General features: G+C 71.2%; 201 protein-coding genes, 6 pseudogenes and 2 riboswitches (2 of these 209 only partly in view). Of the genes and pseudogenes, 91 read left to right on the plus strand and 116 right to left on the minus strand.

The window, feature by feature from the left end:
- The 3 genes from ACH4U7_RS05435 to ACH4U7_RS05445 form a co-directional block, all read left to right on the plus strand.
- A protein-coding gene (locus ACH4U7_RS05435; protein WP_089514049.1) for a DUF2252 domain-containing protein crosses the window boundary here: on the plus strand, window positions 1-6 show its final stretch. Its footprint begins 1320 nt before the window's first position; 6 of the gene's 1326 nt are visible here — the last part of the coding sequence; its start codon lies off the left edge, out of view; its stop codon occupies window positions 4-6.
- Window positions 7-152: 146 nt separating this feature from the next.
- A complete protein-coding gene (locus tag ACH4U7_RS05440; RefSeq protein WP_398526699.1) occupies window positions 153-833 on the plus strand; it encodes a hypothetical protein in 681 nt (226 codons plus the stop codon).
- A gap of 96 nt (window positions 834-929) precedes the next feature.
- Entirely contained in the window at window positions 930-1766 is an 837-nt protein-coding gene (locus ACH4U7_RS05445) for a thioredoxin domain-containing protein (RefSeq protein ID WP_398526700.1), read from the plus strand.
- 83 nt (window positions 1767-1849) lie between these two features.
- Here the strand turns inward: ACH4U7_RS05445 and ACH4U7_RS05450 are convergent, their stop codons facing one another.
- The gene (locus ACH4U7_RS05450) at window positions 1850-2449 is read right to left on the minus strand and encodes a dienelactone hydrolase family protein (protein WP_398526701.1); all 600 of its coding nucleotides are present in this window, start codon (window positions 2447-2449) and stop codon (window positions 1850-1852) included.
- A 44-nt stretch (window positions 2450-2493) separates the two neighbouring features.
- On the opposite strand from ACH4U7_RS05450, the gene ACH4U7_RS05455 reads away from it, so the two are divergent.
- A complete protein-coding gene (locus ACH4U7_RS05455) occupies window positions 2494-3615 on the plus strand; it encodes a mechanosensitive ion channel family protein (protein WP_398526702.1) in 1122 nt (373 codons plus the stop codon).
- A gap of 9 nt (window positions 3616-3624) precedes the next feature.
- Here the strand turns inward: ACH4U7_RS05455 and ACH4U7_RS05460 are convergent, their stop codons facing one another.
- The 4 genes from ACH4U7_RS05460 to ACH4U7_RS05475 all read right to left on the minus strand — a co-directional run bounded on the left by ACH4U7_RS05460 (window position 3625) and on the right by ACH4U7_RS05475 (window position 6557).
- Window positions 3625-4095: a GNAT family N-acetyltransferase gene (locus tag ACH4U7_RS05460; RefSeq protein ID WP_398526703.1), complete on the minus strand. Its 471-nt coding sequence runs from the start codon at window positions 4093-4095 to the stop codon at window positions 3625-3627.
- Complete coding sequence (locus ACH4U7_RS05465; RefSeq protein WP_398526704.1) at window positions 4092-5033, minus strand: RluA family pseudouridine synthase; 942 nt, start codon at window positions 5031-5033, stop codon at window positions 4092-4094. Before ACH4U7_RS05465 ends, ACH4U7_RS05460 begins: the two co-directional genes overlap by 4 nt.
- Before the next feature lie 88 nt (window positions 5034-5121).
- Entirely contained in the window at window positions 5122-5700 is a 579-nt protein-coding gene (locus ACH4U7_RS05470) for a signal peptidase II (RefSeq protein ID WP_398526705.1), read from the minus strand.
- A 74-nt stretch (window positions 5701-5774) separates the two neighbouring features.
- Window positions 5775-6557 carry a TraR/DksA family transcriptional regulator gene (locus tag ACH4U7_RS05475; RefSeq protein WP_398526706.1) on the minus strand — a complete coding sequence of 261 codons (783 nt, stop codon included), beginning with the start codon at window positions 6555-6557 and terminating at the stop codon, window positions 5775-5777.
- Between the two features lie 591 nt (window positions 6558-7148).
- On the opposite strand from ACH4U7_RS05475, the gene ileS reads away from it, so the two are divergent.
- A complete protein-coding gene (gene ileS, locus ACH4U7_RS05480) occupies window positions 7149-10286 on the plus strand; it encodes an isoleucine--tRNA ligase (protein ID WP_398526707.1) in 3138 nt (1045 codons plus the stop codon).
- A 283-nt stretch (window positions 10287-10569) separates the two neighbouring features.
- On the opposite strand, the gene ACH4U7_RS05485 is transcribed toward ileS, so the two are convergent.
- The 16 genes from ACH4U7_RS05485 to rsmH form a co-directional block, all read right to left on the minus strand.
- On the minus strand, window positions 10570-11727 hold the full coding sequence (locus ACH4U7_RS05485) for a DivIVA domain-containing protein (protein WP_385625951.1): 1158 nt from the start codon (window positions 11725-11727) through the stop codon (window positions 10570-10572).
- 49 nt (window positions 11728-11776) lie between these two features.
- Window positions 11777-12073 carry a YggT family protein gene (locus tag ACH4U7_RS05490; protein WP_014180455.1) on the minus strand — a complete coding sequence of 99 codons (297 nt, stop codon included), beginning with the start codon at window positions 12071-12073 and terminating at the stop codon, window positions 11777-11779.
- Between the two features lie 73 nt (window positions 12074-12146).
- The gene (locus ACH4U7_RS05495) at window positions 12147-12761 is read right to left on the minus strand and encodes a cell division protein SepF (protein WP_014180454.1); all 615 of its coding nucleotides are present in this window, start codon (window positions 12759-12761) and stop codon (window positions 12147-12149) included.
- Window positions 12762-12884: 123 nt separating this feature from the next.
- Window positions 12885-13604, minus strand: a complete 720-nt coding sequence (locus ACH4U7_RS05500) for a YggS family pyridoxal phosphate-dependent enzyme (RefSeq protein WP_398526708.1) — start codon at window positions 13602-13604, stop codon at window positions 12885-12887.
- 3 nt (window positions 13605-13607) lie between these two features.
- Window positions 13608-14339: a peptidoglycan editing factor PgeF gene (gene pgeF / locus ACH4U7_RS05505; RefSeq protein WP_398526709.1), complete on the minus strand. Its 732-nt coding sequence runs from the start codon at window positions 14337-14339 to the stop codon at window positions 13608-13610.
- Window positions 14340-14383: 44 nt separating this feature from the next.
- A complete protein-coding gene (gene ftsZ / locus ACH4U7_RS05510; RefSeq protein ID WP_398526710.1) occupies window positions 14384-15625 on the minus strand; it encodes a cell division protein FtsZ in 1242 nt (413 codons plus the stop codon).
- Window positions 15626-16003: 378 nt separating this feature from the next.
- Window positions 16004-16801, minus strand: coding sequence for a cell division protein FtsQ/DivIB (locus ACH4U7_RS05515; protein WP_398526711.1), 798 nt, complete (start codon window positions 16799-16801; stop codon window positions 16004-16006).
- 66 nt (window positions 16802-16867) lie between these two features.
- Window positions 16868-17962 carry an undecaprenyldiphospho-muramoylpentapeptide beta-N-acetylglucosaminyltransferase gene (gene murG / locus ACH4U7_RS05520; protein WP_385625959.1) on the minus strand — a complete coding sequence of 365 codons (1095 nt, stop codon included), beginning with the start codon at window positions 17960-17962 and terminating at the stop codon, window positions 16868-16870.
- A 6-nt stretch (window positions 17963-17968) separates the two neighbouring features.
- Window positions 17969-19288 carry a putative lipid II flippase FtsW gene (gene ftsW, locus ACH4U7_RS05525; protein WP_398526999.1) on the minus strand — a complete coding sequence of 440 codons (1320 nt, stop codon included), beginning with the start codon at window positions 19286-19288 and terminating at the stop codon, window positions 17969-17971.
- 444 nt (window positions 19289-19732) lie between these two features.
- Window positions 19733-21184, minus strand: a complete 1452-nt coding sequence (gene murD, locus ACH4U7_RS05530; protein WP_398526712.1) for a UDP-N-acetylmuramoyl-L-alanine--D-glutamate ligase — start codon at window positions 21182-21184, stop codon at window positions 19733-19735.
- A complete protein-coding gene (gene mraY / locus ACH4U7_RS05535) occupies window positions 21169-22236 on the minus strand; it encodes a phospho-N-acetylmuramoyl-pentapeptide-transferase (RefSeq protein ID WP_043491945.1) in 1068 nt (355 codons plus the stop codon). The genes murD and mraY overlap by 16 nt, the downstream gene beginning before the upstream one ends.
- Before the next feature lie 8 nt (window positions 22237-22244).
- Window positions 22245-23690, minus strand: a complete 1446-nt coding sequence (murF, locus tag ACH4U7_RS05540; RefSeq protein ID WP_398526713.1) for a UDP-N-acetylmuramoyl-tripeptide--D-alanyl-D-alanine ligase — start codon at window positions 23688-23690, stop codon at window positions 22245-22247.
- Window positions 23691-23752: 62 nt separating this feature from the next.
- A complete protein-coding gene (locus ACH4U7_RS05545; protein WP_398526714.1) occupies window positions 23753-25378 on the minus strand; it encodes a UDP-N-acetylmuramoyl-L-alanyl-D-glutamate--2,6-diaminopimelate ligase in 1626 nt (541 codons plus the stop codon).
- A 147-nt stretch (window positions 25379-25525) separates the two neighbouring features.
- Window positions 25526-27505 (minus strand): penicillin-binding transpeptidase domain-containing protein, encoded by a 1980-nt coding sequence (locus ACH4U7_RS05550; protein WP_398526715.1) that lies wholly within the window; start codon window positions 27503-27505, stop codon window positions 25526-25528.
- 85 nt (window positions 27506-27590) lie between these two features.
- The gene (locus tag ACH4U7_RS05555) at window positions 27591-28136 is read right to left on the minus strand and encodes a septum formation initiator family protein (RefSeq protein WP_398526716.1); all 546 of its coding nucleotides are present in this window, start codon (window positions 28134-28136) and stop codon (window positions 27591-27593) included.
- A 97-nt stretch (window positions 28137-28233) separates the two neighbouring features.
- Complete coding sequence (gene rsmH, locus ACH4U7_RS05560; RefSeq protein ID WP_089514110.1) at window positions 28234-29196, minus strand: 16S rRNA (cytosine(1402)-N(4))-methyltransferase RsmH; 963 nt, start codon at window positions 29194-29196, stop codon at window positions 28234-28236.
- Between the two features lie 417 nt (window positions 29197-29613).
- On the opposite strand from rsmH, the gene ACH4U7_RS05565 reads away from it, so the two are divergent.
- From ACH4U7_RS05565 to ACH4U7_RS05580, 4 genes are all read left to right on the plus strand, one after another.
- Window positions 29614-30189, plus strand: a complete 576-nt coding sequence (locus ACH4U7_RS05565) for a beta-class carbonic anhydrase (RefSeq protein WP_398526717.1) — start codon at window positions 29614-29616, stop codon at window positions 30187-30189.
- A gap of 202 nt (window positions 30190-30391) precedes the next feature.
- Window positions 30392-31531 (plus strand): MoxR family ATPase, encoded by a 1140-nt coding sequence (locus tag ACH4U7_RS05570; protein WP_089514115.1) that lies wholly within the window; start codon window positions 30392-30394, stop codon window positions 31529-31531.
- A 14-nt stretch (window positions 31532-31545) separates the two neighbouring features.
- Window positions 31546-32922: a DUF58 domain-containing protein gene (locus ACH4U7_RS05575; RefSeq protein ID WP_398527000.1), complete on the plus strand. Its 1377-nt coding sequence runs from the start codon at window positions 31546-31548 to the stop codon at window positions 32920-32922.
- Window positions 32919-35351 (plus strand): transglutaminaseTgpA domain-containing protein, encoded by a 2433-nt coding sequence (locus tag ACH4U7_RS05580; RefSeq protein ID WP_398526718.1) that lies wholly within the window; start codon window positions 32919-32921, stop codon window positions 35349-35351. Before ACH4U7_RS05575 ends, ACH4U7_RS05580 begins: the two co-directional genes overlap by 4 nt.
- A gap of 237 nt (window positions 35352-35588) precedes the next feature.
- Here the strand turns inward: ACH4U7_RS05580 and ACH4U7_RS05585 are convergent, their stop codons facing one another.
- From ACH4U7_RS05585 to ACH4U7_RS05595, 3 genes are all read right to left on the minus strand, one after another.
- Entirely contained in the window at window positions 35589-35990 is a 402-nt protein-coding gene (locus ACH4U7_RS05585) for a DUF3040 domain-containing protein (protein WP_014180435.1), read from the minus strand.
- Between the two features lie 409 nt (window positions 35991-36399).
- Window positions 36400-37182, minus strand: a complete 783-nt coding sequence (locus ACH4U7_RS05590; protein ID WP_398526719.1) for a methyltransferase — start codon at window positions 37180-37182, stop codon at window positions 36400-36402.
- A gap of 231 nt (window positions 37183-37413) precedes the next feature.
- Window positions 37414-37938, minus strand: coding sequence for an SAV_6107 family HEPN domain-containing protein (locus tag ACH4U7_RS05595; RefSeq protein WP_398526720.1), 525 nt, complete (start codon window positions 37936-37938; stop codon window positions 37414-37416).
- A 272-nt stretch (window positions 37939-38210) separates the two neighbouring features.
- On the opposite strand from ACH4U7_RS05595, the pseudogene ACH4U7_RS05600 reads away from it, so the two are divergent.
- A pseudogene (locus tag ACH4U7_RS05600) lies at window positions 38211-38816 on the plus strand (TetR/AcrR family transcriptional regulator); the annotation flags it as partial.
- A 513-nt stretch (window positions 38817-39329) separates the two neighbouring features.
- On the plus strand, window positions 39330-40946 hold the full coding sequence (locus tag ACH4U7_RS05605; protein WP_398526721.1) for a phytoene desaturase family protein: 1617 nt from the start codon (window positions 39330-39332) through the stop codon (window positions 40944-40946).
- Window positions 40947-41065: 119 nt separating this feature from the next.
- Here ACH4U7_RS05605 and ACH4U7_RS05610 read toward each other — a convergent pair whose 3' ends face one another.
- From ACH4U7_RS05610 to ACH4U7_RS05630, 5 genes are all read right to left on the minus strand, one after another.
- Window positions 41066-42001: a hypothetical protein gene (locus tag ACH4U7_RS05610; protein ID WP_398526722.1), complete on the minus strand. Its 936-nt coding sequence runs from the start codon at window positions 41999-42001 to the stop codon at window positions 41066-41068.
- 39 nt (window positions 42002-42040) lie between these two features.
- Entirely contained in the window at window positions 42041-42958 is a 918-nt protein-coding gene (metF, locus tag ACH4U7_RS05615; RefSeq protein WP_398526723.1) for a methylenetetrahydrofolate reductase [NAD(P)H], read from the minus strand.
- Window positions 42959-43089: 131 nt separating this feature from the next.
- Window positions 43090-43758: a thiamine phosphate synthase gene (gene thiE / locus ACH4U7_RS05620; RefSeq protein WP_398526724.1), complete on the minus strand. Its 669-nt coding sequence runs from the start codon at window positions 43756-43758 to the stop codon at window positions 43090-43092.
- Between the two features lie 192 nt (window positions 43759-43950).
- The gene (locus tag ACH4U7_RS05625; RefSeq protein WP_089514139.1) at window positions 43951-44316 is read right to left on the minus strand and encodes an Rv2175c family DNA-binding protein; all 366 of its coding nucleotides are present in this window, start codon (window positions 44314-44316) and stop codon (window positions 43951-43953) included.
- A gap of 114 nt (window positions 44317-44430) precedes the next feature.
- Complete coding sequence (locus tag ACH4U7_RS05630; RefSeq protein WP_398526725.1) at window positions 44431-45681, minus strand: NAD(P)/FAD-dependent oxidoreductase; 1251 nt, start codon at window positions 45679-45681, stop codon at window positions 44431-44433.
- A 305-nt stretch (window positions 45682-45986) separates the two neighbouring features.
- Window positions 45987-46100, plus strand: a riboswitch (TPP riboswitch).
- Here ACH4U7_RS05630 and thiO point away from each other — a divergent pair.
- The 7 genes from thiO (at window position 46097) to ACH4U7_RS05665 (ending at window position 52640) form a co-directional block, all read left to right on the plus strand.
- Entirely contained in the window at window positions 46097-47347 is a 1251-nt protein-coding gene (thiO, locus tag ACH4U7_RS05635; protein WP_398526726.1) for a glycine oxidase ThiO, read from the plus strand. It overlaps the preceding riboswitch by 4 nt.
- 20 nt (window positions 47348-47367) lie before the next feature.
- Window positions 47368-47568 carry a sulfur carrier protein ThiS gene (thiS, locus tag ACH4U7_RS05640; RefSeq protein WP_385626051.1) on the plus strand — a complete coding sequence of 67 codons (201 nt, stop codon included), beginning with the start codon at window positions 47368-47370 and terminating at the stop codon, window positions 47566-47568.
- A gap of 55 nt (window positions 47569-47623) precedes the next feature.
- The gene (locus ACH4U7_RS05645) at window positions 47624-48439 is read left to right on the plus strand and encodes a thiazole synthase (protein WP_398527001.1); all 816 of its coding nucleotides are present in this window, start codon (window positions 47624-47626) and stop codon (window positions 48437-48439) included.
- Between the two features lie 25 nt (window positions 48440-48464).
- On the plus strand, window positions 48465-48926 hold the full coding sequence (locus tag ACH4U7_RS05650) for an SRPBCC domain-containing protein (protein WP_398526727.1): 462 nt from the start codon (window positions 48465-48467) through the stop codon (window positions 48924-48926).
- Between the two features lie 185 nt (window positions 48927-49111).
- The gene (pknB, locus tag ACH4U7_RS05655; RefSeq protein ID WP_398526728.1) at window positions 49112-51064 is read left to right on the plus strand and encodes a Stk1 family PASTA domain-containing Ser/Thr kinase; all 1953 of its coding nucleotides are present in this window, start codon (window positions 49112-49114) and stop codon (window positions 51062-51064) included.
- Window positions 51065-51131: 67 nt separating this feature from the next.
- The gene (locus ACH4U7_RS05660; RefSeq protein ID WP_398526729.1) at window positions 51132-52013 is read left to right on the plus strand and encodes a deoxyribonuclease IV; all 882 of its coding nucleotides are present in this window, start codon (window positions 51132-51134) and stop codon (window positions 52011-52013) included.
- Between the two features lie 93 nt (window positions 52014-52106).
- Window positions 52107-52640, plus strand: a complete 534-nt coding sequence (locus tag ACH4U7_RS05665) for a DUF4396 domain-containing protein (RefSeq protein WP_398526730.1) — start codon at window positions 52107-52109, stop codon at window positions 52638-52640.
- A 52-nt stretch (window positions 52641-52692) separates the two neighbouring features.
- Here the strand turns inward: ACH4U7_RS05665 and ACH4U7_RS05670 are convergent, their stop codons facing one another.
- Entirely contained in the window at window positions 52693-53316 is a 624-nt protein-coding gene (locus ACH4U7_RS05670) for a sulfite oxidase-like oxidoreductase (protein ID WP_398526731.1), read from the minus strand.
- Window positions 53317-53473: 157 nt separating this feature from the next.
- Here ACH4U7_RS05670 and bfr point away from each other — a divergent pair, with 157 nt between their 5' ends.
- On the plus strand, window positions 53474-53956 hold the full coding sequence (gene bfr / locus ACH4U7_RS05675) for a bacterioferritin (protein WP_398526732.1): 483 nt from the start codon (window positions 53474-53476) through the stop codon (window positions 53954-53956).
- 21 nt (window positions 53957-53977) lie between these two features.
- Here the strand turns inward: bfr and ACH4U7_RS05680 are convergent, their stop codons facing one another.
- Entirely contained in the window at window positions 53978-54229 is a 252-nt protein-coding gene (locus ACH4U7_RS05680; RefSeq protein ID WP_398526733.1) for a bacterioferritin-associated ferredoxin, read from the minus strand.
- A gap of 175 nt (window positions 54230-54404) precedes the next feature.
- Window positions 54405-55754: a class II 3-deoxy-7-phosphoheptulonate synthase gene (locus ACH4U7_RS05685; RefSeq protein ID WP_398526734.1), complete on the minus strand. Its 1350-nt coding sequence runs from the start codon at window positions 55752-55754 to the stop codon at window positions 54405-54407.
- Window positions 55755-55875: 121 nt separating this feature from the next.
- On the opposite strand from ACH4U7_RS05685, the gene ACH4U7_RS05690 reads away from it, so the two are divergent.
- Window positions 55876-55932, plus strand: a complete 57-nt coding sequence (locus ACH4U7_RS05690; RefSeq protein ID WP_106436732.1) for a trp operon leader peptide — start codon at window positions 55876-55878, stop codon at window positions 55930-55932.
- A 93-nt stretch (window positions 55933-56025) separates the two neighbouring features.
- Complete coding sequence (locus ACH4U7_RS05695; protein ID WP_398526735.1) at window positions 56026-57978, plus strand: anthranilate synthase family protein; 1953 nt, start codon at window positions 56026-56028, stop codon at window positions 57976-57978.
- Window positions 57979-58045: 67 nt separating this feature from the next.
- On the opposite strand, the gene ACH4U7_RS05700 is transcribed toward ACH4U7_RS05695, so the two are convergent.
- The 4 genes from ACH4U7_RS05700 to ACH4U7_RS05715 form a co-directional block, all read right to left on the minus strand.
- Window positions 58046-59074: a 6-phosphofructokinase gene (locus ACH4U7_RS05700; protein WP_385625995.1), complete on the minus strand. Its 1029-nt coding sequence runs from the start codon at window positions 59072-59074 to the stop codon at window positions 58046-58048.
- A 299-nt stretch (window positions 59075-59373) separates the two neighbouring features.
- Complete coding sequence (locus tag ACH4U7_RS05705; protein WP_398526736.1) at window positions 59374-60114, minus strand: response regulator; 741 nt, start codon at window positions 60112-60114, stop codon at window positions 59374-59376.
- Window positions 60111-61325 (minus strand): MacS family sensor histidine kinase, encoded by a 1215-nt coding sequence (gene macS / locus ACH4U7_RS05710; protein WP_398527002.1) that lies wholly within the window; start codon window positions 61323-61325, stop codon window positions 60111-60113. Before macS ends, ACH4U7_RS05705 begins: the two co-directional genes overlap by 4 nt.
- A gap of 61 nt (window positions 61326-61386) precedes the next feature.
- On the minus strand, window positions 61387-62190 hold the full coding sequence (locus tag ACH4U7_RS05715; protein ID WP_398526737.1) for a lysophospholipid acyltransferase family protein: 804 nt from the start codon (window positions 62188-62190) through the stop codon (window positions 61387-61389).
- A 181-nt stretch (window positions 62191-62371) separates the two neighbouring features.
- On the opposite strand from ACH4U7_RS05715, the gene ACH4U7_RS05720 reads away from it, so the two are divergent.
- Window positions 62372-63202 carry an alpha/beta hydrolase gene (locus ACH4U7_RS05720; RefSeq protein ID WP_398526738.1) on the plus strand — a complete coding sequence of 277 codons (831 nt, stop codon included), beginning with the start codon at window positions 62372-62374 and terminating at the stop codon, window positions 63200-63202.
- Window positions 63189-63809 (plus strand): hypothetical protein, encoded by a 621-nt coding sequence (locus tag ACH4U7_RS05725; protein ID WP_398526739.1) that lies wholly within the window; start codon window positions 63189-63191, stop codon window positions 63807-63809. Before ACH4U7_RS05720 ends, ACH4U7_RS05725 begins: the two co-directional genes overlap by 14 nt.
- 55 nt (window positions 63810-63864) lie before the next feature.
- Here the strand turns inward: ACH4U7_RS05725 and ACH4U7_RS05730 are convergent, their stop codons facing one another.
- From ACH4U7_RS05730 to ACH4U7_RS05755, 6 genes are all read right to left on the minus strand, one after another.
- Window positions 63865-64680 (minus strand): endonuclease/exonuclease/phosphatase family protein, encoded by an 816-nt coding sequence (locus ACH4U7_RS05730; protein ID WP_398526740.1) that lies wholly within the window; start codon window positions 64678-64680, stop codon window positions 63865-63867.
- Between the two features lie 20 nt (window positions 64681-64700).
- The gene (locus ACH4U7_RS05735) at window positions 64701-65642 is read right to left on the minus strand and encodes an ROK family glucokinase (protein ID WP_014180406.1); all 942 of its coding nucleotides are present in this window, start codon (window positions 65640-65642) and stop codon (window positions 64701-64703) included.
- A gap of 57 nt (window positions 65643-65699) precedes the next feature.
- Entirely contained in the window at window positions 65700-66212 is a 513-nt protein-coding gene (locus ACH4U7_RS05740; protein WP_398526741.1) for a DUF5304 domain-containing protein, read from the minus strand.
- A gap of 101 nt (window positions 66213-66313) precedes the next feature.
- A complete protein-coding gene (locus ACH4U7_RS05745; protein WP_398526742.1) occupies window positions 66314-67642 on the minus strand; it encodes an ArsA family ATPase in 1329 nt (442 codons plus the stop codon).
- A gap of 169 nt (window positions 67643-67811) precedes the next feature.
- Complete coding sequence (locus ACH4U7_RS05750) at window positions 67812-68255, minus strand: SRPBCC family protein (protein WP_398526743.1); 444 nt, start codon at window positions 68253-68255, stop codon at window positions 67812-67814.
- Between the two features lie 74 nt (window positions 68256-68329).
- The gene (locus ACH4U7_RS05755) at window positions 68330-69091 is read right to left on the minus strand and encodes a metallophosphoesterase (protein WP_398526744.1); all 762 of its coding nucleotides are present in this window, start codon (window positions 69089-69091) and stop codon (window positions 68330-68332) included.
- Between the two features lie 263 nt (window positions 69092-69354).
- Between ACH4U7_RS05755 and ACH4U7_RS05760 the strand changes: the two genes are divergently transcribed.
- Window positions 69355-71154, plus strand: a complete 1800-nt coding sequence (locus tag ACH4U7_RS05760) for an AMP-dependent synthetase/ligase (protein WP_398526745.1) — start codon at window positions 69355-69357, stop codon at window positions 71152-71154.
- Between the two features lie 69 nt (window positions 71155-71223).
- On the opposite strand, the gene ACH4U7_RS05765 is transcribed toward ACH4U7_RS05760, so the two are convergent.
- Together ACH4U7_RS05765 and ACH4U7_RS05770 are read right to left on the minus strand one after the other, a co-directional pair.
- Window positions 71224-72372, minus strand: a complete 1149-nt coding sequence (locus ACH4U7_RS05765) for a glycosyltransferase family 4 protein (protein WP_398526746.1) — start codon at window positions 72370-72372, stop codon at window positions 71224-71226.
- An 87-nt stretch (window positions 72373-72459) separates the two neighbouring features.
- Window positions 72460-73875 (minus strand): MATE family efflux transporter, encoded by a 1416-nt coding sequence (locus tag ACH4U7_RS05770; protein WP_398526747.1) that lies wholly within the window; start codon window positions 73873-73875, stop codon window positions 72460-72462.
- Window positions 73876-73972: 97 nt separating this feature from the next.
- On the opposite strand from ACH4U7_RS05770, the gene ACH4U7_RS05775 reads away from it, so the two are divergent.
- Window positions 73973-74500 (plus strand): PadR family transcriptional regulator, encoded by a 528-nt coding sequence (locus ACH4U7_RS05775; protein ID WP_398526748.1) that lies wholly within the window; start codon window positions 73973-73975, stop codon window positions 74498-74500.
- 17 nt (window positions 74501-74517) lie between these two features.
- Here ACH4U7_RS05775 and ACH4U7_RS05780 read toward each other — a convergent pair whose 3' ends face one another.
- From ACH4U7_RS05780 to ACH4U7_RS05800, 5 genes are all read right to left on the minus strand, one after another.
- Window positions 74518-75750 carry a hypothetical protein gene (locus tag ACH4U7_RS05780; protein ID WP_398527003.1) on the minus strand — a complete coding sequence of 411 codons (1233 nt, stop codon included), beginning with the start codon at window positions 75748-75750 and terminating at the stop codon, window positions 74518-74520.
- A 123-nt stretch (window positions 75751-75873) separates the two neighbouring features.
- The gene (locus ACH4U7_RS05785; RefSeq protein ID WP_398526749.1) at window positions 75874-76968 is read right to left on the minus strand and encodes an NlpC/P60 family protein; all 1095 of its coding nucleotides are present in this window, start codon (window positions 76966-76968) and stop codon (window positions 75874-75876) included.
- Window positions 76969-77183: 215 nt separating this feature from the next.
- Entirely contained in the window at window positions 77184-78209 is a 1026-nt protein-coding gene (locus tag ACH4U7_RS05790; protein WP_398526750.1) for an NlpC/P60 family protein, read from the minus strand.
- A gap of 304 nt (window positions 78210-78513) precedes the next feature.
- Window positions 78514-79875: an NYN domain-containing protein gene (locus ACH4U7_RS05795; protein WP_398526751.1), complete on the minus strand. Its 1362-nt coding sequence runs from the start codon at window positions 79873-79875 to the stop codon at window positions 78514-78516.
- A 17-nt stretch (window positions 79876-79892) separates the two neighbouring features.
- A complete protein-coding gene (locus tag ACH4U7_RS05800) occupies window positions 79893-80138 on the minus strand; it encodes a hypothetical protein (protein WP_014180393.1) in 246 nt (81 codons plus the stop codon).
- A gap of 171 nt (window positions 80139-80309) precedes the next feature.
- Between ACH4U7_RS05800 and ACH4U7_RS05805 the strand changes: the two genes are divergently transcribed.
- Both ACH4U7_RS05805 and ACH4U7_RS05810 read left to right on the plus strand, forming a co-directional pair.
- Window positions 80310-81023 carry a rhomboid family intramembrane serine protease gene (locus tag ACH4U7_RS05805; RefSeq protein ID WP_398526752.1) on the plus strand — a complete coding sequence of 238 codons (714 nt, stop codon included), beginning with the start codon at window positions 80310-80312 and terminating at the stop codon, window positions 81021-81023.
- The gene (locus ACH4U7_RS05810; RefSeq protein ID WP_089514181.1) at window positions 81020-81301 is read left to right on the plus strand and encodes an Lrp/AsnC ligand binding domain-containing protein; all 282 of its coding nucleotides are present in this window, start codon (window positions 81020-81022) and stop codon (window positions 81299-81301) included. The genes ACH4U7_RS05805 and ACH4U7_RS05810 overlap by 4 nt, the downstream gene beginning before the upstream one ends.
- 16 nt (window positions 81302-81317) lie before the next feature.
- Here ACH4U7_RS05810 and ACH4U7_RS05815 read toward each other — a convergent pair whose 3' ends face one another.
- From ACH4U7_RS05815 to ACH4U7_RS05840, 6 genes are all read right to left on the minus strand, one after another.
- Window positions 81318-82697, minus strand: coding sequence for an aminotransferase class V-fold PLP-dependent enzyme (locus tag ACH4U7_RS05815; RefSeq protein WP_398526753.1), 1380 nt, complete (start codon window positions 82695-82697; stop codon window positions 81318-81320).
- Between the two features lie 210 nt (window positions 82698-82907).
- Window positions 82908-83025: riboswitch (SAM riboswitch) on the minus strand.
- Between the two features lie 89 nt (window positions 83026-83114).
- A complete protein-coding gene (gene trpD, locus ACH4U7_RS05820) occupies window positions 83115-84188 on the minus strand; it encodes an anthranilate phosphoribosyltransferase (RefSeq protein ID WP_398526754.1) in 1074 nt (357 codons plus the stop codon).
- Between the two features lie 225 nt (window positions 84189-84413).
- A complete protein-coding gene (locus ACH4U7_RS05825; protein WP_398526755.1) occupies window positions 84414-86045 on the minus strand; it encodes a cytochrome bc complex cytochrome b subunit in 1632 nt (543 codons plus the stop codon).
- Complete coding sequence (locus tag ACH4U7_RS05830; protein ID WP_398526756.1) at window positions 86042-87097, minus strand: Rieske 2Fe-2S domain-containing protein; 1056 nt, start codon at window positions 87095-87097, stop codon at window positions 86042-86044. Before ACH4U7_RS05830 ends, ACH4U7_RS05825 begins: the two co-directional genes overlap by 4 nt.
- On the minus strand, window positions 87094-87903 hold the full coding sequence (locus ACH4U7_RS05835) for a c-type cytochrome (protein ID WP_398526757.1): 810 nt from the start codon (window positions 87901-87903) through the stop codon (window positions 87094-87096). Before ACH4U7_RS05835 ends, ACH4U7_RS05830 begins: the two co-directional genes overlap by 4 nt.
- 68 nt (window positions 87904-87971) lie before the next feature.
- Window positions 87972-88592 (minus strand): heme-copper oxidase subunit III, encoded by a 621-nt coding sequence (locus ACH4U7_RS05840; RefSeq protein WP_089514187.1) that lies wholly within the window; start codon window positions 88590-88592, stop codon window positions 87972-87974.
- A 223-nt stretch (window positions 88593-88815) separates the two neighbouring features.
- Between ACH4U7_RS05840 and ACH4U7_RS05845 the strand changes: the two genes are divergently transcribed.
- Window positions 88816-89217: a hypothetical protein gene (locus ACH4U7_RS05845; RefSeq protein ID WP_398526758.1), complete on the plus strand. Its 402-nt coding sequence runs from the start codon at window positions 88816-88818 to the stop codon at window positions 89215-89217.
- Between the two features lie 15 nt (window positions 89218-89232).
- Here ACH4U7_RS05845 and ACH4U7_RS05850 read toward each other — a convergent pair whose 3' ends face one another.
- From ACH4U7_RS05850 to coxB, 4 genes are all read right to left on the minus strand, one after another.
- Window positions 89233-90486, minus strand: a complete 1254-nt coding sequence (locus ACH4U7_RS05850) for an Ig-like domain-containing protein (protein WP_398526759.1) — start codon at window positions 90484-90486, stop codon at window positions 89233-89235.
- A 194-nt stretch (window positions 90487-90680) separates the two neighbouring features.
- The gene (locus ACH4U7_RS05855) at window positions 90681-91079 is read right to left on the minus strand and encodes a cytochrome c oxidase subunit 4 (RefSeq protein ID WP_398526760.1); all 399 of its coding nucleotides are present in this window, start codon (window positions 91077-91079) and stop codon (window positions 90681-90683) included.
- Complete coding sequence (gene ctaD / locus ACH4U7_RS05860; RefSeq protein ID WP_398526761.1) at window positions 91076-92818, minus strand: cytochrome c oxidase subunit I; 1743 nt, start codon at window positions 92816-92818, stop codon at window positions 91076-91078. Before ctaD ends, ACH4U7_RS05855 begins: the two co-directional genes overlap by 4 nt.
- Window positions 92815-93777, minus strand: coding sequence for a cytochrome c oxidase subunit II (gene coxB / locus ACH4U7_RS05865; protein ID WP_398526762.1), 963 nt, complete (start codon window positions 93775-93777; stop codon window positions 92815-92817). Before coxB ends, ctaD begins: the two co-directional genes overlap by 4 nt.
- 285 nt (window positions 93778-94062) lie before the next feature.
- Between coxB and ACH4U7_RS05870 the strand changes: the two genes are divergently transcribed.
- Window positions 94063-95481: a cysteine desulfurase/sulfurtransferase TusA family protein gene (locus tag ACH4U7_RS05870; protein WP_398526763.1), complete on the plus strand. Its 1419-nt coding sequence runs from the start codon at window positions 94063-94065 to the stop codon at window positions 95479-95481.
- Window positions 95482-95504: 23 nt separating this feature from the next.
- Here ACH4U7_RS05870 and ACH4U7_RS05875 read toward each other — a convergent pair whose 3' ends face one another.
- Window positions 95505-96482 carry a carbohydrate kinase family protein gene (locus ACH4U7_RS05875; RefSeq protein WP_398526764.1) on the minus strand — a complete coding sequence of 326 codons (978 nt, stop codon included), beginning with the start codon at window positions 96480-96482 and terminating at the stop codon, window positions 95505-95507.
- A 249-nt stretch (window positions 96483-96731) separates the two neighbouring features.
- Here ACH4U7_RS05875 and ACH4U7_RS05880 point away from each other — a divergent pair, with 249 nt between their 5' ends.
- Complete coding sequence (locus ACH4U7_RS05880; protein ID WP_398526765.1) at window positions 96732-98354, plus strand: hypothetical protein; 1623 nt, start codon at window positions 96732-96734, stop codon at window positions 98352-98354.
- A 112-nt stretch (window positions 98355-98466) separates the two neighbouring features.
- Here ACH4U7_RS05880 and ACH4U7_RS05885 read toward each other — a convergent pair whose 3' ends face one another.
- The gene (locus ACH4U7_RS05885) at window positions 98467-98820 is read right to left on the minus strand and encodes an iron-sulfur cluster assembly accessory protein (RefSeq protein WP_020871998.1); all 354 of its coding nucleotides are present in this window, start codon (window positions 98818-98820) and stop codon (window positions 98467-98469) included.
- A gap of 237 nt (window positions 98821-99057) precedes the next feature.
- Between ACH4U7_RS05885 and nadA the strand changes: the two genes are divergently transcribed.
- Window positions 99058-100236, plus strand: a complete 1179-nt coding sequence (gene nadA, locus ACH4U7_RS05890) for a quinolinate synthase NadA (protein ID WP_193383751.1) — start codon at window positions 99058-99060, stop codon at window positions 100234-100236.
- Window positions 100237-100313: 77 nt separating this feature from the next.
- Here nadA and ACH4U7_RS05895 read toward each other — a convergent pair whose 3' ends face one another.
- Genes ACH4U7_RS05895 through ACH4U7_RS05910 form a run of 4 tightly spaced genes read right to left on the minus strand, consistent with a single transcriptional unit; the run spans window position 100314 to window position 103413 of the window.
- Entirely contained in the window at window positions 100314-100994 is a 681-nt protein-coding gene (locus ACH4U7_RS05895) for a response regulator (protein WP_385631209.1), read from the minus strand.
- A complete protein-coding gene (locus tag ACH4U7_RS05900) occupies window positions 100991-102292 on the minus strand; it encodes a sensor histidine kinase (RefSeq protein WP_398526766.1) in 1302 nt (433 codons plus the stop codon). The genes ACH4U7_RS05895 and ACH4U7_RS05900 overlap by 4 nt, the downstream gene beginning before the upstream one ends.
- Before the next feature lie 21 nt (window positions 102293-102313).
- Window positions 102314-102592 (minus strand): hypothetical protein, encoded by a 279-nt coding sequence (locus ACH4U7_RS05905; protein ID WP_398526767.1) that lies wholly within the window; start codon window positions 102590-102592, stop codon window positions 102314-102316.
- A 50-nt stretch (window positions 102593-102642) separates the two neighbouring features.
- Window positions 102643-103413, minus strand: coding sequence for a PspA/IM30 family protein (locus ACH4U7_RS05910; protein ID WP_078610686.1), 771 nt, complete (start codon window positions 103411-103413; stop codon window positions 102643-102645).
- A 264-nt stretch (window positions 103414-103677) separates the two neighbouring features.
- Between ACH4U7_RS05910 and ACH4U7_RS05915 the strand changes: the two genes are divergently transcribed.
- A complete protein-coding gene (locus tag ACH4U7_RS05915; RefSeq protein WP_385631201.1) occupies window positions 103678-104280 on the plus strand; it encodes a DUF3043 domain-containing protein in 603 nt (200 codons plus the stop codon).
- 122 nt (window positions 104281-104402) lie between these two features.
- Window positions 104403-105107, plus strand: coding sequence for a class I SAM-dependent methyltransferase (locus ACH4U7_RS05920; protein ID WP_398527004.1), 705 nt, complete (start codon window positions 104403-104405; stop codon window positions 105105-105107).
- Window positions 105108-105133: 26 nt separating this feature from the next.
- Here ACH4U7_RS05920 and ACH4U7_RS05925 read toward each other — a convergent pair whose 3' ends face one another.
- A complete protein-coding gene (locus tag ACH4U7_RS05925) occupies window positions 105134-105361 on the minus strand; it encodes a hypothetical protein (protein ID WP_043491906.1) in 228 nt (75 codons plus the stop codon).
- An 86-nt stretch (window positions 105362-105447) separates the two neighbouring features.
- Window positions 105448-105840: a VOC family protein gene (locus ACH4U7_RS05930; protein ID WP_398526768.1), complete on the minus strand. Its 393-nt coding sequence runs from the start codon at window positions 105838-105840 to the stop codon at window positions 105448-105450.
- 119 nt (window positions 105841-105959) lie between these two features.
- Between ACH4U7_RS05930 and ACH4U7_RS05935 the strand changes: the two genes are divergently transcribed.
- Window positions 105960-107159 (plus strand): bifunctional adenosylcobinamide kinase/adenosylcobinamide-phosphate guanylyltransferase, encoded by a 1200-nt coding sequence (locus ACH4U7_RS05935; RefSeq protein ID WP_398526769.1) that lies wholly within the window; start codon window positions 105960-105962, stop codon window positions 107157-107159.
- 7 nt (window positions 107160-107166) lie between these two features.
- On the opposite strand, the gene ACH4U7_RS05940 is transcribed toward ACH4U7_RS05935, so the two are convergent.
- A complete protein-coding gene (locus ACH4U7_RS05940; RefSeq protein ID WP_398526770.1) occupies window positions 107167-107739 on the minus strand; it encodes a PH domain-containing protein in 573 nt (190 codons plus the stop codon).
- 137 nt (window positions 107740-107876) lie between these two features.
- Here ACH4U7_RS05940 and cobT point away from each other — a divergent pair, with 137 nt between their 5' ends.
- Entirely contained in the window at window positions 107877-108992 is a 1116-nt protein-coding gene (gene cobT, locus ACH4U7_RS05945; RefSeq protein WP_398527005.1) for a nicotinate-nucleotide--dimethylbenzimidazole phosphoribosyltransferase, read from the plus strand.
- 23 nt (window positions 108993-109015) lie between these two features.
- Window positions 109016-110809 (plus strand): phosphatidylglycerol lysyltransferase domain-containing protein, encoded by a 1794-nt coding sequence (locus ACH4U7_RS05950; RefSeq protein WP_398526771.1) that lies wholly within the window; start codon window positions 109016-109018, stop codon window positions 110807-110809.
- Window positions 110810-110841: 32 nt separating this feature from the next.
- On the opposite strand, the gene ACH4U7_RS05955 is transcribed toward ACH4U7_RS05950, so the two are convergent.
- Window positions 110842-111585 carry a hypothetical protein gene (locus tag ACH4U7_RS05955; protein WP_398526772.1) on the minus strand — a complete coding sequence of 248 codons (744 nt, stop codon included), beginning with the start codon at window positions 111583-111585 and terminating at the stop codon, window positions 110842-110844.
- A 300-nt stretch (window positions 111586-111885) separates the two neighbouring features.
- Between ACH4U7_RS05955 and ACH4U7_RS05960 the strand changes: the two are divergent.
- The 7 genes and pseudogenes from ACH4U7_RS05960 to ACH4U7_RS05990 form a co-directional block, all read left to right on the plus strand.
- Window positions 111886-112644: pseudogene (locus tag ACH4U7_RS05960) on the plus strand (adenosylcobinamide-GDP ribazoletransferase); the annotation flags it as partial.
- A 466-nt stretch (window positions 112645-113110) separates the two neighbouring features.
- Complete coding sequence (locus tag ACH4U7_RS05965) at window positions 113111-114661, plus strand: leucyl aminopeptidase (RefSeq protein WP_398526773.1); 1551 nt, start codon at window positions 113111-113113, stop codon at window positions 114659-114661.
- 346 nt (window positions 114662-115007) lie between these two features.
- The gene (lpdA, locus tag ACH4U7_RS05970) at window positions 115008-116396 is read left to right on the plus strand and encodes a dihydrolipoyl dehydrogenase (RefSeq protein WP_398526774.1); all 1389 of its coding nucleotides are present in this window, start codon (window positions 115008-115010) and stop codon (window positions 116394-116396) included.
- Between the two features lie 47 nt (window positions 116397-116443).
- On the plus strand, window positions 116444-118213 hold the full coding sequence (sucB, locus tag ACH4U7_RS05975) for a 2-oxoglutarate dehydrogenase, E2 component, dihydrolipoamide succinyltransferase (protein WP_398526775.1): 1770 nt from the start codon (window positions 116444-116446) through the stop codon (window positions 118211-118213).
- 154 nt (window positions 118214-118367) lie between these two features.
- The gene (locus tag ACH4U7_RS05980) at window positions 118368-118991 is read left to right on the plus strand and encodes a GntR family transcriptional regulator (RefSeq protein ID WP_089506224.1); all 624 of its coding nucleotides are present in this window, start codon (window positions 118368-118370) and stop codon (window positions 118989-118991) included.
- A 146-nt stretch (window positions 118992-119137) separates the two neighbouring features.
- Complete coding sequence (gene aceE / locus ACH4U7_RS05985; RefSeq protein ID WP_398527006.1) at window positions 119138-121840, plus strand: pyruvate dehydrogenase (acetyl-transferring), homodimeric type; 2703 nt, start codon at window positions 119138-119140, stop codon at window positions 121838-121840.
- 295 nt (window positions 121841-122135) lie between these two features.
- A complete protein-coding gene (locus ACH4U7_RS05990; RefSeq protein WP_398526776.1) occupies window positions 122136-123149 on the plus strand; it encodes a helix-turn-helix transcriptional regulator in 1014 nt (337 codons plus the stop codon).
- Between the two features lie 43 nt (window positions 123150-123192).
- Here the strand turns inward: ACH4U7_RS05990 and ACH4U7_RS05995 are convergent, their stop codons facing one another.
- Complete coding sequence (locus ACH4U7_RS05995) at window positions 123193-124113, minus strand: SDR family oxidoreductase (protein WP_398526777.1); 921 nt, start codon at window positions 124111-124113, stop codon at window positions 123193-123195.
- Between the two features lie 152 nt (window positions 124114-124265).
- On the opposite strand from ACH4U7_RS05995, the gene ACH4U7_RS06000 reads away from it, so the two are divergent.
- A complete protein-coding gene (locus ACH4U7_RS06000) occupies window positions 124266-124784 on the plus strand; it encodes a DUF4240 domain-containing protein (RefSeq protein ID WP_398527007.1) in 519 nt (172 codons plus the stop codon).
- Between the two features lie 25 nt (window positions 124785-124809).
- Here ACH4U7_RS06000 and ACH4U7_RS06005 read toward each other — a convergent pair whose 3' ends face one another.
- A complete protein-coding gene (locus tag ACH4U7_RS06005) occupies window positions 124810-125295 on the minus strand; it encodes a GNAT family N-acetyltransferase (protein ID WP_398526778.1) in 486 nt (161 codons plus the stop codon).
- 132 nt (window positions 125296-125427) lie between these two features.
- On the opposite strand from ACH4U7_RS06005, the gene ACH4U7_RS06010 reads away from it, so the two are divergent.
- Both ACH4U7_RS06010 and ACH4U7_RS06015 read left to right on the plus strand, forming a co-directional pair.
- Window positions 125428-126339: a TIGR01777 family oxidoreductase gene (locus ACH4U7_RS06010; RefSeq protein ID WP_398526779.1), complete on the plus strand. Its 912-nt coding sequence runs from the start codon at window positions 125428-125430 to the stop codon at window positions 126337-126339.
- A gap of 196 nt (window positions 126340-126535) precedes the next feature.
- Window positions 126536-127972: an NAD(P)/FAD-dependent oxidoreductase gene (locus ACH4U7_RS06015; protein WP_398526780.1), complete on the plus strand. Its 1437-nt coding sequence runs from the start codon at window positions 126536-126538 to the stop codon at window positions 127970-127972.
- A 433-nt stretch (window positions 127973-128405) separates the two neighbouring features.
- Here ACH4U7_RS06015 and ACH4U7_RS06020 read toward each other — a convergent pair whose 3' ends face one another.
- The 3 genes from ACH4U7_RS06020 to ACH4U7_RS06030 all read right to left on the minus strand — a co-directional run bounded on the left by ACH4U7_RS06020 (window position 128406) and on the right by ACH4U7_RS06030 (window position 130033).
- Window positions 128406-128756, minus strand: a complete 351-nt coding sequence (locus ACH4U7_RS06020; RefSeq protein ID WP_398526781.1) for a hypothetical protein — start codon at window positions 128754-128756, stop codon at window positions 128406-128408.
- A gap of 102 nt (window positions 128757-128858) precedes the next feature.
- Entirely contained in the window at window positions 128859-129227 is a 369-nt protein-coding gene (locus tag ACH4U7_RS06025) for a VOC family protein (RefSeq protein WP_398526782.1), read from the minus strand.
- 32 nt (window positions 129228-129259) lie between these two features.
- Window positions 129260-130033, minus strand: coding sequence for an SDR family oxidoreductase (locus tag ACH4U7_RS06030; protein ID WP_351365111.1), 774 nt, complete (start codon window positions 130031-130033; stop codon window positions 129260-129262).
- Window positions 130034-130114: 81 nt separating this feature from the next.
- On the opposite strand from ACH4U7_RS06030, the gene ACH4U7_RS06035 reads away from it, so the two are divergent.
- The gene (locus ACH4U7_RS06035; protein ID WP_398526783.1) at window positions 130115-130693 is read left to right on the plus strand and encodes a TetR/AcrR family transcriptional regulator; all 579 of its coding nucleotides are present in this window, start codon (window positions 130115-130117) and stop codon (window positions 130691-130693) included.
- Between the two features lie 132 nt (window positions 130694-130825).
- On the opposite strand, the pseudogene ACH4U7_RS06040 reads toward ACH4U7_RS06035, so the two are convergent.
- Window positions 130826-131098, minus strand: a pseudogene (locus ACH4U7_RS06040) (DUF4158 domain-containing protein); the annotation flags it as partial.
- A 249-nt stretch (window positions 131099-131347) separates the two neighbouring features.
- Entirely contained in the window at window positions 131348-132838 is a 1491-nt protein-coding gene (locus tag ACH4U7_RS06045) for a regulator (RefSeq protein WP_398526784.1), read from the minus strand.
- A gap of 228 nt (window positions 132839-133066) precedes the next feature.
- Between ACH4U7_RS06045 and lipB the strand changes: the two genes are divergently transcribed.
- The 4 genes from lipB to ACH4U7_RS06065 all read left to right on the plus strand — a co-directional run bounded on the left by lipB (window position 133067) and on the right by ACH4U7_RS06065 (window position 136044).
- Complete coding sequence (lipB, locus tag ACH4U7_RS06050; RefSeq protein ID WP_398526785.1) at window positions 133067-133849, plus strand: lipoyl(octanoyl) transferase LipB; 783 nt, start codon at window positions 133067-133069, stop codon at window positions 133847-133849.
- Between the two features lie 139 nt (window positions 133850-133988).
- Window positions 133989-134939 carry a lipoyl synthase gene (gene lipA, locus ACH4U7_RS06055; RefSeq protein WP_089506214.1) on the plus strand — a complete coding sequence of 317 codons (951 nt, stop codon included), beginning with the start codon at window positions 133989-133991 and terminating at the stop codon, window positions 134937-134939.
- 213 nt (window positions 134940-135152) lie between these two features.
- On the plus strand, window positions 135153-135353 hold the full coding sequence (locus tag ACH4U7_RS06060; RefSeq protein ID WP_089506213.1) for a hypothetical protein: 201 nt from the start codon (window positions 135153-135155) through the stop codon (window positions 135351-135353).
- Window positions 135354-135363: 10 nt separating this feature from the next.
- The gene (locus ACH4U7_RS06065) at window positions 135364-136044 is read left to right on the plus strand and encodes a DUF4191 domain-containing protein (protein WP_398526786.1); all 681 of its coding nucleotides are present in this window, start codon (window positions 135364-135366) and stop codon (window positions 136042-136044) included.
- 124 nt (window positions 136045-136168) lie between these two features.
- Here the strand turns inward: ACH4U7_RS06065 and ACH4U7_RS06070 are convergent, their stop codons facing one another.
- Entirely contained in the window at window positions 136169-136636 is a 468-nt protein-coding gene (locus tag ACH4U7_RS06070; RefSeq protein WP_385622474.1) for an RDD family protein, read from the minus strand.
- 230 nt (window positions 136637-136866) lie between these two features.
- Here ACH4U7_RS06070 and glnA (ACH4U7_RS06075) point away from each other — a divergent pair, with 230 nt between their 5' ends.
- Complete coding sequence (glnA, locus tag ACH4U7_RS06075; protein WP_385622477.1) at window positions 136867-138276, plus strand: type I glutamate--ammonia ligase; 1410 nt, start codon at window positions 136867-136869, stop codon at window positions 138274-138276.
- A 76-nt stretch (window positions 138277-138352) separates the two neighbouring features.
- Here the strand turns inward: glnA (ACH4U7_RS06075) and ACH4U7_RS06080 are convergent, their stop codons facing one another.
- Window positions 138353-139519, minus strand: coding sequence for an Ig-like domain-containing protein (locus ACH4U7_RS06080; RefSeq protein WP_398526787.1), 1167 nt, complete (start codon window positions 139517-139519; stop codon window positions 138353-138355).
- A 646-nt stretch (window positions 139520-140165) separates the two neighbouring features.
- Between ACH4U7_RS06080 and ACH4U7_RS06085 the strand changes: the two genes are divergently transcribed.
- From ACH4U7_RS06085 to ACH4U7_RS06105, 5 genes are all read left to right on the plus strand, one after another.
- A complete protein-coding gene (locus tag ACH4U7_RS06085; protein WP_398527008.1) occupies window positions 140166-142610 on the plus strand; it encodes a SpoIIE family protein phosphatase in 2445 nt (814 codons plus the stop codon).
- 34 nt (window positions 142611-142644) lie between these two features.
- Window positions 142645-143748: a sugar ABC transporter substrate-binding protein gene (locus tag ACH4U7_RS06090; protein WP_398526788.1), complete on the plus strand. Its 1104-nt coding sequence runs from the start codon at window positions 142645-142647 to the stop codon at window positions 143746-143748.
- 5 nt (window positions 143749-143753) lie between these two features.
- Window positions 143754-144536, plus strand: a complete 783-nt coding sequence (locus ACH4U7_RS06095; protein ID WP_398526789.1) for an ATP-binding cassette domain-containing protein — start codon at window positions 143754-143756, stop codon at window positions 144534-144536.
- Window positions 144533-145747, plus strand: coding sequence for a sugar ABC transporter permease (locus ACH4U7_RS06100; protein ID WP_398526790.1), 1215 nt, complete (start codon window positions 144533-144535; stop codon window positions 145745-145747). Before ACH4U7_RS06095 ends, ACH4U7_RS06100 begins: the two co-directional genes overlap by 4 nt.
- A 137-nt stretch (window positions 145748-145884) precedes the next feature.
- The gene (locus tag ACH4U7_RS06105; protein ID WP_398526791.1) at window positions 145885-147798 is read left to right on the plus strand and encodes an ABC transporter ATP-binding protein; all 1914 of its coding nucleotides are present in this window, start codon (window positions 145885-145887) and stop codon (window positions 147796-147798) included.
- Window positions 147799-147913: 115 nt separating this feature from the next.
- Here the strand turns inward: ACH4U7_RS06105 and ACH4U7_RS06110 are convergent, their stop codons facing one another.
- From ACH4U7_RS06110 to ACH4U7_RS06130, 5 genes are all read right to left on the minus strand, one after another.
- On the minus strand, window positions 147914-148402 hold the full coding sequence (locus ACH4U7_RS06110; RefSeq protein ID WP_398526792.1) for an inorganic diphosphatase: 489 nt from the start codon (window positions 148400-148402) through the stop codon (window positions 147914-147916).
- A 98-nt stretch (window positions 148403-148500) separates the two neighbouring features.
- Window positions 148501-149316 (minus strand): carbon-nitrogen hydrolase family protein, encoded by an 816-nt coding sequence (locus ACH4U7_RS06115; RefSeq protein ID WP_398526793.1) that lies wholly within the window; start codon window positions 149314-149316, stop codon window positions 148501-148503.
- Window positions 149317-149588: 272 nt separating this feature from the next.
- A complete protein-coding gene (locus ACH4U7_RS06120; RefSeq protein ID WP_385622494.1) occupies window positions 149589-150038 on the minus strand; it encodes an SPW repeat protein in 450 nt (149 codons plus the stop codon).
- 83 nt (window positions 150039-150121) lie between these two features.
- Complete coding sequence (locus ACH4U7_RS06125; protein WP_398526794.1) at window positions 150122-150358, minus strand: hypothetical protein; 237 nt, start codon at window positions 150356-150358, stop codon at window positions 150122-150124.
- 84 nt (window positions 150359-150442) lie between these two features.
- Complete coding sequence (locus ACH4U7_RS06130) at window positions 150443-150814, minus strand: 5-carboxymethyl-2-hydroxymuconate Delta-isomerase (RefSeq protein WP_089506248.1); 372 nt, start codon at window positions 150812-150814, stop codon at window positions 150443-150445.
- Window positions 150815-151176: 362 nt separating this feature from the next.
- Between ACH4U7_RS06130 and ACH4U7_RS06135 the strand changes: the two genes are divergently transcribed.
- Complete coding sequence (locus ACH4U7_RS06135; protein ID WP_398526795.1) at window positions 151177-151779, plus strand: winged helix-turn-helix domain-containing protein; 603 nt, start codon at window positions 151177-151179, stop codon at window positions 151777-151779.
- A gap of 90 nt (window positions 151780-151869) precedes the next feature.
- Here the strand turns inward: ACH4U7_RS06135 and ACH4U7_RS06140 are convergent, their stop codons facing one another.
- Window positions 151870-154083, minus strand: coding sequence for an MMPL family transporter (locus ACH4U7_RS06140; protein WP_398526796.1), 2214 nt, complete (start codon window positions 154081-154083; stop codon window positions 151870-151872).
- A gap of 311 nt (window positions 154084-154394) precedes the next feature.
- Between ACH4U7_RS06140 and ACH4U7_RS06145 the strand changes: the two genes are divergently transcribed.
- From ACH4U7_RS06145 to ACH4U7_RS06155, 3 genes are all read left to right on the plus strand, one after another.
- The gene (locus ACH4U7_RS06145) at window positions 154395-155678 is read left to right on the plus strand and encodes a sensor histidine kinase (protein ID WP_398526797.1); all 1284 of its coding nucleotides are present in this window, start codon (window positions 154395-154397) and stop codon (window positions 155676-155678) included.
- A gap of 200 nt (window positions 155679-155878) precedes the next feature.
- Complete coding sequence (locus ACH4U7_RS06150; protein ID WP_398526798.1) at window positions 155879-157303, plus strand: hypothetical protein; 1425 nt, start codon at window positions 155879-155881, stop codon at window positions 157301-157303.
- Window positions 157300-158463 carry an ARPP-2 domain-containing protein gene (locus ACH4U7_RS06155; RefSeq protein ID WP_398526799.1) on the plus strand — a complete coding sequence of 388 codons (1164 nt, stop codon included), beginning with the start codon at window positions 157300-157302 and terminating at the stop codon, window positions 158461-158463. The genes ACH4U7_RS06150 and ACH4U7_RS06155 overlap by 4 nt, the downstream gene beginning before the upstream one ends.
- Window positions 158464-158479: 16 nt before the next feature.
- Here the strand turns inward: ACH4U7_RS06155 and ACH4U7_RS06160 are convergent, their stop codons facing one another.
- Both ACH4U7_RS06160 and ACH4U7_RS06165 read right to left on the minus strand, forming a co-directional pair.
- Window positions 158480-160618: a hypothetical protein gene (locus ACH4U7_RS06160; protein WP_398526800.1), complete on the minus strand. Its 2139-nt coding sequence runs from the start codon at window positions 160616-160618 to the stop codon at window positions 158480-158482.
- Window positions 160619-160823: 205 nt separating this feature from the next.
- Entirely contained in the window at window positions 160824-161723 is a 900-nt protein-coding gene (locus tag ACH4U7_RS06165; RefSeq protein WP_398526801.1) for a hypothetical protein, read from the minus strand.
- Between the two features lie 138 nt (window positions 161724-161861).
- Between ACH4U7_RS06165 and ACH4U7_RS06170 the strand changes: the two genes are divergently transcribed.
- Genes ACH4U7_RS06170 through ACH4U7_RS06180 form a run of 3 tightly spaced genes read left to right on the plus strand, consistent with a single transcriptional unit; the run spans window position 161862 to window position 163308 of the window.
- A complete protein-coding gene (locus ACH4U7_RS06170) occupies window positions 161862-162200 on the plus strand; it encodes a putative quinol monooxygenase (protein ID WP_358634562.1) in 339 nt (112 codons plus the stop codon).
- 26 nt (window positions 162201-162226) lie between these two features.
- Window positions 162227-162925, plus strand: coding sequence for a hypothetical protein (locus ACH4U7_RS06175; RefSeq protein ID WP_398526802.1), 699 nt, complete (start codon window positions 162227-162229; stop codon window positions 162923-162925).
- A 29-nt stretch (window positions 162926-162954) separates the two neighbouring features.
- The gene (locus tag ACH4U7_RS06180; RefSeq protein WP_398526803.1) at window positions 162955-163308 is read left to right on the plus strand and encodes a VOC family protein; all 354 of its coding nucleotides are present in this window, start codon (window positions 162955-162957) and stop codon (window positions 163306-163308) included.
- Window positions 163309-163330: 22 nt separating this feature from the next.
- Here ACH4U7_RS06180 and ACH4U7_RS06185 read toward each other — a convergent pair whose 3' ends face one another.
- The 3 genes from ACH4U7_RS06185 to ACH4U7_RS06195 all read right to left on the minus strand — a co-directional run bounded on the left by ACH4U7_RS06185 (window position 163331) and on the right by ACH4U7_RS06195 (window position 167792).
- Window positions 163331-164695: a hypothetical protein gene (locus ACH4U7_RS06185; protein ID WP_398526804.1), complete on the minus strand. Its 1365-nt coding sequence runs from the start codon at window positions 164693-164695 to the stop codon at window positions 163331-163333.
- Between the two features lie 211 nt (window positions 164696-164906).
- The gene (locus tag ACH4U7_RS06190) at window positions 164907-166889 is read right to left on the minus strand and encodes a pentapeptide repeat-containing protein (RefSeq protein ID WP_398526805.1); all 1983 of its coding nucleotides are present in this window, start codon (window positions 166887-166889) and stop codon (window positions 164907-164909) included.
- Between the two features lie 462 nt (window positions 166890-167351).
- Window positions 167352-167792 carry an ATP-binding protein gene (locus ACH4U7_RS06195; RefSeq protein WP_398526806.1) on the minus strand — a complete coding sequence of 147 codons (441 nt, stop codon included), beginning with the start codon at window positions 167790-167792 and terminating at the stop codon, window positions 167352-167354.
- A 176-nt stretch (window positions 167793-167968) separates the two neighbouring features.
- Between ACH4U7_RS06195 and ACH4U7_RS06200 the strand changes: the two genes are divergently transcribed.
- The 4 genes from ACH4U7_RS06200 to ACH4U7_RS06215 all read left to right on the plus strand — a co-directional run bounded on the left by ACH4U7_RS06200 (window position 167969) and on the right by ACH4U7_RS06215 (window position 170974).
- Complete coding sequence (locus ACH4U7_RS06200; RefSeq protein WP_398526807.1) at window positions 167969-168808, plus strand: helix-turn-helix domain-containing protein; 840 nt, start codon at window positions 167969-167971, stop codon at window positions 168806-168808.
- A gap of 11 nt (window positions 168809-168819) precedes the next feature.
- Entirely contained in the window at window positions 168820-169020 is a 201-nt protein-coding gene (locus ACH4U7_RS06205) for a DUF397 domain-containing protein (protein WP_398526808.1), read from the plus strand.
- Window positions 169021-169107: 87 nt separating this feature from the next.
- Window positions 169108-169767 carry a response regulator transcription factor gene (locus tag ACH4U7_RS06210; RefSeq protein WP_089506261.1) on the plus strand — a complete coding sequence of 220 codons (660 nt, stop codon included), beginning with the start codon at window positions 169108-169110 and terminating at the stop codon, window positions 169765-169767.
- A 67-nt stretch (window positions 169768-169834) separates the two neighbouring features.
- The gene (locus ACH4U7_RS06215; protein WP_398526809.1) at window positions 169835-170974 is read left to right on the plus strand and encodes a winged helix DNA-binding domain-containing protein; all 1140 of its coding nucleotides are present in this window, start codon (window positions 169835-169837) and stop codon (window positions 170972-170974) included.
- Between the two features lie 20 nt (window positions 170975-170994).
- Here the strand turns inward: ACH4U7_RS06215 and ACH4U7_RS06220 are convergent, their stop codons facing one another.
- The gene (locus ACH4U7_RS06220) at window positions 170995-172005 is read right to left on the minus strand and encodes a hypothetical protein (RefSeq protein ID WP_398527009.1); all 1011 of its coding nucleotides are present in this window, start codon (window positions 172003-172005) and stop codon (window positions 170995-170997) included.
- 131 nt (window positions 172006-172136) lie between these two features.
- On the opposite strand from ACH4U7_RS06220, the gene ACH4U7_RS06225 reads away from it, so the two are divergent.
- Window positions 172137-172808, plus strand: coding sequence for a TetR/AcrR family transcriptional regulator (locus ACH4U7_RS06225; RefSeq protein ID WP_398526810.1), 672 nt, complete (start codon window positions 172137-172139; stop codon window positions 172806-172808).
- Between the two features lie 4 nt (window positions 172809-172812).
- Here ACH4U7_RS06225 and ACH4U7_RS06230 read toward each other — a convergent pair whose 3' ends face one another.
- The gene (locus ACH4U7_RS06230; RefSeq protein ID WP_398526811.1) at window positions 172813-173781 is read right to left on the minus strand and encodes a LuxR C-terminal-related transcriptional regulator; all 969 of its coding nucleotides are present in this window, start codon (window positions 173779-173781) and stop codon (window positions 172813-172815) included.
- A 319-nt stretch (window positions 173782-174100) separates the two neighbouring features.
- Here ACH4U7_RS06230 and ACH4U7_RS06235 point away from each other — a divergent pair, with 319 nt between their 5' ends.
- From ACH4U7_RS06235 to ACH4U7_RS06245, 3 genes are all read left to right on the plus strand, one after another.
- Entirely contained in the window at window positions 174101-177646 is a 3546-nt protein-coding gene (locus ACH4U7_RS06235) for a S8 family peptidase (RefSeq protein ID WP_398526812.1), read from the plus strand.
- A gap of 197 nt (window positions 177647-177843) precedes the next feature.
- A complete protein-coding gene (locus ACH4U7_RS06240; RefSeq protein WP_398526813.1) occupies window positions 177844-180969 on the plus strand; it encodes an alpha-N-acetylglucosaminidase in 3126 nt (1041 codons plus the stop codon).
- Window positions 180970-181183: 214 nt separating this feature from the next.
- On the plus strand, window positions 181184-183175 hold the full coding sequence (locus ACH4U7_RS06245; RefSeq protein WP_398527010.1) for a hypothetical protein: 1992 nt from the start codon (window positions 181184-181186) through the stop codon (window positions 183173-183175).
- Window positions 183176-183192: 17 nt separating this feature from the next.
- On the opposite strand, the gene ACH4U7_RS06250 is transcribed toward ACH4U7_RS06245, so the two are convergent.
- The gene (locus ACH4U7_RS06250) at window positions 183193-183720 is read right to left on the minus strand and encodes a DinB family protein (protein ID WP_398526814.1); all 528 of its coding nucleotides are present in this window, start codon (window positions 183718-183720) and stop codon (window positions 183193-183195) included.
- 202 nt (window positions 183721-183922) lie between these two features.
- Here ACH4U7_RS06250 and ACH4U7_RS06255 point away from each other — a divergent pair, with 202 nt between their 5' ends.
- A complete protein-coding gene (locus ACH4U7_RS06255; protein ID WP_398526815.1) occupies window positions 183923-184537 on the plus strand; it encodes a hypothetical protein in 615 nt (204 codons plus the stop codon).
- 63 nt (window positions 184538-184600) lie between these two features.
- On the opposite strand, the pseudogene ACH4U7_RS06260 reads toward ACH4U7_RS06255, so the two are convergent.
- The 4 genes and pseudogenes from ACH4U7_RS06260 to ACH4U7_RS06275 form a co-directional block, all read right to left on the minus strand.
- Window positions 184601-185980, minus strand: a pseudogene (locus ACH4U7_RS06260) (alpha-amylase family protein); the annotation flags it as partial.
- 60 nt (window positions 185981-186040) lie between these two features.
- On the minus strand, window positions 186041-186871 hold the full coding sequence (locus ACH4U7_RS06265) for a sugar ABC transporter permease (RefSeq protein WP_179285041.1): 831 nt from the start codon (window positions 186869-186871) through the stop codon (window positions 186041-186043).
- A gap of 2 nt (window positions 186872-186873) precedes the next feature.
- Window positions 186874-187944, minus strand: a complete 1071-nt coding sequence (locus tag ACH4U7_RS06270; protein ID WP_398526816.1) for a carbohydrate ABC transporter permease — start codon at window positions 187942-187944, stop codon at window positions 186874-186876.
- Window positions 187945-187956: 12 nt separating this feature from the next.
- Window positions 187957-189240: an extracellular solute-binding protein gene (locus tag ACH4U7_RS06275; protein WP_398526817.1), complete on the minus strand. Its 1284-nt coding sequence runs from the start codon at window positions 189238-189240 to the stop codon at window positions 187957-187959.
- A gap of 297 nt (window positions 189241-189537) precedes the next feature.
- On the opposite strand from ACH4U7_RS06275, the gene ACH4U7_RS06280 reads away from it, so the two are divergent.
- The 6 genes from ACH4U7_RS06280 (at window position 189538) to ACH4U7_RS06305 (ending at window position 196230) form a co-directional block, all read left to right on the plus strand.
- The gene (locus tag ACH4U7_RS06280) at window positions 189538-191199 is read left to right on the plus strand and encodes a glycoside hydrolase family 13 protein (RefSeq protein ID WP_398526818.1); all 1662 of its coding nucleotides are present in this window, start codon (window positions 189538-189540) and stop codon (window positions 191197-191199) included.
- 25 nt (window positions 191200-191224) lie between these two features.
- A complete protein-coding gene (locus ACH4U7_RS06285; RefSeq protein ID WP_398526819.1) occupies window positions 191225-192265 on the plus strand; it encodes a LacI family DNA-binding transcriptional regulator in 1041 nt (346 codons plus the stop codon).
- Between the two features lie 183 nt (window positions 192266-192448).
- Window positions 192449-193321 (plus strand): phosphatase PAP2 family protein, encoded by an 873-nt coding sequence (locus ACH4U7_RS06290; protein ID WP_398526820.1) that lies wholly within the window; start codon window positions 192449-192451, stop codon window positions 193319-193321.
- Window positions 193322-193482: 161 nt separating this feature from the next.
- Window positions 193483-194382 (plus strand): HAD family hydrolase, encoded by a 900-nt coding sequence (locus ACH4U7_RS06295; protein WP_398526821.1) that lies wholly within the window; start codon window positions 193483-193485, stop codon window positions 194380-194382.
- A gap of 88 nt (window positions 194383-194470) precedes the next feature.
- Window positions 194471-195601: a pyridoxal-phosphate dependent enzyme gene (locus ACH4U7_RS06300; protein ID WP_398527011.1), complete on the plus strand. Its 1131-nt coding sequence runs from the start codon at window positions 194471-194473 to the stop codon at window positions 195599-195601.
- Window positions 195598-196230, plus strand: a complete 633-nt coding sequence (locus ACH4U7_RS06305; RefSeq protein ID WP_398526822.1) for a transcriptional regulator — start codon at window positions 195598-195600, stop codon at window positions 196228-196230. The genes ACH4U7_RS06300 and ACH4U7_RS06305 overlap by 4 nt, the downstream gene beginning before the upstream one ends.
- On the opposite strand, the gene ACH4U7_RS06310 is transcribed toward ACH4U7_RS06305, so the two are convergent.
- Complete coding sequence (locus ACH4U7_RS06310) at window positions 196227-196988, minus strand: hypothetical protein (protein WP_398526823.1); 762 nt, start codon at window positions 196986-196988, stop codon at window positions 196227-196229. The two genes, ACH4U7_RS06305 and ACH4U7_RS06310, sit on opposite strands and share 4 nt — an antisense overlap.
- A gap of 121 nt (window positions 196989-197109) precedes the next feature.
- Window positions 197110-197988, minus strand: coding sequence for a sigma-70 family RNA polymerase sigma factor (locus ACH4U7_RS06315; RefSeq protein ID WP_398526824.1), 879 nt, complete (start codon window positions 197986-197988; stop codon window positions 197110-197112).
- Window positions 197989-198070: 82 nt separating this feature from the next.
- Here ACH4U7_RS06315 and ACH4U7_RS06320 point away from each other — a divergent pair, with 82 nt between their 5' ends.
- Window positions 198071-198520 carry a carboxymuconolactone decarboxylase family protein gene (locus ACH4U7_RS06320; protein ID WP_398526825.1) on the plus strand — a complete coding sequence of 150 codons (450 nt, stop codon included), beginning with the start codon at window positions 198071-198073 and terminating at the stop codon, window positions 198518-198520.
- 37 nt (window positions 198521-198557) lie between these two features.
- On the opposite strand, the gene ACH4U7_RS06325 is transcribed toward ACH4U7_RS06320, so the two are convergent.
- Window positions 198558-200114 (minus strand): oxidoreductase, encoded by a 1557-nt coding sequence (locus ACH4U7_RS06325; RefSeq protein WP_398526826.1) that lies wholly within the window; start codon window positions 200112-200114, stop codon window positions 198558-198560.
- A 137-nt stretch (window positions 200115-200251) separates the two neighbouring features.
- Here ACH4U7_RS06325 and ACH4U7_RS06330 point away from each other — a divergent pair, with 137 nt between their 5' ends.
- The gene (locus ACH4U7_RS06330) at window positions 200252-201031 is read left to right on the plus strand and encodes an alpha/beta fold hydrolase (protein ID WP_398527012.1); all 780 of its coding nucleotides are present in this window, start codon (window positions 200252-200254) and stop codon (window positions 201029-201031) included.
- A 67-nt stretch (window positions 201032-201098) separates the two neighbouring features.
- On the plus strand, window positions 201099-201401 hold the full coding sequence (locus ACH4U7_RS06335; protein ID WP_398526827.1) for a DUF6368 family protein: 303 nt from the start codon (window positions 201099-201101) through the stop codon (window positions 201399-201401).
- Window positions 201402-201404: 3 nt separating this feature from the next.
- On the opposite strand, the gene ACH4U7_RS06340 is transcribed toward ACH4U7_RS06335, so the two are convergent.
- Together ACH4U7_RS06340 and ACH4U7_RS06345 are read right to left on the minus strand one after the other, a co-directional pair.
- Complete coding sequence (locus ACH4U7_RS06340; protein ID WP_385622573.1) at window positions 201405-201602, minus strand: DUF397 domain-containing protein; 198 nt, start codon at window positions 201600-201602, stop codon at window positions 201405-201407.
- 14 nt (window positions 201603-201616) lie between these two features.
- Window positions 201617-202504, minus strand: coding sequence for a helix-turn-helix domain-containing protein (locus ACH4U7_RS06345; protein ID WP_398526828.1), 888 nt, complete (start codon window positions 202502-202504; stop codon window positions 201617-201619).
- Window positions 202505-202677: 173 nt separating this feature from the next.
- Here ACH4U7_RS06345 and ACH4U7_RS06350 point away from each other — a divergent pair, with 173 nt between their 5' ends.
- Window positions 202678-203874 (plus strand): ATP-binding protein, encoded by a 1197-nt coding sequence (locus tag ACH4U7_RS06350; protein ID WP_398526829.1) that lies wholly within the window; start codon window positions 202678-202680, stop codon window positions 203872-203874.
- 220 nt (window positions 203875-204094) lie between these two features.
- Here the strand turns inward: ACH4U7_RS06350 and ACH4U7_RS06355 are convergent, their stop codons facing one another.
- The 5 genes and pseudogenes from ACH4U7_RS06355 to ACH4U7_RS06375 all read right to left on the minus strand — a co-directional run.
- The gene (locus ACH4U7_RS06355; RefSeq protein ID WP_398526830.1) at window positions 204095-204982 is read right to left on the minus strand and encodes an alpha/beta fold hydrolase; all 888 of its coding nucleotides are present in this window, start codon (window positions 204980-204982) and stop codon (window positions 204095-204097) included.
- Between the two features lie 6 nt (window positions 204983-204988).
- On the minus strand, window positions 204989-206287 hold the full coding sequence (locus ACH4U7_RS06360) for a hypothetical protein (protein ID WP_398526831.1): 1299 nt from the start codon (window positions 206285-206287) through the stop codon (window positions 204989-204991).
- Between the two features lie 61 nt (window positions 206288-206348).
- On the minus strand, window positions 206349-206927 hold the full coding sequence (locus tag ACH4U7_RS06365; RefSeq protein ID WP_398526832.1) for a TetR/AcrR family transcriptional regulator: 579 nt from the start codon (window positions 206925-206927) through the stop codon (window positions 206349-206351).
- 31 nt (window positions 206928-206958) lie between these two features.
- Window positions 206959-207186: an aspartate/glutamate racemase family protein gene (locus ACH4U7_RS06370; RefSeq protein ID WP_398527013.1), complete on the minus strand. Its 228-nt coding sequence runs from the start codon at window positions 207184-207186 to the stop codon at window positions 206959-206961.
- A pseudogene (locus tag ACH4U7_RS06375) lies at window positions 207171-207581 on the minus strand (aspartate/glutamate racemase family protein); the annotation flags it as partial. The pseudogene ACH4U7_RS06375 and the gene ACH4U7_RS06370, both read right to left, overlap by 16 nt.
- Here ACH4U7_RS06375 and ACH4U7_RS06380 point away from each other — a divergent pair.
- Window positions 207570-207836: pseudogene (locus ACH4U7_RS06380) on the plus strand (winged helix-turn-helix transcriptional regulator); the annotation flags it as partial. The pseudogenes ACH4U7_RS06375 and ACH4U7_RS06380 overlap by 12 nt on opposite strands.
- 146 nt (window positions 207837-207982) lie before the next feature.
- Window positions 207983-209266 (plus strand): cytochrome P450, encoded by a 1284-nt coding sequence (locus ACH4U7_RS06385; protein ID WP_398526833.1) that lies wholly within the window; start codon window positions 207983-207985, stop codon window positions 209264-209266.
- A 74-nt stretch (window positions 209267-209340) separates the two neighbouring features.
- On the opposite strand, the gene ACH4U7_RS06390 is transcribed toward ACH4U7_RS06385, so the two are convergent.
- Window positions 209341-210414, minus strand: a complete 1074-nt coding sequence (locus tag ACH4U7_RS06390; protein ID WP_398526834.1) for a ketoacyl-ACP synthase III family protein — start codon at window positions 210412-210414, stop codon at window positions 209341-209343.
- Window positions 210415-210619: 205 nt separating this feature from the next.
- Here ACH4U7_RS06390 and ACH4U7_RS06395 point away from each other — a divergent pair, with 205 nt between their 5' ends.
- From ACH4U7_RS06395 to ACH4U7_RS06405, 3 genes are all read left to right on the plus strand, one after another.
- Window positions 210620-211774 carry an acyl-CoA dehydrogenase family protein gene (locus tag ACH4U7_RS06395; protein WP_398526835.1) on the plus strand — a complete coding sequence of 385 codons (1155 nt, stop codon included), beginning with the start codon at window positions 210620-210622 and terminating at the stop codon, window positions 211772-211774.
- Entirely contained in the window at window positions 211771-213261 is a 1491-nt protein-coding gene (locus tag ACH4U7_RS06400) for an amino acid adenylation domain-containing protein (protein WP_398526836.1), read from the plus strand. Before ACH4U7_RS06395 ends, ACH4U7_RS06400 begins: the two co-directional genes overlap by 4 nt.
- Window positions 213262-213324: 63 nt before the next feature.
- The gene (locus ACH4U7_RS06405) at window positions 213325-213594 is read left to right on the plus strand and encodes an acyl carrier protein (RefSeq protein WP_398526837.1); all 270 of its coding nucleotides are present in this window, start codon (window positions 213325-213327) and stop codon (window positions 213592-213594) included.
- On the opposite strand, the gene ACH4U7_RS06410 is transcribed toward ACH4U7_RS06405, so the two are convergent.
- Window positions 213582-216893: a bifunctional [glutamine synthetase] adenylyltransferase/[glutamine synthetase]-adenylyl-L-tyrosine phosphorylase gene (locus ACH4U7_RS06410; RefSeq protein ID WP_398526838.1), complete on the minus strand. Its 3312-nt coding sequence runs from the start codon at window positions 216891-216893 to the stop codon at window positions 213582-213584. The two genes, ACH4U7_RS06405 and ACH4U7_RS06410, sit on opposite strands and share 13 nt — an antisense overlap.
- A 105-nt stretch (window positions 216894-216998) precedes the next feature.
- Window positions 216999-218360, minus strand: a complete 1362-nt coding sequence (gene glnA, locus ACH4U7_RS06415) for a type I glutamate--ammonia ligase (RefSeq protein WP_398526839.1) — start codon at window positions 218358-218360, stop codon at window positions 216999-217001.
- 539 nt (window positions 218361-218899) lie between these two features.
- Here glnA (ACH4U7_RS06415) and ACH4U7_RS06420 point away from each other — a divergent pair.
- Window positions 218900-220570 (plus strand): multicopper oxidase family protein, encoded by a 1671-nt coding sequence (locus ACH4U7_RS06420; protein WP_398526840.1) that lies wholly within the window; start codon window positions 218900-218902, stop codon window positions 220568-220570.
- Window positions 220571-220747: 177 nt separating this feature from the next.
- Window positions 220748-222505, plus strand: coding sequence for an NAD+ synthase (locus ACH4U7_RS06425; RefSeq protein WP_398526841.1), 1758 nt, complete (start codon window positions 220748-220750; stop codon window positions 222503-222505).
- A gap of 74 nt (window positions 222506-222579) precedes the next feature.
- Here the strand turns inward: ACH4U7_RS06425 and ACH4U7_RS06430 are convergent, their stop codons facing one another.
- The 3 genes from ACH4U7_RS06430 to ACH4U7_RS06440 all read right to left on the minus strand — a co-directional run bounded on the left by ACH4U7_RS06430 (window position 222580) and on the right by ACH4U7_RS06440 (window position 225417).
- Window positions 222580-223368, minus strand: coding sequence for an alpha/beta fold hydrolase (locus tag ACH4U7_RS06430; protein WP_398526842.1), 789 nt, complete (start codon window positions 223366-223368; stop codon window positions 222580-222582).
- A 110-nt stretch (window positions 223369-223478) separates the two neighbouring features.
- The gene (locus ACH4U7_RS06435) at window positions 223479-224321 is read right to left on the minus strand and encodes an NAD(P)H-binding protein (RefSeq protein ID WP_398526843.1); all 843 of its coding nucleotides are present in this window, start codon (window positions 224319-224321) and stop codon (window positions 223479-223481) included.
- A gap of 49 nt (window positions 224322-224370) precedes the next feature.
- Complete coding sequence (locus tag ACH4U7_RS06440; protein ID WP_398526844.1) at window positions 224371-225417, minus strand: MBL fold metallo-hydrolase; 1047 nt, start codon at window positions 225415-225417, stop codon at window positions 224371-224373.
- 114 nt (window positions 225418-225531) lie between these two features.
- Here ACH4U7_RS06440 and ACH4U7_RS06445 point away from each other — a divergent pair, with 114 nt between their 5' ends.
- On the plus strand, window positions 225532-226116 hold the full coding sequence (locus tag ACH4U7_RS06445; RefSeq protein WP_398526845.1) for a TetR/AcrR family transcriptional regulator: 585 nt from the start codon (window positions 225532-225534) through the stop codon (window positions 226114-226116).
- A 142-nt stretch (window positions 226117-226258) separates the two neighbouring features.
- Here the strand turns inward: ACH4U7_RS06445 and ACH4U7_RS06450 are convergent, their stop codons facing one another.
- The 4 genes from ACH4U7_RS06450 to ACH4U7_RS06465 all read right to left on the minus strand — a co-directional run.
- Window positions 226259-227464 carry an MFS transporter gene (locus tag ACH4U7_RS06450; protein WP_398526846.1) on the minus strand — a complete coding sequence of 402 codons (1206 nt, stop codon included), beginning with the start codon at window positions 227462-227464 and terminating at the stop codon, window positions 226259-226261.
- Between the two features lie 146 nt (window positions 227465-227610).
- On the minus strand, window positions 227611-228633 hold the full coding sequence (locus ACH4U7_RS06455; protein ID WP_398526847.1) for an endonuclease/exonuclease/phosphatase family protein: 1023 nt from the start codon (window positions 228631-228633) through the stop codon (window positions 227611-227613).
- 228 nt (window positions 228634-228861) lie between these two features.
- Window positions 228862-229611, minus strand: coding sequence for a TetR/AcrR family transcriptional regulator (locus ACH4U7_RS06460; protein WP_398526848.1), 750 nt, complete (start codon window positions 229609-229611; stop codon window positions 228862-228864).
- A protein-coding gene (locus ACH4U7_RS06465) for an MFS transporter (RefSeq protein ID WP_398526849.1) crosses the window boundary here: on the minus strand, window positions 229608-230166 show its 3' end. Its footprint extends 1067 nt past the window's final position; the window shows 559 of its 1626 coding nt (coding positions 1068-1626); its start codon lies beyond the right edge, outside the window; it ends in the stop codon at window positions 229608-229610. The genes ACH4U7_RS06460 and ACH4U7_RS06465 overlap by 4 nt, the downstream gene beginning before the upstream one ends.

The raw sequence follows: 230166 nt of genomic DNA on the forward strand, positions 1-230166 counted from the left end.
CTGTGAGTATCGATATGCGGCTCCGCCGCGTGGATCGATATGCGGCTCCGCCGCGTGGACCTACCAGAATTGGTAGGTGAGTGGGCGGGGAGCGATCCCCGCCCACGGTCTTGACGCCGCCCCTACACCCGATCGTGTGACAATCGATCCCTATGGACGGTACGGGACCGCTGCTGAGGGCACTGCGCGCGGCGCTGTTCACAGCGCTGTGCGTCACGCTGTCCTCCGCCGCCCACGTTCTGCTGTCGCGCACGCCGCTGCCGCTGACGACCGTGGCGGCGCTGTCGGTCGTCGTCTTTGTGATCGCTTACGCCCTGGCGGGCCGGGAGCGCGGCTACTGGAGCATCGCCGCGCTGCTGGTCCCGCTTGAGCTGGCCGCCGACACGGTGTTCACCACCGGCCAGAGCGCCTGTTACGGGCCCTCCGGCGGCCCCGTGGCGGGCTCCCTGCGCGCCCTGGGCGTGGACCTCCTGTGTGGCAGTGGCGGGGTCGGCTCCCCCCTGGCCCGGGTCACCGGGCCGGACGGCGTCGGCGCCCTCACGTCCGCCGTGGGCTCCGCCGCCCCCTGGCTGCTGCTCGCCGCCCATATCGCGATCGGGCTGCTCGCCGCGGCCTGGCTGCGGCGCGGCGAGGCCGCCGTGGCCCGCCTGCTGACCTCGCTGGCCGCCTTCGCTTTTCGGCCGCTGCTGCTGGCCGTCGCGGTGGTCACCGCGGCCTTCGCGCCCCGCCGACGCTCCTCGCGTCCGATGGGACCGCCGAGTCCGGCCCCGGCGCTCCCCCTCCTCGTGCACTCCGTCGTACGGCGTGGTCCGCCGTGCTCGGCCACTGCCTGAGCACAGCGATTCCCACCACTTTCGTACGACTTCGTATGGACTCGCACAGGTTTGCGTGGCTCCGTACGACCTTCACACGACGGAGATCGATCCACCATGAGCAACCGCAACAGCCACCAGAACAAGCAGGCCGCGCGCGATCGGATGCGCGCCGAGCGCGAGCGCCAGGCCAAGAAGGACCGGACGCGCCGCCAGCTGGTCGTCGGCGGCGCGGTCGTCGCCATCCTCGGGATAGCGGGCGGCATAGGCTACGCCGTCACCCAGATGAACGGCGGCGGGAACGCCAGCAAGGAGTGGAAGGCCGCCGCCGAGAAGACGGCCCTGGTGAAGCCCGCCCACACCACCGGCCCCCAGGGCACGACCGTGGTCGTCGGCGACAAGAACGCCAAGAACACCCTGCACGTCTACGAGGACATGCGCTGCCCGATCTGTGCGGAGTTCGAGCAGTACACGGGCACGACCGTGGCGAAGGACATCAAGAACGGCACCTTCAAGGCGCAGTTCACGATGGGCACCTTCCTGGACGACAAGCAGGGCATGATCGGGGCCGGTTCGAAGAACGCCCTGAGCGCGCTGGGCGCGGCCCTCAATGTCAGCCCGGACGCGTTCCTCGAGTACAAGTCCGCGCTCTTCTCGGCCAAGAACCACCCCAGCAAGGAGACCGACGACGCCTTCGCCGGCGACCAGAAGCTGATCGCCATCGCCCAGCAGGTCAAGGCGCTCAAGGGCAACAAGACCTTTGAGAAGGCCGTGACGAACGGCACCTACGACCGGTGGGCACTGGCCATGTCGAAGACGTTCGACGACACCAAGGACGTGACCGGCACCCCGACCCTCAAGCTGAACGGCAAGATCCTCACGACGGATCAGGGGGGCGTCCCGCTCACCCCGGACCAGTTCAACCCCCTGGTCCAGCAGAACCTGAAGAAGTAACCCCGAGGGTCACCGCCGGGTCGCCCGGCGACCCGGCGACCCGGCGGTGACCGGCGCCGATGCCCCGGTGCGCTGAGCGGCGGCTACCGCTGCTCAGCCGCCTCCGTGACCTCCGCGAGGAAGCCGAGCGCCACCTTCCAGGTGGCCTCGGCCGCCTCCTCGTCGTAGTCCGGCAGCTCCGGGTCGGTGAACAGGTGCCCGGCCCCCGGGTAGCGGTAGATCTCCACGTCCGCCCCGGCCCGCCCCATCCGCAGGTACCACGCGTTCAGCCAGTCGTGCGGCTCGAAGGGGTCCGGGTCCGCGACATGCAGCTGCACCGGCAGGCCGTCCGCAGTCGCGTCGTCGGCGATGTCCGAGGTGCCGTGCAGAAGCAGCAGCCCGCGCGCCTTCTCGTCGCCCAGCGCGAGGTTCTGGGCGATCGACCCGCCGAGCGAGAACCCCGCGTACACCAGGCCGCGGTCCGACAGCGGCGCGGCGGCCACCACGGCCCGGCGCAGCAGCTCGTCCTTGCCGATCTCCTCCTTGAGGGCCATGCCGTCCTCGGCGCTGTCGGCCGTCCGCCCCTCGAACAGATCCGGTACGTGCACCTCGTGCCCGGCGGCGCGCAGCCGGTCCGCGGCGGTGTGCACGGCGGGCCGCAGCCCGTACATCGAATGGAGAAGCAGGATCGGGGAACGGGTCACTTCGTCACTTCCTCGTCGCGTGCGAAGGATCAGGATAGGTGTCCATGGAGGACGTACTGCGTCCGCTCGTCGTCATCGGCGGCTCGCTCGCCATCACTCTGCTGATCGGCTGGGCGGTCGACCGGCTGCTGCAACGCACCGACGCCCGCCACGCGGAGACGCCGCTGTGGGGCCTGCTGCGCCGCTGCCGGCTGCCGCTCCAGGTGACGGTCTGCTCGGCGCTGCTGCGGGGCTCGTACGACAAGACGCACGCCCGGGTGGTCCGGGAACACGGGTCGGGCATCGCGCAGCTGCTCGCGCTGGTGCTGATCGCGGCCACGGCGTGGCTCGCGGTGCGGGTCTCGGCGGCGGTGGTGGAGTCCTCGTACCGCCGCTATGCCGCCAGCGCTCACGACCCGGCGCGGGTGCGCCGGGTGCGCACCCAGGTGACGCTCATCCAGCGAGTGGTGACCGCGATCGTCGGGGTGGTCGCGGCGTCGGCGATGCTGCTGACCTTCCCGGCGATGCGTACGGTGGGCACGTCCATGCTGGCCTCCGCCGGGATCCTGGGCATCGTCGCCGGCGTCGCCGCGCAGTCGACGCTGGGCAACCTCTTCGCCGGGCTGCAGATCGCCTTCGGCGACATGGTGCGGATCGGCGACACGGTGGTCGTGGACGGCGAGTGGGGCACGGTCGAGGAGATCACGCTGACCTTTCTGTCCGTGCGGACCTGGGACGAGCGCCGGATCACCATGCCGGTGTCGTACTTCACGGGCAAGCCGTTCGAGAACTGGTCGCGCGGCGGCTCGCAGAAGACCGGCGCGGTCGTCTTCCACCTCGACCACTCGGCGCCGGTCGCGGAGATGCGGGTGCGGCTGGGCGAGATCGTGCGCAAGTCCCCGGCGTGGGACGGCCGGGACTGGAGCCTCGCGGTCACGGACACCACGCCGTCCACGATGGTGGTGCGGGCGCTGGTGACGGCGCGGGACGCGGACGACGCGTGGACGGTGCGCTGTGAGGTGCGGGAGCAGATGATCACGTGGCTGCGGGAGCACCACCCCTACGCGCTGCCGCGCATCACCACCGCGACCATCCAGCCACCGCGGCCCGCGGCCGACTCCGAGGACCGCCTCAGCCGCTTCGGCGACGATCTCCACAAGGACGGCACACACCCGCGCCGAAACTAGCTCCCAGGGCTAGAGCGCCCTGCGCATGGCGCGATGCGGGATTCCGCTGCCCTCGTCGAATTCGGGGCCGTACGCCGCGTAGCCGAGGCGCTCGTAGAAGCCGAGGGCGTGGGTCTGGGCCTCCAGGTAGACCTCGGCGAGCCCGCGCCGCAGCGCCTCCGCCTCGACCGCGCGGACGAGGTCCGCGCCGAGGCCGGTGCCGCGGGCGGCCGGGAGGACCGCGAGGCGGCCGAGGACGGCGGTGGTGACGCCGGCCACGCCGGCGTGGCCGTACTTCTTGTCCGCTGCCGCGCCGTGGAGGAAGCGGACGGTGCCCGCCGGGCCCTGGGGGCCGGTGGCGAGGAGGTGGACGGCGTGCGCGTCGTACTCGTCCATCTCCTCCGATTCGGGAATCCGCTGCTCGACGACGAAGACCTCGCGGCGCACCCCGCGGCAGACCTCGAGGGAGTCGGCGCCCACGACCTCGATCCGGTACGTCACGCGCTGTCCGCCCGCACGGTGTCCAGCGCCCACTGGAGATCGTCCGGGTAGCGGCTCTCGAACTCCACCCAGCCGCCGCCCCCGGGGTGCTCGAAGCCCAGCCGCACGGCGTGCAGCCACTGCCGGGTCAGCCGCAGCCGCTTGGCGAGCGTCGGGTCGGCGCCGTACGTGAGGTCGCCGACGCAGGGGTGGCGGTGGGCCGCCATGTGGACGCGGATCTGGTGGGTGCGGCCCGTCTCCAGCTTGATGTCGAGGAGGCTGGCGGCGCGGAACGCCTCGATGAGGTCGTAGTGGGTGACGCTGGGCTTGCCCTCGGCGGTCACGGCCCATTTGTAGTCGTGCTGCGGATGGCGGCCGATCGGCGCGTCGATGGTGCCGCTGAGCGGGTCGGGGTGGCCCTGGACGAGGGCCTGGTAGCGCTTGTCGACCGTACGCTCGCGGAACTGCTGCTTGAGCAGGGTGTACGCGAGCTCGGACTTGGCGACGACCATCAGGCCGGAGGTGCCGACGTCCAGCCGGTGGACGATCCCCTGGCGCTCGGCGGCCCCGGAGGTCGAGACGCGGAAGCCCGCGGCGGCCAGGCCGCCGATGACGGTGGGCCCGGTCCAGCCGGGGCTGGGGTGAGCGGCGACCCCGACCGGCTTGTCGACCACCACGACGTGCTCGTCGTCGTGCACGATCTCCATGCCCTCGACGGGCTCGGCGACGATCCGTACGGGCGGCGCGGCCTGCGGCATCTCCACCTCGAGCCAGGCGCCGCCGGAGACCCGGTCGGACTTGCCCGCGACACTGCCGTCGACCTGCACCTTGCCCGCGGCGGCCAGCTCCGCCGCCTTGGTCCGAGAAAACCCGAACATGCGTGCGATCGCGGCGTCGACGCGTTCGCCTTCGAGGCCGTCGGGTACGGGGAGCGTGCGGATCTCGGGAATCGTACTCACCCGTCGAGTATGCCGGACCGCACAGCCCGGTTCGTACGCCAGTCCTCGGGCCCCCGGCCCCGGATCCGGCCCCTGTGGCCTGAAAAGCTCAGTCCTTGTGGACCGTGCCGTCCGGGTCCAGACCGCGGAAGGAGAGGATGACGATCAGGAAGCCACCGCAGACGATCGCCGAGTCGGCGAGGTTGAAGACCGCGAAATGGGCGGGCGCGATGAAGTCGACCACCGCACCCTGCAGCCCGCCCGGCGCGCGGAAGACGCGGTCGGTGAGGTTGCCGAAGGCGCCGCCCAGCAGCAGCCCGAGCGCGATGGCCCAGGGCAGGCTGTAGAGCTTGCGGGCGAGCCGGGCGATCACCACGATGACACCGGCCGCTATCACCGTGAAGACGATGGTCATGGCCTCGCCGAAGCCGAAGGCGGCGCCCCGGTTGCGGATCACCTCGAACTGGAGCCAGGTGCCGATCACCTCGATCGCGTCATGGTGCTCCAGTTTCGCCACCACGAACAGCTTGCTGCCCAGGTCGAGCAGGTACGCGAACGCGGCGACCGCGAGCAGCACCGCGATGCGCCGCCGCCCGCGCCCCGGCTGCGCCCCGTCGGCACCCGCGACGGCGCCTTCCTCGGCCTTCCCCGCTTCTGGCGTACCGATGGCCTGCTCCGCCTCTGTCACGTAAGTCCCTCAAACATCGTCCGGGCCAGTCTCCCCCTGGCTGAGGACGAGAGTACGGCACTCCCGACGGACGGTCAGCGCCGCTCCTGCCGCTGTTTGCACTCCACGCACAGAGTGGCCCGGGGGAACGCCTGCATCCGGGCCTTGCCGATGGGGTTGCCGCAGTTCTCGCACAGCCCGTACGTCCCGGCGTCCAGCCCCTCCAGGGCGCGCTCGGTCTGCAGCAGCATCTCGCGGGCGTTGCCGGCCAGGGCCAGCTCGTGCTCGCGCGTGATGTTCTTGGTGCCGGTGTCGGCCTGGTCGTCGCCCGCGCCGTCCCCGGAGTCCCGCATCAGCCCGGTGATCGCCTGCTCGGACGCGAGGATCTCGGTCCGCAGCCGGCCGGCCTCAGCCAGCAGCTCGGTGCGCGCCTCGGCCACCTCCTGCGCCGACCAGGGCTCCTCACCCGGGCGTACGGCCAGGTCACCGGGGGCCACGGGGCCGACGCCCACGCGGGCCTTGGGGACCGCGCCGGGCGCCTCGGGGGCCTGGTTCGCCGTCGGCGCCCCGCTCGGAGTCTTCTTCGCAACCACTTTCCTGGCTCCCGTCTTCTTCGGGGGCACCGCCTGCTCGGCCGGTGCGGCCTTCTTGGTGGCCTTTTTGGCCGTGGTCTTCGCGACCTCGGCCTTCTTGGTCGTGGCCTTGTCGGCCGCGCCCTTCTCCTCCACCGCGCCCTTCTTCTCCACCGCGTTCTTCGTGGCCTTCTCGGCCGCCGTGGCGGGCGCCGCCGCCTTCTTCCCGGAAGCGCTCTTCTTGGCGGTCGTGGCCTTCGTCGCCTTCGCCGTGCTCTTCTTCACGGCGGTCTTCCTCGCCACCATGGTCGCGCCCCTTCACATATTGTGATCTTGCACGCGAATCGTTCCGGAACGATAAATCGACTTCAGGCACGCGGCAACGGGGCACGCCGCCCGATTCGCCCGGCTTGCCCGTGGGACAACCCGGTCTCAATCGGTTGTGCCCCACCGCCCGCCCGGTAATCCGGCCATGAATCAGTACCGGGCGGTGACGCCCGGCCCGCGCGGACTCCGGCACCCTGCGTATCGCCATTCGGGTCACCGCCCGGCCCCCGTACCTCACTCGGCGCAGCCCGTAATCCGGTCGGCCGGGTGGTGCCCGGACCCGTACACTGGGCGAAGCGAAAGGCGTGGAAGGGGACGAGTAGCGTCGTACGCAGCCATGAGCGACCCGGGGACGGTGCGAGCCCGGGGGCGAGCGCGATGTGAAGGATCACCCCGGAGCCGCCGGAAGAACCCCCGCCCAGGGCCAGTAGAACCGGTGTCGCGACCCCAATGAGGGGGCCAGGAGCCAGCCCAGCGCTCCCGGCCAAGGAGGGTGGTACCGCGGGAGCGCGAGCTCTCGTCCCTCCGACGGAACGCAGACCAGCACGTGTCCGCCGGAGGAAAGATCCGATGACGCAGTACCGCCAGGTGCCCGCCCAGGTCGACCTGCCAGCCCTCGAGCACGCCGTTCTCGACTTCTGGCGGGAGAACAAGATCTTCGCCCGGAGCCTCGAGCAGTCCGCGGGGCGGCCCGAGTGGGTCTTCTACGAGGGCCCGCCGACCGCCAATGGCATGCCGGGCGCCCACCACATCGAGGCCCGCGTCTTCAAGGACGTCTTCCCGCGCTTCCGCACCATGCGCGGCTACCACGTCGAGCGCAAGGCGGGCTGGGACTGCCACGGCCTGCCGGTCGAGCTGGCCGTCGAGAAGGAGCTCGGCTTCAGCGGCAAGCAGGACATCGAGGCGTACGGCATCGCCGAGTTCAACGCCAAGTGCCGCGAGTCGGTCAGCCGGCACATCGACGCCTTCGCCGACCTCACCACGCGCATGGGGTACTGGACCGACCTCGACGGTGCGTACTGGACCATGAACCCCGAGTACGTCGAATCGGTGTGGTGGTCGCTCAAGGAGATCTTCAACAAGGGGCTGCTGGTCCAGGACCACCGGGTCGCCCCCTGGTGTCCGCGCTGCGGCACCGGCCTGTCCGACCACGAGCTGGCGCAGGGCTACGAGACGGTCGTCGACCCGTCGGTCTTCGTCCGCTTCCCGCTGACCTCCGGCCCGCTGGCGGGCGAGGCGGCGCTGCTGGTGTGGACGACCACGCCGTGGACCCTGGTGTCCAACATGGCCGTCGCCGCGCACCCCGATGTGCGCTATGTGGTCGCCACCGACGGCCAGGAGAAGCTGGTCGTCGCCGAGCCGCTGCTGGAGAAGGCCCTCGGCGAGGGCTGGACCGTCACCGGGCAGTCCTTCACCGGGGCCGAGATGGAGCGCTGGACCTACCAGCGCCCGTTCTCCCTGGTGGATGTCGACGGCGATGCGCACTTCGTGGTCAACGCCGAGTATGTGACCACCGAGGACGGCACCGGCCTGGTCCACCAGGCCCCCGCGTTCGGCGAGGACGACCTGCGCACCTGCAAGGCGTACGGTCTGCCGTACGTCAACCCGGTCCGCACGGACGGCACCTTCGAGGAGGGCCTGGAGCTCGTCGGCGGCCAGTTCTTCAAGAAGGCCGACGAGGCGCTGACGGCCGATCTGCAAGCCCGCGGCCTGCTGTTGCGGCATGTGCCGTACGAGCACAGCTACCCGCACTGCTGGCGCTGCCACACCGCGCTGCTCTACTACGCGCAGCCGTCCTGGTACATCCGCACCACCGCGGTCAAGGACGCGCTGCTACGGGAGAACGAGCGGACGAACTGGTTCCCGGATTCGGTCAAGCACGGCCGCTACGGCGACTGGCTGAACAACAACATCGACTGGGCCCTGTCCCGCAACCGCTACTGGGGCACCCCGCTGCCCATCTGGCGCTGCGCCGAGTCCCACCTCACCTGCGTCGGCTCCCTCGCCGAGCTCTCCGAGCTCACCGGCACCGACCAGACGGGCCTGGACCCGCACCGGCCGTTCATCGACGAGGTGACCTTCACCTGCACCGCCGAGGGCTGCGAACTGGAGGCCGTACGGGTCCCCGAGGTCATCGACGCCTGGTACGACTCGGGCTCGATGCCCTTCGCCCAGTGGGGCTACCCGTACCGCAACAAGGAGATCTTCGAGAAGCGCTATCCGGCGCAGTTCATCTCCGAGGCAATCGACCAGACCCGTGGCTGGTTCTACACCCTGATGGCGGTCGGCACGCTCGTCTTCGACAAGTCGAGCTATGAGAATGTGGTCTGCCTCGGACACATCCTGGCCGAGGACGGCCGGAAGATGTCCAAGCACCTGGGCAACATCCTGGAGCCGATCCCGCTCATGGACCAGCACGGCGCGGACGCCGTCCGCTGGTTCATGGCCGCCGGCGGCTCGCCGTGGGCCGCGCGCCGGGTGGGCCACGGCACCATCCAGGAGGTCGTCCGCAAGACGCTGCTCACCTACTGGAACACGGTCGCCTTCCAGGCCCTGTACGCCCGCACCTCGGGCTGGGCGCCGAGCGAGGCCGACCCGGCCCCGGCCGACCGGCCGCTGCTCGACCGCTGGCTGCTGGGCGAGCTGGGCACGCTGACCGAGCAGGTGACGCAGGCCCTGGAGGCGTACGACACCCAGCGCGCCGGCAAGCTGCTGTCGGGCTTCGTCGACGACCTTTCCAACTGGTATGTCCGCCGCTCCCGCCGCCGCTTCTGGCAGGGCGACGCGGCCGCGCTGCGCACGCTGCACGAGGTGCTCGAGACGGTCACCCGGCTGCTGGCCCCGCTCGTCCCGTTCATCACCGAGCGGGTCTGGCAGGACCTGATCGTCCCGGTCACCCCGGACGCCCCGGAGTCGGTGCACCTGGCCGGCTGGCCCGAGGCCGACCAGGAGCTGATCGACCCGGCCCTCTCGACCCAGATGACGCTGGTGCGCCGCCTGGTGGAGCTGGGCCGCGCGACCCGCGCCGAGTCGGGCGTCAAGACCCGTCAGCCGCTGTCGCGCGCGCTGGTCGCGGCGTCCGGCTTCGAGTCGCTGTCCGCGGAGCTGCGCACGCAGATCGAGGAGGAGCTGAACGTCTCGTCCCTCGCCTCGCTCAGCGAGGTCGGCGGCTCGCTCGTCGACACCACGGCCAAGGCCAACTTCCGCGCGCTGGGCAAGCGTTTCGGCAAGGGCACCCAGCCGGTCGCCAAGGCCGTCGCCGAGGCGGACGCGGCCGCGCTGTCGCTGGCGCTGCGCGAGGGGACGGCGTCGGTGGTGGTGGACGGCGAGACGGTCGCGCTCTCCGCGGACGAGGTGATCATCACCGAGACCCCGCGCGAGGGTTGGTCGGTCGCCTCCGACGCGGGCGCGACGGTGGCCCTCGACCTGGAGATCACCCCGGAGCTGCGGCGCGCGGGGCTCGCCCGCGACGCGATCCGGCTGATCCAGGAGGCCCGTAAGAACAGCGGCTTGGACGTGGCCGACCGGATCGCGCTGCGCTGGGGCGCGGCGGACGAGGAGGTCCGTACGGCGCTGACCGACCACGCGACGCTGATCGCGGACGAGGTCCTGGCGACGGACTTCGCGTCCGGCGACGGTGACTCCGGCTACGGCGAGGAGTTCTCCGACGAGGCCCTGGGCCTCACCTTCCGCCTCCGCAAGGCGTAGCCCCTTTTTGCGCCTAAACCGGCGCCGCTCTCGCGGACCTGGTTGCTCGCCGTATGGGTTGCGCAATTGATGGTTGCGTCTTCGGCGCGGACATCGTGGTGGGGGCCGGGACTTCGGCCCCCACCATGCGGCGGAGCCGCGTGAATACGGTTACGCAACCCAGTCCGCGAGAACGGCGCCGGTTTCCGCACGAAACGGGCCGGGCCCGGGAGCATCGCTCCCGGGCCCGGCCCGTCTGATTGCCGACCTTTACGCGCTGCGCGCTACGCCGCGCGCCGCCGCGTCAGTTGTCGTCCTCGTCGATGAGGAAGCCGCGCATGGGGCTCGGCGCCTGCTGCATCGGCTGCGGGGCCTGCGGGCGCACCGGAGCCATCGGCTGGGTCATCGCGGGGGACATCTGCTGCTGGCCACCGTAGGACGGCGCGCCGCCGCCCTGGGTGTGCCCGCCCATGGGCTGGTTGCCGCCCATGGTGTGGCCGCCCATCGCGCCCGCGCCGGCCGAGGCCATGGAGCCGGTCATGGACGGGGACGGCGGCAGCGAGGCGGTCGCCGGGGTGCGCGGCGGGGCCAGGGAGTCGTCGGCCTGGTTCTCCAGCTGGCGCAGCTGGCTCTCCAGGTACGACTTCAGCCGCGTGCGGTACTCGCGCTCGAAGCCGCGCAGGTCCTCGACCTTGCGCTCCAGCGTGGCGCGGGCCGACTCCAGCGAGCCCATCGCGACGCGGTGCTTCTCCTGCGCGTCCCGCTCCAGCGCGTCGGCCTTGGCGCGGGCGTCCCGCTCCAGGCCCTCGGCGCGGCTGCGGGCCTCACCGACGATCTTGTTGGCCTCGGAACGGGCCTCGGCGATCGCCTGGTCGGCGGTCTGCTGCGCGAGCGAGAGCACGCGCGCGGCGCTGTCGCCGCCCGGGCCCTGGCCCGGCTGCGGCAGCTGCGGGCCGCCGGGGCCGCCCATCGGACCGCCCATGGGGCCACCGGGGCCCATCGGACCGCCCTGACCCATCGGGCCCGGTCCGCCCTGGCCCATGGGGCCACCCTGACCCATCGGGCCGCCCTGACCCATGGGACCGCCCTGCATCGGACCCGGTCCGCCCTGGCCCATCGGGCCTGCCGGCAGCTGCGGGGCACCGCCCGGAAGTTGGGGCGGGCCACCCATCTGCTGCTGGCCGGGCGGCACGGGCTGCGGTCCGGATATGGCGGCGGGCACAGGAGCGCCGGGTCGCTCCTGCTGTTCCGGCGGTTTACGCATGTTCTGCTGCTGACTCTGCGCGGCGGCACGGGTCGCGGCGGCCAGCTTGGCGCGCAGATCCTCGTTCTCCCGCAGCAGCCGGGTCAGTTCGGCTTCGACCTCATCGAGGAAGGCATCGACCTCGTCCTCGTCATAGCCTTCTCGGAGGCGGACGGTCGTGAACTGCTTGTTCCGCACGTCCTCGGGGGTCAACGGCATCTCTAACTCACCTCAACGTAGTCGTCGGCAATCGGCAAGACCGTATCGTTCACACGCTGCTCGCAAAATTGCGGACGACGGTGATCAAGATCCAGACGATGATCATCAGAACGAAGAAGGACAGGTCGAGCGCCACACCCCCGAGACGCAACGGCGGGATGAACCGCCGCAAGAGCTTCAGCGGCGGATCGGTGACAGTGTAGGCGGCCTCCAGGATGACCACCATCGCCTTGCCGGGTTGCCACGAGCGGGCGAACTGGAAGACGTAGTCCATCACCAGCCGGAAGATCAGCACGATCAGGAAGCAATACAGCGCGATGTAGATCACCTGCAGTGCGATGCCCATCCCGCTGTGTCCCTCTCCCCTTGCGTGCTCGGCCGTACGGCCTGTTGATGACTCGGTGTTGCCGTGTTGCGTCTCAGCTTTGGTTGAAGAACCCGCCCTCTGCGATACGGGCCTTGTCCTCCGCCGTGACATCGACGTTAGCAGGAGACAACAGAAACACCTTCTGAGTCACCCGCTCAATGCTCCCATGGAGGCCGAACACGAGTCCGGCCGCAAAGTCGACAAGTCGCTTTGCATCCGTGTCGTCCATCTCCGTGAGGTTCATGATCACCGGGGTGCCCTCACGGAAGTGTTCCCCGATAGTACGGGCCTCGTTGTAGGTCCTGGGGTGCAGCGTCGTGATGCGGTACGGCTCTCGCTCGGACACGACCTTGGGCATGATCACCGGCGCGTTCTTCTCCAAGTTCTGACGTTCAGGTGTGATGGATGCCACGGGGGCGATTCGCGCGGGTCGCCCGGTTTCCGGTACGAGCGGGGCGGGTTCACGCTGCGCCGGGGGATGGACGACTCGTACAGATTCGCCCCTCTCCGACCGCGGCTCGGTTTCCGTCACCTGATGCCTGCGACGGTCCCGCTCGGGCTCCGGCTCGGGCTCGAACTCGTCGTCGGGGTCGAATCCCCGGCCGTCGTACCCATCGTCCTCCACGAGGCCGAGGTAGACCGCCATCTTGCGCATAGCGCCGGCCATTCTCTGCGTCCTCCGCTCTGTGGTGGATCGGCTCCGCCACCGGATGCCTTGGATCCACGCGGCCTGCCCGCCTTTTGGCGGGAATGACCATATTTTCTGCTGTGGTCCGACTTCTTCGCGACGTTACCGGAGCCTGGGTCGGACTCCGAGCACCGCCGTGCCGACGCGCACATGTGTCGCACCGGCGGCCACCGCGTCCTCGAGATCCGAGCTCATCCCCGCCGAGACCATGTTCGCAGCAGGATGGGCCGCGCGCAGGCGGGATGAGATTTCCATCAGCCGATCGAAGGCGGCCCGCGGCCGCCCCGCATACGGTCCGGCCAGCGGAGCGACCGTCATCAGACCGTCCAGCCGCAGCCCTTGAGCCTCGACCACCGCGTCGCCAAGAGCCTCCACCCCGTCCGGCGCGACACCTCCCCGTTCTCCCTGTTGACCCGACTCCGCGTCGAGCGCCACCTGAATCAGACAGCCCAGTTCGCGGCCGGCCCCCACCGCCGCGCGCGACAGCGCGTCAACCAGCCGCTTGCGATCGACGGATTGCACCATATCGGCGTAACTAGCCACCGATCGCACCTTATTGGTCTGCAATTGCCCAACGAAGTGCCAAATCAACGGAAGATCGGCACATTCGGCAGCTTTGGGCGCGGCGTCCTGATCGCGATTCTCCGCCACATGATGAACGCCGAGTTCCGCGAGGAGCCGGACATCGCTCGCCGGGTAGGTCTTGGTCACCACAATCAACGTGACTTCTTCACGTTTGCGGTCGGCAGCCGCACAAGCCGCGGAGATACGTTCCTCCACGCGAGCAAGATTTTCGGCCAGTTCCGTTCTGCGATCCGTCACAGCTCAGCCGCCCAACCAGACATAGCTCGCGAGCCGCCCCGTGGTGCGCTCGCGCCGGTACGAGAAGTGGTCCGTCGATTCCAGCGTGCAGATGTGGGAGTGCTCTTCCATCTTCACGCCCGCGTGGACGAGCTGGGAGCGCACGCCGGCGGTCACATCCACCGCCGCGGTGCCCCAACTGGTCTCGGCCCACGCCGCGGGCACGGTCTTCGCGACCTCGGCGCGCATCTCCTCGGGGACCTCGTAGCAGCGACCGCAGACCGAGGGACCCGTACGGGCGAGGATCCGGGCGGGGTCCGCGCCCAGTTCGGTCATCGCCCGCACCACCGCGGGCACGACCCCGGCGACCAGGCCCGGCCGCCCGGCGTGCGCGGCCCCGGCGACCCCGGCCACCGGATCGGCCAGCAGCACCGGGGTGCAGTCGGCGGTGAGGACGGCGAGGGCGAGCCCGCGGCGGGCCGTCACCACCGCGTCGACCGCCGGGACCTCGCGGTCTCCCCACGGTCCGTCGACCACGGCCACGTCCCGGCCGTGCACCTGGTTCATCCAGACGACCTCGGCCGGGTCCAGGCCCAGCGCCTTGGCCGCCAGTTCGCGGTTGGTCCGTACGGCCGCGGGGTCGTCGCCGACCGCGCCGCCGAGGTTGAGCTCGTCATACGGAGCGGCGCTCACTCCGCCCCACCGGTCGGTGAAGGCGAAGTGCGCGCCGCTCGCGTCGTGCTGTTGCGCTATCACTTCTGGATCGCTTCAGGATCGCCGAGGAGCCATGTCGGCACGGCTCACTTGAGGAAGTCCGGCACGTCCAGCTCCTCGGCCTGGCTGTCCTGGTACGGACGGGCCGGCGGGACCTGCGGGGTGGGCATCGGGGCGGGCGGCGGGACCTCGGCGACGGGGGTCGGCTCGGGCCTGGGCTCCTCCTCGCGCGGAGTGACGCTGCCGAGCCCGCCGAACGACGGCCGGCTGCCGGTGTCGGAGGACGACCGGCCGGTGCCGGCGCCGACCGGGCCAAGGCCCTCGTCGCGGCTGCCGCCGCCGTAGGAGCCGAGCACCTTGTCGCGGTTCTTGGCCGGCGGCTGACCGCCGTCGAAGCCGGCCGCGATCACGGTGACCCGGACCTCGTCGCCGAGCGCGTCGTCGATCACCGCACCGAAGATGATGTTGGCCTCGGGGTGCGCCGCCTCGCTCACCAGCTGGGCGGCCTCGTTGATCTCGAACAGGCCGAGGTCGGAGCCACCGGAGATGGAGAGCAGCACACCGCGCGCACCGTCGATGGAGGCCTCCAGCAGCGGCGAGGAGATCGCCATCTCGGCGGCGGCCACCGCGCGGTCGTCGCCGCGGGCCGAGCCGATGCCCATGAGCGCCGAGCCCGCCTCGGACATCACGGACTTGACGTCCGCGAAGTCGAGGTTGATCAGACCCGGGGTGGTGATCAGGTCGGTGATGCCCTGGACGCCCGACAGCAGCACCTGGTCCGCGGACTTGAACGCGTCGAGCACGCTCACCTGACGGTCCGAAATGGACAGCAGCCGGTCGTTCGGAATCACGATGAGGGTGTCGACCTCGTCGCGCAGCCCCGCGATGCCGTCCTCGGCCTGATTGGCGCGGCGGCGGCCCTCGAAGGTGAACGGACGGGTGACCACGCCGATCGTCAGCGCGCCCAGCGAGCGGGCGATGTTGGCGACGACGGGCGCGCCGCCGGTGCCGGTGCCGCCGCCTTCGCCCGCGGTGACGAAGACCATGTCGGCCCCCTTGAGGACCTCCTCGATCTCCTCGCGGTGGTCCTCGGCGGCCTTCCGGCCGACGTCGGGATTGGCGCCGGCGCCGAGGCCGCGGGTGAGCTCGCGGCCGACGTCGAGTTTGACGTCCGCGTCACTCATCAGCAGGGCCTGCGCATCGGTGTTGATCGCGATGAACTCGACGCCCTTGAGCCCGACCTCGATCATCCGGTTGATGGCATTCACGCCACCGCCGCCGATGCCGACGACTTTGATGACTGCGAGGTAGTTCTGCGGTGCTGCCACGTCGAAGGCCTCTCGCCTCGAGTTACGTGTCGCCACCCCGCCGTTGCCGCGGTGCGCCGACTGATGCCGAATGGGACGGTTCCGATCGCCGACCCCAACCCTAACGCTGAAGTTTAGGGTTACCAGTGCCTATGTTTCCCGGAGTCTTCGGAACAGGACACTAAGTCGACAAGTGGCGCGCGTTCAACGAACACGCCGAACCTCCCGTTTTTCTTTTCACCCTATGTGATCACCCAGCGGACTAGCCAACCAGGGTCCTGGCCTGCAGCCCCTCTTCCCGCTCAGTCCCGGGGCGCTCCTACGCGCGGGCTTCCTCCGTCGCTGCGCGGCTCCTCAGTCCAGCCCGCGCAGCGCCCCGAGACACGCTCGCTATATACGTCAACTATGCGTCACCGCGGGGGCGGTCGGCGCACTGACGTCGTAGCGCTCCGCGTCCGGTACGGCCTTCATAAGCGCGGTGAGGGTCTTCGCCTTCGCCGCCCCGCGTTCGGAGCTGCCCCATACGACCGTGCGGCCGCGGGTCAGTCCGAGCGCGATCGAGTCATAGGAGCGGACCCGGACGGAAAGAGTGTCCGCCCGGACCTTCTCGGGCAGTTGGGCGATCACGGCGACCGCCTCGCGGCGCAGCCTGGTCGCGCCGAAATGGCGGGAACTCGGCGACCGGTCCGCCTCCACTTGCAGCAGTGGAACGCCCTTCGGCGCCTGTGGAACTGTCGCGAACAACACGCCTTCCTCGTCCACTTCGAGGAACTTGCCGGCTTTCTCGACGATCGCCTCGGGCCTGCGCTCGGTCACCCGTACGGCGATGGTGTCCGGCCAGGACCGCGAGACATCCACATCCGCTATCCGCGACAGCCGCGCCCGCAGCCTGCGCTCGACGCCGTCGGTGTCCACCGCCGCCAGCGGCTCGTTCAGCGGGACGGCCGCTGCCTCGCGCACCTCGCCCGGGGTCAGCGCGGTCGTGCCGCTGACGGCCACACGCTCGACCCGCAGCCAGCTCGACCCGTACAGCAGCCAGGTGACGCCGGAGCCGAGGAGCGCCGTCGCCACCCCCGTCACCAGCAGCGTGCGGCGGCGGGGCAGCCGGAGGCGGCGGCGCGCCTTGAGGGCGGGCGGGGGCGGGCCGGGCGGCGGCGTCCTGCGGGCACCGCCCTTGGCGGTCGTCGCTCCGGCCACGCTTGCCCACCTTCTTTCTTCCGGTCCGGAGGGGTCCTTGAGGCCGCCCTCCGGACCGGCCCGGCCTCACATCTGGCGGCGCGCCGCGATTGCCTCGTACACCATGCCGACCAGCAGCTCGTCGGCGTCCCGGCGGCCGAACTCGGCGGCGCGCCGGGACATGTCGTACAGCCGGTGCGGGTCGCCGAGCACGGGGAGCACGTTGGCCTGCACCCACTCGGGGGTCAGCTCCGCGTCGTCGACCAGCAGCCCGCCACCGGCCTTGACCAACGGCTGGGCGTTGAGCCGCTGCTCGCCGTTGCCGATGGGCAGCGGGACGTAGGCGGCCGGCAGCCCGACGGCGGACAGCTCGGCGACGGTCATCGCGCCCGCGCGGCAGAGCATCATGTCCGCCGCGGCGTACGCGAGGTCCATCCGATCCACGTACGGTACCGGTACATAGGGCGGCATACCGGGCATGTTGTCCACGCGCGGCAGTTCGTTTTTCGGTCCGACCGCGTGCAGGATCTGGATTCCGGCCCGCTGCAGGAACGGGGCGACCGCCTGGACCACCTCGTTCAGCCGGCGCGCGCCCTGCGAGCCGCCGGACACCAGCAGCGTCGGCAGGTTCTGGTCGAGGCCGAAGGCGGCGCGCGCCTCGGGGCGGACCGCCGCCCGGTCGAGGGTGGCGATGGTGCGGCGCAGCGGGATGCCGACGTAGCGGGCACCGCGCAGCTTGCTGTCCGGGGTGGAGACCGCGACGAACTTGGCGTAGCGGGAGCCGATCTTGTTGGCCAGGCCCGGCCGGGCGTTGGCCTCGTGGACGATGATGGGCACCCCGGCCCGCTTGGCGGCCAGATAGCCCGGCAGCGCCACATAGCCGCCGAAGCCGACCACGCAGTCGGCCTTGGTGCGCTCCAGGATCTGCTCGGCGGCCTTGATCGTGCCGCGCAGCCTCCCGGGGACGGTGATCAGCTCGGGGGTGGGCTTACGCGGCAGCGGTACGGCGGGGATCAGCCCGAGTTCGTAACCCCGCTCGGGCACGAGCCGGGTCTCGAGCCCCCGCTCCGTCCCGAGCGCCGTGATCCCCACGGTCGGATCCTGCCTGCGCAGGGCGTCCGCGAGGGCGAGCGCGGGCTCGATGTGGCCGGCGGTCCCCCCACCGGCGAGTACGACATGCACCGAAATTCACCGCTCTCCGGACGGCCGCTTCTTGACGCGCCGTCTCATCGTCTTCCGTCTCACCCGAGCCAGCTTCTTCCACAAAGCAGGCTGCCGCGTCGCCAGTGCCGCCCGCGCGCTCGGCTCCGCCCGCGCGAAGGCGATCAGCAGGCCGATCGCGAACATGGTCGGCAGCAGGGCGGACCCTCCGTAGGAGAACAGCGGGAGCGGGACCCCGGCGATCGGCAGCAGACCGAGCACCGCGCCGATATTGACCACGGCCTGGGCCGTGATCCAGGTGGTCACGCCTCCCGCGGCATACCTCACGAAGGGGTCCTCCGTGCGTCCGGCCACGCGGATACCCGCATAGCCTAGAGCCGCGAAGAGTACGAGCACCGACAGCGTCCCCGCGAGGCCGAGTTCCTCCCCGGTAATGGCGAAGATGAAGTCGGTGTGCGGTTCGGGTAGTTCGCCCCATTTTTCCATACTTGCGCCCAGTCCGGAACCGAACCAGCCGCCATTGGCCAGGGCGTAGATCCCGTGCACCGCCTGCCAGCACTGATCATTGTGGCCGGGCTCGGTGGCCCCGATGCAGGCGAGCCGGGACATCCGGTTGGCGCTGGTCTTGATCAGCAGCACGCCGATCGCCACGGCGAACGCGAGCACCCCGGCGAACAGCCGGGTGGGGGCGCCGGCCAGCCACAGCAGGCCGAAGAGGATGGCGGTGAGGATGATCGCGGTGCCCATGTCCCCGCCCAGCATGATCAGGCCGAGCAGCATGCCCGCCGCGGGCACCAGCGGGACCAGCAGGTGCTTCCACTGGTTCAGCAGCCGCTTGTCCTGCTTGCGGGCCAGCAGATCGGCCCCCCACAGCACCAGCGCGAGCTTGCCGAATTCCGAGGGCTGCAGCAGGAACGGGCCGCCGAAGGAGATCCAGTTCTGGTTGCCGTTGACCGCCACCCCTATCCCCGGCACCTGAACCAGGCACATCAGGAAGACCGACCCCGCCAGGAGCGGATAGGCGAAGGCGCGGTGCAGTTTGATGGGCATGCGCACGGCGAGCAGCAGCAGTACGCCGCCCAGCGCGGCGGCGAACAGCTGCTTGCGGAAGAAGTAGGAGGGGGCCAGGCCCGACTGCAGCGCCTTGATCTGGGAGGCGGAGTAGACCATCACCAGGCCGAGCACGATGATCAGCAGGCTGCCGCCCATGATCAGGTAGTACGCGGTCAGCGGCCGGTCCCAGGCCTTTCTGAGCCGCGTCTGCGCTCGGCGCAGCGCGGCCGGCACACTTCCGCGGGTGGGGCGGCGGGGGGAGCCCGGGCCGCGCTCGGGTCGGGCGAAGCGCAGGGCCCGCTCGCGCGTGGCCGTCCGCTCCCGGGGGGCCGCCGACTTGTTCGCGGCCGTCCCTTCGCGCCCCGCCACGCGCTTACGCCCCGCCGCGCCCTGACGCGCGGCGCCGCTCTGACGCGCCGCGCCGCCCTGGCGCCCGGCCGTCCGCTCCGGCGTGGCCGCCCGCTCCCGGGCACCCGCGCGCTCCCGCGAGCCGGCCTGGGCGCGCGGGGGCGTCCGGTCCCGCGGGGTCGCCTGGGCGCGCGGGGGCGTCCGGTCCCGCGGGGTCGCCTGCGCCCGCGGGGTCGCGCGGTCCCGGGAAGCCGCCCGGTCCCGTGGCGCGCCGCGGCCGGTGCCCGGGCGGCCGGGCTTCCAGGGTCGCGGCGCGGCGGGCTGGTCAGCCGTCATGTCGTATCCCCTCCAAGGTCCCCGCGCGAGCGGTCCGCGCGGGGGACCGGCGGGCTACTGATCGTCCGGGACCCGGCCGGAGGCCAGATCGTGAACCGCCGCGGCGAAGGCGTCGCCCCGCTTGTTGTAGTTGACGAACATGTCCATCGAGGCGCAGGCCGGAGCCAACAGGACCGTATCGCCCGGCCGGGCGAGCCGGGCCGCTTCCCGGACAGCCGCCGCCATCGCCCCAGTGTCGGTCCGGTCGAGGTCCACAACCGGGACATCTGCCGCGTGTCGCGTGAGCGCTTCGCCGATCAGGGCGCGGTCCGCGCCGATCAGCACGACCCCGCGCAGCCGCTTCGCCGAGGCGACCACCAGCTCGTCGAAAGTGGCGCCCTTGGCCAGGCCGCCCGCGATCCACACGATGTGCTCGAAGCTGTCCAACGACGCCTGGGCCGCATGGGTGTTGGTGGCCTTGGAGTCGTCCACGTACGCCACCCCGGCCACGTCCGCGACATGCTCGACGCGGTGCGGATCGGGCCGGAAGGCGCGCAGGCCATCCCGTACGGCGGTGGGCGGGACACCGAAGGCGCGGGCCAGGGCGGCCGCCGCGAGGGCGTTGGCGATGTTGTGCGGGGCCGGCGGGTTCACATCGGAGACCTCGGCGAGCTCCTGCGCCTGCTTCTGCCGGTTCGCCACGAAGGCCCGGTCGACCAGGATGTTCTCGACGACGCCGAGCTGGGACGGGCCGGGCGTGCCGAGGGTGAAGCCGATCGCCCGGCAGCCCTCCTCGACATCGGCCGCGCGCACCAGGTCCTCGGTGGCCGGGTCGGCGACGTTGTAGACGCAGGCGACCTGGTTGCCCTCGTAGATACGGCCCTTGTCGGCCGCGTACGCCGCCATCGAGCCGTGCCAGTCGAGGTGGTCGGGCGCGAGGTTGAGCACGGCGCCGGAGTGGGCGCGCAGCGACGGCGCCCAGTGCAACTGGTAGCTGGAGAGCTCGACGGCCAGTACGTCGTACGGCTCGTCGCCGAGCACCACGTCCAGCAGCGAGACGCCGATGTTGCCGACGGCGGCGGTGCGCAGCCCGGCCGCCTCCAGGATGGCGGCCAGCATGCGCACGGTGGTGGTCTTGCCGTTGGTGCCGGTGACCGCGAGCCACGGCGGCGCGTCGGCCTTCCTGAGCCGCCACGCCAGCTCCACATCGCCCCACACCGGCACACCGGCCTCGGCGGCCGCCAGGAACAGCGGGCTGCTCGGCTTCCAGCCGGGCGTGGTGACGATCAGCTCCGTGCCCTGGGGCAATGTGTCCCCGTCGCCGAGCCGGACCGTGACGCCGCCCAGCGCCTCCAGTTCGGCCGCCTCGGCGCGCTGCCGCTCGCCGTCGACGCCGTTGACGACGGTCACCGTGGCCCCGAGGCCCCGCAGCGCACGCGCCGCGGGGACCCCGGAGACGCCGAGTCCGGCGACGGTGACATGCCGCCCGGCGAGGTCGGAGACGTCCAGTGTCACTGGGCTCGCCATCCCCCGTAGAAGAGGCCGAGTCCGACGATCACGCACATGCCCTGGATGATCCAGAACCGGACCACCACAAGGACCTCGCTCCACCCCTTGAGTTCGAAGTGGTGCTGTAGTGGCGCCATCCGAAAGACGCGCCGCCCGGTGAGCCGGAAGGAGCCGACCTGGATGACCACGGACATGGTGATCAGGACGAACAGACCGCCGAGGATGGCCATCAACAGCTCGGTGCGGGAGCAGATGGCCAGGCCGGCGAGCGCGCCGCCGAGCGCGAGGGAGCCGGTGTCACCCATGAAGATCTTCGCGGGCGAGGTGTTCCACCACAGGAAGCCGAAGCAGGCGCCCATCAGCGCGGAGGCGACGACCGCGAGGTCGAGCGGGTCACGGACCTCGAAACAGGACGCGGGGTTGGTAAGGGTCTGCGCGTTGGCGCAGGACTCCTGGTACTGCCAGACGCCGATGAAGGTGTAGGCGCCGAAGACCATCACGGAGGCGCCGGTGGCCAGGCCGTCGAGGCCGTCGGTGAGGTTCACGCCGTTCGACATCGCCAGGATCATGAACAGCGCCCAGATCGCGAAGATCACCGGGCCGAAGGACCAGCCGAAGTCCTGGACGAAGGAGAGCCGGTCGGAGGCGGGGGTCTGCTGCCGGGAATCGGCGAAGTTCAGCGAGAGGATCGCGAAGGCGACGCCGACGATCAGCTGGCCGAGCATCTTGGCCTTGGCCCGCAGACCCAGGCTCCGCTGCTTGACGATCTTGATGTAGTCGTCCAGGAAGCCGACCAGGCCCATCCCGGCGAACAGGAAGAGCACCAGCACACCGGAGAAGGTGGGCTCGCTGCCGGTGATCACCTTCGTCGCGGCGTAGGCGATCAGCGTGGCCAGGATGAAGGAGATACCACCCATGGTGGGCGTCCCCTTCTTGCTGCCGTGGGAGCGCGGGCCGTCGTCCCGGATGAACTGGCCGTAGCCCTTGCGCGCCAGCAGCTTGATCAGCAGCGGGGTGCCGATCAGGGTCAGAAAGAGCCCGATGGCTCCCGAGAAGAGGATCTGCCTCATGCCACCCATCAGCGGACGACCTCACCCTCGCCCTCGAGCAACGCCTGCGCGACCCGCTCCAGCCCCACCGACCTGGATGCCTTCACCAACACGACGTCCCCCGGTCGCAGCTCGCTGCGCAACAGATCGACCGCCGCCCGCACGTCGGACACGTGCACCGACTCCTCACCCCACGAACCCTCGTTCTTGGCGCCCATGTCGAGCCATGCGGCCTCCTGGCCGCCGACCGCCACGAGCTTGCTGACGTTGAGCCTGACGGCCAGCCGCCCGACCGCGTCGTGCTCGGCCAGTGACTCCTCGCCGAGCTCGGCCATCGGGCCCAGCACCGCCCACGTGCGCCCCCCTTCCGCCTGGCCGGCCGCGCCCATCGCGACCAGCGCGCGGAGCGCGGCTCGCATGGACTCGGGGTTCGCGTTGTAGGCGTCGTTGACGACCGTCACGCCGTCCCGGCGCTCGGTGACCTCCATCCGCCAGCGGGAGAGCTGCCCCGCCTCGGAGAGCGCCACTGCGATCTCGTCGACGGACATGCCCAACTCATGGGCGACGGCGGCCGCGGCAAGCGCGTTCGACACGTGGTGCTCACCGTACAGGCGCATGGTCACTTCGCTGCACCCGGTAGGGGTGTGAAGGGTGAAGGACGGCCGACCGCCGTCGGCGAGCCGGACATTCTCGGCACGTACGTCGGCGTCGGCGGCCTCGCCGAACAGCACCGTGCGGGCCTTGGTGCGGGTCGCCATGGCGCGTACGAGCGGGTCGTCGGCGTTGAGCAGCGCGACCCCGCCCTCCGCGGCGGCGGGCAGGGCCTCGACGAGTTCGCCCTTGGCCTCGGCGATCGCCTCACGGCCGCCGAACTCGCCGATGTGGGCGGTGCCGACGTTGAGGACCAGCCCGACGCGGGGCGGGGTGAGTTCGGCCAGGTACCGGATATGGCCCTTGCCCCGGGCGCCCATCTCCAGCACCAGGTGCCGGGTCGTCTCATCGGCGCTCATCGCGGTCAGCGGCAGGCCGAGCTCGTTGTTGAGCGAGCCCGGCGTCCACACGGTGGGGCCGTGCCGCCGCAGCAGCTGCGCGATCAGGTCCTTGGTGCTGGTCTTGCCCGCCGAGCCGGTGAGCGCGACCACGGTGGCGTCCAGGCGCTGCACGACGGCGCGGGCCAGCGCCCCCAGGGCGGCCTGGACGTCGGGCACGACGATGGACGGTACGGGCGCGGCGTCCGCGGCGGCGGCCGGGACGGGCCGGGCGGCCAGCACCGCCACCGCGCCCTCCTCGACCGCGCGGGCCGCGAAGTCGTGCCCGTCCACGCGCTCGCCGGGGAGCGCCGCGAAGAGGCCGCCCGGGCGCACCTCGCGGGAGTCGATCACGACGGGGCCGGTGACCTTCAGGTCCGTGTCCGGTATGTCGTGCGGCTGCCCGCCGACGATGCCGATGATCTCGGCGAGGGACAGGGCGATCACTGATCACCTCCGGCCGTGCGGGGAAGCTGCCGGGAGGGGGCTGGTGCGCGCATGGCGGTCTGTCATCCCTGGTTGTCTTGGCGTTTGATGGCGAGCTCGATGGCTTCGCGCAGTACCTGGCGGTCGTCGAAGGGGCGTACCACCCCGGCGATGTCCTGGCCCAGCTCATGGCCCTTGCCCGCAACCAGCACGGTGTCGCCGGGCTCGGCGCGGGCGACGGCGGCGGCGATGGCCTGCGCCCGGTCGGCGTCGACCAGCACATCGCCGCGTTCGTGAGCGGGCACCTCGGCGGCGCCCGCGAGCATGGTGGCCAGGATCGCCAGCGGGTCCTCGGAGCGGGGGTTGTCGGAGGTCAGCACGGCGGTGTCGGCGTAACGGGCGACGGCGGCGCCCATAGGGCCGCGTTTTTGCTGATCGCGGTCGCCGCCGCAGCCGAGGACGGCGTGCAGCCTGCCCTCGGTGACCTTGCGCAGGGCGCGCAGGACCGACTCGACGGCGTCCGTCTTGTGTGCGTAGTCCACAACAGCGAGATACGGCTGTCCGGCGTCCACGCGCTCAAGCCGGCCGGGCACGCCCGGGACGGCCGCGACACCGTCGGCGGCGGTCTGCGGGTCGATCCCGGCGACGGCGAGCGAGACGACGGCGGCGAGCGTGTTGGCGACGTTGAAGGCGCCCGGGAGGGGCGCGGCGGCGGTCACGGACTCGCCGTTCGGGCCGAGGATGGTGAACTCGGAGCCGAGCGGGCCCACGGTCACGTCGGCCGCGCGCCAGTGGGCGTCGGGGTGGCCCTCGGCGGAGAAGGTGGTGACCGGGACCTCGGAGAGGTCCACCAGGCGCTTGCCGTACTCGTCGTCCAGGTTGATCACCGCGGCGCGGCTGCGCGCCTTGGTGAACAACTGGGCCTTCGCCTGGAAGTAGTCCTCCATATCGGAGTGGAACTCCATGTGCTCCGGGCTGAGGTTGTTGAAGACGGCGACGTCGAAGACGCAGCCGTCGACCCGGCCGAGCACCAGGGCGTGGCTGGAGACCTCCATGGCCAGCGAGCCGACCCCGCGCTCGCGCATCACCGCGAAGAGGGCCTGCAGATCGGTGGCCTCGGGGGTGGTGCGCTCGGATTTGATCCGCTCGTCGCCGATCCGCGACTCGACGGTGCCGATGAGGCCGGTGAGCGAACCGTCGCCCTTGGCGGCGGCCGCCTTCAGCCCGCCCTCGACGAGGTACGCGGTCGTGGTCTTGCCCGAGGTGCCGGTGATGCCGATCTGCAGCAGGTCCCGGCCCGGCTCGCCGTAGATCGTGGCGGCCAGCGCGCCCATCCGGCCGCGCGGGTTCTCGACGGCCAGGACCGGCAGCCCGGTGGCCGCCGCGCGGTCGGCGCCGCCCGGGTCGGTGAGCACGGCGACCGCGCCGAGGTCGGCGGCCTGGGCGGCGAAGTCCGCGCCGTGCAGGCGGGCGCCGGGCAGGGCCGCGTAGACGTCGCCGGGGCGTACGGCCCGCGAGTCGTGGGTGATACCCGTGGCGGCCGCCCCCTCGGGGGCCTTGGGGGCGTCGATGCCCAGCTGATCGGCCAGCTCCCGGAGCGGGATCGCGCGGACCTGCAGAGGCCGGGGCGCTCCCGGGTAGCTCGACGGGCCACCCTTGGGGGAGAGCTGCGAGGGCTGGGAGGTTTGAGACTGATCAGCTTGGGGCACGGCGTGAGACTACCCGCCGCACCCGCTCCCCCGCGAAATGAGGGGGTGCTGCGCGCAGCGCGGACGGTTGAGGGTGGTGGTGGGAGACGGCTGGGCCGGGGGGTGGTGTGCGCGGATGCGGAGTGAACAGGGACATGGCGAGGGCGGTCACCGGCCGGGGCTGTAGCTGACCGGCAGCCGCGCCGCCCGCTTTCCGGACGGGGCCACCTGCAGCGTCTTCAGCGAGAACTCCATGACCTGTTTGAAGACCGGCCCGCAGACCTGGCCGCCGAAGTAGCTGCCCTTGGTCGGGTTCTGGACGGCGCAGTACACGGTCACCCGCGGCTGGTCGGCGGGCGCGAAGCCCGCGAACGAGGCGGTGTAGCCGTGGTAGCGGCCGGTCTTGGGGTCCACCCGGTTGGACGTGCCGGTCTTGCCCGCGACGCGGTAGCCGGGAATCTTCGCCTTGGTCCCGGTGCCCTGCTGGTCGTCGATGACGGATTCGAGCATCGAGGTGAGCGTCTTCGCGGTCTTCTCGCTGACCACCCGGGTCCGCTTGGGGTGCGGCGCGGCCGAGAAGCGGTCTCCGGAGCCCTGGGTGCCGCGCACCAGGGACGGCTGGATGCGTTCGCCGCCGTTGGCGATGGTGGAGTAGACGGAGGCCGCCTGTACGGCGTTGAGCGAGAGCCCCTGGCCGAAGGGGATCGTGTACTGCTGTGAGGCGCTCCAGTCCTCCGGCTTGGCCAGGATGCCCCGGGTCTCGCCGGGGAAGCCGAGCCCGGTGTAGCTGCCGATCCCGAACTTCCGCAGATAGGAGTAGAGAATCCGATCGGCCTGCTTCTGGTTCTTCCCCAGCTGCTCGGTGGCGAGGATCGTGCCGATGTTGCTGGACTTGGCGAGTACCCCGTTGAGCGTGAGGTACCAGGTGGGGTGGTCGATGTCGTCCGCGAAGGCGCGGTCCGCGCGCGGCAGCCGGTTGGGGACCACCACATGGGTGTCCCAGGTGGCGACGCCCTCCTCCAGGACCGCGGCCATCGACATCAGCTTGCTGACGCTGCCCGGTTCGTACGCGTCCGAGAGCGCGGCGTTGCCCAGGGCGTCGGCGTTCGCGCCGGAGATGTCGTTCGGGTCGAACCCCGGGGCGTTGGCCAGGGCCAGGATCTCGCCGGTGCGGGTGTCCTGGACGACCACATAGCCGCTGTCCGCCTTGGACGCCTTCACCTGCTCGCTGATGGCGCTCTGCGCGGCCCACTGGATGTCGCGGTCGATCGTCAGCTCGACATCGCTACCGGGCACCGCGGGCTGCTCCTTGACGTCTCCGGTGGGCACCTGACGGCCGCCGGACTGGGCGTAGACCCGCTTTCCGTCCTTGCCCGCGAGTTGCTTGTTCAGCTCCCGCTCGACGCCGGCCGCGCCGTGCCCCCCCGCGTCCACGAAGCCGAGCACTCCGGCGGCGAGGTTCCCGTTCGGGTAGACCCGCTTGCTGTGCGCCTCGCGGTTGACCCCGGCCAGGACGTTCACGCCCTTGCCCTTGGCCGCCGCGCCGTCCAGCGCGTTCTTGAGGTCCTTGATCTGCTTCCACACCTGCGGGGACTGCTGGCGGGCCAGCACCACGTACTGCGACTTCGGATTGGCGGTGAGCTTCCGCTCCAGCTCCGCCTGCTCCTCGCCGAGGATCGGCGCGAGCAGCGCGGCGGCCTGGCGCGGGGCGTCGTCGATCTTGGCCGTCTTGGGGGTGAGGAGGTCGGGGGCGGCGGTGATGTCGTACGCGTCCACGGTGGTCGCCAGGTCGACGCCGTGGCGGTCGGTGATCGAGCCGCGCTCGGCGGCCAGCGTGACCGGGATGTAGCGGTTCACATTGGCCTTCGCCGCGTACGCACCGGCGTCGACGGCCTGCACCTGGAGCAGCCGTACGACGAAGACCAGCATGATCAGGGTGAGGCCGAGGCTGATCAGCCGCAGCCGGGGACGCGGACTGCCCAGCCGCAACGGCGGGGCGGCGTTCCCCGGGCGGGCGGGCCCGCCGGGCCGCCGTGGGGCGGGGCGGGGGTCGCCCGATCGGCGCGGCGCGCCCTGGCGCGGGCGGCCGTCGCCCCGCGGCGGTCCGGCGGGGCCGGGCAGGCGGCGGGGGTCGCGCGGGGCCGTCACGCCGCCGCCCCGGGGGCGGCCTTGGCGCAGGCGGTCCTGGCGCGGGCGGTCCTGGCGCGGGCAGAGGGTCGCGTCACCGTGTCACCTACCGAGGGGCGGGGGTGGAGTTCGCGGACGGGGCGGCGCCGGGTGCGGTGGCGGTCGCGGTGCCGTCGGCGGCCGGCGCCGCCGAGGGCGCCGGGGATGCCTCGGCGTCGTCGGACACCGCGCCCGGCGATGCCGCCGTGGGCCCGGGGGCGGAGGCCTGAGCCGAGGGCGACGCGGCGGGCAGCGACGGCAGGGACGCCCCGGGGGCGCGGTACACCGAGGGACCGCCGGAGGCGGCGGGGGCGGGCGCGCCGCTGACGCTGCCGTCCGGGTTCAGAAACGCCGGACTGCCGCCCGGCACCATCCCGAGCTCCCGGGCCCGCCGCTCCAGCGCGTCCGGCGCGGAGAGCCGGTCCACTTCCTGCTGCAGCGCCTGCCGCTCGTCGGAGAGCTCGTCGGTCTGCTTCTCCAGCCTGCTGAGCTCGAAGGACCCTTGGTTGAGGGAGGAGTTGAGCAGCAGCAACGCGATCAGCCCGGACCCCAGCAACACCACGACCAACAACACAAACGGCGTCCGCCGCGCCACCCGCGGCCCCCCAGCCATCACCACGTCCCCCTGTCCCCGTCCACGACGCGTTCCTCTCTCCGCCCGCGCCACCAGGCCACAGGTTCCGCCCCGGCGACGGCGTGCGCCGCGTCGCTCACGGTGCGACCTCCTCGCGGATGCGCTCCGCGCCCCTCAGGCGGGCGGGGGCGGCGCGGCGGTTTTCGGCGATCTCTTCTTCCGTGGGGAGCTCAGCGCCGCGGGTGAGCAGCTTGAGGCGGGGCTGGTAGCGCTCGGGGACGACCGGCAGACCGGGGGGTGCGGTGGTCTCAGCGCCGGCTCCGAGTACGTGCTTGACCAGGCGGTCCTCGAGCGAGTGGTAGGAGAGGACGGCGATCCGGCCGCCGACCGCGAGGGCCGCGACCGCGGCCGGGATGGCGCGTTCCAGGACCGTGAGCTCGCCGTTGACCTCGATCCGCAGCGCCTGGAAGGTGCGCTTGGCGGGGTTGCCGCCGGTGCGCTTGGCGGCCTGCGGCAGGGCTTCACGGATCAGTTCGACCAGTCGGGCGCTGTTGCGGAAGGGCTCCTTCGCGCGCTCGCGCACCACCGCGTCCACGATCTTCCTGGCGAACTTCTCCTCGCCGTACGTCCGCAGGATCCGCACCAGTTCGCCCGGCGGGTAGGTGTTGAGCACCTCGGCCGCGCTGATCCCGGTCGTCTGGTCCATCCGCATGTCCAGCGGCGCGTCCTGCGCGTACGCGAAACCCCGCTCGGCCTCGTCCAGTTGCATGGACGACACGCCGAGGTCGAAGAGGATCCCCTGGACGCGCGGGGTGCCGAGCCGAGCCAGGACCTCGGGGAGCTCGTCGTAGACGGCGTGTACGAGGGTCGCCCGGTCGCCGTAGGGGGCGAGCCGCGCGCCGGAGAGTTCGAGCGCTGCCGGGTCGCGGTCCAGGGCGACCAGCCGGGCCTCGGGGAAGGTGCGCAGCAGCGCCTCGCTGTGGCCGCCGAGGCCCAGGGTGCAGTCCACCACGACCGCTCCGGGCCGCTCCAGGGCGGGGGCGAGCATGTCCAGGCAGCGCTGGAGCATGACGGGGACGTGGAGAGCGTTGCTGCTCATGCGCTGCTCGTGCGCCCTTCTGAGGGTCGGGCGAGGAGGGCACGCACCGCTGGGTCCCCACCCGCTCTGAAGGGGAAGTGACCTACTGGCGCCGGGGAAGTGACGTCAGGCGGCCGGAGCGGGAGGAGGCCGAGTGGTACGTACGCACCGCGCTCACGCGAAATATCCGGGATCCTTGGGGAGTGTCGGGCCTCCCACTTCGCGCCACTTTAGTCCACTCGTCCCTTCGGTCAACCAACCGGCCAGCGTGCCCGCCGCGGGTGTCAAAACACGCCAACGCGAGCGGGCGGGCGCACTCAGGCGCGGGCGCCACCCGTGTGGGGTCTCTCACACGAAAGGCCGCGTGCCTGTCGATACACCCGTTTGCCCTATCTAAAGAAAAGACAAAATCCCCTGGTGGAAGGTAGTGTCCCAGCCATGTCGATATCCGCGCCGCAGCCGCTGCCCCAGCCCACCGACAGCACCGACAGCGCCGACAGCGCCGCCCGCACGGGAGGTACGGTCACTGATCGCCTCGTAGAAGCCAACCACCGTTACGCCGCCGAGTTCCAGGACCCCGGCATGGACGCGCGCCCCGTGCTGCGCGTCGCCGTGGTCGCCTGCATGGACGCGCGTCTCGACCTGCACGAGGCGCTCGGCCTGGATCTGGGCGACTGCCACACCATCCGCAACGCGGGCGGTGTGGTCACCGACGACGTCATCCGTTCCCTGACCATCAGCCAGCGCGCGCTGGGCACCCGCAGCATTGTGCTCATCCACCACACGGGCTGCGGTCTGCTGAATCTGACCGAGGACTTCCGGCACGACCTGGAGGCCGAGGTCGGCCAGCGGCCGTCGTGGGCGGTCGAGGCGTTCAAGGACCTCGACACCGACGTACGCCAGTCGATGCAGCGGGTGCGGACTTCCCCGTTCCTGCTCCACAAGGATGATGTGCGCGGCTTCGTCTTCGACGTGACGACGGGTCTGCTGCGCGAGGTGACGCCACGCGGGTGAGCCGGTTTTAACTCCTCAAAACCCTCCAGTCCCGACAAATTACTCCGGGTTATCCACAGCCGAGTGACGAGATGAGGCCGGGACCGCAAGAATGCGTATGTGACATCGCCCCCCGCGGCTTGCGGGGGGCTGATGTCAGCGTGTTGCGGTGGGCCGGTCCGTTCCGAGGGCATCGGCCCGAGATCGGGCCGAGGAGGGCCGGGTGACGACCTATGACGAGCGAGCGAGCCTCAGCGATCTGACCACCACAGCGGAGCGGATCCGCAGGTCGGTGGAGGGTGTGATCGAGGGCAAGCCCGAGGTCGTGCGGCTTTCGCTGACCGTACTGCTCGCTGAGGGACATCTGCTGCTGGAGGATGTCCCGGGCGTGGGAAAGACCATGCTTGCCAAGGCGCTCGCGAAGTCCATCGACTGCTCGGTGCGCCGTATCCAGTTCACGCCAGACCTGCTGCCGTCGGATATCACCGGCGTGAGCGTGTACGACCAGCAGCAGAAGGATTTCGAGTTCAAGCCGGGTGCGATCTTTTCCCAGATCGTCATCGGCGACGAGATCAACCGGGCCTCGCCCAAGACCCAGTCGGCGCTGCTGGAGTCGATGGAGGAGCGGCAGGTCACCATCGACGGGCAGACCTACGAGCTGCCGACCCCCTTCATGGTCGTGGCCACGCAGAACCCGATCGAGATGGAGGGCACGTACCCGCTGCCCGAGGCGCAGCGCGACCGCTTCATGGCGCGCGTGTCGATCGGCTATCCGAGCCCGCAGGCCGAGCTCCAGATGCTGGACGTCCATGGCGGTGTCTCCCCGCTGGACGATCTGCAGCCGGTGGCCCACGCCCATGAGATCGCCAAGCTCATCGAGGCGGTCCGCGAGGTCCATGTGGCCGAGGCGGTCCGGCGGTATGCGGTCGACCTGGTCTCCGCCACGCGGAACCACCCCGATCTGCGGCTGGGCGCCTCCCCACGGGCGACGCTGCATCTGCTCCGGGCGGCGAAGGCGGCCGCGGCGCTGACCGGGCGGGACTTCGCCCTGCCCGACGATGTGCAGTCGCTCGCGGTGGCCGTGCTGGCCCACCGGCTGCTGCCGACCGCGCAGGCCCAGCTGAACCGGCGCACCGCGGAGCAGGTGGTCGCGGACATACTGCAGCGCACCCCGGTGCCGAGCGCTGCCCCGCGCGGCGCGGGGCAGCAGGTGCCGCCCGGCGCGGCCCCCATGCCACCGCCCGGGGCGCCGCTGCCGCCCGGTGCCGGTCCGGTGCCCCCGGGCGCCGGTCCGATGCCGCCCGTGCCGCCCGCGCCCCCGGTTGAGTACGGTCAGCAGCCGCCGGGAGCGCGGAGGCTGTGATGACGGCAGGGGGGATGCCCATGGCCCCCGGAGACGGCGACGGCCGCGAGGACCGGGGCGGGTTGCGCGCGGCGCTCGCCGGCCTGACCACCCGCGGCCGTTCGTTCCTGGCGGCCGGGGTGGCGGCCGCGGTGTGCAGCTATGTCCTGGGGCAGGCGGATCTGCTGCGGGTGGGGCTGCTGCTCGCGGTGCTGCCCCTGGTGTGTGTGGCCGTGGTCTATCGCACCCGTTACCGGGTGGCGGGCAGCCGGCGGCTCTCGCCCGCGCGGGTCCCGGCGGGCTCCGAGGCCCGGGTGCATCTGCGTATCGACAATGTCTCGCGGCTGCCCACCGGCCTGCTGATGCTGCAGGACCGCGTGCCTTATGTGCTCGGGCCGCGGCCTCGCTTCGTGCTGGACCGGGTGGAGCCGGGCGGGCGTCGCGAGGTGTCCTATCGGGTCCGCTCGGATCTGCGCGGCCGCTATCCGCTCGGCCCGCTGCAGCTGCGGTTGAACGACCCGTTCGGGATGTGCGAGCTCACCCGCTCCTTCAGCGCGTACGACACGCTGACGGTGGTGCCGCGGGTCGAGCCGCTGCCTCTGGTGCGCTTCGCGGGCGAGGCCATGGGCTACGGCGACGGGCGGCACCGGTCGCTCGCGCTCGCGGGCGAGGACGATGTCATCCCGCGCGGCTACCGCCACGGCGACGATCTGCGCCGGGTCCACTGGCGGTCCACCGCGCGCTACGGCGAGCTGATGGTCCGCCGTGAGGAGCAGCCGCAGCGCGCCAGCTGCACGGTGCTGCTGGACACCCGGAGCGTGGCCCACCAGGGCTCGGGGCCGGACTCGGCGTTCGAGTGGGCGGTCTCCGGAGCGGCCTCGGCCGCGGTGCATCTGCTGGAGCGGGGCTACGGGGTCCGGCTGCTGACCGACACCGGCAGCTCGGTGCCTGGCCCGGACAGCGGGGGCGGCTTCACCGGCTCGGGCCATGACTCGGCGGACACGGCCGGGCTGATGCTCGACACCCTCGCGGTGGTGGACCACTCCGAGGAGGCCGGGCTCTCCCGGGCCTACGAGGCGCTGCGCGGAGGGAACGAGGGACTGCTGGTGGCGTTCCTCGGCGATCTGGACGAGGAGCAGGCGACGATGGTCGGCCGGATGCGGCACCGCACCGGGACGGCGGTGGCGTTCGTCCTGGACGGCGGCGCCTGGTCCCGGGGCGCGTGGGCGCCGGACCCGCGCGGTCTGGAGGAGCGGCTGCGGCTGCTGCGGGAGTCGGGGTGGACGGCGCTGCCGGTCACCCCCGGCACCACGCTGGCGCAGCTGTGGCGGCAGGCCGACGCCCAGGGCGGCGTCCAGGCCGACGCCGGGCGGCCGCTGGCGGGCGGCGGTATGACAGGGGGCTGGGCATGAGCGGAAGCGTGCGACTGGCGATATGCGCCGCGCTGGCGACGATGGCGGCGGCCTGCGCGCTGCTGCCGCTGGTCGACAAGCCCGGCTGGCTTGTGCAGGCCGCACTGCTGCTGGCGATCCAGAGCACGGTGGGCGCGCTGGCCCGCCGGGTGCCACTGGCGCGCCCGCTGACGCTGGCGGCGCAGGCCGTGGTGGGCCTGCTGCTGCTCACGATCACCTTTGCCCGCCACGAGGCGCTGGCCGGGGTGCTCCCGAGCCCGCAGGCGTTCCAGGCGCTCGGGCGTCTGCTGCAGCAGGGCACGGTCGACGTGGGGCAGTACGCGATCCCGGCGCCGGTCACCGACGGCATCCAGCTGATGCTGGTCGGCGGGGTGCTGGTGATAGGTCTTGTGGTCGACGCGCTGGCGGTGACCTACCGCAGCGCCGCCCCCGCCGGGCTGCCGCTGCTCGCGCTGTACTCGGTCGCGGCGGGCCTGTCCGACGGCGGCGACGACTGGGTGTGGTTCCTGGTGGCGGCGGCCGGCTATCTGCTGTTGCTGCTGGCCGAGGGGCGGGACCGGCTGTCCCAGTGGGGCCGGGTGTTCAGCGGCGGCGCCCCGCGCCCGTACGGGATGGGGCCCTCGGGCCTGGCCGGGGCTGGCGGCAGCCCGGCGCTGGCCCCGGTCCGCACCGGCCGCAGGATCGGCGTGCTGGCGCTGGGCATCGCCCTGGCGGTGCCCGCGGTGCTGCCGTCCCTGGACGGCGGGCTGCTGGACCAGAAGAACGGCGGCGGTGGCGGGGGCGGGGGAAACGGCACGATCTCGGCGGTGAATCCGCTGGTGTCGCTGCAGGACAGCCTGAACCAGCCGCAGAACCGCGAGGTGCTGCGGTACCGCACCTCCTCCCAGACCACCCAGGACATGTATCTGCGGATCGTCGCGCTGGACAAGTTCGACGGGGCGGCGTGGAAGTCCTCGGAGCGGCATGTCCAGGACGTGCCGGACGATCTGCCCACCCCGGCCGGTCTCGGCCCCTCCGTCCGTGTCTCCTCGATCGACACCTCGATCCAGGCCGCCGACTGGTACGCCCAGAACTGGCTGCCCCTCCCCTACCCCGCCATGAAGGTCGACATCGACGGCCGCTGGCGCTACGAACCGGAGGGCCGGACGCTGGTCGGCGACCGCGGCCAGACCACCCGCGGGATGCGGTACCAGGTCAACAGCCTGGTCGTGGAGCCGACCGCGGCGCAGCTGGCCGCCGCGCCCCAGCCGCCGGCGAAGCTGCTGCGGGAGTACACCAAGGTGCCGGACTCGCTGCCGTCCGTGGTCGCCCGCACGGCGCGCCAGGTGACCGCGGGCGCTTCGAACGCGTATGAGCAGGCGGTGAAGCTGCAGGACTGGTTCGCCGTGAACGGCGGGTTCCGCTACGACACCAAGGTGCAGTCGGGCAGCGGCTCGGCCGCCATCGTCAAGTTCCTCCAGCAGAAGGAGGGCTTCTGCGTCCACTTCTCCTTCTCCATGGCGGCCATGGCCCGCACCCTGGGCATCCCGGCCCGGGTGGCCGTCGGGTTCACCCCCGGCACCGCGCAGGCGGACGGCTCGGTGTCGGTCGGGCTCAAGGACGCCCACGCCTGGCCCGAGCTGTACTTCGAGGGCGTCGGCTGGACCCGTTTCGAGCCCACCCCCAGCCGCGGCACCCAGCCCGACTACACGATGGAGCAGACGCCCTCCGGCGACTCCACCGATGACCCGACGCAGGCGCCCACCGCGTCCGAAGAGCCGTCGGCCGCGCCGTCGGCGTCGGACAGCTGCGCGCAGGACATGAAGAAGCTCGGCGAGTGCGGCGGGGCCGCGGGCGAGCAGCCCGACAAGCCCTCCTCGGGCGGCGGCTGGTCGGTCAGCAAGCGGATCGGCTGGAGTTCGTCCGCGGTGCTGCTGCTGGTGATCCCCCTGCTGCCGATGCTGTGGCGGCAGCGGCTGCGGGCCCGCAGACTCAGCGGCTCGGCCGGGCGCACCGAGCAGGACGCCGCCGACCGGATCCTGGCGGCCTGGCGGGAACTACTCGACACCGCCTGGGACTTCGGGATCGTGCCGGACGACTCCCAGACCTCGCGCAACGCGGTGGCCCGCATCGTGCGGATGGCGGAGCTCGACCAGGAGGCGGCCGAGGCGGCGCGGCGGGTGGCCGCGGCGGTCGAGCAGGTGCTGTTCGCACCGCGGCCGCGGCCGGCGCCGGGCGTCGGCGACGAGGTGCGGCTGGTGCTGGCCGGATTCCGGGCCAAGGCCGGGCGGTGGGACCGGCTGCGGGCGCTGCTGGCCCCGCGGTCGGCGGTCCGGGTGGTCTGGGCGGCCTCGGCGCGCTGGTCCGCGCTGGTCGCGCGGTGGGGCGCGCCCCGGTGGGCACGGTGGATGTCCGGGCTGCGGGGCGGCCCCCGCCGTCAGCAGGGCTGACGGGGACGAGGGACGCGACAGCGAAGCGAGGGGCGGCCGCCGGGTGGCGACCGCCCCTCGCTCATGTACGACCCTCGCTCATGTACGAGATGACGCGTGCGCTTGCTTATGCGCGCTTCTGGTGCTGGTTGCGCTGTGCTCGCGCCGGTACGTGTGGCCCAGGTACGTGTGGCCCAGGTACGTGTGGCCCAGGTACGTGTGGGCCACGTATGTGTGGCCCACCCGGACGGTCAGGGCTCAGTGGCCCTGTTCATCGCGGCGGCGCTGCCACCGCTCCTCGATCCGGCTCATCATGGAGCGGCGCTGACGGCTCTGGCGACGGGCCGCAGGCCCGCCCCCGCCCGCCTGGGGCCGCTCGCCGGGCTTGGGCGCCTTGCGCCAGCCGGTCACCGCGAGCCCGGCACACCCCAGCATGACGAGGAAGCCCACCACGCTGATCCAGATCTGCTGCGGAATGATCACGCCGACCATCAGGAGCGCAACGCCCACCAGAAAGCCCGCGATCGCCTGATAGACCCGTCGCCGGGTGTACGTGCGCAGGCCGCTGCCCTCAAGCGCTGTCGCGAACTTGGGGTCTTCGGCGTACAGCGCTCGCTCCATTTGCTCGAGCATGCGCTGCTCGTGCTCCGAGAGCGGCACGGAGTCCTCCTACTCGTCGGTCGCGGGGGGCGACCGGGTGCGACCCTTTCAGGATAGGCAGGGAATCGCCCCCGTGAAACCCGCCCCTCTGCGCCAATTCGTCACCGGTACGCGCGTGGCATTAGTTGACGCTGAGACGTGCATTCCCCTCCCGCCGATCCGCCATGCCCGACGGTGTACCTCGATCATACGGGGCAAGGCGGCCGATCGGAGGGCCTGTGGCCTACTCCACCTGCGCCGTCCGTGATGCGGTCACGCAGGCCGGAGGGGTCTGAGCGACCCCGGGGAAGCAGAGGCAGGCCCCCACGCCACCGCAGTGACATCAGCCTCCCCCAGCTACCGCTGGGAGGTGCCCCCTGCACCAGACGACACGGGAACCCACCCCCACTTCCCCGGGGCCGCTCAGCGGTCACTCGCGCTCCGCGAGCACATGCAGCTGGGTGGCGACGGAGTGGAAGGCGGGCAGCTCCGCGGCGGCGGCCTCAAGTTGCAGCAGGGCGTCCAGGGCGTCCGGTTCGGTGTCGACCAGCACACCGGGCACCAGATCGGCGAAGACCCGCACCCCGTGCACCGCCCCGACCTCCAGGCCCGCCGCCGCGATCAGTCCGGTCAGCTGCTCGGGGGTGAAGCGGCGGGGCATCGGGTCGCCGGCGCCCCAGCGGCCGGCCGGATCCGCAAGCGCTTGCCGGGCCTCGGTGAAGTGGCCGGCCAGCGCCCGGGCGAGCACGGCGCCGCCGAGGCCCGCCGCGAGCACGCTGAGGGTGCCGGCCGGGCGCAGGGCCGCCGCCGCGTTGCTCAGGCCCTCGGCCGGGTCGTCGACGTACTCCAGCACGCCATGGCACAGCACCACGTCATAGCCGCCGCGCTCGGCCACCTCGAACAGGTCGGCGGCATCGCCCTGGACCCCGCGCACCCGGTCGGCGACACCGGCCTCGGCGGCCCGCCGCTCCAGCGCGAACAGCGCGTTGGGGCTCGGGTCGACCACCGTGACACGGTGGCCGAGGCGGGCGACCGGCACCGCGAAGTTGCCGCTGCCGCCTCCGGTGTCGAGCACGTCCAGCACACCGGGCGCGCGGTCGCCCTCGCCGAGGCCCTGGCCCACCGCCTTGACCCGGCGGTCCAGGGCGTCTTTGAGGACCTCCCACACCACGGCGGTACGGAGGGACGCACGGGGGCGCAGCGGGTCTGACACGGCGGGTGGCTCCTCGGCGCGGTGCCGCCACCACCTGCGGCGGTGACGACGAGTTACTGACGTCGGCGCTCCCAGCCTATTGCCTCTGGCGCGATGCTCCCGCAGCTACGGCCGGGAGGCGCCCCCTGCGCTGGTCCGAGGACCGCCCGCCCCCGGCACCTCCCTGCCGGGTCCCCGGCGCCTCCCCGCCGGGGCCCGGGAGGGAGGCGCTCCCGGGCGCCCGGCCCGCCGCTACGCGCCCTCCTTCTCGCCGGGCGCGGCCGGCTGCGGCAGCGCGGGCTGGAGGGCCAGCATCCGCTCGACCAGGCGCAGGAACATCGAGACGGCGCGCAGCAGATCGTCGGCGTCCCGGCAGTTGGCCGCGCCGGGTATGCCCGCCTCGGCGCGGGCCCTGCGGTCGGCGCCCGAGGCGAACAGGGCGCTCCACTCGGTCAGTTCGGGGGCGACTTCGGGCAGCACTTCCCAAGCGCTGCGGATCCGCGCGCGGCGGCGCGCGGTGGGCTCGGGGCGGCCGCGCACGGCGAGCACGGCGGCCGCGGTGCGCAGGGCGGCGAGGTGGGCGGTGGCGAAGCGCTCATTGGCGGTCTCCAGCCCGGCGGCCTCTTCCAGGCCGTGGTGGGCCTGGGTGAGCAGGTCGAGGGCGGCGGGCGGCGCGGACGCGCGGCGCAGCACGGGGTGGACATCACTCGCGGGACCGGTCAACGAAGGGGCAGGGGCGGCGGCACGGTGCCGGCGCGCTGCGGCGGTACTGGCCATGACGAACCTCCTGTCGTCGCGTGGCGGCCGGTCATGTGGTAAAGCGACCGCCGTATGGGCCCATCGTGGGGCACACCACTGACAATCGACTCTGACCTGCGCGGACGTCCCGGAATGGCGTTCGATTGGCCAGCCGCTCCGACAATGCGTCTCGCCGTCACGACCGCGTCCGGTCAGGTCGGTGAAGCGACTTCACCCGGAGCTGAGCCTATGATCGTCTCGGGAACGGGCCTGTGAGCGGGACCACTTGGGCAGCGGGCACAATCAGCGCCATGGACAGCAGCAGCACGCGTCGCCAGGCCACCCGGCAGAAGCTTTTCGAGGCAGCGGTCACCCTCATCGCGGAGCAGGGGTTCTCCTCCACCACCGTGGACGAGATCGCCGAACGAGCCGGAGTGGCCAAGGGCACGGTCTACTACAACTTCGCGAGCAAGACCGTGCTCTTCGAGGAGCTGCTGCGGCACGGCATCGAGCTGCTGACCGCCTCGCTCCAGAGCGCCGCCGACGAGACCGCCGAACGCGGCGGCAGCCATGTCGACGCGCTGGACGCGATGGTCCGCGCGGGCCTGCACTTCATCGCCCGCCACCCCTCGCTGACCCAGCTGTACGTCGCCGAGCTGTGGCGCACCAACAGGGCCTGGCAGCCCACGCTGATGCTGGTGCGGCGGCAGGCCATAGCGGTGATCGAGTCGGTGCTGCGGGAAGGCGTGGCCGCGCGGGAGCTGAGCGAGGACATCGACATCCCGCTGACGGCCTCGGCGCTGTTCGGGATGGTGCTGGTGGCGGCGCTGGACTGGCAGTCGTACCAGCCGGAGCGGTCGCTGGACGATGTGCACGCCGCGCTGTCGCGGCTGCTGCAGGGCCGTGTGGGCGGAGCCCCGACTCAAGGTGTCGGAGCCCCGACTCAAGGTGTCGGAGCCCCGGCTCAAGGTGTCGGAGCCCCGGCCCAGGGTGTCGGAGCCCCGGCCCAGGGTGTCGGAGCACCCGCCAAGAGCGCCCGGACCCCGGGCTGAGCCTGACTGGCCCCAGAGAGGTTCCCCCAGCTACCGCCGGGGGGACCCCCTGTTCTGGTGCGGTTCGAACCCCGATCGATCCGCACCAGAACAGGGGGCGCCCCCAGCGATGGCTGGGGGAAACCTCCCCGTCCCCTGTGTTCCCCCGGGGGTCTCCCCCACTCGGAAGGTCGCCACGCCGTTCCGCCGCCCCGTGTCGGCGGTCCGGCGCCGCGCCCCTTCCGCGTCCACCACTCTCCCGTCCGCGCAGGTCATGCCCCATCCGCACGGCTACTCATCTGTCCGCCTAGGTACCTGTACTCAAGCCCTGGGCGGTTGTCCCCAGGCCGCGGTGCCCGGGGTGCCCGGGTGTCAGTGGTGGCGGATAAAGTCGCGGTCATGGCACGGATTGCGGTGATCGGCGCTGGGATGGGCGCCATGGCGGCCGCCGCCCGGCTGGCCGTCGCGGGCCACCAGGTGGCGGTGTACGAGCGCGGGCAGACTCATGGCGGCGGGGTCGGACGCTTCGAGCGGGACGGCTTCGCCTTCGACACCGGCCCCGGGCTGCTCCATCTGCCCGCCGTCTATCGCGATCTGTTTGTGAAGACCGGCAAGGAGACCCTGGAGCAGTGCGTCGAGCTGACCCAGGTCGACCCCGCGAGCAGGCATGTCTTCGCCGACGGCACGGATGTCCCGCTGCCCAACGCGTCGCGGGCGGGGGTCGTCCGGGCGCTGGACGACGCCTTTGGCGCGGGCGCGGGCGAGCGCTGGAGCGACCTGGTGAACCGGGCGCGCGAGGCATGGGACGCCACCCGCAGACCGCTGCTCGAGGAGCCGCTGCGCGCGGACTGGCAGACCCTGGGCCGCGACCCGTATCCGGCGCCGGCCCGGCGCGGGGTCTCCGGGTGGTTCCGGCGGGACGGTGGAGCCGCCCGGAGACCCGCCGCGCTCGCCGATGTGGCGCGCCGCGAGCTGAAGGACCCCAGGGCCGTCGCCCTGCTGGAGAGCCATGCGCTCGCGCACAGCCTTGATCCGCGCACCGCTCCGGCCAGTGCCGCGGTGCTGCCCTATCTGGAGCAGACCTTCGGCACCTGGTACGCGCGCGGCGGCATACGGGCGCTGGCAGACGCGGTGTACGAGCGCTGCCGGGCCCGGAAGGTGCGGTTCAGCTTCGGCGCCGAGGTCGTCGGCATCGTCGAGAAGGACGGGCGCGCGGCGGGCGTGGAGCTGGCCGACGGCTCGGTGGCGGAGGCGGACGCGGTGGTGGCCGGCATCGACCCGGCGCTGCTGCCCGCGCTGCTCGGCGGCGCCGAGCCCTGGCACGACGGCGATGTGCGCCCCGGCGGCGGGGCGCTCGGCAGTGGGCCCGGCGATGGGGCGGCGGGGCGGCTCACGGTGTTCCTCGCGCTGCGCGGCGCGCGCCCCGAGGACACGGCGCACCGCACGGTGGTGCACGCTCCGGATCGCGACGCCGAGCTGGCGGCGGTCTTCGGCGAGGCAGACGGGCCCGGCGGGCCCGGCGGGCCCGGCGGGCCCGGTGCCGGTCTCGGGACGCGCGCGCCGTGCCCCCGCCCGACGGTGACCGTGCTGCGCCCGGACGACCCCACGACCCGCCCCGACGAGAACCACGAGGCCGTCACGCTCATCGCGACCGTCGCCCCGCACGGGCCGGTCGACTGGATCGACGGCACGGCCGCCGAGGAGGACGCGGACCGGCTCGTGGCGGTCGCCGAGGCGGCGATACCGGGGCTGCGCGACCGGCTCCTGTGGCGCGAGGTGCGCACCCCCGCCGACACCGCCGCGGACACCGGCGCCACGGGCGGCGCCGTGCCCGGACCCGCGCTGGCCGGCGCGGAGGGCCGCTTTCTGCGCCCCGCGAACGCGACCCGGCTGCCGGGCCTGTATCTGGCGGGCGGCTGGGCGCATCCGGGCGGCGGGCTGGCCCATGCGGGGATGTCCGGCACGATGGTGGCCGGCCTGATCGTCGGCGGCGCGGACTGGCGCGGCTCGCAGTGACCGCAGCGGCCGCAGCGACCACTGCGGCGGTACGGCGCTGATACGGCGATGCTGCGGCAGTGACGGGGCGCCGACGAGAGCCGTCGGCGCTCAGCCGTCAGTCAGTAGCGGTACCGCTCTCAGTAGCGGTACCGCTCGTCGTAGCCGCCGTTGTTGTAGTCCTGCTGCTGGTACGGGTACTGCGACTGGTCCTGCGGAAGTCCGCCGTCGCCGTCGCGCTGCTGGGGGACCCATCCCCCGCCGGGCTGCATCCCGGCGTCGGGGGCGTACTGCTGCTGCCCGCCGTAGGAGGGCTCCGCGGCATAGTGGTCGCTGAGGGCGTCGCCGCCGCCGTACTGGTCCTGGCCGTAGGCGGCGTACTGCTGGTGCTGGTCGCCGTACTGCTGACCGCCCTGCTGGTCGTACCCCGGCTGCTGGGAGCCGCCGTACGGGTCGGTGTAGCCCGCGTACGCCCCGGCGCCGTAGCCGTACTGCCCGGCGTCCGCGTAGAGGTCCTGGCCGTTGCTGTGGCCCTGGGCCGCGTCCGCGTAGACGTCTCGGCCGTCCGTGGTGCCGTAGCCGCCGTAGGTCTCATAGCCGCCGTAGCCGCCGACCCCCGCGCCCGGCGCGCTCTGTGCGGCGTGCGCGGCGGAGTCGCCGTAGACGCCGTACTCGCCCGTGTCGTCCGGCAGCGGCTCCGGCTGGTACGCGGGCGGCTCCGGTGCGGCCATCGGGACCGCCTCCAGGTCGGAGACCTGGAGCGTCGGGTCGGCGTCCACCGGGGGCGGGGCGCCCTCGTCCTCCCCGCGGCTGAGGCCGGGCACCCCGCGCAGCGCCCACCCGGCGGCGAAGCCGCGCCGGAAGGACAGCGTGACGTACGTCTGGCCGACCGCGAAGGTGATCGCACCCGCGCCGATCACCGGCACGGACGGGATGAGCACCCCGGCCACCACACCGAGGAAACCGGTGAAGGCGAGGAGCCGCCAGCGCAGCCGCGCCTTGTACTGCAGCAGCACCTCTCCCAGCAGCCACAGCGCGACCACGCCGAACGCGATGTAGAGGACCGTCCAGCCCATGCCCGCCCCTCTCGTGCGGCCGCCCGTCGGCTGCCGTCCTCAGGACCGCTGATGCAGTCCCAGATTCTCGTAGATCTCCAGCGTCGCCGGGGAGTGGTTCAGCGTAATGAAGTGAAGTCCGGGGATCTCCTCGGCCATCAACCGCGCGCACAATTCCGTGGCGTAGTCGATTCCGATCGAGCGTACAGCCGCCGCGTCGTCCTTCACCGCCAGGATCCGCTCCGCGAGGTCGGGCGGGAAGGCGGCATTGCTCAGCTGCGCGAAGCGCTCGATCTGCTTCACGTTTGTGACGGGCATGATTTCAGGGATGATCGGCGTCGTACAGCCCGTGGCGGCGACCCGGTCACGCAGCCGCAGATAGTCCTCGGCGTAGAAGAACATCTGGGTGATCGCGAAGTCCGCGCCCGCGCGGCACTTGTCGACGAAGTGGCGGACGTCGGTGTCCCAGTCCGCCGAGCGCGGGTGCATCTCGGGGAAGGCCGCGACGCCGACGCAGAAGTCGCCCGACTCCTTGATCAGCTCGACCAGTTCGGCGGCGTAGCTGACGCCGTCGGGGTGGCGGACCCACTCGCCCATCGGGTCGCCGGGCGGGTCGCCGCGCAGGGCCAGCATGTTGCGGATTCCGGCGCCCGCGTACTGCCCGATGACGTTGCGGAGCTCGGCGCGGGAGTGGTTGACGGCGGTGAGGTGGGCGACCGGGGTGAGCGTGGTGTCGGTCGCGATGCGCTCGGTGACGCGCACGGTCCCCTCACGGGAGGAGCCGCCCGCTCCGTACGTCACGGAGACGAAGGTCGGCGAGACGGCTTCGAGCCGGCGGATGGCGTTCCACAGCGTCTGTTCTCCCTTCTCCGTCTTCGGGGCGAAGAATTCGAAGGAGTACGACTGCTCGCCTGATGCGAGTAGATCACGCACCGTCCGCGCGCGATCTGTCCTGGTGGAGGCTGTGCCAAGGGCCATACGGGAAGGTTAGCCAGCGGTGCGGCACAGGGACAGCGGGCGGGGGCGTTATGCCCCTTTCGCCGGGTCTTGGTCCGTACTGCGGACACTTTGCCGACAACGAGCCGACGACGGGCAGAGCCACACACCTCTCACAGATCGCGAGCGCGCACCCGCTTGGCCAGCTCGGCGGTGGCCGCGCCGGGGTCCTCGGCCTCGGTGATCGCCCGCACCACGACGATCCGCCGCGCGCCCGCCTCCAGCACCTCGTCCAGGTTCGAGGCGTCGATTCCGCCGATGGCGAACCAGGGCCGAGCGGGCTTCAGGGCGGCCGTGTGGCGCACCAGCGACAGGCCCGGGGCGGACCGCCCCGGCTTGGTGGGGGTGGGCCAGCAGGGCCCGGTGCAGAAGTAGTCGACGCCCGGCTCGGCGGCCGCGGCCTCCGCCTCGGCCGGTGCGTGGGTGGACCGCCCGATCAGCACATCCGCGCCGAGGATCGCGCGCGCCGCCGGGACCGGCAGATCGCCCTGGCCCAGGTGCAGCACATCGGAGCCGATGGCATGGGCGACGTCCGCCCGGTCGTTGACCGCCAGCAGCTTGCCGTGGCGGCGGCAGGCGTCGGCGAACACCGCGAGATGGTCAAGCTCCTCGCGGGCCTCCATGCCCTTGTCACGCAGCTGGACGATGTCCACCCCCGACCCCAGGACGGCGTCCAGGAACTCCGGCAGATCGCCCTGGCGCCGGCGGGCGTCAGTACACAGATAGAGCCGGGCGTCAGCAAGCTGCTCGCGGGCGGTGGCGGTGGCAGTGGCGGCGGCCATTGGGACGGCTTTCCCCCTGGATCGGCGGCTGGATCGGGCTGGACAGTCGGCTGGATCGGCGGCGTTCCGGCCGCGTGTGGGCGGCGTATCGGCGGCGTACGGACCGGAGCGGCCGGCCCGTACGCCGCGGGTGGTGATTCAGACGATGACGGTACGGATGGTGCGGTGGGTCAGCGGCGGCTCAGCCGCGGCTCAGACGGCGAGCGCCTGGGCGCGGCGCTTGACCTCGGTGCCGCGATTCTCGTGCAGGGCCTGAGCCGGGGTGCCGGGCAGGCTCGGGTCCGGGGTGAAGAGCCACTCCAGCATCTCCTCGTCGCTGAAGCCGTCGTCCCTCAGCAGCGTCAGGGTGCCCACCAGGCCCTTGACGACCTTTCCGTCACCGATGAACTCGGCGGGCACCTGAAGCACCCGATTCTCGCCACGGCGCACCGCGATCAGCTGACCCTCCTTGACCAGCTGCCGCACGCGCGTCACCTCGACACCGAGCCGTTCGGCGATGTCGGGGAGGGTGAGCCAGGCGGGGACGAGAGCATCGATCTTTGCGTCAATCTCGGTCACGGGACAAGCCTGCCATCTCGGACTGACAGTGGGTAGTCGGGCACCGGGCAAGACGCCGTCAACACCGCCGTCGGCCGCGCCTCTGCCAAGGTCGCCGCAGGGGTGCGCCGAGGGTCACAGGACCGCCGACTTGAGCGGCACCGACGGGTCCGCGGCGAGGGCGCGGTCCAGCCGGGAGCCCTGCTCGATCAGCTTGCGGCCCTGGGCCAGATCGCGCGGACGGCCGACGGCCAGCAGGGCGACCAGCGCCCCGTCGCGCAGCCAGCACACCGACCAGGCCGCGCCCTCCGGGTCGCCGCGCCAGACGAGTTCGTCGGCGGCGGCGTGGTGGCCCGCGTACTGCACGAAGCGGCCGAACTGCTCGGACCAGAAATACGGCACCGGGTCGTAGACCGAACCGGTGAAATGCGCGGTCCGGCTGCCGACCACATTGGCGGCGACGGTGCGCGGCCCCTGGAGGGCGTTGTCCCAGTGGTGCACCAGCAGCCGCTCGCCGTAGCGTGCGGAGGGGAACGACGCGCAGTCCCCGACGGCGTAGACGTCGGGCGCCGAGGTGCGCAGCTGTTCGTCGGCGGCGACGGACCGGTCCGGGGCCAGCTCGACGCCCGAGCCCGCCAGCCAGCCCGTGGCGGGCCGCGCCCCGATGCCGACGACCACCGCGTCCGCGCTCAGCCGCGTGCCGTCCTGGAGCAGCACCCCCTGCGCGTCCACGGAGGCCACCTGCGCTCCGGTGACCAGCTCGACGCCGTAGTCGGCGTACCAGCCGGCCATGGGGGCGGCGACCTCGGCCGGAAGGGCGCCCGCCAGCGGGCGGTCGGCGGCCTCCACGACGGTCACGGCGCAGCCCGCCTCGCGCGCCGCCGTGGCGAACTCCGCGCCGATCCAGCCCGCCCCGACCACCACGATCTCGCGCTGCCCGGCGAGCACCGGACGCAGCCGCTCCGCGTCGTCGAGCGTGCGCAGCAGATGCACACCGGGCACGCCCTCGCCGCCGGGCAGGGTGATCGGCTCGGCGCCGGTGGCGATCACCAGGACGTCGTACGACACCGGGCCCGACGCGGTCTCCAGCCGCCGCGCGCCGGTGTCCAGGCCGGTCACGGACACTCCGAGCCGCAGCTCGACGCCGAGCGCGGCGAAGTCCACGTCGAAGGCGGAGCCCTCGGCCTTGCCGAGCAGCACGGCCTTGGACAGCGGCGGCCGGTCGTACGGCTGGTGCGCCTCGGCGCCGAGCAGCAGAATGCCGCCGGTCCAGCCCTGGTCGCGCAGCGCGACAGCGGTCTGCACCCCGGCCATTCCCGCGCCGACGATCACCACTTGCTGCCCGCTGCCCCCCGGGGACGCCGACTTCGTCGTCTCATCGCTCACACGATCACTGTAGGGCGGCGCACGGGGCGCACCGGAGAACCGACTGACGAGATCTCGGGCACAGGGGCGGCCGGGACCCCGGACCGCCCGGCGGGGCTCGCCCTTCCGGGCGGTTCCGGCTAAGCGGCCCCGGGGAAGTAGGAGTGGGTTCCCGCGTCGTCTGGTGCGGTGCATCGCAAGGCGGAGGATCGCCCTCGTAGTGGGCCTACTCGGGCGACTCCGACAACGCAGCGAGGTGCCGTGCCAGGCGGCGTGGGGGCCTGCGCCTACTTCCCCGGGGCAGCTTAGTACTAGGGTTGGCGGGACGAAGCACTCGCGGGAGCCCGACGCAGCGGGCTGAGAGGGAGGCTGAAGCGGCCTCCGACCGTACGAACCTGATCCGGGTCATGCCGGCGAAGGGAGGGGCGTTACGCCCATGCACGCATCTCGCACACCCTCGTCTACGGGGCCTGAGGGGTCGCCGGAAGGGCCGTCGGACGGGCCGCCGGGCCGGCCGTACGACGCGCTGGTCGTCGGCGGCGGCATCATCGGCCTGGTCACGGCGTGGCGGGCGGCCCAGCGGGGCCTGCGCACCGCCGTCGCCGACCCGGCGCCGGGCGGCGGCGCGGCCCAGGTGGCGGCCGGAATGCTCGCGGCCGTCACCGAGCTCCACTACGGCGAGCAGACGCTGCTCGCCCTCAACCTCGCCTCCGCGCGCCGCTATCCGGAGTTCGTGGCCGAACTGGAGGAGGCGAGCGGCCGGGACGTCGGCTTCCGCACCTGCGGCACGCTCGCCGTGGCCTTCGACCCCGACGACCGCGCCCACCTGCGCGAACTCCATGACTTCCAGCGGCGGCTCGGGCTGGAGTCGCAGTGGCTGACAGGGCGCGAATGCCGGCGCCTGGAGCCGATGCTCGCGCCGGGCGTACGCGGGGGCCTGCGCGTCGACGGGGACCACCAGGTCGACCCGCGGCGGCTGGCGGCGGCGCTGCTGACCGCGTGCGAGCGGGCCGGCGTGGTCTTCCACCGCGCCCACGCGGAACGGCTCACGCTCGCGGCGGACCGCGCCACTGGCGTCGAACTCGCCGACGGCACACGGCTGGCGGCCGAGCGCACCGTACTGGCCGCGGGCAGCTTCAGCGGGCGGCTCGCGGGCGTCCCCGAGGGCGCGCTGCCCCCCGTACGCCCCGTCAAGGGCCAGGTGCTGCGGCTGCGCGTACCGCCCGCGTACGCGCCGTTCCTGTCCCGGACCGTACGGGCCGAGGTGCGCGGCGGGCATGTCTATCTGGTGCCGCGCGAGAACGGCGAGCTGGTCGTCGGCGCCACCTCGGAAGAGCTCGGCTGGGACACCACGGTCACCGCGGGCGGCGTCTACGAACTGCTGCGCGACGCGCATGAGCTGGTGCCCGGCATCACCGAGCTGCCGCTCGTCGAGACCCGCGCCGGGCTGCGCCCCGGCTCCCCCGACAACGCGCCGCTGCTCGGCCCCAGCGCACTGCCCGGCCTGCTCGTGGCCACCGGCCACTACCGCAACGGCGTCCTCCTCACGCCCGTCACGGGCGACGTCATGGCCGAGGTGCTGACGCGCGGCGAACTCCCGGACGAGGCCCGGCCGTTCTCCCCGCTGCGCTTCCCGGCCGCGCCCATCGGCCCCACCACCCCCGTACCGCAGGAGCAGCCCGTATGAGCGTGTCCATGAGCGCCTCCATGACCGTCTCCGTGAACGGCGAGCCCCGCGAGCTCCCTGGCGGCACCACCCTCGACCTGCTGGTCGCGGAGCTGACCCCGGCGCGCTCGGGGGTCGCCGCGGCCGTCAACGAACAGGTCGTCCCGCGCGGCCAGTGGCCCGCCACCCCGCTCGGCGACGGAGACCGGGTCGAAGTCCTCACCGCGGTCCAAGGAGGCTGAACCCCAGATGGCCGAGACGATGCACAACACCATGCCCGACACGACGTACGCCACCATGCGCCCCGAACCGGACCCCGACCCGGATCCGCTCACCATCGCGGGGACCGCCTTCTCCTCCCGCCTGATCATGGGCACCGGCGGCGCGCCCAGCCTGGAGGTCATGGAGCGCTCACTGCTCGCCTCCGGTACGGAGCTGACCACCGTCGCGATGCGCCGCCTGGACCCCACCGTCCAGGGCTCGGTCCTGTCGGTGCTCGACCGGCACGGCATCCGCGTGCTGCCCAACACCGCCGGGTGCTTCACGGCCGGTGAGGCGGTGCTGACCGCCCGGCTGGCGCGGGAGGCGCTGGGCACCGACTGGGTCAAGCTGGAGGTGGTGGCCGACGAGCGCACCCTGCTCCCCGACCCGGTCGAGCTGCTGGACGCCGCCGAGACGCTGGTCGACGACGGCTTCACCGTCCTGCCGTACACCAACGACGACCCGGTCCTGGCCCGCAAGCTGGAGGACGTGGGCTGCGCCGCGATCATGCCGCTGGGCTCCCCCATCGGCTCTGGCCTCGGCATCCGCAATCCGCACAACTTCCAGCTGATCGTCGAGCGCGCCACGGTCCCGGTGATCCTGGACGCGGGGGCGGGCACCGCCTCGGACGCCGCGCTCGCCATGGAGCTGGGCTGCGCGGCGGTGATGCTCGCATCCGCCGTCACCCGTGCCCAGGAGCCCGTTCTGATGGCCGAGGCCATGCGGTACGCGGTCCGGGCCGGCCGACTGGCCCACCGCGCCGGCCGTATCCCGCGCCGCCATTTCGCCCATGCCTCCTCGCCCGGGGAGGGGCTGGCCGCGCTGGACCCGGAGCGCCCGGCGTTCGAGTAGGGCGGTGAGCGGTTAGCGTGGTGACATGGGTGGCATGGTGGCCGACCGGATCGAGCGCGAGGTGTACATCCAGGCGCCCGTCGACCGCGTATGGCGGGTGCTGACGACCCCCGAGCACATCCGCGTCTGGTACGCGTTCGAGGGGTGCGAAATCGACCCGCGCCCCGGCGGGACGCTCCGCTTCCGCTGGGATGAGCAGGGGGAGTTCCACGGCAGGGTGGAGAAGGCGGTGCCGGACGCGCTGTTCCGATTCCGGCTCGCCAGCGAGCCGGACCGCGCCCTGGGCGCGGAACCGGGCGACTCGACCCTGGTGGAGTTCGCGCTCTCCGCCGAGGGCCCCGGCACCCGGCTCCGTCTGACCGAGAGCGGCATCCAGGAGCTCGCGGTGCCGGACGCCGCGAAGGCCAAGCACGCGGAGTACGCCGCCGCGACCTGGGCCACCGCACTGGAGGAGCTGTCCGCGCTGGCCGCCGCGTCGCACAACTAGGGCACGCGCACAACCAGGGCACAGCCAAAGCACCCGCGAAGGCACCCGCGAAGGCGCCCGCGAAGGCACAACAAGGGGTGAAGCCGACCCCGCCGCGGCGCCCGGTGTCACCGTTCGGCACCAGTCCCGCGCCCGGGCCTGGCAGGTGACCTTGCGTGTCGTGTCGGCTCGTAGACTGCTCTCTCGTGGATACGACCCTGCATGACCCCTTGGTCGGACAGCTGCTCGACGGCCGCTATCGCGTCGAGGCGCGCATCGCCGCGGGCGGCATGGCGACGGTCTACCGCGCCGTCGACACGCGGCTCGACCGCGTGCTGGCCCTCAAGGTGATGCATCAGTCGCTCGCCACCGACGACGCCTTCGTCGAGCGCTTCATCCGCGAGGCGAAGTCCGTGGCCAGGCTCGCCCACCCCAATGTGGTCGGCGTTTTCGACCAGGGCACCGACGGCTCCCACGTCTATCTCGCGATGGAGTACGTCGCCGGGTGCACGCTGCGCGATGTGCTGCGCGAGCGCGGCGCGCTGCAGCCGCGGGCCGCGCTGGACATTCTGGAGCCGGTGCTTGCCGCGCTCGGGGCGGCGCACCGCGCGGGGTTCGTCCACCGGGACATGAAGCCGGAGAACGTGCTGATCGGCGACGACGGCCGGGTGAAGGTCGCCGACTTCGGGCTGGTCCGGGCCGTGGACACCAACACCAACGCCTCCACCGGCACGCTGCTGGGCACCGTCTCCTATCTCGCGCCCGAGCAGATCGAGCACGGCACGGCCGACACCCGCGCCGATGTCTACGCCTGCGGCGTGATGCTCTACGAGATGCTGACCGGCGCCAAGCCGCACACCGGCACCGTCCCGGCGCAGGTCCTCTACCAGCGGCTGAACGAGGACGTGCCCCCGCCGTCCGCCCTCGCGCCGGGGGTCGCCGCGCAGCTGGACGAGTTGGTCGCCGCCGCCACCGCGCGCGAGCTCGGGCAGCGCCCCGCAGACGCGGTCGAACTGCTCGGCCTCGCGCGGACCGCGCGCGCCGCGCTGACCGACGAACAGCTCGACGCCGTGCCCCCGCAGGCCAAGGCGGACGCGCACGACGGCTCCGAGGACCGTACGAGCGTGATCCCGCGCCCGGTCGGCGGTATCGGGGGGCCGGTGCCCGCCGATGAGCAGCAGCTCAATCTCACCAGCAGGCTGGAGCTGCCGCCGCAGCCGCCGCAGACCGGTCCTCCCCGGCGGTCCGCCGGCCGCGGCCGGCTGCCGCGCCGCGGGATCGTGACGATCGTGGTCGGGCTGGTGCTCGCGCTCGGCCTCGGGGTGGGCATCTGGTACATCAATTCCGGCCAGTTCACCAAGGTGCCCTATGTGCTGGGCAAGTCCGAGGCGGACGCCCGTAAGAAGCTGAAGGACGCCGGGCTCGAGGTGAAGATCACCCGGGAGTTCAGCGATGTCGTGGACAAGGGCAAGGTCATCAAGACCGACCCGGGCGGCGGCAAGCAGATCCGCAACACCGGCACGGTGACGATCCACGTCTCCGACGGGCCGCCGCGCACACAGGTGCCCAATGTCGTGGGCATGCCGCTCAAGGAGGCGAAGCAGCAGATCTCGGACGCGAATCTGTCCGTCGGCGAGGTGACCGAGACCTTCCGCGACGAGACGCCGCAGGGCGTGGTGCTCAGCACCGACCCGAGGGCCGGCACCACCCGCCGGCCGAACACCCGCGTGGGGATCGAGGTCAGCAGGGGCCCCAAGATCGAGATCCCCGATGTGATCGGCGAGTCCGAGGACGACGCCCGGTCCGAGCTGACCGAGGCGGGGTTCAAGGTGGAGATCGCGCCGGAGCGGGTCTTCTCCGACGAGGACAAGGGCTCGGTCGCCGAGCAGAACCCGCCCTCGGACGGGGGTGCCGTGGGCGGCAAGGGCGACACCATCACCCTGACCCTGTCCAAGGGCCAGGAGATGATCGAGGTGCCGGACGTCACGGGCATGTCCGAGGGCGACGCCAAGCAGACCCTGGAGGCGGCGGGCTTCGAGGTCGACGTGGACAAGCCGCTGCTGTTCCCCGGCGACACGGTCACCGACCAGTCGGTGGACGGCGGTGACGAGGCACCCAAGGGCAGCTCCATCACGATCAAGTTCAAGGGCGTCTTCTGAGAGAGCCTTGAGGGATGTCCCCGGGCCCGGCGCACGGCCGTCGGGCCCGGACTGGCACCCTGGCCTCGTGAGTACGTCCAAGAACCGCGCCCGCGCCCGCAATCCGGTCGGCGGCCATATCCGTGTGGCCGGCGGCCTGGCCACCATCGGCCTGCCGTACGCCCGCGACATCGGCGCCGAGACCGTCCAGGTCTTCGTCGCCAACCCGCGCGGCTGGGCCACCCCGCACGGTGTGGCGGCGCAGGACGAGAAGTTCCGCGCGGCGTGTGCCGACGAGTCGATCACGGCGTACGTCCACGCCCCCTACCTGATCAACTTCGGCTCGCACAGCGCCGAGACGGCCGAGCGGTCGGTCGACTCGCTGCGCCACTCACTGCGGCGGGGCCGCGCCATCGGTGCGCTGGGCGTCGTCGTCCACACGGGCTCCGCCACCGGCGGCCGGCCGCGGCCGAAAGCGATCGCCCAGGTGCGGGAGCGCGTCCTGCCGCTGCTCGACGAGCTCACCCACGACGACGACCCGTGGCTGCTGCTGGAGCCGACGGCCGGCCAGGGCTCCTCGCTGTGTTCGCTGGTCGAGGACCTGGGCCCGTACTTCGACGCACTGGACCGCCATCCCAAGCTGGGCGTCTGCCTGGACACCTGCCATGTCTTCGCCGCCGGTCACGATCTGGCGGCCCCGGGCGGGATGAAGAAGACGCTCGACGAGCTGGTCGCGGTCACGGGCAAAGGTCGGCTGAAACTGATCCATGCCAATGACTCCAAGGACGTCGTCGGGGCCCATAAGGACCGCCACGAGAACATCGGCGCGGGCCATATCGGCGCCGATCCGTTCCGGGAGCTGTTCCGGCATCCGGCGACGAAGGGGGTGCCGCTGGTGATCGAGACTCCGGGCGGCAAGGAGGGGCATGCGACGGATGTGGCGCGGCTCAAGGAGCTCCGCGACGGCTGACGCCGACAGGCTTCGGGAATACCCCGGTGGGGTATCTGGTTCACCGAAGGAAACGACGGCAGGAACACCATCACCCACCGGAGAGTGAGCCCGATGGAGCAGCACGACGTCCACGCCGGACATGAGCACCACCAGCACGGCGACATCGACCACGCCACACATGCCGACCACACCGGGCACACCGGGCACGCCCCGGCGAGCTGGGCCATGGCCGTCCAGGCCACGCTGCACTGCCTCACCGGCTGCGCCATCGGCGAGATCCTGGGCATGGCCATCGGCACCGCGCTCGGCTGGCACAACGCCCCGACCATGATCCTGGCGATCGTGCTCGCCTTCGTCTTCGGCTACTCGCTCACCATGCGCGGCGTGCTGCGCGCCGGTCTTGACCTGCGTACGGCCCTCCGGGTCGCGCTCGCCGCGGACACCGTCTCGATCATCGTGATGGAGCTCGCCGACAACGCGACCATCCTGGTCTTCCCGGGGGCGATGGACGCGACGCTGGCCGACGCGCTGTTCTGGCTGAGCCTCGCGCTGTCCTTCGTGGTCGCCTTCGCCGTGACCACCCCCGTCAACCGGTGGATGATCGGCCGCGGCAAGGGCCACGCCGTGGTGCACCAGTACCACTGACACCGACACCGACACCGACACCACGAGCACCGCCGATACGGGCGAGGCGGCACTACAGCTCCGGGCCGTCCCCCGGCTGCTCCTGGTACGAGTAGCGCTGCTCCCGCCAGGGGTCGCCGATGTTGTGATAGCCGCGCTCTTCCCAGAAGCCACGGCGGTCGGCGGTCATGTACTCCACACCCCGGACCCATTTGGGCCCCTTCCAGGCATAGAGATGGGGGACGATCAGCCGGACCGGAAATCCGTGCTCGGCCGTCAGCAGCTCGCCGTCCTTGTGCGTGGCGAAGATGGTCTTCTCGGCGGCGAAATCCGAGAGCCGCAGATTCGAGCTGAAGCCGTACTCCGCCCACACCATCACATGCGTGACCTCGGGAGCGGGCGGCGCGAGTTCCACGATCCGACGCGCCGCCACGCCGCCCCATTCCGCGCCCAGCATGCTGAATTTCGTCACGCAGTGCAGATCGGCCACGACGGTGGAGTACGGCAGCGCCGAGAACTCGTCGTGCGTCCAGACGTGCTTTTCCCCGTCGGCGGTGGCGCCGAAGACCCGGAACTCCCAGCGGTCCGGCTTGAACTTGGGGACCGGCCCATAGTGCGTAACCGGCCAACCGCGCTGCAGCCGCTGCCCCGGGGGCAGCTGTCCGAGCTCCCCCTCGCGGCTTTCCGACTGACCCATGGGCTCCATGGTGTCAGACCTTCGGGGGTGGTCGTGACCAGGGCGGCAGCTATCCGGGCAACTCATACTAAGCGTGCACTTACTGGACGCTCTCGACAGGGCGGTGCGACGATGCGCACAACCCGCCATCCCGTTCGGATTGGAAGGAGCCCCTTCGATGCAGGGCGACCCCGAGGTCCTCGAGTTTCTCAACGAACAGCTGACCGGTGAGCTGACCGCGATCAATCAGTACTTCCTGCATTCGAAGATGCAGGAGAACTTCGGCTGGACGAAGCTCGCGACATACACCCGGGCGGAATCGTTCGACGAGATGAAGCACGCGGAGACGATCACCGACCGGATCCTGCTCCTGGACGGACTGCCCAATTATCAGCGGCTGTTCCATGTCCGCGTGGGCCAGACGGTCACCGAGATGTTCCAGGCGGACCGGCAGGTGGAAATCGAGGCCATCGACCGCCTGAAGCGCGGCATCGAGGTCATGCGGACCAAGGGCGACATCACCTCGGCCAATATCTTCGAGGACATCCTCGCCGACGAAGAACACCACATCGACTATCTCGACACCCAGCTCCAGCTGATCGACAAGCTCGGCGAGGCGCTTTACATCGCCCAGCAGATCGAACAGCCGGACAGCAGCTGACCGGAGAGCCGACCGAAGCGTTTACGCGGCTTCCGCGACCTGGGGCTCGGACCCCGCCGCGACGGCGGGCACATCGGCCGGGCCGAGGGTGTCCAGGGACTCGCGCCGCGGGCACGCCCCGCGGCCCAGCAGCGCCTGGATGCGCCGTACGCAGGAGCCGCAGTCCGTACCGGCCTTGCAGGCGCCCGCGATCTGGCGAGGGGTGCAGGCACCGGACTCGGCGTGCTTGCGCACCTGCTTCTCGGTGATGCCGAAGCATGAGCAGACGTACACGCGGCTCTCCAGATCGATCAGTGAGGTAACCCTTACCTTACCTTCCCCTCCCGAGGGCCGCCAACGCCGATGGGGCGCAGATCGTGTGATCCGCGCCCCATCGCACCGTTTCAGTCCCGGTATGTCACCGGCCTCCGTACGTCACCGGTCCCCGTACGTCACCGGTCCCCGTACGTCACTGGTCCCGGTACATCTCCGCGACCAGGAACGCCAGGTCCAGCGACTGGCTGCGGTTGAGCCGCGGGTCGCAGGCCGTCTCGTAGCGCTGGTGCAGATCGTCGACGAAGATCTCGTCGCCGCCGCCCACGCACTCGGTGACATCGTCGCCGGTCAGCTCCATGTGGATACCGCCCGGGTGGGTGCCGAGCCCCTTGTGGACCTCGAAGAAGCCCTTGACCTCGTCCAGCACATCGTCGAAGCGCCGGGTCTTGTGCCCGGACGCCGCCTCGAAGGTGTTGCCGTGCATCGGGTCGCAGATCCAGGCCACCTGGGCGCCGGAGGCCGTGACCTTCTCGACCAGGTCGGGCAGCTTGTCGCGGATCTTGTCCGCGCCCATCCGGGTGATGAAGGTGAGCCGGCCGGGCTCGCGGTTCGGGTCGATCCGGTCGATCAGCGACAGCGCCTCTTCGGGCGTCGTCGTCGGGCCGAGCTTCACGCCGACGGGGTTACTGATCCGCGCGGCGAACTCGACATGCGCCCCGTCCAGCTGACGGGTGCGCTCGCCGATCCACACCATGTGGCCGGACACGTCGTACAGCTCGCCCGTACGGGAGTCCGTACGGGTCAGCGCCGACTCGTAGTCCAGGATCAGGGCCTCGTGCGAGGAGTAGAACTCGACGGTCTTGAACTCCTCCGGGTCCACCCCGCAGGCGTTCATGAAGTTCAGCGCCCGGTCGATCTCGCGCGCCAGCGCCTCGTAGCGCTGCCCCGCGGGGGACGACTTCACGAAGTCCTGGTTCCAGGCGTGCACCTGGCGCAGGTCCGCGTAACCGCCGGTGGTGAAGGCACGCACCAGGTTCAGCGTCGAGGCGGATGCCTGGTACATCCGCTTGAGCCGCTGCGGGTCCGGGATCCGGGCCTTCTCGGTGAACTCGAAGCCGTTGACCGAGTCGCCCCGGTAGGTCGGCAGGGTCACCCCGTCACGGGTCTCGGTCGGCTTGGAGCGCGGCTTGCTGTACTGGCCGGCGATGCGCCCGACCTTCACCACCGGGACCTGCCCGGCGTAGGTCAGCACGGCGCCCATCTGCAGCAGCGTCTTCAGCTTGTTGCGGATCTGGTCGGCGCCCACGGCGTCGAACGCCTCGGCGCAGTCGCCGCCCTGCAGCAGGAACGCTTCACCCCGGGCCACGGCACCCAGGCGGTCGCGCAGCTGGTCGCACTCGCCCGCGAAGACGAGTGGCGGATAGGACTCGAGCTCGGCGATCACCTCGCGCAGAGCCGCTTGGTCCGGCCAGTCGGGCTGCTGCGCCGCGGGAAGAGACTTCCAGGTGTGGCCACCGGTGTGGGATTCAGCGTTCAGGGTCACGCCAGCAAGGTTACGGGGTCCGCTGAGCCGTCCAGCCCCCTGCCCACCTAATGAGACACCTGCCACCGCGCGCCCCTCCCGCACCACCGCGCACGCGGAAAGATGCGGTAGGGTCCGGGCCATGTTCGCGCAGCTGACCATGACCTGGTGGTGGACCGCTCATCCGGCGGCCCACTGATCGCGCGTACTCACCGACATCGCGAAGGCCGCCCGAGGGGCGGCCTTCGGCGTATCCGCGGGTCGTTCCTCCCTCCCGGAAGGAACCACCGCAATGCACAGTGATCCGCACCACGACCCCCACGCGATCGTCCGGCGGCTGCTGGCCGCCGACTGCCCACCCTTCGCCCTGCTGCACCGCCGTACGCCCGGCCACGCCCCCGACACCGTCGAGCTGCTGCTCGGCCCGGTCACCGAGGTGGCGCGGCTGACCGACATCCCGCTGCCGACCGGGGCGCCGACCACCGGCGCGCCCGTGCGCGACGCACTGGCGCTGGTGCCGTTCCGGCAGATCCGCGAGCGCGGGTTCGACGTACGCGACGACGGGACGCCGCTGGCCGTGCTGCGGCCCGAGGAGACGTACGAGCTGCCGCTGGACGAGGTGCTGGACGCGCTGCCCGCGCACCAGGTGCGGGTCGAGGGCGGGGCCTTCGACGTGGCCGACGACGACTACGCGGCGATCGTCGAGCGGGTCGTCGAGGACGAGATCGGGACCGGCGAGGGCGCGAACTTCGTGATCCGCAGGACGTTCCGCGGCGAGATCCCCGGCTTCGACCGCGCCGACGCGCTCGCGCTGTTCCGCCGGCTGCTGGCCGGGGAGCGCGGCGCGTACTGGACGTATGTCGTCCGGCTGGCGGACGGCCGGACGCTGGTGGGCGCCAGCCCCGAGGTGCATGTGCGGATGTCCGGGGGGACGGTCGTGATGAACCCGATCAGCGGGACGTACCGCTATCCCCGGGACGGGGCCCGGCTGGACGGGCTGCTGGAGTTTCTGCACGACCGCAAGGAGGTGGAGGAGCTGTCCATGGTCGTGGACGAGGAGCTGAAGATGATGTGCACCGTCGGCGACATGGGCGGCGTGGTCGTCGGCCCCCGCCTCAAGGAGATGGCACACCTCGCGCACACCGAGTACGAGCTGCGCGGCCGCTCCTCCCTCGACGTCCGGGACGTGCTGCGGGAGACGATGTTCGCGGCGACCGTGACCGGCTCGCCGGTGCAGAACGCCTGCCGGGTGATCGAGCGGTACGAGCCCGCCGGGCCGGACGGCGCGGGGCGCGGCTACTACGCGGGGGCGCTCGCGCTCATCGGGCGGGACGCCGGCGGCGCGCAGACCCTGGACTCGCCGATCCTGATCCGCACCGCCGACATCGACGGCACCGGCGCGCTGCGGGTGCCGGTCGGGGCGACGCTCGTACGCCACTCCGACCCGCGCAGCGAGGTCGCCGAGACCCACGCCAAGGCGGCCGGGGTGCTCACGGCCCTCGGCGTGCGCCCCGCGCCCGCGGGGCGGGGCGACGGCCCCGCGCTTCCCCGCCTGGCTGACGACCCCCGGGTACGGGCGGCGCTGGACGCCCGGCGAGCCGACCTGGCCCCGTTCTGGCTGCGGATGCACACGCCCGAGACCGCGCCCTCGGCGCCGACCGGGCACGCTCTGGTGGTCGACGGCGAGGACACCTTCACCGCGATGCTGGCCCATCTGCTGCGGACCACCGGGCTGACGGTGACCGTGCGGCGGTTCGACGAGCCGGGGGTACGGGAGGCGGCGCTGGCCCACGACGGGCCGGTGGTGCTCGGCCCGGGGCCGGGCGACCCGTCGGATATGACCGACCCGAAGATGCGGTTCCTGCGCGAGCTGACGGCGGACCTGGTGCGCGGGCACCGACACGGGCTGCTGGGCGTGTGCCTGGGACACGAGCTGCTGGCGGCCGAGCTGGGTCTTGAGGTCGTACGGAAGGACGTGCCGTTCCAGGGCGCGCAGGAGCGGATCGGCTTCTTCGGACGCGAGGAGACCGTCGGCTTCTACAACACCTTCACCGCCCGGTGCGACGAGTCGGCCGCGGCCGAGCTCGCGATGCACCGGGTGGAGGTCAGCCACGACCCGGCGACCGGGGAGGTACACGCCCTGCGCGGCCCGAACTTCGCGGGCGTGCAGTTCCACCCCGAGTCCGTACTGACCCTGAACGGCTCCGCCATCGTGGCCGAACTGCTGGCCGCCGTCCTGGTCTGACGGCAGCCCCTCGGCCGCCCGGGACGCAGCCCGGGGCGGCCGAGGGCGGAGCCTCGCGCGTGGCGCTTCAGCCGAAGAAGACCTCGGCCTCGGCGTACAGGGAGAGGTCCACGGTCTTCAGCCGTGCGGTGGCCTCCGTGAGGGGGACGCGGACGATGTCGGTGCCGCGAAGCGCGACCATCTTGCCGTAGTCCTCGTCCCGGACGGCGTCGATGGCGTGCAGCCCGAAGCGGGTGGCGAGCCAGCGGTCGAAGGCGCTGGGGGTGCCGCCGCGCTGGACGTGGCCGAGGACGGTGGTGCGGGCCTCCTTGCCGGTGCGCTTCTCGATCTCCTTGGCCAGCCACTCGCCGATACCGGAGAGCCGGACATGGCCGAAGGAGTCGAGCGACCCGTCCTTGAGCACCGCGTCGCCGCCCTTGGGCATGGCGCCCTCCGCGACGACGACGATCGGGGCGTAACGGATCTTGAAGCGGGACTCGACCCAGGCGCAGATCTGGTCCACGTCGAAGCGCTGCTCGGGGATGAGGATGACGTTGGCGCCGCCGGCCAGCCCGGAGTGGAGGGCGATCCAGCCCGCATGACGGCCCATCACCTCCACGACGAGGACGCGCATATGCGATTCGGCCGTGGTGTGGAGGCGGTCGATGGCCTCGGTGGCGATGTTGACGGCGGTGTCGAAGCCGAAGGTGTAGTCGGTGGCGGACAGGTCGTTGTCGATGGTCTTGGGGACGCCGACGCAGCGGATCCCGTACTCGCTGGACAGCCGCGCGGCCACCCCGAGCGTGTCCTCGCCGCCGATCGCGATGAGCGCGTCCACTTCCTCCTTGGCGAGGTTTTCCTTGACCCGGCGGATGCCGTCCTGGCTCTTGAGGGGGTTGGTGCGGGAGGACCCGAGAATCGTGCCGCCGCGCGGCAGGATGCCGCGCACGGCCTGGATGTCGAGGGTCACGGTGTCGCCCTCGAGTGGACCGCGCCAGCCGTCCCGGAAGCCGACGAAGTCGTAGCCGTATCCCTGCACGCCCTTGCGGACGACGGCGCGGATGACCGCGTTGAGCCCGGGGCAGTCACCGCCACCGGTCAGCACTCCGACCCGCATCGTTTTTCCCTTCTTCCATGAAAACGCGCGAATGACCCGATACGGGAAGCCACGCTAACGGTGATCCAGGTCACACGGGATAGGGCGGGAAGTGAATCCCCTGTGCACAGGGGCAGTTGACGGCCAACTTCACTCGAACGAGCGGCGGCAGCCGCCCCTGGCGAGTGAGCCGAAGGGGCGCGGTCGCTGTCGAAAGGGAGAGCGCGCGGAGGCCCCGAGGAACGAGGGGTCGAGCACGGTCGACCGTCGACAGGGGCTGTAGCGCCCCGGAGGCGAACCGAGCCTTAAAAAAAGGGGGGTCAGGCACCGGTGTCCAAGCCGCGTTCGATCGCGTATCGCACCAGCTCGACGCGGTTGTGCAACTGCAGCTTGCCGAGGGTGTTCTGGACGTGGTTCTGCACCGTGCGATGCGAGATGACCAGCCGCTCGGCGATCTGCTTGTACGACAGCCCCTTGGCCACCAGCCGCAGCACCTCCTTCTCCCGCTCGGTCAGCCGGGGGGCGACGGGGCGGTCGGGCGCGGCGGGGGCGGGGTCGGTCGCCAGTCGGCGGTACTCGCCGAGCACCAGGCCCGCGAGGCCCGGGGTGAACACCGGCTCCCCGGCGGCGGTCCGGCGCACCGCGTCCAGCAGATCCTCCGTACTGGCCGATTTGAGCAGATAGCCGGTCGCGCCGGACTTCACCGCCTCCAGGACGTCCGCGTGCTCCCCGCTCGCGGACAGGACGAGTACGCGCGGGCCGGACGGGCCCGACTCGCCGCCCACGAGCTGCTTGCAGACCTCGACCCCGGGCAGCCCGGGGAGGTTGAGGTCGAGCACCAGGACGTCGGGGTTCGCGGCCTTGGCGCGGCGTACGGCCTGGGGGCCGTCCCCCGCCGTGGCCACCACCGCGAACCCGGCCTCGGACAGATCGCGGGCGACGGCGTCGCGCCACATCGGGTGGTCGTCGACCACCATCACGGTCACGGGCCGCTCCTCGCCCCCGCCGCCCTGCCCGCCGGCCGGTGTGCCGCCCTGTCCGCTGTCCTGCCGCTCGGTCATCGTCCGGTCTCCCCCTGTCGCGGAACGCTCAACTCAACCTCGGTGCCCTGCCCGGGGGCCGAGATCCACTCGGCGCTGCCGCCCAGATCGCGCAGGCGCCCCCGGATGGACAGCGCCACACCGAGCCGCCCCTCGCGCTCGGCGTCGGCCAGCCGCCCCTCGGGAATGCCGGGCCCGTCGTCGCGGACGGTCACCGTGACCGCGTCCGGCTCGTCCTCGACCAGGATCCAGGCGTGCGCGTCCTCCCCCGCGTGCACCCGTACATTGTCCAGAGCGGCACCGACAGCGGCCGCGAGCTCGGCGGCGGCCTCGGCGGGGAGCGGTACGGCGGTGCCGGGCCCGGAAAGGGTGACGCGGGATCCGGCGTGCGGGGCCAACAGGGCCAGCAGATCGGACCGTTCGCCCTCGGCCGTCCCAGCCCCGTCCGCGGCGGGGGCGTCGGCCGCAACCTTCAGAAGTACGGCCCCGGCCGGCTCCACCGACTCCGCCGTGGCGGCCACCTGCCCGGTCGCCGGGCCGGTGGAGATCAGCGTGCGCAGCGCGATCTCCTGTTCCCCCGCCATCTGTCCCAGCTCGGCCGCCTCCCCGCCGATCGCCGCGCCCCGCCGCTGCACCATGGCGAGGACCTGCAGCACGCTGTCGTGGATATCGCGGGCCAGCCGCTCCCGTTCGCGCGTGGCCGCCTCGATCCGCAGCGCGCGGGCCAGGGTGCGCTCACTGGCGCGGGCCACCTCGACCACATAGCCGATCGCCACGCTCGCCACCCACACCAGCATGAGCATATGGACGGCGTCCTGGGCGAATCCGCCGCGCTCGATGATGTTGGCCGCGCAGACGACGGTGGAGGCCCAGGCGGCCCACCGCCAGCCGCCCTTGATCGCGAAGCCGAGCACGGCCCCTGCCGTCCATATCGACGGCAGGGTGGGCGTGCCTTCGGCGATGCGGTCGTGGGTGTCGACGAGCGGGGTGAGCAGGATGCCGACCACCGCGACGGTCAGATCACCGGCCAGGAAGCGCAGGGTGCACCGCTCGGCCGAGGAGACCATGCGGACGGTGAGCGCGGTCCATACAGTCAGCACGGCCATATAGGCGCCCGCGCCGAGCGGGTGGTCGTAGTTGTCGTAGGCGTACGCGTAGAGGGTGAGCGCGTACAGCAGCGTGAGCACCCGGTAGGCGGTCAGCGCCCGCCACAGGGGCTGCTCCACCGACATGCGCACGACACGCTCGCCCTTGGGACGCTGCGCCACTTCCCCACCCCCGCGCCGGACGCGGTTACGCGCCGGCCTTGTCCCCGCCCTGATCCCCGGACTTGTCGTCGCCCGACTTGTCGTCGCCCGACTTGTCGTCGGCCAACGCGTCGTTGGCCGCGCCCTCCGCGCTCTTGCCCTCGCGCTTACGGGCCGCCTCGGCATCCGCGATCTGCCGCTTGGCGACGGTCGCGTAGATGTCGACGTACTCCTGCCCGGACAGCTTCATGATCTCGTACATGACCTCGTCGGTCACCGAGCGCAGGATGAAGCGGTCGTTGTCCATTCCGTGGTAGCGGCTGAAGTCCAGCGGCTTGCCGATCCGGATGCCCGGCCGCATCAGCTTGGGCATGACCTTGCCCGGTGGCTGGATCTTCTCGGTGTCGATCATCGCGACCGGGATCACCGGGGCACCCGTGGCCAGCGCCACCCGCGCCAGGCCGCCCGGTTTACCGCGGTACAGCCGCCCGTCCGGCGAACGCGTGCCCTCCGGGTAGATGCCGAACAGCTCACCGCGCTCCAGCACCTCGATACCGCTCTTGATCGCGGCCTCGCTCGCACCGCGCCCGCCCGAGCGGTCCACCGGCAGCTGCCCGACGCCCTTGAAGAACGCGGCGGTGAGCTTGCCCTTCACGCCCGGGGTGGTGAAGTACTCCTGCTTGGCGATGAAGGTGACCTTGCGGTCGAGCATCGCGGGGAGGAAGAAGGAGTCGGAGAAGGACAGATGGTTGCTGGCGAGAATGGCCGGCCCCTCGGCGGGGACGTTTTCCAGTCCCTCCACCCAGGGCCGGAAGGCAAGCTTCAACGCTCCGCCGACCGACAGCTTCATGGCGCCGTAGAACAACCGAGGACCTCGCCTGTATCCGACCTGTACCCGACGAGGAGACCTTAACGTGCCTACCCCCTGTGCGGCGCGCCGCGTACGCTGAGATCCCGGGCCGCCCGGCCCCGTTACACCGCCCGGCCACATGCTTCGACCCACTGCTAGATACACCGAACGGAGATCCGCGGTGCCGCTCCTCCCCGGGGCCCAGCCGTTCCGCCACGACGGCGGAGAGATCGGCGTCCTCGTCTGTCATGGCTTCACCGGCTCGCCCCAATCGGTCCGCCCCTGGGCCGAGCACCTTGCGCGGCAGGGCCTGACGGTCTCACTGCCGCTGCTGCCCGGCCACGGCACCCGCTGGCAGGAGCTCGCGATCACCAGCCGGGAGGACTGGTACGCCGAGGTGGACCGGGAGCTGCTCGGGCTCGCCGAGCGGTGCCGTCAGGTGTTCGTCTGCGGGCTGTCCATGGGCGGCGCGCTCGCCCTGCGGCTGGCCGCCCGGCACGGGGCGCGGGTCAGCGGGGTCGCCCTGGTCAACCCGGCCCACAAGATGCACGACCGGGCGGCCCCGGCGCTGCCGCTGCTGCGCCATCTGGTCCCCTCCGTCAAGGGCATCGTGAGCGATATCGCGAAGCCGGGCACGCCGGAGTCGGGCTATGACCGGGTGCCGCTGAACGGCGCGTACCAGTTGCGCCGGCTGCTCCAGGAAGTGGACGCCGAGCTGCCGCGGGTGACCCAGCCGCTGCTGCTGATGCACAGCGCGCAGGACCATGTGGTGCCGCCGGTCGACTCGGCGCGCATCCTGAGCCGGGTCTCCTCCCCGGACGCCACCGAGCTGGTGCTGGAGCGCAGCTACCACGTGGCGACGCTGGACCACGACGCGGAGCTCATCTTCGCCGAGACCCATGCGTTCATCAGCAGGCTGGCGCGGGGTATCGATCAGGACAGCGGGGATGCGGACCCCGGGACGGATACGCGACTCGGGAAGGAGGGGGCGGCGGCCAGTGGCGGAGCGTGACCCGAACGAGAACGAGGCCGGCGCGCGGGACGACGACGCCGCGTTCGCCGAGATCGTCGCGGCGTACGACAAGGAGGCCCGGGACCCGGAGGGCCCGGCGCCGTGGCCCGAGGCCGAAGATCTCCCCGCCGACGCGCAGCGCGCGGGCGGCGAGGACGACGCGGCGGCGGATGCGGACGACGCGGCCGACGGGGACGAGGGGCGCGGCAAAGGCAGCCCGACGGCGGGGGCCGGTCCGGTGGACGTGGCCAAGTCCGATAAGCCCCTGGGCAGCTTCATCGTGTACGCGCCGGGCGTCGGCCCACGCGACTGGGAGCCCGCCGAGCCGTCCGACGACGACTTCGACGAGACCGACGAAGGTCACTTCGTCCCGCCCGAGCCACCCCCGCTCCCCGAGTCCGACACCACCACCCGCTTCGCCTGGCTGGGCGTCCTGGGCGGCCCGCTGCTGCTGCTCGGTGTGGTGCTGTTCCAGGTGGAGCTGACCTGGTGGATCACCACGCTCGGGGTGGGCGGCTTCCTGGGCGGCTTCACCACGCTCGTGCTGCGGATGAAGGACGACGACGAGGAAGAGGACGAGGACCCGGGGCGCGGCGCGGTCGTCTGACCGCGGTCCCTCGGGCCCGCTGAGGCTCCTGTGGCCTGGCCAGGAGCCCCCGGCCTCAGGCCAGGAGCCCCTTGCCCGTCGAACCGGCGGGCACGGCGGGGGAAACGCGGGGAAGCCTGAGGGCCGCCAGGACCGGGAGATGGTCCGAGGCCGCCCTCAGATCCGCCTCGGTGACCCCGGGCAGCCCGGTCGGCACCCCGCAGCCGAGGATCTCCACGCCCTCGGTCGCGAACAGCGCGTCGATACGCTCACGCGGCTGCCCCGGCGGATACGTCAGCTCGCTCCCCCAGGGCTCGGTCGCCCAGGCGTCGCGCAGCGATCCGGCCAGCCGCCGGAAGGCGCGGCCCTCGGGCTGATCGTTGATGTCACCGGCCAGGACGGTGTACGGGACGTCGAGCCGGGCCAGCTGGTCCAGGACCATCCCCGCCTGGTCGTGGCGCTCGGCCTCGGCCAGGCTCAGATGGCAGCTGACCACGCCGAGCCTGATGCCGTTGTCACCCCGGTGCCCGCCCCCGAAGCGCAGCACGGCGGTGGCCAGGCCGCGCCGGTGCAGCCCGGGGACGCGGGGCAGCAGGATGTCCTCGGTCCGCTCCACATGGGCGCGCAGCGAGGTCAGCAGCATCGGGCCGGTGGCGGTGGCGCCACCGGTGGTGTGGACGAGGCCGGTCTCGCGGGCCAGCCAGGAGGCGGCCTTGCGCCAGCGGAAGAAGCGTGGCGCCTCCTGGACGCACAGCACGTCGGGGGCGCAGGCCCGGACCACCCGGACCAGCGCCTCGCGGTCGTCGCGCATCGAGCGGATGTTGTAGCTGAGCACCCGCACCACCGCCGCGTCCTGGGCGGTGGCCGAGGCCGGCAGGTCCGCGAGCACCATGTGTCGTCCCCCCGTCCCCGTCAGCCCTGGCGGGCCAGGTCGGCAGCGCCGACGAGCCCGGCCTTGCCGCCGAGCTGGGCGGCGAGCACCTGGGCGTGCGGACGCCACTGATTGCCGACCAGCCAGCGGCGGAAGGACTTGCGGATCGGCTCGAGGACCAGGTCGCCCTCGTCGGAGACGCCGCCGCCGACGATGAACGCCGAGGGGTCGAAGAGCGAGGCGAGGTCGGCGAGGCCGGCGCCGGCCCAGCGGGCCAGCTCGCGGAAGGAGTCGATGGCGACCGGGTCGCCCTGGCGGGCGGCGTCGCTGATGTGCTTGCCCTGGATGCCCTCAGGGGTGCCGTCGCCGAGGCCGAGCAGCACCTCGGCGCTCTCCGGGGTGGCGTTGGCGCGCTGCTTGGCGTAGCGGACCAGGGCGCGGCCGGAGGCGTACTGCTCCCAGCAGCCCTGGCTGCCGCAGCCGCACAGCAGCCCGTCCGGGACCACGCGGATATGGCCGAACTCGGCGGCGACGCCGAAGCGGCCTCGGTGCAGCTTGCCGCCGATGATGATGCCGCCGCCGAGGCCGGTGCCGAGTGTGATGCACACGACGTCGTCATGGCCCTGGCCGGCGCCGAAGCGGTACTCGCCCCACGCCGCGGCGTTCGCGTCGTTCTCGACGACGACGGGGAGGCCCACCCGCTGCTCGACCTTGTCCTTGAGCGCTTCATGGCGCCAGTTGATGTTGGGCGCGAAGAGCACCGTGGCGCGCTTGTCGTCCACGTAACCGGCCGCGCCGATACCGACGGCCTCGATGTCATGGCCGGTGCTGACCTCACGCACCGCGCCCGCGATGGCGTCGACGACCCCCTCGGGAGTCTGCGGGGTCGATACCTTGCACGTCTCGAGAATCGAGCCCTCTTCGTCGACCACGCCAGCTGCGATCTTCGTGCCGCCGATGTCGACGCCGATGGTGAGTCCCATGTGTCCCTCAGTTATTTGGTCGAACCCCGCCGAGCACAACGGTACCGGAGGTGGGGCTCAGTCGAGGTCGATGTGTTCACTACTCGAAGACTCATTGCCCTTGTCCGGCTTGTCGGCGCGGTCGTCGGCCCCGGTGGCGCCGTCGTCGTCGCCACGCGTCCAGCGCTGCTCCTGACCCTGGACGGCGGCCCGATAAGCGGCAAGGAGCTCGGTGCCGGCGGTGGCGAGATGATCGAAGACCTCAGGGTTCCGTTCGATGACCGGTTCGACAGCTGCCTTTGCCTGTGCGATCAAGTGTTGTACGGCGCCCTGCACGGCCGTCCCGGCCAGCGGGGCCTGGGCCCCGGCCAGCCTGTCGGCGATGGCCTCGGCCAGTTTGCGCAGCTCCTCGGCTGCGCTGCCCGGTTCATGGCCGCTCTCGCGGGCCCGGCGGCGGGCCCGCTCCGCGGCAAGGTCCTCGGCACAGGCCCGCTCCCAGGCGTCGGGGTCGATGTCCGTGACCGGTACGTCGTTGACCGGTACGTCGGTGACCGGGGATTCGGCGGGGCGCTCGGTGGCGTCGTCGCTCATGGCGGGCTCCTGCGGCGGAGGGACTGGCGGCCCGGGGGAGTTCATCCGGGCTTGCTCTCGACGTTACCGGAATGACAAGGCGAGAAAAGGGGCATGGGGTGTCACAGGCTCCTCGGCCACAGCTCGGGGTCCGGGGCGAAGCGGACGTGGAGGCGGCCGTCGCGCAGCCCGGCACCGGACACGGTGCAGCGGCGCAGGGCGGACGGCAGCGGCAGCACCCGGTGGAACGGGCCGACGGTGACGATCAGTTCATCGCCGCGGCGCACCAGGCCGAGGGCGTCGCGGTCGGCGCCGGGCAGCGGCAGCCGCCACACCAGTTCCCCGTCGTCGGCGAGACGGTCCTCGACCGTCCACGGCTCGGCGGCCGGGCGGTCGGGACGCGGCTCGGGAGCACCGACGGAGGCGACGAGCGCGGCGAGCCCGCCCACCTGTGGCACACCGCCCGGGCCGTCGGAGTCCCGCGGGCCGTCGGGGTCCCGCAGGCCGTCGGAGTCCCGCGGGCCGTTCGCCTCGAGCGGGTCGCGGCCCAGGTGGGGCAGTTCGCGGACAGGGACGTCGGGCGCCCACTCCCCGTGCAGCTCCTTGAGCGCGGCCTGCTGCTGCCCGGACAGCGCCGCGAGCCAGGGGTCGGCGGTGCCGGTGGGCAGCAGCCGGTTGGCGACCACGGCCTCCACGCGGCAGCCGTACAGTGCGAGCCCGGCGCGCGCGGTGCGCAGCGCCCGGTCGGCGAGCGGTCCCGGGTCCACCACCAGCCGTACGGTGGTGGCCTCGGACTCGATCAGGGCCTGCACACCGGCCAGTTCGCGCTCCCAGCGCTCGGCCGTCTCGTACAGCTTCTGGGCGGGCATCGGCACCCCGGCGAGCTGCGCCAGCATCGGCCGCAGGGCGCGCGCCGCCTGCCGCTCGGCGGGCAGCAGCCGGCGCAGATAGCGGCGCAGCTGCTCGGGCAGCGCGAGGACCGCGACCGTATCGGGGGCGGGCGGCATGTCGACGACCAGGACGTCCCAGTGGGCGGCAGCCGGATCCGTGTCGTGGACCACGCGCAGCGCGCGCAGTACCGCGAAGGCCTCCGTGCCCGGCAGGCCCGTCAGCTCCTCGGGGTCAAGCGGAGTGGCGCCGAGCATGTCCAGCGCGCCGCTCCCCCGTTCCTGGAGGGAGGTCAGCTCGCCGCGGAACCAGTCGTCGGCGGCGATGCGCGCGGCCCACATGCCGGGGGCGGCCTCGACCGGCGGGGACCACGGCAGCCGCTCGGCCGACGTCGCGGCGGCGGGCCGGGGCGCGGGAAGGCCGAGCAGCGCCTCCGGGGTGCCGTCGCGGTCGGCCGTGAGCAGCAGGGCGCGCCGCCCCTCGCGGGCGGCGGCGAGCGCGGTCGCGGCGGCGACGGTGGTGCGGCCCGCGCCGCCGGTACCGGTGACGAGAACCGTACGCATGAAAAGGAGCCTCCGGGCAGGGTGGGACTGGGACGGGCTTCCCGACCGTAGCGGGATCAGCGGCGCTCGCGGTCGCGCCCGCGCCGGGCGGGGCCCAAGGCGAGCTGATTAAGAGCGAGCGGGCCGGGCGCGAGTCGCGCCCGCGCCGGGCCCGGGGCCCGGACAGAACCTAGTCGGCGCTCTCCACCCGCTTCTTCAGACCGGCCAGCGCGCGGTCGATGATGACCTTCTCGGCCTTGCGCTTGATCATGCCGAGCATCGGGATCTTGACGTCGACGGTGAGCTGGTAGGTGACCTCGGTGCGCTTGCCGCTGTCGACCGGGGCCAGCAGGTACGAGCCGTCGAGGGAGCGCAGCATCTGGGACTTGACCAGGGACCAGCTGACCTGGTTGTCACCTGTCCAGGTGTACTCGAGGGTGTAGTCGTCCTTGATCGCCCCGGCGTCGAGCAGCATCCGCACCTTCTCGGCGCGCCCCCGGTCGTCCTTGGTGAGGACGTCGGCCTCCTTCACCTCTCCGGACCACTCCGGGTAACGGTCGAAGTCGGCGATCACCTCCATCACGTCGGCCGGTGCCGCCTCGATCGTGATGCTCGAGCTGGTGTGTTCCGCCATCGCCGTGGTTCCTTCGGTGTTGGTCCGCTGATCCGCCGCCTGGGCCTCTGCCGCTGAAGGCTACCGCGCGTCGCTCACCACTCCAGGGTCCAGGGGGTGCCGGTCGAGGCGAAGTGTCCGACGTTGACACACTCGGTGGCGCCAATGCGCATCCGGCGGGCGAGCGGCTGGTGGACATGGCCGAAGACCGCGTACTTGGGCCGCACCTCGCGGATGGCGTCGAGGAGGGCGGCGCTGCCGCGCTCGAAGCGGCGGGCGACGGTGTCGTAGCACAGCTCGGGGACGTCGGGCGGGATATGGGTGCACAACACGTCGACCTCGCCGAGCGCGGCGATCTTCGCGGCGTAGACCTCGTCGTCGATTTCGTACGGCGTGCGCATCGGGGTGCGCAGCCCGCCGCCGACGAAGCCGAAGACCCGGCCGCCGATCTCGACCCGCTCACCGTCGAGGACGGTGATACCGGACCCGGCGTACTCGGACCACAGCCTCGGTATGTCGACATTGCCGAAGGTGGCGTAGGTGGGGGTGGGGAAGGCCGCGAAGAGCTCGGCGTACTGGCGGCGTACCGCGGACTCTATGGCGGCGTTGCGGTCCACCCCGTCCCACAGCCGGTTGCCGAATTCACGGGCCTCCTCGAACCGGCGGGCGGTGCGCAGTTCCACGATGCGGTCGGCGTTCTCGACGCCGAACAGGTCGGGGAAGATGCCGCGGGAGTGATCGGCGTAGTCGAGGAAGAGCACCAGGTCGCCGAGGCAGATCAGGGCGTCCGCGCCCTCGCCCGCCCGCTTCAGATCCCGGCTGTTGCCGTGCACGTCGCTGACCACGTGAACTCGCATGCAGGTCAGCCTAAGTCCTGCTGCCTCGGGCCGTCAGACACGGGCCCCCACCGCCCCGCCGCCACCTGCTGTTACTTCCGGGTCCTGGGCAGGGTCGACTAGTCTGCGACGAATACGAGAACGGGGTGTGACGCATCAAACATCTGGGAGGACCCCCTATCCCAGATGCCATACCCATCGGTAACGTCCGGGCAGTCCACCATCCCCCCTTGCCCGCGGGGATTGCCCGTAGCGGCGCCGGCGCCCGACGAGGAGCAGCAGTCTTGCGCGAGTTCAGCCTTCCGGCCCTGTACGAGGTTCCGGCCGACGGGAATCTGACCGACCTCATCCGGCGCAACGCCGCCCACCACCCCGATGTCGCGGTGGTCGGCCGGAAGGTCGGCGGCGAGTGGCAGGACGTCACCGCCGCCGAATTCCTCGCCGAGGTGCGGGCCGTGGCCAAGGGCCTGATCGCCGCCGGGGTGGAGCCCGGCGACCGGGTCGGGCTGATGTCGCGCACCCGCTATGAGTGGACGCTGCTGGACTTCGCCATCTGGAGCGCGGGCGCGGTCACGGTGCCGGTCTACGAGACGAGTTCGGCCGAGCAGACCCAGTGGATCCTCGGCGACTCGGGCGCGGTCGCCTGCGTGGTGGAGTCCGCCGCGCACGAGGCCGCCGTCGAGTCCGTACGGGAGGCCCTGCCCGCGCTGAAGAGCCTGTGGCGGATCGAGGGCGGCGGGGCGATCGAGACGCTGCGGAAGCTGGGCGCGGACATCGGGGACGCGGTGGTCGACGAGCGCAGCGCGATCGCGAACGCCGACTCCCCGGCCACGATCGTCTACACCTCGGGCACCACCGGCCGCCCCAAGGGCTGTGTGCTCTCCCACCGCAGCTTCTTCGCCGAATGCGGCAATGTCGTGGCCCGCCTCAAGCCGATCTTCGTGACCGGCGAGTCGTCGGTGCTGCTCTTCATCCCCGAGGCGCATGTCCTCGGGCGGCTGGTGGAGATCGCGGCGGTACTGGCGCCGATCAAGCTCGGGCATGTCGGGGACGTCAAGACGCTCACCGACGAACTGGCCTCCTTCCGGCCGACGTTGGTGCTGGGCGTGCCGCGCGTCTTCGAGAAGGTCTACAACGGGGCGCGGGCGAAGGCCCAGGCCGACGGCAAGGGCAAGATCTTCGACAAGGCCGCCGCGACCGCCATCGCCTACAGCGAGGCGCTGGACACCCCCGCCGGGCCGTCCTTCGGCCTCAAGGTCAAGCACAAGGTCTTCGACCGCCTGGTCTACAGCAAGCTGCGCGCCGTCCTGGGCGGCCGGGCCACCCACGCGATCTCCGGCGGCGCCCCGCTGGGCGCCCGGCTCGGCCACTTCTACCGGGGCATCGGCTTCACGGTGCTCGAGGGGTACGGCCTGACGGAGTCCTGCGCGGCGACCACCTTCAACCCGTGGGACCGGCAGAAGCTCGGCACGGTCGGGCAGCCGATGCCGGGCACGGTGGTCCGGATCGCGGACGACGGCGAGGTGCTGCTCCACGGCGACCACCTGTTCAGCGGGTACTGGAACAACGAGGCGGCGACGGCGGAGGCGCTGTCCGACGGCTGGTTCCACACCGGCGATGTGGGCACCCTCGACGAGGACGGCTATCTCACCATCACCGGCCGCAAGAAGGAGATCATCATCACCGCGGGCGGCAAGAACGTGGCCCCGGCGGTGATCGAGGACCGGATCAGGGCGCACGCCCTGATCGCCGAGTGCATGGTGGTCGGCGACGGCCGCCCCTTCGTCGGCGCGCTGATCACCGTCGACCAGGAGTTCCTGCCGCGCTGGCTGGCCGAGCACGGCAAGCCGGCCGACGCCACGGTGGCCGAATTGCAGGAGGACCCCGAGCTGCTGGCCGAGATCCAGCGCGCGGTGGACGACGGGAACGCGGCGGTCTCCAGGGCGGAGTCGGTGCGCAAATTCCGGATCCTGACCACCCAGTTCACCGAGGACTCCGGGCATGTCACGCCGTCGCTGAAGCTCAAGCGGAGCGTGGTGGTCAAGGACTTCGCGGGCGAGATCGAGGCGCTGTACCAGCGCTGACCCGGCGCGAGCGCGGCGGTGGGCCCACGTACGGCTTCCGTACGTGGGCCCACCGCCCCGTCAGCTGGATCAGCCCTGGAGCAGGCCCTCCAGCCGCTCGGCGAGCAGGTCCCAGCGCCAGCGCTCCTCCACCCAGGCGCGCCCCCGCTCCCCCATCCGCCGCCGCAGCTCGGGGTCCTGGAGCAGCGCGACGATCCGCTCGGCCGCCTGCTCGGCGGAGCCGCCCCGCACCACCCAGCCTGTCTCGCCCTCGAGGACCGCGTCCGGCGCGCCGCCGGAGTCCCCGGCGACGACGGGCAGGCCGGTCGCGGATGCCTCCAGGTAGACGATGCCCAGGCCCTCGACGTCCAGACCGCCGCGCCGGGTGCGGCAGGGCATGGCGAACACGTCGCCCGCGCCGTAGTGGGCGGGCAACTCCGCCCAGGGGACCGCGCCGGTGAAGCGCACGGAGTCGGCGACGCCGGTGGTCTCGGCAAGCCGGTGCAGCTCCTTGGCGTACGGGCCGCCGCCGACGATCAGCAGCACGGCGTCCGGGACCTCCGCCAGGATCCGCGGCATGGCCTGGATGAGGGTGTCCTGTCCCTTGCGCGGCACCAGCCGGGAGACACAGACGACGACGGGGCGGTCGGCGAGCCCGAGCCTGGCCCGGACCTCGGCGCCGCCCGAGTCGGGGTGGAAGCTCTTCTCGTCCACGCCGGGCGTCAGTTGGACCATGCGCGCCGCGGCCTCGGGCCCGATGGCGGCGGCGATCCGCGAGCGGGTGTACTCGCCGAGGTAGGTGAGGGTGTCGGTGGACTGGCCGATCCGGCGCAGCAGCCCGCGGGAGGCGGGGAGCTGGGCCCAGGCGGCCTCGTGCCCATGGGTGGTCGCCACCAGCCGCCGGGCGCCCGCCGCGCGCAGCGCCGGGGCCATCAGCCCGAGCGGGGCGGCGGCCCCGAACCACACCGCGGTGCAGCCGTGCGCACGCAGCAGCTCGGTGGCGCGCCGGGTCACCCGCGGGGTGGGCAGCAGCATGGTCGTACGGTCCCGTACGACGCGGAACGGCTGCTCGGCGTCGAACCGGGCCGTGGCCTCGGCACCCTCCCGGCCGCGCTTCCAGGTGGAGGCGTAGACGACGACCCGCTGCGGGTCCAGGCGCAGCGCCATGTTGTGCAGGAACGCCTGGATGCCGCCGGGCCGGGGCGGGAAGTCGTTGGTGACGATCAGGGTCTTGTCCATTTCCTGCCGACACTACCGGCCCTGCCGACACTACCGGCCCTGCCGACACTACCGGCCCTGCCGACAGTACCGGGTGCGGGCGCCGGGCTACGGTGACGGCGCCCCGACCCGTTCCGCGGCCCGGCGGGCGGGGGCCCGTGGCAGGGCGAAGCGGCGGGAGAGTGCGAGCACGGCCAGGCACTGGAGGGCCGCGGCCAGGGCCATGGCCGCGCACACCCCGGGCAGCCCGAGGCCGGACAGGCCGTAGGCCAGCGGCAGTTGGACGGCCGTACCGGCGAGGGTGACGCGCAGCATCAGCGGGCTGCCCCCAGCCCCCTCGAACACGCCGCCGAGCGCGATGAAGCAGCCCAGCAGCGCCAGATACGGGCCTACACAGCGCAGAAACGCCGTACCGGCCGCGGCGACGTCCGGCCGCGCGCCGAACGCCCGCATCACCCATGGCGCGGCGGCCAGCAGCACCAGGGCGGCGAGCGCGCCGAGCGCGGCGCCGAGCAGCGCGGCCTGACGCGCGATCGCGGCCCGCTGGTCGCGGCCGGCGCCGAGGTTGTGGGCGGTGTGGATGGCGGCGGCCTGCCGTACCGCGTAGAAGGACATGGTCGCCACGTACATCGCCTTGGTGGCGATGGCGTACGCGGCGACGGACGCCACCCCGATCCGCGCCACGACGGCCACCAGCAGCAGGGAACCGGCCATCCGGGCCGTGAAGTCGGCGGCCATCGGCAGCCCGGTGGCGGCGGTGGCGCGCAGGGCGGCGAAGCAGCCGCTCAGGGTGTGCCCGGCGGGGCGGGCCGCGGCCGCCTGGCGCAGCAGGCGGTTGCGGCGCAGCAGGCGGTTACGGCGCAGCGCCACCAGTCCGGCGGCGAGGGCGGCCGAGCGTCCGGCGACGGTGGCCCAGGCGGCGCCGGTCACGCCGAGCCGGGGCAACCCGCACAGGCCGAAGACGAACAGCGGGTCGAGGACGAGGATCAGCGCGTTGGCGAGGAAGGCGAGGCGCATGGGGGTGCGGGTGTCCCCGGCGCCCTTGAGGACGCCGTCGAGGAGGTTCTGCGCGAAGAAGACGGCGAGGCCGGGCAGGGAGACGGCGAAGTAGCCGACGGCGAGGCGGAGGGCCTGTCCGTCGCCGCCGCCGAGCACCAGACGGGCCAGGGGCTCGCGCAGCGCCCAGCCGCCGACCGCTACGGGCGGGATGAGCAGCGCGCACAGCGCCCAGCCGCCGCGTACGGCGGTGCGCAGGGCCGCCGGGTCGCCCGCGCCACGGGCGCGGGCGACGAGGACGGTGGTGCCGCTGCCGGCCATCAGGATCAGGCCGAGGGCCAGGTTCTCGACGTTGGTGGCCACGGCCACGGCGGCGACGGCGGGTCCACCGAGGCGGGCCACCCACACCATGTTGACGATCCCGGCGACCACACCGGCCAGCAGCTCACCGTAGACCGGGCACGCCAGGCCCACGAGTCTGCGGCGGTGTTCCCTCGGCAGCGCCTCCCGCGCCGTCTCCTGCGGCATTTCTTCCCCTCTCAGCACCAGGTACCTCTAAACGAGGTACCGCGATGAGAGGTACCATGACGCAAGTGAGTGGGCAAGTGAAAGGACGTCACCCAAGGTGCTTGAGCTGTCGATCCTCGGCTTCCTGTACGACCAGCCGCTGCACGGCTACGAGCTCAAGGAGCGCATCAAGGCCCTGAGCGGGCATGTCCGCCCGGTGAGCGACGGCGCGCTCTACCCGGCGATCACCCGGCTGACGAAGGCCGGTCTGCTGGACCAGCGCACCGAACCGGGCGCGAGCGCCGCCCCGCGCCGGGTGCTGTCCCTCACCGACACGGGCCGCGCCGAGCTGCTGTCCCGGCTGCGTACGCCCAAGGACGTGGAGATCACCGACGGCCAGCGGTTCTTCACGCTGCTCGCGTTCCTCCGCCAACTGCCGGACCCGGCCGAGCAGGCGGCCGTGCTGCGGCGCCGCCAGGCGTTCCTGGACACCCCGTCGAGCTTCTTCTACGAGGGCGGCGAGCCGGTGCGCGCGGAGCGGGCCGGGGACGTCTTCCGCGAGGGGATGCTGCGGATCGCCCGCGCGACCACCACGGAGGAGCGGCGGTGGCTCGCGGACGCGCTGGACCAGCTGGAGACGAGCTAGCCCGCTGGCCGAACCCCTTAATCGAACTGAGCGATCAGGTACTTGCGCCACAGGTCGGTGAACTCGGCCAGGTTCGTGCCCAGCACCTCGCTCAGCGCGGACTCCACCGCCCCCTTGCGGCCCGGGCTCTCACCCACCGCGCGGTAGAACTCGACCAGCTTCCCCTGACCCCACTTCTCCGCGATCAGACGGCAGGCCAGCCAGCCCTCCTCGTACGCCTGGGACAGGACGTCCGCGCTGCCGCCGAAGCCGAAGGCCTTGTCGTCCGGGAGGGCGTCCGGAATGCGGCCGGACGCGACGGAGCGGGCCAGTTCGGGGGCCACCTCGCGGGGGGTGCGGCCGGTGCCGAGGTAGCCCGTCCAGTCGGCGAAGCCCTCGGAGAGCCACATCGGGGTGGCGGGGCTGGTGGCGGTGCGGGTGGCCACATGGGCCGTCTCGTGGGTGATCACGACGCGCCGGCCGAAGTCGCCGAGGACCTGGTACGCCTCGGGGTTGACGATGACGCGGTCGGCGGCGGCGCGGTGGCCGCCCCCCGCCTCGCCGGTGGTGACGGCCGCGATACCGCGGTAGCCGCTCGCGGACGAGCCCAGCAGGGCGGCCATCCGGTCCAGGGAGGCGGGGACCTGCACCACCACCCGCCCGGCCCAGGGGTGCGGCCATGCCTTCCGCAGGACGGCCACCGCCCGGTCGGCGCCGTCCGCCAGCTCGCGCAGCCGCCGCCGGTCCTGGCCCACGCCGAGGACGAGGCTGTGCGCACCGCGTACGGCGGTCACCGCGCCCTGGTCCCACAGCTGCACGGAGGTGCGCCGGCCGTCCTCCTCGCCGTCGTCGGAGGCCACGTACCAGCGCCCGTTCCGCTGGGCGAGGGTCAGATACTCCTCGGCGACGACCGGCACGGTGTCGTATCCGGAGAGCCGGTAGCGCAGCTCGACCTGGGCGGCGAGGCGGCGGCCCCCGCCCAGCGCGGGGTCGAAGCCGCCGGTGTCCACCAGGTCGTAGGTCCAGGAGCGCACCGGTACGGCGGCCAGGTGAGCAAACATCCGGCGCTGCTCGGCCAGATAGCGGGCGGAGCGCCGGTCGACGGTGGCGAGGAAGGCGCCCGCGTCGCGCTCCCGGACCGCCGCGGCCCGCCGGTCGAGCAGCTGCTGGACGGCCCGCCCGTCCCGCCCCGCGGCGTCGTCGGGGCCCTGGGCGGTGCCGCAGCCGGTCAGCGCGACGGCCACCAGGGCGCACAGCGCGGCCAGACACAGCGCCGCCCATCGCCCGGAACGCCGCCCGGCCCACCGTCTGTCCGCCCGCCGTCCGCCCGGCCACCGCCTACCCACCACGTCGTAGATCGTACGAGGCTCGCGGTTCGTAATCAGGTGCGCTAATCAGACACGTGTGATGGCCGAAATCGGCATCATCCCGACCGGGTCGTAGCGCACCCGCGCCCCCGGGTGGGGCGCGTGGATCACCTGGCCGTTGCCCGCGTACATCCCGACGTGGCCCGCGTCGGAGCGGTAGACCACCAGATCGCCGGGGCGGATATGACTCAGCGACACCGGGTGTCCGGCGGACGCCTGCTGCTGCGAGGTGCGCGGGATCGCCACCCCGGCCCGCCCGTACGCCCACTGGGTCAGCCCGGAGCAGTCGAAGGCGGTGGGCCCGGCCTGTCCCCACGCGTACGGCTGGCCCACCGCCCGGCGCGCGGCCTCGAGCGCGGCGGCGGCGCGCGGCGAGGACGGCGGCAGCTCGGGCACGCCCACCGCCCGGGACATCGCGGGCGAGCCCTGCAGATAGGCCGCGCGCTGGACGGCCGGCAGGGCGTTGAACAGCCGGCGCGCCGTGGCGAGCTTGTGCCGTACGACCCGCTTGTGGCGGATGACGACCTTGCGGCTGTGCTCCAGCCGGGCGAGCCTGGCCGCCGCCTCCGCGCGCTGCTGGCGCAGCGTCCGCTGGGCGCTCTCGAAGACCCGTAGCTGCCCGGCCTGCCGCTTGCCGATCCGCTGGAGGGTGGCGGCCTTGTCGAGGTAGTTGGCGGGGTCCTCGGAGAGGATCAGCGCGAGGCCGGGGTCGACCCCGCCGGACCGGTACTGCCCGCCCGCGAGGGCGCCGAGCGCCACCCGCATCCGGTTCAGCCGCTCCTGGCCGCGGGCGACGCGGTCCTGGAGCTGGTCGACCTGGCGGCGCAGCCCTCGGGCGTGCGCCTCGGCCGCGTTGTAGCGCTCGGTCGCCCGCTCCGCCTGCGCGTACAGCAGCTCCACCGCGCCGACGGTGGCGTGCGGAGCCGCGGCATGCGGAGCCGCGGTGTCCGAGGCGGGGTCGTGCGGCTCGGCGCTGGCCGGCGCCGCCGACAGCGCGGCCGCCGAGGCCACGGCGGCCGAGGCGGCGGCCAGCACGGTCAGGGAACCAGACCGCGAGGAACCGGACCGCGGGGAACCGGACCGAGGGGAACCGGACCGAGGGGAACGGCGACAAGACGCCATGGGAAGCCGCACTCCCTTCCGCTGTATCGGGAAGTCCGCTATGTCGGAACTGCGCGCAGACAGTAGCCGCACGAACACGCACGGTCCAAGAAGCGTGGCGGGTACACAAGGCGACGCCCCGCCGGAGACGCAGGTCACCGGCGGGGCGGACGCTCAGCGGAAGCTGTCGGGCTTCCCCGAATTCCCCCGAACGGACGGTTCGGGTACGGCGGGGATCAGACCCGGACGCCGAACATGAACGGCATGTTGTCCATCGACTCGTAGCGCACATTGGCCCCGGGCTTGGGGGCGTGCAGCACCTGGCCGTTGCCCGCGTACAGCCCTATGTGGTGCAGGTCGCTGTAGAAGAGCACCAGGTCGCCCGGCTTGAGCTGGCTGCGGCTTATGCGGGTGCCGGCGTTGGCCTGGTCCTGCGAGATACGCGGCAGGGAGACGCCGGCCTGCTTGTACGCCCAGCCGGTGAGGCCGGAGCAGTCGAAGGAGGACGGTCCGGTCGCGGCCCACACATACGGCGCGCCGATCTTCGTCTTGGCGGCGGCCAGCGCGGCGGCGGCGCGCTGCGAGTCGGGCACGTCGTTGCCGAGGTTGACCCGCTCGTTGGAGCGGTTGGCGCGCTCCTGCTCCTTGGCGGCGAGCGCGGCCCGCTCCTGGGCGGTGAGCGTGTTCAGGAGCTGCTGGGCCTTGGAGAGCTTGCCCTGGATCTCCTTCTTCTTCTCGCCCAGCGCCTTACGGGTGTCCTCGAGGTCCTTCAGCTTCGTGGACGCCTCCTGGCGCTGCTGCTTGAGCGTGCGCTGCTTGTCGGCGATCTTGCGCAGCGACTCGGCCTGCTTGCCGCTCAACTGACTGAGCGTGGAGGCCTTGTCGAGGTAGGTGTCCGGGTCGGAGGAGAGCAGCAGCTGCACGGAGGGGTCGATGCCGCCGGAGCGGTACTGGGCGGTGGCCATCGAACCGAGGCCGTTGCGGAGCTTGTTCAGTTCCTCCTGGCCGCGGGCCACCTTGTCCTGGAGCTCGCCGACCTGCTTCTCCAGCTTTTCCTTCTTCTCCTTGGCGCCGTTGTACTTCTCGGTCGCCCCCTCCGCCTCCTCGTAGAGCTTGTCGACCTGCTCCTTGACGTCCTTCTTGTCCGCCTTGGGCGCGGCCTGCGCGGCCTGGGACGAGAGGGCGACGGCCGCCGCGGCGGTCGCGGTGAAGACGGTTACCCGAGTGCGGCTCGGCTGCTTGGGTCGACGGTGGGACGCCACGGGGGCGAGCTCCTTCTTCCTCGAGCCGCCTACCGGGTGAGTGGGGGTCATGACCCCGGCTCCGCAGCATGCAGCGCACGCGGACTCGGCGGTACCCCCGCTGATATCCCCGATGGATGATCAACCGCGCGGAGGTTCGAGCCGACCTTAGTGACCTCGTCGTGATCCGTTCAAATCCCACTGCCAAAAAAGTCGGTCTTCGAGCGCATCTTTTACAAACATCACACATACCGTAACGGTCGGTTGACGCTCCGCAGGCGACAACGGCCATACGAGCGCCGCCCGACGCGTCGTACGGAATCACTTAAGTACGCGCGAGTCGCTTGAGCAACAGAGCGGACGAGACCGGTCGTGCCCCGGCCTTGGCCACCCCGTCGGCCACCTCGCGGTCCGTCGAGACCACGACCACCGGCCGGCCCGGCGGCTCGGCCCGCACCAGCTGCCTGATCAGCTCGTCCGCGGTCACCCCCGGCTTGCTGAACAGCACCCTCACCCCGCGCGGCGGCGCCAGCAGCACCGGCGCCGCCAGCTCCGCCCCGTCGAAGACACAGGTCATCTCGGCGCCGGACTGGGCCGCCAGCACAGCAAGACCGCCCAACAGCCGCAGCCGCTGCTTGTCCAGCGGCATCGTCGGATAGCCGGTCTTGGTGACGTTGTAGCCGTCCACCACCAAATGGGCCTGAGGCAGCGCCAGCAGCTGGTCCAGCAGCGCGGGGTCCATCTCCGACAGCGCCCTGGTCGCTATGTCCCGCGGCGTCATCTTGCCCGGCTGCACCGCGTCCACCGCGTCCGCCGGGCGCATCGACGCGGGCGGCAGCGCCAGTTCGCGCCGCAGCCCCTGCGCCGCTTCCAGCACCGTGTCCAACAGCAGCCGCACCCGCATGTCCTCGACGCTGCGCCCCTCGCGGGCCGCCCGCCGGCTGGCCTCCAGCGCCGACTCCGTCTCCGCGAGCCGGGCCCGCAGCCGCCGCGCCTCGCCCTCCGCCGTGGCCTGCCGCACCGCGGCCGCCGACCGTACGGACTCCAGCTCGGAGGCGGCCTTGCGCAGCGCCGCCTCGCCGCGCTTGACGTCGCTGAGCGCGCTGCGCAGCTTCCGGTGCAGCGCGTCCGACTCCTTACGGGCCGCCTCCAGCTCGCCGCGGGACCGCTCGGCCTCCGTACGCGCCGTCGCCCTCGCCTCGGCCAGCTCCTCGCGCAGCCGCCGCAGTTCCCGCTCCGCCTCCTCGCCGGCCCGCTCGGCGGAGGCCCGCTGCGCCTCCTCGCCCGCGGCCTCGACCAGCTTGACCCAGCCGGTCGGCCGCAGCACATAGGCCAGCGCCGCGACATCCTCCGGATCGGCGGCGGCCGGCGGCGACCCGCCCTCGATGGCCTCGGCGAGCTCCTGCTGCGTCTCCCGCAGCCGCCCCGCGATCCGCTGCCGGAAGACCGGATCGGACTCTACGGCGGCGGCCATCGCATTGCCCGCGAACTTCGCCCGGCGGGTCGGGGTGAAGCGGGCGTACTGCCGCAGCTGGGCGGGCAGCTCGGTGACCGTCAGCCCTCCGAAGGCATCCGCCACCAGGGCCACGACCCGGCGCCTGACCCCCTCCGGCAGGGGGCGGTCGAGCGCCTCGGCGACGCCCTCGGCGTCACCGGCCGACGCGGGGTCGCCCGTCCGCTCCACCACCTGTCATCGCTCCGTTCTCAGGCGCTCGCGCTCGCGCCCGGACGGTCGACCAGCTCGATCTGGTCGACCGCGTTGCACCAGCGGCAGCGCACCGACTCAATGGTCTCACTGACCACCTCGCGCTCCTCGATCCTCGGCTCCCCGCCGAGGTCGAGATGGACGTACTCGACAGCCTTCGTCGAACGCGTCACATCGAACCGGGTCAGGTTGCCGCACAGAGTGCAGCGCCAGCGAGTCTCGGCTGTCGGCAGGGGCACGGCCATGGCGTCATCGTCCTCATTGTCTTGGTCGCCTTGCTTCCACTCTGGCACTTGGCGTGCTGTAACCCTACGGCCTGAGCCCTGCCCCGCGCCGGGGCCGGTGCGCTCCCCGGTCCCACCCCGCGGCGGCGAGGCACTCTGGGCAGGTTGAGCCCGGTACGCGATGATCTGCCCATGATCGAGACGTCGGAGGGGCCCGGCCGCCGCCCCCTGATGACTTACGCCCTCATCGCGTCCTGCTGCCTGATCTTCGCCTTCGGACCGGCCTCCGGCCTCAACCCCGGCTACGGCACGGGAGGCGAGCTGCTGCGGGCCCAGACGGGCTACTTCGAACGGTGGGGGGTGGTGCCCAGCGCGCTGTGGAGCGGCGCGCCCGCCGAACCGCTGACCCCGCTGACCGCGCTGTTCGTCCACGGCAACTGGCTGCACCTGCTCGGCAACATGCTGTTTCTCTACGTCTTCGGGGCGATGGCCGAGGAGCGCATGGGGCGGATCCAGTTCGCGCTCTTCTACCTCGCCACCGGCTATCTGGCGCTGCTCGGCTACGCCGCGGCGCACGCCGACTCCACCCAGACCCTGGTCGGCGCCTCCGGGTCCATCTCCGGAGTCCTGGGCGCCTTTCTGTGGCTGTTTCCCCGGGCCCGGGTGACCAGTCTCTTCCCGTTTCTGTTCTTCCTGCCGCTGCGCTTCCCCGCCTGGGTGGTGCTGATCTTCTGGTTCGCGCTCCAGTGGCTGGCCGCCCGCGGGGCCGCCGACCGCCCCGGCGTCGCCTACCTCGCCCACCTCGTGGGGTTCAGCCTCGGGTTCCTCTACGCGTGGGCCCGCTTCGGGCGGACGACTAGAGTGAGCAGGGCAGTCAGGTCCAGCGAGGGAGAAAGCCAGCCGTGATCACTTCGATCGTGCTCATCAAGACCAGCGTGGACCAGATCCCCGAGATCGCCGAGCAGATCGCCGCGCTCGACGGCGTGAGCGAGGTCTACTCGGTCACCGGAGCGCACGATCTGATCGCGATGGTGCGGGTGGCCCGGCACGACGACCTCGCGGACGTCATCCCGGGCCGGATCAGCAAGGTGCCGGGCGTGGCCTCCACCGAGACCCATATCGCCTTCCGCACCTACTCCCAGCACGACCTCGAGGCCGCCTTCGCGATCGGCCTCGACGGCTGAGCCCTCTCGTGGGACGTCACCCGCGGTCCGGGACGCAGCGCCCGTCCTCGGTGCGGTAGCTCCACTTCGCACCGTCCCGGACCAGTTCCTTCACCGCGCCGACGAACCGCTCGACGTGCTCGTCCGGGGTGCCCGCGCCAAAGCTGACCCGGATGGCGTTCAGCGACCGCTCCCCCGGCGCGGCCTCCGGGGCCCCGCACTCGCCCGCCTCCCCGGGCTCGCCGCCCAGCAGCGTGCGCACCAGCGGATGCGCGCAGAACAGGCCGTCGCGTACGCCGATGCCGTACTCCGCGGAGAGCGCGGCCGCGAAATGCGAGCTGTTCCAGCCCTCCACGACGAACGAGATGACGCCCACCCGGGGCGCGTCATCCCCGAACAGCGACAACACCCGCACCTCGGGCACCTCCGCCAGCCCCGCGCGGACCTTGCCGATCAGCTCCCGCTCCCGCGCCACCAGGGACTCGAACCCGGCCTCGGTCAGCGCCTTGCAGGCCGAGGCGATCGCGTACGCCCCGATGACGTTCGGCGAACCGGCCTCGTGCCGGGCCTCGGTGGTGTGCCACTCCACGTCCACCCCACCGTGATCCTTACGGGCCACCTTGCGGCTGGCGCCACCGCCCGCCAGATACGGCCGGGCCTCGCTCAGCCAGTCCGCCCGCCCCGCCAGCACCCCGGCCCCGAAGGGCGCGTACAGCTTGTGCCCGGAGAACGCGACCCAGTCGACGTCCAAGGCCGCGATGTCCACGGGGTGATGCGGGGCCAGCTGCGCGGCGTCCAGCACGATCCGGGCGCCGTACGCATGGGCCACCTCCGCCAGCTCCCGCACCGGCCACAGCTCACCGGTCACATTCGAAGCACCGGTCACACACACCAGCGCGGCACCCGTGTTCGCCTCAGCTCGCCAGTCGGCCAGCGCCCGCTCCAGGGTCCGGGCGGCCTGCCTCGGGGAGCGCGGCGCGCTCAGATAGCCGACCTCGACGTCTTCTCGCTGCTGCCACGGCAGCAGCGAGGCGTGGTGCTCCGTCTCGAACACGAACACCCGGGTGCCCTGCGGGAGGGCGGCGGCGAGGAGGTTGAGCGAGTCGGTGGTGGCGCGGGTGAAGATCACCTGGTCATCGGGGCGGCAGCCGAGGAAGGCCGCGACATCCCTGCGGCTGTTCTCGAACAGATCGGTGGACAGCTGCGAGAGATACCCGGCCCCGCGGTGCACGCTGCCGTAGTACGGGGCGTAAGCCGCGATGTCGTCCCACACCCGCTGCAGGGCCGGGGCGCTGGCGGCGTAGTCCAGCGCGGCGTAGCTCACCTCACCGCCGGTGACGAGCGGGACGAGGACATCACGGCCGAGGACGGGCAGCGGGGCAATGGTTGCGGTGGCGGCAGCGGCGGTCGCGGACATGGCGAAGTCTCCCGGGGGGACGAAGTGGTGAATGCGTCACGCGCGGGCAGGCGGCAGCCCGCCGCCGGGCACGTGGAGAGGAAACTCACCGCACGGACGAGAGCCGTGCGAAATGAGGAAAAATCACGGAAAAGGGCCCGACGGCCCTAGCGCATTCGCTGCATCACGGAAGAACTCCCTCGACAACCAGGACCCCTGGGTTCCGCGAGGGGTCCGCGCTTGCCGCAGACCTCATTGCCTGCGACCTGGTCATCACCCGGGGCACCCCGCCACGGACGGAGGGTTGCCGGACAGCGGGCCGGGGCCGAAGTCGCTGTCACTCGTGACCTGCGCAGGAGTATGCCATGCCCCGTCACGAACCGAGACCCCTGTCCGCGATACGGACAGGGGTCCCGTGGGGCCTCTTGAGAATCGGGGCTACGCGTTCGTGGCCAGTACCCAGCGTTCCAGGGAGGCCCGGGCCGCGCCCGAGTCGATGGATTCGGCTGCCTTCTCGATGCCGACCGCGATGCGCTCCGTGAGGGGCTTGCCGCCCGGGCCGCCCTCCAGCGCGACCAGGGCGGCCGCCGAGTTGAGCAGTACCGCGTCGCGGACCGGGCCGCGCTCCCCGGCCAGGAGGCGCCGGGCGACGTCCGCGTTGTACGAGGGGTCGGCGCCGCGCAGGGCGTCCACCGGGACGAGGTCGATGCCGACGTCGCGCGGGTCGAAGGTCTCCTGGCGTACGGTGCCGCCCTCGACCACCCACACCTGGGAGGTCGAGGTGACGGTCAGCTCGTCGAGGCCGTCGTCGCCGCGGACGACCAGCGCGGAGGTGCCGCGCTCGGCGAGCACACCGGCCATGATGGGCGCCATCTTGGCGTCCGCGACCCCGGTGGCCTGGGCGCGCACTCGGGCCGGGTTGGTGAGCGGGCCGAGGAAGTTGAAGATGGTGGCGATGCCGAGTTCGCTGCGCGCGGTGCCGACATGGCGCAGCGAGGGGTGGAACTTCACCGCGAAGCAGAAGGTGATGCCGGCTTCCTCGGCGACCTCGGCCACCCGCCGCGGGCTCAGGTCCAGGTTGACGCCGAGCTTCGCGAGGACGTCGGAGGAGCCGCTGGCGGAGGACGCGGCGCGGTTGCCGTGCTTGACGACCTTCGCACCGGTGCCCGCCACCACGAGGGCCGACATGGTGGAGATGTTGACGGTCTTGGCCCGGTCGCCTCCGGTGCCGACGATGTCGACCGTCTCCCCGGGGACCTCGATCACGTTCGCATGCTCGTACATCGTGCGGACCAGACCGGACACCTCCGCCACGGTCGCGCCCTTGGCGCGCAGCGCGACCGCGAAGCCGGCGATCTGTGCGTCGCTGGCCTCGCCGCGCATGATCCGGTCCATGACCCAGGCGGTGTCGTCGGTGGTGAGGTCGTGGCCGAGCAGCAGCGCGTCGAGTACGTCCGGCCAGGTGCGGGCCGTCGCGCGGTTGTCGCCTCCGGCTGGGGTCACAACGTCCATGGTCCGCTCCTGGATCTCGGCTGGGCAGGGATGGGTCCGCGCAGTTCAGCTGTGCCGCGGCTGGCCCCTGGCAAGCCTATCGGCGCGGGCGGGGCACGCGGTCCCGTGCCCGGGTACCGGACGGACGGCAGCAGGACGGCAGCAAGCCGAGGGCCCCGGCCCGGACCGTGTGGTCCGGGCCGGGGCCCTGGTGTGTGGCGTACAGCTGAGGTGTTCGCTGAGAGATCAGTGGTGGCCGTGGCCGCTGGTGATCTCCCTGTACTCCTCGGTGGTCGGCTTGGGGATCACGTTGTCCTCGCCGTAGTAGCCCTTGGACAGCTTCGCCCGGAGCTTCTGCGAACCCTTTATCTTCCGGCGGACACCGTTCTCGTCCACCGCGGGGCCGACCTCGTACGGCTTGGGCTGCTCATGCTGGGTGAGCTTGTGCAGGTCCTCCTGCGACAGCGGCTCGTGCACCTCGATGAACTCGCCGTGCGGCAGCCGCTTGATGATGCCGGTCTCGCGGCCGTGCAGCACCTTGTCCTTGTCGCGCCGCTGCAGACCCAGGCAGATCCGCTTGGTGACGATGAAGGCCAGCACCGGTCCGGCGAAGAAGCCGATCCGGACGAACCAGGTGATCGAGTTGATCGACAGGTGGAAGTGGGTGGCCCACAGGTCGTTTCCACCACCGACCAGCATCACCAGGTAGGCGGTCAGCCAGGCGACACCGAAGGCGGTCCGGGTCGGGACGTTGCGCGGGCGGTCCAGGATGTGGTGCTCACGCTTGTCGCCGGTGATCCAGGACTCGATGAAGGGGTAGACCCCGATCGCGAAGAGGACCAGCGGGAAGAGCACGATCGGGATGAAGACGCCCAGGACGAGCGTGTGGCCCCAGGCGTTGATCTCCCAGCCGGGCATCACACGGACCAGACCCTCGGCGAAGCCCATGTACCAGTCGGGCTGGGCGCCGGTGGACACCTGGTCCGGCCGGTACGGTCCGATGGCCCAGATCGGGTTGATCGTGGCGACCGCGGAGAGGATCGCGATCACGCCGAAGACCAGGAAGAAGAAGCCGCCCGCCTTGGCCATGTAGACCGGCAGCAGGGGCATGCCGACCACGTTCTTCTCGGTCTTGCCGGGGCCCGGGTACTGCGTGTGCTTGTGGTAGAAGACCAGGATCAGGTGCGCGACCAGCAGGCCGAGCATGATGCCCGGGAGCAGCAGGACGTGGACCGGGTAGAGCCTGGGGATCAGGTCCATGCCGGGGAACTCGCCGCCGAACACGAACATCGAGATGTAGGTGCCGACGACCGGGATCGACAGGAACACACCCTCGATGAACCGCAGACCGGTGCCGGAGAGCAGGTCGTCGGGGAGCGAGTAGCCGGTGAAGCCGGTCAGCATGCCGAGGAAGAACAGCAGGAAGCCGAACAGCCAGTTGATCTCGCGCGGCTTGCGGAACGCGCCGGTGAAGAAGACGCGCATCATGTGCACGAGCATCGCGGCGAGGAAGATCAGCGCGGCCCAGTGGTGGATCTGCCGGATCAGCAGACCGCCGCGCACCTCGAAGCTGATGTCGAGCGTCGAGGCGAACGCCTCGGACATCCGCACGCCCTGCATCGGGACGTACGGGCCGTGGTACGTGACCTCTTCCATGCTGGGGTGGAAGAACAGCGTCAGATACACACCCGTGAGGATGATGATGATGAAGCTGTAGAGCGCGACCTCACCCAGCATGAAGGACCAGTGGTCCGGGAAGATCTTGCGCATATTGGCCTTGGCCAGGCTGTAGACGCCCAGTCGGCCGTCGGCCCAGTCGGCCACACGCTCGCCCGCGGGGGCCTTGCGGCCGCGCTGCGTTTCAGTTGCAGTACTCATCCGCGCTCCCAGAATGCAGGACCGACGGGCTCCGCGAAGTCGCCCTTGGCTTCGAGGTAACCGTCCTTGTTGACGCCGATCCGCAGCTGCGGCAGGGCGTGCCCGGCCGGGCCGAAGATCACGCGGCCACCGTCGGAGAGGTCGAACGTCGACTGGTGGCACGGGCACAGGACGTGGTGCGTCTGCTGCTCGTACAGGTTGATCGGGCAGCCGACGTGGGTGCAGATCTTCGAGAACGCGACGATGCCGTCGTGCGACCAGTCCAGCTCGCGCTTGTCCTTGATGTTCTCCGGCTGCAGCCGGACCAGCATCAGGGCCGCCTTGGCGATCTGCGTCTGGAAGTCGTGGTCCGACTCCTTCATGCCCTCGGGCATGGCGAAGGTGAGCGAGCCGACCGCGATGTCCTCGGGCCGCAGCGCCAGCATGGTGTTGTAGTTCATCAGGCGCTTGCCCTTGGCCCACTTGGTGTGCCGGAGCTTGTCCTGCGGCAGCGGGCCGAGGTCGCGCAGCAGCACCAGGCCGGCCAGCGGCACCAGGGTCAGCGCGCCGAAGAGGGTGTTCCGGGCCAGCTTGCGCCGGCCGAAGCCGGACTCGGCGGCGCCCGCCGCGAAGTCCTCCAGGACCTTGGCCTTGACCTCGGGTGCGGCCTCGATCGGGTGACGCTCGTCGGCGATCTCCACATCGGACATCAGGGTGCGGGCCCAGTGGACCGCGCCCGCGCCGATGGTGAACAGCGCGATGCCGAGGGTCAGGCCGAGCGAGAAGTTCAGCGCGCTGACGTGGCCGAGCGGGAAGACATAGATGATCTTGTCGACCGGGAAGGCCACATACGAGGCGATGAAGGCGATCGTCGCCAGCATCGAGATCGTGAACAGCAGCGCGATCGTGCGCTCGGAGCGCTTCGCGGCGCGCTCGTCGATGTCCTGCTGGCGGTGCTCATGCGGGGGCAGACCCGGGTCGGCGAACGGATTGCCGGCCGCCTCTACCTCGCCGCCCTCTCCCCGCTCGTGTGGCAGGTTTTCGTCTGGTTGTGAAATGTCGTGGCTACTCATGACTTCTTGGCCTTTGCGGTCCGGGCGGCGACCCAGATGGTCAGGACGATCATGGCACCCATACCGAAGACCCAGCCGAACAGACCCTCACTGACCGGGCCCAGGCCGCCGATCTCCATACCGCCGGGGGTCTTGGTCTTGTCGCTGTTGACCGTGTCCAGGTAGGCGATGATGGCCTTCTTCTTCTCCTCCGGCATCACGGTGTCCGGGAAGGAGGGCATGTTCTGCGGGCCCGTCTGCATGGCCTCGTAGAGGTGCTTGGGGGACACACCCTCGAGGGACGGCGCGTACTTGCCGTTGGTCAGGGCGCCGCCCTTGCCGACGAAGTTGTGGCACTGCGCGCAGTTGGTACGGAAGAGCTCACCGCCCTCGGCGATGTCCGCGCCCGCCGGGTTGTACTGCTCCTTGGTCGGTGTCACCGGGCCGGGGCCGAGCGAGGCGATGTACGCGGACAGCTGCTCGATCTGGGCGTTCGAGTAGATGTTCTTCTTCTTCGGCACCTGGGCGCCGGGCTGCTGCGCGGGCATACGGCCGGTGCTGACCTGGAAGTCCACGGCGGCGGAGCCGACGCCGACCAGGCTCGGACCGTCGGTCGTACCCTGACCGCCGGTGCCGTGGCAACTGGCACAGCCGACGGCGTAGAGCTTCTTGCCCTCCTCGATGGCGAGGGACTGGGCGGAGCTGTCATCGGCCTTCGCCTCGCTCGGCGAGAACGCGGCGTACAGCCCCCCAGTGACCGCCAGCGCGAAGAGTAGGACGACGAGCGCAGCCAGCGGATGGCGCCGTCGTGCGGAGAGCTTTTTCACGGATTACCCCGGTGTCAGGATCTTCTGCGTCGATGCTTTAGGACGTGGTGCCGGTGCGGCGACCGGATTTACTTGATCATGTAGATCGTGGCGAAGAGGCCGATCCAGACGACGTCGACGAAGTGCCAGTAGTAAGACACCACGATGGCCGCCGTCGCCTGCTGGTGAGTGAACCTCTTGGCCGCGTACGTCCTGCCCAGGACCAGCAGGAAGGCGATGAGTCCGCCTGTCACATGCATGCCGTGGAAGCCGGTGGTCAGGTAGAACACCGAGCCGTACGGGTCGGACGAGAGCGACAGGCCCTCATGCTTGACCAGTTCGGTGTATTCGAAGATCTGCCCGCCGACGAAGATCGCGCCCATGATGAAGGTGATCACGAACCAGGCGCGCAGCTTCTTCACGTCACCGCGCTCGGCAGCAAAGACACCGAGCTGGCAAGTGAGAGAGGAGAGCACCAGGATCGTGGTGTTCGTCGCGGAGAACGGGAAGTTCAGCGCGGACGCCATTTCCTTCCAGTGCTCTGCGCCGGTCACCGATCGCAGGGTGAAGTACATCGCGAAGAGGGCCGCGAAGAACATCAGCTCGGAACTCAGCCAGATGATGGTTCCGACGCTGGTGAGGTTCGGCCGGTTGACCGACGGGTGCGCGTGCCCGGTATCTACTGCTGTTGCTGTCGCCACGACCGACATTATGTCGGTCGCTTATCCAGCCCTCACCTCCGGGGGTACCGTTCGGAGTGTCAAGGGCATCGATGCTGCTCGTACGGCCCGTTGCGAGCGGGGATCCGGCAGTTGTCGAGCGCTTGTCGGCCGGTCCCTCGAAGGAAGGACGGGGTTGCACGCCCCCTCCTCCCCAGAGCTCTACCGGAGTAGCATCCGCGCCAGAAGTCCAACCACGTAACGCGGAGGAACGATGCAGCCGACCGCCACGGTGCTGGTCTACAGCGATGACGCGGGCACCCGCCAGCAGGTCCGGCTCGCGGCCGGGCGGCGGCCCGCCCCCGACGTCCCGCCCGTGGAGTTCGTGGAGTGCGCGACCCTCCCCGCCGTCCTCTCGGCGCTGGAGGACGGCGGTATCGACGTCTGCGTACTGGACGGTGAGGCGGTGCCCGCGGGCGGTATGGGGGTCTGCCGGCAGATCAAGGACGAGATCTTCCGCTGCCCTCCGGTTCTGCTGCTCATCGGCCGCCCGCAGGACGCCTGGCTGGCCACGTGGAGCCGCGCCGAGGCCGCGGTCACCCATCCGGTGGACCCGGTGGCCTTCGCGGACGCGCTGGCCGGGCTGTTGCGCCGGCAGCTGGCCGTGGACGCCTGACGCGTCACCCTCCTCCTACACCTGGGGCCGCAGCCTGGCCGACTCGGCCGTGGTGCCGCCGTCGGCCCGTCCTGAGGCCACGGCGCTGCCCGCGCGCCACTTGTCCCAGGCCATGTTCCAGTCGCCGAATCCGTTGTCGAACGTCGTCATCATCGCGCCGTGGCTGTTCACGACCTTGACGATGTCTCCGAGGCGCACGGTGTCGAAGAACCAGCGCGCGTTCTCGTTGCTCATCCCGGTGCAGCCATGGCTGACGTTGGCCGCGCCCTGCGAGCCGACGGACCAGGGTGCCGCGTGGACGTACTCACCGCTCCATGTCACCCGCGCGGCCCAGTGGACCAGCAGGTCGTAGGAGTTGCCGAGGCCGATGCTGGCGCCGGTCATCCGTACGGAGGACTCCTTGGCGAGGATCACCTTGATGCCGTTGCGGGTGTCGAAGCCTGGCATTCCGGTGGTGATCGGGATGGTACGGATCGCCTGGCCGTTCTTGAGCACCGTCATCTGGTGGGTGCCGGAGTCGGTGATGGCCTCGAGGCGGTCGGCGGTGTGCAGCCGCAGCGGCTTGGAGGCGGCGCCGTACAGGCCGTTCGCGACCCGGATGCCCTTGAGGTTGGCGTGCACGTCGATCGTGGCGTGCGCGGGCCAGTAGTCGCGCGGACGGTAGTGCAGGGTCCGGTCGTCCACCCAGTGCCAGACACCGTCCACCGCGGGCTGTGAGTCCACCTTCAGGGCGCGTTCGACGACGGCCCGTGCCGAGGCGTCCTTGATGGGCGCGCTGAGTGAGGCGGTGACGGGCTGCCCCACCCCGTAGGTGCCGGCGTCGGGGCCGAAGGTGACCCGCAGCTTGCCCTTGGCCCCCGTGGTGTCGAAGCCGATGGTCCGGCGCCCGGGCGCCCCGTCGGCGTCCTCGGTGCTCACCCGCAGCGTGTAGTGGGTTCCCGCGGCCAGGGGCACGGTGCTGCGCCAGCGCTTGCCGTCGGGCGTGAGCTCCCCGCGTACGTACCGCCCCGCGGAGTCGGTCGCCGTGACGTCGGTGATGCGGCTGTCGTCGCCCTTGGCCGTGACCTCAAGTGGCTTGTCGGGGTCGGCCTTGTGGGAGCCGCCCACGCCGCTGAAGGCGACCTGGTCGGCCGCGTCGTACGGCTTGGCCGCCAACGGGTCCGAGGAGGGGCCGCCGCATCCGGTGAGCCCCGCCGCTATCAGGGGTGCCAGCAGCAGAGCGCAGCCGAGCACCGTCCGGGATCGGGGTGATCGAGGTGTGTGGCTCATGGTCACAAGCTAAGAAGACCGGTCCCGGACGGCTCGCGGAATGCGGCAGTCGAGTGAACCGAAAGGCCGGAGAAATGCGAACTGGGAGACCCGGGGACGACGAAGCGGGGCCCGGACACCTGGAGAAGGTGTCCGGGCCCCGCTGGGACCCGGTTCACCGGGGCCCGGTGAACCGGGTTCCGGTGGCTGACCGGTTACTGGTTCTGGTTCTCACCTCGGTAGTACTCGAACACCCAGCCGAAGAGACCGACCATGATGATCGGGGCCGAGAAGTACAGCAGCCACCAGCCGAAGATCACGCCCATGAAGGCCAGGGCGCCACCGATCGCCAGGGAGAGCGGCTGCCAGCTGTGCGGGGAGAAAAAGCCCAGCTCACCGGCGTCGTCCGCGACATCGGCGTCCTTGTTGTCCTGCGCCCCGACATCCACCCGACGGGCGGTGAAGGCGAGGTAGTAGCCGATCATCACGCTCAGCCCGAAGGCCAGGAAGAGCGCGGTGGTGCCAGCCGGCTCCTTCGACCACACGCCATAGACGATCGCCATGGCGAGGATGAAGACGGCGAGCCAGATGAAAAGTCGGCCTTGGACCTTCACTTGCCGGCCTCCTTGCCACCCACGAGGGCCTTGTCATCGGACGCGGCGGCCCCGTGGTGCTCGAGCTGGTCGAGGGCCGCGATCTCCGGGTGGTGCAGGTCGAACGCCGGGGATTCGGAGCGGATGCGCGGCAGCGTGAGGAAGTTGTGCCGCGGCGGCGGGCAGGAGGTCGCCCACTCCAGCGAGCGGCCGTAGCCCCACGGGTCGTCGACCTCGACCTTCTTGCCGTACTTGGCGGTCTTCCAGACGTTGTAGAAGAACGGCAGGATCGACAGACCGAGCAGGAACGAGGCGATGGTCGAGATGGTGTTCAGCGTGGTGAAGCCGTCGGCCGCCAGGTAGTCGGCGTACCGGCGCGGCATGCCCTCGGCACCGAGCCAGTGCTGGACCAGGAACGTACCGTGGAAGCCGATGAACAGCGTCCAGAAGGTGATCTTGCCCAGGCGCTCGTCCAGCATCTTGCCGGTGAACTTCGGCCACCAGAAGTGGAACCCGGCGAACATCGCGAACACGACCGTACCGAAGACCACGTAGTGGAAGTGCGCCACCACGAAGTACGAGTCCGAGACGTGGAAGTCCATCGGCGGCGAGGCCAGGATGACACCGGTCAGACCACCGAAGGTGAAGGTGATCAGGAAGCCGATCGTCCACAGCATCGGGGTCTCGAAGCTCAGCGACCCCTTCCACATCGTGCCGATCCAGTTGAAGAACTTGATACCGGTCGGCACCGCGATCAGGAACGTCATAAAGGAGAAGAACGGCAATAGCACGCCGCCTGTGACGTACATGTGGTGCGCCCACACCGTCACCGAAAGGCCCGCGATCGAAATCGTCGCGCCGATCAGGGAGATGTAACCGAACATCGGCTTACGCGAGAAGACCGGAATGATCTCGGAGACGATTCCGAAGAACGGCAGCGCGATGATGTACACCTCTGGATGGCCGAAGAACCAGAAGAGGTGTTGCCAGAGCAATGCGCCGCCATTGGCCGCGTCGAAGACATGTGCCCCGAATTTACGGTCCGCCTCCAGGGCGAACAGCGCGGCGGCCAGCACCGGGAAGGCCAGCAGCACCAGCACACCGGTGAGCAGCACGTTCCAGGTGAAGATCGGCATGCGGAACATCGTCATGCCCGGGGCGCGCATGCAGATGATGGTGGTGATGAAGTTGACCGAGCCGAGGATCGTGCCGAAGCCGGAGAAGGCCAGACCCATGATCCACATATCGGCGCCCACACCCGGCGAGCGGACCGCGTCCGACAGCGGCGAGTACGCGAACCAGCCGAAGTCGGCCGCGCCCTGCGGGGTGAGGAACCCGGCCACCGCGATCAGCGAGCCGAACAGGTACAGCCAGTAGGCGAACATGTTCAGCCGCGGGAACGCCACATCAGGCGCGCCGATCTGCAGCGGCATGATCCAGTTCGCGAAGCCGGCGAACAGCGGTGTGGCGAACATCAGCAGCATGATCGTGCCATGCATGGTGAACGCCTGGTTGAACTGCTCGTTCGACATCAGCTGCGAACCGGGACGGGCCAGCTCGGCGCGCATGAACAGCGCCAGGAGGCCACCGATGCAGAAGAACGCGAACGACGTGACGAGGTAGAGCGTCCCGATCGTCTTGTGGTCGGTGGTGGTCAACCACTTGACGACGACGTTCCCTGGCTGCTTGCGGCGCACGGGCAGCTCATCCGCTTGCGCGGTGGCTGCGTCGGCACCCTGAGGTTCGTTGAGGATGCTCATCGGTTCTTGGTCTCCGCGTTCTTGGCGGCTTCCGTCTGCTCAATGCCCGCCGGGATGTAGCCGGTCTGGCCCTTCTTCGCCAGGTCCGCCAGGTGCTTCCGGTATTCCTTCGGAGAGACGACCTTGACGTTGAAGAGCATCCGCGAGTGGTCCTGACCGCACAGCTCGGCGCACTTGCCCATGAAGGTGCCGTACTTGTTCGGGGTCACCTCGAAGCGGTTGGTGTGCCCCGGGATGACGTCCATCTTCATCAGGAAGGGGACCACCCAGAACGAGTGGATGACATCACGGGAGGTCAGGATGAACTGGACCTTCTCGCCCTTGGGCAGGTACAGCGTGGGGCCCGGGTTGCCGGTGTCCGGGTTCCGGTCGCCCGGGATGCCCGCCTCGTAGACGCCCTCGGCGCCCTTGGGCACGGCCTTGAGCATGCGGTCCGGGATCGACGAGACCTCCTCGGGGGTCTTCGCCGGCGTGGACAGGTTCCCGTCCACGTTCTCCATGTAGTTGAAGCCCCAGCTCCACTGGTAGCCCACCACGTTGATCACGTGGGCCGGCTTCGCGGAGGTCTTCAGGAGTTCGTTCTCATCACGCGCGGTGAAGTAGAAGAGCACCGAGACGATGATGATCGGGACCACGGTGTACAGCGCCTCGATGGGCATGTTGTACCGGGTCTGCGCGGGAACCTCGATCTTGGTCCTGCTGCGGCGGTGGAAGATGACCGACCACAGGATCAGGCCCCAGACCAGAACGCCCGTGGCGAGCGCTGCCGCCCACGAGCCCTGCCACAGGGAGAGGATCCGCGGCGCCTCCTCCGTGACCGGGGTGGGCATTCCGAGGCGGGGGAAGTCCTTTGATGTGCAACCGGTGGCGGTCGCCAGGACCAAGCCCGCGGCCAGCGCCTGCAGCAGCTTCCGCCGCACCGGGCGCCGCGACGAGCGGTCGGAGCCGTTGGGACTCACGTAGCGCCTTCCCGAGAGTCTCGCCCACACGGCCGCGGCCGTCTCGCTGGTCGGTCGCCGGCCCGGTGCGGGCAGGGGTTTGGATGTTTATGCGGAGCAAACCCTACTGGACGCCTTTTAGGGCTGCGCGGGGAGGGTGCCCAACGCGCCGGGGTGCTCCCCGAAGAGGTGGAGGAACCCGTTCGAAGAGGACCGGAAGAGAAGCTGAAGCCACCCGAAGAGCCCCGAAAAGGCTTCGCCGAGGCACCGACGCGACTTCCGCGAGCTGCGACTAGCGTTCTGTATGTGCCCTACTTCGACGCCGCTTCGTCCGCCCCGCTGCACCCCGTCGCCCGCCAGGCGCTGCTCGCCGCGCTCGACGAGGGCTGGGCCGACCCGGCCCGCCTCTACCGCGAGGGGCGGCGCGCCAGGCTGCTGTTGGACGCGGCGCGGGAGGCGGCGGCGGAGGCCGTCGGCTGTCGTCCCGACGAACTCACTTTCACCTCTTCGGGTACCCGCGCACTGCACGACGGCATCGCCGGAGCCCTCGCCGGCCGCCGCCGGATCGGCCGCCATCTGGTCGTCTCCGCCGTCGAGCACTCCGCGGTGCTGCACGCCGCGGCCGCCCACGAGGCGGGCGGCGGCACGGTCACCGAGGTCCCGGTGGACAGCGCCGGCCGGGTCGCGCCGGGCTCGTACGCCGCCGCGCTGCGCGACGCCCCCGGCCCGACCGCCCTGGCCGCTCTGCAGTCCGCCAACCACGAGGTGGGCACCCGGCAGCCGGTGGCCGAGGCCGCGGCGGAGTGCGCGGAGGCGGGTGTGCCGCTGCTCGTGGACGCCGCACAGTCGCTGGCCTGGGGCGCGGTCGCGGGCGGCTGGTCGCTGCTGACCGCGAGCGCCCACAAATGGGGCGGCCCGTCGGGCGTCGGCCTGCTGGCCGTACGCAAGGGTGTGCGCTTCGCCGCCCACGGCCCGGCGGACGAACGCGAGTCGGGCCGCGCCCCCGGCTTCGAGAACATCCCGGCCGTCGTGGCGGCCGCGGCCTCGCTGCGCGCCGTACGGGAGGAGTCCGCCGCGGAGGCGGAGCGGCTGCGGGAACTGGTCGACCGGATCCGCACGCGGGTGCCCCGGCTGATCCCCGATGTGGAGGTGGTCGGCGACCCGGAGCGGCGGCTGCCCCACCTGGTGACCTTCTCGTGTCTCTATGTCGACGGGGAGACACTGCTCCACGAGCTGGACCGCGCGGGCTTCTCCGTCTCCTCCGGCTCCTCGTGCACCTCAAGCACCCTGACGCCGAGCCATGTACTGCGTGCGATGGGCGTGCTGTCCGAGGGCAACGTCCGCGTCTCGCTGCCGCTGGGGACGCTCGAGGAGGACGTGGAGCGCTTCCTCGGCCTGCTGCCGGACGTGGTACGCCGGGTGCGTGGGCAGTTGGGCGCGCCGGGCCAGGACGAAGAGGTTGCGGCGGCCGCGGCCGGTTCGGGGGGCGAGGAGTCGGAGGGTGAGCTGATGGTCGACTCGCTCGGCAAGCTCTGCCCGATCCCGGTCATCGAGCTGGCCAAGGTCATCGGAGAGGTCCCGGTCGGCGGCCTCGTCACGGTGCTCGCCGACGACGAGGCCGCCCGGCTGGACATCCCGGCGTGGTGCGCGATGCGCGGCCACGAGTACGTGGGCGAACGCCCGGCCGACCGCGGCACCGCGTACCGCGTCCGCCGCCGGGCGTAGCCCCCCTGAAGAACCAGAACCCTTCAGTTGTTGAGGTGCGACTGGATCTCGGAGGCCGCCTCCTGGCCGTACGCCTTGGCGAAGCGCTCCGTGAAGTGGCCGCGGCGCAGCTCGTACTCCTGCGGGCCGAGGGTCTCGATGACCAGCGTGGCGAGCATGCAGCCGACCTGGGCCGCGCGCTCGAGGGACAGGTCCCAGGAGAGCCCGGAGAGGAAGCCGGCGCGGAACGCGTCGCCGACGCCCGTCGGGTCCACCTTCGCCTCCTCCTCCGGGGTGCCGACGACGATCGGCTGCTCGCCGGCGTGGTCGATCCGTACGCCCTGCGCCCCGAGCGTGGTGACGCGGGTGTGGACCTTGGCCAGGATCTCGTCCGCCGACCAGCCGGTCTTGGTCTCGATCAGCGCCGCCTCGTACTCATTGGTGAACAGGTAGTCCGCGCCCTCGACGAGCAGCCGGATGTCCTCGCCGCCCATGCGCGCGAGCTGCTGGGAGGGGTCGGCGGCGAACGGGATGTTGCGGGTGCGGCACTCCTCGGTGTGGCGGACCATCGCCTCCGGGTCGTCCGCGCTGATGAGGACGAGGTCGAGCCCGCCGACCCGGTCGGCGACGGGCTGCAGCTCGATCTGGCGGGCCTCGCTCATCGCGCCGGTGTAGAAGGACGCGATCTGGTTGTGGTCGGAGTCGGTGGTGCACACGAAGCGCGCGGTGTGCAGCACCTCGGAGATATGGACGGAATCGGTGTCCACTCCGTGGCGCTCCAGCCAGGCCCGGTACTCCGCGAAGTCCGCCCCGGCCGCCCCGACCAGGATCGGGCGCAGGCCGAGGACGCCCATGCCGTAGCAGATGTTGGGGCCGACGCCGCCGCGGCGGACGTCGAGGGTGTCCACCAGGAAGGAGAGGGAGACCGTGTGCAACTGGTCGGCGACCAGCTGATCGGCGAAGCGGCCGGGGAAGGTCATCAGGTGGTCGGTGGCGATGGAGCCGGTGACTGCGATACGCACGGCTGGTCTGCTCCTGCGGGAGACGGAGGAAAGTCGGAGGAAACGCGCGCCTTACGCTATCGGCTCCGCCACCCCCGCACGAATGGTCGAAACCACCCGATAGTAGCTCGTTGCTCACCACGTTCACGATGCACACGACGCCGGTTACGGCGCATGGAGGAACCACACGCCCCCGCGCTCCGTCTCAGCGACGTCCCCCTCGCGAGAGATGGGACGGTACAGCCAGAGCGGAGCCGAAGGAGCGAAACGGTGAGCACCGAGGACACCGACACCCCACAGACCCCCGAAGGCGAGAACCCGCGGACCCCCGAAGCCGAGAGCCCGCGGCCGCGGCGGCGTTCGCCGCTGGCCATCGCCTCGGTGGCGGCGGCGGTGCTGCTCGCCGGTGGCGGCGGGGCGTACTGGGCCTCCACCGCCGCGGGCGGCGGCACCCAGGACCCGGGCGCCGCACAGAAGGACGGTTCGCCGAAGCCGCTCGCGCTGGACGGATTCGCCTCCACGGGCGCGGAGGGGATCGCGCCGGGCGAGCCGAATCCGTACGGCCGGCAGTACAAGGCCGAGGGCAAGCTGCCGGACGGGCCCGAGTCGGCGCCCGTGTACCGGACCGGCGCCAAGGTCTCCAAGGCCGAGGTGGCGCGGCTGGCCAAGGCCCTGGACGTGGCGGGGACCCCGCGCGCGGACCACGGCGTATGGAAGGTCGGGGGCGCCAAGGACGCGATGAGCCCGGTGCTCCAGGTGAGCCAGAAGGCGCCGGGCGGCTGGTCGTACACGGCGTACGGGTCCCCGGGCGGCACCTCCTGCGTACAGCCGCCGGACACGGCCACGGGCACAGGCACGGGTTCCGGCGCGCAGCCCTCCGATGCGGTGTCCACCGACGCGCCGTCCTCCGACGCCAAGAGGAGCGGCAAGAGCTGCCCCTCCTACCGCGGCGGGGCAGCGGACTCTGGATCCAAGGGGTCCGGGGCCGAGGGGTCCGGGGCCAAGGGGTCGGCGGGGTCCGACAAGGCCGTCTCGGAGGCCAAGGCCAAGCGCGCGGCGCAGCCGGTGCTGGACGCGCTGGGGCTGGACGACGCGAAGCTGGACGCGAGGCAGCTGTACGGCGCGGTGCGGGTCGTGAAGGCGGACCCGGTGCTGGACGGTCTGCCGACGTACGGCTGGCGGACGAGTCTCCAGGTGGCCGCCGACGGTCAGCTGGTCGGCGGCGACGGTCTGTTGTCGAAGCCCGCGGAGGACGACACGTATCCGCTGATCGGCGCGGCCGAGGCGATGAAGCGGCTCAACAAGGGCGGCGACACCGCCGATGGCTCGGGCAGCACGGACGACGCGCCCGGGAAGGCGGAGCCCGCGAAGAAGGCGCCCGAGGAGGCGGCGACGGGCAGCGCGAGCAGTACGGCCGGCAAGGTCACGGTGCGCAAGGCGACCCTGGGCCTCGCGGCGCGCTCCGTGGACGGCCGTCGGGCGCTGGTGCCGTCCTGGCTCTTCCAGGTCGGGCCGTCGAGCGCGGATGACGTCATGAACACGGTCACCTACCCCGCCGTCGACCCGAGGTTCGTCAAGAAGCCCTCCCCCTCCGGCACGTCCCCGTCCTCGAAGCCCGGTGAGGACCATGTCGACGACATCACGTCGTACACCGTGGCCGGAAAGACCCTGACGGTGCGCTTCTGGGGCGGCGTCTGCGAGTCGTACTCGGTCTCCGCCAAGGAGTCCTCATCGCAGGTGAAGCTGGAGATCAAGGGCAAGCGGCTGCACCCGGGCCGGCCCTGCATCCTCATCGCCAAGCAGATCGACAAGAAGGTCGAGCTGGACAAGCCGCTGGGCGACCGCAAGGTGGTGGACGCCAGGACCGGCGAAGCCGTGCCCAAGCGCAAGTGACGTAGGCAAACCGAAGACGCCGCAGGGGGCGGGCCCGGCACCGGGCCCGCCCCCTGCGGCGTCTGATCGAGGTGAAGCGAAAGCGGCTTACGAGAAGCGCCTCGGCCAAACCTCAGCTGAACGAGTCACCGCAGGCGCAGGAGCCCGTGGCGTTCGGGTTGTCGATGGTGAAGCCCTGCTTCTCGATGGTGTCGACGAAGTCGATCGAGGCGCCGCCCAGGTACGGGGCGCTCATGCGGTCGGTCACGACCTTGACCCCGCCGAAGTCCTTGACGACGTCGCCGTCGAGCGAGCGCTCGTCGAAGAAGAGCTGGTAGCGCAGGCCGGAGCAGCCGCCGGGCTGGACGGCGACGCGCAGCGCGAGGTCGTCGCGGCCCTCCTGCTCCAGCAGGCTCTTGACCTTCGACGCGGCGGCGTCGGACAGGATGATGCCCTCGCTCGCGGTGGTCTCGTCCTGAACGGTCATCTGCTTCTCTCCCGGGTCGTACGGACTGCTTGCCGTCGGCTCAAACCAATGGCGTCCCGGATTCATTCCGGGGCGGGCGCTTTTCTTCCTGCCTGTTCATGCTCGCATACACCGACCGCGCTCCGGAATGCGTCACATCGACGCGATGGGCATCGTCAAACTGACATGAAGCAGATATGATAGATAGCGTCATTTTGACGATTAATGAGTCCCCGTGAAGAAAGAAGGGTGCGTGACGTGACCACCGCCCAACCTCTCGATGTCCAGCCGACACCGCTCGCCCTGCTCCTCCTCGGCCGGGAGGCCGACCCCAGGAGCGAGCGCGGTGTGGAGTGCCCCGGCGATCTGCCCGCGCCCTCCGACCCGGACCTGGTGGCGCGCGCCCGCGCGGCCAAGGCCGAGCTCGGGGACCGGGTGTTCGTACTGGGCCACCATTACCAGCGCGACGAGGTCATCGAGTTCGCCGACGTCACCGGGGACTCCTTCAAGCTGGCCCGCGACGCGGCCGCCCGGCCCGATGCCGAGTACATCGTCTTCTGCGGTGTGCACTTCATGGCCGAGTCCGCCGACATCCTCACCGGCGACAGCCAGCAGGTGATCCTCCCGGACCTGGCCGCGGGCTGCTCGATGGCCGATATGGCCACCGCCGAGCAGGTCGCCGAGTGCTGGGACGTGCTGACCGAGGCCGGGGTCGCCGGGGTGACGGTGCCCGTCTCGTATATGAACTCCTCCGCCGACATCAAGGCGTTCACCGGTAAGCACGGCGGCACCATATGCACCTCCTCCAACGCGAAGCGGGCGCTGGACTGGGCCTTCGAGCAGGGCGAAAAAGTCCTGTTCCTGCCCGACCAGCACCTCGGGCGCAACACCGCGGTGCGCGAGATGGGCCTGTCCCTGGACGACTGCGTGGTCTACAACCCGCACAAGCCGAACGGCGGGCTGACCGCCGACGAGCTGCGCGCCGCCAAGATGATCCTGTGGCGCGGGCACTGCTCGGTGCACGGCCGCTTCTCGCTGGACTCCGTCAACGAGGTCCGCGAGCGCATCCCGGGCGTCAATGTCCTGGTGCACCCCGAGTGCAAGCACGAGGTCGTGGCGGCGGCTGACCACGTGGGCTCGACCGAGCACATCATCAAGACGCTGGAGGCCGCCCCGGCCGGTTCGAAGTGGGCGATCGGCACCGAGCTGAACCTCGTCCGGCGCCTGGCGAACCGTTTCGCCAGCGAGGACAAGGAGATCGTCTTCCTCGATCGCACGGTGTGCTTCTGCTCCACGATGAACCGGATCGACCTGCCGCATCTGGTCTGGTCCCTGGAATCGCTCGCCGCCGGCAAGGTCGTCAACCGGATCCAGGTCGACAAGGAGACCGAGGCGCACGCCAAGCTCGCCCTCGAGCGCATGCTGGCCCTGCCCTGACCAACGGGACAGTGACAGACGGCTGAGGGCCCGGGGGCGGAAACCCCCGGGCCCTCGGTCGCCCTCGGTCCGTCCGCTCACCCCCGGGGCCGCACCAGCCCCGTCTCGTACGAGATCACCACCAGCTGCGCCCGGTCGCGGGCGCCCAGCTTGGCCATCGCCCGGTTCACATGCGTCTTGACCGTGAGCGGGCTGACCTCCAGCCGCGCCGCGATCTCGTCGTTGGACAGCCCGCCCGCGACCTGCACCAGCACCTCGCGCTCCCGCCCGGTCAGCGCGTCCAGCCGCGCCGCGTCATACGCGCCGGACTCCCCGTCCCGGCCGCCGCCCTGCGCCAGGAACTTGGCGATCAGCCCCTTCGTGGCGGCCGGGGACAGCAGCGCCTCCCCCGCCGCCGCGATCCGGATCGCGGCCAGCAGCTCATCGGGCTCGGCGCCCTTGCCCAGAAAGCCGCTGGCGCCGGCCCGCAGCGACTCCACGACGTACTCGTCCACCTCGAAGGTCGTCAGCATCACCACCCGGACGTCCTCAAGACGCGGATCCTCGGTGATCATGCGGGTGGCGGCCAGCCCGTCCGTACCGGGCATCCGGATGTCCATCAGCACCACATCGGCGCCCTGGTCGCGGGCGATCTCCACCGCCTCGGCGCCGTCCGACGCCTCGCCGACCACCTCCATGTCCGGCTCGGAGTCCACCAGCACCCGGAACGCGCTGCGCAGCAGCGCCTGGTCGTCGGCCAGCAGCACCTTGATCGTCATGACTCCCCTTCGCCACCCTCGCCCCCTCTTTCACGCGGCTCCCCTCTCCGCGTCTGCAGAGGCAGTCTCACCCGGACCCGGAAACCGCCCTGCGGCCGGGGTCCCGCCTCGCAGTTGCCGCCCAGCGCGGCGACCCGCTCCCGCATCCCGATCAGCCCGTGTCCGCCGCCGGGGTCCTCCGCCGGGGGCTGCTCCGCGCAGGGCCCGTCGTCGTCGACCGTGATCAGCAGTACGGCGGACGTACGCACGATACGGACCTGGGCCTTCGCGTCCGGTCCGGCGTGCTTGTGCACATTGGTCAGGGCCTCCTGGACGATCCGGTAGGCGGTGAGGTCCACCGACCCCGCCAGCGGGCCGAGCCCGTCCCGGGAGACCGCCTCCACATCCACCCGCAGCCCTGCCTTGACGAAACCGTCGACGAGCTGGTCCAGCACCGCGAGGCCCGGGGCCGGTTCGGTGGGCGCGGCCGGATCGCCGTACTGCCGCAGCAGCCCGACGGTGGCGCGCAGCTCGTCCAGCGCCGAGCGACTGGCCTGCCGTACATGCGCGAGCGCCTGTTTGGCCTGGTCCGGACGGTTGTCCATGACGTGCGAGGCGACCCCGGCCTGGACGTTGACCAGTGCGATGTGATGGGCGACCACGTCATGCAGCTCGCGGGCGATACGCAGCCGCTCCTCGGCGACCCGGCGGCGGGCCTCCTCCTCGCGGGTCCGCTCGGCCCGTACCGCACGCTCCTCGATGGCCGCGATATAGGCGCGGCGGCTGCGCGCCGCGTCGCCCGCGGCGGCGGCAAGACCGGTCCAGGTGAAGATGCCGAAGTTCTCCTGCGCGTACCAGGGGCTGACCCCGAACAGCATCGCGACCCCGGTGAGCACGGCGACGGTGATGAGGCCGACCCGCAACGTGGTCGACCGGTCGGTGCGCACGGCCACGGTGCACAGGGCCACCGCGACACCGAACACGATCGAGGTGCGCGGCGGCTCGTCATGGGCGGTGACGACCTCCACGACGGTGAGCGCGGCGGTGACCGCGAGGACGCCGATCGGGAATCTGCGGCGCAGCACCAGCGCGCCCGCGGCGAGCGCGGCCAGCAGCACGAAGAGCGGGTCGATCGGGTCGACGGGGCGCCGGCCGGTGTGCGGGCTGGCGGCGGCGCCGATCAGCATCAGCGCGAAGACGACCACGGCAAGCAGCGCGTCCAGCGCGCGCGGATGCGCGGTCAGCCAGCGGTACGGACGGGCCAGACCTGGCCCGACGGCGAGGGGAGTCACGGCATCCAACCGTAAGCGCTGCGCCATCGCGGGCCGTCTCAGCCCGGCTCAGCCCGGGATGAGGCCGTCGTCCCTGAGCATCGCCCGGACTTCGTGGAGCGTCGCGTCCGGGCGCGGCAGGATCAGCTCCGAGGGTTCCAGAGAGTCGTCGGGCAGCGGCTCGCCCAGCGAGCGCACGGAGTCCAGCAGCGCGCCGAGCGTGCGACGGAAGCCGTCCTCGTCGCCGCTCTGCACCTCGGCGAGCAGCTCGTCATCGAGCTTGTTCAGCCCGGACAGATGTGAGTCGCCCACCCTCAACTGCCCCTCCCCCATGATCCGTACGATCATGACGACCTCCTTCGGGGCCGGTGGACTACGTGTCCAGGACTACTCGTCCACTACTTGTCCATGTTGGGGCGGGGCTGCTCCTGCTTCTGCCCGCTCTCGATGGCCTGCTGCGGGGTGCCGCCCGCCAGCTCGGCCTTCATCCGCTGCAGCTCCAGCTCCACATCCGAGCCGCCGGAGATCCGGTCCAGCTCCGCGGCAAGGTCGTCCTTGGCCATACCGGAGGGGTCGTCGAGCGCGCCGGAGGCCATCAGCTCGTCGAGGGCGCCGGCCCGGGCCTGCAGCTGCGCGGTCTTGTCCTCGGCACGCTGGATCGCCATGCCGACATCGCCCATCTCCTCGGAGATGCCGGAGAACGCCTCGCCGATCCGGGTCTGGGCCTGGGCGGCGGTGTAGGTGGCCTTGATGGTCTCCTTCTTCGTACGGAAGGCGTCCACCTTGGCCTGCAGCCGCTGCGCGGCCAGCGTCAGCTTCTCCTCCTCGCCCTGCAGCGTCTGGTGCTGCGTCTCCAGGTCGGTGACCTGCTGCTGCAGCGCGGCACGGCGGGACAGCGCCTCGCGCGCCAGGTCCTCCCGGCCCAGCGCGAGCGCCTTGCGCCCCTGGTCCTGGAGCTTGGCGGACTGCCCCTGCAGCTGGTTGAGCTGAAGCTCCAGGCGCTTACGGGACGTGGCCACGTCGGCGACGCCGCGCCGCACCTTCTGCAACAGCTCCAGCTGCTTCTGGTACGAGTAGTCAAGGGTCTCGCGCGGGTCCTCGGCCCGGTCCAGGGCCTTGTTGGCCTTCGCGCGGAAGATCATTCCCATACGCTTCATGACACCGCTCATGGGCCTCGCGCGCCCCCTTCTGACGGACTACGGACTACCGGCTCCAGCACATCCAACAGACCCAGCCTACGGGCCCTACATCCATTACCGCACTGTTCGGACCCGCTCGTGCTCCTCCTGCAGGACGATCGATCCCCGGGCGCCTCCGGCGCAAGGAGGAGCCAGGAGCAGCAAGGGCGAGCGCGGTGCCGAGCGCGGTGCCGTTGCCGGATCGTTCCCCCAGAGGCTGGGGCCCACACCCGCAAACCCGTACCCTTGGGCTTTGTGTTCCGTAGCCGTTCAAAGGACGAGCAGGCCGCCACCGCCAAGGTGATCGCGGACCAGCCGCAGCAGACCCGTGACCCTCAGGCGCCCAAGGGCCGCCCGACCCCCAAGCGCAGCGAGGCCCAGTCGCAGCGCCGCAGCCTGGCGAATTCGAGCTCGAAGATGAGCCGCAAGGACGCGACGCGGCGCCAGCGCGAGGCCCGCCGCGCCGACCTGGCGCGCCAGCGCGAGGCGCTGGCCGGCGGCGACGAGCGGTATCTGCCCGCCCGTGACAAGGGTCCGGTGCGGCGCTTCGCCCGTGACTACGTGGACTCCCGCTTCTTCGTCGCGGAGTTCTTCCTGCCGCTGGCCGTGGTGATCCTGGTCCTCAGCATGGTCCAGGCCGGGGCCATGCAGACCTATGTGCTGCTGCTGTGGATGCTGGTCATCCTGCTGATCGTCATCAACTCCGTCGTCCTCGGCATCCAGCTCAAGCGTCAGCTGCGCAAGCGGTTCCCCGACGAGAATCTGCGCGGCGTGGTGGCGTACGCCCTGATGCGTACGCTCCAGATGCGCCGCCTGCGGCTGCCCAAGCCGCAGGTCAAGCGCGGAGAGCGGCCCTGAGCGCGGACCCTTCCGGCGCGGGCCCGAGCTCAGCCACCACTTCCGGTGCTTCCGGTTTCGCGGGCGGGGCGAGTGGCTGGCTGAGCGGCCTCGGCGGTCTGCGTAACACCGTCCGGCAGGCGCTGGTCGCCCGTCAGCTCGACGAGCAGATCGCGGCCCACTTCCCGGTGGGCCGGCGGCTGCGCATCCTCGACGTCGGCCTCGGCCAGGGCACCCAGGCCCTCCGGCTGGCCCGGGCCGGCCACGAGGTCACCGGGATCGAATCCGACCCGGCCATGCTGGACGCGGTCCGCGAGGCCCTGTCGCGCGAGCCCGCGGGCATCCGGGAGCGGATGCGGCTCATCGAGGGCGACGGCCGGGACACGGGCGCCCACTTCCTGCCGGGCGCCTTCGACATCGTCCTGTGCCATGGCGTGCTGATGTACGTGCCCGAGCCGGACCCGATGCTCGCCGCCCTGGCCCGCGTCCTGGCGCCCGGCGGCCTGCTCTCGCTCCTGGTCCGCAACGCCGGCGCGCTCGCGCTGCGGCCGGGGCTCTCGGGCGACTGGGCCACCGCGCTCGCCTCCTTCGACTCCCCCGCCTACACCAACCGCATCGGCCTGGCCGCCCGCGCCGACCGCCGAGAGACGCTGACCACCACGCTCACCGCGATCGGCACACCGCTGCACGCCTGGTACGGCGTGCGGGTCTTCACCGACCTGGCGGCGGACGACGCGAAGGTCCCCGACGACTGGGACCAGCTGCTGACGGCGGAGGACCGCGCCGGGCGCACCGACCCGTACCGCGCGGTGGCGGCGCTGCTGCACCTGTGCGGAGTGCGCGGCTGAGTCAGCCGCGCACCCCCACCTGACCGCTACTCGGCTACTCGGCTACTCGGCTCCTCGGCCCGCAGGCTCATCGGTCCATAGATCTTCGAACCGTCTTCGAAGAGGGTCACTTGCTCCGCCCCTCCCTCCAGCAGGGCCCTCCACTCCTCTCCGATCCACGACTCGGCGTCCCCCTGCGTAGGGAACTCGTCGGGCTGCACCGCGGGCTTCGTCTCCGTACCGTCGGATTTCTCGAACCGCCACGTCCATGCCATGTCCGCCTCCTCCATCCCGCCGGTCACATGATGTCTGCCCAGCAGCCTATGGGACTGATCACTCCCGGCGATTCGGTCATGGCATGTCACCCGCGTAGGACCAGCCACTCCTGGAGTTCGACGAGGTTTCCCGCTGGATCCATGAGGTGGGCGACGCTCATGCGGTCCGTCATAGGGGCCGGACCATGGACGAGCACGGCTCCTCGCGCGGTGATCTCCTCGCAGTAGCGGTCTATGTCGTCAACCCGCAGGACGACGAGGGACCGGTAGCCGGTCGGCTCAGCGGCGAGTTCGCCCAGCACCTGGGTCATCTGTGTGCGGTCCTGCAAGGCGATGCCCGCGGTGCCACCGTCGGGAGTGAATTTCGCGTATGGGCCGTCCTCCGCATCGAACTGCGGCTTCAGCCCCAGTACATCCCGGTAGAAGCGGTAGCAGCTGGGAAAGTCCGCGATGAGAAGGCGGACCTGGGCGAGTTCCATGGATGTCCCCTTTCGGAGAGCGGCAGCGCGACCACTCGGCCCCGATCTTATGGACGCCGGCGGACCCGAAGGGACAGCCCAAGCGCGCCCGCCGCACCGGGACGCGAGACGATCAGGGCGTGGAACTCACTCTCCTGGGCACCGGAGCCCCCGCCGGGCTGCCTCGCCACGGCTGCCCCTGCGCGGCCTGTGCCGTCGCCGTGCGCGACGAGGCGCGGGCCGCGACCGCCCTGCTGATCGACGGCGCGCTCCTGCTCGACCTCACCCCCGGCGCGGCCTTCGCCGCCGCGCGAGCCGGATACTCGCTGACCGGGGTCGTACAGGTGCTTCTCTCGCACCCCCACGAGGGTCCGGCCGTCGAGTTCCCCCCGGGGCTGCCCGCGCCGGGCCGGGTCCCCGACGGCCGGGAGCTGGCCCTGATCAGTGGGCACCGGGTGCGGGCCGTTCCGCTGGACTCCCCCGGCACCGGTTACGAGGTCACCGGCCCCGACTCCACTCGCCTCCTCTATCTCCCGCCCGGCGCGGCCCCGGCCGGGCTGACCGACTCCGCCGAGCCCTACGACATGGTGCTGCTGGACGTCCTCGGCCGCCCCGGCGCGCTGGCCCATCTCCGCGCCACGGGGGCGGTCGGCCCGACCACCGACCTCCTCGCCGTCCACCTCGACCACACCGTCCCGCCCGGCCCCGAGCTGCGCCGCCGGCTCGCGGCGGTGGGGGCGCGGGCCGTGCCGGACGGGGAGACGGTCGTCGTCGGGGAGTACCACGCGGTGCCGGATCTGCCGCGCCGTACGCTCGTCCTGGGTGGCGCGCGTTCCGGTAAGTCCCTGGAGGCCGAACGGCGGCTCGCGGCGTTCCCCGATGTCCTGTACGTGGCCACCGGCGGCACCCGCGACGGCGACCCCGACTGGGCCGCGCGTATCGCCGCCCACCGCGAGCGCCGCCCCGGCTCCTGGCGCACCACCGAGACCTGCGATCTGCCGCCGCTGCTCGCGCAGGACGGCGGGCCGCTGCTGATCGACTGTCTCGCGCTGTGGCTGACCGACGCGATGGACTCGGTCGGCGCCTGGGACGACGAGACCTGGGCCCACGGCGGCAGGCGCGCCCTCCACGAACGCGTCGACGCCCTGGTCTCCGCCCTCCGGGCCACCACCCGCACGGTGGTCGCCGTCAGCAACGAGGTGGGCTCCGGAGTGGTCCCCGCCACCGCGTCGGGGCGCCGCTTCCGCGATGAACTCGGCCGTCTGAACGCGGCGTTCGCGGCCGAGTGCGAACAGGTCCTCCTGGTCGTGGCCGGCCAGGCCCTCCCCCTGCGGGGCTGAAGGAGCTTCACACTCCTGGGCCGGGCGGCTGCCAGGGACGGTTGGGTTTCGTCCGCGCATCCGTCTCCGCCTTCGCCGCCGCGGCTTCGGCCTCTGACAGCGGCGTCCAGTCGTCGCCGCGCCGCCGCTCCCATGTCGCCCGCATGGCCAGTACCTCTTGGTGCACCGACCGCCCTGGCCTGTCGTAGAGATAGGGAAGGGCGATCCTCCGGCCGTCGCGGTGGTGGACCACGACCGTCCCCGTGGGCTGCCCCCCATCGACCACCGCGGCCGTACCGTCCTCGATCTCGATGCCCTGGATGTCGCGCCAGGCCGTCCTCCGGGTCCGGAACACCCTGCGGACGGCGACATGGTCCTCGTCGACGACGGTCCTGCTCAGGCAGAACCCCACGAGCACTACCAAGACCAGCGGAACCACCGACGCGGCCAACACCATCGCGGCGACGGGTATGCCCTCCTCAGACGCCGACCCCAGCACCGTCACGCCGAAGCCCCCGAAGAAGACCATGACGATCACCCACAACCAAAGTGGCGCACGGTACTTACGGACCCGCGGGCGGTCCTCTCCCGTCCCGGCCATCCTCTCCCCCTCCTGACCCTTCCTCCGTCGGCACCCGAGCCCGGCAACGCTAGCGCCGGAGTACGGGGAGGGGTCCCGCTCGCGCACTCCAACCACACCATCGGGGTACCCCCGGTAGGGTTTCGCCCGTGAGCGGTCTGAATCTCGATGACTTCGTCGACCTGATCGAGCGTCCCGACGGCGGCGTCCGGCGCGATGCCGAAGAGCGCCGGGAGCGGCTGACGCTGCCCCCAGGGACACTCGGGCGCCTGGACGAGCTGGGTGAGTGGCTGTCGGCCGCCCAGCAGCGGGTGCCCGTCAAGCCCATCGAGCGGTCGCGGGTCGTGCTGTTCGCCGGCGACCACGGCGTGGCGGAGCTGGGCGTGTCCGCCCGTCCCGCCTCCACCGCCCACCGGCTCGTACGCGCCGTACTCGACGGCGAGAGCCCCGTGGCGATCCTGGCCCGCCGCTACGACGTGCCCGTACGCGTCGTCGACATGTCCCTGGACTGCGACCCCGACGACCTCCCCAAGGAGGTCACCCGCCACCGCGTCCGGCGCGGCTCCGGCCGCCTCGACATCGAGGACGCGCTGACCCTGGAGGAGGCCGAGCAGGCCTTCCGGGCGGGCATGGCCATCGCCGACGAAGAGGCCGACGCGGGTACGGACATCGTCGTCCTCGGCGATGTGAGCGTCGGCGGCACCACCGCCGCCGGCACCCTGATCGCCGCGCTCTGCGGCACCGACGCCTCCGTGGTCACCGGCCGCGGCGGCGCGGGCATCGACGACCTCGCCTGGATGCGCAAATGCGCGGCCATCCGCGACGGGCTGCGCCGCGCCCGCCCCGTCCTCGGCGACCAGCTGCAGCTGCTGGCGACCAGCGGCGGCGCCGACCTCGCCGCGATGACCGGCTTCCTGCTCCAGAGCGCCGTACGCCGCACCCCCGTCATCCTCGACGGTGTGGTCTCCGCGGCCTGCGCGCTCGTCGCGCAGCGCGTGGCGTTCCGCGCGCCCGACTGGTGGCTGGCCGGGCAGAACAGCGGCGAACCGGCCCAGGAGAAGGCGCTCGACCGGATCGCGCTCGACCCGCTGCTCGACCACGGCGTCACCGTGGGCGAGGGCACCGGGGCACTGCTGGCCCTGCCACTCGTACAGGCGGCCGCGGCGCTCGCCGCGGAGCTGCCCGAGCGGCCCGACCCGGCGCCCGACGAGCGGGCCGACGGGCGGGCCGACAGGCAGGACACCGCCGCCCCGGCGGCGGACGACATCACCTGACCTCCTCCCCATATGCTCACGACATGGGAGATGTCCGTCCGAAGCCGACCGCGGAGGCCACCCGGCGCGGCCGCCCCTGGCCGCGCCGCTCCGCCGCCTTCGCCGTCTGGTATCTGCGCGCCGTCACCGCGCTGAACTTCCTCGGCGCGGTGTGGGTCTCCTTCGGCAACGACATCCGGCGCCACAACGTCGACCAGTACTTCACCCCGTACCTCCTCACCGCGGGCTTCTTCTCCGGCGCCTTCTCGATGTTCCTGGCGACCACCATGCGCCGCCGCAAGCGCGCCGCCTGGATCCTCAACCTCGTCCTCGGCGGGCTGACCGTCCCGCTGCTGGCCCTCGCCCTGACCCAGGCGCCGGTCGCCCGCCACCCGCAGAACTGGATCTCGCTGGGCCTGACCGCCGTCTTCGTCATCGCCCTGCTCATCGGCCGCCGCGAGTTCTACGCCAAGGGGGACCGCTCGAACCCCAAGCTCGCCGCCGTCGTCGCGGTGAGCGGGCTGCTGATCGGCTCGCTGCTGGCGACCGCGCTGGTCACCCTCACCAACACCGCGCCCGACGACTACCGCTCCTCGTTCCTGGACCGCTGGCACTACGGCACGCTGCGGCTGATCTCGCTCGCGGCCCTGGAAGGCCGCTTCGAGGGGATCCAGACCCCGGGCTGGGCGAATGTGGCCATCAACATCATGAGCACGGCGCTGCTCCTGCTCGTGCTGTACGTGGCCTTCCGTTCCCGCCGCGTCGTCGACCCGATCTCCGCGGACGACGAGCGCCGGCTGCGCGCGCTGCTGGAGCGGCACGGCGACCGCGACTCGCTCGGCTACTTCGCGCTGCGCCACGACAAGAGCGTCATCTGGTCGCCGACCGGCAAGTCCGCCGTGACGTACCGGGTGGTCAGCGGCGTCTCCCTCGCCTCGGGCGACCCCATCGGCGACCTGGAGGCATGGCCCGGCGCGATCGACCGATGGCTGACCGAGGCCCGCGAACACGGCTGGACCCCGGCCGTGATCGGCGCGAGCGAGGAGGGCGGCACGGTGTACGCGCGGCACGGCCTGGACGCCCTCGAACTCGGGGACGAGGCGATCGTCGACACCGGGGAGTTCACGCTGGAGGGGCGCGCGATGCGCACCGTGCGCCAGGCCTACAACCGCGTCAAGCGCGCCGGCTACACGGTCCGCATCCGCCACCACGGGGACATCCCCGAGGAGGAGATGGCCGAACTGCTGCGGCTCGCCGACGACTGGCGGGACGGCGAGACCGAACGCGGCTTCTCCATGGCGCTGGGCCGGCTCGGCGACCCCGCTGACGGCCGCTGTGTGCTGCTGGACTGCGCCGACCGTGACGGCAGGCCGCGCGCGATGCTCAGCTTCGCGCCCTGGGGCTCGCACGGGCTCTCCCTGGACCTGATGCGGCGCGACCGGGACTCGGACAACGGGCTGATGGAGTTCATGGTGCTGGAGCTGATCCAGCGGGCGAAGGAGGTCGGCGCCGACCAGATCTCGCTGAACTTCGCGGTGTTCCGGTCCGTCTTCGAGCGCGGGTCCAGGCTGGGCGCCGGCCCCGTACTGCGGTTGTGGCGCTCGCTGCTCAGCTTCTTCTCCCGCTGGTGGCAGATCGAATCGCTCTACCGCGCCAACGCCAAGTACCGGCCGATCTGGGAGCCCCGCTATCTGCTCTTCGAGAAGAGCACCGACCTGCCGCGGATCGGTATCGCGGCGGCGCGGGCCGAGGGGTTCCTGGAGGCGCCGGGGCTGCCCAAGTGGCTGAACCGCAAGCGCTTGGAGACGACGGCGGCACGTCGCGCGTCGCCGCGTTGACGGGATGGATGAGCTACGGGGGCCGACGGCCGTCAGGAGCCCGGCTCGGAGAACCCGCCGATCCAGTCCTGCAACCGCCGCCGCACCCCGCTCCAGCGCGCGTCATGCCGCTCCGCCCGGTGCTGCGCCCGCCGACGCACCCGCGGCCTGCGGCGATAGAAGCGCCGCGCCCAGAGCGACCCCGGCCGCGCCAGCCGGACCGCGCCGACGAGCGCCAGGACCGGCACCAGCACACCGAGCACCGCGATCCGCGGCTTGCCCTTGGCCAGCGCGAACAGGGCGAACAGGAAGTTGACGCTGACGTTCACGATCACCGCGCCGCGGTCGTGGCGCTCGGCGGCTGACACTTCGTTCACCCCGAACGGCAGGAAGCCGCTCAGCACCAGGCCGACCAGTGCCGCGGTGATCACGACGACCTCGACGCTCTGCCGCCCCTGCTCGGTCCAGTACACGTCGTGGAGGTGCAGGATCAGCGCGAACTCGTCGAGCACCAGCCCCGCGCCCACCCCGAACACCACCGCCGCCAGGTACCCCCAGACCTCGGTCTGCGCACTGGCGATCGCGCCGAAGCCGCCGATGACGGTGAGCACGACGCCGGGGACGACATGGTGAATATGCAGCCCACCGGGGGCGATGTTGCGGAACGGCCCCTTGCCGGCCCTGATGAGCCGGGTGATGGTGCGGGTGATCACGAACGAGAGGATGAACGAGGTCAGGGCGAGGAGCAGCGGCAGCTTGCCGGGCTCCACGATGTTCCGATACCACCAATGCCCCATGGCCTTTCAGGGTGCGCGATAGCCTGCGACCCGATGGACACCACGCCGGAGCAGTCCCCCGCACGCCCGCCCGGGCCCCCGGGACCCTCGGAGCCCCCGAGACCCACGGCCCCGCCACGGCCCGCCGCGCCTCCGGAGCCCACGGACACGCCTGAGGCTGCGACCGAGCCGACCGAGCCGCCCGAGCCGGACCAACGGAGCGAGCCAACCGAGTCGGACGAGCCCACCGAGCCACCCCGCCCCGCACCCCCGTCGAACCCTCCGCCCCCGTCCCACCCCCCGCGCGCCTCCTGGGAGGACGGGGTCCGCTTCGCCTTCGGCACGCTCACGGCCCTCCCCGTACGTGTGACGCGCTGGGACCGCGAGGCGGCGCGCGCCGGGATGTTGTGCGCCCCGCTGGCCGGGCTCACGGTCGGGCTCTGCGCGGCTTCGGTGGGCGCGGCGCTGCTGCTCCTGGGCGGCGGCGCGCTGCTGGCCGCGGTGGGCACGGTCGCGGTGCCCGCCGTACTGACCCGCGGGCTGCATCTGGACGGGCTCGCCGACACCGCCGACGGCCTCGGCAGCGGCAAGCCGGCGGACGACGCGCTGCGCATCATGAAGCAGTCGGACATCGGGCCGTTCGGGGTCATCACCCTGCTGTTCGTCCTGCTCGCGCAGGTGGCCGCGCTGGCCGAGCTGTACGGGGCGGGCTGGCCGCAGGGCGCGGTGGCGGCGGCCACGGCCGGGGTGGCGGCGCGGTGCGCGCTGACGCTCGCGGCGCGCGACGGGGTTCCCGCGGCGCGGCCGGAAGGGCTGGGCGCGGCGGTCGCGGGGTCGGTGCCCACCGGGCCCGCGCTGGGCGCGGCGGCGGTGTCCGTCGTCGTATGCGCGGTGGGCGGCGCGGCCTTCGGCGCGTACGGGGCGGTGCACCACGCACTCGCCGTCCTCGCCGCGCTGGGCGCCGCGGAACTCCTCCTGCGCCACTGCCGCCGTCGCTTCGGCGGCATCACCGGCGACGTCTTCGGCGCCCTCGCCGAAACGGCCACCACGACGGCCCTGATCGCCACCGCCCTCGGCTGACGGCCCGACCCGACGCCGCCGGACACCGCCCCCGCCCAGGCATCCACCACCACCGCCACCGCGCCAATCGCCCACCCCGCGCCGCCGCACACCTCCACGCGCCACCACCCCCGTCCACGGACTGGACGGCGCGGCTCCCCTCCGGCGGCGCGGGCAGAAGCGGGCGGCCCTCGCCGCGCGCATCCCCACCACACCCCCACCGCCGCACCGCCGCACCACACGCGAAGGCCCCGCAGGCGGCCACCGGGTGTGCTGCCGGCGAGGGTGTCCGTAACTCGTCCGTCCTCGCGAGCCCGCGCGCCGGTGGCGTCGGGAGAGTTACCCTCGCGATGGCCCGCGACAGCCCGCCGCTCGGGCACCTGGTGACCCGCGCATACGATGCCGAGGGCGCGGCTGGCCCGTCCCTGTCTCGACGGGGACACCCCACGTCGGCCGAGGAACTATCCGGAAGAGGGACCCCATCACCGTGACTTCTCTGACTCTCAGCACCTCCTCCGCCGCGACGCTGCGCGCGGACGCCGTCGTCGTCGGCGTGGCGAAGGGGGCCAAGGGCCCCGTCGTCGCCCCCGGCGCCGAGGCCGTGGACCAGGCCTTCGGCGGGAAGCTGGCCTCCGTCCTGGAGACCCTCGGGGCGACCGGCGCGGATGGCGAGGTGACCAAGCTGCCCGCCGCGTCCGGCCTCAAGGCCCCGGTCGTGCTGGCGGTCGGACTCGGCGACGCCCCGGCCAAGGGCGACGGTTACGACGCCGAGGCGCTGCGCCGCGCGGCCGGTGCGGCCGCTCGCGCGCTGTCCGGTTCGAAGAAGGGCGCGTTCGCGCTGCCGGTGGCGGACGCGGCGGACGCCGCCGCCGTCGCCGAGGGCGCGCTGCTCGGCGCGTACTCGTACAAGGCGAACCAGAAGGCCAACCAGAACGGCGGCAAGAACGCCAACCCCAAGAGCGGCGACAAGAAGAACGGCGCCCCGCTCGCCGAGGTCGCCGTGATCGGCGGCAAGCCGCGCGACAAGGAGTTCAAGGCGGCGGCCGAGCGCGCCATCGCCCTGACCGCCGAGATCAACCGTGCCCGCGACCTGATCAACACCCCCTCGAACCTGCTCAACCCCGCGATCTTCGCCGCCACCGTGCTGGAGGCGGCGAAGGAGCACGGGCTCAAGACCGAGGTGCTGGACGAGAAGGCGCTGAAGAAGGGCGGGTACGGCGGCATCATGGGCGTCGGCCAGGGGTCGGACGCCCCGCCGCGCCTGGTCCGGGTCGCCTACTCGCACCCGGAGGCGGAGAAGACCCTGGCCCTGGTGGGCAAGGGCATCACCTACGACTCGGGCGGCATCTCCCTGAAGCCGGCCGGCCACAACGAGACCATGAAGTGCGACATGAGCGGCGCGGCCGCCGTGTTCGCCACGGTGGTGGCCGTCGCGAAGCTGGGCCTGCGGGTCAATGTGACCGGCTGGCTGGCGCTCGCCGAGAACATGCCGTCGGGCTCGGCCACCCGCCCCGGCGATGTGCTGACGATGTACAGCGGCAAGACCGTCGAGGTGCTGAACACCGACGCCGAGGGCCGGCTGGTGCTGGCCGACGCGCTGACCCGCGCCTGTGAGGAGAAGCCGGACGCCGTCGTGGACGTGGCGACGCTGACCGGTGCGATGGTGTTCGCGCTGGGCCACCGTACGTTCGGGATCATGGCGAACGACGAGGCGTTCCGTACCTCGCTGCACGAGATCGCGGAGGAGGCCGGCGAGCAGGCCTGGCCGATGCCGCTCCCCGCGGACCTGCGCAAGAGCATCGACTCGCCGGTGGCCGACCTGGCGAACATGGGTGAGCGGATGGGCGGCGGCCTGGTGGCCGGGATCTTCCTGAAGGAGTTCGTCGAGGACGGCACCGTCTGGGCCCACCTGGACATCGCGGGTCCGGCCTTCAACGAGTCCGGTCCGTTCGGCTACACCCCCAAGGGCGGCACGGGCTCCGCGATCCGCACCCTGGTGCGGCTGGCCGAGCGCACCGCGGACGGCGACCTGGGCTGAGCCGCCACCGGCCGGGTCCTGACGACGTCGTCAGCCGGGACCCGGCCGCTCCGCACGGCGGCCTCCCGGCCACCCCGCCCCGGCCGCTCCGCGCGGGCCCGCGGATTTCGCCGTAAACGAAATCCGTCCCCTTCTACGCACGCAGTACGCGCGAGTAACCCCTGAACAGGGGTTTGGAGATATCTCACACAGCGGCCCCGCGTCCCGCCTCCCGTCAACAAGTGCGAAGATGTTGTCTCGGCAGGACAGGGCCCCCGACACCAGGGCCGAAAGCAACACGCGGCCGAACAACAGCCGCCCGGCCAACGAGGGCCGGCCCCGGCGCACCATGCATGGAGGACGTGACGTGGCGAACGACGCCAGCACCGTTTTCGACCTAGTGATCCTCGGAGGCGGTAGCGGCGGTTACGCCGCTGCCCTGCGCGCGGCGCAGCTGGGTCTGGACGTCGCCCTGATCGAGAAGGACAAGGTGGGCGGCACCTGCCTGCACCGCGGCTGCATCCCCACCAAGGCTCTGCTGCACGCCGGTGAGATCGCCGACCAGGCCCGTGAAGGGGCCGAGTTCGGTGTGAAGACCACCTTCGAGGGCATCGACATCGAGGGCGTGCACAAGTACAAGGACGGCGTGGTCTCGGGCCTGTACAAGGGTCTGCAGGGCCTGATCGCCTCCCGGAAGGTCACCTATGTGACCGGTGAGGGCCGACTGTCCTCGCCGACCTCGGTCGATGTCGACGGCCAGCGCTACACCGGCCGCCACATCCTGCTCGCCACGGGCTCGGTGCCCAAGTCCCTGCCGGGTCTGGAGATCGACGGCGAGCGCGTCATCACCTCCGACCACGCGCTGGTCCTGGACCGGGTTCCGAAGTCCGCGATCGTGCTGGGCGGCGGCGTCATCGGCGTCGAGTTCGCCTCCGCGTGGAAGTCCTTCGGGACCGACGTCACCATCGTCGAGGCGCTTCCCCACCTCGTCCCGGTCGAGGACGAGAACAGCTCCAAGCTGCTGGAGCGCGCCTTCCGCAAGCGCGGTATCAAGTTCTCTCTCGGCGCGCGCTTCTCGGGCGTCGAGCACACCGCCGACGGTGTGAAGGTCTCGCTGGAGAACGGCAAGACCTTCGAGGCCGAGCTGCTGCTCGTCGCCGTCGGCCGCGGCCCGGTCTCGCAGGGCCTGGGCTACGAGGAGGCCGGGGTCGCGATGGACCGCGGCTATGTCCTCGTCGATGAGTACATGCAGACCAACGTGCCCACCATCTCGGCCGTCGGCGACCTGGTGCCCACGCTTCAGCTCGCGCACGTCGGGTTCGCCGAGGGCATCCTGGTGGCGGAGCGGCTGGCCGGTCTCAAGACCGTGCCGATCGACTACGACGGTGTGCCGCGGGTCACCTACTGCCACCCCGAGGTCGCCTCGGTCGGCATCTCGGAGGCCAAGGCCAAGGAGCTGTACGGCGCGGACAAGGTCGTGGCCCTCAAGTACAGCCTCGCGGGCAACGGCAAGAGCAAGATCCTGAAGACCTCGGGTGAGATCAAGCTGGTCCAGGTGCGGGACGGCGCCGTCGTCGGCGTCCACATGGTCGGTGACCGCCTGGGCGAGCAGGTCGGCGAGGCTCAGCTGATCTACAACTGGGAGGCGCTGCCGGCCGAGGTCGCGCAGCTCATCCACGCCCACCCGACGCAGAACGAGGCGCTCGGCGAGGCCCACCTGGCTCTGGCCGGCAAGCCGCTGCACGCCCACGACTAATCCCGAGCGCGAACAATCCGTACAGATCGTTAGGAGCAACCGAAACCATGGCGGTTTCCGTAACCCTGCCGGCGCTCGGCGAGAGCGTGACCGAGGGCACCGTCACCCGTTGGCTGAAGGCCGAGGGTGAGCGGGTCGAGGCCGACGAGCCTCTGCTCGAGGTCTCCACCGACAAGGTCGACACCGAGATCCCGGCCCCCGCGGCCGGTGTGCTCACCTCCATCAAGGTGGCCGAGGACGAGACGGTGGAGGTCGGCGCCGAGCTGGCCGTCATCGACGACGGCGGCGCGGCCCCGGCCGCCGCCCCCGCCCCCGCGGCCGAGCCCGCCCCCGTGGCGCAGCCCGAGCCCGTCCCGGCCCCCGTCGCCGAGGCCCCGGCCCCGGCGCCCGCTCCGGCCGCCGCCCCCGCGGGCGCGGCCGAGGGCACCGACGTCGTGCTGCCCGCCCTGGGCGAGTCGGTGACCGAGGGCACGGTCACCCGCTGGCTCAAGGAGGTCGGCGACTCGGTCGAGGCCGATGAGCCACTGCTCGAGGTCTCCACCGACAAGGTCGACACCGAGATCCCGGCTCCGACCTCGGGCACCCTGCTCGAGATCCTGGTCGCCGAGGACGAGACCGCTGAGGTCGGCGCCAAGCTGGCCGTGATCGGTGCCGCTGGTGCCGCTCCGGCCGCCGCGCCCGCCCCCGCGGCTCCCGCCCCGGCCCCGGCCGCTCCGGCGCCTGCCCCGGCTCCGGCTCCGGTCGCCCCGGCCCCGCAGGCCGCCGCTCCGGCGCCCGCTCCGGCTCCGGTGGCGCCCGCTCCGGTCGCCCCGGCCCCCGTCGCTCCGGCCCCGGTCACCCCGGCTCCGGCCGCTGCGGCTCCGGCTGCCGCTGAGGGCGAGGGTGCGTACGTGACCCCGCTGGTGCGCAAGCTCGCCGCGGAGAACGGCGTGGACCTGGCCACCGTCAAGGGCACCGGCGTCGGCGGCCGTATCCGCAAGCAGGACGTCATCGCCGCCGCGGAGGCCGCCAAGGCCGCCGCCGCCGCGCAGGCCCAGGCCGCCCCGGCCGCCCCGGCCGCGGCGCCGAAGGCCGCTGCCGCGGCCCCGTCGCCGCTGCGTGGCCAGACCATCAAGATGCCGCGGATGCGCAAGGTCATCGGCGACAACATGATGAAGGCCCTGCACTCGCAGGCGCAGCTGACCAGCGTGGTCGAGGTGGACATCACCAAGCTCATGCGGCTGCGGGCCCAGGCGAAGGAGTCGTTCGCGCAGCGTGAGGGCGTCAAGCTCTCGCCGATGCCGTTCTTCGTCAAGGCCGCCGTCCAGGCGCTGAAGAGCCACCCGGCCATCAACGCCCGGATCAACGACGACGAGGGCACCATCACCTACTTCGACGTCGAGAACGTCGGCATCGCCGTCGACGCGGAGAAGGGCTTGATGACCCCGGTCATCAAGAACGCGGGTGACCTCAGCCTCGCCGGTATCGCCAAGAAGACGGCGGAGCTGGCGGGCAAGGTCCGGTCCAACAAGATCACCCCGGACGAGGTGTCCGGCGCGACCTTCACCATCAGCAACACCGGCTCGCGCGGCGCGCTGTTCGACACGATCATCGTGCCGCCGAACCAGGTCGCCATCCTGGGCATCGGCGCGACCGTCCGCCGCCCGGTGGTCATCAACCACCCGGACCTCGGCGAGACGATCGCGGTGCGCGACATGACGTACGTCGCGCTCTCCTACGACCACCGCCTGGTGGACGGCGCCGACGCCGCCCGCTACCTGACGGCGGTCAAGGAGATCCTGGAGGCCGGCGAGTTCGAGGTCGAGCTCGGCCTCTGAGCCCTCGCGAGTCGGCATACGTCGACACGCGTCGGCAACATCGGCGACATCGGCACAGCTGACGGCGGCGCCCCCGCCCGGAGAGATCCGGACGGGGGCGCCGCCGTCTGCCTGCCCGCCGTATTGTCATGTCAGTACCGTTCGGAGGAGTGCCATGGTCCATCCCGTCGTCCACTCGCTGCGCGAGCAGATCCGCGAGCACATCGTGGAGGGCATCGTCAGCGGGCGCTGGAAGCCGGGCGAGCGGATCGTGGAGCGCCGGATCGCCACCGAGCTGGAGGTCAGCCAGACGCCCGTCCGCGAGGCCCTGCGCGAGCTGGAGACGCTGCGGCTGATCGAGTCCGCGCCCAACAAGGGCGTACGCGTCCGCAATCTGACCGCCGCCGACCTGGAGGAGATCTATCCGGTGCGGGCCGGTCTGGAGCAGATCGCCGCAGAGCTCGCCGCGCCCCGGCTGGCCGAGGACACCTCGGCCCTGGAACCCGAGGTGGCGGCGCTGTACGAGGCGGACCGAAGATCCGACGGGGAGGCCCAGGTGCGGCACACCGTGGCCTTCCACCGCGAGCTGGTCCGGGCCTCCGGCAACAGTGTGCTGCTGCACACCTGGGAATCGCTCGGCATCGAGATCTGGACCACCCTGTCCATCCGCTGGCTCGGCACCCGCCAGGAGTCGTACGCGGAGGAGCACCAGGCCGTCGTGGACGCGTTCCGGCGCCGGGACCCGCGGGTGGCGGAGCTGGTCAAGGAACACGTCCTGGGCTGCGCGCCCCGCGCCTGACACCCATCTGGCGCTGCACCCCGTGCCTACTTTCACGGCACGGAATGCCAATTTCGCCTTTCGGAGAAGTTTTTGGCCTCAAGTACTTTGATCGATCATCGATCAGAATTTACAGTCGAGACATGACCGACCTCGTCAACGGAGGGATGGCCGCAGCCAACCGGAAGCAGCCCATCCAGCAGCCCGTTCCGCAGCAGCCCAGCGAGCTCGACCAGCTCCCGGACCGCGACCCCGAGGAGACCGCCGAATGGGGCGCGTCCCTGGATGCCGTCACCCGGGCCGCCGGCCCGCACCGCGCCTCGTACCTGATGCGGCGCACGCTGGAGCGCGCCGAGACCGCCGGTCTTGGGCTGCCCCCGCTGCTCGAGACGGACTACGTCAACACCATCCCCACCGCCGCCGAGCCCTCCTTCCCCGGCGACGAGGACATGGAGCGGCGGATCACCGCCTGGAACCGGTGGAACGCGGCCGCGATGGTCACCCGCGGCAGCCGTGACGGCCTCGGCGGTCACATCGCCACCTTCGCCTCCGCCGCCTGGCTCTACGAGACGGGCTTCCAGCACTTCTTCCGCGGCAAGGAGACCGACGGGTCGGGCGACCAGCTCTACATCCAGGGCCACGCCTCCCCCGGCATCTACGCCCGCGCCTTCCTCGACGGCCGGCTGACCGAGGCCCACCTGGACAACTTCCGCCGTGAGGCGGGCGGCTCGGGTCTGCCCTCCTACCCGCATCCGCGGCGGCTGCCCTGGCTGTGGGAGTTCCCCACCGTCTCCATGGGCCTTGGTCCGATCTCCGCGATCTACCAGGCCCGGTTCAACCGCTACCTCGCGAACCGCGGCATCAAGGACACCGCCGGCTCCCACGTATGGGCCTTCCTCGGCGACGGCGAGATGGACGAGCCCGAGTCGACCGCGGCGCTCGCCCTGGCCGGCCGCGAGGGCCTGGACAACCTCACCTTCGTCATCAACTGCAACCTGCAGCGGCTCGACGGCCCGGTGCGCGCCAACTTCAAGATCGTGCAGGAGCTGGAGGCGCAGTTCCGCGCCGCCGGCTGGAATGTCGTCAAGGCTCTGTGGGGCTCCGCCTGGGACGAGCTGCTGGCCCTCGACACCTCGGGCGCGCTGCTGCGCCGGCTGCGCGAGGTCCCCGACGCCCAGTTCCAGACGTACGCGACCCGCGACGCCGCGTACATCCGCGACCACTTCTTCGGCGCCGACCCCGAGCTCGCCCGGCTCGGCCAGGGCCTGACCGACGCCAGGCTCGCCGAGTGCTTCCACACCTCCCGGGCCGGCCACGAGCCCCGCAAGGTGTACGCGGCGTACCGCGCGGCCATGGAGCACAAGGGCGCCCCGACCGTCGTCCTCGCCCAGACCGTCAAGGGCTACACGCTCGGCCCCGGCTTCGAGTCGCGCAACGCGAACCACCAGATGAAGAAGTTGACCGGCAAGGAGTTCCGCGCCATGCGCGACCTCCTGGAGCTGCCCATCCCGGACAGCGCGCTGGACGACAAGCTGGTCCCGTACGCCCACCCCGGCGCCGACTCCCCCGAGGTGCGCTACCTCCAGGAGCGCCGCGCCGCCCTCGGCGGCCCCGCCCCGGCCCGCAAGGTCCACCCGGTCGCCCTGCCCGAGCCGTCGGCCAAACCCTTCGAGGCCCTGGCCAAGGGCTCCGGCACCCAGGAGATCGCCACCACCATGGCGTTCGTCCGCCTGGTCAAGGACCTGATGCGGGACAAGGAGACCGGCCGCCGCTGGGTGCCGATCGTCCCCGACGAGGCGCGCACCTTCGGCATGGAGTCGCTCTTCCCGACCGCCGGGATCTACTCCCCGCTCGGCCAGACCTATGACCCGGTCGACCGCGACCAGTTGCTCTACTACAAGGAAGCGGCCAACGGCCAGATCCTCAACGAGGGCATCACCGAAGCCGGTTCGATGGCCGACTTCACCGCCGCCGCGACGTCGTACGCGACACACGGCGAGCCGATGATCCCCTTCTACATCTTCTACTCGATGTTCGGCTGGCAGCGCACCGCCGACCAGATGTGGGCGCTGGGCGACCAGCTCGGCCGCGGCTTCCTGATCGGCGCCACGGCCGGCCGCACCACGATGACCGGCGAGGGTCTGCAGCACGCCGACGGCCACTCCCACCTCATCGCCTCCACCAACCCGGCGGCGATCGCGTACGACCCGGCCTTCGCGTACGAGGTCGGCGCGATCGTGCGGGACGGTCTGCGGAGGATGTACGGCCCGGACGCCGAGGACGTCTTCTACTACCTGACCGTCTACAACGAGACCAAGGTCCAGCCGCCCATGCCCACCGGCGAGGGCGTCGAGGAGGGCATCCTCAAGGGCCTGTACCGCTACAAGTCGGCCGAGCTGACGGACGAGAGCGCCCCGCGCATCCAGCTCCTCGCCTCCGGCACCGCCATCCACTGGGCCCTGGAGGCCCAGAAACTCCTCGCCGACGACTGGGGCGTGGCCGCCGACGTGTGGTCCGCCACCTCCTGGAGCGAGCTGCGCCGTGACGCCCTGTCCTGTGACGCGGCGCAGCTCAACGGTGAAGACCGGGTCCCGTACGTCACCCGTGCCCTGGCAGGCGCACCGGGCCCGGTCCTCGCCGTCAGCGACTGGATGCGCACCGTCCCCGACCAGATCAGCCAGTGGGTCGAACAGGACTGGTACTCCCTCGGCACAGACGGCTTCGGCCTCTCCGACACCCGCGAGGCCGCCCGCCGCCACTTCGGCGTCGACGCCCCGGCCATCGTGACCACCGCCCTGAACCGCCTCGCCCGCCGCGGCGAGGTCAAGCCCACGGCGGCGAAGGAAGCGGCCGAGCGCTACGGCATCTGAGGGGCCTCGTCCCCTCCCCCACCCCGGCCACTGCCGGCAGCCCCTCCAGCCCACCCCTGCGAGGCGCCACCGGCAGTGGCCGCGGCGCGTCCCGGCCCGTTCCCGCCGGAACGGGGCGCAGCGTCGCCGCGGTCCCGGCCGCGCGGAACAGGCCCGGGGCTCCGCCCCGGCAAGCCCCCGCCCCGCAGCCCGGCGGGGCCGGGGGGGCACACCCCGTTCGAGGCTGCGCCCCGGCCGTGGGCGGGCTGACTTTCCCCGCCCGGTCGCGGACGGCTGGGCGCGGCATGATGGGCGCATGCGTGCCGCCCGGCTGATCCGTCTTGTGCTGCTGCTCCAGTCCCGGCCCTCGATGACGGGGGCCGAGCTGGCGCGGGAGCTTGAGGTCTCGGAGCGTACGGTCACGCGCGATGTGGCAGCGCTGTCCGAGGCCGGGGTCCCGGTCTACGCGGACCGGGGCCGCAGCGGCGGCTACCGCCTGGTCGGCGGGTATCGCACCCGGCTGACCGGCCTCGGCCGTACGGAGGCCGAGGCGCTGTTCCTGTCCGGGGTGCCGGCCGCGCTGCGTGGCATGGGGCTCGCGGACGCCGCCTCCGCCGCCCGGCTGAAGGTGTCCGCCGCGCTCCTCCCGGAGCTGCGCGACGCCTCGCACACCGCTGCCCAGCGCTTCCACCTCGACGCCCCCGGCTGGTGGCAGGAGCCCGAGACACCGGACCTGCTGCCCGCCATCGCCGACGCCGTATGGGACGACCGCCGGATCACCGCCCGCTACCGCCGCCGGGACACGGAGGTGGAGCGGGAGCTGGAGCCGTACGGGCTGGTTCTGAAGGCGGGTGTCTGGTACCTGGCGGCGCGGGTCGGGGGCGGCGACTTCCGCGTCTACCGGGTGGACCGCTTCACCGCCGTCTCGCCGACCGCCGCTGCTGAGAGCAGACTCGACCGGCACGGCCGCTTCGAGCGGCTGGCGGACTTCGACCTGCCCGCGTTCTGGGAGGAGCGGGCCGCACAGTTCGTCCGCTCGCTGCTGCGCGAGAAGGTCGTGCTGCGGCTGACCGCGGAGGGCGCGCGGCGGCTGCCGTATGTGACGGACCGGACGGCGGGCCAGGAGGCCGTGGCGGCGGCCGGGGCGGCCGGGGATCCCGACGGGCCCGACGGGCAGGGGCGGATCACCGTCACCCTGCCCGTGGAGTCGCTGGACGTGGCGTACGAGCAGCTACTGACCCTCGGCCCGGAGGCCGAGGTGCTGGCCCCGCCGGAGCTGCGCCGGCGCTTCGCCGCGGCGGCCGCCCGCGCCGCGGAGCTCTACCAGTAGTCGGGCCGCCAGAGAGCATGCGGCGGCCGCCCGCCGCCGCCCTCTACCGGTAGTCCTCTGCCGTCCCTTCCTTCCCGCCGAAAACCACATCCCGGAAGTAGCCGAACGCATCCGGCCGCGAGCCATCCACATCCGTGAAGCCGTACTCCTTGGCCAGCTCCCCGCTGGACACCGACTTGCCCGACCACCGCACCCGCTCCGGGTCCGCCGCGAGCGCCGCGACCGCCCGTCCGACGAAGTGCGGCGTCTCGGCGATGGCGAAGTGCGGCTCTCGTGCGACGGCGTCGCGCCAGTTCTCCTCGGTCACCCCGAAGTGGTCGAGCATCTGCTCGGAGCGGAGAAAGCCCGGGGTGATGGAGACCGCCGTGCCGCCGAACTCCTTCAGTTCCTGGGCGAGCCCGAAGGCCGTCCGGATGGGGGCGTTCTTGGTGAGGTCGAAGAAAAGGTTCTCGCGGTAGGTCTTGTTGAATTCGGCCGTGCCGTCGGTCACCTCCACCACCAGCCCGCCCGGCTGCCGGATCAGCAGCGGCAGCGCGTAGTAGCTGGTGACGAGGTGGGTCTCGACGCCGAGGCGGAGCATCCGCAGCCCGTTCGCCAGCTCCAGTTCCCAGGTCTTCTTGTCGAAGGTGACCAGGTGCTCGCCTCCCCACACATCGTTGACGAGCACGTCCAGCCGCCCCTGCTCGTCCTCGATCCGCTCCACCAGCGCCCGCACCTGCTCGGGCACCAGATGGTCGACCGGTACCGCGATCCCCGTGCCGCCCGCGGCCGTGACCAGCTCCGCCGTCTCCTCGATGGTCTCCGTCGTCCGCCCGACCTCGCTGACCTTCTCGCGCGTGGTGCGCCCGGTCGCGTAGACGGTGGCCCCCGCCGCCCCCAGCTCCACGGCCATCGCCCGGCCCGCGCCGCGTGTCGCCCCCGCGACGAGTGCGACCCTGCCCGCCAGTGCGCCCTGTGTACTCACGTACGTATGTCCCTTCTCGGACTGGTGTGGTGTGAACGCCTCCGACCTTCGCAGTGAATCCCGCCATCTTCTGTCGTCTTTTCTCTGTCGCCTTGCATTCCGGGCCGCTCCGGCGTGCGCGGGCGCACGCGAGGGCCGATGCTGGTCCCGTGATGGACGAGACGGAGTTCTGGGAGCTGGTCGACAGCGCTCGGGATGCGGCCGAGGGCGACCCCGAGGACCAGTCCGACCTGCTCGTCGACCGGCTGTCCCAGCTCGATCCGGACGCCGTTCTGGACTTCGCCCGCCACTTCGAGGCCCGTTCCAACCGCGCCTACCGCTGGGACCTGTGGGGCGCGGCCCAACTCCTGCTGGGGGATGTGGGCGACGATGCCTTCGACGCCTTCCGCTACTGGCTGATCGGCCAGGGCCGGGACGTGTTCGAGGGCGCCCTGCACGAGCCGGACGACCTCGCCGAGCTGCTGGAGGACTTCGACGAGCAGGTGGACGGGGACTGCGAGGATCTGGGCTTCGCGGCGGACGAGGCGTACGAGCAGCTGACCGGCGCGGTGCTGCCGGACCTGGGCCTGCCGGCGCGGTCGGCCGAACCGGTCGGCGCGGTCCTCGACTTGACGGACGAGGGGGCGCTGGCGGAGCGGTTCCCCCGGCTGTGGGAACGCTTCCGCGGCTGACTCAGCGAGGGCAGCGGGCAGGGGCTCAGAGAGCGCGGCCCATCAGTACGTCGTCCACGTACTCCCCCTCCAGCAGGAACTCCCCCGGCAACACACCCTCCACCGCGAAGCCCTCGGACTCGTACAGCCGCCGCGCCGGGGCGTTGTGTCCAAGCACCCGCAGCGTGATCCGGACCGCCCCCTGGCGCCTGGCCTCCTCGTACGCCGCGCCGAGCAGCGCCCGCGCCACGCCCCGGCCGCGCGCCCAGTCGTCCACCGCCAGGCCCTGGATCGCGCGTACGTGCGTGTTGCAGGCCAGCGGGGTCGGCGCGACGAGGCGTATGAAGCCCGCCGTCCGCCCGTCGGCCTCGGCGATCAGCAGGTGGTCGGGCCGGTTCCGGTCGGTGAAGAAGGGGTCGTTCGGGTGCGGGGGCGGCTGTACGGAGTGCAGCGGGGACCAGGTGCGCCGGTCCAGGTCGGCGAGCGTCGTTTCGTCGGAGAGGGCGGCGGGTCGGATGGTCAGATCGGACATGTGGGCCACTGTGCCATGTCGGCCCGACCGCGCATGAGTTCGCCTTCGGGCTCGCTCTCTCATGCCCGCCCTCGCCCCGCGTTCACCGCCTGCCTCCGACATCCCGTGCACGATGGCGGGCAGGATGGCCCCATGCGTATCGCGATCACCGGTTCGTCCGGGCTCATCGGCACGGCTCTCGTCCGCTCCCTGCACGCGGACGGCCACCAGGTGGTGCGTCTGGTGCGGCGCGCGCCCCGGGCGGGGGACGAGGTCCAGTGGGATCCGCAGCGGCAGTGGGTGGACTCGGAAGGGCTCGCGGGCTGTGAGGCGGTGGTGCATCTCGCGGGTGCGGGGATCGGCGCCCGCCGCTGGACCGATGCGTACAAGAAGGAGTTGCGGGACAGCCGGGTGCTCGGCACGACCGCCGTCGCCGAGGCCGTGGCCTCGCTCGACGCTCCGCCCCGGGTGCTGGTGAGCGCCAGCGCGGTCGGCTTCTACGGCGACACCGGGGGGCGCGTGGTGGACGAGAGCGCGCCCCCTGGTGACGGATTTCTCGCGGACCTGTGCCAGCAGTGGGAGGAGGCGACCGCGCCGGCCCAGGAGGCGGGCGTACGGACCGTGTTCGCGCGCACGGGGCTGGTGGTGGCCGCTGAGGGCGGGGCCTGGGGGCGGCTCTTTCCGCTGTTCCGGTTCGGCCTCGGCGGCCGGATGGGCAGCGGCCGCCAGTACTGGAGCTTTATCGCCCTGGACGACCACATCGCCGCGCTGCGCCACATCCTGGCCACGGATGAGCTCGTGGGCCCGGTCAACCTCACCGCACCCGAGCCGATCACCAACCGGGAGGTGACCGCCGCCATGGGCCGGGTGCTGGGCCGGCCGACGCTGCTGTCCGTCCCCGCGCCCGCGCTGCGGCTTGCGCTCGGCGAGCTCTCCAGCGATGTGCTCGGCAGCGTACGGGCGGTGCCGCGGCGGCTGTTGGACTCGGGGTTCTCCTTCACCCACCCGGAGATCGAGCAGGCGCTGCGGGCCGCGCTGGCGGCGCGCGCCGCCGGTCGCCACTAGCCCATTTCAGCGCCACCCCAGGGCAACGTGCGACCGCTGTGCGCCCATGCTCGGTCGATGCGCGTCTGGCATCGACCATTTTTGTCCGTACTGTCATGACCGGCCCAGGGAACCCGAGTTGCGGAATGTACGCATCCGGGCTGCCGGTCGGGGGCAGCAGGCCCCTTAGCGTACGCACAGACCTCGGGGAGGGCACGTGCTCACCAGCGCGCACCGGACGGACGTCGTCATCGTGGGAGCCGGACTGGCGGGGCTGGCCGCGGCCCATCAGCTGACCAGCGCGGGGGTGACGGTCAGCGTTCTGGAAGCCGCGCCCCAGGTGGGCGGCCGTATGGCCACCGATCTGACCGACGGCTTCCGGCTGGACCGCAGCGGGCAGCTGGTCAACACCTCCTTCCCGGAGCTCCAGCGCACCCCTGGGCTCGGCGGGCTGGTGCTGCGCCCGTTCTCCCCGGGTGTGCTGGTACGCGCCGACGGCCGCACCCACCGGGTCGGCGCCACGGGCACCGGTGGCTGGGCAACCGGCAGTTGGGGAACCGGCGGCCGGGGCACGAACGGGCGCGGAACGAATGGGCGGGGGGCGAGTGGGCGAGGTACGAACGGCCGGGGCACAAGCGGCCGGGGCACGAGGGGCGCACTGACCACCGCACGCGCCCTTGCGAACGCCGCCCGTGCGCCCCTTGGCGGCGCACTCGACCAGGCCCGCCTAGGCGCCGCCCTCGGCAGGCTCGCCGCGCTGCCCGCCGACCGCCTCCTCACCCGCCCGGACCGGCCCGTCGCCGAGACCCTGGCCGGGCGTGGGCTGCCGGCCCGTACCGTCGAGGGCTTTCTGCGCCCGCTGCTCGTCTCGCTGCTCAGCGACCCCGAGTTGACCACCTCGAGCCGCTGCGCCGACCTGGTGCTGCGCGGCTACGCGCGAGGCCGCCTGTGCCTGCCCGCGGGCGGCGCCTCGGCCGTCCCCGAGCTGCTGGCCGCGGCCCTGCCGCCGGGTACGGTACGCACCGGCATACGCGCCGTGACCGCCTCCACGACCGCCGTGGCCACCGCCGAGCACGGCGAGATCGCCTGCCGTTCGATCCTGGTGGCCACCGGCGCCCGCGCCGCGGCCGACCTCCTCCCCGGGCTGCGGCTGCCGTCCTTCCACCCGGTCACCGTGTTGCACCACACCGCGGACAGTTCGCCGCTGCGCGAGCCCGCGCTGGTGCTCACCGCCGGGGACCACGGCCCGGTGGCCCACACCGCCGTCGCCAGCGAGGTCGACCCGTCGCGCACCCCGCCCGGCCGGGTCCTGATCACCTCTACGGTCCTCGGCGCCGCCGCGGCCCTGCCGACCGCCGAACTCGACCGGGCCGCCCGGGCCCAACTCGCCGCGGTCTACGGCACCTCCACCGCCCACTGGGAGCTGCTGGCCGCCCACCACGACCCGTACGCGGTCCCCGCCATGCCCGCCCCGCACGACCTGCGGCGCCCGGTCCGGCTGCTGTCCGGCCTGTACGTATGCGGGGACCACCGCGACTCCAGCACCGTGCAGGGAGCCCTCGTCTCCGGCCGCCGCGCCGCCCGAGCGATCCTCCATGACCTCGGCGCCCTCCCCGGCGCCGAGCCCACAGCCCCGGACGCGGCGGCGGCCTGACCCGCCACGCCCGGAGGACCTGCGGGGCGGCGGGCCACCCGCCGCCCCGCGCCCAAGCCTCAGACGTGCCCTGCCCGCCGCGGCAATACGTGGTGGCCGCCAGCATGTCCAGCAGCAGATCGACGTCGGCGTCCTTCCGGATGTCGCCGCGCTCGATCCCCCGCCGCAGGGCGGCCGCCGTCGTCGCGTCGGGCTGTCGGCCGGCGCCCTCACCCGGGTCGCGGGCTCCACCCCGCAGGCCAGGCGGTGCGGCCTCGAGGGCGAGGTCAGCGCCGGGCTGCAGCTCGCACAGACCCTGGCCACCGCCGTGATCAGCGGGGTGGGCGGGGCGCTGATCGGCGCGGCGCACGACCACGGGGGCGCGACCGTACGGCCCTTCTCGCCACCTTCGCGCACCGGAGCGCTCGCCGCACTCGGCATACGGCCCCGGGGATCAATCGAACCGTGGTTGGCGGTGGACCGCGGGCGCGGTGGTGATGCGCAAGGTGTAGCCCTGGCCGCGCCGTACGGTCACGCCCTGGTCGAGCGCGTCCCGCTCGGCGGGCTCCAGCTCCGTGGTGCGGAGAAAGCCGGCGACCTTGCCCGGCATGTCGAGGGTGACCGGCAGCTCCGGGGGGAGGGTGTCTTGCTCGATGGCGGTGTGGTCGGGCATGAGGTCGGAGACGGCCGTGCGGATGGCGCCGCGGCTGACGCCGTGGTCGCGGGCGGCGGCGAGGGTCTGCACCATGAACTTCACGGTGGACAGCAGCTCACCGGTGCGCGGGTGGCGGGCGGAGGGGTCCATCGCGGAGAACGCGCCGTCGTGGATGCGCAGTCCGCGGAACTTCGGGCGCTGGAGGGGGTGGAGGCGGCTGGAGGTGCCCCGGCTCGGTGGACGGCGACCGGCTCAGGTCGAGCGCAGGCAGAAGGGGTGTCCGGCCGGGCTGGCGTAGACGCGGCTACCGGTGCGGGTTTCCGGGGTGATCTCGTCGGTGGGCCGCAGTCGGGTGGCGCCGGCGTCGGTGGCCGTGCGGTCGGCGGTTGCGAGGGCGTCGACGCCGAAGTCGAGGTGCATCTGCTGGGAGGTGCCGTCCGGCCAGTTCGGGGCGGTGTGTCCGGGGGCGGACTGGACGACGATCACCGGGAGGCCGGGAGCCTGAACGAAGTGGTGGGTCGGCGTGGGGGTGACGGAGCCGCCGAGCAGCCGGTGCCAGAAGGAGCTCTCCTTCTCGATGTCGGCGGCGTCGATGATCACGGAGGTCAGGGTGATGGGCATGGGGGTGTCCTGTTCGTGCTGTCGGTGGTTGCTCAGACGGTCGGGATGATGCCGCCGTCGACGCGGAACTGTGCTCCGGTGAGCCATTTCGCGCGGCCGGAGGCGAGGAAGGCGATCATCTCGGCGACGTCCTCGGGATCTCCGGGGCGGCCCATGGGGACCTTCAGGTGGTCCACGATCTGCTGCGTGACCTCTTCGGTGGTGATGCCCTGCTTCTCGGCCATGTGTTTCAGGTGGGCGGTGGCACCGTCGGTGACGACAAAGCCGGGAAGGACGCAGACCACGCGCACCCCGTGCTCGCCGACCTCGGTGGCCAGTTCGCGGCTGTAGGTGTTGAGCGCGGCCTTGGCGGCGGCGTAGGACGCCTCGGTGCGCTGAGGCAGTTGGCTGGCGATCGAGGAGACGTGCACGACGACGCCGGAGCCCCGCTCAACCATTCCCGGCACCAGGGCCCGGTCCAGGCGCACGGCGCTGAGGAGGTTCATCTCCAGGTCCGCCTGCCAGGATTCGTCCGACCGGCTCAGGGTCGGCGCCGGGGCGCTCGCCGCGCCCGCGTTGTTCACGAGCACGTCCACGCCGCCCACCTGCTCGACGACGCGGCGGCCGAGTTCGGCCACACCCTGCTGCGTGGAGAGGTCCGCCGCGAGGAATGTGGCACCGCTGTCCTCCTCGGGCCGGCTGCGGGAGGCCGTCAGCACGGTCGCGCCCGCGGCGACGAAGCGGCGCACGGTCGCCGCGCCCAGGCCCCGGCTGCCGCCGGTGACCAGTACCCGAAGGCCGTCGAGGCTGTTGTCCGTGATGGGCATGGGGTCTCTCCTCCGTAAGATGAACCTGACTCCGGAAACGGTACACGCAAACGGAACCGGACTCACCTTATGGAGGTTCTCTTGCCGACATCACGCCCGCTGCGCGCCGACGCGCGACGCAACCGCGAGGCACTGCTGTCCGCGGCCCGCCAGGCGTTCCTCGGCGGCGACACCGACGCGCACGTCGAGGACATCGCCCGCAGCGCCGGCGTCGCCGTCGGAACGCTCTACCGCCACTTCGAAACCCGCGAAGCGCTGATCGAGGAGGTCTACCGCAAAGAGGTCGACGACCTGTGCGCCGCGCCCGGCGTCCTGCTGGACCAACACGCCCCGGAGGAGGCGCTGCGGCGCTTCCTGCTGCTGCTCGTGGACCACGCGGCGGTGGGCAAGGGGATGTCCAGTGTGCTGGAAAGCATCATGGCGACGGACTCACCGGTCTTCGACGACGCACGCACCCGTATGGCCAACGCCCTCTCCCTGCTGCTCGAAGCCGGCAGCGCGGCCGGCACCGTCCGCGACGACGTCACAGGCTCCACCCTGTTGCGCGCCCTGGGCGGCATCTGCGGAATGCGCGCCACGGAGGGCTGGTTGGTCGAGGCCCGGCAGATCACCGCCCTCCTCTTCGACGGCCTGCGACACGGCGCCCCGCAGTCACCCTGAGTCGGGGGCCGCGCGCCGTGCGCCGCCGGCCAGGTCCTGCCCGTCACTCCTGACCGCTCCCGCCGTCGTCCTCGTCCAGCTCCGGCGAGTCAGGATCGCGCAGCGGGCGCAGGGCGCCGGCGGCCGGGACACCGACGCGTCCTCGATCTGCAACTGCGCGGTCAGATGCTCGACGACCGACCACGGCACGTCCAGCGGGTCGTCCACCAGGAACCGGCCGACGTACCGGACGGTGCACATCTGCACCGCGAACCCCAACTGGTGCGCCGTCGTGCGGCGCGACGCGATCAGCTCCCGGTCCACGTCGTCCAGGAAGAAGAACCGCTCCAGCTCCGGCCGCGTCGGCTCCTCCACGAATCGTCCGTACGCCGCCGCTTGCTCATCGGTCAGAAATTCCACCGGCACCCGGCGGACGGTAGCCACCCATCATCCGGGCCCACTGGGCTTCCGGAGCAACCTGACCCCGCATCCCGAAGTTGTGCTGGACGGCCGTGATCAATCTCAGCGCCAACCACGGTTCGATTGATCCCCGGGGCCGGCATACCGCTGTCCCGCCGCCCGCGCCCTGGCCGAAGTCTCCGTGAGGTCCACGCCCGAGCCCCGGGCGCGGACCTCACGAGGTCGGACGCGGCCGGCCCGCGCCCCGTCTCCGGTCTACCCCAGCGCCGCCACCCGGTCCCGATACCCCCGTACCGCCGCCGCGTCCCGGTACGGCTCCAGCCGCCGCTCGAAGTCGCGTACGTAGTCCATGGCCCGCGCCGACCGCATCTCGGCCGCCTGCTGCGCCGCCTCCGCGCCCAGCGCGCAGGCCTGCTCCAGTTCGCCGAGGCCCAGCCGGGCCGTCGCCAGCACCACGCGGCAGAACAGCCTGCTGCGCGCGAACGCCTTGCCGCGCAGCTGGAGCGAGCGCTCGGCGTGCTGGGCGGCGGCGCGGTACTGCTGGAGATCGCGGTGGCAGTGTCCGAACTCGTCGGCCAGCTGCGCCTCGTCGAAGAACCGCGCCCAGTAGGGCACGTCGTCCGCGGGCCGGGACGTCTCCAGCGCGCGCTCGGCGCGCGCCAGCGAGGCGGTGCAGGCCCGGACCTCGCCGAGCACGGCGTGGCCCCGGGCCTCCACGGCATGCAGCAGGGACTGCAGGGCGGGCGGGGCGCCGGCGCCCATGCCCTGCTGAGCCACCCGGGCCAGCTGGACGGCTTCCCGTCCGTGGCCCAGGTAGACGGCCTGGCGACTCATCGTGACCAGCACATAGCTGCCGTACGGCCGGTCCCCGGCCGCCTGTGCGAGCCGCAGCGCCTGGACGAAGTAGCGCTGGGCCAGGCCGTGGGCGGCGATGTCGTACGACGTCCAGCCCGCCAGCCGGGTCAGATCGGCGATCGCCGCGAAGAGCCGCCGCCCGGTCGCCTCTCCGTAGGTGCCGCGCAGCATGGGTTCGCCCTCGTGTTCCAGATAGCGCACCAGGGCCTGTCGCGCGTGTCCGCCGCCGTACGTCTGGTCCAGCGACCGGAACAGTTCGCCCACCGACCGCAGTGCGGCGATGTCCCCGGCGGTGACCCGGTAGCCGGGCCCGCGCTGGGACCGGTCCGCCTGCCGCTGCCGGGGCAGCGGCGCCCGGCCGGCCGCCGGGCCGGGGGCGCGGGCGGCCACCCGGGGCCCCGGTAGGCCCGCGGCGGCGGCTGCCGTCGGCGGCTCGCCGCGCGCCACCTTGTCGTCGGGTCGCCCGATCAGCCAGTCGCGGCTGGGGACCACAAGACCGGCCGGGGTGAAGGCGATCTTGCGCAGTTCGGCCTGGCTGCCGGAGTCCTTGCGCCACAGCCCACTGACGATGTCCACCGCCTCCTGCGGGGTGGCGGCGAACTCCAGCCCGGCGTAGACCGGGGCGCACGCGTCGAGGCCCAGGTCCTGGGCGGTGAGTCGGCGCCCCAGGCGCCGGGTGAAGACCTCGGCGATCAGCGCCGGGGTGGTGCCGCGCGGCTGCTGTCCGCGCAGCCAGCGGGTCACCGATGTTTTGTCGTACCGCAGGTCCAGTCCGTGCTCGAGGCCGAGCTGGTCGACCCGCCGGGCGAGCCCGGCGTTGGAGAAGCCAGCCTCCGCGATGAGCGCGGCGAGCTGACGGTTGGGAATGCGCTGCGGGGGTCGTTCCGTCATCAGCCTGCCGGTCTCCCTGATCGCTTCGTGGAAACGGCCCGAAAGTAGCCGCCGATGAGGCACTGATCGTCTCGGTCGCCCTGCATTCATCCGATCGTGTGAGGGGTCGGGTGAAGCGTCGGGTGAGAACGATCCGGATGCGGGGGCCGGATTCGCCGGACGTACAGTGGCTGAGGCGCCCGGAGTCGGGCGCCGGAGCGCTGTACGAGGTCCGAAGGGATTGCCGCCGTGAGTGAGCTGCGCTTTGTCCATCTGGGGTTCGGGGCGGACGCCGTCGAGTACCAGGAGGCATGGCAGGAGCAGAGGCGGGTGCACGCCGCTCGGTTCGCCGATGAGGCGCCGGACACCTGTCTGCTGCTGGAGCACCCGCCGGTCTACACGGCGGGCCGGCGCACGGCGGACGACGAGCGCCCCCTGGATGGCACTCCGGTCGTGGACGTGGACCGTGGCGGCAAGATCACCTGGCATGGCCCGGGGCAGCTCGTCGGCTATCCGATCCTCAAGCTGCCGCGTCCGGTGGACGTCGTCGCGCATGTACGGCGTCTGGAGGAGGCCCTGCTGCTGACCTGTGCGGAGTTCGGCCTGGAGGCCACCCGGGTCGAGGGCCGCAGCGGGGTGTGGGTGCTGGGCGATCCGCTGGAGGAGCGCCGCGCGCTGGGCGGGCTGAACCTGGACTTCGATCCGCGCGTGGCCGACGAGGAGTTCGACCCGCGGCTGAACGGCCCGGAGTACGCCCCGTCCAACGCCGGGCAGCGCCGCGAGGACCGCAAGCTCGCCCAGATCGGGGTGCGGGTCGCCAAGGGCGTGACGATGCACGGCTTCTCGCTGAACTGCAACCCCGACACCACCTGGTTCGACCGGATCGTGCCGTGCGGGATCCGCGACGCGGGGGTGACCTCGCTCTCGGAGGAGCTGGGCCGCGATATCTCCGTGACGGAGGTGGTTCCGGTGATCGAGAAGCATCTGCGGACCGTCATGGAGTCCGCCGTACCGCTGCCGCGCGCCGTCTGACCGCTGCCCCGCGCCGAGGCCATTCCATTCTCTGACGGGGTCCCTGGGCGTAAGGGCGTACGAATGACGGGCGTACGCTGGGGTTCACCAAAGATTCGATGCCTCTCCAAGCACTGACAAGCACTAAGGAGTGCCGGACGTGTCCGCAGTCGCACCCGACGGACGCAAAATGCTGCGCCTTGAGGTCCGGAACAGCCAGACGCCCATCGAGCGCAAGCCCGAGTGGATCAAGACCCGCGCGAAGATGGGTCCCGAGTACACCGAGCTGCAGGGCCTGGTGAAGCGCGAGGGCCTGCACACCGTGTGTCAGGAGGCGGGCTGTCCGAACATCTACGAATGCTGGGAAGACCGCGAGGCGACCTTCCTGATCGGCGGCGACCAGTGCACCCGGCGCTGTGACTTCTGCCAGATCGACACCGGTAAGCCGCAGGCCCTGGACCGGGACGAGCCGCGCCGGGTCGCCGAGTCGGTCCAGTCCATGGAGCTGAAGTACGCGACGGTCACCGGTGTCGCGCGCGACGACCTCGAGGACGGCGGCGCCTGGCTGTACGCCGAGACGGTCCGCCAGATCCACTCGCTGATGCCGGACACCGGCGTCGAGCTGCTGATCCCGGACTTCAACGCGGTGCCCGAGCAGCTTGCCGAGGTCTTCTCCGCCCGCCCCGAGGTGCTGGCGCACAATGTGGAGACCGTCCCGCGGATCTTCAAGCGCATCCGCCCCGGCTTCCGCTATGAGCGCTCGCTCGAGGTGATCACCAAGGCGCGTGAGGCGGGTCTGGTCACCAAGTCCAATCTGATCCTGGGCATGGGCGAGGAGCGGGCGGAAATCAGCCAGGCGCTCCAGGACCTGTACGACGCGGGATGCGAGCTGATCACGATCACGCAGTATCTGCGGCCGAGTGTCCGGCACCACCCGGTGGACCGCTGGGTCAAGCCCCAGGAGTTCGTGGAGTTGAAGGAGGAGGCGGAGGAGATCGGCTACGCCGGTGTCATGTCCGGTCCGCTCGTCCGCTCCTCGTACCGCGCGGGCCGGCTCTACCAGCAGGCGGTCGAAAAGCGCGGTGCCGTGGTGGCCGCTCAGGCGGTATGACCACCGGATGTGACCAATACGCTATGTGAGTACGGGCACACGCACGCTCGCACCTTGGACAATGCCGCTGGTCAGAGCGAGAGCAGCGGCATTTCAAGGCTTCATCGGTGTTTGACCGGCCGGTCACGCGCTGGTAACACCTTTGGGTAACGATTAAGCCACACAACGCTCCGTGTGTGGGCTCTGATCATCCGCTGCTCCCGAGGGGGACCCATGTCGGCCGCGCCCGTACGCCCGCCGTCCGTCACCGACGCACTGCTCGTTCTGGAGGGGCTGCTGCTGGGCGGCGGGCAGCGCACCGCCCGCCGTAACGCCTGGACCGCGGTCCTGGAGGACCGGCGCCGCGCGAAGGATCGTCACGAGGCCGAGCACGTGCTGGAGGCCGTGTCCACCGGGGCTTCCCAGGCCACGTAAACTTCGCTGTATGGCGAGGAAGGAAAATTCCGAGAACCCCGGGCGGCTGAAGCAGATCGCCCTGACCTACAAGATGACCAAGAAGGTCGACTCGAAGGTCGGTCTTGTCGTCGCCGCGGTGGGAATCGTCACGTTCGGTGTCTTCCTCGCGATCGGCTTCTGGATCGACCACCCGATCTTCCTGGGCATCCTGGGCTTCGTCCTGGCCTTCCTCGCGATGGCGATCGTTTTCGGCCGCCGTGCCGAGCGAGCGGCCTTCGGACAGATGGAAGGACAGCCGGGCGCGGCGGCGGCGGTGCTGGAGAACGTGGGCCGTGGCTGGTCGGTGACGCCCGCGGTGGCGATGAACCGCAACCAGGACGTGATCCACCGGGCCGTCGGCAAGGCGGGCATCGTGCTGGTCGCGGAGGGCAACCCGAACCGGCTGAAGTCCATGCTGGCCGCGGAGAAGAAGCGGATGGCGCGCATCGTCGCGGATGTGCCGGTGCACGATGTGATCGTGGGCACCGGCGAGGACCAGGTGCCGATCAAGAAGCTGCGCACCAAGCTGCTGAAGCTGCCGCGGGTGCTGCCCGGCGGCCAGGTGACCGCGGTCAACGACCGGCTGCGGGCGCTGGGCGATCTGATGAGCAACATGCCGATCCCCAAGGGCCCGATGCCCAAGGGGATGCGGATGCCGAAGGGCCGCTGAGCCCCGTACCAGCACAACAGGACCGCATACGACTGGGGCGGCCCGGAATCGAGATTCCGGGCCGCCCCAGTCGTCTCAGCAGTCGTTTCAGCCCAGTCGTACGAGCACCGGCCGCATGACCACCTCAGACCTGGATCTGCACCGAGTTCGCGAACCGGTCGTGCAGACCGCGGGTGTCCCGGTCCCAGACCACCGCGGGGATCACGATCAGCAGCAGCACGCTGCGCAGCACCACCCGCGGCAGGCTCAGCCGCCCGCCGCTGGCGGAGATCACGCGCAGCTTCAGCAGCAGCTTTCCGGGAGTGCAGCCGACCGTGCCGACGGTGAGCACGCTCAGTACGAAGAAGACGGCCAGCGCCCAGTTGCCCGTGGCCTGCGCCTTGCCGCCGGACAGCAGCGCGTAGGAGACGAGCAGGCACAGTCCCCAGTCGATGAGCAGCGCCCCGAGGCGGCGTCCGATGGGTGCGATGGAGCCCGGCCCGCTCTCGGGCAGCCCCAGTGCCTCGCCCCGGTAGCCCAGCTCGACGCCCATGTCCTCGGCGGCCGCGCGCGGCCCGGAGAGCCATGATCCGATTGCTTGCCTCTTATCCACGCGACCACGGTACTGCGATGGCATACGGTCCCTACGGACCGGGCCCCGGACCGGGCCCCGGCCTCACATGCCCCACGCGCACGAGACGTATGCCGGTTAACCTGGGTGAAACAAATGGGTCATGCTTGGGAAATCCCGTCTGCCTATGGTCGGCCCCAGCGCGCCAGCCGCACATGAGCCGCGCGACCGAACAAATCCCCGTCCCCCGCGGCCGGGCTAGGAGGAGTTGGATGTTCCAGAACGCCGACGACGCTCGGAAGTTCATCTCGGACGAGGACGTCAAGTTCGTAGACGTCCGGTTCTGTGACCTTCCCGGCGTCATGCAGCACTTCACCGTACCGGCGGAGGCGTTCGACCCGCACGAGGAGCTCGCCTTCGACGGCTCGTCGATCCGCGGTTTCCAGGCGATCCACGAGTCGGACATGGCCCTGCGTGCGGACCTGTCGACGGCCCGTGTCGACCCGTTCCGGCGGGACAAGACGCTCAACATCAACTTCTTCATCCACGACCCGATCACGGGCGAGCAGTACAGCCGTGACCCGCGGAACATCGCCAAGAAGGCCGAGGCCTACCTCGCCTCCACCGGTATCGCCGACACCGCGTACTTCGGCCCCGAGGCCGAGTTCTACGTGTTCGACAGCGTCCGCTTCGAGACCAAGTCGAACGAGGCGTTCTACCACATCGACTCCGAGGCGGGCGCCTGGAACACCGGTGCGCTGGAGGACAACCGCGGCTACAAGGTCCGCTACAAGGGCGGCTACTTCCCGACCCCGCCGGTCGACCACTTCGCCGATCTGCGCGCCGAGATCAGCCTCGAGCTGAACAAGTCCGGTCTCCAGGTCGAGCGCCAGCACCACGAGGTGGGCACCGCCGGCCAGGCCGAGATCAACTACAAGTTCAACACGCTGCTTGCCGCTGCCGATGACCTGCAGCTGTTCAAGTACATCGTCAAGAACGTCGCGTGGAAGAACGGCAAGACCGCGACCTTCATGCCGAAGCCGATCTTCGGTGACAACGGCTCGGGCATGCACGTCCACCAGTCCCTGTGGCTGGGTGGCGAGCCCCTCTTCTACGACGAGCAGGGCTACGCGGGCCTGTCCGACATGGCCCGCTACTACATCGGCGGCATCCTCAAGCACGCCCCGTCGCTGCTGGCCTTCACCAACCCGACGGTGAACTCCTACCACCGTCTGGTCCCGGGCTTCGAGGCCCCGGTCAACCTGGTGTACTCGCAGCGCAACCGCTCCGCCGCGATGCGTATCCCGATCACCGGCTCCAACCCGAAGGCCAAGCGCGTCGAGTTCCGCGCCCCGGACTCCTCCGGCAACCCGTACCTGGCCTTCTCCGCCCTCCTCCTCGCGGGTCTGGACGGCATCAAGAACAAGATCGAGCCGGCCGAGCCGATCGACAAGGACCTCTACGAGCTCGCCCCCGAGGAGCACGCGGGCGTCCCGCAGGTCCCGACCTCGCTCCCGGCCGTTCTCGACTCCCTCGAGGCCGACCACGAGTTCCTGCTCCAGGGCGATGTCTTCACCTCGGACCTGATCGAGACCTGGATCGACTACAAGCGCACCAACGAGATCGCTCCGCTGCAGCTGCGTCCGCACCCGCACGAGTTCGAGCTCTACTTCGACGTGTGATCCGACCGGCGTCCCCTGGACTCGGCTGAGCCTCGCCACCGCCCGTCGGGCGGTGGCGAGGCTCAGTGCTTTGCGCTCACGCGATGGTGACAGTCCTGGTGTCACTCGACCCGCTGAAGTTGGTGTCTCCCGCGTAGGTGCTCGTGAGCGTGTAGCTGCCGGCCGGCTGGGTGCCGTCCGTGAGGAAGGCGAAGCCGTTGGCGTCCACGTTCGCGGAGCCGCTGAACACAGTGGTCACGCCCTGGGTGAGGACGAAGTTGACCGGTCCCGTGCGGGTTCCCGACCCCGGGGGCACGGGTTGCACGAAGGCGATGAAGGAGACGGGCTGACCGGCGGCCGACTGGTGGGCAGTGCCCGTGGTCGTGGTGGCCGCCTGGCTCACCGTCTGTGTGAGGGGGGTCGTCGTCGACGAATTGGCGAAGGTGCTCGGTGCGTTGGATGTGTAGGCGGCGCTCACGGTGTGCGTGCCGACTGCGAGGGTGCTGGTGGAGAAGGTCGCCTGGCCGCTCACCAAGGTCACGGGGCCGGTGGGGTTGCCGTCGATGGTGAAGACGACCGTGCCGGTCGGCGTGCCCGTCGCGGGCGGGTTCGTGGTGACCGTGGCGGTGAACGTCACGTTCTGCCCGAACACCGACGGATTCGCCGAAGAACTCAGAGTCGTCGTCGTGGCCGCCGGCCCGGCGTTCACCGTCTGGGTGTCGGATCCGGCGGACGGCAGGAAGTTCGTGTCGCCGCTGTAGATCGCGGTGATCGCGTGCGAGCCGACCCCCAGGCTGCTGAGATTGATCGTGGCCTGGTTACCCGACACCGGCTGGGTGAACGTTCCCCCTCCGGAGCCGGTGACGACGAAGGTGACCGTGCCGGTCGGCGTACCCATTGCGGGGGCGACCGGCGTGACCGTGGCGGTGATCGCCACGTTCTGCCCCAGGTTGGACGGGTCCGGCGCCGAGACCACCAAGGTGGTCGTCGTGCCCTGGATGACGGCCACGGCGTTGAAGCCGGTGGAGCCCGTGAAGTTGGCGTCGCCGGAGTAGGCGGCGGTGACCGTGAGAACACCGGCGCTCGTGGCGGTGAATGTCGCCGAGGCCGTGCCGCCCACCAGCGACGGGTTCGCGGAGGAAGGGGTTGCTCCAGGAATGGAGATGTTCACGGTGCCTGTGGGGGTCCCGACTCCGAGCGGGATCACGGTGGCGGTGACGGTGAAGGACTGGCCGACGACCACCGGATTCGGCGATACGGTCACCAGGGTAATCGTGGGACTAGGCATGATGAGCCCTCCGTGCTGCGTGCTGTGGGTGTTGGTGGGCCGTGTTTCGCCGCGCGATGCCTTGAGCCGGGCGGAGCGGCGCTTCATGTGCCAGGGGGGCTCATCACGGCGACTGACGCTGCGTCACATACGCGTCGCCGTCCCCCGGCAGATGGGAAAACCCACCGGTCAGTACGACTAGTAGGCGCGCCGTCAATGCGGTTACGCCATAGAGATGACCGCGAATTACCCTGAATGGCGCAGCGCTCTACAGCTCACGGGGCGCGGGCGGCGCATGCCGTGCGGCGCGCGTTAGGCATATGAGCTCTGCCGCCCGCCTCTCAGGACCCCCGCTCAAGTCTCAAGACCCCCGTCTCAAGATCCGTTTCTGAAGATCCGTTGCCGGAGATCCCTCCCGGAGATCCATTTCCGCAGATCACCAGCGTTCGGCCGGACCCCACTCGTTCCGTGGCGGCTATGCCATCCTGTTTGTGTGAGCGCCATCACGTGTGCGGGTGGCACACGGGCGGCCAGGAGGTGGAATGGCGACATGGCCGGCCAAGGCGGCTCCGGAGTGGACATCACGCGGCCGAGGAGGGACCAGGATGTCGGGGCGTCCAGTGTCGGCCTCCGGCCGCCGGCGATGGAGCGCGCCGTGACGGAACAGGCCCTGGTGTTCGCCACGGCGGCGCTGACGGCTGTCTACGTACTGTCCGCGGACGGCGACGAGCTGCGGCTGACCGAGACGGCCGGCGGTCCGCGCGCCCTGTACGGGCTGCCGATCAGCTATCCGCTGTCCGGGCGCTCCCCCGTCGCCGACGCCTTCCGCACCGGGCGGCCCCAGTGGTCGACCTCCGAGAAGCTCGCCGCCTACGGGGAGAACGCCCCGCAGGCCCTCCCGGCCGATATGTCGCTGGGCGCGCTGCCGCTGGGGGCGGACGGCAGGCGGCTGGGCTGCCTGGTCGTGGTCTACCCCGGGGACGGCTTCGACGCCGAGCAGCGCAATTTCCTGGAGCTGTACGCCGACCAGATCGCTGCCCAGCTCAAGGCGGGCGCACCGGCCCAGGACGCCGGTGGCGGGGTGCCGGACCGGGGCGGGCCGCTGTCGGTGCTGCGCTCGGCGCTCGACCACCTTCACGTCGGCTCGTTCACCCTGGTGCTGAACACCGGGCGGATCGACGCGGACGCGCAGCTGCTGGACCTGGTGGACATCTCCCCGGAGGCGTTCGACGGACGGGTGGAGACGCTGCTGGCACACACCGTGCCGGAGGACCTGCCCGCGCTGATGGCCATCGTCGAGCCTGGTCAGCTGAGTCTCGGCAGCCGTGACCTGGAGTTCCGGATCCGCCGGCCCACCGGCGAGCTGCGCTGGCTGCGGCTGTGCTGCCGGATCCAGGGCGATGCCGTGGGTACCCCCGAGCGGCTGCTGGGCCTGGTGGCGGACGCCTCGTATCTGCGGCCCACCGCCGACGAGGTCTCCCGGGTACAGCGGCTGTCCGCGGCGCTGGCCAACGCGATGACCGTCCGGGACGTCAGCCTGGTGGTGACCGCCGCGCTGCGCGAGCCGCTGGGGGCCGACCGGGTGGCGCTCGCCGAGCTGGAGGGCGACCGGCTGGTGGTGACCGCCCTCGACCCGCCGCAGCCGGGCGCCTGGCCGGGGATGTGGCGGTCCGAGTGGCGGTCGGAGTGGCCCGATGTGCCGACCCGCGTACTGCCCACGGTGGAGACCGCACTGCGCGAGGACCGGATCACCCTGCTGCCCCCGGGCAGCAGCCTGGAGCCCGGTCTCACGGACATGGGCGCCGGCGGCCTCGCCGTCCTGCCGCTCCCGGCGCAGGGCCGGGTGGTCGGGGTCTGTCTGGTCGGCTGGGAGGAGCCGCATGCGTTCTGCCCGGAGGAGCGGTCGCTGCTGACCGCGACGGCGGGCTTGGTGGGTCAGGCCCTGATGCGCGCCCATGCGTACGACGCCGAGCACGAGCTCGCCACCATGCTCCAGCGCAGCCTGCTGCCCCGCAGGCTGCCCGAGCTCCCCGGCGGGGTGGCCGTGGCCCGCTATCTGCCCGCGATGAGCGGGCTCGAGGTGGGCGGCGACTGGTACGACGTCATCCCGCTGCCCAACGGCCATGTGGCGCTGGTGATCGGCGACGTCCAGGGGCACAGCGCCGGGGCCGCGACCATCATGGGCCAGATACGCACGGCCATCAGGGCCTACGCGGTGGAGGGCCATCCGCCCGACGTGGTCGTCGACCATGCCAACCGGCTGCTCGTCGGCATGGAGACGGAGCTGTTCGCCACCTGCGCCTATGTCGAGCTGGACATGGAGGAGGGCGACGCCTGGTTCGTACGGGCCGGACATCTGCCGCCGCTGCTGCGCCACCCGGACGGCTCCACCGAGGAGGTGGAGGTCGAGGGCGGGCCGCCGTTGGGGGTGCTCGCCGACGCGGAGTACGCCATGACCGCGATCGGGCTGGCCCCCGGTACGGTGCTCACGCTGCTGACGGACGGGCTGGTCGAGTCCGCGAGCCTGCCCCTGGACGACGGTCTGCTGCGGGTGCGCGGGGCGCTCTCCGACGCGGATCCGTCCGACGCCGGGCGGCTGGCCGACTCGCTGCTGGGCGATCTGAGCCGGCGCGACGACGACGTGGCCCTGCTGTTGCTGCGCTACGACGGGATGAAGGTCCGGCCGACCCGGGCCGGCTGGGCGGTGTGGCGGCTGCCCGACGCCGTGATGCACGCGCGCCGCTTCACCGGGCGCACGCTGCGCTCCTGGGGCGTGTCCAAAGAGGCCGACATGGTCCTGCTCGTGGTCTCCGAGCTGGTCACCAACGCCCTGGTGCATACGCAGGGCCCGGTGAGGCTCGACCTCACGCTGGCCGGTGACCGGCTGCGGGTCGCGGTGAGCGATTCGTCGCCGCGGGCGCCCGCCAAGCCGGTGCTCGTGGACTGGGAGTCGACGGGCGGCCGGGGCCTGCTCCTGGTCGAGGCGATGTCGACGACCTGGGGTTCGGTGCCGGTCAGCGGCGGCAAGCAGGTGTGGAGCGAGGTCGTCATGGCGCAGGACGGCGGGGCTGTGGACGGCGCCGGATAGCCCATGTGCGTGTGATGAGGAGGTGCTTCCCATCGTGAGAGGTCGTCCCCGCGATGCCGTCGTCCTCGTGGCCGCGGTGTCCCTGGCCCTCGCGCTGGGGGCCTGCGGCAAGGCCGCCGAGTCCGGCACCGCCGTACGGCCCGTCTCGCCCCCGACCGCGGGCCGGCCGACGATCGGCCTGCTCGTGCCGGACAGCACCACTCCGCGCTGGGATCGTTTCGACCGGCCCCTGATCGAGCGGCGGATCCACCAGCTGTGCCACAACTGCGAGGTGCGGTCCGTCAGCGGCCAGGGCGATGTGGCCCTCCAGCAGCAGCAGGTGGACTCGATGATCATCAGGGGCGTGGACGCCCTGGTCCTGGTCCCGGTGGACGCCAAGGCGATGCGCCCCGCGGTCGAGAAGGCGCATGGCGCGCGTATCCCGGTCCTGTCATACGACCGCCTCGTTCAGGGCCCCATCTCGGCCTATGTCTCCTTCGACGGCAAGGAGGTCGGCAGGCTCCAGGCGCGGGCGCTGCTGAGGGCCATGGGCCACCATCCTGCGCACGGCCGCGGGATCGTCATGATCAACGGCGACCAGGCCGACCCCAACGGGGTCGCGTTCAAGCAGGGGGCGCTGTCCGTCCTCACCGGCAAGGTCAGGGTCGACAAGTCGTACGACGCGGCCGGGTGGCGGCCGGAGAACGCCTACACCGATATGTCCGGCGCCATCGCCGCGCTCGGGCCCCATCGCATCGAAGGCGTCTACTCCGCCAACGACGGCCTCGCCTCCGGCGTCATCGCCGCCCTCAGGGCCAACAGCATCCGGCCGATCCCACCGGTCACCGGCCAGGACGCCGAGCTCGCGGCCATCCAGCGGATCGTCGACGGCGAGCAGTACATGACCGTCTACAAGCCGTTCAAGCCCGAGGCGTACACGGCCGCCGAGATCGCCGTCGCCCTGGCCCACGGCGCGGGCCCCGGGCCCGTCGCCAGGGACCGGGTGCGCGGCGGCGTCCCGGCCGTGCTGCTCCGCCCGATCCCGCTGACCGTGCACTCCATCAAGAAGACGGTGGTCAAGGACGGTATGTACACGATTGATCAGATATGCACCCCGCAGTACCGGTCCGCCTGTGAGAGGGCCGGGCTCATGCCGTAGGGGAGATGGTGACCGTGCCGGGTCCGCTTCTGCTGGCGTTGCGCGGCGTCTCCAAGCGTTTCGGCGCCGTCCAGGCGCTCGCCGACGTCGATCTGGAGATCCACACCGGTGAGGTCGTCGCCCTGCTGGGCGACAACGGCGCCGGTAAGTCCACCCTCGTCAAGGTGATCGCCGGGGTCGGCCCGGCCGATGAGGGCGTCGTCGAGTGGCAGGGCCACACCGTCCAGGTCAGGCGCCCCCACGATGCACAGAGCCTGGGCATCGCGACCGTCTACCAGGACCTGGCGCTGTGCGAGAACCTCGATGTCGTCGGCAATATCTTCCTCGGCCGCGAGGTGCGCAGGCTCGGCATCCTCGACGAGGTGGAGATGGAGCGCCGCACCCGTGGTCTGCTGGAAAGCCTGTCCATCCGCATCCCCGATGTGCGTGTCCCGGTGGCCACGCTCTCCGGCGGCCAGCGGCAGACCGTCGCGATCTCCCGCTCGCTGCTCGGCGAGCCGAGGTTGCTGCTGCTCGACGAGCCCACGGCATCCCTGGGCGTCGAGCAGACATCGCACGTCCTCGATCTGGTGGACCGGCTGCGCGACCACGGGCTCGGGGTGCTGCTGATCAGCCACAACATGGGCGATGTGAAGGCCGTGGCGGACCAGGCCGCGGTGTTGCGCCTGGGCCGTAACAACGGCTTCTTCGATGTGATGACCACGTCCCAGGAACAGATCATCTCCTCCATCACCGGCGCCACCTCCCATGCCCGCCGTCCGCCCCGCCCCGGGGAGGCCGGGCTGTGATCGGCCGCGCTCTGGTGCCCGGCCGGCGGCGCGTCAAGGGCGTCCTGGGCGATATACGGCGGCGGCTGAGCGAAGGGGAGCTGGGCGCGCTGCCGGTCGGCCTCGGCCTGATCGTGCTGTGGGCGGTCTTCGAGATCCTGAACGACAACTTCCTCTCCCCGCGCAATCTGTCCAATCTGAGCGTGGACATCGTGGGAACCGGCCTGATCGCCGTCGGCATCGTCTTCGTGCTGCTGATCGGGGAGATCGATCTGTCGGTCGGCTCGGTCGCCGGGCTGGCGGCGGCCGTCTTCGCGGTGCTGGCCGTCAACGAGGGTCTGCCGGAATGGCTCGCCCTGATCTTCGCGGTGCTCCTGGGCTCGCTGATCGGGGCCCTGCACGGGTTCTTCTTCGCCAGATTCGGCGTACCGGCGGTCGTCGTCACCCTCGCCGGGCTGCTGGCCTGGAACGGCCTCACCCTCTACCTGCTCGGCCAGAGCGGCACCATCAATCTCGACAGCCAGGGCCTGATCGCCAAGTTGACCAGCTACTACTTCAACGACATCGCCGCCGCGTACAGCCTCGCGGCGCTCGGCCCGGCCGCCTTCTTCCTCGCCGCGTACCGCGACCGGCGGCGCCGCAAGGCCGCGGAGATGCCGTACCGGCCGCTGCACGAGATCGTGGTGCGCACCGCCGCGATCGCGGTGGTCGCGTTCGCGGCGGCCTATGTGCTCAACCAGTTCCAGGGTCTGCCGCTCGCCCTGCTGATCTTCGTGGTCCTGGTCGCCGCCCTGGATGTGCTGCTGCGCCGCACGCCCTACGGCCGCACGGTGTACGCGCTGGGCGGCGGCGTCGAGGCGGCCCGCCGGGCCGGGGTGCGGGTGACATGGGTGCGGATCTCGGTCCTCATGGTGTCCGGCACGATGGCCGCGCTCGGCGGGCTGTTCCTGGCCTCGCGGATCACCTCGGTGAGCCAGCCCTCCGGCACCGGCATCCTGCTGCTGAACGCGCTCGCGGCGGCCGTGATCGGCGGTACGAGCCTGTTCGGCGGGCACGGCCGGACCTGGTGCGCGCTGCTGGGCATCCTGGTCATCCAGTCGCTCTCCTCCGGAATGGCCCTGCTGAGCGTCGAGTCGGCCCTCCAGTTCATGATCACCGGCGGGGTGCTGCTGGCCGCGGTCGTCCTCGACTCGCTCTCCCGGCGCTCCCAGAAGTCGCGCGGCCGAGCTTGACGCCCGGTGGCCGGGCCTGACGCCCGGCGGCCTGGCCGTGCCGTGCCCCGTTCGGGTGGATGCGCGCCGTATGCCGGGCGGCGCGGTGGGCCGTGCGGCAGCGTGTGGGACCGACGCACGGCGACAAGGGGGGATCGATGGCAGCCCAGCCCAGGTCGATGGCAGCCCAGCCCGCCGACCAGCCTGCCGAGGAGCTGCGGTACCGGTCGGCCACGCTCGCGGCGTTCGAGCGGAACCCGATCACCAGCCGCTCCATGGCCCGCAGACTGCCGCAGCTGGTGCGGCGGGCGCTGGTGCTGGCGTGGCAGGTGGACCGCAGGGCGGTGGTAGGGCTGGTGCTGTGCCAGGTGCTGTCGGGGCTCTTCGAGGCGTTCGGGCTGCTGGCCACCACCGGCACCATCACGGCGCTGATCTCCTCAGGGCATATGGCCGAGCGGGTCCAGGAGGCGCTGCCCTCGCTCGCGGTGCTGGCCGGGGCGGCCGGATTACGGGCCCTGCTGGGCATCGCCGTATCCAACATCTCCACCAGACTCGCCCCCCGGATCTCCCGGGAGGCCGAGATGCGGATGCTGGACTCGGCGATCAACGCCGAGCTCGCGGCGTACGACAACCCGGGGTTCAACGACAAGTGGGACGCGGCCGACCGGGGCGCCGTCGTGGCCCAGGATCTGATCATCGAGTCCCAGCAGCTGACGGCCTGCCTCGCCTCCCTGGTGGCGGCGGCGGGCGTGGTGACCGTACTGCACCCGGCGCTGCTGCCGCTGCTGCTGCTCGCCGCGCTGCCGCAGGGGGTGGCCGGGATGAAGGCGGCCCGGGTGCACTACGAGACCTCGCGGGCGATGAGCGCCGAGCGGCGCACGCTCGGGCTGCTCCGCTGGTACATGGTCGACAAGGACATCGCCGACCAGCTGCGCTCGGGCACCATGGCCACCTTCCTGCTCGACCGCTACCGCGCCATCGGCGCACGGGTCGACGCCGCGACCGACCGGGCAGCCCACCGCGGGGCGCGGTTCGCGGTGCTGGGCGCGCTGGCCGGAGGGGTCGCCTCCGGGCTGGTGTGGGCGGCGCTGGCGCTGCTCCTGAGCTCGGGGCGGATGTCCGTCGCCTCGGCGGGCACCGCGGTCTTCGCGCTGCGCACGGTGGGCTCCTCGCTGCGCGGCATGGTCGGATACGGCACCCGGCTGTTCCGTACCGGGCTGTATCTGGACGACTGGGCGGAGTTCATCGAGGAGGCGGGCGGCCACCGGATGCGACGCGGCGGCCGGATCCCGTCCGCCCCGAAGGTGGTCAGGGCCGAGTCGGTCACCTACCGCTATCCGGAGTCGGACGCGCCGGCCCTGGACGAGGTGAGCGTCGAGGTCCGGCGCGGCGAAGTCCTCGCCCTGGTCGGCGAGAACGGCTCCGGCAAGACCACCCTGAGCAAGCTGCTCACAGGTCTCTACCTGCCCACCGGCGGCGCGGTGACCTGGGACGACGCCGAGACCGGTGACCTCGACCCGAACGCGCTGTGGCGGCACACCGCGGTCGTCCCTCAGGACTACGCCCACTGGCCGCTGTCCGCCCGCGAGAACATCACCCTCGGCCAGCCGCACGGCGGCGACGAGGCGGTGCGGGAGGCCGCCGTGCACTCCGGGGCGCACGAGGTCCTGGACGGGCTGCGCAGCGGCCTGGACACCCTGCTGGCCCGGCAGTGGTGGGGCGGGGTGGAGCTGTCCGGCGGTCAGTGGCAGCGGATCGCCCTGGCGCGGGCCTTCCACCGGCCCGCCGGACTGCTGGTGATGGACGAGCCCACCAGCGCCCTCGACGCCCGCGCCGAGCACCGTATCTTCGCGGGGCTGCGGCGGCTGGCGCAGGACCGCGCGGTCGTCCTGGTCACCCACCGCCTGGCGAACGTCGCCGTGGCCGACCGCATCGTGGTCCTGGACCGCGGCCGGGTGATCCAGCAGGGCACCTTCGGGGAACTGGTCCACTCCCCCGGGCTGTTCCGGGAGCTGTGGGCCCTTCAGAACGACCGGGGCACCACCCCGGACGCCCCAGCCGGCCCGAGCTGACTCTGCCGTCCCGGGCTGGCTCAGCCGGCCCGAACTGACTCAGCCGGCCCGAACTGACTCAGCCGGCCCGGGCTGGCTCAGCCGGCCCGGGCTGGGTCAGCCGTCCCGGGCTGGCTCAGCGGGCCGACTCCGCCGCCCGGGCCCGCGAGGCCGCTATCTCCGCGTAGGCCCGGTCGCGGCCCTCCCAGTGGGAGCCCTCGACGGACTTGCTGGGTTCCAAGTCCTTGTAGACCTCGAAGAAGTGGGTGATCTCCATCCGGTCGAACTCGGAGACATCGCCGATGTCCTGCACATCGGCGTAGCGCGGATCGTGGGCCGGGACGCACAGGATCTTCTCGTCCGGACCCTTCTCGTCGCTCATGCAGAACATTCCGATGGCCCGGCACTCGATGACACACCCGGGGAACGTGGGCTCACCGACCGTGACCAGGGCGTCCAGCGGGTCGCCGTCGCGCCCCAGGGTGTGGTCGATATAGCCGTAGTCGGCCGGGTACTTGGTGGCGGTGAACAGCATCCGGTCCAGCCGGATCCGCCCCGCCTCGAAGTCCATCTCGTACTTGTTGCGCGATCCCTCGGGGATCTCCACGACGACGTCGAATTCCATCGCGACCTCCTCCCCCGGACACCCGCGCGCCCGGCGCGCGCTTCCAGTGTGCGCCGTGAGCGCCGTACGGGCAGCCCGTACGTCATATGTTCCGGGCGTCATACGTTCCGGCCGAGCCTCCGGTTGGCCAGGACGGACACCTTGCGCCGGACGGCCGTCACCTCGTCGGTGCTGATCTCCGCCACCAGCAGCCCCGGGGTCGCCCCCAGCCGCTGCCGTACCGTCCCGTCGGGGCCGACCACGGCGCTGTGGCCGATGCCGGTGGGGGCCGTCGGGTCGGCCGCGTCGGCCTCCAGGGTGCCGGTGGCCGCGGGGTCGGCCTGGCCCACGGCGGCCAGCCAGACGGTGGCGTCCAGCGCCCGCGCCCGGATCAGCAGCTCCCACTGTTCGCGCTTACCGGGCCCCGCGCCCCACGAGGCGGGCAGCAGGGAGAGATGTGCGCCGGCGTCGGCGTGGGCCCGGAACAGCTCGGGAAAGCGCACGTCGTAGCAGGTGGCCAGGCCGATCCGGAGGCCCTGGAGGTCGAAGGTCACCACCTTGGAACCGGGCGCGACGGAGTCGGACTCCGCGTAACCGAAGGCGTCATACAGATGGATCTTGTCGTACGAGGTCTCCACCCCGGGACCGGTGACCAGCAGGGTGTTGGCCACCCGGCCATCGCGCGCCGGGGTGAACATCCCCGCCACGACCACCAGACCCGTGTCCTTGGCGATCTGCCGCACCTCGGTGGCCCACGGCCCGTCCAGCGGCTCGGCGAGCGGCCCCAGCGGGGTGCCGAAGCACGCCATGGCGGCCTCGGGGAAGACGATCAAACGGGCGTCGGCCGCCGCGGCACGGTGTGCCTGCTCCCGAAGGACGGCAAGGTTCCGCTCCGGGCGCGGGCCGCTGACGATCTGGCTCAGTGCAATGCGCATGACGCGATCTGCCTCATTCCCTGTTCCCTGGACGTAGCCTCGAGTGGTCCCTAGGGGTGTGTACGTGACGCCCCGGGGGTGCGCTCATTGTGCGGCCCGCGCATCTCGGCCGTATCTCGAGGGCGCCACCCCTTCGGTCCAGGACGGGAACTGGCCGTTCGTCAGCGGAGAGACCTCAGATGACAGCCGGCGGCCGCATAGCCCATGGGGTCATGCGGCCGCCGGCCCTCGTCAATTCACCTGCCGTTTCACCTGTCAATGCACCTGTCGGTTCACACTTCGCGCGCCTCGCGGCCGGTGCGCATCAACACCCCCGCCGCGACCAGTCCGAGGACGCACGTGACGGCGCCGACAACGACGTTGTTCCAGATCATTCCGGCGTCGGGGAACCGTGTGACCACCCAGGGAGAGATGATCATCCATACACCGATCGCGGACATCGCCCAGCACAGGCTGTACATCCGGCGCGGCGCCGTGGTCAGGCCGACGCCCAGCAGGGCCACGCTGATGCCCAGGATGAGGTTGTTGACCGTGAGGTCGGGGCGGGTGCCCGAGAAGTGGACCACCCAGGGAGAGATGGCGAAGTAGAGACCGGCCAGGAGAACCGGCCCATCAACGAAGACAACATCCCTCGCGCCGAGCATGCGTGCGTAGCGCTCGCGCATCTCGGTGACATCGGGGTGGCGCGTGATATCGCTCCTGTGGCGTGAGACGTCGGCCATACGACTCGCCTCCTTCGATCCATGCAAGTCTGACCGCGCAGTGCGGCGCTATGCCGCACCACCATTGTGCGCCTCACCTTGATTTATAGGTAGATGTCTGTTTGAGCCGCGAGGAAGTGGTTATGCCCGCGAAGCAGCCGGTTCACGTACACGCCGCCCATATCGCCGATCATCAGCCCCGGGGCCCGCTGCACGGCTTTCCGCTGCTCGTGCGGGAGGTCCCGGATCTCTCCCACGGGCGGCCGGTCCTCGACGGGCAGCCAGGTCTTCGCGGACCCGCCGTCGAACTCCGCGCTGTCGACGGTGAGCAGATGGTCCATCCGGCGCCCGCAGTCCGGGCAGTCGGGCCAGTCGGGCTGCTCAGGTCCTGCTCAGAGCCTGCTCAGAGCCTGCTCCCGGCCTGATCAGGCCGGGAAGACCTGCTCGTCCTTGGCGTACCAGGCGCGGTCGAGGTCGGTCACATTCACGGTGGTCTGCACGGTCAGCCCCGGGACCGGCGCCAGATGGGCACGCGCGACCTCCAGCACGGCGGCGGACAGCTCCCTCTTGGTCTCGGCATCCCGGCCGGACAGGATCGCCACCTCTATGTGGATCATGGCGTGGTGCGGGGCGCCGTCGGCCAGAACGGCGTCCTCCACCCGGCGGAACCGGGTCTTGCAGCCCGCGACCTGCGTATCGATGGTCTTGGCGACGACGGGGTGCAGGGCGAGGCCGAAGGCGCGCCGGTCGAGGGCATCGGTCAGGGTGTCGGAGTACTCGACGACGATGTGCGGCATGGGGAACGAGCTCCTTACGGGGTCGTGGCGGGCCCGCGCTCGCGCGGACCCGTTACGTGGGCATCGTCGCACTACGCCACCGGGACGAGCGCCGGGGGCCGCTCGTCTGCTTCAATATGCCTATGGTCAGCCTCCATAACGCCGCGACGGGTCCGCTCGACCTCGAGCCGTTCTGGCCGTCCCGGCAGGCGCACCACTTCGACCGCGAGTGTTGCCGCGCATCGCATGCGCGGGCCCGCTCGCTCGGCCGCTGACGTCGTCCTTCGACCGCTCAGCCGCCCTGCTCCCGGGTGATCCCCGGCGGCCCAGCCCGCGCGCACGACGTCCACCGACGCCCCTTGAGCGCGAAAGAGCCGAATCCCATGACGAACGTCCGCAGTCTGTCCGCTCCTTCCACCTCCGCCTCCCCGGCCGCCACTCCCGGCCGTCACCCGCACCCCCACTCCCATCCGCACCGACAGCGGCTGCGCGCCGTCGCGCCCGACGAGGTGCCGCCGGTCGCCGAGCTGCTGCATCCCGGCGCCACCTGGCTGCCCGCTCCCGCCCATACGCTGCCCTCGCTCCCCGGGCAGCCGCCGATGGTCGGCTATCTCGTGCTCGTCCCGGCCGCCGACACCCCGGCGGCGGGCCAGGCCGGGCCGGGCGGGCAGACCGGGGACCGTGGCGCGGTCACGGGCGACGAGCTCGTACGGATCGACCCCGACCAGCGCACCGCTCATGTCGCCGGGCGGCCGCTCGACCTGACGTATCTGGAGTTCGAGCTGCTGGCCCATCTCGTGGCGCATCCGCACCGGGTACACACCCGCGACCAGTTGGTGACCACGGTGTGGGGGTACGGCCATGTCGGCGACGGGCGGACCGTGGACGTCCATGTCGCCCGGCTGCGGCGGAAGATGGGCCCCGAGCACCGGGGCACGATCGTGACGGTCCGCCGGGTCGGCTACAAGTACGTGCCGACCGCCTGAGACCCCCGACGCCACAGCGCGATGCCCGCCGCGCCGGGTCAGGCGACTCACGGCCTGATCCGGCGCGGCGGGCTGGTGTTTGCGGGAAGGTCAGCGGCCGATGGACACCGGCGGCTGGTGGCTCTGGGCCGCGGGCGGCAGCGGCTCCTCGCCGTGCCCGCCGTGGTCGAGGCGCGGCAGCCAGGACAGCGCCCGCGGCAGGTACCAGTTGCGCTCCCCGAGCAGCGCCATCACCGAGGGCAGCAGCACCATCCGGACCAGCGTGGCGTCCACCAGCACCGCGACCGCGAGACCGATGCCCATCTGCTGCATGTCCTGCATCTGGAGCAGGGCGAAGACCGCGAACACCGCGACCATGATGGCGGCCGCACCGGTGATCGAGCCCGCCGTGGACCGGATGCCGTCGCGGATCGCCTCCCGGGTGGACAGACCCCGCTCATGCGCCTCACGGATCCGGGAGACCACGAAGACGTGGTAGTCCATCGAAAGACCGAAGAGGATCACCAGGACGAACAGCGGCATCCAGGACTCGATCGCCCCGGCCGGCTCCATGCCCATCGTCTCCGCGCCCCAGCCGTGCTGGAAGACGGCGGTCATCGTGCCGTACGCGGCCCCGACCGACAGCAGGTTGAGCAGGATCGACACGATGGCGATCGGCAGCGACCGGAAGCAGACCAGCATCAGCAGGAAGGTCACGGCCGCGATGAAGAGGAACACCGGAAGGAAGTCGCTGGAGAGCTGGTCGTTGAAGTCGACGTTCGAGGCCGTCTCGCCACCCACGTACGCCTTGTCCGAGACCGGGCCGAGGACCTGCGGGACGATGTCGTCCTTCAGGGTGCTCAGGGCGTGCTTGGAGGCGTTGTCGGAGCCGTTTCCGGCCAGCGGCACCTCGATACGCGCCACGCCCTCGCCCTTGTGCAGCTCGACCTTGACGGTCTTGCCGAACTCGCCCGAGGCGGCGAGCTTCTTCTTGAGGTCGGCCACCGCGCCCTGGAAGCGGGGCGAGGAGACGTCGCCGGCCCGTACGATCACCTCGGCCGGGGCGGGGCCGCCGGGGAAGGACTGGGTGATCTCCTTGAAGGCCACCGTCAGCTTCGAGTCCTTGCCGAACTGCTTCTCCATGCCGAGCTGTTCGGTCTTCATCCCCAGCGCGGGGGCGCACAGGGCCAGCAGCAGCGCGCCGGCGATGACGGCGAACAGGCCCGGCTTGGCCAGCACCGGCTTCATCAGCCGGCCGGAGATACCGCCGCTGGTGTGGACGCCCTTCTTGCGGCGGCCGTTGAGGAGCGGCACCCGCCCGGCGTCGATCCGGTCGCCGAGCCAGGACAGCATCGCGGGCAGCACCGTCACCGAGCCGAGCATCGCGGTGAAGACGACCAGGATCGTGGCGACCGCGAAGCCCTTGAAGAGCAGCAGACCCGACAGGAACATGCCCGACATGGCCAGCATGACCGTGATGCCGGAGACCAGCACAGCGCGTCCGCTGGTCGCCGCGGCGATGCGCAGCGCGGTCTCGGGGTCCCGGCCCGCGGCCCGCTCGTCGCGCTCACGGCGCAGGTAGAACAGGCAGTAGTCGACGCCGACGGCCAGCCCCACCAGGAACATCACGGACTGGGTGCTGGAGAACATCGGCAGCTTGTGGCTGGCGAACGCGAGCAGACCGAAGGTGCCGATGCACGCGGTCACCCCGAGGAAGACCGGCAGCAGCGCGGCGACCAGGGCGCCGAAGACCACCAGCAGGATGCCCAGCGCCAGGGGTACGGCCGTGAGCTCCGCCGTCTTCATGTCGCCGGAGAGGATGCCGTCCAGGCTGTGCGCGAAGCTGGCGTCGCCGACCTCGTACGCCTGGACGCCCTCATGGGCCGCCTCGGTCTGCTTCACCGCGTCGAGCACCGGCTCGATCCGCTCCCCCGCGGTGTCCGCGTCGCCCTTCATCTCAAAGCTGATCAGCCCTTCCCGGCCGCTCTCGGAGCGCACCGGCGGCTGGACCCGCACCGCCTCGCCGGTCTTCTCCAGCCGCGCCGTGAGGTCGCCCGCCGCATCCCGCCAGCCGTCCGGCTCGGCGCTGCGCAGCATCACCATCTCGCCGGCGGGATCCTTGAGCCCGGCGTCCTCCAGGATCTTCTCGGCGCGCGCCGAGTCGCCCGTCCCGCCTTCGGAGTTGGTCATCTCATTGATGCCGGACATGCCGCCGATGACTGCGACGACCACGACGAACAGCAGCCAGCCGATGATCGCGGTCTTGCGGTGTCGGGTGCTCCACCCGCCGAGCCGTACGGCGAGGCCCCGCCTCGTTGCGCTCATGGCGTCTCCCCCCGGGAGGTGTGAGTCCTGACCGGAACAGACAGGACTGAACGGACTGAAAGGACTGTTGAGGTCACGTCATCGACGCTAGAAAACGGCGGGCTCGCGCCCCAGCCGCACAAGTCCCCAATCCGCTGAAGCAAAAGGAGAGTCCCGGGGGTGGGGCTAGGTATACCCCGGGACGGGGGCAGGGCAGAGTGACCGGGGCGGCCGGGTCCGCCAGACTTGAACCGTCCGGCGATGGGGAGCGTCCCGCGCCGGGCGCGGGCCCCGGCGCGGGTCCCGCGGGAGCGGTGTCAGGGAGATGTCCGATGAGGGTACGCAAGGCGCTGGTGGCCGCCGCCCGTGGGCTGGTGCTCGCGATCGCCTCGCTGGCCGGGTCGATCACGCTGTTCGTCCTGACGGTGGTGTCCCTGGCCTTCATCCCCCTGGGTGTGGGGGTGCTCACCACCCCGCCCCTGCTCGCTCTCGTGCGCGCGCACGCCAATCAGCGACGGCTGCTGGCCGCCCGCTGGTCCGGTGTCCAGATCCCCCTGCCGTACCGCGCCCTGCCTCCCGATCGCCGCGGCGGGCTCGTGGGCGTGGTGGAGCAGTGCTCCCTGCTGCTGAGGGACCCGGCGACCTGGCGGGACCTGTTGTGGCTGCTCGTCGACATGACCGCCGGGGCCGTCACGGCGCTGCTGGCCTGCGCCCCGATGCCGTACGCGCTGGAGGGCTGGGTGCTGGCGCTGGGCACCTGGCATCCGATCGTGGGCGCGACGGGCACCTACTGGTACGGGTTCGTCCCGGTCACCTCCCAGGCCACCGCGGACTACGCCGCTCTGCTGGGCTGTGGCCTCCTCGTCATGGGCGTCTTCACCTCCCCCATACTGCTGCGCGCGCACTTCCTGGTCGGCCGGGCCTTTCTCTCGCCCACACCGCGGATGACGCTCGCCGAGCGGGTCCATCACCTCACCGAGACCCGGCACGACGCGGTCGACACCTCCGCCGCCGAGCTGCGCCGTATCGAGCGCGATCTGCACGACGGCGCACAGGCCCGGCTGGTCGCCATGGGCATGAGCCTGGGCACCGTCGAGGCGCTGATGGAGAAGGACCCGGCCAAGGCCAAGGAGCTGCTTGCGGCGGCCCGCGCCAGCTCCGCCGAGGCGCTGGCCGAGCTGCGCGACCTGGTCCGCGGCATCCATCCGCCGGTGCTGGCCGAGCGGGGCCTGGGCGATGCCGTGCGGGCCCTGGCGCTGCGGATGCCGCTGTCCGTGGAGGTAGAGGTGGACCTCCCGGGGCGGACCGACGAACCGGTCGAGACGGCGGCGTACTTCGCGATCAGCGAGCTGCTGACAAACGCGGCCAAGCACTCCGGCGCCGACCGGGTGTGGATCGACATCCACCACGACAGCGACGTCGGCGCCCTGCGTATCGCGGTGACCGACGACGGGGAGGGCGGGGCGTCCGCCTCGGAGGGCTCGGGGCTGAGCGGGGTGCAGCGGCGGCTGGGCGCCTTCGACGGGGTGATGGCGATCAGCAGCCCGGTCGGCGGGCCGACGATGGCGACGATCGAGATACCCTGCCGGCTCTCCGCCCAGCGCCCCACCGTCTGAGGAGTCGCTGCCCGAACCCGTTGCTGCCTGAGGGAGCCGGAAACCGGGGGGCGGAGCGTACGACACGGGTGTTAGCGTGCGACAGTCGGCCGCGGGACTCCGGTGCGACTTCCGGAACCCGCCTGTTAAGCGATGATTCGCAGCTCGTGCCCCCATTCCCCGGCCGACACCCGCACACCTTTGCCGCCAGGAGACCCGAGATGGAGAACCAGACCGACCTCGTGGCGGCCGAGGACCTGCTGCTGTTCGTGAACGCGGCGATCACCTCGACCGGACAGCGGGAGTTCCGCTCGGCCGGATGGCAGCAGCGCATGTCGCTGGACTTCCTGCATGCGTATGTGCTCGGCAACTACCGGGAGTTGTACGCGGCGACGCTCGCGCTGGACATCAACCACCACAACGCGGCACTGATCGTGCGCAGGCTGCTGGAGACCGCCTCCGAGGCGTCGCCCGAGCAGCGCCGCACCGAGGGGCGGCTGATCGCCGGGCGGCTGGCCCTGCTTCCGCCGCAGCGGGTGTACCGGCTCTTCCGCGAGCTGCGCCGGGCCGGGGTCAACAACCGCCGCACCCGGGCCATCATGCGGGACTGGCTGGCGGCCCGCCCCGAACCGGCGCTCGACGCGGTCAAGTACCGCGCCGGGGTCAAGGCCGCCGCCCGCCATGCCCATCTGCCGCTCGACACCGAGATGGGCCTCTTCCTCTTCGCGCCGCACACCCGCAAGGCCGGCTTCTCCACCCCTCTGTTCGAGTCCTGGCGCCGCGCCCACTACACCCAGAGCGCGCTGTACGAGCTGCCGTACACCGTCGCCGAGGGGTTCGCGGTCAAGCACGGCATCGATCGGGGCGCCTTCCTGGAGCGGATCGCCCCACGGCTGACCCGACTGGAGCGGCTGCGGCTCCAGGAGTCGGCCCGTGAGCACCGGGCGGACGCGGTGGTCGGCGACCTGGCCGCCATGCCCCTGACCCGGCTGGCGAGCTATGTCCTCTCCCTCCCCCTGGACGACCGGGTCCGCCGCCGCGAGGAGCTGACCGCCGCGCTGCGGTCGGCCGCGCGCCGCACCGCGGGCCCGCGCGCGGGCAGTTGGGGCCGGGTGGCCGCGGTGCTGGACGACAGCTTCTCGGCCTTCGGCTCGGCGCAGAAGCGGCGCCGCCCGCTGGCGGTGGCGCTGGCCTGCCACTTTCTGCTGGAGGCGCTGGCGGGCCAGTTGATCCCGCTGTGGCTGTCCGGCCGCACCGACGCGCTGCTGATGTATCCGCTGGGCCCGACACCGCTGGGCGCCCGCGTCCTGGACGCGCTGGAGCACCGCCCGGACCGGCTCGTCATCGTCTCCGACGGCTGGGACAACGCGCCGCCCGGCCTGGCCGGCGAGGTGCTGCGAATATGGCGCACCCGCCTTGACCCCCAGGGCCGCACCAGTGTGGTCCACCTCAACCCGGTGTACGACGCGGAGGACTTCGACGTACGGCGGCTGGCGCGGGAGGTGCCGACCGTCGGGGTGCGGGACGCGGAGGACCTTCCGGCCCTGGTGGAGCTCGCCCAGTTCGCGGAGGGCCGCACCCGCGCGGCCGAGCTGTGGACGCATGTGGACGCCCGCGTACGGCGGTTTTTGGCGGTGGAGGGATGAGCCAGGACACGACGCTCGTGGCGCTCACGGGCCTGACCGCACTGCCCTCCCAGGTGTGGGGCGCGATCCGTCTTGTACCGCTGGCGCGGGAGGAGCCGATCACCGATCTGCGCCTGGACGACCGGCTGTACGGCGATGACTTCGCGGCCGTTGCGGTCGACCGGCGCACCGCGTACTGCTCGTACATCCCGCACGGCTACGTGGCGAACTGGACGGACGACGGCACCCCCGCGTCCTCCTACGGCACCCAGCTGCGGCGGGACGCCGACGGACCGCGCCCCGCGTGCGTTCCGCTGCGCTTCCACCGCCGGATGGCCCGCCGCGTCGACAAGAACCGGGTGCGTTTTCTCCCCCTCCACCTGGCCCTGGAGGGCTATCTGGCGCTGCACTTCGGCGGCCCCGCGGTGGTGTGGGAGGAGTGGTCGCACCGGGCGGTCAGCCGCGGTCTGTCGCCGCGGGTCGAGCAGGCGTATGTCGGGGCCGAGGTGGAGGGGTTGCGCGACGCGCTGCGGGTCTTCGAGATCCACCCCGGCCAGTGCGGGGTCATGGTCTACGCGGCCGACGCCCTCGCCGCCGCCTTTGTCGTGCCGCACCCCGACGACTACCGCGCCCTGCACCCCTCGCTGGTCCTGGACCTCTTCGGCGAGTTGATCCACCACTACACCACGCTGCACGGCCCGGTCCCCGAGTTCCGGGCCCGGATCGACGACGGCGCGGTGGGCTCGCTGGCCGAGCTGCGGGCGGAGGCCGCCCGGCATCAGCGGGAGTGGGCGGAGTTCCACGACCACACCATGGCGGGCGGATTGCTCGACGAGTCGTACACCCGCCAGCGCGTCCGCACGATGGGGCCCTTCGCCCTGTCCCGTTTTCTGCCGCCCTTCCATCGCAACACCGAGCAGCACATCGGCGAGACCATCACCCACGAGGACGGGCGCCTGGCCTACCTCAAGACCTTCCGGCTGTCGGAGGCGCAGGTCCGCCGCGGCCATCTGCTCACCCTCCTCGCCGCCCACGACTGGCACCTGGAGGCGACGGCCGACGCCCAGGGCGTGACCCTCGACCAACTGGCCTCCCGCATCGAGCACGCGGGCTTCGGCGCACTGCTGCGCCAGGACATACGCGACCACTACCGCGCGGCGGCGCGGCGCGCGGCCACATGAGACCGGTGGCCGGCCGCTAGAACCCCGGCCGCCCCAGGGCCTGCAGCGCCTCCCGCCGCGCGCTGTCGTGGCGTTCCTGCCCGGAGCCGACGAGGGTCTTGGTGAGGCCGCTGTCGGCGTCCTCGCCATGTTCCTTGCTCCAGCCCACGACGAGGGCGTCCACCTGCCGCTGACCGACGTCGAAGGTCTTCATGTTGTCCAGCGCCGCCGACTGATTGGCCTGGGCGACCTGGTCCTTGCCCCATTCGTACATGCCCGCGTACAGGATGGACTGGGCCGCGTCGCCGAGGATCGGCACCGCGGCGGGCGACGACGGCACGAAGTTGAGCGCGAATCCGGGGACGATGAAGGCGGCCGTACGGACGTCCGAGGCCCACTGCACCGCCTTGTCCCTCTTGTCGAAGGCGATATCGGAGCTGACCCCGTCGTAGAAGCCGAAGGCGGAGGAGGCGGCGTTGATGGCGGCGGTGCGGTCGTTCGGGTGCTTGAAGTCGGTGCCGGCCAGCGTCTGGGCCGCGTACTGCCGCTCGGCGACGTACATCCCGGCGTAGGCGGCGGGGTCCTCCGACACGCCGCGCATGATGCGGGACAGCTCCTCGGGGGACACGGCCATGCGGACCGTGCCGTCGTCCTTCCACACCCCGTCGCCGTCCGCGTTGACCTTGTAGTTCTCGTTGGTGCGGGACAGGATCTCGTGGGTGTCGGGCGTGTAGTCCATGAGCATATGGCCCAGGCTCGACCGCAGATTCGCGGGCATCTCGTCGCCGCGCCAGTCCTTGTTGAGCAGCTTGATGGTGTCGTGCATGACCCGCGCCTCGGCCTCGGTGTGCCCGCCCAGCGGATGCTCGGTGCCCGGCGCATGGCCGGTGGCGGCCGCCTCCAGCGCCGCGCCCAGGCCCAGGCGGTTCGCCGGGTCGTCCCTGACGGCGGTGCCATAGCCGGTGGCGGTCTCCCACGAGGGCCAGTCGCGGTCCTGGAGCAGATACTTCAGTCGCTCGTTCTCGCCGTCCGCCCCGGGATCGAGATAGGACGTCGCGACGTCGGGCTGCTTGCCCATGATGCCGAGCACGGTGTCGAGCGGGTCGCCCGTGTAGTCCCCGTGGCCCGCGTTCAGATGCTTCCACCGGCCGGTACCGAAGTCGTCCTTCTGCTCCGTGGTGATGATGTCGTCGGCGACGTCGGTCAGGAATTGCTTCCCGTAATTCTTGCCGTGCGTCATCAGATCGGCGAACGACTGATAGCCGGTGAGCGGGTTCAGCTTCTCGCTGAAGTTCTCGTCGCCGACCTTGCACAGGCCCTCGCGCCATTTCTTGTAGAAGGGGTCGGAGGGAGACTTGGTGGCCGTGGCGATCGATGTCGCCACGCCTTCCTGGAGGGCGGTGAATTCCTTCTTGTCATCGCCCTTGCCGAGGCCGTGGAACTTGTTGTTCAGCTCGATGACGCCCTTGGGGCCCATGCCCGCCAGGAAGGTCTGGCTGAACGCCTTGTCGTGCTCGTTGTCCCGGAACAGCCGCTGGAATTCGGCCAGCTCCTTGCCGCTGAGCTTGTCGCCGGAGTTGAGCTTGGTCGCGAGCTCCTGTGCCTCCTTGGCCTCGACCTTCTCGATGTCGCCTTCCGCCTCGCCGTTGAACCCGTTGACGGCTCCGTCGAGCGGGTTGGGATCCCGCACCGCCGCCTTCAGCGCGAGCTTCACACCCTGGTCGGCGTCATCGACCGCTTTGACCGCCGCCGCGATGTGTTCGGTCCACGACTGCTCGGTCCGGTGCAGGCCCGGATCGTGCCGCGCGGCATTGGCGTCCGCCGCGCTCGCCTTCGAGAAGTCGTAACTCGCGATTCCGGCGTCCGAGACCTTCATTCCGGCCTTCACCGCGTCCGCCACCGCGGACTTCACCTTCCCGCGCAATTCCACGAACTGGTGGTGGGCGTCGGTCAGCAGTGAGGAAACGGCCTTCGCCTCCTTCTGGGCGGCGGTGAATTGCTCGTCCGTGACATCCATCGTGTCCGTGGCGACGAAATTCGCCTGGCCGCGCCAGCTTCCGTCAGTGCCTACCGATTTGACATCCCTCCGGTAGACCTTCTGAGCGTCCGAGAACTGCTTCGCGGCCTCCTTCCATTGCCCCGCGGCGGTCTCCAGGTACGACAGATCAGCTGTCATGACCTGGTGATACGTGAGCACGGTTTCCCCCATGGCTGAGCGGCAGCGGTACGTAGGTCGAACCGCGACAGTACCTCTGGCCTGGAGGAACGGGCCGATTTCTCGGCCCAGTTCATGATGTCGAAAGAAATCCGTCATAAGGAATGGGAAAATCGGGTAACATCCACCACGGCATCTTTGTGACCCGACTCACCCATGATCTACGTCACGATGATTTCGGGACCTCCACCCGCACTTCCCTGCGGAGATCAGCGGCGATCTTGGCGGACTCGTCGAGCGTCAGACTCTTCGTCCCCTCGTGCGGCACCACCACGGCCACCGTGTCGAAGTCGGCCCATGCGCACAGCGCCAGCGTGCTGGGCTCATCCGGGTCCGGCTCCTCCTTCGCCTTGATCATCTGGCACTTCATGACGCCGTTGTCGAAGCCCTCGGGCGACTTGGCCTCCGGGCTGCCCACCACCAGGGCGTCACTGTCCCCACTGCCCGCCGTCTCGGCCCTCTTCTTCAGGTTGCTGAAGAAGGCGTCGACGGACTTCTCCGGGTCCTTCACGTCCCCGTAGGCGCCCAGCATCTCGAGTTTCTTCGCGTCACCGGAGGTGGCCCACTCCGCGTTCACCCCCGTACCGGCCGTCAGGCCGAACGCCTCCGCCTCCTCGGCGTCCAGCGGTTTCGCGGTGCTGTCGCCTCCGTCATTCGTGTATTCGCCGAGCACGGTCCGGGGCGCGGTGAGCCTGTACTCCTTGCCGTCGTCGGTCAGCTTCCCGTCGTCGCCGCCCCCCAGCAGCACGACACCCCCGACGATCGCCCCGATCACGACAACGGCACCGATCACCAGGCCCGTCGTCTTGCCCTTGCCGCCGCCCTGCGGGGGCTGCGGGGTCTGCGGGGTCTGCGGGTAGCCGTACCCCGGCTGCTGTGGGTAGCCGTAGCCGGGCTGCGGTGCGGCGTACGGGCCGCCGCCCTGGGCATACGGATTCGGGGCCGGGTTCGGGATCCCCTGCGCGTACGGATTCGGGACCCCCTGCAGGGGCTGGCCGGACGGCGGGCCCGGCGGCTGTGCCGGAGGCGGGCCGTACGGTCCTGGCGGCGGCTGGTTGTGGCTCATACGCGGTGAACTCTCCCCCATGACAGATGGCTTGAACAGGCGTCATACGACGGGACGCGACAAGGAGTGTGCCGGGTTCCGCATACCGCCGCCACCTGACTTGACCTTCACACCCATGTCAGACTTTAGCGTTGCCCCATGACGACGACCACGACGCCCACGCCGACGGCCACCCAGACGCCCCTCTCCCTCTACGGCTTCCTGCGCCCGAAGCCGGAGCGCGCCGACGAGGTCAGACAGCTCCTGTCCTCCCTCGTGGAACCCACCCGCCAGGAAGAGGGCAACCTCCAGTACCACCTCCACGAGCACGAGGACGGCCGCCTCTTCCTGTACGAGGTCTGGCGCACCCAGGAAGACCTCGACCGCCACAACGCCCGCCCGCCGCTTCGCGACTTCCTGGCCAATCTGCTGGACTACCTGGAAGAACTCCCCGAGGGCTACTTCAACACCATGATCAGCGACTACCCGCAACCATAAGGACGGCGAGCGCGTCCGCTTTGGCGATGAACGAAACGAAACGCCCCGCCGGAGTGGTTCCCTGGGCCGTGGCGGCGGGCACGCTCGCCTGGGGCCTGGCGGGGAGCTGGCGCGCCGAGCATATGCGCAACTACCCCTGGAACGTCTGGACACCGATCGGCTACGGCGCGGCCAAGGGGGTCGTACTGGGGCTCCTGGCGGGCTGGTGCGCGGTCTGGTTCCTGCGGCTCGGGAAAACGTCCACGCAGCCCGGTGGCAGCCGGGTCCCTACGGCAAGCCTCGCCTTCACCGGCGGCCTGCTGGCCGGCATCACCCCCGGCACGATCCGCGACTTCACGGGCCCGCCCCAGCCCCGCACCCTCTACTACTTCGACGAGCCGAGGCCCGACACGGAGTGGTACTGGCAGCCCCTGCTCTCCGAATGGCTGACCTACACCGTCCTCCCCGCCCTCGGCTGCGCCCTCGCCCTGACGGCCGCCGCCCTGCTCGCAGCCCGCTCGTCCCGCCGCGACGCCCTCGGCTGGGCGGTACTGTCCGCGGTCGGGGTGGGTCTCCTGCTGCTCCCCCACTACGCGACCGCCGGACTGCCCCAGGCGGAGGGCAATGGCCAGCACGTCAACGAATCCGCCACTGCGGCGATGACCGTCTGGGGTACGGGTCTGGTGGTGCTGGTCGGCTCCGTGGTACTGCGGAGGAAAATGAGGCGGGCGACCAGCACCGCGTGAAGTCGCCTGTCGGAAAAGGGGAGCTGTCAATGACCATCCGCCGCGTCATGCCGATCGTCCATTCCGAGGACGAGGACATGGAGCAGAACCGGGACTTCTACGGCCGGCTGGGCTTCGAGGAGGTCATGAACCACGGTTGGATCATGACCCTCGCCTCCCCCACCACCCCGGCGGCCCAGGTCAGCTTTATGACGAGCGACAAGACCGCACCCGTCTCGCCCGACATCAGCGTCGAGGTGGACGACGTCGACGCGGCGTACGCGGTGATGCGCGAGGCCGGCGCGGAGATCGTCCACCCCCTCCAGGACGAGGAGTGGGGCGTCCGCCGCTTCTTCGTCCGCGACCCCAACGGCCGCGTGGTCAACGTCCTGAGCCACCGCTGACGCCCCGGCGCGCCGCGCGCGCTCAGTCAGTGATGTACCAGTTGTCCTTCAGGTACTCCAGGGTGCTGGTCCCGATCTCGTTTTCGGAGAAGGTGACGGAGGCCTTGACCGCCGCGGCCGGGATGTCGAACTTGTCGGGGGTTCGTACGACGACCTTCTGCGGGTCGACCGTCGCGGTCTGCAGAGCCTTCTTCTGCGTGGGCGAGATCATCTGGAACGTGACGAGGAACGTGGACGTGCACGGGCCGAACCCCTGATCCTCCGCCTGCTTCGCCGCGGGCCCGGCAATCTCGCAGACGGTCTTGATGTCCTCCCGACCCACGGCGTGCAGGTACTCCTCGTACCGCCGGATCGCCCCTTCCTTCGTCCTGGGCGCGGCCTGGTCCGTGGGCTGGTCCGTGGGCTGGTCCTTGGGCGGATCCGTCGGCTTCTTGTCGGCGGGCCCACAACTGTCGTTGGTGAAGATGCCCGGCAGCAGACGCTTCGGGGACGGGCCCATCGGCCCGTTGAAGCCCTTCACATGCTGCTGCGAACCCCACCACCCCGAGTACCCCCACCAGGGCTCGCGGTCGACGGGGCGGGCGTTGTCCCATGTGTGCCACTCCGCACCCTTCGAGGTCCGGTCGAACGTGGGCTTCACCCAGTGGTATCCCGTGGTCGGGTAGGAACCGTGTGAACCACGCGCCGAGTACACCGTCGGATGCCCGTCCTGCGGGTCCAGGTCCGACCACTTCACGCTGCACGGATCGCCGCCGTGCTTCGCGAAGGTCACGGCCTCCGGCTTGCCGTCACGCAGTTGGACCGCGACGCGCTCCCAGTCGCCCTCGTGCCGGTTGCCCCCGAGCAGGTTGTTGTAGGCGTAGAAGAACCAGTACACATACGCCGCGCGCTTCGGGTCGGTCTTGTGCTTGTGGTACTCCCAGTAGACCGGAGCGTCAGTGCCCTCGCCCTTCCGCACCTCCTTCGGCGGGTCGAGATAGAAACCGCCGTCGGCCTCGGTCGAGGTGTGCCACTTATCCCCGTGTCCGGGGCAGGACACCGGCTTGGACGACGACTTCCCCGGCTGCACCTCCGCGTGCTTGTAGGGACTGTCCTTGCTCCCCAACCGCCGCGGGTCGGGCGGATCGGCCACCGGTCCCTCGTCACGGCAGAAGCCCTCGTGGTCGAAGCGCAGCGCGGACCGCCCGATGAACCGCGTCGCGTCCATCGGCAACAGCGACTCCCCCTTGGCCAGCCGCACCAACGGCGCGAACCGCGCGGCCTCGGCCGCGGACCCCTGAGAAGGCTCCGCCCCCGTCCACTCCTTCTCCTTCTCCGGCCCACACGCCACCAGCGCCACCGAAAGCGACACCGCCACGCCCACCATCGCCCGCACTCGAGCCCTCACCCGATCCCCCTTTGGTCGCCCACCAGCAGCCACTAGCACGTCAGGACATCACGCGGAATCCGAGAGAACGGTTCCCCACGGTATCGCCGTCTTCCATCGTGCCCGTAGGAGGCGAACCGATGAAAAGCGGTCCGTCCGGTGACGAAATGGGGGAGACGTCGTAGGGCAGGCCTCGAACGGCTCTGGTGTGGCTGTGTGCTGTGGGACAGAATCAGCGTTTGACGCGGCTGCGGATGGCCAGGACCGCAAGACCAAGCAGGACGGGTTCGGTGATGCGGGAGGCCATCTCGGTGTAGGTGCCGGTGGTGGTGAGGTCCGCGCCGGAGGAACGGAACACCACGGAGTTTATGACCACGCGCAGGGCCTTCTCGAAACGCTCGGTCGTGAGGCGCTTGGCCCACGGCCCGTCCGGGTTTGTCGGATCGGGGGTGTCAGTGGTGAGGTTGATGTCCTGCCCGACTGCGACCTGGCGGCCGGTGATCTCCGGCTTCGGGTCAGCGGTGGGCAGGCCCCACAGCATCAGTGCCAGCAGGCTGGCTGTCATGGCAGCCCCGAGACAGGCCAGGGCGCGGATGGAGCGCAGTCCGTAGCCGGAGAGGGCCCAATAGATGGTCAGCAACACGCGTTCGCCAGCTGACCGTGAGGCGTCGTGACGGCGCATCTCCATCTCGCCGAAATAGAAGTCGGCGGCATCCGGCTCATTCTTGCCGTCCTCCAGCGACTTGCGCACCTGCCGGTACAGCGCGGCCAGCGCGGCCGGTTGTAAGACGGCGACAGTGTCAGGCGGGGGCGTCCAGCCGCGGGTGAGGGCGGGGCGGGCGGCCTGGGCGCGCCAGTGGTGTTCCTCGGCCAGGGTGCGCCGTGGGCTCCACCGCCAGAGTGAGCGCCGGTACCACCTGGGACGGGAGGGGGTTTCGGCGAAGGTACACCAGCCGTCCACTCGGAGCTGGTCGAGGTGGATGGCCCCGACAAACCGGCAGACACTGAGGTCGATGTCGTGCAACACCAGCTGCGCGGCGTCGACGCCGCCCACGGACGTCAAACGTACGCCAGGCTCTTGGCCACGGAGCTCCGTCTCTGGCAGCAATCCGCCTGAGTAGCCTGGAAACGGCGTGGGTCGGGCAGTGACCGTCAGCGGGTACTCCAAGACCGCGTCACTCAAGTCGAGCTCGGCGTAGCGCAGGCGGATCGTGGCTATCGACGCCCACTGCGTACGCACACAGGTCACTGTGCGGGCCGCGATCTCTACCGTCACCGGCGCACCGAACACCGCGCCGTTCAGCCTGATTTGTCCACCGCACGCCAGGGGTCCCAACCATGGCGCCTCAAAGCGCACCCCGTCGAACAGGGCGTCGCCGGCGAAGGATGTCTGGCTGAAGCGCGCGCTGCTGGAGAAGGACGCTTCGCCGAAGCGGGCGTCGCCAGAGAAGGATGACCGGTCGAACCAAGCGCCGCTGGAGAAGGACGCCCCGTCGAACCAAGCGCCGCTGGAGAAGGACGCCCCGTCGAACCAAGCGTCGCCGGCGAAGGACGCTTCGCTGAAGCGGACGTCGCCAGAGAAAGATGCACCGCCGAAGAGGGCGTGGCTGACGAAAAACGCTTCGCTGAAGCGAGCCCCGCCAGAGAAGGACGCCTCGCCGAAGCGAGCGCCGCCAGAGAAGGACGCCCCTTCGAAGAGGGCGTCGCCGGCGAAGGACGCTTTGCTGAAGCGGGCGTCGCCAGAGAAAGTTGCACCGCCGAAGAGGGCGTCGCCGGCGAAGGACGCTTCGCTGAAGCGAGCGCCGCCAGAGAAGGATGCCCTGCTGAAGCGGGCGCCGCTGGAGAAGGACGCCCCTTCGAACAACGCCTCCCCGAAGAAGGACGCCCCACCGAACCAGGCACCCCCAGAAAAGGACACCTCGCTGAAGAGGGCTATGCCGAGGTGAGGGTGGCCTGAGGTGGGGTCGCGCAGAGTGTCAAGGAGCCGACGCAGCAGATCTTCGGTGACGGGCGTGCCGCGGTGGTCGATGTTGGCGCCGGGGACCAGGGTCGCCAGGTAGGCGGCGCGGTCGGTCTCATTGAGATGCGCGAGGCACGCGGTGTATCCGGCGACGTGGATACCGCGGCAGCCAATCGGATTCTCCGGGGTCGCGCCCAGGCCGCAGTGCGGCCAGTCCGGTGGGGTGCGGGATGGCTCGGAGCTTGCAGACGTCATGTCCCAAGGATGATCCCCGCCAGCCGTGGCGTTACTGGGGACTCTGCGACTTCACACGGGATCTCCATGCCAAAGCGCCCGGCAAAACCACAGGTCAGCGAATTTCGTAGCCGTGCCGCTCGTGGAACGCACGGAATCCATCGGGTCACCTCGTCGTGGGTGCGTATCTGGGGAGGCAGATACGGCATGGTCGACGCCCGCGAGGCCATGTGGATGCGCGCGACCGACGCCGCGTCCTCCAGAAGCGCGATCCAGAGCCCTACGGCCAAGATGGTCCACGCGCCCCCTCAGCCACACCCAAGGAGTCTTGAGTGTGGCGTTCAGTCCGGACGGCAAGCTCATCGCGGGCAACGACAGCAAGCACCGCGCGGTACGACTGCGGAAAACCCCACATATAAGGCGTCAGCGAAACCGTAGCGCGGAGCGCCCAGCCATAGACCGCTCCGCGCGCGGCTGTCCCTCTTACGCCCAGCCGTGCCGCTCCGCAGGCTTCGGCGGCGCGAGGGCGAACCACACCGCCTTGCCTGTGACGCCCGCGTCCTTGTCGGTGTAGTCGATCACGCCCCAGTCGTCCGAACACGACTCGACGAGCGCCAGCCCCCGGCCGTTCTCGTCGTCGGCCTCGGCCAGTACGGGCTGGGGCAGGACCGAGCCCGAGTCCCATACGGTGACGCGGAAGTCCGGGGGCTTCGGCTGCCAGTCCATGCTGACGTAGGAGTCGGTGGTGGTGTTGCGCAGAGCGTTCGTCGTCAGCTCGGAGACGAGGAGTTCGGCGGTGTCGACGAGGCAGTCGAGGCGGGCCGCTTTGAGGATGTGGCGGATGGTGGCCCGTACGACGCCCACGGCGCGGGGGTCGTGGGGGATGAACAGGCCGTAGGACCAGGGCTCTTCGGGCGTGCGCATGTGGCAGCCTCCGGGTGAGTACCTTGTGTGACTGGCGCCACACTCACCGTAGACTTACGGGTGCCATCGCTGCAACCTTCTTGCCCCGATGAGTGGTTACGCGGTGGACTGGCCCGAGGGAAGGGAGAACCGTGGGACTCAGAAGCAACCCGACGTATCGGCAGCGACGCCTGGGGGTGGAGCTGCGCCGCATGCGCGAGCGGAGTGGCCTGTCCTCGTACGAGATGGCGGCGCGGCTCGGCATGAAACAGCCGCAGCTGAGCCACATCGAAGCGGGGCGCACCACGATCGGCGTGGAGCGGCTGCGGGCGCTCGCAAGCGAGTCAGGTGTTAGCGATAGCACCTTTATCGAAGCTCTGATCGAGATGGAGCAGTCGTCTGGCAAGGGGTGGTGGAGCGGCTTCCGCAAACGCCTGCGACAGCCTTACCTCGATCTCGCCGAATCAGAGGCCGCGGCGGTGTGCCTCAGGAACTACGAGCCGATGTTCATCCCTGGCCTGCTGCAGACGCGTGAGTATGCGGAGGCCGTCCATCGGGACGGGTACGCACGGCTCTCCGCGAAGGAGCAGGAGGCCGCGGTCGAGTTCCGGATGCTTCGGCAGAACATCCTTACCGGTGAGCACGCTCCCCGGTTCCACGCGATCATTCACGAGGCCGCGCTGCGCCCCTCCATGGGGGACCGCGAGCTGATGCGCGCGCAGTTGCTGCGGCTGGTCGACGCGTCCCGGCTGCCGAACGTGACCCTCCAGATCCTGCCGTTCGACGGCCCCATCGCCTTCGGCACCGGCTTCCTGATGATCGAACCGAACGTGGCGGACCTGAGCAGGACGCTCGTCTCACACGTCGAGCAGACGCTGTATCTGGAAGACGCGGCCTCCATCGCCAGGTACGACGGGCACTTCGCTAGGTTGGAAGCCATGGCGCTGCGTCCCATCGACGCCACGGCGGCGCCGGAGACCCGCATCGCCAAGGACTCGCTGGGGCTGATCCAGCGCATCCTGTACCCCCTGCTCTAGGAGAGGCATCGATGTCACGGCTGATATGGCGGAAGTCAAGCTTCAGCGAGGGCGGAGCCGTCAACTGCCTCGAGGTCGCCGCAGACCCCACCGGCACCCCCCACCTCCGGGAAAGCGACGCCCCCCACACCGTCATAACCACAACCCCCACCGCCCTCCGCGCACTCCTCCGCACCATAAAAACCGGCACCCTGGACCGTCCGGGCCGCTGATAACCCCTCGCTCACCTCACAGCGGTACATTCGTCGGATTCGGTCACGTCCCCCACCCCAGGGGCCCGACGAAGTCTTGGAGCCGCCGTGCGCGTTGTCCTCGCCGAAGACCTCTTCCTCCTGCGGGACGGTCTGGTCCGGATGCTGGAGGCATACGACTTCGAGATCGCGGCGGCCGTGGACACCGGGCCCGATCTGACCCGCGCGCTCGCCGAGCTGAAGCCGGACGTCGCAGTCGTGGATGTGCGGCTGCCGCCGTCGTTCACGGATGAGGGGCTGCAGTGCGCGCTGGCGGCGCGGCGGGCGCGGCCGGGGTTGCCGGTGTTGGTGTTGTCGCAGCATGTGGAGCAGTTGTACGCGCGGGAGCTGCTGGCCGATGGGAGCGGCGGGGTGGGGTATCTGCTCAAGGACCGGGTGTTCGACGCGGACCAGTTCATCGACGCGGTGCGGCGGGTCGCGGCGGGCGGGACGGCGATGGATCCGCAGGTGATCTCGCAGTTGCTGACCCGGCGGTCGCAGGACAAGCCGATGGGGAACCTCACGCCGCGCGAGCGGGAGGTGATGGAACTGATGGCGCAGGGGCGGTCCAACGCGGCCATCGCCGCGCAGCTGTTCGTCACCGAGCGGGCGGTCGCCAAGCACACGTCGAATATCTTCGGGAAGCTCGGACTGCCGCCGTCCGACGACGACAACCGCCGGGTGCTGGCCGTGCTGGCCTATCTCGACCGGGGGCACGCCCAAAGCTGAAACCAGAGCTGAAACCAGAGCTGAAAAGCGTGTCCACAGCCCCGCTTCACACGGCACAATCCCCGTCGTGGAGATCACCGCACGCGAACTCAACCGAGCCACGCTCAGCCGTCAGCTGCTCCTGCGACGCGAGTCGCTGGGCGCCCTCGACGCCGTACGCCGCATCGTCGCGCTGCAGGCGCAGCACGCCGGCTCGCCGTACGTCGCGCTGTGGAACCGGCTGACCGGATTCGCCCCGGCCGAGCTGGACGCCGCGTTCACCGGCCAGAAAGTCGTCAAGGCGACCTTGATGCGGATCACCCTGCACGCGGTCCACGCCGACGACTACCAGTGCTTCCGCGAGGCGATGCGGCCAACCCTCTACGCCTCCCGGCTCGGCTACCGCTTCGCCGCCGCCGGGCTCACGCCGGCCGATGCCGATGAACTCGTCCCGGAGCTGCTGACGTTCGCGGAACAGCCCCGCACGACGGCCGAGTTCGACGCATGGCTCGAGGAGCGGCTCGGCCCCGAGAAGAAGACCGGCGCGTGGTGGGGGCTGCGGGCGTATGCGCCGCTGTGGCATGCGCCGACCGGTGGGCCGTGGTCCTTCGGGGTCCGGCCGTCGTATCGCGCCGCGCAGGCAGGTCCATTGCGCTTGGGTCGGGAAGCGGATCCGGACGCGCTGCAGCGGCTGCTCGTGCGTTATCTGGAGGGGTTCGGACCGGCTTCGGTCGCGGACATGGCGCAGTTCGCCATGGTTCAGCGGACGCCGATACGCCAGGCGCTGCGCGCGCTCGGCGATGCCGTCGAAGAACTCCAAGGGCCGGATAAGACCGCGCTGTTCGATCTTCCGGGCGCCCCGCGCCCCGCCGCGGACACCCCGGCCCCGCCCCGGCTGATGGCGATGTGGGACAGCGTCCTGCTCGCGTACGCGGACCGCAGCCGGGTGATCCCCCCGGACTACCGCCGGGAGGTGATCCGTGTCAACGGCGATGTGTTGCCGACGCTGCTGGTCGACGGCTATACGGCCGGTGTGTGGCGGCCGGTCGAGGGTGGGATCGAGGCCATGGCCTTCCATGAGCTGTCGGCGGCGGCGTGGGACGGGCTCGCCGCGGAGGCCCGTTCGTTGCTGACGCTGCTGGCCGACCGCGACCCTCGCCTCTACAGCCGTTACGACCACTGGTGGGCCAAGCTCTCCGGTGCCCAGGTGCGGATGCTACGCGGCTAGTGCTCCAGGCGCGGGGGCTGTCACCTTCGATACCGCTGCGCCACTGCCGCGAAGGCGGCCTTGGGTTCCCACTCCATGTCGGGGTAGGTCTGCCCCCGGCGCCCTTCGAGGAGTTTGACGATGCCCAGACCGGCCCGGTCCAGGTCGTCGCGGGGGTCGGCGTCGGGGCGGTGCGGGTAGCCGGGCAGGGCGAACAGGAACACGAACGCGCTGTCCACGCCCTCGGCCTCGAAGATCTCCAGCAGTTCGCTCAGATACGCGGCCTGGCCGGCCTCGTCGCGTTCGTATACGTCCTTCAACCGTACCGGGGCCTTGGTCTCCGGGTCGTACTCGACCACCTCCAGCACCCGCCCGCCCCGGTCGCCCGCGCCTCGGTAGGCCGCGGTGCCGAACCCGGTGATGGCGAGCGGCTTGGTGCCCTGGGCCAGGGTGCGTACCGCGTCCCGGAACTGGCCGGCGACCTCGGCGGAGCGGATCAGCTCGAACGTCACGAAGTCGAAGGGAGCCCAGTCGACCTGCTCGAACTGGATGGATGAGTAGGTGAGCTTGCCCTGGAAGCGTTCGCGGACCGTGGCCGCGGCGTCGCGCAGGAACGCGTTCATGCGCACGCCGAGTTCGCGCATCGCCTCGGCCCGCCGCTCGGGTCGGCTCATCAGCCGCTCGACCCGCTCCTCGGGACTTCCACCGGGCAGGAAGCCGCGATTCATCACGCTCAGCTCCACCCCGGCGACGAACACGACCGCGGCCCCCTGCTGTCGGAGCCGTTCCGCCCGCTCGGCACAGTCGCTCAGCAGCGCGAGGATCTGCTCCGGGTCCAGCTCCAGCGGATAGGGCGAGAACCAGACCTCCAGACCGAGTTCGGCGGCGGCTCCGGCGGCCAGCTCCAGCCGGTCCGGGTCGCCGCCGATGATCTGGACCGCGTTGCAGTGCAGGTCGTCGCGGATGATGGCGAGCTCGCGCCGGACCACCGCGGCGTCGAAGTGCTCGCGGGATATCTGGCCGTGCATGACGAATCCGGTGTCGTAGGTCATCCCTCTTGCTCGCATGCCGCTGTCCTCTCCGTCGGTCTCGTCTCGGGCGGGGCGGGGCGGGGCGAGACTGGCAGAAAAAGTGCGTGCACGCAAATTTGCGTGCACGCAGCCCTGTGTGGAAGGGTGACACCGTGACGACACCACCAGGGCTGCGGGAGCGGAAGAAGCAGGCAACGCGCGAGGCGCTGCGCGAGGCGGCCCTGCGCCTGGCCCTGGAGCGCGGACCGGACCAGGTACGGGTCGAGGACATCGCCGAGGCGGCCGGGGTCTCGCCGCGCACCTACAACAACTACTTCGCCAGCCGTGAGCAGGCGATCGTCGCCGCCGTCACCGCGGACCGGGAGGCGCGGATCGCGGCGGCGATCGCGGCCCGGCCCGCAGGGGTGCGGCTGGCCGACGCCGTCACCGAGGCGGTGATCCAGCAGTACACGGACCCCGGCGAGCACGACCCCGAGGTGCTGCTGCTGATCACCTCCCGGACCACGCTGCGCGACGCGTTCCTCGACACCACCGCCGGAATCGAGCCCCCTCTCACGGCGGTGATCGCCGAACGCCTCGGTGACGCCGGAGCGCACACCGCCCGCGTCCTCGCGGCGAGCGTGGCCGCGGCGGTGCGCATCGCGTTGGAGGGCTGGCTCCGGCCGGACGACGGGACCACAGGGACCACGGGGGCCGCAGGGACCACAGGGAGCTTCGGCGTCGGAGGGCTGGTCGTACCCTCCGGCTCGCTGCCCGACCAACTCCGCGCGGCGCTGGCCCCGCTCGCACCCGCGCTCGACGCCGCCGAAAAGCACATCCAGTAGGAGTTCACACCCATCCGCGCCTGGTGGCTTCGACCCCCGCGTGGAAGCGGCTTTTGGCCTGGAGAGCGGCGAGGAGATGCTGTACGCGTCGGCGCACGGTGCGGGTGGTGATGCCGAGTTGCCGGGCGATGGCCTCGTCCTTCATCCCGGCGGCGAGCAGGGTCATGACTTCGCGTTCTTCGTCGTTCAGTCCGGTGGGGTCGCCGCCTATGGGGACGGCCCGGCTCCAACTGGTCTCAAAGAGCATCACCAGGCCGTCGAGGAGCGGGGAAGAGCGCAGGTGGAGGGCTTTGGCGTTCTGCGGTTCGTGGTCGAGTGTGATGACGGCGGTGGTGCGGTCCGCGATGGCTCCCCTGAACGGAAGGTCGGGGTGGATACGGGCCTGGAGCCCGCCGATCGAGGCGCGCTGGGCGCTCACCTCCGGTGTGAGGCCGTCGGGGTCGCAGAGCTGGCGGAAGGTCACGCCCCGTTGCAGGGTTTGCTTCTCCATGCTTCCGGTCTCACCGGCGACGTAGGGGGCGGTGTCCCACATGAGGATTTCGTCGCGGGCGTCGCGCAGAAGCTGGTGGTAGCGGTGCCCTACGTCCTCCCAGGCGTCCAGCTGATCGAATGGGCGCTCGCCGTGGTCGGAGCGCCGGGAGCGGCGGTAAGCCTCGTGAAGGTGCGGCAGCGAGCCTCGGACCTGGAGCAGTTCGGTTTCGTGTTTGAGGACCAGCGCTCGCAGGGCGCGATCGGGGTCGGCCGCGGACCATCCGGCGCCTGAGTCACCGGCCGTGGCCAGGACGTTGGCGCGAAGGGCAAGGCCATTGGCGCGAAGCCAGTCGAGGAGGGTGGTGGTGGACTCGATGGTGCGTCCGGTGTCGCGGGCAAGGTCGGATGCGGTGGCGGTTCCGCGGTTGAGGAGCGCGAGGTAGACCGCCTCCGTGCCGTCCGGCATCCCGAGGCCGGACAGTGCCGACAACTCCCGTGACATCGCAGCCCTTTCCTCCAGCGGATTCCTCTAGCGGATTCCTATAGCGGACAGAATCCGCTTGCTGACGACTTCGCTTCCTAGTCATGAACAGGACACTTGCGCCAGCATCCTCCGGTAACCGGGCCGGTGCGTCCAGCAGCCCGGGCCGAAGGAGGAATTCTCTATGAGAGACCCCGGAAGACTCCGCGCGGCGGCCGTACTCACGGCCGCCGCAGCGGTAGTTGCGGGAATGCTCGTGGCCGGACCGGCCGCCGCCGACCCCGCACCAGCCGCAGCCGCAGCCGGCCGGTCAGCCAAGCCCGGCCCAAGCCCGCAGGCGATGACGAAGCCGGTCCGGACCACGCTGATCACCGGCGATGTCCTGACCGTGCGCGGCATGAACGGGAAAAAGTCGATCAGTGCGGACAGCTCCGGGCCCTCTCGGGGCATCGTGACGCTCTACGAGGAGAACGGCCACACGTACGCCATCCCCTCCGCGGCCCAGGCCGGTGTCAACGGCGGCCGTATCGACCGCGAGTTGTTCAACATCGACACCCTCATCAGCAACGGGTACGGCGCGTCCAAGCCGGTTCCCGTCATCGTCGACAACCAGGAGAACGCCAAGGCTCCGACGAAGCCCTCTCAAGCGGAAGGGGGCCGTGCGCTCAAGAGCATCAACGCGCTCGCGGTCACGGTGGCCAAGGACAGGGCGGAGAGCTTCTGGCGCGGCTACGACAGCACGAGCGACCTGCGGAAGCGCGGAGTGGAGCGGATCTGGCTCGACGGCAAGGTCAAGGTCGACCTCGCGGATTCGGTTCCCCAGATCGGTGCGCCAGACGCGTGGAAGGCCGGGTTCGACGGCAAGAACGTCACGGTCGCCGTCCTCGACACGGGTGTCGACGCCACACACCCGGACTTGAAGGGACGGATCTCCCAGAGCAAGGACTTCACCGGCGGGACGGACGCCGTCGACCACCACGGGCACGGCACCCATGTCGCCGCGACCGTGGGCGGCAGCGGCGCGGGCAACGGCGCCAAGGGAGTCGCGCCCGGCGCCGACCTGGTGGTCGGCAAAGTCCTCGGCGACGACGGCTCCGGCACATTCAGCTCGATCATCTCCGGTATGGAGTGGGCCGCCCGGAACGGGGCCGACGTCATCAGCATGAGCCTGGGCAGCGACACCCCGGACGACGGCAGCAATCCGATGAGTGCGGCCGCCGATGAACTCTCCGAGGAGACCGGCTCACTGTTCGTGGTCGCCGCGGGCAACGCCGGCCGCCGCACCATCGGCAGCCCCGCCTCCTCAAGCGCCGCGCTCACCGTCGGGGCCGTGGACAAGGCCGACGCGCTCGCCCCGTTCTCCACCCGTGGGCCGCGCAGTGGTGACTACGCGGTCAAGCCCGAGATCTCGGCGCCCGGCGTGAACATCCTCGCCGCCCGCGCCGCGGGCACCTCCATGGGCACCCCGGCAGGCGACCTCTACACCTCCGCCAGCGGCACCTCGATGGCCACCCCGCACGTTGCCGGCGCCGCCGCGATCCTCAAGCAGCAGCACCCCACCTGGACCGCCCAGCAGCTCAAGGCAGCCCTCGTTACCTCTTCCAAACCGGGCGGCTACCAGGTCGCCGAGGGCGGCGCCGGACGCGTCGACCTGACCCGGGCCGTGTCCCAGAACGCCTACGGCACCCCCGCCGCGCTGAATCTCGGAGCGATCCGCTACGCCGAGGACGGCGACTACAAGCCGGTCTCGCGCGAGATCACCCTGCACAACACCTCCGGCACCGACAAGACCTTCGCCCTCAAGGACACGGGCGTCAACGCCGCGGGGAAGCCCCTGCCGGACGACGCCGTGACCGTGTCCGCCGCCTCGGTCACGGTGCCGGCGGGCAAGTCCGCCGACATCACGGTCACCGCCGACCCGAACCTCCTGGCCCGGGACACGCATTACAGCGGTCGGTTGTCGGCCACGGCCGAGGACGGCACCACCGTCGTCTTCCCCTTCTCCTTCCTCATGGAGAAGCTGATGTACGACGTCACCATCAAGGGCATCGGTGCCGACGGTGTCGCCGCCGGCGGCCCCAGCCAGGCGTATCTGTTCCAGGCGGATATCCCGATCCGCACTGCCTCGACGTTCGACGCCCAGGGGGTCGCCCGCCTGCGCGTAGCACCGGGCAAGTACAAGATGTACGCGAACATCTTCACGCCTGACGCCGCCCGCAACTGGATCGACGAAGCGACGGCGGCCTTCGACTCGTCGGTGACCGTCGACCGCGACCTCACCTTCACCCTCGATGCCCGCAAGGCGACCGACGTCAAGGTCGACACCGGCCGCACCACCGAGTGGCGAGGCGGCGCGTTCACCTACAACGAGTTCGTGCTCCTGCTGCCCGGGAACATCAAGAGCATCTCGACCCTGCCCTCACCCGGCGACGAGAAGACCGGCTTCGAACTCTTCTCCTCCCTCACGGCCCCCGTACTGACCGCGAAGGCGAAGACCTACCAGCCCCTCACCCTGGCCCCCACCCAGCTCGACGGCGCCAAGAAGTTCAGCGGCCACCGTACGCTCACCGTCGTCGACGCCGGGGCCGGAACGGCCGAGGAGTACCGCAGGATCCGCGCCCGCGACAAGCTTGTCCTGGTCACCCGCAGCGCCGACGTGCCGATCTCCGAGCAGATCAACACCGCGGCCGAGCACGGCGCCGCCGCCGTGGCCGTCGCGAACGACACCCCCGGCCGCCTCGTCGCCCCGGCCGGCTCCACCGCCGTACCCGCCTTCGCCCTCGACGGCGAACAGGGCGAACGGCTGGCCGCACAGGCCGCCAAGCGCACAGTCCGTGTCGAACTGAAGGGCACCCCCTACAGCCCCTTCCAGTACGACCTCGTCAATTCAGCACGCTCGATCCCCGAGAACGGGCTGAAGTTCGCCGTGGACAAGACCAACACCGCACGCATCGACGCCAACTACTACGCCCACGCCCAGCAGGAAGGAAACCTGCTGCAGGCGACCGGTCACGTCGGCGGCCTGTTCTACGCCTCCACCACGGTCCCGATCCGGCTGGGCACCGCACGCGAGGAGTACGTCACCGCCCGCCCCGAGGTCGACTACTGGACGGGAGTCGACCTCGCCGGCTCCGACGGCATCGCCGTCTTCGACACCGGCTGGCACGACTTCGCCCCTGGTGAACGGCGCACGGTCGACTGGTTCAAGCAGGTCGCCAACCCCACCCGCGGCGGGACCTGGATGGACCAGGGCTATTCGCCGGGTGTCGGTGACTACCTCTCCGTCGGCGCCATTCCGTTCCCCGACGGCGAGTCCTCGCATCTGCCGGTCGCGGTCTGGGACGACAAGATGTCCGTCGTCCTGTACCGCGGGGAGAAGGAGATCGCCCGCAAGGACGACTACTTCTACACGACCTTCTACAACGTCGATCTCGAACCGGGCGCCTACCGGGCGGTCCAGAAGATCGACCGCGATGCACCCGGCTGGGAGTTCTCCAGGTCCGCCACCACCGAGTGGACCATCAACATCACCAAGACGGGCATCGTCAGGCAGATCCCGATGCCCAAGCTCTCCTACGACATCGGCCTCAACCTGCGCAACCAGGTCAAGGCGGGCAAGAAGCTGCCCATCACCGTCAACGCCACGCTGCCGCCGAACACCGACGGCAAGGTCACCCAGGTCAAGACCTGGGCCTCCTACGACGACGGCGCCACCTGGACCCCCGTCGAGCTGAGCCCGTCCCAGGACACCGGCAAGTACACCGGCACCCTGCGCCTCCCCCGCGCCTCGGCAACCCCCGGCTACGTGACGCTGCGCACCGAGGCCACCGAAGCCTCCGGCAACACCATCAACCAGACCGTCGAGCGGGCCTTCGGCCTCGAGTAACCGCTCCCCACAACACCACAACACCACCGCCGCGGGATGCCCCGGAGTGACGTCCGGAGGCATCCCGCGGACTTGCCGGCGCTCGGACCCATACGGGTGGACACCCCGTACGCACCATTGCTGCCACGCCGTCACCCTCGTTAACGTGCCGCTCACATACCACCGTTGGCCCGGGTCGGGCGTCATTGGGGGGCACCATGAGCGATCTGAGCAGACGTACGCTGATCGGAACCGCCGGAGCACTCGGCGTCGGGGCCGCCCTGGGGAGCCAGTCCCCAGCGGCCGCCGAGGGAACGGAAAGCGCGGAGGACCACGCCGTGTTCGACACCGCGCCCGCGCGCGCCGCCCTCGAACGGCTGCTGCCGGACCACGCCGAGCAGTTCCGCCTGGTGCCGCTGGAGGGCAAGGGCGGCACAGAGCGGTTCGAGGTCTCGGGGCGGCCGGGGCGGATCGAGGTGGCGGGGACCAGCCCGGCGGTGCTGCTCGCCGGGGTGCACTGGTACCTGAAATACACCTGTCATGCCCTGATCACCTGGGCCGGGGACCAGCTCGACCTGCCCAAGTCACTGCCCGCGCCCCGGGCCCGTATCGAGCAGTCGACCGCGCTCCCGCACCGCTTCGCCTTCAACGACACCCACGACGGCTACACCGCGCCGTTCGCCGGCTGGGACCACTGGGAGCACCTGATCGACGTCGCGGCCCTGCACGGCTGCAACGAGCTGCTGGTCACCGCCGGGCAGGAGGCCGTCTACCACCTCCTCCTCAAGGACTTCGGCTACTCCGACGAGGAGGCGCGCGCCTGGCTGCCCGCGCCCTCCCATCAGCCCTGGTGGCTGCTGCAGAACATGAGCGGATACGGCGGGCCGGTGAGCCCCGAGCTGCTGGACAAGCGCATCGCCTTAGGCCGGAAGATCGCCGACCGGCTGCGCGAGCTGGGCATGCGGCCGGTGTACCCCGGCTACTTCGGGACCGTCCCGGACGGCTTCGTGGAGCGCAACCCGGGGGCGCGTACGGTCCCGCAGGGCACCTGGAACGGACTCACGCGCCCCGACTGGCTCGATCCGCGCACCGAGTCGTTCGCGCAGGTGGCCGCCGCGTTCTACCGCCACCAGCAGGAGCTGTTCGGCGAGTGCGACCTGTTCAAGATGGACCTGCTGCACGAGGGCGGCGACCCCGGGGACGTCCCCGTGGCCGACGCCGCCCGCGCCGTGGAGACCGCCCTGCAGACCGCCCGGCCCGGCGCGACCTGGGTGATCCTCGGCTGGCAGGCCAACCCCCGGCGGGAGCTGCTGGACGCCGTGAACCACGACCACATGCTGGTGGTGGACGGCCTGTCGGACCTGGACTCGATCGGCGACCGGGAGCAGGACTGGGGCTCGGTGCCGTACGCCTTCGGCACCATCCCCAACTTCGGCGGCCGCACCACGATCGGCGCCAAGACCCATATCTGGGCGCGGCGGTTCACCCAGTGGCGCGACAAGCCGGGCAGCAAGCTGGTCGGCACCGCCTATATGGCGGAGGCGGTCGGGCGCGATCCGGCGGCGTTCGAGCTGTTCAGCGAGTTGGCCTGGCGGGATGCGGCGGTGGACCGCGAGGAGTGGTTCCGTACCTACGCGGACGTACGGCTGGGCGGGCGGGACGAGCGGGCCCGGGACGCGTACGCGGCGCTGCGCGACACCGCGTACCAGATCACCAGCTCCGACGGCCGCCCGCACGACTCGGTCTTCTCCGCCCGCCCCGATGTGACCGCGCGTTCCGGCACCAACTACGCCACCCGCATCCCCGCCTTCGATCTCGCGGACTTCGACCCCGCCTTCGCCGCACTCCTGGACGTACGCCCGTCGCTGCGCGACTCCGACGCCTATCGCCACGATCTGACCGATATCGCCCGCCAAGCGCTCGCCGACCGCTCCTGGACGCTGATCCCGCATCTGCACGACGCGTACGAGCGCAAGGACCTGGATGCCTTCCGGACGCTGGCCCGGCTGTGGCTGAAGCTGATGCGGCTGAGCGACGATATGACCGGCGCGCACCGGGGCTTTCTGCTCGGGCCCTGGCTGGAGGACGCCAAGCGGCTGGCGTCCGACGAGGCGGAGGCCGAGCGCTTCGAACACCTGGCGCGCACCCTCATCACCACCTGGGCGGACCGGGTCACCGCGGACACCGGGAAGCTCGCCAACTACGCCAACCGCGACTGGAACGGCCTGATCGGCGACTTCCACCTGCCGCAGTGGCAGAGCTACCTGGACGAGCTGGAGGACGCGCTCACCGAGGGGCGCGAGCCGCGCGACTTCGACTGGTTCGCGGTCGAGGAACCCTGGACACGCGAGCGCAAGAGCTACCCGGTCCGGCCCACGACGGACGCCCACCGCACGGGGCGCCGGGTGTACGAGGCGCTGGCCAAGGCCCCGTATCAGGGCACGACCACCGTCTCCACCACCCCGTCGGGGGTGGAGCCCGGGGGCACCGCCGACATCGCCGCGGCCCTGCGCAATATGAACGGGCTGCGCGCCACCGGCCGCGTCGACTTCGACCTGACCGTGACCGGCCTCGACCCGAAACCGCAGGGCGACACCTGGCTCCGCTCGATCCCTGCGGCCAAGACCGGCGAGGTCCACTGGCGGGCCACCGCCCCCGACGAGCCGCTTGAGAACCCGCTCAAGCCGCTGCCGTACGAGCTCGGCGTGGAGTTCGGGCCGCGCGGCGAGGACCGGGTGCGGCTGGTGCGCACCGGCACGCTGTGGGTGGCCGGGCCGCTGGACGCCGGCCTCAAGACGGTCACCAACAACGCGGCGGTCTTCGGGCAGTTGTCGGATCGCTTCGCGATCGACGGGGCGGGGCGGGACCTGTGGAAGGCGACGGCCGAGTTCGGGTCGGTGTACCGGGAGGGGGCGCTGGCGGTCGGCACCGCCGTCACGGTGAAGGTGGTCAGCCAGACCGTGACGGGCGCATGGGCGCGGGCGGGCATCATCGCCCGCGACAGCCTGGCGACGGCGGGCTCCCGGGGCTTTGTGAACCTGGCCGCCACCCCGTCCAGCGGCATCGTGCTGTCGTACGACTCGAACGGCGACGGCACGCTGGACGCGTACAAGCGGATCACCGGCGTCAAGGCGCCCGTGCTGCTGCGGCTGACGCGGGTGTCCGCCACCTCGTACAAGGGCGAGCTGTCGACGGACGACGGGACGACCTGGCGGACGGTGGGGACGGTGACGGCGCCGGGGGGCTCGGGCTCCGCGCAGGACGTCGGGATCTTCATGACCGCGACGCATGGGGGGAACGTGGCGCGCGGGACGGCGGAGTTCAGCGGGTGGCGTGTGGGGTGACCACGGGGGGCTGCGGGTGGCTGCGGGTGGCTGCGTGGCGTATCGGGTCACCGCGGGGCATACCGGGTGACCATATGGCCCATCGGATGACCTGGGGACTTCGGGTCACCCCGAGGGGCTTCGGGTGATCGCTCAGCCCCCACCGCTCCGGTGTGGTGACCAGTGGCGCCACACCGGGGCGGTGACCATCCCATCCGGCGCTCGTTCACCAACCGTGGAGCAGCAGCAGGCGACAGCCAACCTCTCCGAATCCCCCACCCTCATCGACGTCGAGCAGGCCGAGGCCGCCATCGTCGAGCACTATCCGCGGCTGGTGCGGCTCGCGTATCTGGTGCTGCCACCCGGCGTGGGGCGCACACGCCGGGTGCTCGCGGCGCATGCCCTCGCCCAGCGCGCGCTCCCCCGCAACCGGGCGAACAGCGCGGGAACTCAAACCAGTACCGGGCCGGGACTGCCCGGGCAGCGCGGGTCTCAGGGCGGGCCGGAGGGCGCGGCGGGCGACGGCGGGTACGCCTTCGTACGGCTGCGGGTGTTGCGCGGCGCGCTGCGGGCCGCGCGGCGGCGGCGTGGGCCGCTGGCGCCGGCGCTGCCCCGGGTGTGGGGGCTACGGCTGGTCCCGCGCCCGGGCGGGGCCGATGAACTCGCCCTGGACAAGGCGCTGTCGGAGCTGTCAGGACCCGGCCGCGCCGCGTATGTGCTGCGCGAGCTGGAGGAGATGGACGACCCCGAGGTGCGCGAGGTGCTCAAGGCCGCCGGGGTCGTCGATCCGCGGGGCGCGCTCATCGAGGCGGACGAGATGGACGGCCCGGCGGGCAGCCGGGACGGGGCGCTGCTGGAGTCCGCCGAGTTCGACGCCTGTTCGCTGCAGGCCCGGCCCACCGATCTGATGCGGCGCCGCCAGCACGTACGGGCGGCCCTCGCCGCCGCCGCGGCGCTGGTGGTGTGCGGCACGCTGCTCGGGCTGCCCGGCGAGGGCTGGGGCCCCAGCGGCGCGGCGGCCCCCTCGTACGCCCGCAACCCGTCGTCGGAGCGGGCGCTCGACCCGGCCCAGCTGACCCGCGCCGAGCCCGGCGCATGGCGCACCGCCACCCGCGCCGACTTCTCGTCCTGGCCCGCGCGCGGCGACCGTACGGACGACACGCCGCTGCTGCGCCGGGCGCTGGCCGTATGGGCGCGGCCGGGCCGCTCGGTGCATGTGTCGGCCACGCCCGGCACCCAGTCGGGCCCACCGTCCGGACCGCCGCAGTTGCTGTACGCGGGCGAGGTGGACCAGGTCACGGTGGTGCTGCTGTACGACGGGCTGCGGGTGGTGCGGTACGCGGAGAAGGGCCGGGGCGACGGCGGCGCGGTGGCGCTGGACTTCGCGCGGACCGACGCCGCCGACGCGGCCTCCTCGACCGCGCTGGTCGCCACCCGCGCGGACGGCAACGTCCGCTATCTGACGGCCCCTTGGGTGCGCCGCCCCTCCGTACGGGACCTGGTGCGGCCCGACGAGGCGCCGCGGCCGCTGCGGCTGGCCCCGGACGGGGTGACCGACCCGGTGCGGGCGGGCGGGGCGGGCCTGATGCCCGGCTCGGGACGGACGCCCGAGTGCGAGAGCTGGACGGCGCTGCGGCTGGGCTCCCGCCTGGTGACCGACCTGGGCGAGATCGTCCCGGCCCGGCTGACGTACGGCGCCCCCGGCGGGTTCGGGCCGGGCGGCGGGCCGCTGGACGTGGCGGGCGCGGAGGCCCGGGCGGCCTGGGCGCACACCGGCTGCCGGCTGCCGCTGCTGCATTCGCGGGGCGTGCGCGAGGTCAACGCCTGGCGGTTCGCGGCCCAGCGGCTGCCCGAGGGCGGAGGTGCGGCGGACTGGGTGTGCACCCGCGCGGAGACCTGGCGGGGCGTGGGCGACCGGGTGCTGGCCCAGTTCCAGCCCCCGGCCAGGGACCCGGGCGCCCCGGCCGCCATCGTCGCGAGCGCGGACGGCTCCCCGGACTGCGGGCCGCGCGCGCCGCGGGTGCTGGCGGGCGCGCTGTGGAAGTCGCGCACCGGACGGTGGTATCTGCTGGCGGCGGGCAGCAGCCAGGTGACCGCCGTCGCGGCGCGCGGCGACGTGCGGGGCGCGGCGGCGGGACGGCTGCTGACGCTGCCCGCCGAGGCCGGCGACCAGGCGCGGCTGATCGGCCGGCTGATGGGCGGCGGTCGGCTGACGGCGCTGCGCTGACCTCGGCTCAGCTCAGTTCAGCGTGGTGAGGCCGCGCGCACCATCCGGAGCTGGCCGATCTCGGCGGCGTTCTTCATGAGCTCGGCGTTCACCCAGCCGAGCATATGGGCGACGGTGTGCTGCGGGTCGTTTTGCCAGGGGAAGGGCGCGACGGCCTCCAGGTCGGCGTCGGTGAGTTCGTCCAGCGCCGCCAGCCAGTCCGTGCGCAGCCCGCGCAGCCACTCGACGGCCGCTGTCCCGTCCCCCGGCCAGGTGACCTCGGTGCGGTCCCGGGGCGTCCGGCCCTGCGCGTGGTCGAGGGTCACGCTCCACCACCAGCCGATGTGCCAGCTCAGCCAGGCGATCGTGGGGACGGGCACCGGATCGGGTTCGGTGTCCGCCCAGTCGGGCGCCCAGGTCCCGTCGGGCTGCTGACGTACGGTCCAGCAGTGGGTGGCGGGCTCCCACAGGAAGTCCTCCGGTTCCAGCCGCTCCAGGTGGTACTCGAACAGGGACCAGGTCAGCTCGAACTGCCAGCGAGCCAGTTCACGTGGGGAGGTATGCACCCGGCGACCCTGGCATACCGCCACCCCTGCCCGAAACCGATTTTCCGGGGCGAACGGACCCGCGCCGCCACTCCTCATCCGCAGTACAGCGGAACTGATCCAGAGAACGTGTTTGAGCACTGGATTTCGGCTTGTCGCGTATGGAAGGCTCGCCAGCGTCCATGGAATTCCGAATATTGAATTGGGTACGGCAGGATATCTCGTGCGGATAACGACTTCGATCGCCGCCACCGCCGTCGCGGTGCTGGCACTCACCCTGACCGGCTGCGGAGGCGACGACGGCGACGGAAAGTCTGCGTCGCCGGCCAAGGAGAACACGGGCGCCAGTCAGTCCGAGAAACCGGGCAAGCCCACTCCTTCCGGCACCGGTGAGTCGGGCGACATGAAGTCCGCCAGCCCCACCCCCACCTCGAGCAGGACCCCCGCCAAGTCCACCCCGGTCCCCAGCCGCACCACCACCAGCGCCCCCACCAAGGCCCCGGTCCCGAGCCGTACGGGCGGCGGCGCGGGCGGCGGGGGCGGCGCTCCCACCCCGTCTGCCGGCGGCCAGTTGGCAAAGGTCCAGGGCAACTGGTACTACCCGGTGCGGGACGCGAGCGGCAACGTGATCACCTTGAGGATCAGCGGCACTTCCCTGTCCGCGACCGGCAACAAGGGGACCTGCTCCGGGACCATCAGCTCCTCCATGGCCGTCTCCTTCACCTGCCAGGGCGAGACCGCGCACGGCACGGCCCAGCTCAGCAACGGCGGCCAGACTCTCACCTTCAACTGGGGCGAGGGCAACCCCGACCGGTTCGTCCGCACCAAGCCCGCGTAACGGCGAAACCGCGAAGGAGCCGCACATCCCTCGATGTGCGGCTCCATCCAGCTCCAGGGCTCAGCCGCAGCTCCGCGCGCCCACGTGCAGGGCCACCGCCGTGTTCGCGCCGAGGGTCGCGGTGAACTGTCCGGAGGAGTCGACCGTGACGCTCTTGCCGCTCTGCACATCGCAGTAGCCGCCCGCGGGCAGTGAGGTCTGGAAGGTCCGGGTCAGCGAGGCGCCCTCGTGGTTGATGGCGACGTACGCCTTCTCACCACGCCCGAAGGCGATGGCGTTGTTGCCGTTGTCCCACCAGTTGGTGACGGCCGTGCCGCGCGCCGTATTGCGGAAGGCGACCATTTTGATGATCTCGGGCCATTTGTGCTGGCATTTCCAGCCGTCCTGCCAGCAGGCGTTCACCGTACCTCCGTTCGGCGGCCCGGCGTCGTTGTCGGAGAACTCATAGCCGGAGTGGACGTCCGGGGAGCCGTACGGCCAGGCCAGCATGAAGACATTGGCGAGGGTGTAGTCGGCGTTGTCCTTATAGGACAGGGTGGAGCCATTGCGCTCGGTGTCCCAGTTGTCGACGAAGACACCGGATTTGCCTGAGGCCATATAGCCCCAGCCCTCGCCGAAATTGTTGAGGTAGGCCAGCTTCTCGCTGGTGAAGACGCGCTTGAGGTCGCGGCCGTAGCGGAATTCCTGCACATCGCCGTTGCCCAGGTACTCGGTCGGCGAGACGGCCTCGCCCGCGCCGTAGATGGCCTCCTGCTTCCAGTAGACGTTGGGATTGCTCAGCTTGCTCTTGATCGCGGCCAGGTCCTCGGCCGCCATGTGCTTGGCGGCGTCGATCCGGAAGCCGTCGACGCCGAGCGAGAGCAGGTCGTTCAGATACTGGGCGATCCGGTCGCGCACATACGACTCGCCGGTGTCCAGGTCCGCCAGGCCCACCAGCTCGCAGTGCTGGACGTTCCAGCGGTCCTGGTAGTTGCTGATCTGCGCGGTGCAGTCGTCCATGTCCTGGGACTGGTAGATGCCCGGGTAGGTGTACTTGGTGTACGAGGAGCCGCCGGTTCCCGTGCCGGACCCAGCTGACATGTGGTTGATGACGGCGTCGGCGACGACCTTCACGCCCGCCGCATGGCAGGTGTCGATCATGTTCTTGAAGGCGGTGCGGTCACCGAGCCGTCCGGCGATCTTGTAGCTGACGGGCTGGTACGAGGTCCACCACTGGCCGCCTTGGATGTGCTCGGTCGCCGGGGACACCTCGACATAGCCGTAACCGGCCGGCCCCAGCGTGTTGGTGCACTCCTTGGCCACCGAGTCGTAGGTCCACTCGAAGAGTTCGGCGGTGACGTCCTTGTCGCCGGGCGGCGCGGCCTGCGCCTGCCCCGGCAGGGTTATCAGCATCGCCGCGCCCGCCGCGAGGGCGAGGGCGGCCGCGAGGGGTCTGCTGGCCATCGTTCCTCCTGCTTCTGTGGGGGGAGTTGCGGAAGACGATCGAGGCTCGGTTGGGGAGGGTCAGGACTTGGTCGCCCCGGCGGTGAGCCCGGCGACCAGGTGACGCTGGGCCCAGGAGAACACCAGCGTCGCCGGGATGGCGATCAGGACGGCGGCCGCGGTCATGGAGCCCCAGTCCGAGGTGTACTGGTTGACAAAGGTCTGGAGCCCGGCGGAGAGGGTCAGGTTCTCCTCTCCCGTCATGAAGGCGGAGGCGTACGCGACCTCGGCCCAGGCCGTGATGAAGGTGTAGAACGCGGTCACCGCCAGGCCCGGTTTGGCCAGCGGCACCACCAGCCGCCAGAAGGTGCCGAAGGGGTTGAGCCCGTCGACCCGGCCGGATTCGTCGATCTCCACCGGGATGGTGTCGAAGAAGCCCTTCATCATCCAGGCGCAGAACGGCACGGCGACGGTGAGGTAGGTGACGATGAGGGCGATCGGCTGGTTGAGCCAGCCCAGCGTCGACATGATGTTGTACAGCGGGACGATGAGGATGGCCACCGGGAACATCTGGGTGATCAGCAGCAGCCACATCAGCGGGCGCATCCCGGGGAAGCGGAAGCGGCTGACGGCGTATCCGGTGGTGGCCGCCACGAACACGCCGAGCAGCGTGGTGATCAGCACGACGAACAGCGAGTTGCCGAACCAGGTGAGGAACTTCGTATCGGCGAGGACGTGGTGGTAGTTGTCCAGCGTCGGGCTCTTCACCACATCCGTGGAGAACGCCTCGCTCTTGGGCTTGAAGGAGGTCACCAGCAGCCACAGCGGCGGGAAGACCGCGACGGCGGAGGCGACGATGAGGGTCGCGTGCAGCCCGACCGAGGCCAGTGGGGAACGTCGTTGGTCGCGCATGGTCACCACACCTCTCCCTGCTTGCGGAGTGCGCGGCGGTAGACCATCGCGAAGAGCATGAGGATCAGCAGGATGAGCACGCCCCATGCCGAGGCGCCCGCGAAGTCGCGCGGGCTGTTGACGAACGACAGCCGGTAGGCGTACGTCACCAGGATCTCGGTGCTGTCGCCCGGTCCGCCGCGGGTGAGCAGGAAGATCACCGGGAACATGTTGAAGGTCCAGATGGTCGACAGCAGCACCACCGTGGAGCTGACCGAGCGCAGCCCGGGCAGGGTGATGTGGCGGAACCGCTGCCAGGGCCCGGCGCCGTCCATCTCGGCGGCCTCGTACAGCTCACCGGGGATGGACTGCAGTCCGCCGAGCAGCGCGACCAGCATGAACGGCACCCCGAGCCAGATGTTCACGGCGATCACCGAGACCTTGGCCATGGTGGGGTCGTTCAGCCAGGGCACGGCGTCGATGCCGCCGCCGTCCAGGATCTTGTTGAGAATGCCGTTCCGCTCGTTGTAGAGCAGGCGCCAGGCGAAGACCGAGACGAAGGCGGGTACGGCCCAGGGCAGGATCAGCAGCGACCGGTAGAGGGTGCGGCCGGCGAATCTGCGGTTGAGGATGACGGCCAGGCCGAGGCCGATGGCGAAGGTGAGGGCGACGCAGGCGGCGGTCCAGGTCACGGTCCAGACGAGCCGGTCCCAGAAGATCGGGTCCTTCAGGATCGCGGTGAAGTTGTCCAGGCCGACGAAGTCGTACGTCGCGGGGATGTGGTTCATCCCGATGTTGCGCTCGACGTTCGCCTCGTTGGCGTCGGTGAGCGACAGATAGATGCCGCGCGCCAGCGGATAGCCGATGATCAGGCCGATCACGAGCACGACGGGCGCGACCATGGCCCAGGCGTACCAGTGGCGGCCCAGCGCATTGCGGATCCGGCCCGGGGGCCGCTTGTTCACCCCGCTCTTCTTGCCGGGCCTGCCGGGCTCGCCGGGCTTATGGGTTTCGGCGGCGGTCTCGCGGACCCGGCCGCGGGCGCCCTCCGCGCCCGCGGCCGATCCTGCCGACTGGCCGGTCTCGACAGCCATCGTCGCGGGTCCCTACTTCCAGTCGCCCTTGAGGAGCTTGCGGTACGCGGCGGCCACCGACTTGGCGGCCTTCTCGGGGGAGGTCCTGCCGGTCACCACGTTCGGGAACTCGACCAGGATCGCCTGGAAGAGGCTGTTGCCCTCGGGGATCCAGGGGCGTTCGACGGCCTTGTCCACGGCCGCCTTGAAGAACTTGACGTTGGCGTTGGCCGCGACCGCCTTGTTCGCGTAGACCGAGGTACGGGTCGGCAGCAGGCTCAGCTTCTCGGTGGTCTCGGCCTGGACCTCGGCCGAGCTCATGTACTTGACGAAGGCGTAGGAGGCGTCCAGGTTCTTGGACCCGGCGTAGACGGTGAGGTTCTGACCGCCCTGCGGGGCGCCCTGGGCCTTGCTGCCGGCCGGGACGGGGACCACGCCGAGGTTGGACTTGTCGTCCTTGAACGCCTTGCCGGCCAGGGTGTCCTCGATCGCCCACGGCCCGTTGATGGTCATCGCGACATCGCCGTTCTTGATGGCGTTCTGCATGTTGTCCCAGCCGTCGGTGGCGTCGGTGATCGCCGCACCGGACTTGACCAGGTCGCGGGCGGTGGCGAAGGCCTTGACGCCGGGCTCGTCGTCGACGGTGATCTTCTTGGCGTCGGTGTCCAGCAGGTCGCCGCCCTCGCCGTAGATGAACGGCAGGTAGAAGTAGGCGTCGTCGCCGCGCAGGTAGAGGCCGGTCTTGCCGGTCTTCTGCTTGATCTTCTTCGCGGCGGCCTTGAGCTCCGTCCAGCTGGTCGGCGGCTCGACGCCGGCCTCCTTCAGCAGCTTCTTGTTGTAGAAGAGGCCGAGGGTGTCGATGACCTGCGGCACGGCGTACGTCTTGCCCTTGAACTTGGTGCCGGCGGCGGCCTTGGGCAGATAGTCCGACTCCTTGTCGAGGGCGGCGGTGCCGTCCAGCGGGGCCAGATAGCCGATGTTGGCGAGGTCCTGGGTCCAGGCGACCTCGGTGCGCAGCACGTCCGGGGCGCCGGAGCCGCCGCTGCCCGCCGCGTTCTTGAAGTTCTTCAGCGCATCGCCGAACGGCACGCTGACGTAGTTGACCTTGACCTTCGGGTACTTCTTGCTGAAGTCCTCGGCGAGCTTCTTGTACGTGCCCTTCTCGGCTTCGTTCGAGGTGTCCCAGTAGGTCACGGTGCCGGAGATCTCCCCGGCCGACTTGTTGCCCCCGCCGCTGCCGCCGTCATCACCGCCGCATGCGGTCGCCGCGAGCGCCATCGCCGCGACGAGCGCAGTGGCCGCTATGCCACGTCGCATCTGAACTCCTCCAAAGCCGGCCGCGCCATCGCGGCGCCGAGTTGCCGAGGAACGTAACAGGGATGCAAACCGATCGAAAGACTTTGCAGCAAAATTCTGAAAGCGGCCGGGATCGTTACCCCCACGTGTCCCTCCGGTGGCCGCCCGAGCGCTTGACACATGTGCCGGAGTGCCCCGGCGAGCGCCCCCAGGCCGCCCCGGAGGCGCCCCGTAGCCGCCCCGGAGCCGCCCCGATAGGGGTTGCAAGCCCCTGCAAGCTCTTCCGCAAGGCATTGCAGAGCTGTTACGTTCACCGGCATGACCCAGGAGCTCACCACCTCCCCCCAGACCGAGACCGCGCAGCCGTCCGGCGGCCCCGACTGGTGGCGTGACGCCGTCATCTACCAGGTGTACGTGCGGTCCTTCGCCGACAGCGACGGCGACGGCATCGGGGATCTGCGCGGCGCCCGCGAGCGGCTGCCGCACCTGGCCCGACTGGGCGTGGACGCGGTCTGGCTGACCCCGTTCTTCGCCTCGCCGCAGGCGGACGGCGGCTACGACGTGGCCGACTACCGCGCCGTCGACCCGTTGTTCGGCACCCTCTCCGACGCGGACGACCTGGTGCGCACCGCCCATGAGCTGGGCCTGAAAGTAATTGTGGACATCGTTCCGAACCACACCTCCGATCGACACGTGTGGTTCCAGGAGGCGCTCGCGGACCGACCTCGGGGGGCGGCCCGCGAGCGCTACCACTTCCAGCCGGGCCGGGGCGCGGACGGCGAGTTGCCCCCCAACGACTGGGAGTCGGTCTTCGGCGGCCCCGCCTGGACCCGCACCACCGACCCCGACGGCACCCCCGGCGAGTGGTATCTGCACCTCTTCGCGCCCGAGCAGCCCGACCTCAACTGGGAGTGCCCCGAGGTCGCCGAGGAGTTCGCGTCCGTCCTGCGGTTCTGGCTGGACCTGGGCGTGGACGGCTTCCGCATCGATGTCGCGCACGGCATGGTCAAGGCCGCGGGTCTGCCCGATATCGGCCGCACCGAACAGGCCAAGCTGATCGGCGCGCAGGTGCTGCCGTTCTTCGACCAGGACGGGGTGCACGAGATCCACCGCTCCTGGCGGCGGCTGCTGGACTCCTACAGCCAGACCCACGACGGCCCGGCACGCATCGGCGTCGCCGAGGCGTGGGCCCCCACCTCCGAGCGGCTGGCCCTGTACGTACGCCCCGACGAGCTGCACCAGGCGTTCAACTTCCAGTTCCTCAGGTGCCCGTGGGACGCGGCCGCGATGCGCGAGGTGATCGACGACTCGCTGGCCGCGACCGCCTCCGTGGGCGCCCCCACCACCTGGGTGCTCTCCAACCACGACGTGGTCCGGCACCCCACCCGCTACGCCGAGGACAGCCCCGCCCAGGGCCTGCGGCGGGCCCGGGCCGCCGCCCTGCTGATGCTGGCGCTGCCCGGTTCGACGTATATCTACCAGGGCGAGGAACTGGGGCTTCCGGAGGTCACGGACCTGCCGGACGACTGCCGCCAGGACCCGGCCTTCTTCCGCACCTTCCACGAGAGCGGCCAGGACGGCTTCCGGGACGGCTGCCGGGTGCCCATCCCCTGGTCGCGCGGTGGGGAGTCGTACGGATTTGGGCCCGGCGGCAGCTGGCTGCCGCAGCCCGCGGGCTGGCGGGATCTGTCGGTCGAGGCCCAGACCGGCGACCCGGACTCTACGCTGGAGCTGTACCGCGCGGCGCTCGCGGTGCGCAAGGAGGTGCCCGGCCTCGGCGACACCCCGATGGAGTGGCTGGACGCACCCGAAGGGGTGCTCGCGCTGTCCCGCCCGGGGTTCGTATGCACCATCAACACCCTCGGGGAGGGGGTGGAACTGCCCGTTCCAGGGCGTGCGCTGCTGTCCTCGGCCCCGCTGGAGTACGGGGCGGGCACGGTGCGCATTCCCGCCGATTCCTGCGCGTGGTGGGCAATCTGACATGCGACCGGTACAGTCCAGCCCCATGACCGCACGACTCGCTGATATCGCAGCCCAGGCGGGGGTCAGCGAAGCCACGGTCAGCCGCGTCCTGAACGGCAAGCCCGGCGTGGCGGCGGCCACCCGCGAATCCGTCCTGGCCGCGCTCGACGTGCTCGGATACGAGCGGCCGGTGCGGCTGCGGCAGCGCAGCGCGGGGCTGGTGGGCCTGATCACCCCCGAGCTGGAGAACCCGATCTTCCCCGCGCTCGCCCAGGTGATCGGGCAGGCGCTGACCCGCCAGGGCTACACCCCGGTGCTGGCCACCCAGACCCCGGGCGGCTCGACCGAGGACGAGCTGACCGAGATGCTGGTGGACCGCGGGGTGGCGGGGATCATCTTCGTCTCCGGGCTGCACGCGGACACCAGCGCCGATATGCAGCGCTATGACCAACTGCACGGCCAGGGCGTCCCGTTCGTCCTGGTCGACGGCTACTCCCCCAAGGTGCGGGCGACCTTCATCTCGCCCGACGACCGGGCGGCGATGCTGCTGGCGGTGACCCACCTGGCCTCGCTCGGCCACACCCGGATCGGGCTGGCGCTCGGCCCCAAGCGGTTCGTGCCCGTACTGCGGAAGATCGAGGGCTTCCAGCGCGCGATGCACGAACAGCTGGGGGTCGCGCCCGAGAAGTCCGAAGAGCTGATCCAGCATTCGCTCTACACACTGGAGGGCGGCCAGGCGGCGGCCGGCGCGCTGATCGAACACGGCTGCACGGCGGTGGTCTGCGCAAGCGACATGATGGCGCTCGGCGCCATACGGGCGGCCCGGCAGCAGGGCCTGGCCGTACCGCGGGACATCTCGGTGGTCGGCTTCGACGACTCGACGCTGATCGCCTTCACCGACCCGCCGCTGACCACCATCCGCAAACCCGTGCAGTCGATGGGCCAGGCCGCGGTGCGGGCCCTGCTGGAGGAGATCGGCGGCACCCCGGCCCCGCCCAGCGAATTCGTCTTCCTCCCGGAGCTGGTGGTCCGCGGCTCCACGGCCTCGGCCCACGGGGCGGGGGCGCGGGGCGGCGGGCCGTAGGCGGGACACAGGCGGGACACCGGCGGGACACAGTCGGGACATGGGCGGGACATGGGCGCGGGACATAACCGGGCGTACGGCGGACTACGCCACATGCAGGGCGGGCCGGAGTAGGACATAAGGCGTCAAGACCGGCCCGAAGGGCGATCTGCCGCTGGGCCGCTTCTGGCAGACTGTTGCCCCATGGGTGAAACGACTGTGAGGACTCTGGCAAGCCGGACGGCCACTCCGTCACCCATCGAGGGGAGCCAAGCGGGGGCCGGTACGCGCCCAGCGCCACCCCAAAGGCCCCTGGACCGGCTCCGCACCCCCCGCAGACCGCGGCTCTGGTTCGAGATCGCCCTCGTCGCCGTCAGCTACTGGACGTACTCCCTGATCCGCAACGCCGTCCCGGAGCAGCGGCATGAGGCGCTGCGCAACGCCGGCTGGATCTGGGAGTGGGAGCACCAACTCGGCATGGCCTTCGAGCACGGCGTCAACCACGCGGTCGACTCGGTCGGCTGGCTGATTGTAGGAATGAACTACTACTACGCCACGCTGCACTTCATCGTCACCCTCGGCGTGCTGCTGTGGCTCTACCGCTGGCACCCGGGCCGGTACGCCGCCACCCGGCTGGTGCTCTTCGCGACCACCGGCGTGGCGCTGCTGGGCTACTACTTCTTCCCGCTGGCCCCGCCCCGGCTGATGGCCGGGGGCAACTTCATCGACACCGTCGTGGCGCACGACACCTGGGGGTCGATGGCCTCGGGGAACCTGGCCAATATGTCCAACCAGTACGCGGCGATGCCGTCGATGCACATCGGCTGGTCGCTGTGGTGCGGTGTCACCATCGCCGTACTGGCCCGCCCGGTGTGGGTGAAGGCGCTGGGGCTGCTGTACCCGGCGGCCACGCTGGTGGTGATCGTGGCGACGGCCAACCACTTCTGGCTGGACGCCGTCGGGGGCGTCATCTGCCTGTCGTTCGGCTTCACCCTGTCGCGGCTGTGGTACGGCAGGCTCCCGTACCGGCTGCCGCGGTATGTGGCGGAGGGAAGCGCGGCTGTCAAGGCGGCTTGATCGCACCCGCCCGAGCCGCCATCCTGGCTCCGAATTCAGGGGCTCGATCACCGGCTCGACCATCGCGCGGGGGCGGCGGTCCGCGTCGCGCGCATCCCCGCGCACATACCTGTGCGCACTGCCGCGGGCCCGAGGACACAGGACGAAAGGGACACCGGCACGTGCACACCGCTGACGCCACGCCGGCACCGGCCACCGCACTCAGGCTGCCACGGCCCCGCTCGGGCTCCGCGCCCCTCCCGGACTCCGCCGGCCCGCCGCCCTTCCGGCTGGTGGCCACCGACCTCGACGGCACGCTGCTGCGCACCGACCTGACCGTCTCGGCCCGTACCCGCGCGGCGCTCGCCCTCGCGGACCGCGCCGGGGCGCGCCATCTGGTCGTCACCGGCCGACCGGCCACCTCCTGCCGGGAGTTCCTGGTCGCCATCGGCTATCAGGGGCTCGCGGTATGCGGTCAGGGCGCGCAGCTGTACGACGCCTCGGCGGACCGGCTGCTGGTCTCCGCGGCGCTGGACCTGGACCTGGCGCGGGCGGTGGTCAAGCGCACGGAGGAGGAGTTGGGCGGGCGTCCGCTGGAGCTGGCGGTGGTCACCGCCGCGCCCGAGAACCGCTTCGTGATCACGCCGCGCTTCACCGACCGGATGCGCCCCGACTGGGGGCTCGTGGGCAGCCGGGAGGAGCTGTGGGCGCAGCCGATCGAGAAGGTGCTGATGCGCCATCGCGAGCTGCCCGACGCCCGGGTCGCGGCGGCCGCGGCGCTGGCGGGCGGGGACGAGGTGTCGGTGACGCACTCCGAGAAGGGCATGATCGAGGTGCTGCCGGCGGGGGTGGACAAGGCCGTGGGGCTGGGGCGGGCGGCGGAGCGTATGGGCTTCGCGCCCGAGGACACGATCGCCTTCGGCGATATGCCGAACGACATCCCGATGCTGGAGTGGGCCGGGTACGGGGTGGCGATGGGCAACGCACACCCGGGTCTGATCGCCGTCGCGGACGAGGTGGCTCCGGACCATGACGAGGACGGGGTGGCGGCGGTCCTGGAGCGCCTGTACGGCCACCCCTGACCAAGCCCTCTTGACCTATCATCCATAACTAAACAGAATTTCTAAAGTGCACCCTGAACCCAGCCACCCTGAACCTGAACCCCACTACCTGGACGAGCGATCCGGCGCCCGCTACCCGCTCACCGACCCGCGCTGGTGCGGCGACGACGGCGCCCCGCTGACCGTCTCCCCCCTGCCCGGCATCACCCGCGAGGACGTGGACACCGGCACCCGTTCGCTGTGGCGCTACCGCGCGGCCCTGCCCGTGGACATCGCCGCCCCGGTGTCGCTCGGCGAGGGCTGTACCCCGCTGGTCGAGAAGGTCTGGGGCGAGGTCCCGGTCCGCTTCAAGCTGGAGTGGTTCAGCCCCACCGGCAGCTTCAAGGACCGCGGCACCAGCGTGATGATCTCCCTGCTGGCTCAGCGGGGCGTGCCGGAGGTCATCGAGGACAGCTCCGGCAACGGCGGCGCCTCCGTCGCGGCGTACTGCGCGGCCGCCGGCATCCGGGCCACGATCCTCACCCCCGAGGCCACCTCCCCCGCCAAGGTGCTCCAGAGCCGCGCGTACGGGGCGCGGGTCGAGCTCGTCCCGGGCGACCGGGACGCCACCGCGGCGGAGGCGCTGCGCAGGTCGGAGCGTACGTACTACGCCAGCCACAACTGGCACCCGTTCTTCCTCCAGGGCACCAAGACCCTCGCGTACGAGCTGTGGGAGGACCTGGGCTTCACGGCCCCGGACAATGTCGTCACCGTGGCCGGCGCCGGCTCCACCGTCCTGGGCTGCGACATCGGCTTCTCCGAGCTGCTGGCCTCCGGCCAGATCCGGCGCCGCCCCCGGCTGCTCGTCGCCCAGCCCGCCAACTGCGCCCCCATCCACGCGGCGTTCCACGACCGGGTCGCCGCCCCCTTCGCCCCCACCGTCGCCGAGGGCACCGCCATCCGCGAGCCCATCCGGCTGCCGGAGGTCGTCCAGGCCGTCCGCCGCTCGGACGGCGACATGGCGGCCATCCCCGAGGACGACATCGCCACCGCGGTCCGCCGCCTGGCCGCCATGGGCCTGTACGCGGAGCCGACCAGTGCGACCGCGGCCGCCGCGATCGACGTCTTCCGCGCCCGGGGCGCGATCCGGCCGGGCGAGACGACCGTCGTACTGCTGACGGGCTCGGGGCTCAAGGCGGCGACCGCGATGAACGCCCTCTTCACCGATCAAGGCTTCGCCGATCAGGGAGGCAGACCATGACCGCCGAGGACGACCTGCTGCTGCGCGAGGCCGAGAAGATCGTCGTCGCCATCGGCCGGATGTTCCCGGGCCTGTGCGAGGTCGTGCTGCACGATCTGCGCGACCCCGAACACGCCATCCGGGCCATAGAGAGCAATCTCTCCGGCCGCTCCGTCGGCGACCCCGCCACCGAGCTCGGCATCGCCCGCATCCAGGACCCCGGCTTCCCGGACATCGTCCAGAACTACCCCAACCGCTTCCCCGACGGCCGCCCGGCCAAAAGCACCTCGATCGGCATCAAGAACAGCGCGGGCGAATACATCGCCGCCATCTGCCTCAACCTCGACGTCTCGCTGTTCGCCAGCGTAGCCCGCAGCCTCAACAACCTGGTCAGAACCGACGACCAGGAACAGCCCCTCACCGAAACCCTGCGCGCCCGCACCGCAGACGAACTCCGTACCGTCATCGAGGAATTCGCCGCCGTCCGCGGCCACACGGCGCGCAGCCTCGGCTCCGCCGCGAAGAAGGAGCTCGTACGCTCCCTCAAGACCCGCGGCTTTCTTCAGGTCAAGCATTCCGTGCAGGTGGTGACGGAGCTGCTGGGGGTGTCCAGGGCGACGGTCTACAACTACCTGCGCTCAGCCGGCTAGACGCGCCCGGTGTGGGTTGTCGACCAGCGCATTCCGCCGACCACATGCTCGAGATAGGCCGGGTGGCTCACCGTGAACGTAAAGTCGCTGTAGGGAAGCTCCTCGAAGGGACGGGTGCCTATGAGCATCCATGTCTGCCAGTCCGACAGATCGGCCTCGCCCTCCAGCCCGGCTATATCGTCGAGGTCTCCCTCTTCCCATGGCTCGTCGGGGTGTTCCAGCGCCGCGACCTCACTCCACAGGGGGACGTTACGGATCGGGCCCGTCTCGTAGGAGGTCACGATCTCGAAGGCTCGGCAGGAGAACTCGACGGGGTCGCTCTCCGTCAAGACATAGTGAGAAATGCCGTCATACCCGGATCCACCCCCCAGTTCCTCTCCGTACACGGCTTTCGCCGTACGCCGGGGAATGAGCACGCTTATGCCGTCGTCCGCGAGCAGATATCCGTCGTCGGTGACCCGTATCTTCTTGCCGCGGACCGCGTCGTAGAGCTCGCGGAACTCATCCTTCATCCGCATACCGGCCACGATCTCCATGCCCCGCTCCGTGGAATACGGATACCGGTCCGGGCGGCTGGGCATGCCGTCGCCGTCCCTCAGGAACCCGTTCGACAGCAGGAACCACGCGTCCACCAGCAGGGCCAGCGGGAAAGGTGGCCCCTTGGGGACGAAGGCGGCATCGGGGTTGATGATGTGCAGCCTCCCGCGCACGGTGCATTCCTCGACACTGCCGATGGACACGGCGAACAGATCGGTCACAATGGGCGCCCTTTCCCCTGGAAGGCGATGGCCGACGACGATTGCCGCAGCGCCATGACGGTAACTACTCGCACTGACAACGGCTTACGGCCCGCACCGCGGTGACCGCCTCTGCGGCAACTCACACCGGCCCCGGCAGATCCATCGACGCGAGCCTGGCCGGATCGATCACGACCGCGATACGGGCGATCCGGCTCTCGACGACGGTGAACGCCATGACCGAGAGCGGGGTGCCGTCCTCGTGCCAGGACACGATCCCGGGCGCCCCGTTGACGAGCGCCGCCCGCCCGCGCGGGGCCGTACCGGCGGACAGCCGCGCCCTGGCGGCGACCTGGGTGGCGCCGAGGACGACGGCCACACCATCGGGGGTTTCGACGGTCAGCCTCACCTCGGGGTCGAGTACGCGCAGCAACCCCTCGAAGTCGCCGTGGCGAGCCGCTGCCAGGAATGCCTGGACCACCGCTCGCTGCTCCCGCCCTCCGGATATCGGCCGCTGGGCTGTGTGTACTTTCCGACGGGCGCGACTGGCGAGCATCTTGGTGGCGGCGGTGGACTTGCCCAGGATCTGACTGATCTCGTCGAACGGCACGGCGAACAGGTCATGCAGTACGAACGCCAGCCGCTCGCTCGGCCCGAGCGAATCCAGAACGACCAGAAGCGCGAGCCCGACCGAGTCGGCGAGCGCCACATCGTCCTCCGGCGCGGGTCCGTCGTCGACCGTCACCACGAGCTCGGGCAGCCGGTCGTCGTAGGACGCCGCGGGGTGGGCCTGACGCGAACGCAGGACATCGAGGCTGATCCGTCCGACCACCGTGGTCAGCCAGCCGGCGAGGTTGTGGATGGTCGCCGTGTCCTGGCGGGAGAGCCGCAGCCAAGCCTCCTGTACCGCGTCCTCGGCGTCGGCATGCGATCCCAGCATGCGGTAGGCGACCGCGCGCAACCGGCCGCGCTGGGCCTCGAACGCCTTGGCCACCGGGTCCGTCGGGCTGGTGTCGGGCATGTTGTTACCTTCCTCGGATCTGCTCCGTCATGGGGATGACGTGCCCGAACGGGCACAGGTAACCGATGAAGGAGCGAGATCGATGGAAGCACGCATGAAGGGCCCGGTGAACGCCGATGTCCTCACCGGGATCCAACACCTCATGAAGGCGATTCACGGCTCCGGCGCCGACCCACTCGTACTCGAACTGGTCCACCTGCGCGCCAGCCAGATCAACGGCTGCAGCCCGTGCGTCTTCGCCGGGGTCGAGTCGGCCAAGAAGCACGGAGAGACCGATGAGCGGCTGCACAACGTGGTCACATGGCGCGAGACGTCTTTCTTCAGCGAGGAGGAACGGGCTGCGCTCGCCCTGACCGAGGCCGCCACCCGGATCCAGGACGGCGCGCCGGGGGTGACCGACGAGATCTGGGACGCCGCCGCCGACCACTTCGACGAGAAGCAGCTGTCCGCGATCATCATGAACATCGCGATGACCAACTTCTTCAACCGGATCAACCACACGATCCGCGAGCAGGCCGGCAAGACCTGGTGAGTTGGCTGGACGACCCTGAAGGTTCGGCTGTCGCCCGCTAGCTTCTCTGCAGCGTGCGGGTGACACCCGCGATGATGGCGGTCGTCAGCACCCAGCCGAAGGCGATCAGGAGGTAGGCCAGCCACTGGAGGCTGTCGTTCGACCAGTACCAGGCCGTGCGCTGGCCCAGACCGCCGATGGGGATCAAGAGGTCGAGTGTGTAGACGAGGGGCTGGAACGGGGCGCCTTCGCCTCGTTTGACCGGGATGGGGGAGTGAGCGCCGAAGGAGAGCGTGCCCAGCAAGGTCAGCGCGAGGAGCCAGACGCCGGCCAGCCAGGGGCGATAGCCATAACCGACGGTCACGTCGAGCAAGTGCCCCCACGCACGGGTGACCCGGGGCAGAGTTCGACGCCGATGGCGCTGTCTGGCCAGGAGGACGCGGCGGGCGTCGTCGTCGTGGCCGCCCTTCCGGTACCAGCTCGCCAACTGCTCATAGGGCTGCGGGCTGTAGCCCGGGCTGCGTCGTATCCACGCCACCCGGCGTGCCACGGAGTCCGGCTGCCCCGCCGCCTCCCGCCGCTCCCCTGCCTCGTCCCCCTTGACGGAGCCGTAGACGAAGCCGTCCAACTCCACCACGTCCGGCCAGCTGTGCTCGCTGTCGTGGAGGTAGGACACCTGCGCGCCCCGCAGGTCCACGGCGCCGGACGGCCGCCGGGCCAGGGTGAGGTCGAAGTCGACGGCCTGCATCCGCAGGGCGTCCAATGACGGGCCGTGGCCGTCGGGCGGCCCATTCAGGACGGCTCCTTCCAAGGTCAGGTCGTCCGAGATCCGGGCACCCCGCAGCCGTACGGTCCCGTTCGCGATGAACCCGTCGGAGAAGTCGAGCGTCGAGGCCACGGCGTTGTCCAGGGCGAGCGCCACCCCGCGCCGACCGGGGCGCTCCAGTAGTGCACCCCTCATATGCAGTCCGCCTGGCAACTGTGCCCCCATGAGACGGACTTCGCCGTGCGCGACGAACCCGTCCCCGCAGTAGACGCCGCCCTCCGCGACCAGCCCGCCGGCGGACACCGCCCACTCGCCCGGTGCGGTGATCCCAGCTCCGTTGAGGTTCACGGCACCGCTCACGTGGGCGTTGATGAGCGACAAGGCGGTGACCCTGCGGTGGAAGGGCGAGGCAGAGCCGCTTTCCAGGCGAGAGCGGCGCAGATCGAGGCGTCCCTCGATACGGATCATGCCGACTTCCACGCCCGGCACTCGGCTGCCCACGATCGCGATCGACTGGGTCGACGCTCCGGAGAGATCCACGCCCTCCTCGAACCAGCAGTCCTCGAGCCAGAGGGCGTGAGCGATCTGCGCGCCGGCCAGGTTGAGGTGCCCGGATATCCGCCCTCCGGCGAGCCTCAGACACGCCACCGCGCCCGGCTGTGCGGTGTTCGCGCCCAGGAGGAGTGCCACGATCACGGCGGCCCGAACCGTCCGCCCGAGGCCCCACTGCCCACCCTCGGCGACACGGTCGTCCTCGGGCACCCCCGTACGCAAGTCCACGCGGCGTCCCTCGGGGAACGCGTCCCACAGCTCGCGCTCCGGTGATGTCAACTCGTCGTAGGAGAGCACTCATGCAGAGTAGTGATCTTCCTTCGTGCTCGTCTTGCCCCCGCGCGCATCGGAGGGCCGCCACGTCCACCGCCTTCTGGTGTGGCTACTCTCGTCCCTCCATCGACGCATCAATCGTGACCGCAGGAGAGCAGGCCATGCGCAACGCCGCCGTAACGCCCGAGGGCGACCGGATCCGGTGGGTCGAGCTGCCGGGGCAGGAGCCGGCACGCGTCTACGTACACGGCCTGGGCGCCACATCGCCCGCCTACTTCGCGGAGATCGCGGTACACCCACTCCTGACCGGCCGCCGTTCGCTGCTGATCGACCTGCTGGGTCACGGCATCAGCGACCGGCCGACGGACTTCGACTACACGCTGGAATCACATGCCGACACGCTCGCCGAGGCGCTGGCCAGCGCAGATGTCACCGGCGCCGAACTGATCGCCCACAGCATGGGCGGCTCGGTGGCCATCGTCCTCGCCGCCCGCCACCCCCACCTGGTCTCCCGCCTGGTCCTCATCGACGCCAACCTCGACCCGATCCCGCGCAAGCCCGGCTCTTCTGGCAGCAGCGGTATCGCCGCGTACACGGAAGAGGAGTTCCTGGCGGGCGGCTGGCGAGAGGTCCGCGACCGGGTCGGCCCCCACTGGTGGTCCACCATGCGCCTGGCCGGCCGCGAGGCACTGCACCGCAGCGCACTCCACCTCACCCGCGGCACCGTCCCCACCATGCGCGAGCTGCTGCTTGACCTGAAGATCCCCCGCACCTATCTGCTCCCCGAGGCCGACGCCCCGCTCCCGAGCACCGAAGCGCTCACCGAGGCCGGAGTGTCCGTCGTCGCGATCCCGGACTGCGGGCACAACATCATGCTCGACAACCCGGAAGCCTTCGCCCACGCCACGGCGGCGGCACTCGCGGCTCCTGCCCAGGGTTGACCGGCCGCGCGCCCACGGGCCGCTCCCATCCCGTGCCGCCGTCGGCTCACAAGCTAGGCTGCCCGCCATGGGCGCGGTGTTGGTGATCGAGTTGGCCGAAGCGCCCTCCGCCTCCGCCATCCAGCGGCTCCGCGACTACTTGGTGGCCTCCTCGTCACGCTTTGAGGAGAAACGGGTCGGCGAGTACGACCTCCATGTGTGGGCGGAGAGCCTCGGCATCACGGACACCGGCGGTGTCGACGGACACCGCCTCGTGTCCGGGCTTCCCGGGGTGATGGCCCTGATGACGGACCCCTGGGCGACCGCGCATGGCTCCGCCGAGTTCCTGAGGGCGTGGGCCGAGCAGCCCGGCTTCCGGCTCCTCAAGTAGTCGCTACTGCGGGAGTCGGTCGAAGTCGCCGCGCTTGACGCCTCGTATGAAGGTGGCCCACCGGGCCGGGGCGGTGGTGATGACGGCGGTCGGGTCGTCGCTCTCGCGCAGGAGTATGAGGTTTCGGGGTGACGCGGCGACTTCCACGCAATCGGAGCTGACCTGACCGCTACTGAAGCTTGACTTCCGCCACGAAGGCATGAATGGGGTTCCCTTCACAGTACGTACAGCAAGTGCTGGATGAGCTGGAGCGAGTCTCGCTTCGTATAGCACTCGCGCCCAGCCCGAAGCGCAATCGGCGACAGCGCCACCGCACTCAGGTGCTCGAAGGCGGCGTTGTACTGGGCAAGGTGCTCCCGGTCGCCGAGGAAGACGGACGAGACCGGATGCTCGACGTAGACGGTACTCAGCTCTGGCACCCGGCCGTCCAGGATGCCGAAAGGGGCGCCAGGGGTAGCGGCCGCGTTGACGGCCGCCTGGAACGGGAGCAACTGAATGCGCACCTGAGGCAGCTCTGCCATCTTGACAAGATGCTCGATCTGGCCACGCATGACGTCGGCGGACACGAACTGCATGAGCAGAGCGGCCTCATGGATGACCGCATGGAAGTGCTGCGATCCGTCGACCAGCACGCGCTGCCGCCGCTGCCGGAACTCGACAGCGCTGTCGACCACTTCGGGGCTGTTCGGCTGACTGCCCTCGAAGAGGCAACGCATGTAATCCGGGGTCTGGAGCAGACCGGGCACGTACATCCACTGGAACGAGCGGTGTGCCGCAGCGCCCGCCTCCAACTCCGCGAGGTCGAAGGCTCGGGCGTCGTGGGTCTCCTTGTAGGCCGACCACCAACCCCGCCCCGTGGCGCGACTCATCTCGCACAGCCCATCGACCAAGGGATGGCTTGTGCAACCGTACACGCCAGCAAGCGCCCGCAGCTTCTCCTCGGGGATGGCCGTTCGCCCCGTCTCAATGTGACTCATGTGCGCCCGACCCAACCCCACGTGGGCACCCGCGTCCGTCGCGGACAGCCCACTTGCCTCGCGCAACTTCCGCAGCTCTTCCCCCAGTCGTCGTTGCCGTTGGGTCGGGTTGGCCCGTAGCCCCATCGTGCGACTCCCTTCGTGGATCACGCGCAGTCTGCCCGCCTCTGGGGCGATGGGTCCACTCGGGAGGGTTAAATCCCGAGAATGAGTTGCGCTAGCTAAACCACCAACTCTACCGTCGAAGACGAACCGCCCAACCGGCGCACGCCATCCGGCCGTTGGCCGAAGGAGGCAACATGCCCACGAGCCCCGAGCACCCCCGTGCCGACTTCTCCCTCGTCTTCCCACCCGACCCCACCTGGGTCCGCACCGCCCGAGAAGCCGTACGCACCGCCCTGCGCACCGCCAACCGCCCCGACCTCACCGACACCGCCCTCCTCCTCACCTCCGAGGCCGTCACCAACGCCGTCACCGCCTGCCTGCACAGCGGTTGCGCGGCACCCGTCACCCTCTACGCCGAGTGGGCCGCCCTCGGCACACTCCGCGTCCTCGTCAGCGACGACGCCCCCGGCATGCCTTCACCAGGGCCGAAACCGACACCGAAAACGGCCGGGGCCTGTTCCTCATCGACAGCTGCGCCGTCGACTGGGGCGTCTGCCACCATGGCCCCGGCCCGGGAAAGGCGGTGTGGTTCCAGGTGGGCGGCGCGCGCACATGACGAACGCCACGCCACCTCAGACGAGACCACCGAACCCTGGAACGGTAGGGCCACCGGACACAGTCATAGACATACGGGTGTGGGTGCACTTCGCTTCGCTGCGGGTTGGCTGCGCTTCGCTTCGCGTGTGCCTATGCGCCGTCTCGCGGCATTCGGTGCGGGCGAGTGCGGGTTTCGTCTCGGACCCTCCGGGTCCAAAGCGCCAGCAGGAGGAGGGAAGGGGCGGTCGGCCCGGTGTCCCGGCTCCTCGGCCCGGCGAACGGTTCGGCTCAAGACAGGCTCCGCTGCGCTCCGCCGCAGCTGCTGCCGCGCGGTGGCGAGCCGGTCGGCCCAGCGGTGCGCTGGACCGGAGGCGCACGAGCGCGACGAACGGGCCGGCGACCGCTGGACGGCATGGTCCGGACGCCGCGTGCGTGCATCGTCTCGCGCCTTCGGCGCAAAGCGGCCAGCAGCGGAAACGGGGAGGGGGCGCCAAGGCATCGTCGCCGTCCAGCCCGACGGGCCCTCACCGGCCGACGGGCGGCGGCCGACGGTGGATGGTCGCCCGGAGCGGTGGACGCCGGGCTCTCCCCCCACCCCCTCTCAAAAAAACACTTGCTCTGCATCAAGTACTGCATCAAGCGATTATTTAAGAGGGGGTGGGGGGAGAGCCGATCCCGCCCGCCGGTGCCCGCCCTCCGTCGCGCTCCCGCACCCCGGCCCGGCGCACCGCTGGACTGACCGGGCAGCCACCGCGCGGCAGCAGCTGCGGCGGAGCGCAGCGGAGCCTCTTTGAGCTCAGCCGCCCGCCGGGCCGAGGAACCAGGACGACAGGCCAGCCGCCCCTCTTCCCCCTTCTCGCCGGCGCTTTGGACCCGGAGGGTCCGAGACGAAACCCGCACCCGCCCGCACCGAATGCCGCGAGACGGCGCACAGGCGCAGGCGAAGCGAAGCGCAGCCAACCCGCAGCGCAGCGCACCCGCGCCCGCACCCGCACCCGCGAGACCGACGACGAGTCAAGCCGCGTGCACGGGGGCCAGGAACGGCAGTACCACGGCGGCCACCTCGTCCGGCACTTCCTCGGCGAGGTCGTGTCCGGCGTCGAAGATGTGGCCGGTGACGTCGTGGGCCATGAGCCGCATCTGGGTCTCGTTGCGGTCGCCGATGAAGGCTGAGCCGCCGAGGGCGAGTACCGGGATGTCCAGCTTCTTCTGGGCTGCCTGACGGTTCTGTTCGGCGTCGATGAGCATGGCGCGATAGATGGCCAGCATCGAGCGGATGCCGCCGGGCATGGAGTAGCAGCGTACGTATTCGTCGACCGCTTCCGCGGTGGCTGTGTCGGGGTGGCTGCGTTCGTTCTTGAGCATGTACGTGATGAGTTCACGCTCGTGGCCGGCGATCAGCATCTCGGGGACGTCCGGCTGGAAGTAGAAGCCCAGATGCCACAGGTGCATCCCGCTGGAGACGTTCTCGGGGGTGAGAGCGGTGTGGTCCTCGAAGCCGAACCCGGGGAACAGCGCCTCCGCGAAGACCAGGGCGTTGGCGTGAGCGCGGTGGCGGGCGGCGAGTTGGTAGCCGATGACCGCTCCCCAGTCCTCTCCCATCACGCTGTAGGACTCGTGGCCGAGGTGGGCCATCAGCGCGGCGATGTCGTCGCTCATTGTCGCGGAGTCGTATCCGTCCGCGGGGTGGGCGGAGTCGCCGAGACCGCGGAGGTCCGGTACGACGACGGTGTGATGTGGCGTCAGCTTGGGGACGAGGTGTCGCCAGTGGTAGCCGGTCTTGGGTACGCCGTGCAGCAGCACCACCGCCGGGCCGGAGCCGGCTGTCCGGTAGTGCAGACTCGTTCCGTTGGCGGTGGCACGGCCCGTGCGGACGGGGGCTCCGTGGTGGTCGAAGATCATGTGCCGTCAGCTCTCCTGGTGTGCTTCGCGGCGAATGTCGATCGCGAGGCCGCTCGGTCCGTTCATCGCCGCGGTCACTGGACCGGCGCGACGGTCGGCAGGGCGCAGGACGACGTTGTCCGGGTAGAGCCGGCCGAGCAGGGCCAGAACGACGGTGTTGTCCTGCGCGGTGGCGTCCAGGGTGACGTCGCCGCCCTCCGTCCACACCAACCCCGGTGCGCGCAGTACGGCCCACGTGTCCGCGGTTCGGGTGTCGCCGGGTGCCTCGGGGTGTGCGGCGGGGTCCCGGCGGTGGGCGAAGCGGTGGCCGCGTAGGCATTGGCCGAGGTCGACGCGGGCGGTGGCGTCGTTGTGGGCCGCGTGGGTCACTTCGACGTGGGCGGTGCGGGTCCCGTCGACGACCGGTTCGGCCACGATACGGGCGGTGATCGGCCCCGGTGTTCCGGTGGTGGGCGGCAGGTGCTCGATGAGCGTGCGGGGTGCGGCGTAGTAGTCCCGCACCTCGGCGACGTAGGTGGCGGATTCGCCGGCAGCCGGGTTGGGGCGCCAGGTCAGCAGGTGTCGGGGCGCGGTGAGGGGTGGGGCGTCGACGACGGCGGGCAGGACGGTGCCGCCGTCGTGGTCGAAGCCGTAGCCGTCGGGGCCGGAGCTGCCGGTGATGGTGTGGCGGGCGAAGTTCACGATGCTGGTGTGCCGGATCTGGCGGACCAGGAGTTCGGTGAGGAAACGGTCGCGGGCCGGCTCGGTGTGCCGCAGTCCGCTCGGCGTGACGAGGAGCGGGACGTCCTGCCAGTTGGTGAAGGGCAGCAGGGCGTCGCGCAGCAGGACCATCTGGTGCAGCCATTCGTTGTACAGCTGCATCGTGACGGGGCCGCCGCGGCGGCCCATGAGCAGGTCGGTCGCGGGGTGGGTGAGCAGATGGCCGTAGCAGTGGCTGCGGACGACGAGCGGGCCCGCGGGCAGTGATATCCGGTGGGTGAGCAGCCGGTCCAGGGCCGCTGTCGCCCAAGAGGCGATCTCCCGGCCGATGGCCTCGGCCTGCGTGCCCAGTTCGCGGGTCGCCGGGGCGGCGTCGGGACCGAGGGCCAGTGGCAGCGAGGTCTCCCGGGTGCCGAGGCCGAGCGTCGCGTGGATCTGGGCGCCGAGTATCTCGCGGTCGACGCTCCGCAGGGCGTCGATGACGCCCTGCAGCAGCGGTTCGGTGCCGGTGAAGAACTCGCGGGCGGTCATGGTGCCCGTCGCCGGGAAGGTGTTCCATCGGCTGCCGCCGAGGGCGGGAGTGGTCGAGGTCCGCGAGGGGGGCATGGGTCCTCCGGTGTCGATAATTTTTCTGGAGCGCCCGATACAGATTGAGGGCATGAAAAAGTCAGTCGAGGGTCGCCAGCGCGACCTCCACGAGAGGTTCGAGGGCGCGCGGGTCCGGTGTGATCTTCGAGGAGACAAGCAGCCCGTTGAGGAAGGTGACAAGGAAGGCTGCGAGGGTGTGCGGATCGTGCCGCGGCGCGATCTCACCGCGCTCCGCCGCCACCCGCAGCACTTCGGCAAGCGCCTCCTGGCTGGCACCCAGTACGTCACGCACGGTGCGCCGGGTGGCCGCATCCTCCGGTACGCGCTCGCAGGCGGCGTTGATCAACAGGCAGCCCCGGCCGTCGAGTTCGGCGGCGATCCGAACCCGCTCGACCAGCATCGTACGGATCGCCGACCGGGCGTCCGCCCCTTCGTCGAGGCTGCGCAGCGCGGCCGCCGCGAACGTGGTGCGGTAGCGCTCCAGCGCGGCCCGGTACAGGCCGTCCTTGTCGCCGAACGCGGCGTAGAGGGAGCCCTGGCCGATCCCGAGGTGCCGGGTCAGGTCGCGCACCGAGGTGCCCTCGTATCCGCGCGCCCAGAACAGCTCCATCGCGCGGCTCACCGCCGCCTCGGTGTCGAACTCCCGCGTCCTTGCCACGCGTTCACCATAACCTATCTGGATCGATCGCTCAAGAAAGTGTTGTGGCGAGCGCTTCCTTGACGATGGCCTCGATGTACAGGTCCGTGGTGTCGAGCAGCGGTGTTTCAGGAACGTCCGACTGACCGACGAGCAGGCCGAACTCCGTGCACCCGAGTACGACGGCCTCGGCACCCGTCGCGCCGAGACCCCGGACGACATCCGTGAACGCCGCGCGGGACGCCTGCCTTAACTGCCCTCGGGTCAGTTCCTCGAAGATGAGCCGGTGGACGAACTCGCGTCCGCCGCCTCGGGTGTGATGACTTCGAACCCGTGGCCGCCGAGCCGGTCGCGGTAGTAGTCGCCTTGCATCACCGGACGGGTGCCCAGCAGCCCGAGCCGTCGCACACCGAGACGGTGTGCGACGTCGGCGACCACGTCCGCGATATGCAGCAGCGGCAGCGTTGTGCTCTCCTCGATGGCCGAGGCCACCACATGCCCGGTATCGCTGCCGATGGCGAGGATCTCGGGCAGCCCGGCCTCGATGCCGTCCAGCGCCTGGGTCGCGACCTCGGCGGGGTCGGCCTCGTCCTCGGCGGGCACGTTCGCCGTCATGTCGGTGTCCATGAGGGCGACGTGCAGCGCGGAGACGGCGATGCCGCGCGGCGCGAGATCGACGGGGTCAGCCAGCGCATGCTGACCGTGACGCTGCGCCAGCTGGAGCGCGACGGGCTGGTTCGCCGTACGGTGCATCCGGTCGTCCCGCCGCGCGTGGACTACCAGCTCACTCCGCTGGGCGCGACGCTGCACGACACCATCCAGGCGCTCGTCACCTGGACCGAGGACCACCAGGACGAGATCGCCACCGCGCGCGCGGCGTACGACCAGCGCGAGGCCAAGGTCGGGGCCGAATCCGCGGCCGGGGCCTGAGCCGGTCCCGATACGCGTACCCGTACGCGTACACGTATCGGATGCGCCGGAGGCTCCGATCGTTGTCGACCGCCGCTCAGGACGGGACGGGCAGAGGACAAGGGGTAATCGCACCCGCCGCTCCCAGGTCAGCCCTTGGAGGGAAGATGGATGCCCCACGCGCCGTCCACGCCGGTGAGAAGCGCCATGACTCCGTGGACCTGTCGTCCCTGGCCTTCTGGTCGCAGACCGCCGAGCAGCGGGAGCGGTCCTTCGCCCTGCTGCGCGCCGAGCGGCCGGTGTCCTGGCACCGACCGGTGGAGGGGAGGTTGCTGCCGGACCCGGACGACACGGGCTTTTGGGCCGTCGTCCGGCATGAGGACATCGTGACGGTCAGCCGCCGCACCGATCTGTTCGCCTCGTCCGCCGGTGTGCTGCTCGAGAACATCCCCGAGGGGCTGGTCGAAGGCTCCCAGTCCCTGCTCGCCATGGACCCACCCCGGCACACCAAGATCAGGCGGCTGGTCAGCGGCGCCTTCACCCCGCGGCACATCCTGGGGATGCGACAAGGGATCGAGGCCCACGCACGGCGGATCGTCGCCGAGTTGGCCCACCGCCCCGACGGCAGGGCCGACTTCATGCGGGACTGCGCATCGCTGCTGCCCATGCGCGTGATCTCCGATGTGATGGGCATCCCCCGCGAATGGCAGGACACCGTGGCCGCGACGGTCTCCCAGAGCATCAGCGGCACGGACGGGGAAGGCGGTCACGAGCAGAGCCCGTTGGAGCTTCTGGTCGAGGGCCATCGCAGACTGCGCGACATGGCCCTGAATCTGGCGGGGTTACGGCGTGGCCGCCCGGCCCAGGACCTGATGACCGTCCTGGTCCAGGCCGAGGTCGACGGGGACCGGCTGACCGACGCCGACATCGCCGACTTCTTCCTGCTGCTGTGTCTGGCGGGCAACGACAGTACGACGCTGACCATCGGCCACGGGCTCAGGCTGCTCACCGACCTGCCCGAGCAGCGGGCCTGGCTGCTGGCCGACCTCGACGGCCGGATCGGCTCCGCCGTGGAGGAGATCCTGCGCTACGCCACACCCGTGCTGACCTTCCGCCGTACGGCGGTGGCCCCCACCCGGCTGGGCGGCCGGCACATCTCGGCCGGGGACAAGGTGGTGATGTTCTACGCCTCGGGCAACCGCGACGCGGCCGTCTTCCGCGAACCGGGACGTTTTGACCTCGCCCGCGACCCCAACCCCCATCTGTCCTTCGGCGGTGGCGGTGCGCACTACTGCCTGGCGGCCCAGCTCGCCAGGGCGCAGCTGAGGATCCTCTTCCGGGAACTGCTGCGGGTCCTGCCCGATATCGAGGCGGGTGTGCCCGAGTTTGTGACCGGGACGTCCATCCACGGAATGACACGGCTGCCCTGCCATTTCACGCCGCGCGCCTGAGATGCCGTACGGCGGCGCGGCCGCCGACGCGGTCATCGCCACGACGCGGCCGCCGACGCGGTCAGCGCCTCCCGTCAACGGCCGGGCGCGGGGTCCGGACGCGGAGTCCGGGCGCGGGGTCCGGGTGCCCACGGCGGGAGCGCGGTGAGCTCCACGACGGCTGCCGCGATGCCCAGGCCGGGGCCGGAGCCGACCAGCAGGACGCGGTCGCCGGGGCCGAGCTCGCCGGCCATGAGCAGATGCTCCAAGGAGACCAGCTGGTCGCCGGCCATGAGGTGGCCCACCCCGCGGCCGAAGCCCCAGGCGGACTGCTCCAGGGTGCGGCCCAGGGAGGACAGCCACGCGTCGGCCAGTTCCCGGTTCGCATGGGCGGTGACGACGCGGGTCATGTCCTCGGCGGTGACGCCCGCCTCATCGAGGGTCTGGGCCATCAGCTCGCCCTGAGCCTTCATCACCCTCAGCATCCAGTCCTTCGGTGCGTCGTCACCGCCGAGGAATTCCCGCTGCCTGGCGCCCAGGTCGAGCGGCACTGGCCGGGCCGAGCCGGACGGATCCAGTGGCTGGGTGCCGCGGTGCAGGGCTTCGAGTTCCGGTACGGCCTTGGAGTTGACGGACAGCAGCCGGGCGAAGCCCGCGGACCGGGTGAGCACCAGCGCTGCCGCGCCGTCGGCGAGGAGATAGCCCGGGCTGGCCCGCCAGCGGTCCACCAGAGGTGAGCCCATGTTGTCGGCCGCGACGATCAACGCCGCCTCGCTGCCGCCGCCCCGAAGATGCGCCGCCGCCAGTTCGAGGGCGCCGAAGACGCCGTTGCATCCCTGCCGTACGCCCACCGCCAGCAGATCGCCGCCCACCGCCTCGCGCATCACATACGACTGCGGAAGCCAGCCGTCGGGGCCGCAGCGGTAGCCCTCGACGTAGAGCAGCAGCCCCAGCTCCGAGATATCGCCGCCCCAGCGCCCCAGGGCCGTACGGACCGCGCGGACTCCCATCTCCGGCGCGGGGGTGTCGCCCGCGACGGCCGCGCCGAGCAGACCGGACCGCTCCGCTTCCGCGGCGTCCAGCCATCCCTGCCGGACAGCCTCGGTCACGCTGACGCTGTCGGGCAGATAGGCCCCGACGGCGGCGATGTACACATCCGATGTCCGCATGTACGTGCACCCCTTCGCGCCTGTCCGTGAATTCAGGTTCGGCTTTCTCCATATACGCCGGCGCGGAAGAGAGGCGGTCGCTTCCAACTCGAATACACCTCAGCCGACGACGGAGTCCGTGAATTTCTTTTTCCCCTCCCTTGCGACCGTCGAGCGTTGCGGCTACACCTGAAATTCGCTTTTCCCGAAACAGGAGGGCGGCCCCATGGACTTCACACTCAGCGGACAACAACGCGACCGTTGCGCAAGCGTCCTGGCCCGAGCGCAGGCCGCCTTCCCCACCGGGCCGGGCCACCATCGGCCCACGGCGCACCCGGCGTACACCCGCGCCGAATGGTCCCGCCTCGCCGCCCTGGGGCTGCTCGGGGCGAGCGTGCCGACGGCGGAGGGCGGCGGCGGGCTCGGTGCGTTGGACACCGCGCTCGTCTTCGAGTCCGCCGGCCGCGGCTGCGCGGACACCGGAATTCTGTTCGCCGCCGCCGCTCATCTGTTCGCCTGTGGAATGCCGATCCTCGATTTCGCGCCACCTGATACGCGTAAGCGGCTGCTCCCTCGAATGTGCTCCGGGGAGCTGATCGCCGCAAACGCCATGACGGAGCCGGAATCCGGCTCTGCTGTGGCCCGGCTGGCGGTGACCGCGCGGCGGGTCGCGGACGGTTTTCTGCTCAGCGGCACAAAGAGCTTTGTGAGCAATGGACCGGTGGCCGATGTGTTTGTGACGTACGCGACCACCGATCCGCAGGCCGGGCATCTGGGGGTGACCGCGTTCGTCGTCGAGCGTGGCGCGCCAGGGCTGGCCGTGGGGCAGCCGCTGGACAAGATGGGGCTGCTGTCATGTCCGGCCGCGCCGGTGACGTTCGACGACTGCTTCGTACCGGACGAGCAGGTGCTCGGCGCCCCCGGCCAGGGCGGCGCGATCTTCCAGCACTCCATGCGGTGGGAGCGGTCCTGCCTCTTCGCGGTGTATCTGGGAGTGCAGCAGCGGCTGCTCGACCGGTGCGTGGAGCATGTACGGCAGCGCCGGCAGTCCGGCAGGCGGCTGGCCGAGTTCCAGTCCGTGAGCAACCGCGTCGTCGATATGAAGCTGCGGCTGGAGAGCGGGCGGCTGCTGCTCTACCGGGCCTGCGACGCGCTGGACCGCGACGCCCCGGACACCTCCCTGTGGGTGTCGCTGTCCAAACTGGCCGTCTCCGAGGCGGCCGTGGCCAGTTCACTGGATGCCATGCGGCTGTTCGGCGGGCGGGGCTATCTGCGCGAGGAAGGCATCGAGGCGGCGGTCAGGGACGCGCTCCCGACGACCGTCTTCTCCGGAACCTCCGAGATCCAGCGGCAGTTGATCGCAAGGAGCATGGGACTGTGAGCCTGCACCGACTGGTGGTCGAAGCGGCCGAACGCACCCCGGAGGCGTCGGCCGTCCACGATATGACCGGCGGCCTCAGCTACCGCCGACTCGACGCGCTCGCCGACCAGTACGCCGCCGCGCTGCTCGACGTGGGCGTGCGGCCCGGGGACCGGGTGCTGCTGTGGACGGACAAGAGCGCCGAGGTGGTCGCGCTGATGCAGGCCGTACTGCGGATCGGGGCGATCTATGTGCCGGTGACGCCGTCGAACCCGATCGGCCGGGTCCGCCGGATCGTCGCGGACTGCCGCCCGTCGCTGGTGGTGACCGACCTCGACGACGCCCCCGACCCGGCGGACCTGGACCTGGACCTGGACGGTCTGCGGGTCGCGGTGGTCGACCGCACCGCGCTGCGGGACGCCGCCGAGCCGGGACGATGCCCCGCACACCACCCCGCCGCGCCCGACGACCCCGCGTACATCCTCTACACCTCGGGCTCCACCGGCGAGCCCAAAGGCGTCTGCCTGAGCCACCGCAACGCGCTGTCCTTCATCGACTGGGCCGCCGAAAAGCTGCGCCTGCGGCCCGCCGACCGGCTGGCCAACCACGCGCCCTTCACCTTCGACCTGTCGGTGTTCGACCTCTACGGCGCCTTCCGGGCCGGAGCCTCGGTGCACCTCGTCCCCGACACCTTGGCCCACGCCCCCGACCAGCTCATCGATGTGCTCGCCCAGCGGCGGATCACCGTCTGGTACTCGGTGCCGTCGGCGTTCCTGCTGTTGCTGCGCGAAGGGCGACTGCTGGACCGGGGGCCACTGTCCCTGCGCACCTGCGTCTTCGCGGGCGAAGCCTTCCCGCTCGAGGACATCAAGCGGCTGCGCGCGGCCTGGCCCGGCGTACGGCTGCTCAATTGGTACGGCCCGACGGAGACCAATGTCTGCACGTCCTACGAGGTGACCGCCGCCGACCTGGTCCGTACGACGCCGCTCCCGATCGGTACCGGGTGCTGCGGAAACGACGTACGTCTGGAGCCCCGGCCGGACGGTACGGCCGAGATCGTCGTCAGCGGCCCGACCGTGATGCTGGGCTACTGGGGCCGGCCGCCGCACCACGGCCCGTACCGGACCGGGGACCTCGGCCGCCGCGATGCCCGCGGCGATCTGGAGTATCTCGGCCGGTTCGACGACCTGGCGAAGGTGCGCGGGCACCGGGTCGAGCCGGGTGAGGTGGAGGCCGCCCTCGGGGCGCATCCGGCGGTCGGCGATGTGGTGGTGCTCGTCTCGGGCGGCAGCGACGCGGCACGGCTCCACGCCGTCGTCGTGCCCCGCCCCGGACAGCGGCCACAACTGCTCGACCTCAAGAGGCACTGCGCCTCGCTGCTCCCCAGCTACATGATCATCGACGCGGTGCACACCGTCGAGGCCATCCCCCGCGGCCCCAACGGCAAGACCGACCGCGCGGCCCTCGTACGGGAGTTGCGGACGAGGGAGCCGGACCGCCGCGCCTGACCGCAGTCTCGCCCCTGCCCCTGCTCCTGCCCCTGCCCCTGCCCCTGAACAGATGGAGTCCCCGTGCCCGACACCGAACGCTCGGCCCTGCTGGACACGCTTCTCGGCTATGTCCGGGACGAGTTGGTCGCCGACCCGGACCTCGCCGAGCTCACCCCGACCACACCGCTGCTGGCCTGGGGCATCCTGGACTCGATCCGGACCGCGCGGCTGCTGGCCCATCTGCGGGACGAACTCGGTGTCCTGGTGCCGGCCACCCATCTGACGGGCGGCCACTTCAAGGATGTGGAGAGCATCACCGATCTCGTGCTGTCCCTGCGTCAGCCCTCGTAGTCGTAGAACAGCCGGTCCACCACCGCCCGCGCCCGCCGCGTCGTACGGCGGTAGTCGTCGAGCATCTGGCCGACCATACCGGGCCCGTAGCCCAAGTAGCGGGAGACCGCGGCCAGTTCGCGGCTGTCGCCGGGGAACGTGTCACCGGGGCGGCCACGGACCAGCATGATGCCGTTGCGCGCGCGGGTGGCCAGGACCCAGGCCTCGTCCAGGGTCTGCGCGTCCTCCGTGCCGATCAGCTCGGCGGCGCGGGCGGCGGCCAGGGCCTCGCGGGTGCGGGTGGTGCGCAGGCCAGGCTCGGCCCAGCCGTGACGCATCTGGAGCAGCTGCACCGTCCACTCGACGTCGGACAGGCCGCCGCGGCCCAGCTTGGTGTGGGTGGTGGGGTCGGCGCCTCGGGGCAGGCGTTCTGACTCCATCCGGGCCTTGAGCCGCCGGATCTCGCGGACCGCGTCGTCACCCAGGCCCTCGGCCGGGTAGCGCAGCGGGTCGATCAGCTCGATGAAGCGGGCGCCGAGCTCGGGGTCGCCCGCGACCGGCTCGGCGCGGAGCAGCGCCTGGCTCTCCCACACCAGCGACCAGCGCCGGTAGTAGGCGGCGTACGAGGCGAGGGTGCGCACCAGCGGGCCCGACTTGCCCTCCGGCCGCAGATCGGCGTCGATGGCCAGCGGCGGGTCGACGGTGGGCAGCTGGAGCAGCCGCCGCATCTCGTTGGCCACGGCGAACGCGGCGCGCGCGGCTTCCTGTTCGTCCACGCCCTCGCGCGGCTCGTGGACGAACAGCACATCCGCGTCCGAGCCGTAGCCCAGCTCATGGCCGCCGAACCGGCCCATCCCGATGACCGCGAAGCGGGTGGGCAGCTCGTCGCCCCACTTCGCGCGCACCGCGGCGCGCAGCGCGCCCGCGATCGTCGCGGCGTTGAGGTCGGAGACGGCGTCCCCGACCAGGTCGACCATCGCGGCCGGGTCCAGCGGCGGCTCGGCCACCCCCGGCACGCCCGTGGCCGTGGCCGCGGAGGCCGTGGCCGCCGTGGACGTGGCGGCCTGGGCGGTCCCTGCGCCATGAGCGGTCCCGGCCGGCTTCGCCGCCCCGGCGGGGCGGAGCGGGCCCGGGGTGCCCGGCCTGCCGGCCGGGGGCCGCGCGCCGCCGGGCGCCGCGAGCGCCCCGCCGCCCGCCGCCCCCGCGCCGCCGGGCGGCGGCAGGCTCACGGACGGCTGTACGGCGCCGTTCGCCTGGCGCGCGCTCTCGATGATGTCGGCGGCCGCGGTACGGAACAGCTCCCGCCGCCGCACCCCGCGCGCCGCCGCGACCGCCGCCTCCGCGCCCTCGGCGCGGCCGACCGCCGCCAGCGTCTCCTGCTCCAGGTGCGGCCGGCCGCGCGGCCGCAGCCCCTCCGGGTCACCGAGCAGGGCGACCGCCTCGGGGGCGCGCAGCAGCAGATCGGGGGCGAGCCGCCCGGCGGACAGCACCCGCGCCAGATTCTCCGCGGCGGCGCCCTCGTCGCGCAGCAGCCGCAGATACCAGGGCGTCTTGCCCAAGGCGTCGGAGACCTTCCGGAAGCCCAACAACCCGGCGTCCGGATCGGCGGAGTCGGCGAACCAGCCCAGCAGCACGGGCAGTAGCGTACGCTGAATCGCCGCTTTACGGGTCACACCAGACGCCAACGCCTCCAAATGTCGTAGCGCGGCGGCCGGATCGGCGTAGCCGAGCGCTTCCAGGCGCTGGCCCGCGGCCGCGGAGCTGAGCCGGGTCTCGCCGGGCTCCAGTTGGGCGACCGCGTCCAGGAGCGGCCGGTAGAACAGCTTCTCGTGCAGCCGCCGGACCTCGCGCGCATGGCGCCGCCACGCCGTGCCCAGCTCGGCCACCGGCTCCGTACGGAACCCCAGGGAGCGGCCCAGGCGCCGCAGATCGGCCTCGTCCTCGGGCACCAGATGGGTGCGGCGCAGCCGGTACAGCTGGATGCGGTGCTCCATGGAGCGCAGAAAGCGGTACGCGGCGTCCAGCGCGGCCGCGTCGGAACGCCCCACATAGCCGCCCGCGGCCAGCGCCGCCAACGCGTCGAGCGTGGTGCCGCTGCGCAGCGTCTCATCGGACCGGCCGTGCACCAACTGCAGCAACTGGACGGCGAATTCGACGTCGCGCAGGCCCCCGGGGCCGAGCTTGAGCTCACGCTCTATCTCGGCGACGGGGATGTTCTCGACGACGCGGCGGCGCATCTGCTGTACGTCGGGGACGAAGTTCTCGCGCTCGACGGCCTGCCACACCATGGGCGCGAGGGCGTCCACGTACGCCTGACCGAGCTCCGCGTCGCCCGCGACCGGCCGGGCCTTGAGCAGCGCCTGGAACTCCCAGGTCTTGGCCCACCGCTGGTAGTACGCCAGATGGCTGGACAGGGTGCGCACCAGCGGCCCGTTGCGGCCCTCGGGGCGGAGGTTCGCGTCGACCGGCCAGATGCTGCCCTCGACGGTGGCCTCGGAGCAGATCCGCATCAGCCGGGAGGCGAGCCGGGTCGCGGCCTGCACCGCCTTGCCCTCCTCGGCCCCTTCCCCGGCCTCGGCTACGAAGATGACGTCCACGTCGGAGACGTAGTTGAGCTCCTGGCCGCCGCATTTGCCCATGCCGATGACCGCGAGCCGGCACGCCGCGGCGTCCTCGGGCTGCTCCTCGGCGGCGATCTCCAGCGCGGCGCGCAGCGTGGCGGTCGCCAGATCGGCCAGCTCGGCGGCCACCTGGGCCACGTCGGTGGTGCCGCACACATCGCGGGCGGCGATGGCCAGCAGCGCCCGTCGGTAGGCGATGCGCAGCGCGTCGGGCCGGGGCCGCCCCGCCCCGGCCGGGCCCCAGATGCCCTCGGCCAGCGCCCGTTCGAACTCGGGGGTGGTCGGATGCAGATCCGCCGACTCGTACATCACCAGGGCCTGCCAGTCCCCCGGGTGCCGGGCCAGATGGTCGCCCAGCGCCTCGGACGCGCCGAGCACCCCGAGCAGCCGGTCGCGCAGCGGCTTGGCGGTGACGAGCGTGTCCAGCAGCGCCTGCCGGGAGCCACTGTCCGCAGCGGCCGCGGCCGCTCCCCCAGATCCCGCCGTGCCGTCCGGCAGCGCCTCGACGAGCCGTACGAGCCCGCGCAGGGCCAGGTCGGGGTCCGCGGACGCACCCAGCGCCTCCAGCAGCACCGAATCGCTCCGCACGCCGGACAGCTCGGGCGAGTCCAGCAGCCGCTGGGCGACGGAGGCGTCGGTGAAGCCGTGCCGCAGCAGCCGGGTGAAGTTACTGCTTCTGCGTCCCTGCGGTACGGACATGCCGCCGCCTCCCGTGCCTCTCGAGTGCCGCCGCCCATGGCCCCGCGCCACCGGTGACCAGGGCGGGCCCGATGACGAGCCTAGGCCCACGGGCACAGCCCGCGCCTACAGCACCGGCAGGTTCTTGCGCAGCTCGAAGGGGGTGACCTCGGAGCGGTACTCCTCCCACTCCTGCTTCTTGTTGCGCAGGAAGAAGTCGAAGACGTGCTCGCCGAGCGTTTCGGCGACCAGCTCGCTGCGCTCCATCAGGTAGATGGCCTCGCCCAGGTTCTGCGGCAGCGGCTCGATGCCCAGGGAGCGCCGCTCCGCGTCGGACAGCGCCCATACGTCGTCGTCGGCACCGGCCGGGAGCTCGTAGCCCTCCTCGATGCCCTTGAGGCCGGCCGCGAGCAGCACGGCGTAGGCGAGGTAGGGGTTGGCGCCGGTGTCGAGGGAGCGGACCTCGACGCGGGTGGAGCCGGTCTTGCCGGGCTTGTAGAGGGGCACGCGGACCAGCGCGGAGCGGTTGTTGTGGCCCCAGCAGATGTACGAGGGGGCCTCGCCGCCGGCGCCCGCGGTGCGCTGTGAGCCGCCCCAGATGCGCTTGTAGGAGTTGACCCACTGGTTGGTGACGGCGGAGATCTCCCCGGCGTGGCGCAGCAGCCCCGCGATGAAGGAGCGGCCGACCTTGGAGAGCTGGAACTCGGAGCCGGACTCGTAGAACGCGTTCCGGTCGCCCTCGAAGAGGGAGAGGTGGGTGTGCATACCGGAGCCGGGATACTCGGAGAACGGCTTGGGCATGAACGTGGCCTGTACGCCCTGCTCCAGCGCCACCTGCTTCATGACCAGCCGGAACGTCATGATGTTGTCGGCGGTGGAGAGCGCGTCGGCGTAGCGCAGGTCGATCTCCTGCTGGCCGGGGGCGCCCTCGTGGTGGGAGAACTCGACCGAGATGCCCATCGACTCGAGCATGGTGATGGCCTGGCGGCGGAAGTCCATGCCGATGTTCTGCGGGGTGTGGTCGAAGTAGCCGGAGGAGTCGGCGGGCTCCGGGCGGCTGCCGTCCACGGGCTTCTTGCTGAGCAGGAAGAACTCGATCTCGGGGTGGGTGTAGAAGGTGAACCCGAGGTCGGAGGTCCTGGCCAGGATCCGCTTGAGCACAAAGCGGGGGTCGGCGAACGACGGGGAGCCGTCCGGCATCAGGATGTCGCAGAACATCCGGGCGGTGCCGGGGGCCTCGGCGCGCCAGGGCAGGATCTGGAAGGTGCTCGGGTCCGGCTTGGCGATCATGTCGGACTCGTAGACCCGGGCGAAGCCCTCGATCGCGGAGCCGTCGAAGCCGATGCCCTCGTCGAAGGCACCTTCGAGCTCGGCGGGCGCGACGGCGACGGACTTGAGGAAGCCGAGCACGTCGGTGAACCACAGCCGCACGAACCGGATGTCGCGCTCTTCGAGGGTGCGGAGCACGAACTCCTGCTGCTTATCCATGGTCCCCTATCCTTGCAGGTCAGACGGCACTTGGGGTACGTGTGGGGCACCTGTGGACCCCAGTATCACCTGGCGGGGTTTCGGAGAGGTTTCGGACCGCTCCACCGGCATCCCCGCCGCGATGTGTGCATCGTACTTTCATGCGGCCCCGGACGGCCCCGAGCGCTTCGCACACGGGCCCGCCACCGGGGTTTCGATACCCCTTGGGGGTAAGGTGTGGCCAATGTCGGCATACGCCGACACCGATCGTAGGGGCCGTGCCCGACCGGAGCGACCGGAGGAAGCGGAGGAAGGCATTGCTCGGACAGCGCCAGCGCCAGCGCCGGCGACAGCCGAGGGCGACGACCGCCCGGTGCGGTCGGCCGGTGCGTTGGCCGATGGGTCGGCCGGTGCGTCAGCGGGTGTCTTCAGGGCCCTGTGCCGTGCCGCTGCTGGGCATATAGGAGCGCGTCCGCCCACCCCGCACCCCCGCGCGGGCGAGGCGTACGCGCCACCCCAACCACGCAGCTCACACACATCGGCCATTGGGGTGCCCACTCATGCACGCATTCACTCGCCGCGCCGTGCTCGGCGCGGGAATCGCCGTCGCGGGCGGCAGCGGACCGCTCACTTCCTGCTCCGCCCCGTCCTCCGCGTCCGACGACTCACACGGCTCGCGGGCCGGCTCCGGTGACGCCGGCGCTCCGGCCGCCGCCGCGGAGCCCGCCGCACCCCAAGACGGGGGGTATGTCTCCCCCCACGGCGAGGAGGTCGCCGCCGCCCATCGGGAGCGGGGGCCGGTACGGGAGATCCGGCTGACCGCCACCACCACCTCGCTCAACCTCGGCGCCCGTACGGTCAGGACCTGGGCTTACGACGACGAACTGCCCGCCCGGCCGATCCGGGTCACCGCGGGCGACACCCTCGCGGTCCGGGTCGCCAACCACCTGCCGCACTCCACCACCGTGCACTGGCACGGCATCTCCCTGCGCAACGACATGGACGGCGTCCCCGGGGTGACCCAGCCGCCGATCAAGGCCGGGGCCTCCTTCGACTACCGCTTCACGGTGCCGGACCCGGGCACGTACTGGTTCCATCCGCACTCCGGCGTCCAGTTGGACCGGGGGCTGTACGCGCCGCTGATCGTCGACGATCCCAGGGAGCCGCTGGAGTACGACGAGGAGTGGATCGTCGTGCTCGACGACTGGGTCGACGGGGTGGACGGCAGCACCCCGGACGAGGTGCTGGACGAGCTCGGCGGCGGCATGGCCGGCATGCACGGGATGGACGACACGGGCTCCGGCGACGACCCCGGCAACGGCTCCGGCAAGGGCGGCAGGGACGCCTCCGGGAACGACGGGGACGGGGACGGCGACGGCCCCCGCCCGCCCCGCACCGGCCCGTCCCGGATCCTCAGGGGCGCCAGGAGCCGGCTGCTGGGCGGCGACCCGGGCAATGTGGCGTATCCGTACTACCTGGTCAACGGCCGCACCGCGGACGACCCCCGGACCTTCCGCGCCAAGCCCGGCGACCGCGTCCGCATCCGGATCATCAACGCGGGCGGCGACACCGCCTTCCGCGTCGCGCTCGGCGGCCACACCATGACGGTCACCCACACCGACGGCTTCCCGGTCGAGCACACCACCACCGACACGCTGCTGCTGGGCATGGCCGAGCGCTATGACGTGGTGGTCACCGCCCAGGACGGGGTCTTCCCGCTGATCGCGCTCGCCGAGGGCAAGGGGCACGCGGCGATGGCCCTGCTGCGCACCAGCGAGAGCGCCGGGGCGCCACTGCCGTCCGTACGCCCCAAGGAGCTGGACGGCAGGCTGATCACCGCGGACCAGCTGCGGGCCGCGGAGGACGTACGGCTGAAGCCCCGCGACCCCGACCGGACGATCCGCATGCGGATCACGGGGTCCATGAAGAAGTACGACTGGGCGATCAACGGCAAGCCGTACGACCCGTCGCAGCGCTATCCGGTGCGCGCGGGCGAGCGGGTCCGGCTGTCCTTCATCAACGGCACCGACATGTGGCACCCGATGCATCTGCACGGCCACACCTTCCAGCTGCCGGACGGCGGCCCGCGCAAGGACACGACGATCCTGCTGCCGCACCAGAAGGTGAACGTCGACTTCGACGCGGAGAACCCGGGGCTGTGGATGGTCCACTGCCACAACGTCTACCACTCGGAGTCCGGGCTGATGACGATCATCGGCTACCGGAAGTAGCGGGACCCCGCCGCCCGGTCTCCGTCGTCATACGAGCCGACGGGGACCGGGCCGACGGGGGCCGCGCCGACGGGGACCGCGCCGACGTGGGCCGCGCCGACGTGGGCCGACGTGGGCCGACGTGACAAAGAAGACACGCAGGGCCATCGCGTCAAAGAGACGATTACACTGGGCGCCGTGCCTCAACTTCGTCTCGCTCTGAACCAGATCGACTCGACCGTCGGCGACCTCGACGGCAACACCGAGTCGATAGTCCACTGGACCCGGCACTCCGCCGAGCAGGGCGCCCACCTGGTGGCGTTCCCCGAGATGGTGCTGACCGGCTACCCCGTCGAGGACCTGGCCCTGCGCTCCTCCTTCGTCGAGGCGTCCCGCGCAGCGCTGCGCGCGCTCGCCGCCCGGCTGGAGGCCGAGGGCTTCGGCGAGCTGCCCGTCGTCGTCGGCTATCTCGACCGCAGCGAGCGCGCCCAGCCGCGGTTCGGCCAGCCGGCCGGGGCCCCGCAGAACGCCGCCGCCGTGCTGCACCGCGGCGAGGTGATCCTCACCTTCGCCAAGCACCACCTGCCGAACTACGGCGTCTTCGATGAGTTCCGCTACTTCGTCCCGGGCCAGACGCTGCCCATGATCCGCGTGCACGGCGTCGATGTCGCCCTCGCCATCTGCGAAGACCTGTGGCAGGACGGCGGCCGGGTGCCCGCCGCCCGCTCCGCCGGCGCCGGGCTGCTGCTGTCGATCAACGCCTCGCCGTACGAGCGCGACAAGGACGACACCCGCCTGGAGCTGGTCCGCAAGCGCGCCCAGGAGGCGGGCTGCACCACCGCGTACCTCGCCATGATCGGCGGCCAGGACGAACTGGTCTTCGACGGCGACTCGATCGTCGTCGACCGCGACGGCGAAGTGATCGCCCGCGCCCCGCAGTTCGCCGAGGGCTGTGTGCTGCTCGACCTCGACCTGCCCGCCGCCGACCCCGGCACCGTGCCACAGGGCGTCGTGGACGACGGACTGCGCATCGAACACCTCACGCTCTCCGCGGACCCCCTCCCGGCGTACGAGCCCGAGCTGGCCGGCGGCACCGCCGAGCGCCTCGGCGACGACGAGGAGATCTACACCGCGCTCGTCGTGGGCTTGCGCGCGTATGTGGCGAAGAACGGTTTCCGCAGCGTGCTGATCGGACTGTCCGGCGGCATCGACTCCGCGCTCGTCGCGGCCATCGCGTGCGACGCGGTCGGCGCGCAGAACGTGTACGGCGTCGCCATGCCGTCCCGCTACTCCTCCGAGCACTCCATCGCCGACGCCGCCGAGCTCGCCCGGCGCACGGGGCTGAACTTCCGTACGGTCCCGATCGCCCCGATGTTCGACGCCTATATGGAGTCGCTGCACCTCACCGGCCTGGCCGAGGAGAACCTCCAGTCGCGGCTGCGCGGCACGATGCTGATGGCCATCTCCAACCAGGAGGGCCACATCGTGCTGGCCCCGGGCAACAAGTCCGAGCTGGCCTGCGGCTATTCGACTCTGTACGGGGATTCGGTCGGCGCGTACGGCCCCATCAAGGACGTCTACAAGACATCCGTCTTCCGCCTGGCGAAATGGCGCAACCAGGCCGCGGAAGAGCGCGGCCAGACCCCGCCCATCCCGGAGAACTCCATCACCAAGCCCCCGAGCGCCGAACTCCGCCCGGGCCAGGTCGACACCGACTCCCTCCCCGACTACGACGTGCTCGACCAGATCCTGGAGCTGTACGTCGACCGGGACCAGGGCCGGGCGGAAATCGTCGCGGCGGGCTACGACGACGAGCTGGTCACGCGCATTCTGCGGCTCGTCGACACCGCGGAGTACAAGCGCCGCCAGTACCCGCCGGGCACCAAGATCTCCGCCAAGGGCTTCGGCAAGGACCGCCGCCTCCCGATCACGAACCGCTGGCGCGAACACGGCTGAGGTGGGTGGGGGCACCCCACCCACCCGCCCTCGCCGGCTCGGCGGAACCGCCGCGGCAGGGCCGGCCACCGCGCCTAGCGGGTCACCCTCGCGTCCAGGAACTTCCTGATCAGGCTCAGCCACTCCCCCGGTGCCTCCAGGAACGGCAGGTGGCCGGACTGGATTTCGGCGAACTCCGCGTTGGCGATGCCGTCCGCGACCTGCCGGTGGTGGTATGGCGTCGCCATCGCGTCAAGGGCGGTGGAGATCACCAGGGTCGGCACCCGGACCCGGCCCAAGTCCTCGCGTACGTCCACGCTCCCGACGAGCTCGACCTGCTCGACCGCCCCGGGCGGGACGGACGCGCCGGTCCCGGCCACCGCCTCCGCGAGCTGGTCCGGGGTCATCCGGTCCGCGTACGGCGTGCCGGCGGCGGTCAGCAGCGCCCAGCGGGCCGTCGCCTCCGGGTCGCCGGACCTGAGGTGGCGGAGCCAGTCCCCGACCAGTAGGCGCATCCGGGCGTTCGGGTGGGCGAAGGTGGCGGTCAGCACCAGGGCGGTCACCCGCTCGGGGTGCCGGGTCGCGGCGCGCAGGGCGATGGGGCCGCCGAGGGAGTAGCCGGCGATCGCGAAGGTCTCAAGGCCCTCCTCGACGGCGGTGGCGACGACGTCGTCGGCGAGTCGGTCGAGGTCCAGCGGGCCCTCGGCGCGTGGGGTGCGGCCAGAGCCGGGGTAGTCGGGGCCGACTACTTTGTACCGTTCGGCCAGCCCGTCCAGGATCGGGCCGTAGTTCTCGTCGATGCTGCCGGTGCCGCCGTGGGCGAGGAGCAGCCCGGGGCCGGTGCCGCGCACGATGCGCCCAAGGGTTGTTGATGTGGCGGTCATGACGGTGTTCCTTCCGTGGACGGTCGATGTGCTGTGCCCGGCGCCGCGAGGAGCTGTCCGCCGGCCGTATCTCATGCCCGCGACGCTAAAGTCTCACATCGATGTCAGAGTCAAGCCGGTGCGGCAAACTCACCGGCGTGCGCACGGGCCCACTGCTCGAAGGTGCGCGGCTCACGCCCGGTGACGTCCCGGACGGCCGGGTGCGTGGACGACTCGTCGAGGGTTCCGTCGACGAAGAAGCTGAAGAAGGCGTCGACGTACTCGGCGGGCATGGTCCGGCTCATGTCTTCCCGCGCCTCCGCGTCCGTCAGGCCGTGGCAGCGCAGGTCCCGTCCCAGCACCTTGGCAAGCACCGCGACCTGGTCGGCGGGCAGCAGGGACTCCGGGCCGGTCAGCTCGTGGATACGGCCGTCGTGGTCGTCGGTCAGCAGCGCCGGCACCGCGACGGCCGCGATGTCGTACGGGTCGATGGCGGCGGTCCGCACGCCGGGGAACGGCACGCGCACCTCGTCGCCGACCGCGAGCTGCGGTCGCCAGCGCAGGGCATTGGACATGAAGGACCGGGGCCGCAGGAAGGTCCAGGACAGCCCGGACTCGCGCACCGCGCGCTCGGAGAGGGTCATGTAGCGGGACACCGCGTTGTCGAGGTCGGCGAGCGCGGCCGAGCCGCCGGACAGCAGCACCACCCGCTTCACTCCGGCGTGCCGGGCCTCCGCCAGCAGGCCCGGCATGTCCTGGTACCCGGGCAGCAGGAAGAGCCCGCTGACCCCCGCCAGCACGTCGGCCAGGCTCTGCGGCCGGTTCAGATCACCCGCCACGGGCTCGACCCCGGGCGGGAGCAGGGCGGCGGCCGACGGATTCCGGGTCAGCGCGCGCACCTCCTCGCCGGCCTCGGCCAGCGCACTGACCAGTTCCGATCCCACATTGCCGGTCGCACCTGTCACCAAGATCATTTCACTTCTCCATATCGACGGATGGACGAAACAGCCACCGGACAGCCACTCAGTTCGCACGTTCCCGGCAGGCTTCGGGCAGCCGGCCGGCGTCCTCCCCGCGCAGTTCCCTGGCCACCGCGTCGACGTTGACCGCATGCAGGTCGGGGAGGGTGGCAACAGGCTGGAAGCCCGGATAGGAGCTCTTCAGTTCGGCGATGGCCGAGTTCTTCTCCTCGCGGGTCACCTTCTCGCCGCCGGGCGACTCGGCGGCGACGGTGGGCCGAACCAGGTGGCGGATGTGCACCAGGTAGTCGCGCTGCCGATCGATCAACTCGGCCGGCGCACCAGGTGCCCCGTGGCCGGGATAGAGGGTGCGGGCATCGGGGAACTTGTCTTCGAGCCGGTCGAGATCGGTGAGCCAGCCGCAGGTGTTGCCCTCGATCAGCGCGGGCGTGGCCTTGCTGTTGACCAGGTCCCCGACGAAGAGCGCGCCGGAGTCGGGCTGGTAGTAGACAGTGGTCGTCACCGATTCGCCGGGGCCGAACTCGGCGGTCTCCAGCCGGACGCCGCCGGCGTCGAGGGCAGCACCGGGCCGGATCAGGTGGTCCGGCAGGGTCAGCTCCTTGGCGTAGTCGGAGCCGGGGAGCTTTCGGGTGAGCTTGTAGAAGCCCAGTGGGTCGTCGCGCATGAAGTCCCTGCTCGCTTCGGAGGCATGGATCCCGGCCTGCGGATACGCGTCATGGAGGACTCCCGCTCCGCCGACGTGGTCGGGGTGGGGATGGGTGATGAGAATGGCGACGACGGGTTTGGCGGTGCCCTGGAGGGTGTTGAGCGCGCTGCGCGCATCGGTGAGCGAGCGCTGGGTGTCCACGACGATCAGCCCTTTGGGCGCCGGGAACCAGTAGGTGTTCACCGAGCCCGGATTGGCGGAGGCGATCCGCTCCACCCGAAGCGGCTTGGCGCCGCCCGGGGTCCCGCCCGCGGGGTTCTCGGGGGCCTCGTCGCCGCTGGAACAGCCAGTGGCGGCCATCATGAGCGCGCACAGCACGGCCAGCCCGGATAACAGCAGGCGTCGCGTTCGTGTGCGGAATGGCCGTGCGGAGGTGTGGGGCATGGTGTCACTCCTGTCGAACTCAAATGTTTGTAGTGGAACGTTCCCTAACATTGGCGCGGCCTATAGCCTAGAGCGGCGGTCATCAAAGAGGCAAGGAACCAAAGGGGAACTTCGATGCGACGCTCGGCGGCAGAAACGCGCGAGCATGTACTGACGGTCGCCCACGACCTGTTCTACTGGCACGGCGTCCGCGCCGTCGGTATCGACCGGGTCGCCCGCGAGGCGGGCGTCGCCCCCACCACGCTCTACCGGCTCTTCGCCTCCAAGGACGACTTGGTCGCCGCCTACGTCGAGCACAACGGGCACGGCTACCAGCAGTGGTTCACCGAGGCGACCCGGGCCGACGGCCGCCATCCGCGCGAGCGGATCCTGGCGCTGTTCGACGCGCTCATCGACCAGGTGCAGCCCGACCAGTGCCGAGGCTGCCCCTTCCTGATGACGCTCGCCGAGTTCCCCGACCGCGAACTGCCAGCCCACCGCAACGCCGTTGCCGTCAAGCGTTGGGTCCGCGACCGTTTCCGCGAACTCACCGACGCCCTGGCGGCCGTCTCCCCGATTGCCGACCCCTCGGCGCTCGCCGACCAGCTCACCGTCACCCTGGAAGGCGTCTACGCCTCCGTCCAGGCCCACCGCGCGGACTGGCCGGCCCGGCAGGCCCGCGCCATGGCCGAACTGCTCCTGGACGCACACCGGGCGTGACGTCGCCCCGCCGAAGACGCCCCTCGCCGCAAAAGCCCCTCGCCGCAAAAGCCCCCGCTCCCGGCCGATGGCGGATGGCCGGGAGCGGGGGCTAGCTCACACAGGCAGCCTGCCCGTACAGGCGGTTCGTACGGCCGACCGGTCAGCCCACCTCGGTGAGGCGCGGCACCGACTCGCTGCTCGCCACCACCCGCGAGGTCCCACTCGTACCGCGGTCGAGCGCCCCCGCCGTGACCGCGATGGCCAGGCCGACGACCGCGAGCGCCGCGCCGACCAGGGTCGGCGAGGTCCAGCCCCAGCCGGCCGCGATCGCGACGCCGCCGAGCCAGGCCCCGCCCGCGTTGGCGAGGTTGAAGGCGGAGTGGTTGGAGGCGGAGGCGAGGGTCGGGGCGTGCCGGGCCTTGTTCATGACCAGCATCTGCAGCGGGGTCGTGGTCATGAAGCCGACCGCACCCAGCACCACGACCGTGGCCATGGCCGCCCACTTCATATGCACCGTGAAGTCGAACAGCACCAGCACCGCCGCGAGCGCCGCCAACGACCCGTAGAGCGTGGGCCGCAGGGCCCGGTCGGTGAGCGGGCCGGCGAGCAGCGCGCCCAGGGTCATGCCGATACCGAAGAGGGCCAGCACCACCGTGACGGAGGCCTCGGCCAGGCCGGTGACCTCGGTCATCATCGAGGCGAGGTAGCTGTAGACCGCGAAGACGCCGGCGAAGCCGAAGACCGCGGTGAGCAGCCCGAGTACGACCTGGCGGTCGCGCAGCGCGCCCAGTTCGTGGCGGAGGCCGGCCTGCTGGTCCATGGAGATCTGGGGGATGAGCCGGGCGAGCGCGGCCATGGCGACGACACCGATCGCGGCGACCACGAGGAACGTGGCGCGCCAGCCGAGGCGTTGGCCGAGCAGTGTGGCCACGGGGACGCCGACGATGTTGGCGACGGTGAGGCCGAGGAACATCGTGGCGACCGCGCGGGCCCGCCGCTCCTCCGCCACCAGCCGCGCCGCGACCACCGCGCCGACGCCGAAGAACGCGCCGTGCGGCAGCCCGGCGAGCACTCGTCCGGCCATCAGCAGCCCGAAGGAGGGGGCCAGGGCGGAGGCGAGGTTGCCCACCGTGAAGAGCGCCATGAGAAGGATGAGCATCCGCTTGCGCGGGATGCGGGAGCCGAGGGCGGTCAGCAGCGGGGCGCCCACCACGACACCGATGGCGTAGGCGGAGACGAGGTACCCGGCGGTCGGCACGGAGGTGCCCAGATCGTCGGCGACGTTGGGCAGCAGGCCCATCATCACAAACTCGGTAGTACCAATGCCGAAGGCGCTCACAGCGAGTGCGAGCAGGGCCAGGGGCATGAGAGACCTTTCAAACGAAGGAGAAAAGGGACGCGACACATATGTTCTCTGCCGGAACAAAGTCTCTCATGCGTTTTGTTCCCCGGGAGAATCCCCCAGGTGAACATGTTGTTAGATCTTGCGTACGGCGCGGTCCCCCAGCACGCTCAGAGCTTGACCGACGCCGCCACCGGCAGATGGTCACTCTCGGTCCGCGGCAGGGTCCACGCCGAGACCGGCGACACCCCGCGCACCATGATCTGGTCGATGCGCGCCATCGGGAACGACGCGGGCCAGCTGAAGCCGAAGCCGTCGCCCGCCGCGCCCTGCGCGGACCGCATCTGCGAGGTGACGGGGGCCAGCGAGCGGTCGTTCATGGTGCCGTTGAGGTCACCCAGCAGGATCACCTTGTCGAGCGGCTCGTTGGCGATGGCCTCGCCCAGCGCGTCGGCGCTGTCGTCGCGCTGTCCGGCGGTGAAGCCCGCGTTGAACTTCACCCGGACGGATGGCAGATGTGCGACATAGAAGGCGACGCGGCCGTCCGGCGCGGCGACCGTGGTGCGCATCGCCCGCGTCCAGCCCAGCTTGATGTCCACCGGCTTGGTGCCGGAGAGCGGGTACTTGCTCCACAGCCCGACCGTGCCCTGGACCGTGTGGTAGGGGTAAGTGCCGCCCAGCGCCCGCTCGTACGTGGGCACCGCGGCGGTCTTCAGCTCCTCCAGGGCCACTACGTCCGCGCCCGAAGCGGCCACGTCCTTCGCGGTTTTGGCCGGATCGGGGTTGTCCGCGTTGACGTTGTGGGTGACGACGGTCAGATCGCCTTCGCCGCCGGACTTGTCGGCGAACATCAGCCCGCCGAAGAGGTTCAGCCATACGGCGACCGGCAGCACCAGCGAGAGCACGGCGCTGGCCGACCGGCGGACCAGCGCGAGCACCAGCAGAATCGGGATCAGCAGGCCCAGCCAGGGCAGAAAGGTCTCCAGCAGGCTGCCGAGGTTGCCCACGCGGTTGGGGATCTCGGCGTGGAAGACCATGACCAGCGTGAGCAGCACCGCGATCGCGGCGAGGACCAGCCCCCGCCGCCAGATGCCGCGGTCACGGCGGAGCCGGTCGAGCAGGCGCCGGGCCCGAGAGCCGGTCGGCTCCGGAGCCCCGTGCTGTTCCGTCTCCTGCGTGTACGCCTGCGCCATTCGTCGTCCGTCCCTCGCTGCCTCAACTGCCGCGCCCTGGGCTAAGACCCTAGGCGATGACCAGTGCTTTCCCCGACGCTCCGGGCGAGTGCCCCAGTAGGGGGGACGTTCGCCGGGAGCGTACGGGTTCCGGCTCTGGGGGGAGGGCGGGACCACTGTGACACAACGGGCACAAACCAGCCGTAAGACGGCGGGCGTCACCAGCCGTGCGGCGGCGGGTGTCAGCCCTTAGGTCCGCACCCCCTCGAGCACCGTATCGACGATGTTCTCGGCCAGTCCCTCCGGAAGCGCCTTCCGTTCGTGAAGAATCGTGCGGGACAGCATCGGTCCGGTGAACAGATCGGCGATCAGCTCGACATCGAGGTCGGCGCGGATCTCGCCGTTCGCCATCGCGCGGCGCAGCACCTCGTACATCACCTCGCGCCGGGCGGCTATCACATGGTCTTCATAGGCGCGCCACAGCTTGCGGTTGGCGTGCATCTGAGTGAGGACGGTGCGCAGCAGTGCGGAGCTGCGCTTGGCCAGACCACGTCGCCGCATCCGCTCCAGGATGGTGACCAGGTCGTCGCGGACCGAGACCCCGAGGGCCGGCCGGCTCGGCTCCTCCAGGGAGCGCACCACATCGATCATCAGCGCGTCCTTGCCGGACCAGCGGCGGTAGACGGTGGCCTTGCCGACCCCCGCCTCGCGCGCGATGCCCTCGATGGACAGCTCGCCGATCGTGGCGCCCTCCTCGATCAGCCGCAGCGTGGCCTCGATGATCGCGGCGCCGACGGCGGCGCTGCGCGGCCGCCCCGGCAGCCGGGGCCCCGCGCAGTCGCGCGCGGCCGACACACCGTCGCGGGCGGCTGTGGCCCCGTGGCGGGCTGCCGTGGCCCCGTTCAGCGCGGCCGTGGCCCCGTCGCGGGCAGCCGTCGCTCCGTCCGGCGTGGCCAACGCCCCGTCCGGAGCCGCCAACGCCCCGTCGCGCGCGGTCATCGCCCCGCTCCTGCCCCCGCGCCCTCCCGCGGCCGGTCGCCGCCGGGCTCGCCTTCGGCGGCGGCCTTGCCGGGCAGGAAGGCCACCACGACCAGCGCGCCGAAGAGGGCGACGGCCGCCGAGCCGAGCGCGGTGATGTGCATGGCGTGGACGAAGGCGTCGTGCGCCGGGCCGACCAGCACCTGGCCCTTGGGCCCCAGCTTCTCGGCGAGGCCGAGGGTGGCCTCGACGGACTCCCCCGCCGCATGCCGCGCGGAGTCGGGCAGCCCGGGGACTGCCGCCAGGGTGTCCTTGATGCCGTTGCGGTAGGTGGCGGAGAGCACCGAGCCGAGCACCGCGACCCCGAGCGCGCCGCCGACCTGGCGGAAGGTGTTGTTGAGCGCCGAGCCGGAGCCGGCCTTCTGGCGCGGCAGCGTCTGCATGACCGTCAGCGTGACGGGCGGCATGATGTGGGCCATCCCCGCACCCTGGAGGAAGAAGAGCACCTCCATCACCACGAGGGGGGTGTCCACCCCCAGCAGCGTGAACCCCGCCATGGTCCCGGCCACCAGCAGC

Origin of the sequence: Streptomyces sp. NPDC020845, assembly GCF_044334165.1 — a bacterium.
Taxonomy (GTDB): domain Bacteria; phylum Actinomycetota; class Actinomycetes; order Streptomycetales; family Streptomycetaceae; genus Streptomyces.

Coding starts and splice junctions, on each gene's coding strand:
- ctaD (WP_398526761.1), bottom strand. CDS start 92,818: ATGAGCATCCTCAACGAACCTCAGGGTGCCGACGCAGCCACCGCGCAA.
- murD (WP_398526712.1), bottom strand. CDS start 21,184: ATGGCGAGCCCAGTGACACTGGACGTCTCCGACCTCGCCGGGCGGCAT.
- ACH4U7_RS06175 (WP_398526802.1), top strand. CDS start 162,227: ATGAACGAAACGAAACGCCCCGCCGGAGTGGTTCCCTGGGCCGTGGCG.
- ACH4U7_RS05485 (WP_385625951.1), bottom strand. CDS start 11,727: ATGCCGTTGACCCCCGAGGACGTGCGGAACAAGCAGTTCACGACCGTC.
- ACH4U7_RS06010 (WP_398526779.1), top strand. CDS start 125,428: ATGCGTATCGCGATCACCGGTTCGTCCGGGCTCATCGGCACGGCTCTC.
- thiE (WP_398526724.1), bottom strand. CDS start 43,758: ATGGCCGCCGCCACTGCCACCGCCACCGCCCGCGAGCAGCTTGCTGAC.
- ACH4U7_RS06320 (WP_398526825.1), top strand. CDS start 198,071: ATGGAAGCACGCATGAAGGGCCCGGTGAACGCCGATGTCCTCACCGGG.
- ACH4U7_RS06265 (WP_179285041.1), bottom strand. CDS start 186,871: ATGCGCGACCAACGACGTTCCCCACTGGCCTCGGTCGGGCTGCACGCG.
- ACH4U7_RS06195 (WP_398526806.1), bottom strand. CDS start 167,792: ATGCGCACGCCCGAAGAGCCCTGGTCCTACGGCCTGTTCATCCCCCAC.
- ACH4U7_RS06390 (WP_398526834.1), bottom strand. CDS start 210,414: ATGCGGACATCGGATGTGTACATCGCCGCCGTCGGGGCCTATCTGCCC.
- ACH4U7_RS06345 (WP_398526828.1), bottom strand. CDS start 202,504: ATGGGGCTACGGGCCAACCCGACCCAACGGCAACGACGACTGGGGGAA.
- ACH4U7_RS06030 (WP_351365111.1), bottom strand. CDS start 130,033: ATGCCCATCACGGACAACAGCCTCGACGGCCTTCGGGTACTGGTCACC.
- ACH4U7_RS06460 (WP_398526848.1), bottom strand. CDS start 229,611: ATGACCGCGCGCGACGGGGCGTTGGCGGCTCCGGACGGGGCGTTGGCC.
- trpD (WP_398526754.1), bottom strand. CDS start 84,188: ATGGACGTTGTGACCCCAGCCGGAGGCGACAACCGCGCGACGGCCCGC.
- ACH4U7_RS05610 (WP_398526722.1), bottom strand. CDS start 42,001: ATGGGCTGGACGGTCCTCTACATCGCGTTCGGCGTGGTCGCGCTGTGG.
- ACH4U7_RS06355 (WP_398526830.1), bottom strand. CDS start 204,982: ATGATCTTCGACCACCACGGAGCCCCCGTCCGCACGGGCCGTGCCACC.
- aceE (WP_398527006.1), top strand. CDS start 119,138: ATGGCCGCAGCCAACCGGAAGCAGCCCATCCAGCAGCCCGTTCCGCAG.
- ACH4U7_RS05815 (WP_398526753.1), bottom strand. CDS start 82,697: ATGTCCGCGACCGCCGCTGCCGCCACCGCAACCATTGCCCCGCTGCCC.
- ACH4U7_RS06115 (WP_398526793.1), bottom strand. CDS start 149,316: ATGCGCATTGCACTGAGCCAGATCGTCAGCGGCCCGCGCCCGGAGCGG.
- ACH4U7_RS06145 (WP_398526797.1), top strand. CDS start 154,395: ATGAGGGTACGCAAGGCGCTGGTGGCCGCCGCCCGTGGGCTGGTGCTC.
- ACH4U7_RS05900 (WP_398526766.1), bottom strand. CDS start 102,292: ATGGCGCAGCGCTTACGGTTGGATGCCGTGACTCCCCTCGCCGTCGGG.
- ACH4U7_RS06445 (WP_398526845.1), top strand. CDS start 225,532: ATGCGACGCTCGGCGGCAGAAACGCGCGAGCATGTACTGACGGTCGCC.
- bfr (WP_398526732.1), top strand. CDS start 53,474: ATGCAGGGCGACCCCGAGGTCCTCGAGTTTCTCAACGAACAGCTGACC.
- rsmH (WP_089514110.1), bottom strand. CDS start 29,196: ATGAGCAGCAACGCTCTCCACGTCCCCGTCATGCTCCAGCGCTGCCTG.
- ACH4U7_RS05850 (WP_398526759.1), bottom strand. CDS start 90,486: ATGAGCCACACACCTCGATCACCCCGATCCCGGACGGTGCTCGGCTGC.
- ACH4U7_RS06005 (WP_398526778.1), bottom strand. CDS start 125,295: ATGTCCGATCTGACCATCCGACCCGCCGCCCTCTCCGACGAAACGACG.
- ACH4U7_RS05605 (WP_398526721.1), top strand. CDS start 39,330: ATGGCACGGATTGCGGTGATCGGCGCTGGGATGGGCGCCATGGCGGCC.
- ACH4U7_RS06130 (WP_089506248.1), bottom strand. CDS start 150,814: ATGCCGCACATCGTCGTCGAGTACTCCGACACCCTGACCGATGCCCTC.
- ACH4U7_RS05730 (WP_398526740.1), bottom strand. CDS start 64,680: ATGGTGCTCGCGGACCTGCCGGCCTCGGCCACCGCCCAGGACGCGGCG.
- ACH4U7_RS05825 (WP_398526755.1), bottom strand. CDS start 86,045: ATGAGTACTGCAACTGAAACGCAGCGCGGCCGCAAGGCCCCCGCGGGC.
- ACH4U7_RS05645 (WP_398527001.1), top strand. CDS start 47,624: ATGCGCCCCGAACCGGACCCCGACCCGGATCCGCTCACCATCGCGGGG.
- ACH4U7_RS06020 (WP_398526781.1), bottom strand. CDS start 128,756: ATGGACCCCTCCGCCCGCCACCCGCGCACCGGTGAGCTGCTGTCCACC.
- ACH4U7_RS05980 (WP_089506224.1), top strand. CDS start 118,368: ATGGTCCATCCCGTCGTCCACTCGCTGCGCGAGCAGATCCGCGAGCAC.
- ACH4U7_RS06085 (WP_398527008.1), top strand. CDS start 140,166: ATGGAGCGCGCCGTGACGGAACAGGCCCTGGTGTTCGCCACGGCGGCG.
- thiO (WP_398526726.1), top strand. CDS start 46,097: ATGCACGCATCTCGCACACCCTCGTCTACGGGGCCTGAGGGGTCGCCG.
- ACH4U7_RS06065 (WP_398526786.1), top strand. CDS start 135,364: ATGGCGAGGAAGGAAAATTCCGAGAACCCCGGGCGGCTGAAGCAGATC.
- ACH4U7_RS06190 (WP_398526805.1), bottom strand. CDS start 166,889: ATGACGTCTGCAAGCTCCGAGCCATCCCGCACCCCACCGGACTGGCCG.
- ACH4U7_RS05805 (WP_398526752.1), top strand. CDS start 80,310: ATGATCGAGACGTCGGAGGGGCCCGGCCGCCGCCCCCTGATGACTTAC.
- ACH4U7_RS05575 (WP_398527000.1), top strand. CDS start 31,546: ATGCCCATGGCCCCCGGAGACGGCGACGGCCGCGAGGACCGGGGCGGG.
- ACH4U7_RS05910 (WP_078610686.1), bottom strand. CDS start 103,413: ATGAGCGGTGTCATGAAGCGTATGGGAATGATCTTCCGCGCGAAGGCC.
- ACH4U7_RS06155 (WP_398526799.1), top strand. CDS start 157,300: ATGAGCCAGGACACGACGCTCGTGGCGCTCACGGGCCTGACCGCACTG.
- ACH4U7_RS05580 (WP_398526718.1), top strand. CDS start 32,919: ATGAGCGGAAGCGTGCGACTGGCGATATGCGCCGCGCTGGCGACGATG.
- ACH4U7_RS05845 (WP_398526758.1), top strand. CDS start 88,816: ATGCAGCCGACCGCCACGGTGCTGGTCTACAGCGATGACGCGGGCACC.
- ACH4U7_RS05670 (WP_398526731.1), bottom strand. CDS start 53,316: ATGGGTCAGTCGGAAAGCCGCGAGGGGGAGCTCGGACAGCTGCCCCCG.
- ACH4U7_RS05745 (WP_398526742.1), bottom strand. CDS start 67,642: ATGCGTACGGTTCTCGTCACCGGTACCGGCGGCGCGGGCCGCACCACC.
- ACH4U7_RS05740 (WP_398526741.1), bottom strand. CDS start 66,212: ATGAGCGACGACGCCACCGAGCGCCCCGCCGAATCCCCGGTCACCGAC.
- ACH4U7_RS06180 (WP_398526803.1), top strand. CDS start 162,955: ATGACCATCCGCCGCGTCATGCCGATCGTCCATTCCGAGGACGAGGAC.
- thiS (WP_385626051.1), top strand. CDS start 47,368: ATGACCGTCTCCGTGAACGGCGAGCCCCGCGAGCTCCCTGGCGGCACC.
- ACH4U7_RS06120 (WP_385622494.1), bottom strand. CDS start 150,038: ATGGCCGACGTCTCACGCCACAGGAGCGATATCACGCGCCACCCCGAT.
- ACH4U7_RS05990 (WP_398526776.1), top strand. CDS start 122,136: ATGCGTGCCGCCCGGCTGATCCGTCTTGTGCTGCTGCTCCAGTCCCGG.
- ACH4U7_RS05755 (WP_398526744.1), bottom strand. CDS start 69,091: ATGCGAGTTCACGTGGTCAGCGACGTGCACGGCAACAGCCGGGATCTG.
- ACH4U7_RS06275 (WP_398526817.1), bottom strand. CDS start 189,240: ATGCGACGTGGCATAGCGGCCACTGCGCTCGTCGCGGCGATGGCGCTC.
- ACH4U7_RS05700 (WP_385625995.1), bottom strand. CDS start 59,074: ATGCGGGTCGGAGTGCTGACCGGTGGCGGTGACTGCCCCGGGCTCAAC.
- ACH4U7_RS06105 (WP_398526791.1), top strand. CDS start 145,885: ATGGCAGCCCAGCCCAGGTCGATGGCAGCCCAGCCCGCCGACCAGCCT.
- ACH4U7_RS05770 (WP_398526747.1), bottom strand. CDS start 73,875: ATGCCGCAGGAGACGGCGCGGGAGGCGCTGCCGAGGGAACACCGCCGC.
- ACH4U7_RS05940 (WP_398526770.1), bottom strand. CDS start 107,739: ATGGCCGGGACGGGAGAGGACCGCCCGCGGGTCCGTAAGTACCGTGCG.
- ACH4U7_RS05885 (WP_020871998.1), bottom strand. CDS start 98,820: ATGACCGTTCAGGACGAGACCACCGCGAGCGAGGGCATCATCCTGTCC.
- metF (WP_398526723.1), bottom strand. CDS start 42,958: ATGGCCCTTGGCACAGCCTCCACCAGGACAGATCGCGCGCGGACGGTG.
- ACH4U7_RS05440 (WP_398526699.1), top strand. CDS start 153: ATGGACGGTACGGGACCGCTGCTGAGGGCACTGCGCGCGGCGCTGTTC.
- ACH4U7_RS06230 (WP_398526811.1), bottom strand. CDS start 173,781: ATGTCACGGGAGTTGTCGGCACTGTCCGGCCTCGGGATGCCGGACGGC.
- ACH4U7_RS05800 (WP_014180393.1), bottom strand. CDS start 80,138: ATGGCCGTGCCCCTGCCGACAGCCGAGACTCGCTGGCGCTGCACTCTG.
- ACH4U7_RS05715 (WP_398526737.1), bottom strand. CDS start 62,190: ATGAAGCTGTCGGTCGGCGGAGCGTTGAAGCTTGCCTTCCGGCCCTGG.
- ACH4U7_RS05595 (WP_398526720.1), bottom strand. CDS start 37,938: ATGGCCAGTACCGCCGCAGCGCGCCGGCACCGTGCCGCCGCCCCTGCC.
- ACH4U7_RS05840 (WP_089514187.1), bottom strand. CDS start 88,592: ATGTCGGTCGTGGCGACAGCAACAGCAGTAGATACCGGGCACGCGCAC.
- ACH4U7_RS06290 (WP_398526820.1), top strand. CDS start 192,449: ATGGGTGAAACGACTGTGAGGACTCTGGCAAGCCGGACGGCCACTCCG.
- ACH4U7_RS06045 (WP_398526784.1), bottom strand. CDS start 132,838: ATGACGGAACGACCCCCGCAGCGCATTCCCAACCGTCAGCTCGCCGCG.
- glnA (WP_398526839.1), bottom strand. CDS start 218,360: ATGGATAAGCAGCAGGAGTTCGTGCTCCGCACCCTCGAAGAGCGCGAC.
- ACH4U7_RS06430 (WP_398526842.1), bottom strand. CDS start 223,368: ATGACCGCCACATCAACAACCCTTGGGCGCATCGTGCGCGGCACCGGC.
- ACH4U7_RS05650 (WP_398526727.1), top strand. CDS start 48,465: ATGGGTGGCATGGTGGCCGACCGGATCGAGCGCGAGGTGTACATCCAG.
- ACH4U7_RS06270 (WP_398526816.1), bottom strand. CDS start 187,944: ATGGCTGTCGAGACCGGCCAGTCGGCAGGATCGGCCGCGGGCGCGGAG.
- ACH4U7_RS05695 (WP_398526735.1), top strand. CDS start 56,026: ATGCACAGTGATCCGCACCACGACCCCCACGCGATCGTCCGGCGGCTG.
- ACH4U7_RS06440 (WP_398526844.1), bottom strand. CDS start 225,417: ATGCCCCACACCTCCGCACGGCCATTCCGCACACGAACGCGACGCCTG.
- ACH4U7_RS06335 (WP_398526827.1), top strand. CDS start 201,099: ATGGGCGCGGTGTTGGTGATCGAGTTGGCCGAAGCGCCCTCCGCCTCC.
- ACH4U7_RS06285 (WP_398526819.1), top strand. CDS start 191,225: ATGACCGCACGACTCGCTGATATCGCAGCCCAGGCGGGGGTCAGCGAA.
- ACH4U7_RS05555 (WP_398526716.1), bottom strand. CDS start 28,136: ATGGCTGGGGGGCCGCGGGTGGCGCGGCGGACGCCGTTTGTGTTGTTG.
- ACH4U7_RS05785 (WP_398526749.1), bottom strand. CDS start 76,968: ATGGCGTCTTGTCGCCGTTCCCCTCGGTCCGGTTCCCCTCGGTCCGGT.
- ACH4U7_RS06160 (WP_398526800.1), bottom strand. CDS start 160,618: ATGACAGCTGATCTGTCGTACCTGGAGACCGCCGCGGGGCAATGGAAG.
- ACH4U7_RS05750 (WP_398526743.1), bottom strand. CDS start 68,255: ATGGCGGAACACACCAGCTCGAGCATCACGATCGAGGCGGCACCGGCC.
- ACH4U7_RS05495 (WP_014180454.1), bottom strand. CDS start 12,761: ATGGCCGGCGCTATGCGCAAGATGGCGGTCTACCTCGGCCTCGTGGAG.
- ACH4U7_RS05765 (WP_398526746.1), bottom strand. CDS start 72,372: ATGGACAAGACCCTGATCGTCACCAACGACTTCCCGCCCCGGCCCGGC.
- ACH4U7_RS06125 (WP_398526794.1), bottom strand. CDS start 150,358: ATGGACCATCTGCTCACCGTCGACAGCGCGGAGTTCGACGGCGGGTCC.
- ACH4U7_RS05445 (WP_398526700.1), top strand. CDS start 930: ATGAGCAACCGCAACAGCCACCAGAACAAGCAGGCCGCGCGCGATCGG.
- ACH4U7_RS06150 (WP_398526798.1), top strand. CDS start 155,879: ATGGAGAACCAGACCGACCTCGTGGCGGCCGAGGACCTGCTGCTGTTC.
- ACH4U7_RS06110 (WP_398526792.1), bottom strand. CDS start 148,402: ATGGAATTCGACGTCGTCGTGGAGATCCCCGAGGGATCGCGCAACAAG.
- ACH4U7_RS06410 (WP_398526838.1), bottom strand. CDS start 216,893: ATGTCCGTACCGCAGGGACGCAGAAGCAGTAACTTCACCCGGCTGCTG.
- ACH4U7_RS06205 (WP_398526808.1), top strand. CDS start 168,820: ATGTCACGGCTGATATGGCGGAAGTCAAGCTTCAGCGAGGGCGGAGCC.
- ACH4U7_RS06420 (WP_398526840.1), top strand. CDS start 218,900: ATGCACGCATTCACTCGCCGCGCCGTGCTCGGCGCGGGAATCGCCGTC.
- ACH4U7_RS06140 (WP_398526796.1), bottom strand. CDS start 154,083: ATGAGCGCAACGAGGCGGGGCCTCGCCGTACGGCTCGGCGGGTGGAGC.
- ACH4U7_RS06360 (WP_398526831.1), bottom strand. CDS start 206,287: ATGCCCCCCTCGCGGACCTCGACCACTCCCGCCCTCGGCGGCAGCCGA.
- ACH4U7_RS06095 (WP_398526789.1), top strand. CDS start 143,754: ATGGTGACCGTGCCGGGTCCGCTTCTGCTGGCGTTGCGCGGCGTCTCC.
- ACH4U7_RS05905 (WP_398526767.1), bottom strand. CDS start 102,592: ATGATCGTACGGATCATGGGGGAGGGGCAGTTGAGGGTGGGCGACTCA.
- ACH4U7_RS05930 (WP_398526768.1), bottom strand. CDS start 105,840: ATGGAACTCGCCCAGGTCCGCCTTCTCATCGCGGACTTTCCCAGCTGC.
- ACH4U7_RS06060 (WP_089506213.1), top strand. CDS start 135,153: ATGTCGGCCGCGCCCGTACGCCCGCCGTCCGTCACCGACGCACTGCTC.
- ACH4U7_RS06385 (WP_398526833.1), top strand. CDS start 207,983: ATGGATGCCCCACGCGCCGTCCACGCCGGTGAGAAGCGCCATGACTCC.
- ileS (WP_398526707.1), top strand. CDS start 7,149: ATGACGCAGTACCGCCAGGTGCCCGCCCAGGTCGACCTGCCAGCCCTC.
- ACH4U7_RS05565 (WP_398526717.1), top strand. CDS start 29,614: ATGTCGATATCCGCGCCGCAGCCGCTGCCCCAGCCCACCGACAGCACC.
- ACH4U7_RS06135 (WP_398526795.1), top strand. CDS start 151,177: ATGACGAACGTCCGCAGTCTGTCCGCTCCTTCCACCTCCGCCTCCCCG.
- ACH4U7_RS06315 (WP_398526824.1), bottom strand. CDS start 197,988: ATGCCCGACACCAGCCCGACGGACCCGGTGGCCAAGGCGTTCGAGGCC.
- ACH4U7_RS06280 (WP_398526818.1), top strand. CDS start 189,538: ATGACCCAGGAGCTCACCACCTCCCCCCAGACCGAGACCGCGCAGCCG.
- ACH4U7_RS06450 (WP_398526846.1), bottom strand. CDS start 227,464: ATGCCCCTGGCCCTGCTCGCACTCGCTGTGAGCGCCTTCGGCATTGGT.
- macS (WP_398527002.1), bottom strand. CDS start 61,325: ATGTCGGTGGAGCAGCCCCTGTGGCGGGCGCTGACCGCCTACCGGGTG.
- sucB (WP_398526775.1), top strand. CDS start 116,444: ATGGCGGTTTCCGTAACCCTGCCGGCGCTCGGCGAGAGCGTGACCGAG.
- ACH4U7_RS05950 (WP_398526771.1), top strand. CDS start 109,016: ATGGGAGATGTCCGTCCGAAGCCGACCGCGGAGGCCACCCGGCGCGGC.
- ACH4U7_RS06000 (WP_398527007.1), top strand. CDS start 124,266: ATGGACGAGACGGAGTTCTGGGAGCTGGTCGACAGCGCTCGGGATGCG.
- ACH4U7_RS05665 (WP_398526730.1), top strand. CDS start 52,107: ATGGAGCAGCACGACGTCCACGCCGGACATGAGCACCACCAGCACGGC.
- ACH4U7_RS05705 (WP_398526736.1), bottom strand. CDS start 60,114: ATGACCGAGCGGCAGGACAGCGGACAGGGCGGCACACCGGCCGGCGGG.
- ACH4U7_RS06305 (WP_398526822.1), top strand. CDS start 195,598: ATGACCGCCGAGGACGACCTGCTGCTGCGCGAGGCCGAGAAGATCGTC.
- ACH4U7_RS05955 (WP_398526772.1), bottom strand. CDS start 111,585: ATGGGGCATTGGTGGTATCGGAACATCGTGGAGCCCGGCAAGCTGCCG.
- ACH4U7_RS06165 (WP_398526801.1), bottom strand. CDS start 161,723: ATGAGCCACAACCAGCCGCCGCCAGGACCGTACGGCCCGCCTCCGGCA.
- ACH4U7_RS05475 (WP_398526706.1), bottom strand. CDS start 6,557: ATGGTGGCGAGGAAGACCGCCGTGAAGAAGAGCACGGCGAAGGCGACG.
- ACH4U7_RS06330 (WP_398527012.1), top strand. CDS start 200,252: ATGCGCAACGCCGCCGTAACGCCCGAGGGCGACCGGATCCGGTGGGTC.
- ACH4U7_RS06350 (WP_398526829.1), top strand. CDS start 202,678: ATGCCCACGAGCCCCGAGCACCCCCGTGCCGACTTCTCCCTCGTCTTC.
- ACH4U7_RS06435 (WP_398526843.1), bottom strand. CDS start 224,321: ATGATCTTGGTGACAGGTGCGACCGGCAATGTGGGATCGGAACTGGTC.
- mraY (WP_043491945.1), bottom strand. CDS start 22,236: ATGAGGCAGATCCTCTTCTCGGGAGCCATCGGGCTCTTTCTGACCCTG.
- ACH4U7_RS05830 (WP_398526756.1), bottom strand. CDS start 87,097: ATGAGTAGCCACGACATTTCACAACCAGACGAAAACCTGCCACACGAG.
- ACH4U7_RS06220 (WP_398527009.1), bottom strand. CDS start 172,005: ATGACCTACGACACCGGATTCGTCATGCACGGCCAGATATCCCGCGAG.
- ACH4U7_RS05925 (WP_043491906.1), bottom strand. CDS start 105,361: ATGGCATGGACGTGGCGGTTCGAGAAATCCGACGGTACGGAGACGAAG.
- ACH4U7_RS06340 (WP_385622573.1), bottom strand. CDS start 201,602: ATGCCTTCGTGGCGGAAGTCAAGCTTCAGTAGCGGTCAGGTCAGCTCC.
- ACH4U7_RS06170 (WP_358634562.1), top strand. CDS start 161,862: ATGACGACGACCACGACGCCCACGCCGACGGCCACCCAGACGCCCCTC.
- ACH4U7_RS05735 (WP_014180406.1), bottom strand. CDS start 65,642: ATGGGACTCACCATCGGCGTCGACATCGGCGGCACGAAGATCGCAGCT.
- ACH4U7_RS06240 (WP_398526813.1), top strand. CDS start 177,844: ATGAGCGATCTGAGCAGACGTACGCTGATCGGAACCGCCGGAGCACTC.
- ACH4U7_RS05895 (WP_385631209.1), bottom strand. CDS start 100,994: ATGACGATCAAGGTGCTGCTGGCCGACGACCAGGCGCTGCTGCGCAGC.
- ACH4U7_RS06455 (WP_398526847.1), bottom strand. CDS start 228,633: ATGGCGCAGGCGTACACGCAGGAGACGGAACAGCACGGGGCTCCGGAG.
- ACH4U7_RS06235 (WP_398526812.1), top strand. CDS start 174,101: ATGACGAAGCCGGTCCGGACCACGCTGATCACCGGCGATGTCCTGACC.
- glnA (WP_385622477.1), top strand. CDS start 136,867: ATGTTCCAGAACGCCGACGACGCTCGGAAGTTCATCTCGGACGAGGAC.
- ACH4U7_RS06025 (WP_398526782.1), bottom strand. CDS start 129,227: ATGCCCATCACCCTGACCTCCGTGATCATCGACGCCGCCGACATCGAG.
- ACH4U7_RS05490 (WP_014180455.1), bottom strand. CDS start 12,073: ATGGGCATCGCACTGCAGGTGATCTACATCGCGCTGTATTGCTTCCTG.
- ACH4U7_RS05455 (WP_398526702.1), top strand. CDS start 2,494: ATGGAGGACGTACTGCGTCCGCTCGTCGTCATCGGCGGCTCGCTCGCC.
- ACH4U7_RS06395 (WP_398526835.1), top strand. CDS start 210,620: ATGGACTTCACACTCAGCGGACAACAACGCGACCGTTGCGCAAGCGTC.